Genomic DNA, 230686 nt, shown 5'->3' with positions numbered 1-230686 from the left:
ATATGGGCAATGGCAAGACGGTTCTGGGCTTCAAGCCGGAAATCTATCAGGCGGCCCTCAAAGGCTAAACAAGCAGGGCTGATCTAGGCCTTCACATCGGTGCGCGGGCGGTCATGGCCGTCCGCCCGTTCGGTGACCCATTCGCCGTCGGCGTTCTGGTATTCGATACAGGCATTTTCATCGGGCACTTTCTGCTCGCGGGCGACGTGGCGTGCGGCGGCGGCGGCGCTGTCATGGTTCGGATAGGTTTCCGACCAGGTGTCGCCCAGTCGATAGGCCCAGCCGCCGTCGTGTTCCTGAATGCGATAGGTAATGAGTGCCATGCGGCATCCTCCGGTGGGTGATACCAAGGTCAACGCACAGGCTGCCTGCCAAGCTTCCGCCAAGTCTTACAAAGATTTCATGCGCGTGCCTGCATCCGTAGGGCTAGGTGGATGCCTCATACATCCGAAGGCTCCGTTTTCGCGGGCCAGTCGGAAGGAGATTTTTCATGGAAGAGTTGACCGGTCTGTTTGCTGTGATTGGCGTTTTTGGCAGTCTGACTGCCATCTGCACCATCCCGCCTTATCTGAAGCATCGCAGCAACCGCGAGATGCAGAAAACGGTGCGTGCCGCGATTGCCGAGGGCCAGAGCCTGCCTGCCGAACTGATCGAGGTCATGACCCGCGATGTGAAAAAGGGTCTGCCGTCGCGGACGCGCGATATCCGCCGTGGTGTGTTGTGGATTGCGGCCGGTATCGGCATCGCGTTGCTGGGCTTCTTTGGTGATGTCGAGTTCGGCGATACGCGCTGGATCGGCATGGGCACGATGGGCATAGCCAGCATCCCGTTCGTATTTGGCATCGCATATCTGGTATTGTCGTTCTTTAACAAGATTCCGGATTGAGATTGCCCGGACAATGATCCGAACACAGCCCCTTTCGGCCATGCATGACGTCGAGCTGGCTGCCTTGTCGGCAGCTGGCGGTCGTCGTGAGTATGGCGAGCTGGTGCGACGGCATTCGCCGTTCGTTCGGGCCTTGCTGCGCCGCATGGGTGCCCAATATGCGCTGGCCGATGATCTGGCGCAGGACGCCTTCATGCGGGCCTATGAGAAATGTATGGATTTTCGCGGGCAGGGGAGCTTCGGCTCCTGGGTCGGACGGATCGCGGCGCGGCTTTATCTGCGCCAGATCCGTCATGATGCCCGCTATGCCGATCTGGAACTGCTGGGCGACGAGGACTGGCAAAGTCTGGAGATGGACCCGATTGGACGGTTCGATCTGGACAAGGCCCTGAACGCGCTTAGCGATTCCGAGCGTCTGTGTGTGTCCTTGTGCCATGGTGCAGGTCTGACGCATGAAGAGATCGGCAAGTCGTTGAACCTGCCGCTGGGGACGGTGAAATCACATGTCAAACGCGGGCTACAGAAGCTGAGGGGACATCTTCTGCCCGTGCAAACTGCTGAAACGAGGTTGGACCGTGTCGGCTGATGAATTCGACCCCGCCATCGAGCGGGCCTATCGCGTAACGCCCGAGTTTGCCGATTCGGCGCTTTTTGATGCCGAGGTGGCTGTCAGGCTGGAAAACCGCTGGAAATGGCGACGGGCGCTGATGTTGGTGCTGGCTGTCGCGGCGGCGTTTGTGTTTTTGCGACAATTCGTAAGCGTGCAGATGAAAAATGTCCTGCAGGGCAGTCTGGACGAGGGTTCGCTGGCGACGATTCTTCAGAAGGGCGAGGCCAGTTCGATGTTCGAGCCGGTGCGTGATGCCGCCCAGCAACTGGGTTTGACGGGCTTTTCGCTGGGTTCGTTCTCGGGCGCACAGATTCTGATGCTGTCGGGGGTGATCCTGACGCTGGTACTGGTGGCCAGTGCGATCCGGCTCGCCAATTCTCTGTAAGATCGCCGTTTTACAGCCTTGATCCGCCGTTAATCGCGAAAAAGAACCCGTCTATCGCACAGGCTGCGTTGCGGGCGGCGTCGGGACACTTTAGGGTCGCGACGAATTTGCCACCCGTGTTTTCAACGGCTTTTGGGGCGACTGTCTTGGTTGATGTCTTCGAACAGGTCGAAGAGGAGCTTCGCTCCGAACGTTATAAGCGTCTTGCGCGTACCTGGCTGCCGATTGGCGCCGGTGTCGGTGCGATTGCGCTGATCAGTGCCTTGGGCTGGTGGGGATACCAGACATGGCAAACCAACGAGGCCGACAAGGCTTCGGTGGCGTACCAGCGCGGTATCGAAGCCTTTACTGCCGGTAATATGGATCAGGCCAATACCGCCTTTGGCGAGGCCGCCGATACCGCGTCGCGCGGCTATAAGGCGCTGGCCCTGATGCAACAGGCCGGTATTGCCGTCGAGCAAGGCAAGAACGAAGAGGCCGTGCGCCTGTTTGACGAAGCCGCCAAGGCCGGTCGCGACCCGATCATCGCCGATGGTGCTGCCCTTAAGGCGGCCTATCTGCTGGTGGACAAGGGTTCGCTGGAAGACATGACCAAGCGTCTGGAGCCGCTGACGGGGGAAAAACGCCCTTATCGTGCGCTGGCTCAGGAAGCTCTGGCGACTGTGCAACTGCTGCACAACAAACCGACAGAAGCGCGTGAAACCTTCGTCCAGCTGCAACTGGGGCAGGATGTACCGCAAACGGTGCGCCAGCGTGCCGTGGTTGCGGTTCAACTGATCGATTCCGGTACGCATGGCGCGGTCCGCAAGATCGTTGACGAAGCGGCCAAGCTGCCGGCCCAGCCGCAAATGGCGGCACCGGCTGCTGCTCCGGCTCCGGCCGAGTCTGCACCTACTGCCCAAGCCCAACCTGCCCAAGCCCAGTAATCCTCACGAGAAGCCCGAGCATGAATCGTTCGCTTAAAATCGTCTTGATGTGCGGTCTGGCCGCAACCGTGGCTTCTTGCGGCACGGTCAAGCGTGCCCTTCCTTTCCTTGACAAGGAAGACGGCCCCAAGGCGGTTGCGACACAGGGCGAGCGCGTCTCGATCCTGGAGTTTGAACAGCAACTGGCCCCGTCGCCTGCGCTGTCGGGACGCGACTTCTTCGTGCCGGGTCCGCAAGCGGTCACCGCATGGACCCAGCCGGGTATGAATGCCGAGTCCGAAACCGGACACGTTATTGCGGCACCGGAATTCACGGTCGCATGGCGTCGCGATATTGGCGCATCGTCGGATCGTATGAGCCAGGTCATGGCTCCGCCGGTGGCGGCCGATGGCCGTATCTTTGTGATGGATGGCGAAGCAGCCGTTTCGGCGGTTGATGCCGCCAGCGGCTCGGTTATCTGGAAAAAGACCGTCGGCATCGGCGAACGTGATGCCGGTCGTCGACGCTTCGGTATCTCGCTGGGCGGTGGTTCTTCGGGTGGCGGCTTTGGTGGCGGTGTTGCCGTTGCCGACAACAAGGTCTTTGTGGCCTCGGGCTATCGTTCGGTCACGGCGCTGAATGCGGCGACCGGCGAAGTTGTCTGGACGCACGAAACCGATCTGCCGATCCATAATGCGCCGACCGTTTCGGGTGGCCGTGTCTATGTGATCGACGTTGATAACCAGCTGATCGCGCTGGATATGGCGACGGGCAACCAGAACTGGACCTATCGCGGCATCACGGAACCGGCCCGCATCATGCGCGCCACCAGCGTGACTGTCAGCGGTGATACCGTCGTGGCACCGTTCTCGTCGGGTCAGGTTGTCGCTCTGCGCGCCGCCAATGGCCAGCCGGTCTGGGAAGAGGTGCTGTCGCGTACCAGCCGCACCAACGCCCTGTCGGAACTGCGTGATATTGCCGGTCGTCCGGTTATCAGCCGTGGCTTCGTCTATGCCATCAGCCAGTCCGGTGTGATGCAGTCGCTGGACATCCGCACCGGCGCGCCGCGCTGGGAGCTGCCGATTGGTGGCGTGAACGCGCCTCTGCCGGTCGGTGACGTGGTCTATGTCGTCTCCAAAACGGGCGAACTGACTGTCGTGAACCGCGAAACCGGCCAGATCTACTGGACCCGCGACCTCAACGATGGTCGTATCCGTACCGAAGGTGGCTGGTTCTTTGGCATGGGCAAGCGTACAGTGCGCCCATCGTGGTCTGGCCCGGTACTGGCCTCGAACCGTCTGGTTCTGGTTAATTCCGAAGGCCAGATGGTGGCTTTTGATCCGAAAACCGGACAACAGACCGCCAGCATCGATCTGGGATCACCGGCCTATATTGCGCCCGCCGCCTATAATGGCGCGCTCTATGTAGTGACGGATGATGCCCGTCTGATCAGCATCCGCTGATTTTGTTCTGAAATTGCGTTAGAAGGCCGACATGGCTCTGAAGATCGCCATCGTCGGCCGGCCCAATGTGGGCAAGTCGACACTGTTTAACCGCCTCGTTGGCAAGCGTCTTGCGCTGGTCGATGATCGCCCCGGTGTGACCCGTGACCGTCGCTATGCCGACGGTAATATCGGGGACATGGACCTGACCCTGATCGACACGGCGGGCTATGAGGATGTCAGCGATGACACCCTTGAGTCCCGTATGCGCGAGCAGACCGAGGCCGCCATCGAGGATGCGGACGTCATCCTGTTCACTATGGATGCCCGCGATGGTGTCACCCAGCTGGACCGTATCTTTGCGGACCGGATACGCGGTGTGCACAAGCCGATCATCCTGCTGGCCAACAAGTCCGAAAGCCGTGAAAGCATGGGCGGCGTGGGCGAAGCCTACAGCCTCGGCTTTGGCGAGCCTGTGCCGATCTCTGCCGAACACGGCGAGGGCATGGCCGATCTTTATCAGGCACTGGTGCGCGCTTCCGAGAATGTTTTCATCGAGGAAGTGGACGAACCTGAAAAGCCGATCCGTATTGCTGTCATCGGTCGCCCCAATGCGGGCAAGTCGACCCTGATTAACCGTCTGATCGGTGATGACCGTCTGCTGACCGGCCCCGAGGCCGGTATCACGCGCGACTCGATCTCGGTCGACTGGGAATACGAAGGTCAGAACATCCGTCTGATCGACACGGCCGGTATGCGCCGCAAGGCGCGCGTCAACGAAAAGCTGGAAAAGCTGTCGGTTGCCGACACCATCCGCGCCATCACCTTTGCCGAGGTGGTCGTGCTGGTGATGGACAAGGACGACGCCTTTGACATGCAGGACCTGCAACTGGCCGATCTGGTCGAGCGGGAAGGGCGTGCGCTGGTCTATGTGGCCTCCAAGTGGGACCTCGAAGAAGAGCCGCAGGCGCGTCTGGCCCAGCTCAAGGCTATGGCCGACGACAAGCTGCCGCAGCTGAAAGGCTCGGAGTTCGTCGCTCTGTCGTCGTTCAATGGCCGTGGTGTTGACCGTCTGATGCCGGCCATCCTCAAGGCCTATGAGACATGGTCCGTTAAGGTCAAAACCAAGGACCTGAACGACTGGCTGTCTATGGCCACCCAGAGGCACCCGCCTCCCGCCGTGGATGGCAAGCGCATCAAGCCGAAATACATCTCGCAGATCAAAGCCCGTCCTCCGACGTTCGTGCTGATGGCGACGCGTGCGGACTCGATGCCGGAGCATTACAAGCGCTATCTGGTCAACTCGATCCGTGAATCCTTCGATCTGAAGGGCACGCCGATGCGTCTGAACGTGAAGTCCAGTTCGGACAACCCGTATGCCGCTGGCGGTGCCAAGTCGGGTCCGGAACGCTTCAAGGGCGCGGCCAAGACCGCCCCTCGCAAGGTGCTGAAGGCCGAGAAGGAAGAGAAGTTCTCGAACCTTCCGGGCAAGGCGCTGGAGCAAAAGGCCAAGGCGGGCATCAAGCCCAAGGTCAAACCTCTGGGCGGTCTGAAGGCTTCGGCCTCCAAGAAGTCCGGCACCAATGCCATCGTCGGCAAGGGCGCACGCGGCGGGGCCCGTCAGGTTTCCCGTTCGGGCCGTATCCGTACCGGCCAAAAGGGCGGCGCAAAGCGCTAAGCTTTTCGAGCGAAATAGGAAATCAGGGCGATCCGGTAACGGGTCGCCCTTTTCTTATGCCTAGAAAACGGGAATATTCAGTATCGGGGAGACGGGGAATCTCATGATGAAATTGGCAGCGGTATTATTGCTTGTCGCAGGACAAACGACGCCGGATCAGCCGGTACCGGAGTGTCGCGTACCGCAGGTGCCTGTGATTGTGCGCTTGACCAAGCCTGTGCGCCCAACCGTTCCGGCCTGTATCAATGAAGCGCGCAACCGCCATAACTGCCGACCAGCCGTTATCAATGCCTATAACGGACAACTGGAACAATATGGTCGCGATTTCGATCGCTATGTCGGTGATATGAACGGCTATGTCGAGGCGTTGAACCGCTATATGGATCAAGCCAGCCAATATGCTGTCTGTGAACGGGATGCGGCGGGGGTTGTGACGGGCATAATCACAGGCTGAGTACGTTTCTAGCTACACGTACTGAAGCTGGATCATTTCACGCCAATGGCGTGAACAGTATTGGGGAGGTTGTTGATGACGGTTCTTGTGGCCTTGCTGGGCGCATTGAGTCTTGATGTGGCTGTTCTACAGGATGAGCCCGATGTCGATTGTGATAATCCGACCACCACGCTCGAAATGAACCACTGTGCGGCGCAACAGCAGCAAGAGGTCGAGGCACAGCTTAAAACCTATCTGGAAGCGGCCTATGCCAAGCTTCGCGCGGAAGCCGAAGAGCCAGAGGCGGTGATTGCCGCCGTCGAGGCCAGCCAGAAGCTGTGGGAAGGCTATGCCGATAGTGCCTGCGAAGCGGTCTATACCTATTGGCAGAGTGGATCGATCCGCAATCTGATGGCGGCCAGTTGCCGGATGGAGTTGATGCGTGAACGTTCACACCATATCTGGCGCGAATATCTGGCCGGAAATGCAGACGATCCGACCGTTTATCCCGAACCCCAGCGTGCGGTTTATAAATCGGATGAAGAGCACAGCCACTGAATGAACAGGCCGCTTCCGGTAAGGGAAGCGGCCTTCGTTATTTTGAGCTGTTGCTAATTTAATCCTCAGCGGGAACTTTTCGTAGGGCTGGAGCGTCCATTTATGGCGAAGGTGGAGCCTTGCCATGATTAATGCGCGTATCGATTACCTGTCCCTGACCATGCCCGATCTGGTCGGACGGGCGCAGGGTGGCGACCCCGACGCTTTCAGAACCATTATGCAGCGTGCGAACCAGCGACTGTTCCGGATCGCCCGCTCGGCCATGGGCGATGATGCCGAGGCCGAAGATGTCCTTCAGGACGCCTATGTGCGGGCCTTTACCGGTACTGCCCGTTTTCGCGGCGATGCGGACGTGGTGACGTGGTTGACGCGGATCGTGCTGAACGAGGCCCGAAGCCGCCTGCGTCGTCGCCGCGCCGTCACCGGTCTACAGGCCGTGGAAACCGCGCAGGAATCCGGTGGGGAAATCATCAACTTCCCCGGTGTGTCCATTGATGCAGGGCCGGAAAGCGATGCTGCGCGCAGTCAAATCCGTGACCTGATCGAACAGGCCGTGGACGAGCTGCCGCCGCTGTACCGCATTGTATTCATCATGCGCGATGTCGAGGAATGTTCGATCGAGGAAACCGCCTCGACGCTGGGATTGAAGCCTGAAACGGTCAAGACACGGCTATTTCGGGCACGTCAGAAACTACGCCATGCCCTTGATGCGCGGGTGTCGGCAACCCTGGCCGGAGCCTTCCCGTTTCTGGGTCTGCGATGCCAGCGCATGGGAGATCGTGTGCTGGCACGTTTGGCCTGTGAAGGCGTCGTGATCACTTAGGCGGGAACTTTTCGGAGCGAGTGAAGGTCTAACTCCCGAACGGTGGCGATTGGGCACCGTCATAAAGGGAGAAAACCATGTTCAGGAAAATAGCACTGGCAGGTGCCTTGTTGCTGGCCTCGACCACAGTCGCCTATGCCCATGAGGCCGGACCCAGCGACCCGCAGATCGCCCATATTGCCTATACGGCGGGGCAACTGGATGTCGAAGCCGCCGATCAGGCCCTGATGAAATCGACCAATGTCGAGGTTCGGGCTTTTGCCGAAACCATGAAGCGCGACCATATGGCTGTGAACGAACAGGCCTTGGCATTGTTGGGGCGTTTGCAGGTGACTCCCGAGAACAATCCGACCTCCGAGGCCCTGACAAAAGCTGCCGCAGACCAGCGCCAGCATCTGGCCAGCCTCAGCGGCGAGGCCTTCGACAAGGCCTATATGGACAACGAGGTGGCCTTTCACCGCACGGTCAACGAGGCTCTGAGCGGAACCTTGATCCCCAATGCCGATAATGCGGAGCTGAAGGCCTTGCTGGAACGGGGGCTTGCCTTGTTCCGCGAGCATCAGGCCCATGCAGAACAGATGGCCGGCCATGCGCACTGATGTGATCCGGTCTGGACTGTCACGGCGCAGTTTGCTGGGCGCGGCCGTCTTGCTGCCGGCAGTTGTGGTCGTGTCTGCACGGAGTGGCCACACACAGACGGCCGGATCATCCCGAGGCAACCGTCATCAGACCCATGTCATACGGGTTGACCGGATGGTGTTTGCACCCGCGCCCGCAAACATCAGGGTTGGAGATACCGTGACATGGACCAATCTTGACGTGGTGCGGCATACGGCAACAGCGCGAAACGGTGCCTTTAACGTGGATCTTCCCGCGGGGGCTTCGGCTTCGGCGACGATGGGCAAGGCTGGACGGTTCGACTATTTCTGTCGGTACCATCCCGCCATGCAGTCGCAGATCATGGTCGTGACCTAAGAAAATAGCCGCTTCCCAGTCTGGAAAGCGGCTATTTCATCTAGTGGGCCTGTCCGGCTTTCCAGTCGGCAAACTTGGTGAGTAGGGGCGGCTCCTTGTCGCCGCGCGCCAGATCCACCATCAGCGGGGTGATTTCCTGCGGGTGGGCAAGAAGCAGCGGGTCTTCGCCGGGGAAGGCCTGGGCGCGAAGGCCGGTACGCATCCGGCCCGGATCGACAATGGCGATACGGATCGGCATGGATTCCACTTCATCGGCCCAGCAGCGCATCAGGTTCTCGGCACCGGCCTTGGTGGCGGCATACGGGCCCCAGAAAGCACGAGGAGAGGCGGTAACACTGGTGGTCAGGTGAATGACACGCGCAGCCGTCGAGGCCTTCAGCAGAGGCTCCAGCGAGCGGATCAGGCGATAGACGCCGGTAAAGTTGACCCTCTCGATCTTGGCAAAGCCGCGCGGGTCGGCGTGGCTGACCGGTGTCAGGCCCTCGGCACCCATGGTGGCGGCGGCCTGAACCCAGATGTCCAGCTTGCCGAAACGCTCGAACAGCGCACCGCCCAGACGGTCGATGGCACCGCCGTCGATCATGTCGAACGGAATCAGGGTCGCATGCTTGCCGGTGGCGGCATAAATGTCGTCGTCCAGCTCTTCCAGCCCGCCCTGTGTGCGGGCGGCGGCGACAACATGGGCACCGGCCTTGGCCAGAGCCAGAGCAGTTTCACGACCGATGCCGCGCGAGGCACCGACGACCAGAGCGATACGGTCTTGAAGCGGAAGGTTTTGGGTCTCGGACATGCCCGCTGATAGCGCGGCTCGCCGAATGAAGAAAGGGCCGCCGGATGATCCGGCGGCCCTTTTGTTCAGGCATTCACAGTCAGAATGGAAACCTTCTTGCCGCGCATCTCGCGACCGCCTTCTTCGGCTTCGCGATCCAGCAGGCGGGTGGGGTATTCGCCGGTGAAATAGTGGTCGGTAAACTGCGGGGCGGTATTGTCGCGCGGACCGGCACCCGTGGCTTCGTAAAGTCCGTCAATCGACAGGAAGCCCAGCGAATCCACTTCGAGGATGGCGCGCATTTCTTCCATCGAATGGGTGGCGGCCATCAGTTGCGAGCGCTCCGGCATGTCGATGCCGTAGAAGTCCGGATACAGAATTTGCGGGCTGGCCGAGCGCAGGTGGACTTCGGTGGCACCGGCGGCGCGGACGGCGCGAACCAGTTTCAGCGAGGTCGTGCCGCGCACGATCGAATCGTCGATCAGGACAACGCGCTTGCCCTCCAGCACGGCCTTATTCGGGCTGTGCTTCATGCGCACGCCCTTCTGGCGCGAGGCCTGCGACGGCTGGATGAAGGTGCGGCCCAGATAGTGGCTGCGGATAATGCCCATTTCAAACGGGATGCCCGCGGCCTGCGCATAGCCGAGCGCGGCAGGCACGCCTGAGTCGGGCACCGGCACGACGATGTCGGCTTCGATCTGGAACTCTTGTGCCAGACGGCGGCCCATTTCCTTGCGGACTTCATAGACCGAACGGCCGTTCACGATGGAATCGGGACGGGCGAAATAGACGTATTCGAACAGGCAGGGACGGGCAGCTTGTGCGGCGAAAGGCTTGATCGAGGTCAGTCCTTCCTCGTCGATGACGACGACCTCGCCGTGTTCAACGTCACGGATGAAGGTTGCGCCCATGGTGTCCAGTGCGCAGGTTTCCGAGGCCAGAACCCAAGCTTCGCCTAGCTTGCCCAGAACCAGCGGGCGGATACCCAGCGGGTCACGCGCACCGATCATCTTGAAGCGGGTCTGGGCGACAAGGGCGAAACCGCCTTCGATACGGCCCAGCGCATCGATGAAACGCTCGACGATCTTGGCTTTGCGGCTGCGGGCGATCAGGTGGAGGATAGCCTCCGAATCCGAAGTGGACTGGAAGATAGCGCCTTCGGAAACCAGCTGAGCGTGGATATGCTTGAAGTTGGTCAGGTTGCCGTTGTGGGCAATGGCGATACCGCCCTGGTCCAGATCGGCAAACATCGGCTGGACATTGCGAAGGAAGCTGCCGCCGGCAGTCGAATAGCGGGTGTGGCCAACAGCGGCACAGCCCGGAAGGCGGTTTGTCAGATCGGCATTGCCGAAGGCTTCACCGACAAGGCCCATATGGCGTTCGGTAAAGAAGCTTTCCGAATTATGGACGCTGGCGATACCGCACGCTTCCTGTCCGCGATGTTGCAGGGCGTGCAGGCCCAGAGCAACGATCGAGGAGGCTTCGTTTTCCGGTGCCCCCCAGACGCCGCACACACCACATTCCAGTCGCAACTGGTCGTCGTCCGGTTCGCGCCAATGTTCACGGTGAACGACGGGATCGGCGATATGGTGGGACATCGTGTAACTCCGATGACCGAAAGGTCGGGTATGGCCCGCCACCTAGTCCTCATGCGGACAGAGTTCAAGGTTTATCGGTCGCTTTGATCCGAAAAGCCCTCTGTTACCGACTTTTGGACCACAGGTGAGAGCGCATCGGCACCATTTGCCATGACGGGCAGGGCAATCTGGATGGCGGCGGCGGAAAGGGTGCTGAGCGGCAAGCTCTTGGCAGAGGCAAACCAGCGGGGCGGATTATCACCGACCGTGCCCATCAAGATCAGGTGCACCGCACCGACCAGTGCCAGAGCACGCACGACACCCAGAGCGACACCGATAATCTGGTCCAGAGTGCCAAGCGCATTGCCGCGCAGACCCTTGGACAATGCCCCTGTGGTCCAGCGAATGATGAAATACAGCACCACAAACACGATACCGACCGTAAGGATCGATCCGGCCCAGTCAGGTTCGACCAGATCGCGCCCGAACGGGGCTGTCCAAGGCAGGGTGAGCAACGAGATCAGGCCCGCCAGAAAGAAGCTGAACAGGGCTGTCAGTTCACGCAGGGCACCGCGAAACCATCCCGCTGTCGCCGACAGCAGGATGGCCAGAATGACAAAGACATCGAAACCGGTCATGGACTGTGGCTAACACAGCAAGGGCGGTTTTTCCGAGGCCTTAGAATTTGTTTTGCGCGATGCGGTCCACGGCATTGGCGAGGGTCTCGACAACGGTCAGGGTGACACTCGGCTTCTTGCCCTTGGCCTGAGGCGGGGCCAAGGCGCGTTCAAAGCCCAGCTTGGCGGCCTCGCGAAGACGGGCCTCGGCACGGCCGACGGCGCGGACCTCGCCCGACAGGCCGATTTCGCCAAACACCACACAACCTTTGGGCAGGGGCTTGTCCAGCGCCGAGGATATGAGCGCGGCGGCGGCGGCAAGGTCGGCGGCGGGCTCGTTGATGCGCATGCCCCCCGCGACGTTTAGATAAACATCCTTGTCGCCAAAGGTGATGCCACAGCGGGCCTCGAGGACTGCCAGCAGCATGGCCAGTCGTCCCGAATCCCAGCCGACAACCGCACGGCGCGGCGTGCCATAGGCCGACGGGGCCACCAATGCCTGTATTTCCACCAGCACAGGGCGCGAACCCTCGATACCGGCAAACACAGCGGCCCCCGGTGCGCCTTCCTTGCCTTCGCCAAGGAAGAGGGCCGACGGGTTGGTCACTTCGCGCAGGCCCGCATCGCCCATTTCAAACACGCCGATCTCGTCGGTGGCCCCGAAACGGTTCTTGCCCGCGCGCAGGATACGGAACGGATAGCCGCGCTCGCCCTCGAAGCTGAGGACGGCATCGACCATGTGTTCAACCACGCGGGGACCGGCGATCTGGCCGTCCTTGGTGACGTGGCCGACCAGCACGATGGCGGGACCGCCATCCTTGGCCATACGGACCAGTTCGGCGGCACAGGCGCGGACCTGTGTGATCGAGCCGGGACCGGCTTCATGGACGTCGGACCACAGGGTTTGGATCGAATCGATAATGACGATGTCGAACTTGTCGCGTTTCAGCGTCGTCAGGATGTCGCGCAGCGAGGTGGCCGAGGCCAGCGCCACAGGGGCATCAGCCACGCCCATGCGCTTGGCGCGGGCACGGATTTGTTCAATGGCTTCTTCGCCGGAAATATAGGCCACCTTGGCCCCGCCACGCGCCGCCTTGGCGGTGACTTCCAACAACAGGGTGGACTTGCCGACACCCGGATCGCCGCCCAGCAGGATGGCCGAAGACGGCACCACGCCGCCGCCGCATACGCGGTCGAACTCGGCCACACCGGTTTTGATGCGCGGCGGGTCGGGCGTGTCGGACACCAGTGTCTCGAAGGTAATGCCACGGCCGCGTGCCGTGGCCGTGGGCTTCATCGCCCCCGGAGGTGCCGATTTGGATTCCTCGACGAGGGTATTCCATTCCTGACACCCCGTGCATTGGCCGGTCCATTTGGAATGGACGGCACCACAGGATTTGCAAACGAAGAGAGACGAGTCACGAGCCATGTTCAAAGCGTAGCAGAGAAACAGAACAAGAACAGATGTTGTCTGATTGGTGCGTCCGTTTTTGACGCAAGCGAACGCGCTATAAGTTTTTGTAAGGTTGGCCGTGGGTCATGGTCGCAGCGCCATGCTTGGATTATGAAGGTCCGAGTTTCATGGAGAAGCAGATGTCCGCTGAAAACCCGCCTGTTTTTGATCCCGGTCTGGCTGACCGCGTCAAAGGCATTCTGCTGCGTCCGAAATACGAGTGGCCGATCATTGCCGCAGAGCAGGCGACGGTAAAGTCGCTGTTCCGGCGCTATGCGATGATCCTGGCCGCCATCGGGCCTGTCGCCACCGTGGTCAGTGGTCTGGTGTCGGATGACGACGGCATTTTTACGGTGCTGCTATACGGGGTTGTGTCCTACGGACTGAACCTGTTGGCCGCCTATATACTGGGCATTGTCATTGACGGTGTGGCCCACAATTTCGGCTCGGAAAAGAACATCGTCCAGTCGATGAAGCTGGCCGTCTATGCGATGACGCCCTTCTGGGTTCTGGGCATTCTGAACCTGATCCCGGGGGATGCCCCAGCGGTGATCTCGCTGCTGGTCGGGATTTACGGGGCCTATCTGGTCTATTGCGGTCTTGGTCCGCTGAAGCTGACACCGCCGGACAAGCAACTGGTGTTCACCATTGTTCTGGTGATCGTCTGGGGCTTGCTGACCGCAGTGGTCGTGGGTCTGATCATGGCGGTCTTCATGGCGTTTTCGGTCATCGGCGAAGGGGCCATGGCCTTCGCTATCGACTAATGAAAAGGGCCCCGAAAGGGGCCCTTTTTGTATCCGGATCAGCCGACGTAAATACGCGGTACGCGCGGTGTGATGGAGGTCAGCAGCTCATAGCTGATGGTGCCTGCCGCCGAGGCTGCATTATCGATCAGGCGGTTATTGCCGAACAGCTCGACACTGTCGCCAGCCTTCACATTCAGGCCCGTCACATCCACGGCCAGAACGTCCATCGAGACGCGGCCGATGATGGGGCGCAGTTCGCCATTGATCCAGACCTGACCCTTGGGCGAATAGGAACGCAGGACGCCATCGGCATAGCCCGCGCCACAGGTGGCAACGGTTACGGGATGCTCGGGACGGAAGCCCTGCGAATAGCCGACGGTCTCACCGACGGGTACTTCGCGCACCTGCATGATCTGGGCGTTTAGGGTGGCGACGGGTGCGATCTTGTCATGTGGCTTGCCCTCGGGGCCACCGCCGTAAAGGCAGATGCCCGGACGCACGACATCGAAACCAAAGTCTTCGCCCAAGAAGCAGCCACCCGAATTGGCAAAGCTGCGGGTCACGCCGGGGTATTTTTCGACCACACCGGCATAGGCGTCGCGCTGCTGGCGGTTCAGCGGATTTGACGGCTCGTCCGCGCAGGCGAGGTGGGTCATCACCAACTCGATGCCCGCAAACGGTTCGGGTGCATTCTCGACGCGATAGCCGAGACGGTTCATCGCTGTGTCGATTTGCAGACCGCAGGCACCGCCGCCCGATGACAGCCAGTTCTCGACCTGCGAGGGCTGGTTCAGCACAGGGCGCAGATTGGAGCCACGGATCAGTTTGATATTCTCGCCATGGGCACCATCCAACACATAGATGGTCGGCTCGGACCCGATGCCTTCGCGCAGCAGGACGCCTTCGGCGGCACGCGCAACGAAGAAGGTGCGCGCACCTTCCGCCATCAGGCGCTTGGCCACAGCTACGGCACCGAGGCCATAGCCGTCAGCCTTGACGACCGGCGTGACAGGACGCCCCGTCACCTCCTGAAGGGTATGGAAATTACGCGCCAGAGCGCCAAGATCGACGGTAAGGGAAGCGGGCAGGGAAGACATGGGGCGAATGTTTACGCCTCTGCCCTCCAGACTTCCAGCCCGCTTCGGGAAGGATTTTCCTTATTCGGGAATATCCGCATAGGCGCTGCCGTAACGTCCATCATGCGCCAGATTGCCAAAGCGGGTGGTGTTGGAATCGAAGGCCAGCTTGACGATGCCGATAGGGCCGTGACGCTGTTTACCGATGACGACTTCGGCCTGATGCTGAAGGCGGTCCATGTCTTCCTGCCACTTCAGGTGCTCTTCGGAGCCTTCGCGCGGCTCGGCGCGACCGAGGTAATAGCTTTCACGGTAAACGAACATCACGCAGTCGGCGTCTTGCTCGATCGAGCCGGATTCACGAAGGTCGGACAGCTGCGGGCGTTTGTCCTCGCGCTGTTCCACCTGACGCGACAACTGCGACAGGGCGATGATCGGGACGTTCAGTTCCTTGGCCAGCGCTTTCAGGCCACCGGTGATTTCCGACACCTCCTGAACGCGGTTCTTCTGGCTGCCGCCTTCGCCGACTGTCACAAGCTGAAGGTAGTCGACCACGATTAGGTCAAGGCCGTGGTCCATGCGGGCCAGACGGCGCGCACGGGCGGCTAGCTTGGCCATGGAGAGGCCACCGGTCGCATCGATATAGAGCGGGCTTTCGCCGATCTCGATGGCCGCATCGCGCAGCTTGCCAAAGTCGGAAGCGTCGATTTCGCCCTTACGCAGCTTGTCCGAGGACACGCCCGAGGCATCGGCCAGAATACGCATGGCCAACTGTTCGGCGCTCATTTCCAGCGAGTAGAAGGCGACGACGCCGCCATCGACGGTCTTGCGACCGCCATCGGGGGTGGGTTCCCACTTGTAGTTGCGGGCCACGTTGAAGGCGATGTTGGTGGCCAGCGCGGTTTTACCCATCGACGGACGACCGGCAAGGATCAGCAAGTCGGACGGGTGCAGACCGCCGAGCTTCTGGTCAAGATCATCAAGGCGGGTGGCCAGACCGGCCAGCTTGCCTTCGCGCTGATAGGCTTCGCCCGCCATTTCCACGGCACCGGCGATGGCTTGCGAGAAGGCGACAAAGCCCGAGGACGGCTTGCCGGTTTCGGCCAGCGAATAGAGGGTCTGTTCGGCCTGTTCGATCTGGTCTTCGGCGGCGCGCTCGGGATCGGGGGCATCCTTGGCGATCTGGCCGCCGATGCGGATCAGTTCGCGGCGCAGGGCCAGATCATAGATGACGCGCGCATAGTCCGGCGCATTGGCCGCGGGCGGGGCGCGGTCCACAAGGTCGGCCAGATAGCGAAGGCCGCCGAACTCGGCAAAGGCCGGATCCTGCTTGAAACGCTCCATCAGGATGGTTGGCTCGGCCAGCAGACCCTGACGGATATGCTCTTCGATGGCCTTGAACAGGCGCTGATGGAACGGCTCGTACAGGTGGCTGTCGCGCAGGCGGTCGCTGAGGCGCTCGAACACGCCGTTGTCGAACATCAATGCCCCGAGCAATGCCTGTTCCGCTTCGAGATTGTGCGGCATGGCCGTCACATTGACAGAGGAACCTTGGTCGTATGGCATTGGGGATAGCGCGTTCATGGTACCGATAAAAACAGAACGGCCTCCATCATGGGATGATGGAGACCCGTAGAAAGAATCTTATCCAGCGATGAGGTTATCCACACCCTGTGAAGACTGGGGATGACGCCTTAGATGATTCTAGGCGCGGCAGGGATAGCGTTCGGCCATCCAGTCGCGAACGGCCTGTGTCACCGTCACGTTGCGGCGGGTGGCGGGCATGCCTTCAAAGCGGGCGACCAGAGCCTCGGGGGTGATGCCGGTGCCGGATGAGGGGATGCAGTGGTTCGGGCGGTTACCGGCGAGTTCGGCGGCGGCCTGTTCGGATTTCACCTGACTGACAGCACCGGTCGCGACGCGGACCAGTCGGCGCGTGTCGGCGCGCAGCATGGCGGCGGCACGATTGCGCGGAATATCCCGGCCGGCTTCCAGAAACTGGGCCACGGTCATCTGGCTCTGCGCCAGAGCGGGTGTGGCCATGGCTGAAACGGCCAGAACGGCGCTGAGGCTGACAGCAGTCAGCGAGGACAGGGTAGATTTCATGGCGAATGAGGGCTCCGGAAGAAATCGGCAGGCGGACGTTATGTAACGAAGCTTTGATCTAAGTTCCAGCGTCTGAACGGAGACTGAATAGGCAAAAAGGCGGGCGTAAATACGCCCGCCTTCAAACCATCGCACTTTCAGTGGCTTACCACTTCAAGCTGATACGACCGTAAACATAACGGCCGTTGAAGCCGTAGGGCGAGAAGTTGGAGAACGGGAAGGCTCCTGTCGTGTTGTTCTCGCGCAGGCTCTGGCGTGGGTACTGGTCCAGAAGGTTGTCCGCACCGACCGCCAGCGTCACCCTGTCGGTGAAGCGATAGCGGGCCTCGGCATCGACAACCAGAGCATCGCCCAGTTGCAGATCGGTGGCGGCGGTTGCACCGGCGGCCAATACATCGCCATAGCCGCTGACGCGCAGGGTGCCGCCCAGTTTTTCGGCTTCCCAATCCGTCTGGAACACGACCTTCCACGGGGGAGTGCCTTGTTCGAAGCGGTACACAGCCTGACGCCCGAACAGGCTGGTCTGGGTTGGCAGGATGCCGCTTTCGGTTACGGGCGTCTTGGTGACTTTGAAGTCGTTGACGTTACCGGCCAGCGTAAAGTCCAGACGGTGACCCGCTGCGGTTTCCGCGCGATAGCGGGCGACCACATCCAGACCGGTCGTTTCAGTGTCGACACCGTTGATAAAGAAGCGGGCCGCCGTCGCACCATAGGGCGTCAGCAGGTTGTAGATTGCCAGTTCGTTGGGCGTGGCCCCAACCGTTCCGGGAGCCTTGCCTGTCAGGGTTTCCGACAGGATGATGCGGTCCGAGATGTCGATGCGATAGGCATCGGCGGTGAACTCGAACGGGCCGTTACGCGCCACAAAGCCCAGCGAGTAGTTGACCGATTCCTCGGCTTGCAGATCGGTGCCGCCAAGGGCCAGACCCACTTCGCTGACTGACGGATAGGTGCCGGTCTCGTAGGGGACGTTGCTGATATAGAGGACCGAGGTCTGGGTGTAGTATTGCTGTTGAAGGCTGGGTGCGCGGAAGCCGGTCGAGACAGCACCACGGATGGCAAAGTGCGGGTTGAAGTCGTAACGGGCGGCAAACTTGCCCGAGACGTTATCGCCAAAGTCCGAATAGTTTTCGTAACGGACAGCACCCGACAGGGTCAGGCCATCGACCACTTCGCCTTCGAGGTCCAGATAGACGCCGACATTGCTGCGGTCCTCGTCCACCTCGTTATTCGGGGTAAAGCCGGTAAAGCCGCGCGAGCCGAAGGTGAGGGTATTGCCACCGGCGACGAGGACGGGGCCACGATCATAGGAGGCCTGTTCACCCGCACCGATCTGGTAGTTCTCGCGGCGCGCTTCGAGGCCGACGGCCACGTTCAGCGGTCCGTGCCAGCCCAGATCATATTCGCGGCTGGCATCGATACCGAGTACCAACTGGCTGTATTCCAGCGAACCGGCATAGAAGCTGGTCTGGCCGTTCAGGCCATAGGTCGGGTTCATGGTGTTTTCGGCACCGAACTCGATCTGGTTCTGGCCATAGCCGAGATTGATATCGACGCCCCACTCACCGACATTGCCCCGAATACCGCCCGCAGCGGTCCAGTCGGTGGTTTCGGTCAGGATATAGGGCAGGTAGCCGTCGGGATATTTACGGCCCGAACCATAGTCGGGGTTCTGGGTGTTATCGGTCGGGGTGCGATAGAAGGCGGCAGCCGAGGCGTCACGCTTTTGATATCCGGCCCAGCCATAGGCTTCCCATCCTGCGGACAGAGGCACACCGGCATTCAGATAGACCGACAGGTCTTCGACCTGTGCGTCGCCCTGACCGCCCGTAATGCGGCCCAGTGTCGGGTTGATATCCGAACGGTTGGTGCTTTCGCGATCACGATACTCGACCGAGGCGGTCAGGAAGCCTTCCTCGCCCAGCGCAAAGCCCTGCCAGCCGGAAACCGTCAGGGTGTCACCGTCGCGGATCTTGTCATTACGGCCATAGAAGCCGGTGAAATCGGTCACATACTGACCGAAGGTGACATTGGCACCGCCGCCTTCGCGGGCTTCGCGTAGACGCAGGTTCAGCACGCCGGCAATGGCGTCAGAGCCATACTGGGCCGCCGCACCGTCACGCAGGACCTCGATACGCTCGACGGCCGAGGACGGGATGGCGTTCAGGTCCACAGCGGACGAGCCGCGACCCACCGAACCGTTCAGGTTCACAAGGGCCGTCTGGTGGCGACGCACGCCATTGACCAGAACCAGCGTCTGGTCCGGTCCCTGACCCCGCAGGGTGGCGGGACGGATGGAGTCGGTGCCGTCGGTGGCCGACGGGCGCGGGAAGTTCAGGGCCGGAACACTGGCGGCCAACTGGGCAGCCAGTTCGGTCGAGCCGCGCTGTTCGAGCGTTTCGGCGGTGACCACATCGACCGGTGCCACCGTGTCGAGGCGCGAGCGGTTGGCGACGCGGGTACCGGTGACGACAATATCGTCAACGGCTGTCGCTTGTTCGTTGCTTTGGGCTTGAACAGCACCGGCAACCAACAAAACGGAACTGGAAGCAGCGGCAAACAAGGCCGTGCGGTATGCGAATGTGCGGATAGTCACGATGAGACCTTTTGCAGGTGTCGCGCTTGTCGCCCCGCTTTCAATGGCGGGGTGCAAGGCGACAGAAAATCTTTGGAACGGGCTTTGTCGCTTTAGGTGCGACAGGGCGCAGGTGCGCTCAGGTGCAGGGCGTGCGGTCCGGGACCGATCCGTGACAGCAGGCCTCAAGCCTGTTTCCCCGTTGATTTGATAGCCGTCGGATCATGTATTCCCCCTTGTAATTTCGCCCCGCTGACCGGAGCAACGCTGAGGGAATGGCATCGACCGGAGCAGGGGGCGCAGCAGAGTGACGGGGAGTGAGCCGTCCATCTGCTAGACCGAGGCACCCACATTGCGCCGCAATAAAGCCATTCGCATACCGAGAATATTTATAGGTATATGAAGAAAATCTAAATATGGCCGCCGATGTCTCGGCAAAGAAAAAGGGCACCAGCCGAAGCTGATGCCCTTTTCCCTATGAAGTCCGGTGAGAAGCTTACGCTTCGTCGCCGAAATCTTCTTGCTGGCCAGCGCCGCCTTCGATGAGCTCTTGAGCAGCTTCGTCAGCTGCTGCACGCTCGTCGTCGAACTGAGCGCGGATAACATCCTCGCCCTTGGCTTGGCGTTCAGCTTCTTCAGCCGAACGCGCAATGTTCATCTTGACGGTGGCCGACACTTCAGCGTGCAGGCGAACCAGCACTTCGTGTACGCCCAGGGTCTTGATGGCGGTGTTCAGAACGACCTGCGAACGGGTGACGTTTGCACCCGAAGCGCGGACGACTTCAGCCACGTCGCGACCGGCAACCGAACCGTACAGTTGGCCGGTTTCGCCAGCTTGACGGATCATGACGTAGGTTTCGCCATTGATCTTGTCAGCGATGACTTGAGCGTCAGCCTTGTTCTTGTCGTTACGTGCTTCAATAGCAGCACGTTCGATTTCGAAGGCCTTCAGGTTCTTCTCGGTCGCGCGGCGAGCCTTGTCGCGCGGCAGAAGGTAGTTACGAGCGAAGCCGTCCTTAACGGTGACGACGTCGCCGATGGCGCCGAGGTTCTCGACGCGTTCAAGCAGAACGACCTTCATCTTACTTCACCACGTACGGCAGCAGAGCCAGGTAGCGAGCGCGCTTGATGGCCTTGGCCAGTTCGCGTTGCTTCTTGGCGGAAACGGCGGTGATGCGCGAAGGCACGATCTTGCCGCGTTCGGAAACGTAACGCTGCAGCAGCTTCACGTCTTTGTAGTCGATCTTCGGCGCGTTGGCACCCGAGAACGGGCAAACCTTGCGGCGACGATAGAAGGGACGACGGGCCGGGCCGGAGCCAGCCGGAGCGCCCGGGATCGGAGCTTTGGTATCGGTCATCTATCCGGTTCCTTATTCCGAAGCCGCAGCAGCGTCGTCGTTGCGGTTGCTAGGAGCGCTACGATCGCGTTCGCGTTCGCGGCGAGCCAGCAGCGGCGACAGTTCCAGGTCGAGCTCTTCGACGCGGATGGTCAGCCAACGCAGCACGTCTTCGTTGATCGACAGTTGGCGCTCGACTTCGGCCATAGCGGCCGGCGGTGCGTCAACGGCGAGCAGGGAATAGTGAGCCTTGCGGTTCTTCTTCACGCGGTAGGTAAGGTTGCGCAGACCCCAGTACTCGATCTTGGCAACGGAACCGCCGCCTTCTTCGATCAGAGCCTTGATGGTGTCGTTCAGCGCTTCGGCCTGTTGCGCCGAGATATCTTGGCGCGTCATGACCGTGTGCTCGTATAGAGCCATGCGGTGTTCTCCCTTGGTGGACATCGGCGCAGACATGCCGGGTAGCGTGTCTACGATGGCTCCTGATGTGGCGGACGGGATTTTCCCGACCCTTTGACATTCCACAATCAGGACCGAAGCCCTGGAAAGGATGCGCCTATATAAGGAAAGCACCGAAAGGGCAAGGTTGCGGGGCGGATGCGCCGTGAAACCTGAGTGAGTTGTTCATTTATAGCGCCGTTTGGTGATGGCGACGAACCGATGCAGTGTCCGGTTTCACGATTGAAGCCACGGAACGGATTGCCCATGACCCATGAAGGCCCTTCTGCCCACCACGCTGTCGCGGGCAAGAACAAATGGTCGCTGATCGGGCCGGGGATTGTGGTGGCGGCGACCGGCGTGGGCGCGGGTGACCTTGTGGCGACCCTGATTGCGGGGTCGAAATTCGGTTATGCGCTGCTGTGGGCGGCGATCATCGGCACCCTGCTCAAGATTGCACTGGCCGAGGCGGTGGGGCGCTGGACGCTGGCGGGCGAGAAGACGATTTTCGACGGTTGGTCCAGTCTGGGCAAGGACTTTTTCGGGTCGCGGGTGAACTGGGCGGGGCTGTATTTCGGCATCTATGTGGTGGTGTGGGGCTTTGTTTACGGGGCCGCGGCCATGACCTCGACGGCCCTGCCTCTGGCCGCCATGTTTCCGGTTCTGGACCTGAAGGTCTGGGGTGTCCTCAGCGGTCTGGCGGGGCTGACCTTTGTCTGGTTCGGCGGTTATGGCCTGTTTGAAAAGGTGATGACGCTGGCCGTCGGGGTCATGTTCGTCACCGTCATCGGACTGGCCGTGATTGTGGCTCCCGATATTCCGCGCTTGCTGACGGGCCTGTGGCCGACACTGCCTGAAGGATCGGCATTCTATACGATGGGGCTGATCGGCGGGGTGGGCGGCACCATCACCATGGCGGCCTATGGATATTGGCTGAATGCCAAGGGCTGGCGCGGGCCGTCATGGATGGCCGTGATGCGTCTGGACAACAGGGTTGCCTATGTGGTGACCGGCGTGTTCGTGGTGGCCATGCTGATTGTCGGGGCCGAACTGCTGCATGCCGCAGGGATTGCGCTGCAAGGCGGGGATCGCGGCCTGCTGGACCTTTCTTCGGTGCTGGAAGATCGCTTCGGGCGTCCGGTTTCCATCCTGTTTCTGGTTGGTTTCTGGGCGACCAGCTTCTCTTCGCTCTTGGGCGTCTGGCAGGGCGTCAGCCTGATGTTCGCCGACTTCGTCGCCCATGTGCGTGGCAAAAGCGATGATCCGGCTGAACGCGGTGACAAGTCGCGGGCGTTCAAACTGTATGCGCTGTGGCTGACATTCCCGCCGATTGCCCTGCTGTTTATGGAGCGTCCGTTCGGGCTGATCGTGGCCTATGGCGTGCTGGGCAGTCTGTTCATGCCCTTCCTTGCGGGCACGCTGTTGTGGTTGTTGAACAGCAAGCGCTTGCCGCCGCAATGGCGCAGTGGCTGGCTGTCGAACCTGATGCTGGGGGCGGCGACGGCCCTGTTCTGTGTGCTGGCGGCCAAAGAACTGATCGGGATGTTCTGACGCTTTTGTCCGTATTCGTCCGGTTTGTCGCAATCCTGTCGGCAAACCGGAGGTCGGATGTCGCAAATCCCACGTTTTAGCGTTGCAGAGCGCGGTTAAGCGACGGGCATCGCTTTCTCGTCAGGGAACTGAGAATATGAAGCCTTCGCTTGCTCTGCTTGCTGCTGTCGGCCTGATGGTTGCTACGCCTGTTTCGGCACAGATTGTGGCCCCGCCCGATCCTGATCCGGCACCGCCGCCGCTGCATGCCCCGAACGGGCGCTGGGCGGCCAAGACGTGGGCGGATCGTATTGTCCTGACGCCTGCCGCCGATGCAGCGCGCGGTGCCGGTGTCGCTTGGCGCACCAGCATTGACCAGACGACTGCCGAGGCGGAAATCTCGCAAGAGATCGACGGCCCGCTGCTGGGCTTTGATGCTGTCAAGGTGACGGGCAATACCTCGCCGATCAGCAACGAGAACGGCACGGCACACTATCATCAGGTGCGCTTCGATAACCTGAAGCCGTCCACCCGCTATGTGTATCGCGTGAAGGCGTCGGATGGATGGAGCGAGTGGATACCGTTCCGCACGGCGGCGGCCAGCTTCGAGCCGTTCCGCTTTATCTATCTGGGCGATACCCAGAACGATATTCTGGAAATCGGCTCGCGCGTGATCCGTTCGGCCTTCAAGGAAGCCGGTCCGGCGTCGCTGGTACTGCATGCCGGTGATCTGGTGGCCCAGCGCGAGGTCAAGGTTCACGACGACGAGTGGGGCGAATGGACCGAGGCCGGTGGTCGGGCCTTTGCCATGACCCAGCAGCTTCCGGCGTCGGGCAATCACGAATATGTCGATCACATCCTGCCGGATGGTTCGGAATCGCGCGTGCTCGGTCCGCACTGGACCCGCCAGTTCGCCTTGCCGGATAACGGTGCCGAGGGCGTGAAGGACACGACCTATTTCGTCGACTTCCAGGGCGTGCGTTTCATCATTCTGGATGGCACATCGGGACTGGATCTGGGCGGTCTGGGCAGCCAGACGGCGTGGCTGGACAATGCACTGGCCACCAGCACCGCCAAGTGGAACGTCGCTGTGTTCCATCAGCCGATCTATACCTGCGCCCGTCCCGAAGACACTGAAGAACTGAAGGCGGCATGGAAGCCGATTTTTGACGCCCGCAATATCGATCTGGTGCTGCAAGGCCATGACCACTGCTATGGCCGTGTCTCGAACCCCGCAGGTGCCGAAGCCTCGCGTGCCAACTCGGATGCCGGTCTGCCGCAAGGTCCGGTCTATGTGGTCTCGGTGACTGGCTCCAAGATGTATGGCCTGAATAATCGCGCCGACACCCAGCCGGTGCGCGCCGCCGAGAATACCGAACTGTACCAGTTGATCGATGTGCAGGAACGCCAACTGGAATTCCGCGCCTATACGGCCACGGGGCAGTTGTACGATGCCTTCACCCTGACCAAGGGTGACGACAACCGTAACCGCCTGACCGAAAGCACCGAAAGCCTGTTGGCTATCCGTCGCTGTGACGGTGCGGCGGGGCCGGATAACCGTCCCTGCACTGCCGAGATCAAGGACTAAACCCTGATCAAAGCGCGAGGCCATTTGCGGCCCGTATTATCAAGAGCGGCTTGCCGTAGGGGAGGGTTTGTCTTACCCCTCGCGGCCAGTTTAACAATAATACGGACGAAACGCAGATGAGCCTCGCGCTTCTCTTTCCCGGTCAAGGCAGCCAGGCTGTCGGTATGGGCGTGGCCCTGTCGGACGCCTTTGCCAGCGCACGCGAAGTCTTTGCCGAAGTCGATGACGCGCTGAACCAAAAGCTGTCGGCCCTGATGAAGGACGGTCCCGAGGACCAACTGACCCTGACCGAGAACGCCCAGCCGGCTCTAATGGCGGTATCCATGGCCACGGCCCGTGTGCTGAAGGTCGAGTTCGGCTTTGACGTTTCCAGCGCCGATTTCGTTGCCGGTCACTCGCTGGGTGAATATTCGGCTCTGGCGGCATCGGGTGCGATCTCGCTGGCCGACACGGCCCGTCTTCTGAAACTGCGCGGTCAGGCCATGCAGCGCGCCGTGCCGGTGGGCAAGGGCGCGATGGCCTCGCTGATCGGTCCGAAAACCGATCTGGCTCTGGCCGAAGAAGCCGCCAAGGCCGGTTCGGCTGTGGGCGTCTGCGTTGTCGCCAACGATAACAACAAGGGCAATGTCGTCATCTCGGGCGACAAGGCCGCTGTCGATCTGGCTATTGAAAAGGCCAAGGAACTGGGCGCACGCGCTATTCCGCTGAATGTTTCGGCACCGTTCCACTGCCCGCTGATGCAACCGGCAGCTGACGAAATGGCGGCGGCTCTGGCAGAGGCCACCATCCATGCGCCGTCGGCCACCCTGATCGCCAACGTCACCGCCCGTCCTGAAATCGATCCTGAAACCATCCGCCGCCTGCTGGTCGAGCAAGTGACTGGCCGCGTCCGCTGGCGCGAGAGCATGGAGTGGATGGCCACCGAGGGCGGCGTGACCCGCTTCGTCGAAGTCGGCTCGGGCAAGGTGCTGACCGGCATGGCCAAGCGCATAGCATCCGATGCCGAAGCACTGGCGCTGAACACGCCGGAAGAACTGGAAGCCTTCGCCACGTCGATCTGAGATTGGCTGTAAGCTGAAATAAAAGGGGCACTGACCATACGGTCAGTGCCCCTTTTTTAGATCACTTTTCGGCCCGCTGCCGTGGCAGGATCGCCCGTATTGGGGGTGCCCCTGGGTTCGATCAGCAGCACATGCGCTTCTTCCTTGGCATAGGGCCGATGTTCGACGCCCTTGGGAACGACGAACAGTTCGCCAGCCTTTAGCGTGACGGTGCGGTCGCGCAGGCGGATATCGACTGCGCCCTTGAGGACCAGAAACAGGTCGTCCGTATCGGCGTGGGAATGCCAGACGAACTCGCCCAGAAACTTGGCCACCATGATGTCGTGACCATTGAAGGTCGTGACGGTGCGCGGGGACCATGTTTCGTCAAACTGGCCGAGCTTGTCCTCAAGATTGATGGCCTCATCCATATCGAACACCTCACGGTTGAAGCACGCAGACTGAATGCAGCTTTCGCGTTAGGCGATATGCGCCATCAAGCCATGTCAGGCGCGGGTGATCCCGAGGTCCGCATCAATGGCGGCGCGAAGAGGCGTCAGCACGTCGATGGCGCGATAGGGCAGGGCCTGCATCATCAGGACGGCGGCGAAATCGTGCGCGGGGTCGATCCAAGCTTGGGTCGAGGCATTGCCGCTCCAGCCGAATTCTCCGGCGCGTTTATGGCCTTCGCGGGCAACCCAGCCGCCAAAGCCGTGGCCACCGTTCAGGGCCGATACCCCCTCGGGCAGGATGTCGGAACGCATCAGTTGCGCCGTTTCCGGCTTCATAATGCGGCGACGCCCCGCCGAGCCTTCATTCAACAGCATGCCGAGGAAGTCGAGATAATCCGAGGCGGTGGACAAAAGACCCGATCCGGCCAGATGCAGGCTAACAGGGCGGCTCAGAACCTCGGCCGACGCATCGGCGACGGCACGGCGTGGCCCCGCGCCATTGGCCCCATAGTTATAGATGGCGGCCAGTCGCTCGGCATCGCCGTCACGCAGGCTCCAGATCGTGTCCTGCATGGCCAGCGGGTCAAGGATGCGTCTTTGCACGAAATCGGCATAGGGCATGCCCGATACACGCTCGATCACGACGGCCAGAACATCGACCGACACGCCGTATTCGTATCGCGTGCCCGGCTCGAACATCAGCGGGATCGTGGCCAGACGTTCGACCAGTTCATCATAATTGGCAGGCGGACGGGCCGAGCCACTTGTGGCGCTGGCCGCCATGGCAAGGCCTTCGCGGCCATAGGCGCGTTGCACGGGGTTGTTGCCTGCGTGGGCATAGGTGAAGCCCGATGTGTGGGTCAGCAGATGACGGATGGTCATCGTTTTCTGCGCCTTGCGGGCGTTCAGGTTGCGGGCCGGATTGGTGGCGACCTTGATATCGGCAAATTCGGGGATGATGTCGGCGACGGGTGTATCCAGCGCGAACTTGCCGTCTTCGATCAACAGGGCCGCTGCGGCACCCGTAATCAGCTTGGTCATGGAATAGATTCGGAACAGGGTGTCGCGATTTACGCGGGTAAACGAGCCGAAATCGAGCGTTCCGGCCTGTACAAAGGCCTTGCTGCCATCGGGAAACTGCACACCAGCGCACAGACCGGGCAGGCGGCTTTGAGCGACAAAACGGTTCAGAACATCCTGCGTCATCGGCAGGCGATCTATGCCCCGAACCTCGATGTCCGCTGAATTTAGCGATGCGTTACAGGCGCTTAGGGCAGGAACCAAACCCAGAGCTCCCGCTCCGAGAAGCAGGCGGCGACGGTCGAACAGGGCGCTTTGGCGGGTCATTGAATCTTTCCGTTGCGTTACCTTCCTCTGGCGAAGCAGCTTCGCATCGGATAGGAGCGGACGAAAGATTTGGCGGAGCTGACCTCAATGTTCAACCTTTCAGGCAAGACGGCACTGGTGACCGGCGCGACCGGCGGCATCGGCGGCGCGGTGGCGCGTGCCCTGCACGCACAGGGTGCGCATGTGGTTCTGTCCGGTACGCGCGAGGCTGTTCTGGCCGAGCTGCAAGCCGAACTTGGGGATCGCGCCTCCTATGCGGTGGCCAACCTGTCGGACCCCGATTCGGTTGATGGTCTGGTGGCAGCGGCCGAAGCCGTGGCTGGCAATCCGCTGGATATTCTGGTGGCCAATGCCGGTATCACCAAGGACGGCCTTCTGATGCGTATGAAGGACGAGGACTTCCAGTCGGTCATCCAGATCAACCTCGAATCCTATTTCCGTCTGACCCGCGCTGCCGTGAAGGGCATGATGAAGCGCCGTTCAGGCCGCATCATCGGCGTGACCTCGGTGGTGGGCGTGACCGGCAATCCGGGCCAGACCAACTATTCGGCCTCCAAGGCGGGCATGATCGGCTTCTCGAAGTCGCTGGCCCAAGAGGTTGGTTCGCGTGGAATTACAGTGAACTGCATCGCGCCGGGCTTTATTGCCTCGCCGATGACCGACGTTTTGAACGAGCAGCAACGCGACGCGATTCTGGGCCGTATTCCGGCGGGCCGTCTGGGTTCGGGCGATGAAATCGCCGCCGCTGCCGTCTATCTTTCATCGAATGAAGCTGCTTACGTCACGGGCCAGACCCTGCACGTCAACGGCGGCATGGCGATGATCTAAATCTTTGCGGCTGTGATCACTTTCGTTATCACGGCACGCAACAAACTATTTCCTTGTCCGGTGGCTGTGCTAAAGGGCGGGAATGCTCGCGGTGATGTGAGGCCTTTCGGGCTTGCGTCACCAAGACTGCCGTGACACGGCGTAAGACTAACCCCGCCATCACGGCGACAACACAACAGGCAGAGAGACACTCATGTCCGACACCCTCGAACGCGTCCGCAAGATCGTCATCGAACAACTGGACGCCGATCCGGACAAGGTCACCGAAAAAGCTTCCTTCATCGACGATCTGGGCGCTGACTCGCTCGACACCGTCGAGCTGGTAATGGCCTTCGAAGAAGAATTCGACGTCGAAATCCCGGACGATGCTGCTGAGCACATCCAAACCGTCGGCGACGCCGTGAAGTTCATCGACGAGAAGCTGGGCGCCTAATAGGCCCCTGCGATACGTCGCACTTCAAGCTAATGGCCGCCGTGACGGACCCCTAGCGGGACCGTCCGGCGGCCATTAGTGTTTTTGGGCCTGATTCTGGATCGAGTGATTCCCTCGAGGTACAGTCGGGCACAGATGAGGTCGGGCGCTGTGTGGCGACCGACTGGCTTTGCCAAGCCGTTGCACAGTCAGAACTAAGGAGCGCGAACCATGCGCCGCGTTGTCATTACGGGCCTCGGCCTTGTTACCCCGCTGGGCACGGGTGTGGACCATGTCTGGAAGAAACTTCTGGATGGTCAGTCCGGTATCCGTCCGATCACCAATTTCGACACCGAAGGCTATGGCTGCACCATTGCAGGCGAGGTTCCGGCTGTTGACGGTCGTGGTGGCGGTTCGCCCGACCAGCCGGGTATGTTTGATTTCGACAAGGTTCTGTCGCCCAAGGAACGCAAGCGCGTGGACGATTTCATCGTGTTCGCTATGGCGGCGGCCGACGAAGCTCTGGCCGATGCCAATTGGAAGCCGGAAACCGACGAAGACCAGGAAGCCACCGGCGTCATGGTCGGCTCGGGTATTGGCGGCCTTGGTCCCATTGCCGACACGGCCATTGTTCTGAAGGAACAGGGCCCGCGTCGCGTCAGCCCGTTCTTCATCCCGTCGGCCCTGATCAATCTGGCATCCGGCCAGATCTCGATCCGCCACGGCCTTAAGGGCCCGAACCACTCGGTGGTGACGGCCTGTGCCACCGGCGCGCACGCCATTGGCGATGCCGCCCGCATGATTGCGCTGGGCGATGCCGATGTGATGGTGGCCGGTGGTGCGGAAAGCTCGGTCGTGCCGATCGGCATTGCGGGCTTCCTGGCCTGCAAGGCGCTCTGCACCGCCTATAACGACACGCCTGAAAAGGCATCGCGTCCCTATGATCGTGGCCATGCCGGCTTCATCATGGGCGAGGGCGCGGGCGTCATGGTTCTGGAAGAATACGAACACGCTAAGGCGCGCGGCGCGAAAATCTATGCCGAGGTTGTCGGCTATGGCATGAGCGGCGACGCCTATCACATCACGGCGCCGTCCGAAGATGGCGACGGCGGTCTGCGCGCCATGAAGATGGCGCTGAAGCGGGCAGGCATGGAGCCTTCGGACCTTGATTACGTCAACGCCCACGGCACCTCGACCATGGCGGACTGGATCGAACTGAAGGCGATTGAACGTCTCGTTGGCGACCACGCCAAGGACCTGACCGTATCGTCCACCAAGTCGATGACCGGCCACCTTCTGGGCGCTGCTGGCGCGATTGAATGCGTGTTCTCGGTGCTGGCGATCAAGGACCAGATGGTCCCTCCGACCATCAACCTTGATGATCCCGAACACGAGACCCCGATTGATCTGGTCCCGCACAAGGGCAAGGCCAAGAAGGTGGATGTTGCCATGTCCAACTCGTTCGGCTTTGGCGGCACCAATGCTGCTGTGATCTTCAAAAAGGTCGACTGACTTGGCCAAGGCTCCGACGCGCCCCGCGACCAAAAAGACGCCCTCTCGCGCCAAAGGTCCGAAGGGGCCGCGTTCGAGCCTTGGTATCGGCCTGATTACGGCCGGTGGTACACTTGGCCTGTTCCTGATTGCCGCCCTGATTGCCCTGTGGGCGGTCTATTGGGGGCCGGGGCCCAAGGCCGAGGGCGGAGCCGAAGCCACGGTTGTCACCCTGCCCAGCGGGGCAGGGGTGCCGGTGATCGCGGCCAATCTGAAAAATGCAGGCGTGATCCGCTCGACCGATCTGTTCCGTGCGGCCATCAGCCTGCGCGGTGTGGATCGCAAGATCAGGGCGGGTGAATACGAAGTGCCGTCTGGCGCTTCGCTGTCCAAGGTCGTTTCGATCCTGGCCGAGGGCAAGAGCGTGCGCCACTATGTGACCCTGCCCGAAGGCTGGTCATCGGCGCAGGCGGTGGACATCCTGATGCGTCAGCCGGTGCTGACGGGCGAGGTCACCGAGGTGCCCGACGAAGGTACCCTGTGGCCGGAAACCTATGAGGTCACACGCGGCGAGAACCGTCAGGCCGTCATTGACCGTATGCAGCGCATGGCCGCGCAAAAGCTGGAAACCCTGTGGGCGACCCGCAGCCGCAACACCATTGCCCGCACGCCGCAGGAAGCGGTGATCCTTGCCTCCATCGTCGAGAAAGAAACCGGCACCGATGGCGAGCGTCAGGAAGTGGCCGCCGTGTTCACCAACCGTCTGCGGATGGGGATGCGCTTAGAGAGCGATCCGACCATCATCTACGGCATCACCAAGGGCAAACCACTGGGACGCGGTATCCGCCTGTCGGAAATCCGCGCCGATACGCCGTGGAACACCTATGTCATCAACGGCCTGCCGCCCACGCCGATTGCCAATCCGGGTGAAGAGGCGCTGAAGGCTGTACTGAATCCGCCGCGTTCGGAATATCTGTTCTTTGTGGCCGATGGCACGGGCGGGCATGTGTTTGCCCGTACCTATCAGGAACATCTGCTGAATGTGTCGCGCTGGCGGGATGTGGAACGTCGCCGTGCCGCGATTGAAAACGGCCTTCCGGTGGATGCCCTGACGTCAGGCGAGGCTGGCCCGCGTATTCTGACGCCGGAACAGATTCCGGCGGGTGCTCAAGTTATCCGTGTTCCCGAGGAGACGCGCTGATGTCGGTTTTGTCGGGGATGACAGGTTTCGGGCGTGCCGACGGGGCGCTCCATGGCTGGAGCTGGTCCGTAGAGGTCCGCTCGGTCAATGGCCGTAGTCTCGAGGTGCGCTATCGCGGACCGAACGGTTTCGAGGCGCTTGAGCGTTCGGCCAAGACGGCGGCTCAGACCCGCTTCCAGCGCGGGCAGTTGTCGCTGGGCGTTCAGGCCCGTCGTGACGGTGCCGGTGAAGGCACGATCAAGATCAATACCGATATCCTGTCGCGCTATCAGGCACTGGCCAATGAGCTGATGGCACAGGGCATGGCACCCGCCAGTGCCGACGGCCTGTTGGGTCTGCGCGGTGTGATCGAGGCCAGCGAAGAGGCCGAGGATGCCGAGGCCCATGCAGCGGTCGAGGCGGCCATCGTGGCCAGTATCGAACAGGCACTGGATGCCCTGAAGGCTTCGCGCCAGCAGGAAGGGGCGCAACTGCTGCCGGTCATGAACGGCTTTATCGGCCAGATCGAAGCATTGGTGATCCGCGCCGAGGCCGAGGCCGAAACGCAGGTTCAGGCGATCCGCGAGCGCTTTACCCGCCGCATCAGCGATCTGGCGGGCGAGGTTTCCGGTCTGGAAGAGCGTATCTTCCTTGAGGCCGCCGCCTTGGCCACCAAGGCCGATGTGCGCGAAGAGCTGGACCGTTTGGGGGCACATATCGCCTCGGCCAAGGCGTTGCTGCTGTCGCCGCCTGCCGGTCGCAAGCTGGATTTCCTGATGCAGGAGTTCATGCGCGAGGCCAACACCCTGTGCTCCAAGTCGGCGACCACGGCGCTGACGGCGATCGGTCTGGAACTGAAAGCTGTGATCGAACAGCTACGCGAACAGGTCCAAAACGTCGAATAGGTCCATTTAGGACTAAAGCCTCTAGCCTTTCGGGGCTGCAAGCCTTGCAGGCGAGGGCGAGCAGTTTTATGCACCCTTGCTTCCACGAGTCGTTGAAAGCCTGTTGATGTCGAACACGCGAAGCCCCCGCCGAGGCGTCCTTCTGATCGTTGCCAGCCCGTCGGGTGCCGGTAAGACCAGCCTTTGCCGCCGCCTGATGTCGGATCACAAGGGTCTTGAACTGTCCGTGTCGATGACCACGCGCGGTATCCGTCCGGGCGAGGTTGATGGCCGCGACTATAATTTCGTCTCGCGCGAGGAGTTCCAGCGTCTGATCGACGCCGATGCCTTCCTCGAATGGGCCGATGTGCATGGCAATCTGTATGGCACCCCGCGTGCGCCGGTCGAGCGTGCACTGGCCGAGGGCCGCGATGTCCTGTTCGATATTGACTGGCAGGGCGCCCGCGACGTGGCCGAGAAATGCACTGGCGATGCCGTGCGCGTCTTCATCATGCCGCCCAGCCTTGCCGAGCTGCGCCGTCGCCTGATTACCCGTTCGCAGGACGCCGAGGATGTGATCGAGCGCCGCGTGGCCAATGCCAAGGGCGAAATCGAACACTGCGACGAGTTCGACTATGTGCTGGTGAACGAGGACTTTGACCGTTCCTATGCCGAACTGGCCCACATCTATCACGCAGAACGCAGCGCTCGTCGCCGGAATCTGTGGGTGCAGGACTATAAGAACGCGCTTCTGAACGAAGTGGTCTGATCCCGCCTAAACGGGATTGATGATCTTGATGCGCGGGATGTTCTTGTGAACGCCCGGCTCGTCAAGCGTAGTGAAATTCAGCGTCACTTTCAGGCCCGTTGGCCGGTATTCGCTCTGGGCGGTGCCGCGCAGCGGGCCTTCTATACTGTTGCGGATCAGGCGAGAGCCAAAGCCCTTGCGCGAGGGCGACTGGGTAATCTCCGGCCCGCCCGTCTCGCGCCATTCCAGACTGACACGGCCATGGCGGTCGGGCAGGGTCCAGCGCACATGGATAGTGCCCTTGTCGCGGCTGAGTGCGCCGTGCTTGGCGGCATTGGTGGTCAGTTCGTGCGCGATCAAACCCATGGACAGGGCGCGCTTTGGTTCCAGCAGCACGGAAGGCCCTTCGATGACTGCCTGTTGGGTATAGGGGTGCAGTTCCTGCTCGAAGATGGCGGCGATGTCGGCACTTTCCCAACCGGTATTGGTCAGCAGGGTCTGGGTGTTGGATAGGGCCATCAACCGCGACTGGAAGGTGCCGATAAAGGTTTCCAGATCGGGGCTGCCACGGGCGGTCAGGGCCGCGATGGACTGGATGCTGGCAAAATTGTTTTTCAGGCGGTGGTTCAGCTCGTTGAGCAACAGTTTCTGGCGGGCATCGCTGACCTCCAGCGCCGTGCGGACCGTATGCGCCTGGGTGATGTCGATCATGATACCGGCCAGCTTGATATGATGCTGGCGACGAATTTGTAGCATACGCCCGCGCACGGCGACCCAGCGGTCCCCGACCTGTAACTCGATTTCCTTGCTGAGTTTTTTCTGCGGATTGCGGATGGCATTCTTGGCCATGGCAATCGCCGCATCCACGAGAGCCGACGAATGGTCGGTTGTGCCCGTGCTGCCGTCGTCCTTGTCCAGTTGCGTCAGAAGCTTGCGGGCATGCGGTGACAGCCAGACCTGACGGCTGGGCAGGCGCACCTCCCAATAGCCGATATCGCCGGCATCCAGCACCGACAGCACCTTCATGTGGCGGTCCAGATAGGCGCTGATCCCCGAGGCAATCAGCAGGATGGTGGTGAGCAATGCCGTCGTGACAGCAAGCGCCAGTGACGAGGCACTGCCACCCGTATGCGGTGTTATGCCCGTCGCGATAACGGTGACACCGGCCATAGCGGTATAGTGCATGGCCGATACCGCTACGGCGAGGGACAGGGCGGCCACGGCTTTTTGGCGGTTCGACAGGTCTTTATTGGCCAGCAACATCGCGCTGAACGAGGCCAGCATGGCGACGAAAAGGGCGGCGATCACAAATACAGGGCGATATTCCAGCACAGCATTTGTGCGGATGGCGGCCATACCGACATAGTGCATGGAGGCAATGGCCAGCCCCATGGCGATCCCCGACACCACAAGCTGCCATACCGGCCTTTGCGGTCTGGCGGCCATCCAGAAGGCCACAGCCGTCCCGCCCACAGCCAGCAGGAAGGACAGGATGGTCAGGGGGATGTCATAGCTGATCGATTGCTCGGGGATGAAACCCAGCATGGCGATGAAATGCATCGACCAGATACCGCCCCCCATGGCTGTGGCGGTTGCCATCAGCCATGTGAGACGGCGCAGTTCCAGATTGTCGCGTACACGCCCCAGCAGGCCCAGCGCAGTCCACGAGGCCAATATGGCCACGCCAAAAGACAGGGCGATAAAGACCATGTCGTGACTGTGACCCAATCGGACCTCCGGTATCCGGCTTTGATCCGGATGCCGGATCAGACCTTAGCTGTTTGCCATACTATCGGTATCTAAGAGTTGAAAAAAGGTTTGATGCGTTCGATGGCGTCTTTGACCTGATCGGTCGAGACGGCAAAGCTGAAGCGAATGAAGCGGTGGCCGTTGACGGGATCGAAATCGACACCCGGTGCCGTGGCAACACCTGTCGCGCGCAACAGACGCTCGCAGAAGTCGATGCTGTTGTCGGTCAGGTGGCTGATATCGGCATAGATATAGAAGGCACCGTCCGGCGGGGCGATGGTGGCCAGACCCAGTGCGGGCAGGGCGTCCAGCATCAGTTGGCGGTTCTGGCGATAGACATCCACATAGGCTTCCAGCTCGTCCACGCAGTCCATGGCCACGAGGGCGGCGCGCTGGCTGAGGGTGGCGGGCGTCAGGAACATATTGCCCATGCGGGCGCGGGCCTGCTGCACCAGCGGCTCGGGCAGGATCACCCACCCCAGGCGCCAGCCCGGCATGCTCCAGTATTTGGAGAACGAGTTGACCACGGTGGCATTGGGCGCAAAGTCCAGCATGCAGGGCGCACGACCATTAAAGATCAGGCCGTGATAGATTTCGTCCGAGATGATGTGGATGTTCTTGCGGGCGCAAACCTCGGCAATCGCCTTCAGTTCGGCCTCGGGGATCAGCGAGCCGGTCGGGTTGGCAGGGGAGGCCAGAATGACGCCTTGCGGGGCCGGTTCGATGGTGTCCAGCGCGGCGGCGGTCATCTGATAGCTGACCTCGGGGCCGCAACCGATTTCGACGCACTCCATGTGCATCGCCTTCAGGGTGTTGCGATAGGCCACATAGCCGGGGCGGGCGGTTGCCACGCGGTCACCCGGATTGAACAGCACCGACAGGGCCAGAACCAGTGCCGGAGAGGCACCGGCGGTCAGCACCACACATTCGGGATCAACCGTCACGCCGTAACGGTCGGCATAAAGTTTGGCGATGCGCACGCGAAGTTGCGGATCTTCCCAATAGCCGCCGGATTCGGAATCCAGACGCGCATGGGCCTCGGCAATGGCGGCGCTCGGTGCGCCCGTAGACGGCTGGCCGAACTCCATATGGATCACCGAACGGCCCTCGGCTTTCAGCTCGTGGGCAATACGGGAAATCTGGATAGCGCGGAAAGGATCAATCTGGACAGTCATTACAGAGCATCAGCCAAACGCAGGAAGCCCGCCACGTCGATAGTCTCGGCGCGGGCTTCGGGTGAGATTCCAGCGGCTTCGCACAGGGCGGCACCACCAAGTTGTTTGAGGGACGAACGTAGCATCTTGCGACGCTGGCCAAAGGCAGCAGCGGTCACACGTTCGAGTTTTTTCAGGCGTTCCGGCGACGGACGAACCGCCAGCGGCACCAGATGCACAACCGCCGACGCCACCTTGGGCGGCGGTGTAAAGGCGGCGGCGGGCAGGTGCATAACGATGCGGGCTTCGCACACGGCCTGAGAGATGACGGCCAGACGACCATAGGCATCGTCATCGGGCTGGGCCACTACGCGCTCGGCGACTTCCTTTTGGAACATCAGCGTCATGGCGTGCGGCAGCCACGGTCCGGTCAGCCATTTGATCAGCAAAGGCGTGCCGACATTATAGGGCAGGTTCGACACCATGTGGGTCGGACCTTCGGCCAGTTCGGCCTCGTGCACCTTGAGAGCATCGGCTTCATGGATGGTCAGACGGCCGGAGCCGTCATCCAGTTCCGACAGAAGCGGGATAAAGCGCGGGTCTTTCTCGACTAGAATGACCTTTCCCGCATCGCTTTCGATCAGGGCACGGGTCAGGCCACCGGGGCCGGGGCCGACCTCGATGACAGAGCGGCCCTCGAACGGACCGGCATAGCGCACGATCTTGCGGGTAACATTCAGGTCCAGCAAAAAATGCTGACCAAAGCTCTTCTTGGCCAAAAGGCCATGGGCGTCGAGCGTTTCGCGGAGGGAGGGCAGGTGATCGGTCACGGTGTGCTGTTAGCGCGTCGCGCGCTTGGCCGCCATCTCTGAAGCCAGTTTTACCGCCGCAATAAAGCTGTCGGGGCGGGCAATGCCCTTTCCGGCGATATCGAAACCTGTGCCGTGGTCCGGCGAGGTGCGGACAATCGGCAGGCCCAGCGTGGCATTCACACCGCCCCAGAAGTCCAGCGTCTTGACCGGAATCAGGGCCTGATCGTGATAGAGGCAGATATGGGCGTCAAAACGCGCCCGCGCTTCTTCGTGGAACAGGGTATCGGCGGGCAGAGGATCGGAGATGTCGATGCCTTCGCCGCGCAGTTGCGCGGCCGCCGGACGCAGGACCTCGATTTCCTGAAGACCGATAGAGCCGCCTTCGCCCGCATGGGGGTTGAGCGCGGCCATGGCGAGGCGTGGCTTGGCGATGCCGAAGTCACGCTTCATTGATTCATGCACCACGCGGGCGACGCGCAGAACGCGGTCGGCTGTCACCAGTTCGGGTAACTGGTCAATCGGCACATGGATGGTGACCAGACAGGCCCGCAGATTTTGCGCCGTCAGCATCATCACCGGCCCGCGCGTGCCGATAAAAGGCATGTCGGCGGTCAGTTCGGCGATAAATTCGGTGTGGCCAGGAAAGCGGAAGCCCGAGGCATACATCGGGGCCTTGGCGATGGGGGCGGTTACAAGGCCCGAGCCTTCGCCCGACAAGATCATATCAACGCCGCGTTCGATCCAGTCGGCAACGGCGGCGGCATTGGCCGGATCGGGCTGGCCCGCGACGACAGGCGCAGGGGCGGGCAGATCTATAACCGGAATGGCGCGGTTGAACACCTGAAAGGCATCATGCGGGCCATAGACGGCCTCGACCGGAAAGCCCTGTTTGGCCAGTGTTGCGGCATCGCCCAGCACGACAAACGGCAGGGGCGACGGATGCAGGACCGACTGGCGTTGCTGGCGCAGAGCGTCCCAGCCACGCGCGATCACTTCGGGGCCGACACCGGCAGGGTCGCCCATGCTCACAATGAGGGGGCCGCTTGAGCGAACCCCCGTCATTGCCGCATCTGTCATTGCTTGATTTCGATCAGAGCGTCTTCACGCAGGTCGCGCAGATAGCGGCGACCCAGCATGGCGAAGTTCTGTCCTTGCAGGCGGTTTTCGATCTGTTGGCGCGAGGGAACCTCGGGGCCACCGACGCGGCGGTCGCAGACGGCCAGAAGGTGCAGGCCAAGCGGCGAGCGGACCGGATCGCTGATCGAGCCAACCTCGGCCGAACGGGCAACCTGCTGGAACTGCGGTAGCAGGTCCGAAATATCGGCCTCGCCCAGATCCGACGCCGTAATACCGTCTTGTTCGCGACCCTGTTCGAGAATGTTCGTGCAGGTGAGGCCCGAGCGGATGCTGTTCAGACGTGCGGTGGCCGCAGCGACTTCGGCTTCAGTTGCCGTTTCCGGCAGCTCGACCATGACCTGTTTCAGCGAGACGTGGCTGGTGGCGGCACCGGCACGCTTGTCGCGCATATAGACGATGTAGACACCGCTTTCGACGACGATCGGGTTCGACAACTGGCCCACTTCGAGCACATCCAGAGCCGCCTGAAGCGCAGGCTGGACGGTGCCTTGAACAACCCAGCCGGCGTCACCGCCACGGGCGGCGGACGGGGCGGACGAAAACTGGCGGGCCACGTTCTGGAACGGCGCGCCCTGTACCATTTGCTGGGTCAGCTGGCGGGCACCGTTGATGGCTTCCTGCATGCCGCCGACACGGGCCGCATCCAGATAGATCTCGCCGATCAGGTACTGCGGCTTGGTGGCTGATTCGGTCAGTTGGCGCATGGCCTGATCGACCTGGGTGCTGCTGACACGGGCACGGTCGCGGAAGCGGCCTACGGTCAAATCGCTCCAGCCCAGACGGGTGCGGATGCTTTCGCGGAAGGCGGGCAACTGGATGCCGCCCTGTTGCACAAAACGCAGATAGTCTTCGACGGACAGGCCAACTTCGCGGGCCATGGTGGCCAGTTCGCGGTCGATTTCCTGATCGCTGATCTTGAGAGATTCGAACTTGGCGATTTCCTGCGCCTGCAGGCGTTCATCGACCAGATCATTCAGCGCCTGCTGTTGCAGGGCGGGCATGGATTCAGGGGTCGGCTGAACCTGCGACATCATGATGATCATCAAGATGCGCTGGCGCAGGTCAAAGCCGGTGATGATGCGGTCATTGACCGTCGCAATCACGCCGTCGGACAACTGGAAGCGGGCTTCCTCGGTTGCCCGCACGGGGGCGTCTTCGGCGGCAGGGTTCAGGGTGCCCGCTGCCTGTGACGTCGGGGCTTGCGGCGCGGTTTGCGCGAAAGCCGGAGCCAAGGTGGCGGACGACAGAACAGCGGCAATCGCCGTTCCCGTGGTGAAACGCTTGAAACCCATAGTCAGTCCTGATTCCCTAAAGCGGTCTTTGGCCAAGGTTACGAAACCTGAACCTTGTGGGTGTGTAACGCATGCCCGACGTTCATGCGATATTCCTTACCGTAATTCACTGTCATCATATCCGTTACCACCAAAAGTGGCGAGGTTTAGGCGGATAAATATGCCTTCGGACGGTCCGGTAGGACGTACGCGGGTGTTATCGCGACGCCAACCGATTTCTACGCGGAAGCAATCATCATCATAGAGCAGGCCCACTTCGGAGCGGGTGATGAGGTCGCGTTCCATGTCGGCAATGCCACGCACCGTCACGCCCCAGTTGCCATAGACAAACTGTTGGGCGGCAACTTGTACGAACTCGTAATTGCGGTTGTTCGGACCGGCCAGCGGATTGGAATTGTCCAGAATATAGCTGAGCGCACCCGAATTTCGGCGGCCCCAGTCACCGCTGATGGTGGCTTCGGCACGGCGCAGAGTGCCGCTATCGTCCATCACGGCATGGAACCAGCCACGCATACGCTCGGACGGATCGAACGTGCCTTGCACCACCCAGTCGGAGTTGCGGCGTGCCAGACCCGAGGGGTCATAGAGCTGTGTCGTGTCGTCAGGGACAGGAATGAAATAGGCCGGTTCGTCATCGGCCCTTGTCGAGCGACCCACAAACAGACTGGCCGAACGTGCATCGTCCCAGTTGAACGTGGCCCGCGCACCGGCGGTAAAGCGCCAGCCGCCTTCCAGCAGGTCATAGCCGGGGAAGCGGTCCATGCGGAACAGCGAGATATGGTCCAGCTCGAACGTCTGGCTGTCCTCGATAGGGATCAGGCGGTCAAGATCAGCCTTATTGGAGATCGACAACTGGGCCATCGGCTCCAGAATGATGCTGCCGCTGCCCGCGAACGGGCGATAGAGCGGATAGGAGACATCCACACCGGCACTGGTTCGGACGCGGCTGACCGTATCGTTGTCGATGCCGAGGAAGGGCGGCAGATCATCGATCGAATAGACATCGGCGCGCATGTCCACGAACGGCTCCCACCTCAGCCCCATCGGCGAGATCATGACGCGGCGCCAGTCCATCTTGCCGGTGACGCGGCGGCTATCGACGCCCGGAAGGCCGTCGGTCGGTCCGGGCTGGACCAGTTCGGGACGCAGGGTCGGGAAGCCCACATAGGCATCGCGGGTCAGGGCCACGGCCGAGCCTTGAAGACGCAGACGACCACCGAGAACCGGACCTTCAGGCTCCCAGCGGGCATCGATGATCGGTGCGACCAGCGGCAGGCTGTTGTCGCTTTCAAAAACCTTGAACCCATCAGGATCACGGAAATCGGTCGCGGCAAAGCGCGGGTCCAGTCGCAGGCTCTGGATAGAGAAGGCAGCGACCGACAGATAGGAACGCTGGGTCTGGCGCTCGGCATAGATCTGGCTGATCAGGCGGCGGCGGTCCCCGTAATAGAGACCGTTATCCTGATAGGCAGAATTGACGTCATAGCGGTCGAACAGGGTCTTGTCCGACACGCGCTCGGCGGTGAAGCCCCAGCGCCAGTCGTCATTCAGGTCAAACTTGCCGTGGGCCAGAATATAGGAACGGTGGGTGCTGTCGCCGAAATGGACCTTGGATTCGGCATCGCCATCGCCGTCCAGATCGAAGTCACCGAAATTGCGGGCATAGGTATAGCCGCCACGGGCGACGATGGTGCCGCTGTCAAACCGGCGGCGCCACTGGACGTTCATCAGCGGCGCGACATTGGTATTCACGCGCGGGCTGAACAGCCAGTCCTCGGACGGCGAGACAACGTGCAGATAAGGGGCCTCGATCGACAGGCCGAGGCCTTGCTCATAGTCGATGCGCGGAATCAAAAAGCCCGAGGCACGGTCCACCGACGGATCGGGGTGGGCCAGATAGGGCGTATAGAAGACCGGCACGCCACCGACACGCACGACAACATTGCGATACAGGATGGCGCGAAGCTCTTCGTCCTGAACCGCTTTTTCAGCCTGGAAGGTGACGGCGGGCTGGGCCTTGGGATCGTTCTCGCACACCGGACACGGCATGAAGAGGACACGGTTCAGCTCTGAAATGTTTTCCGAGCGACGCACAGCCGTCGCCGCCATCAAGGTGGCCCCTTCAGGCGAACGGGTCGCCAGATCGACGGCAATGCCGGTTTTTAGACCCTCGGTCAGTTGTAGCTGCGAGGCGTGAACGACCGTGCCGTCGGGGGAAATCAGTTCGACCTGACCGGCAGCCTCGGCAATGCCGGTTTTCAGGTCATAGGTCATGTCCTCGGCCCGCAGGGTGTGATCCTGGAAACGGGCAAAGACACGGTCTTCGGCCTGACCACCCTTGGCGTTGACGGTATCGCCTTCGCGTTCGGCGCTGGTGGCCTCGACATAGAGGGCATCGGGTGTCAGGCCGTCCTCGCCACGCACCTGAACCACAGGAGCGGCAGGCGCAGGCGAAGGTTGGACACCGGCTGTCTGGGCCACAGACGCTCCGGCCACACCCAGCACGGGCAAGGCGCACAAGGCGGCCCCTGCCATCAGCTTCAGGCGCAGGGCTCCTGTTTTGGGGTGATGGCGGTCACGCATACGGTCTTCCAGTTCGGGGGCAGCACATCGGACACGCATGTCCAATCCTGCCGATTAGCCGTCTTCGGTATAAAACAGCAAGGTAAGAGCGGCGAGTGCGGTCAATATTGCAGGTAACCAGGCTGCCAAAAAGGCCGGAATAACCTCTGCCGAGCCCATGGCTGCCGAGAACTGGTTCACAAAGAAGAAGCCAAAGCCCAAAACCACCGCAGATACGGCCATTCGGGCCATGTCACCCAGACGCATCAGCCGCAGAGAAAATGCTGCCGCCAGAATCGACATGGCCGCAAACATCAGCGGTGTGGCCAGAAGTTGCTGGAAACGCAGATCATAGGCCGTGGATGCGAATCCGGCGCTTTTGATGCGGTGGGTCTGGCCGGGCAGGGACCAGATGGACAGCGATTGCGGGCGCTCAAACTGCTGGAACGCCTCTTCGTCAGCCAGATCGGACGGCAGGTCCAGCGTGGCATAACGGACAGCCTGCTGGCCGCCCTGACCGCCGACCACATCCGTCAGGCGCCAGCGGCCTGCTGTCAGGTTGGCGGTCTTGGCGTCGATACGTTCGGTAAAGCGGCGTTCGCCATCAGGCGTGATGGAATAGATGAAGAAGGTCGCGTCGATCAGTTGTCCTGTGGTGCGGTCCTGACGCTCGCCACGGATAATCATCTGGCGATTGTCGTCGCCTTCGCGCAGCCAGACGGGCTGGGCTTCCTCGGTTGCGGAACCGCCACCGCCGATGCGGCCGCGTTCGCTCTGCCAGATGCTGTCACCCCACGCCGCCAGCGGCGCGATAGTGGTGACGGTGACGATACCCAGAATAAAGGCACAGGCCGCTGCGGGCAGGACAAAGCGCCATGCCGAAACGCCCGCCGCCCGCATGGCGATCAGCTCGCTGCGGCGGTTCAGGCTGACAAAGGCACCCAGCGTACCGAACAGGAAAACAAACGGCAGAAGCTGCACGATCACAGACGGCGATTTGACCGCAATCAGGCTCAGCACCTTGAAGCCCGACAGCTCGCCATCCGAGTTCAGGCCGCGTGATACCTCGACAAAGTCGATGAGCATGACAAGGGCGGCAATGATGGCCAGTGCCACGCCCAGTGCCTTGAGCTGCTGGCCCAGCACATAGCGTTCGATTCTACCTAAACGCATCATGCGGCCCTCTTTTTCATCGACATAGAGGGCAACCAGCGGCGCCGCGGCTTAAGCGCGGTAAAGAGAGAGCGCAGGGCCAGTACTGTGGCGGCAACAGGCAGCAGATACTGGAACACATTCAGCCAGCCATTCCATGCGGCGGCGGCGACAATGCCATAGCCCATGACCCGCACCAGCAGGAACAGGCCCGCAGCCTTGGCAATACGACCCGTATAGCCGGTGCGGCTGAAGGCACCGCCCATAATGGCCGACAGGGCAAAGGCCATGGCCACAATGGCATAGAAGGGCGAGACGATACGGCTATGGCCTTCAGCGGCCAGTTCACCGCGCGTTCCGGCCATTTTGATGATGTCTTCGGTGGGCGCGAACAGTTCGTTCATCCAAAGATCGCTGGCCTTGAAACGGATGTTCTGGTCGGTGCCGCGCGCATACGGGGTCAGGTCGATAGCGTAGTTGTCGAACGACAGGTGGTTCAGCACCCCGCGCGAGGAATAACGCTGCATCGAGCCTTTTTGCATGGTCAGGACCGGAATGCCGTCAATGCGGGTAAAGCGGGCGGTTTCGGCATCCCAGCTGGTGACCGTCTTGCCGTCGTCGATATAGACGAACAGGTTCCGCAACAGGCCGTTTTGTTCGATCTGCTGGGTATAGACGGCCAGACCGTCGGGGCCTTGCACAAAGCGGCCTTCCTCGACCAGCAGCGCGGCCAGATCTGTGCGGATGGCAAAGGCCTGACGGCGGCTTTCCTGCTGACCCCACGGTTGTAACAGCGTGGTGGTCAAAAGACCCGCCGCCGTCACGATCAGCGCAATCATCATGGCCGGACGGATCAGGGCCGAGCGGTTCATGCCCGCGGCAGAGGCGGCAATCAATTCCTGATCGCGTTGCAGACGTGTCAGGGCAATCAGCGCGCCGACGAACAGGCCGATAGGCAGAATCACTGCCAGAAGTTGTGGCAGGGCCAGCAGGGTCAGCTTGGTCATCACCCACAGGCTCTGGCCACGCTCGACGATGACTTCCAGCTGTTCCAGACTCTGGCTCAGAAGGCCAATCCCAAGCAGCGCGCCCATGGCGGCCAAAACCGGCAAGCCGATCTGGCGGAAAAGATACCGTTGAATAAGAGTCATACAGTGAAAATTGCGCTGTTGAGGGGCCCGATTTGGTTGCAGGCGAAAGCGATGAGGGCCATGTAATACACGTCCGAGCGCGACGGTGGAACCATCGGTGCGCTCTTGTTGAAATCAAACGCCACCGGAGAAGTAATTCTCTGGCCGGAGAAGTTTAATGCAAATTCAGTTCGTAGCTGCCGCCGAGAAGTCACAGATTCTCGCTGTGATGGTTCAGGAAGAGCGTCAGCTCGTTGGTCTGGGTGCCGGTCTGGACGCAGCGGCGTCGGGCGCACTGTCCAAGGCCATGTCGTCGGGCCGCTTTAAAGGCGCTGCCAATTCGAGCCTGAACGTACTGGCTCCGGCCGGTATCGATGCCGGTGCTGTGCTGCTGGTTGGTGCGGGTGCTGCCGAAAAGTTCGACGATCTGGCTGTCGAAGCTTATGCCGCTACCGCCTATGCTGCCGTTAAAATGTCGGGCGCTGAAACCCTGACCATCGATGCGACCCATCTGAGCGCCGAACAGGCCGCGCGTGCGGGCTTTGCGGCGCGTCTGGCTTCGTATCGCTTTGACAAATACCACACCAAGAAAGCGGCCGACAAAAAGCCGTCCATCACGACGGTTCAGGTCGTCACCGCTGATCCGGCGGCTGCCGAGGCTGCATTCGCACCGCTGACGGCTGTGGCTGATGCGGTATTCTTCTCGCGCGATCTGGTGTCGGAACCGGCCAATATCCTTTATCCGGCCGAGTTCGCACGTCGCGTGAAGGAACTGGAAGCCCTCGGTGCCAAGGTTGAAATCCTGGGCGAAGCCGAGATGGAAAAGCTGGGCATGGGCTCGCTTCTGGGCGTCGGCCAAGGCTCGCGTCGCGAAAGCCAACTGGCCGTGATCCAGTGGAACGGCGGCAAGGCGGGCGAGGCTCCGATTGCCTTCGTGGGCAAGGGCGTCTGCTTTGACACCGGTGGCATCAGCCTGAAGCCGGCCGATGGCATGGAAGAAATGAAGTGGGACATGGGCGGCGCGGCTGCTGTGGCCGGCCTCATGCACGCGCTGGTGGGCCGCAAGGCCAAGGTCAATGTGGTTGGCGTTCTGGGCCTCGTGGAAAACATGCCGGACGGTAACGCCCAGCGTCCGGGTGACGTTGTCACCTCGATGTCGGGTCAGACCATCGAAGTGCTAAACACCGATGCCGAAGGCCGCCTCGTTCTGGCCGATGCGCTCTGGTACACCCAAGACCGCTTCAAGCCGAAATTCATGATCGATCTGGCCACCCTGACCGGCGCGATCATCATTTCGCTGGGTCTGGAATATGCTGGCGTGTTCTCCAACTCGGACGAGCTGGCCGAAGGCATTGCCGCGGCGGGTCCGAAGGTTGGCGAAAAGACCTGGCGTCTGCCGATCCCGGCTGAATACGAGCGTCACATCGACAGCCCGATTGCCGATGTGAAGAACATGGGCAATGGCCGCGCCGGTGGTTCGATCACCGCAGCCCTGTTCCTGCAACGCTTCACCAATAATGTGCCGTGGGCGCATATCGACATCGCCTCGACCGCGTGGATCAAGGATTCCAAGGTTGCGACGGTGCCGGACGGTGCTGTGGGCTGGGGCGTGCGTCTGCTCGACCAGATGGTTGCCGACAAGTACGAAGCCTAAGCTTCAAGAAAGGGGGTAGGGCCGGATGTCCGACACCAAAACGGAAATCTGGTTCTACCACCTCGAGCGCTCGACGCTCGATCAGGTGTTGCCGGGCCTGCTGGAGAAGACGCTCCAGCGGGGCTGGCGGGCCTTGGTGCGCGCTGGAAATAGCGGCACCGTAGACGATCTGGACGAAATGTTGTGGGTGTACCGGCCCGACAGTTTCCTGCCGCATGGTCGCGCCGATGCCGATCACGCGGATGTGCAGCCCGTGCTTATTTCCGAATCGGGCGACAACCTGAACTCTGCTCAGACGCTGTTCATCATCGACGAGTCAGAGCTGGGGAACACGGAAGGATATGCACGGTGTTTCATCATTTTCGACGGCCGCAACGATCAGTCCGTCCAGCATGCGCGCAATCGCTGGCGCGACCTGAAGGACAGCGGCGCAGAGCTTCAATACTGGAAACAGGACGAGGACGGGCGCTGGGCGCGTTCGGCCTGATGATGACCATCGGACTGGCCGCCTGTGGCGGGCCGGTCTCGCAAACGCTTCCGGTACAGCCCGCCGTGATATCGCCGACCGAAAGACCCTATTATTCAAATGCGGCACCACCGGCACAAAATCCGGTGGTCGCGCGTTGTAATGCCGAAGAGTTGCAGTGGCTGATAGGGCGTCAAAGAAGTGAAATCCCCGTGCCGGTCGATGTGATCAACCGTCGTGTCACCTGCACAACCTGTCCTGTGACCGAGGATCACAGACCGGATCGGGTCAATATTTTTTATGATCGCCAGACCGGCCGTATACAGTCGGTTTCGTGCGGATAAATACGGTTAAACAAAAGGATACGACAATGTTTAAAGCTATCTCTGCGATGTCTGCAGTTGCGTTTCTAGGCTTGGCGGCCTGTGCGCCGACCCCGATGACCACGGACGAGCCGATCCGTTCCGCGGATGGCACGGGCCAGTGCCGCATCGAGGACTGGAAATCGTGGGAAGGCAAGTCGCGCCAGTCGCTGCCGACGGCACCGCAAGGGCTCGTCTTCCGCGTCTTGGGCAGCACGGATGCGGCTACGATGGACTATCGTCAGGACCGTGTGACCTTCACCTATGACGAAGCGACCCAGAAGATTACCCGCGTATCCTGCGGCTGATACCCAAAAGAAAAGGCCGCTCTCGAAAGAGCGGCCTTTTTTGATTCAGCGTTCCATACCGTAAAGGGTGTCGGAGACATCCTCGACCTTGGCGCGCACCACGCTCTCGGCGTCGCGCAGGCCGCGGTTGTAGAACTGTTTGCCGATATGCTCGCCGATATATTCGACCAGCATTTCAGCGGGCAGTTGCCCCAATTCCTGTTCCAACTCCTCGCGGAAATAGCGGCGCAGGATGCCCGCCGCGTCTCTCAGTTCGTCTTTGGACAGGATGGGCGGCGGGGTTTTCATCAGGCGACCTCTGCCAGTTCTTCCTCGGCGGCCATCCAGTCGGCCTCGGCCTTTTCCAGATCGGTCTGAAGCTGGGCGCGCTTGCGGCTCAGGACTTCAAACTTTTTAGGGTCCTTACCGGCGGTTTCGGCCATTTCATTATCGGTCTTGGCCATGTCCGCAGCGATCGCAGCCATGATTTCTTCGGCCTTTTTCACAGCATGGCGCAGGGTCGAAGGCGACTTGCCCTTTTTCTTGGGCTTGGCGTTACCGCTGTTGGCATTGGCGGCTTGGGTGCCGGTTGACGCCTTGGGTTCGGCGTCTTTCTTGACCTGCGAGGGCTTCATGCCCTGCTTGGCACGTTCCAGAACGAACTTGGTATAGTCGTCCATATCACCATCGAACGGCTTTACGGTGCCATCGGCAGCCAGCCACAGGCGGTCGGCCACCAGCTCCATCAGCGAGCGGTCGTGGGTAATCAGGATCACCGCACCCGTATATTCGTTCAGCGCATCCAGCAGGGCGCGGCGGCTGTCGATATCAAGGTGGTTGGTTGGTTCGTCGAGGATCAGGATGTGCGGGGCATCCATGGCCACAAGGTTCAACAGCAGACGCGCACGCTCGCCACCCGACAGGGCGGCAACCTTGGTGTCCTGCTTGTTGAACGGCAGGCCCCACTGGGCCAGACGCGAACGACGGCTGTTCTCGCTGGCATCGGGCATTTCGCGCAGGATGATCTGCAGCGGCGTATCCTCGGGGTCCATCGCCTCGATCTGGTGCTGGTGGAACCAGCCAACGCGCATCTTGCCATCGCGGTGGAACTCGCCCGACTGGATGTCCAGCGCCTTGGCGATCAGCTTGGCAAAGGTCGACTTACCCGCGCCGTTGACGCCCAGAAGACCGATACGGTCATCAAGGTCCATACGCAGGTTCAGATTACGCAGGATCGGCTTGCCGGTTTCATAACCGACATTGGCATTTTCCAGACGAATAAGCGGCGGCGGCAACGGGCGTTCCGGCGAAGGCAGGATGAACGGGGCCACGCGCTCTTCGGGCGGCAGCTCGATTCGCTCCAGCTTCTCCAGCTTTTTAACGCGCGACTGGGCCTGCGTGGCTTTCGATGCCTTGGCTTTGAAGCGGTCGATGAATTTCTGAAGGTGGGCACGTTCGACGTCCTGCTTGGCCTGGTTGGCGGCCATCAGGCGCAGCTTTTCGGAGCGCGTCTTTTCAAACGTGTCGTAGCTGCCTGTGTACAGGTCCAGCTTGCGGTTCGACAGGTGCAGGATGTGCGTACAGACCGAGTTCAGCAGGTCGCGGTCGTGCGAAATCAGCAGTGCGGTATGCGGGTAACGCTTCAGGCGCTGTTCCAGCCAGACCACGCCTTCAAGGTCGAGATAGTTGGTCGGTTCGTCCAGCAGCAGCAGGTCCGGCTCGGCAAACAGGGCCGCCGCCAATGCCACACGCATACGCCAACCGCCCGAGAAGTGGGCCATCGGGCGCTGGATGTCTTCCTGACTAAAGCCAAGTCCCACAAGGATTTCCGAGGCGCGGGCAGGGGCGCTGTCGGCGTCGATCTCGATCAGACGCATCCAGATTTCGCCCATCTCTTCCGGCTCGGCGGTTTCCAGACGGGTCAGAAGGTCGTGGCGTTCCTTGTCGGCTTCCAGAATGGTTTCAAGCACGCTGACGGGCGTGGCGGGGTGTTCCTGATCCACCGATGCGACACGGGCATTCTTGGGGATCGACACCTCGTCACCATTGGCGGCCAGACCGCCAAGGATGATCTTGAACAGGGTCGACTTGCCGATGCCATTTCGGCCGACCAGACCCACCTTGGAGCCGGGGGGCAGGCTGACTGAAGCATTGTCCAGAAACTGGCGGCCCCAGGAGCTGAAGGTCAGGTTGGTAATTTGAAGCATATCGGCTGGAAGAACTTTTCGTGTCGAAGAAGCCGCTTGTTACGGGAGAATTTGGACAACTGTAAGGGGGAGTTGGAAATAGGTGAGCAGAACGCTATAAGCCCGCGACCCTTTTTTCCAAACAGAAGTCACTACCATGACCGAACGTACATTCTCGATCATCAAGCCGGACGCCACCCGTCGTAACCTGACCGGTGCAATCAACGCTGTGATCGAAAACGCTGGCCTGCGCATCGTCGCTCAACGCCGCGTCAAGCTGAGCGAAGCTCAAGCCAAGAAGTTCTACGAAGTTCACGCAGAACGCCCGTTCTACGGCGAACTGGTTTCGCAAATGATCGCCGAGCCGGTCGTTGTGCAAGTGCTGGAAGGTGACAACGCTGTCGCCAAGTACCGTGAAGTCATGGGCGCAACCAACCCGAACGATGCTGCCGAAGGCACCATCCGCAAGCTGTTCGCCCTGTCGATCGGTGAAAACTCGGTCCACGGTTCGGACTCGCTGGAAAACGCCGGCATCGAAATCGCTCAATTCTTCACCGACGCCGACATCGTTGGCTAAGTGTGGTGCCGCCTGATTTCAGGTGGCAACGCGATTAGAAAAGCCCCGCCAGCACGTGCTGGCGGGGTTTTTTCTTTGGCATGACCGGTGAAAAAGCCCGCAATCCATAAGGACTGCGGGCCATTCATTTTACCAGATGCGGACGCGATCTTCCGGCTTCAGGTACTGCTTCTGGTCGGCAGTAATTCCGAAGGCATCGTACCAAGCGTCGATGCTGCGCGGCGGTGTGGCGGCGCGGGCCGCACCCGGCGAGTGCGGGTCGGTGGCCAGATACTCGCGCAGGGTCTCGTCGCGGATCTTGTCACGCCAGACCTGCGCCCAGCCAAGGAACAGGCGCTGTTCGGCGGTGACACCATCCATAACAGGCGCCGCCTGACCGTTCAGGCTGCGGTTATAGGCCGCGTGCGCCAGAACCAGACCGCCCAGATCGGCGATGTTCTCGCCCATGGTCAGGTCCGGATTGATCGCAACGCCCGGCAGCGGCTGCTGTGCGGCGTATAGCGCGCCCAGCTTCTTGGCCTCGACGTCGAAGCGGGCGGCATCTTCTGCGGTCCACCAGTCACGAAGTTGGCCCTTGGCGTCGGTCTTGCGGCCCTGATCGTCGAAACCGTGCATGATTTCGTGACCGATCACGGCACCGATACCGCCATAGTTGACGGCGGCGTCGGCGTTCGGGTCGAAGAAGGGCGGCTGCAGGATGGCAGCGGGGAAGACGATCTCGTTACGCAGCGGGTGGTAATAGGCGTTCACCGTTTGCGGCGACATGCCCCATTCTTCCAGATCGACAGCCTGACCGATCTTGGCGCGGTTATAGGCCCAGTCGAAGGCAGAGATGCGTTCGATATTGCCATACAGGTCATCGGCGCTGACGTTCAGGGCATCATACGAGCGCCACTTGTCCGGATAGCCGATCTTGGGACGGAAGCTGTCCAGCTTGGCCAGAGCCTCGGTGCGGGTGGCCGGCGCCATCCATTCCAGATGGGTCAGACGGTCGCGCATGGTGGCAATCAGATTGCCGACCAGTTCTTCCATCTGGGCCTTGGAGGATGCAGGGAAGTGGCGGGCGACATATTCCTGACCCAGCACTTCGGACAGGCTACCATCGACCAGAGCCACGCCACGGTTCCAGCGCGGACGGTTTTCCGGCTGACCGCGCAGGGTCTTGTTGCGGAACTCGAAACGGGCATCCACAAAGTCTTTCGACAGATAGGGCGATGCGCCATCGATGATGTTGAAGGCCTGCCACGCCTTGAGGGTGTTCAGGTCGGTGGCGGCAAACACTTCTGCCATACCGGGTAGGGCGGTGTTTTCCATCATCACCACCTGAGCGACATCTCCAACCTTGGAGGCGTTCAGGAAGGCGGCCCAGTCAAAACCGGGAGCAAAGGTGGACAGTTCGGTCGCGGCAATCGGGTTGTACAGCTTGTCGAACTGGCGACGATCGGCGATTGGCCAGTGCTTTTGGGCGAGGGCCGTCTCAAAGGCCATGATGTCGCTGGCGGCCTGTTCGGCATTGTCCCAGCCCGCCATGGTCAGCATCCGGCCGATATAGGCCTGATAGGCGGCGCGTTGCGGCGCAAAGCTGTCGGACAGGTAGTAGTCGCGGTCGGGCAGGCCCAGCGAGCCGATACCCAGATATAGGCTGTTGATGGAGGAGTTCTTCATGTCCTCCATGACGCCCAGACCAAAGATGGACGAGCCGAAGCCATCATTGCTGCCGCCCATCAGGCGGGCGATGTCGCTGTGGCTGGTGGCGGCTTTGACGGAGGCCAGATCGGCAGCCATCGGGGCTGCGCCCTTGGCGTCAACGGCGGCTTCATTCATGAAGCTGGCATAGAGGGCACCGACCTTGCGGGCATTGTCGGTGTTCGGGTTGGCGGCGGATTCTTCGATGATGGCGCGAAGTTGGCCCTGAGCGTTTTCATACAGGGCGTCAAACGGACCAAAGCGGGTCTTGTCTGCCGGAATTTCAACATTGGCCAGATAGGTGCCATTGGCATAGGCGTTGAAATCGTCGCCGGGGCGAACGCTCAGGTCGCGCCCTTCAAGATCAAAACCCCAGGGCTGGAAATGCGCCGATTGCGCCGACGCGACGCAAGGGGCCGTTAGGCAAGCCGACAGGGCGACGGCGCACAGCAGATGCTTTTTCATTCAATCGAATCCTCAAAGAAGGAGGAGGTCCAGACTCAATGGTCTGCTGCCCCCGCAGGGTTCGATTGTGCGCCCGATTGGGACGCGTGCCACATTAATTTCGATTAATTGCAGCTTTGAATGACGAAATTTGAAAGAATCTGCGGGTACAGCCTGTGTTCGGCCTCTTTGACCCGTTCGGCCAGCATATCCGGTGTGTCGCCCTGCATGACCGGAACGCGGGCCTGACCGATGATCGGGCCTTCGTCCATGCCTTCGGTGACGATGTGGATAGTACAACCGGCCTCTGTGTCACCCGCCGCGATGGCGCGGGCATGGGTGTCCAGACCGGGATAGAGCGGCAACAGAGACGGGTGGATATTGACCATGCGACCCTCCCATTCCCTGACCAGCCAAGGGGTGAGGATACGCATATATCCGGCAAGGGCGACAACCTGAACATCGCGCTTTTGCAGTTCGGCGTGAACGGCTTTTTCGTGGGCCTCGCGGTCCTTGCCAAAGGCGCGATGGGGTACGGATACGGCCTCTATGCCCAGATCGCACGCTTTTTGCAGACCGGCAGCGTCCTCGATATTCGAAAGCACCAGAACCACTTCGTAGGGGCAGTCCGCAGCCTGTGCAGCCTTGGCCAGCGAGACCATATTGGTGCCGGAACCGGAGATCAGAACGGCGACGCGGGTCTTGGAAGGGGCGGTCATCAGCGGCTCGGATAGGGGCAGGTCGTGTCTGCATGGCCATTGAAGCCTGAGGCCCGCAAAGGCAAGCGCAAAGCGGCAGTCTGGCCGTGGTTCTTGCGTATCTACGTTATTTGATAACGGCGGTGTTGCTGTTGTTTTAACCGCGTGATTAGGCTGTGCCGCTCTGTTTAGGGGGGAGTATTCATGCGTAAACTGATTATCGCGGCCTGTGCGGCCACGCTTCTGGCCGCGCCGCTGGCAGCGCAGGCTCAGGACGGCAATCGTGGCAGCGCCGCCGAGCGCGCGCGTAACGCGGTGGCCGAGGATATCGAGAAGAACTGGGTCCGTCCGACCGCGGAAGAGCGCGAGGTTGTGACCAGTCACACCATGCAGGCCCACGGCAAGACCCTGCGCTATAAGGCGACGGCGGGGACGCTGACGGTTCGCACCGATGCGGGCCAGCCGACGTCGAGCGTCTTCTATGTGGCCTATACGCTGGATGGCCAGCCGCTGGGCACGCGCCCGATCACCTATATGTTCAACGGCGGTCCGGGTTCGCCGACCATGTGGCTGCACATGGGCGCGTTTGGTCCGACCCGCGTGGCAACCGATGATCCGGTGGTCGAGCGTCCGGGGCCGCTGCGCCTGACCTCGAACGACATGACCCTGCTGGACAAGACCGATCTGGTCTTTATCGACATGGTCGGTGCCGGATATTCGCGCCCGCTGGGTGATGCGCCGACCTCGGCCTACTGGGGCGTGGATGGCGATGCGGACATGTTTGCCCGCTTCATCCTGCGCTACACCACCAAGTACAACCGCTGGAACAGCCCGAAATTCGTACTGGGTGAAAGCTATGGCACGCTGCGTGCCGGTGCCTTGGCCTATCAGCTTGAAAACCGTGGCATGTCGCTGAATGGCGTCATCCTGCTGTCGTCGATCATGAACTATGGCGTGCGCCAGCCGGGCTATCCGCAGAACTTTGTCAGCCTGCTGCCGACCTATGCGGCGACGGCGTGGTACCACAATGCCATCAACCGTGATGGCGTCTCGCTGGAAGACCACGTCCAGCGCGCCCGCGAGTTTGCGGCGGGTCCGTACCAGACGGCTCTGAACAAGGGCCATAACATCTCCGATCAGGAGAAGGCACAGATCGCCCAGCAGATGAGTACGCTGATCGGTATCGATGCCAACTTCATCAATGCCGCAAACCTGCGTGTCGAGCTGAGCCCGTTCCGCAAGGAGTTGCTGCGTGACCGCCGTCAGACGGTCGGCCGTCTGGACAGCCGTTATCTGGGTATCGACGCCAGCCAGGTGACCGGCGCACCGGAAGAAGATCCGGCATCCAGCGCGGTGACGGGTGCCTATTACGGCATGTTCCAGGACTATATCGCCAATACGCTGAACTATCGTACCGATCTGGAATATCGCCAGTCGGCACGCGGTTTGCCGGGCTTTGACTGGAACTGGTCGCACCGTCCGCCGGTCGGTGGTCCGCAAACCACGCCGAACACTGCCATTGATCTGGCGACTGTCATGCGCCGTAACCCGCACCTGAAGGTTCTGGCCCTGAACGGTTACTATGATGCGGCCACGCCGTTCTTTGGCACCGAGTATGATCTGAACCAGATGATGCTGGAGCCGCACCTGCGTAAGAACGTCGAGTTCACCTATTATGAAGGTGGTCACATGATGTACACCAGCCGCGAGCCGCTGGAGCAACTGTATCGCGATCTGGCCAAATACTATGACGAGACGTCCAACGGCGGCGTCCGCTAAATAAGAAAAAGCCCCGCAGAGTGATCTGCGGGGCTTTGTTCTTTTGGGGCTGATCGCTTAGGCGGCGACCAGTTGACCGCAGATAAAGGCTTCTTCGCCCGCGTTCAGCAGGGCCGCCAGAATAGCCTCGGCATGTTCCGGCTTGGCGATCAGGATGAAGCCCACGCCACAGTTGAAGGTGCGGCGCATTTCGTGGGCGTCGATCTCGCCGACTTCGGCCATCCACTGGAAGACCGGCGGCATTTCCCACGAATTCCAGTCGAACTCGGCCTTGAAGCCCTCGGCGATGCAACGCGGCGGGTTCTCGATCAGGCCACCACCGGTGATGTGGGCACCGGCATTGACCAGACCCGACTTCATCAGCGGCAGGACCGACTTCACATAGATGCGGGTCGGCTCCATCAAAGCTTCGGCCAGCGTCTTGCCTTCGGCGAACGGCGCAGCGCCATCCCAGCCAAGGCCCGACTTCTCGACAACCTTGCGGACCAGCGAATAACCGTTGGAGTGCGGACCGGACGAGCCGATGCCGATGATGACGTCACCGGCTTTTTGCTGGTCCAGATACGGCAGCACCTGACCGCGCTCTACGGCACCGATCGAGAAACCGGCGAGGTCATAGTCGCCACCCGAATACATGCCCGGCATTTCGGCGGTTTCACCACCGACCAGAGCCGAACCCGATTGCCGGCAGCCCTCGGCGATACCGGCGACGACGCGCTTGGCGGCGTCCACGTCCAGCTTGCCGGTGGCATAGTAGTCGAGGAACATCAGCGGCTCTGCGCCCTGTGCCAATAGGTCGTTGACGCACATGGCCACCAGATCGATGCCCACACCGTCATGCATGCCGGTTTCGATGGCGATTTTCAGCTTGGTGCCGACGCCGTCGGTGGTCGAAACGATCAGCGGATCGTTGAAACCGGCAGCTTTCAGGTCGAACAGGGCACCAAAACCACCCAGCGAAGCCTCGGCACCCGGACGGCGCGTGGACTTTGCCAGTGGCTTGATCGCGTCAACCAGACGCTCGCCAGCATCGATATCTACGCCTGCGGACGCGTAGGTCAGGCCGGTTTTGGGGGCTTCGGAGGTGTCGCTCATCGGTCACGGCTCAAAAACAGGGACAAAAATCTGTCGCAGCGCTCTTGCCACGACGGCGTCGTGCGGGGCTATAGACTGTAATGACGCCAATCACCACCAATGACGCGCTGATCGCTTTCTGTGATCGTCTGTCCAAGGCACCTTTTGTGACCGTGGATACGGAATTCATGCGCGAAACGACCTATTGGCCCAAGCTCTGCCTGATTCAGGCTGCGGCTTCGCCAACGGACGCCGCCATTATCGACCCTCTGGCCGATGATCTGGACCTCGAACCCTTCCTTGCGATCCTGCGCGACGAATCGATTCTGAAGGTTTTCCATGCTGCCCGTCAGGATGTTGAAATCTTCAACCGGCTGGGTGCGATGCCGCGCCCGCTGTTCGATACGCAGGTTGCTGCCATGGCCGCAGGCTTTGGCGATCAGGTGTCCTATGAGGCTCTGGTCCGCCAGATGCTGCGTCAGGAACTGGACAAGGGCAGCCGCTTCACCGACTGGGCACGCCGCCCGCTGTCGGAAGCGCAACTGGTCTATGCACTGGGTGACGTAACCCACCTTGCGGCCCTGTATCCCAAGCTGCGCGACCGTCTGAACAAGGAAGGTCGTCTGGACTGGGTGATGGGCGAGATGGATGCCCTGACCGATCCGGCCCTTTATGACACCACGCCGGAAAATGCGTGGAAACGTCTGAAGCCCAAAAAGTTCAACGCCAAATATCTGGCGGCCTTTGTGGCCACCGCTGTCTGGCGCGAACGTGCCGCCCAGGAACGCGACCAGCCGCGTGGCCGTATCTTGAAAGACGAAGGCGTGGACGAAATCGCCGTCCAGTGCCCGACCGATCCGGATGCCTTCAACCGCCTGCGCTCGGTGCCCAAGGGCTTTGGCGCATCGCGTCTGGGTCTGGAACTGGCTGCTGAACTCAAGCGCGTTCTGGCCGATCCCGAAGCCCATGCGCCTAAGCTGGAACGCCCCAGCGCCAACCAACCGGCCCCGCCGTCGGTGGTGGAACTGCTGAAGGTTCTGCTGAAGGCCAAGAGCGACAATGAAGGCGTGGCCTCCAAGCTGATCGCCACCGTGTCCGACCTCGAAAAAATCGCGCTGAACGACGATGCCGATATCGAGGCCATGAAGGGCTGGCGCCGCAAGATGTTCGGCGAAGATGCGCTGAAACTGAAACGCGGCGAGATTGCTCTGGTCCTGAACGGATCGCGCGTCGAGATCGTCGAAATCGAAGACTGATTTTCACAGTCCTGCCAATGAAAAGGGACCGTAGCCACTGGCTGCGGTCCCTTTTGGTTTCTGGGGCAGATTTACGCGCCTATGGCCTTGCTGCGGCGCATGCGGGCGACAAGCAGCATCAGCAATGCAAAGGCAGAGGGCCACAGGGCGAGGCTGAAGACAAAGAGTTGCTCGACCCGTTGCGGAGCTGTGACGGCAAAACTGACGGGCCCGACTTCTTTGATCGCCATTTGAATGGCCATTTCCTGATAACCATTGACCAGCAGGCTAAGGCCGATCAGGGCGAATACACCCAGCCAGATCACCAGATCGACAGGCGAAGACGGGCTACGGTCCTTTGCCACCCCGTGAACAAACAATGCAATCAGAGCCGCGAGACACAGCAGTCCGCCCAGCGCAAAGAGCATCAACATGCCGATTTTACTGACCGGATGGGCGATCAGGAACAGTCCAAAATTGCTTAGCGGCATACCGATATAGCGGTCGATGACAATGCCTTTTGCGATCCATGTTCCGATAGCGGCAATCAGGGTCACAAGGCTTGCAATCCGTAAAGTCCACATAATCCCCCCTCAGGTGTGGTTCTTAGAAGTCAGCCAGTTCCAGCTCCATCGCGTCGGACAGGGCCTTGGCGCGGCGCTTGGTCTGGCTACCCAGCAGCATCGCGGCATAGCCTTTGACGGCCGTGACCCGCAGATGGGTCTTGCTGACGGATACGGCGGCGTTGGACAGAAGCTGGGGCGAGCGGCCCGACAGGTCACAGGCCAACCGCATGGCCAGACCCAGTGCGCGCGCGCGTTTCTGGCCGTCGGGCGACAGAAGACGGTCCACCGTTTCGGGGCGCGGCGTCTTTGCCGTGCCACCATAGCGGGCGTAGAGGGTGGCGGCCATAAAGGCCCGTTCGGCATGGGTTTGGCCGGCGATTGGCGCCCACAGCGTCTGGTCAAAGACCAGTTCAGGCCGGTGGTCGGGGTGCAGGCGCGCACCGATATCGGCCAGACGGCATACCGAAGCCGTCAGCAGAGCATCGCGTTCCTCGCCAAACACTTCGGGCAGGGCCGAGGCGACTGGCTGTAGCCAACCGTCCAGAGCGCGCGGCAGGGCAGGGTCAACGCCCTGACGACCGCCCCATGCCGAACAGCCCGCAAGCAGCGGATCAACGGCGCGCATTTTCGGCTCCATCTGGCCGTGCAGAATACCTTCGCGCACGCCCCATGCCGAGAACCGGATGGTTTCGATGCCCAGACGATCAATCAGGCCGATCAGGTTCAGGGCCGCATAGGGCAGGGTTTCGGCGCGGCGCTTGGAAACACCGGGATGTTTTTCAAGTGCCGGACGGTTCTGGGAAATGACCCAGTCGGCCAGATCGCGGGCTTCGTCGGCGCTGATGCAATACTGATGGACGATCCGCAAAGGATGGTTTGTGCGCTCCATCTGGATTTGCGCCAGTGTCCGCCATGCGCCGCCTACGGCGTTGAAAATGCTGGAGCGGTAATCATCCGGCACACCGGCCAGAACCTTGGTGATGCGCGATTGAATACGCTTGGCGTCAAAATCCTTGCCGCCCGACAGCACAAATGGTCCCAGCGGCAGGGTGATACCCTGACCTGTGGTGCCCAGCCGGTTCAGTTCCAGACTGGCCCCGCCCAGATCGCCGACCACGCCCGAGGAGTGGGGCGCGCCCGACATCACACCGAAGGCGGCGTATTTGGCTTCTTCCTCGCCGCTGAGGACGCGGATGTTCAGGCCTGTTTCGTTCTGAACGCGCTGGCAGAAGGCCGGACCGTCGCTGGCCTCGCGCACAGCGGCGGTGGCAGCGGTCAAAATCTTGTCTGGCTGGACGCCTTCGATAACCGCAGCAAAGCGTTTCAGGGCCGTCATGGCCATTTCGACGCCCGGTTCATACAGCTTTCCGGTCACCGAAATATCGCGACCCAGACCGGCCAGAACCTTTTCGTTGAACATGGTCCAGATGGCGCGGCCTTCCAGCCGGTACAGCACAAGACGCACCGAGTTGGAGCCGATGTCGATGACGGCAATCTGTTGTGAGGGGAACTCGATCTCGGGCATCAGCCGGCCTTGTTGGAGCGTGAACCACCATAGGACAGGGTGGCGGGCAGGGTTTTCACCTTGCGCCCACGGCCCGACAGACTTGGGTTGGTCATGAAATATTTGTGCGCCGAGAAGGGACGCTCGGTGGTGGATGCCTTGACCCGGTTATAGGTGCCATCCTTTTGCAGCGTCCATGACTGGACGTCGTCTTTCAGGTTGGCGACCATGATCTGGTCCAGCACCTGATCGTGAACCGTCGGGTTCAGGATCGGGGTCATCAGTTCAACACGGCGGTCCAGATTGCGGGGCATCCAGTCGGCCGAGGAAATGAACAGCTTGGCCTTGTTGGAGGGCAGGTCATGGCCATTGGCAAAGGCAACGATGCGGCTGTGCTCAAGGAAGCGGCCCACAATCGACTTCACGCGGATATTTTCCGACAGACCTTTGACCCCCGGACGCAGACAGCAGATGCCACGCACCACCAGTTCGATACGCACGCCCCACTGGCTGGCGCGGTAAAGGGCGTCGATGATTTCGGGGTCCACTATAGAGTTCATCTTGGCCCAGATGGCGGCGGGCTTGCCCATGGCCGCTGCCGACATTTCCTTGCCGATCAGTTCCAGCAGGGTGGACTTCATATTCAGCGGCGAGACGACCAAGCGTTCCAGTTCATCGGGCGCGGCATAGCCGGTGATGTAGTTGAACACCCGTGTCGCATCCATGCCCAGTTCGGGATTGCAGGTGAACAGGCTGAGGTCGGTGTAAATCTTGGCCGTGGTCGGGTGGTAGTTGCCGGTGCCAAAGTGGCAATAGGTGCGCAGGGCATCGGCTTCGCGTCGCACGACGACGCTGAGCTTGGCGTGGGTTTTGTATTCGACAAAGCCGAACACCACATGCACGCCCGCCCGCTCCATCTGGCGGGCCCAGCGCAGGTTGGCTTCCTCGTCGAAACGCGCCTTTAGCTCGATCAGGGCGGTGACGTTCTTGCCTGCCTCGGCGGCCTCGATCAGGGCCGCGACGATGGGGCTGTCTTTCGACGTGCGATAAAGGGTCTGTTTGATGGCGATGACGTTCGGGTCACGCGCCGCCTGACGCAGGAACTGCACCACCACATCGAAGCTTTCGAACGGGTGGTGGATCAGCATGTCCTTTTCGCGGATCGCCGCAAAGACATCGCCGCCATTGTCACGCACCCGCTCGGGATAACGCGGCTCATAGCCTTTGAACTTAAGCTCGGGATGGCCCGCCGGAATCAGCTCGGACAGTTGGGCCAGACCCAGCATGCCGTCCACGATAACGACATCCTGTGGCTGGGCGTGCAGTTCTCCGATGATGAATTCGCGCAGGTCATCGGGCATGTCGGCCTGAATCTTGATGCGGACGACCGAGCCGAGGCGGCGCTGTTTCAGGGCCTCCTCGAACTCCATGACCAGATCTTCGGCCTCTTCCTCGATCTCGATATCGGAATCGCGGATCAGGCGGAACAGACCCTTTTCCAGCACTTTGCAGCCGGGGAAGAGGTGGTCGATAAAGCTGAGTAGCAGACCTTCCAGCGGCACATAGCGGGTCTTGCCCGGCGTCGAGCGGCCATCGGTCGGCAAGGCCCAGAAACGGCGCACCTGTGTCGGCACCGGCACCAGCGCATACAGGATGCGGTTGTCGCTGTTGCGGCGCAGCTTCAGCGCCAGCGAGAAGCCGAGATTGGGCAGGAAGGGGAAGGGGTGGGCCGGATCAATGGCCATCGGGGTCAGAACCGCAAACAGGCGGTTCAGAAACTCCGGTTCAAGGCGATCACGTTCGGTCTTGGTGATGCGGCTGGCATCGACAATATCGATCCCCGCCTTGGTCATTTCGCGATGCAGGATACGCCACTGGCGCTGTTGCTCGGCCATCAGGCTGCCCGCAGCGGCATTGACCTTTTCAAGCTGCTCGGCGGGCGTCAGGCCGTCGGGCGACACCACGCGTACATGCTCGCGCACCTGACCCTTCAGGCCCGCCACGCGGGTCATGAAGAACTCGTCGAGATTATTGGCCGAGATCGACAGGAAGCGCACGCGCTCCAGAAGCGGGTGCGCTTCGTTGGCGGCTTCTTCCAGCACACGGCCATTAAAGGCCAGCCACGACAGCTCGCGATTGATGAACCGTTCTGGCGAGGCCAGCAGGGCTTCGTTCAGTTCCAGTTGCGGCGCACGCGAGGACGGAACGACCTCGCCGGCATTGGTTGTCGTGGGAGTGAAATCGGTCATGACAGATTTGTCGCTCGCCAGTGTGACGTCTGCAAGCGCGATTGCTTGAAAAGCCTAGGAAAGTCCTGCGGTAAAATCGCCTTCGAGCACCTGACGGGCCAAAACACGCGTCACGGGGCGATTATAGATGTCCAGACGGTCAACAATCATCTCGGCGGACTGGGCCGAACGGTCGATGCGGCGCACCAGATAATCGATCACCCCTTCACCCGGCACGATGTTACGCGCGGCAAAGGCGTTTTTCAGCATGGCGGCCAGAACCGCATCATCCGGCACCTCGACGGCGATGGTGCGGATGGCGTTCAGGCGTGAACGCAGATCGGGCAGGCGCGTCATCCACGAGGCAGGCGGATCGCGCGATACCATCAGGAGTGCACCGCCTGTGGCCTGCGTCAGATTGATAAGGTGGAACAGGGCTTCGTCATCGGCACCGTCGGCCTCTTCAAGCAGGACAGGGCGGCCTTCCAGTTGCGCCAGATCACACCATGAGGCTTCTTCGCCATGCAGGGCGATGGCCCCGACGCGCTCGACCCATGCGGCGGCCATGTGGCTCTTGCCACAGCCTTGCGGGCCATAAAGCGCCATGATCGAGCCGGGCTCGCTGGGCCAGTCCTCGAGCGCCGTCGCCGCGACGGCATTGGAGCCGGACACGGTGAGGGTAGAGGCACGGCGCGACGTCTCCTGCTTGAGCGGGAGGCGAAGTTGCATCTGGGCCAAATGAGCGCGGGTTGCGGACATGTCAAATTCATAACACTGCAATTCACGATCCGTCTCGGGGCGCCCCATGTGAGTCTGGTGGACGATCTTGTGGGTCTTGTGGATCAAACCACTAGCTGTGGGGCATTTGAGGGGTGGCCTGTGGGAAAAATTGGCGCCGTTGTGCCGGATTGGGGATGAAGCAATGGAACGGCGTTTTTAACGCGCGGGCACGGAATCGCTCAAAGCCATGTGGTTTGGTGACGGGCCGCACGCGGCAGGGGAGCCAGCACGCGATCAAGTCTTGGGTTAAGGCGGCCAAAAGGGCGTTCAAAACTTGACTTTCAGGGGCTTTAGTGCGCCCTACGGCCTTCAATTTCCGCCGCGCGCGCGGCCTTACTGTTTGAACGATTCATAATGCACGCCTACCGCTCCCATACCTGCGGCGCGCTCCGCGCCTCCGATGCTGGTTCGTCTGTCCGTCTGTCGGGCTGGGTCCACCGCAAGCGCGATCACGGCGGTCTGCTGTTTATCGACCTGCGTGACCACTATGGCCTGACGCAACTGGTCCTGCACCCCGAAACGCCGGGCTTTGACGCTGTCGAGCGCCTGCGCGCCGAAAGCGTGATCTGCATCGACGGCGAAGTGATCGCCCGCTCGGCAGAGACCACCAATGCCAACCTGCCGACCGGTGCGATCGAAGTCCGCGTCCAGTCGGTTGAAGTCCTGTCGGAAGCCGCCGAACTGCCGCTGCCGGTCTTTGGCGAGCCGGAATATCCGGAAGAAATCCGCCTGAAGAACCGCTTCCTCGACCTGCGCCGCGAGACCCTGCACAAGAATATCGTGCTGCGCTCCAAGGTGATCCACTCGATCCGTCAGCGCATGGTCGAGCAGGGCTTCCTTGAGTACCAGACCCCGATCCTGACGGCATCGTCGCCGGAAGGCGCGCGCGACTTCCTCGTGCCGTCGCGCATGCATCCGGGCAAGTTCTATGCGCTGCCGCAGGCACCGCAACAGTTCAAGCAACTGCTGATGGTGTCGGGCTTCGACCGCTACTTCCAGATCGCGCCGTGCTTCCGCGACGAAGACCTGCGCGCCGACCGTTCGCTGGAATTCTACCAGCTCGACGTGGAAATGAGCTTCGTTACCCAAGAAGACGTGTTCCAGGTCATCGAGCCGCTGATGAACGGCGTGTTCAACGAGTTCGGCGAGGGCAAGCCGGTGTCGCCGATCGACGGCACCCACACCTTCACCAACGATTTCGGCCAGACCATGGAGCACAAGGGCTTCGAGCGTCTGACCTATGCCCAGTCGATGAAGTGGTACGGTTCGGACAAGCCGGACCTGCGTAACCCGATCAAGATGCAGGACGTTTCGGACCACTTCCGCGAAGGTGGTTTCGGCCTGTTCGCCAAGATCCTCGGCGCTGATGCCAAGAACGCTGTCTGGGCCATTCCGGCCCCGACCGGTGGTTCGCGCGCCTTCTGCGACCGTATGAACTCGTGGGCGCAGGGCGAAGGCCAGCCGGGCCTCGGCTACATCTTCTGGTCCGACGACCAGCAGGCATGGGGCGGCCCGATTGCCAAGAACCTCGGCCAAGAGCCGACCGAAGCCCTGATGGCTTCGTTGGGCCTCGGCAAGGGCGATGCCGCCTTCTTCACTGCCGGTGATCCGGCCGTGTTTGCCAAGTTTGCTGGCCTTGCCCGTACCCGCGTCGGTACTGAGCTGAAGCTGGTGGACGAAGAGCAGTTCAAATTCTGCTGGATCGTCGACTTCCCGATGTTCGAATGGTCGGAAGAAGAGAAGAAGGTCGACTTCTCGCACAACCCGTTCTCGATGCCGCAGGGCGGTATGGAAGCGCTGGAAACGCAAGACCCGCTGACCATCCGCGCCTATCAGTACGACATCGTCTGCAACGGCTATGAGCTGTGCTCGGGCGCGATCCGTAACCACAAGGCCGAGATCATGCTCAAGGCCTTCGAGATCGCCGGTTACGACTCTTCGGTCGTCGAAGAACAGTTCGGCGGCATGCTGAACGCCTTCCGTTACGGCGCACCGCCGCACGGTGGTCTGGCACCGGGTATCGACCGTATCGTGATGCTGCTGGCCAACCAGACGGCGATCCGCGAAGTCATCGCCTTCCCGCTGAACCAGCAGGGTCAGGACCTGATGATGAACGCCCCTTCGGATGCCGAAGACCGCCAACTGAAGGAGCTGTCGATCCGTACCCAACTGCCGATCAAGGCTTGATCGGCAGCGCCACGGCGACTGACAAATAAAAAGGGCGGCCATTGCGGGCCGCCCTTTTTTGTATGCGTTGTGATCTGGATCAGCAGGTGGAGACGCGAAGTCCGCGTGGCAGACGGGTCGAGCGATCGCCACAGGCCTGATTGATCTGGCTTTGGGTCAGGTTGTGGGCATCCGACAGGTCGGTGCCGCGAATATCGGTGCGCCGCAGGGAGGCGTTGTGGAAATTGGTCCGGCTGAAGTCGCTGTGGCGCAGGCGGGAATTATCGAGCCGCGCATCCGTGAAATCGGCTCTGGAGAAGTCGCTGCCGCTCAGGTTCGAGGCCAGTATCTCGGTATTGGAGAAGTTGGCGCGGGTGGCATCGACACCGCTCAGCGTTACGCCGACCATGCGGCTGCCACTAAGGTTGGTTCGCGTCAGATCGGCGGCGGTAAAGACGGCACCGGTTAACTCGGCATTGTCCAGAGACGCATCGGTCAGGTCCGAACCGGTAAAGCTGGTACCGGCGGCAACCACACCGGTCATGCGGGCTTCGGTCAGGTCTGTGCCGCGGAAGTTGGAGCCCGCCAGATTGGCACCGCGAATATCGGCCCGCTCGAAATCCGAGCCTGTGAAATTCGTGCCGAGCATGCTGGCGCCGCGCAGATTGGCTCCGATAAAGGTGGAGTCGCGGAATGATGCGCCTGCCATATTCGCGCCGCTGAGATCACGGCCGGACAGTTCGCATCCCGTGCAGACGCCGCCCAGCGAGATGGCCCGCGCCACGTCGCGGTTCTGCACAGTCAGTGACAGAGCCTGTGCGGGCAGGGCTGAGCTCATGCAAGCGACAGCAGCCAGCAGCAGAGACGTCACAGAAGTTTTGGCGCGTGCCTTGTTCATAGGACAGTAGATGCCCCTTGGGGGCGCGAAAGCCTACTTAAATCGGCGTAACGGTTGTGGCCGAAATGAAAGCTGTTCTAGATCAGCAGCTTGGGATGGTCAGGCCCTGAGGCAGGATGGTTGAACTGTCACCACAGGCTTGGGACAGTTGCGACTGTGTCAGGCCACGCCCGCGCGAAAGGTCGGCTCCCGACAGGTTGGTCCCTTCCAGCTTGGCACCACTCCAGTTGGAACCTTGCAACCATGCCCCGACCAGCGACGCATTGGTCAGGTCGGCATTGGCAAAGTTGGCGCTCGACATCACCGAGCCATAGGCATTGATATCACGCAGGTCCGCCTCGTTCAGGCGCACGCGGTTCCAGACGGCCAAGGTCATATCGGCCTGACGCAGCCGTGCGCCGGACAGGTTCAGTCCGGCCTTTTCCATATAGGTGAAATCACCCTGGAACAGGTTGCAACCGGGGCAGGACGAACCGGCGCGGACCTGTGCGATCTGGCTCTGGTTCTGGGCCATTGAAGGCGCAGCAAGGCTGACCAGCATTAGCGTCAATGCGGCGAGCGGCGTGGCACGGTTCGTCATGGCACAGTTCCTTGTCCTGTCAGGCAGTCAGGACCGAAAATCAGCAAGTCCCGTGCCGACAATCTGTGCCGTGAAAGATCAGCCCTGCATCTGCGGACTTACCCCGCAACTGTCACAGGTCCAGCCACCACCACGGTTTTGCAGGGCAAAGTCGCCGCAAGACGGACAGGCGGTTGCATCCGATACGGTGGGTGCAGGTGTGGGGCGATCCTGTTTTTTACCGAACGGTACGACGACCAGATTGTCCGGCGTGGCACCGCGCGCAAAGCCCTTGGAAATGAAGCGGGCGGCGGGCACCGTCTCGGCGTCATTGTTCGGGCTGTCGAGGCCATCGCTGCTTTCGCCGGCGGCATTGGCCAGTTCGGTACGGTCCAGATAGGACACGCCCAGTTCGCGGAAAATATAGTCGAGAATGGACGTGGCAGAGCGGATCGAGTCATTGCCCGTTACGCGGCCCGCAGGCTCGAAACGGGTGAACACAAAGGCATCGACAAACTCGTCCAGCGGCACGCCGTATTGCAGGCCAATCGAGATGGCGATGGCGAAATTGTTCATCAACGAACGGAAGGCGGCCCCTTCCTTGTGCATGTCGATGAAGATTTCGCCCAGTTCGCCGTCTTCGTATTCGCCGGTGTGGATATAGACCTTGTGGCCCCCGACAGCGGCCTTCTGGATATAGCCCTTGCGACGGTCTGGCAGCTTGCGGCGGGTGCGGTCTCGTTCGACCACGCGTTCGACGACACGGGTTTGCGGGGCATTGGAAGTCGCCGCGATTTCGGGCGTGACAGGCTCTGCAGGGGGAATGTCCGCATCAAAGCCGAAATCGGCAGGCGGGCGTGCGCGGCGCAGGGACAGGGCGCGGACACCTTCGCGGGCGGCATGGGAAATGGCGCGTGCGCCATCCACAAGCGTCTCGTCCCAGTCCAGATCAATCCGCAGCGGAGCAGGGGTGTCACTGAGACCATCCAGCGCGGCCACGATTTCGGCTTCTATGTCGTCGGCAGTCAGGGCCAGCCATTCGGCAAGGGCAGGTGGCGCATCCGGCCACTGGGTCAGGTCAGGATAGCCCAGCACCTGTGCTTGAGTGGCGCAAATGTCGGCTTGCGAAAAACCGAGGCGTGGCAGGAGCGGCGCGTCACTGGCAGGGTCTTGGCCCAGAACATCGCGGATGAAACCACCATCCAGAACCGGACTGCGGAAGGCATCCTCCATATACTCCACCGATGCCAGAGCCTGTTCCAGACCTTCCAGTTCCAGCTCGGTAAAGCCCAGATCGTGCAGGGTTTCAAAGCTGATGGCCGTCTCGCCCGCCAAGGTGCGCGTGCCGAACAGATGGCGCTCGGCGCTGTCGCAACCCTGATGTCCCAGAGCATGTGCGATGGACGGACGTAGGCGCGGGGCGGGCTCGCCATCGCCGGTCTGGTAAAGATCGCGGTGAGCAAAGGGCGAAAGGCCCAGACGAAGCGCCGCTTCACCTTCCTGAATGAACAGGCGCAGACCCGCATGACAGGTTTCGGCATCATCAGCATGACCCAAACGGTCAGCGAGCCTTACCGAGGCCGCCGTATAGTGGGCACGCACAAAGGTCGCGGTTTCACGCGCCAGATCGGCCGGATTGTCATAGTCGAGCCGCAGGGCCAGATCGGCCAATCCGCCCAAGCCGAAAGCCAGACGTGGCGAGGCGTTCGGATGTGCGGGCACCATCAGAACCGACAGCACTGTCCAGCTGGACACCAGCGTTTCCAGAACGCTCTGCCAGTTAGAGCCGGTATCCTTATAGAGGGTCTCAAGGTCGAACTGGATGCGCGTTTCGAGTGTGGCTTGCGACAGGGCCAGCGCATCGGCGGGATCGAAGGTGATGACGACATCGCCCTCGATCGAGGCTTCGGCCAGTTGCAGCGCCAGTGATCCACCCGCAGCCAGCAGGTCGCGCTCGGCCTCTATGACCAGACGTGGACTGACCGCGCTGGAGGACGAACCCAGAGGTTCGCCCTCAATGGCCCGCACAATATCGGCATCGGATGCACCGCAGCGCAGGGCGTGGGCGGCGGCGCGGGCCAGTGCCGGATTGGTCTTGGGCGATCCGCAGGCCTCGCGCGGGCCTTCGCAGCGGATGACGGCATTACTGACGCCATTCAGGGCCTCTTCGACCGTGGCCAGAGCCATGGCCGACAGGCGGGCACCCCGCGCATGGCGGCGGAAATCATCCAGTCGGGCCGCCGCATCGGGTTCGCTAAGCGGCAATGAATTCAGGGTTTGTGCGGCTTCGCTGACAGCTGGGGCCACCCAGCCGCGTTGAAGACCACACAAAAGGACGCTGGCGGTTGCGGTCTCGAAAAGGCCGTCGTCCAGAGCGCGCTGGACCAGAGGCTGTAACCAGTGGGCAAGGGCTTGGCCTATGTCGCCGTCACTGGCCAATCGGCGGGCATGGGCGGGGGACAGGCGCGGTTCCAGCCAGTCCAGCCATGCCTCGATACGGGCATCGGTCCAGCTTGAAGGCGCAGATACAGAGGCGACCGAGGACGGGCGTTCGATACGCCGTGATTCCACCTCTAGGCCGCGAACAGCATTATCAAAATCGAATGCGCCACTCATGGATCGCCTCCACGCCTGCATCAAGCAGACAGCCTAGAGCGGCCATTTAACCATTCTCAATAGATATTGTGGGCCACATAGGGGTTACCCCCAAGATATTGGACCAAAGGTTTTTGACAGAAGCGTGTGGGACCGCTGGACGTAACGGCCAGAGGTTTCTATGATTGCAAAGCCGCTGAACTCCCTTTCCTCGCGGCGCGATTTTAAGTGAGTGCACGACGTGCTGAGCAAGATCTTTACCTGGTGGAACGGTGCCACCATTGGCACCCTTTTCACGGTGGGCAAGCGTGGCAGCCTGATCGGCACGGACGAATTCGGCAACCGCTATTACCAGTCGCGCGACAATGTCTCGTATGACGGCCGCAAGCGTCGCTGGGTCATCTATGACGGCTATGCCGAAGCCACCAAGGTTCCGCCGGAATGGCAGGGCTGGTTGCGCTATACCTATGACGAGGCCCCCAGCGAGAAGCCGCTGCACCGTCAGTCGTGGGAAAAAGATCACCTGCCGAACATGACGGGCACGCCCTATGCGCGTCGTCCGCAAGGTTCGCTGATGGCGACAGGCCAACGTCCGGCAGCGACCGGCGACTATCAAGCCTGGACACCGGAATGAGTTTGCGCGGGGTTCTGCTGGGCGGCATTGTCGCCGCAGGCCTCGGTCTGTCAGGGGCTGGCGTCACCGCCGCCCTGATGGATGTTCCGCAAGATGCGGTTCCTGTTCAGGATCCGGTGGGCGATGCCTTGCGCGCGAAGGCGGCCCAGACGGCCCCTGCGCCTGCACCTGCGCCGACGCCACAACCGCTGACACCGCCCGCACCCACCGTGCCTGTCCAGGATATTCCTGCGGGCACTACGTCGCTGACCGTGGTTGAGCCGACGCCTCAGGAAGAGGTGCCGGAAGACGGCGAAGAGATCGCCGAGGAAGAAACGACAGCCGAAGCCACGGTTGAAGAGCCAACCAGCACGGTGCGTCGTCGCCTGCCGGTAGCTCTGGTTCAGGCCATCGACAAGACCACAGCCGAAACCATGCAGTTCGAGGTCGAGGTGGGCGGGCGTCCTGTGCGCTTTTCCAAGAACCTGATCTTCAAGGTGCGCGCCTGTGAAGTGAGCGGTGCCAACGAACTGACCGAAGACGCCATCGCCTATCTGGAAATCGGTGTGCAGCCTCGCTCGGCCCAGCCGTCCAACGAGGCGCGTCAGGTCTTCAAGGGCTGGATGTTTGCCTCCTCGCCCAGCCTGAACGGGCTGGAACACCCGCTGTATGATGCGTGGGTGGTGGGCTGTAAGAACCGCTAAATCGGGACGCTGGGCATGGTGACGGAACGACAGCCGAAAAAGACCGAGACCGTCGAAGTCCGTATGCCCTTTGAGACAAAGCATGCCTTCATGCAGCGGTGTCGCGTCGAGGGACGCACGGCCAGCGAGGCCATCCGGCACTTTATCGATACCGAGCTGGAAAAGCCGTCAAAACCGCGTTTGCAGATTGTGAACTGGCGAAGGACTGGAGCGGTCGCTTTGGCTGTTCTGGCCCTGGGGGCAGTGGCGGCACCGTCATTGGCGCAAACCCTGAACCCTGTACGCGTCACCTTCGAGCAGCTTGACCGCAATAAAGATGGCGTCCTGTCCATCGAAGAGTTTCACGCCCGCTAACCCGTATCACTTGATTGGCTTCATCAGGCGATCGCCCCTCAGGTTCAGCCATGTCCACGGCTTGACCAGCGAAGCCCCAGGTTTCCACGACCACGCAATCCGCTCGGCACGCCCTACGATATGGCTGGCAGGCAGGAAGCCGACACCGGTTTCAGGTCCCCAGCGGCCATCGAGCGAGTTGTCGCGATTATCACCCATCATCAGATAGTGGCCCGCTGGCACATGGATCGGGGCGGTATTGTCACCGGCAAGGTTTGGCCCGCCATCATAGGTGATATAGGCGCGACCTCCGCCCAGTTGCTCCTCGAAGGCTTCGACAGGTCGGGTGGGCTCATCAAGATCGAAGGCCGGCCCCAGCGCGGTGTGTGGCACCTTGGAGCCGTTGATCAGTAACTGGCCATCGCGCATCTGCACCGTATCACCCGGCAGACCGATGACCCGTTTGATCCAGACCTGCGAAGGATCACGCGGTAGGCGGAACACAACCACATCGCCCCGTTCCGACGTTGACGCCATCAACCGCTCTGTCCCTTCGGGAGAACCAAAGGGCAGGGAGGCTGCGCTCCAGCCATAAGCGAATTTGGACACCAGAATATAGTCGCCGGTCAAAAGGCCGGGGGACATGGACGACGAGGGAATGGTGAAGGGCTGATAGGCGACGATACGAAGAACGGTTGCCACTAACAGCCCCACAATCAGGGGCATGCCGAAGCTGATGATTTCGCGCCAGAGGCTGTGGGTTTGAGCTTGGGTCATGGCCAATATAGGCCGACCGTATTGGACAGAACGCCAGTGAAACCCTGTCCGGACAGCGAACTGTCGTGTCCGGACATGGATTTCAGATTTATATCAGAGCGCGTTCCACGGCCTCGACGCCACTCATGGGGTGGGCAAGGCTGGCGGCATCGGCCTTGATCTTCAGGGCCGGTGCCAGTTTGCGAAGATAGGCGCTCTGCGGGATTTCCTGCGCCCCGAACTGCATCAGGTGCTCGGTGATGAACTGGGCGTCCAGCAGGGTGAAGCCGCCGCGTTTCAAACGGGCCACCAGATGCACGAGGGCGACCTTGGAGGCATCGGTCATGCGGCTAAACATGCTCTCGCCGAAAAACGCACTGCCCAGCGAGACGCCATAAAGGCCACCGACCAGAACCTCGTCCTTCCAGCATTCGACGCTGTGGGCATGGCCAAGGGCGTGTATCTCGCCATAGAGGCGGCGGATCGGGCCGTTGATCCATGTGTCCTCGCGGCCCTTGGCGGGCGAGGCACATGCATCCACGACGCTGAGAAAGGCCGTGTTGACGCGGATATCGAACGGCTCGCTGCGAACCGTGCGTTTCAGACGTGTGGGGATGTGGAAGCGATCCAGCGGAAATATGCCGCGCTGGTCCGGCTCAACGAGAAAGACGCGGGGATCATCCCGCGCCTCTCCCATGGGAAAGACCCCGTTGGCGTAGCAGCGCAGGAGGGCGGCGGCGTCAAACACCTCGCGCTCCGTTGCGCTGAACTCGGGGTCTTCCTCTTCGATCAAATCAGGCTTTCGCCTTTTGAGCCGCAGCCCATTTTTCCAGCCAGTGGATGTCGTAGTCGCCCGACAGAATGTCCGGCTCCTGCAACAGCTTCTGGAACAGCGGGATGGTGGTATCCACGCCGCCGACAACCGTTTCACCCAGAGCGCGCTTGAGGCGTGCAATGGCTTCCTCGCGGTCGCGACCATGCACGATCAGCTTGCCGATCAGGCTGTCATAGTAAGGCGGGATCGAATAGCCGGCGAAGATCGCGCTATCGAGACGTACACCCAGACCACCCGGAGCGTGGAAGTCCGTAACCGTACCCGGCGAAGGGGTGAAGGTTTCGGCGTTCTCGGCGTTGATACGCACTTCGATCGAGTGACCTTTGAACTCGATTTCGTCTTGCGTGAACGACAAGGGCAGGCCCGCAGCGATGCGGATCTGTTCGCGCACGAGGTCCACACCGGTGATCATTTCGGTGACCGGATGCTCGACCTGCAGGCGGGTGTTCATCTCGATGAAGAAGAACTCGCCGTCTTCCCACAGGAACTCGATGGTGCCGACGCCGAGGTAACCGATGGCGGCAATGGCCTTGTTGACCACTTCACCGATCTTGGCGCGACCCTCGGCCGACAGAGCCGGTGACGGGGCTTCTTCCAGCACCTTCTGGTGGCGGCGTTGCAGCGAGCAGTCACGTTCACCGAGGTGGACCACGTTGCCGTGGCTGTCAGCGATGACCTGAATCTCGATGTGGCGCGGCTTCTGGAGGTAGCGTTCCATATAGACGGCACCGTTACCGAAGGCGGCCAGCGCCTCGGATTGTGCGGTCTGGACAGCCTCGACCAGATCGTCGGCGGTCATCGCGACCTTCATGCCGCGACCACCACCACCGGCAGCCGCCTTGACGATCAGCGGGAAGCCGATGGCCTTGGAGGCTTCGATAGCGTCTTCAACGGTTTCAACCTCGCCCGCCGAGCCGGGAACGACGGGGATACCCGCGTCCATGACGGCTTTCTTGGCCGAGATCTTGTCGCCCATGATGCGGATATGCTCGGGCTTGGGACCAATGAAGGTCATGCCGTGCGCTTCGATGATTTCAGCGAAGCGGGCATTTTCCGACAGGAAGCCATAGCCCGGGTGGATCGCCTGCGCGCCGGTGATTTCGGCAGCAGCAATGATTTGCGGGATGTTCAGGTACGACTTGGCGGCCGGAGCCGGACCAATGCAGACGCTTTCGTCAGCCAGACGCACCCACATAGCACCGCGATCGGCTTCCGAGTGAACGGCCACCGTCGAGATACCCATTTCCTTACAGGCGCGATGCACCCGAAGGGCGATTTCGCCACGGTTGGCGATGAGGACCTTGGTGAACATACTCAGGCTCAGGCTTCCAGAACGACCAGAGCTTCGCCGAACTCGACCGGCTGGGCGTCGCCGACGAGGATTTCAGCCACAACGCCGTCGCGCGGTGCGGTGATCGGGTTCATGGTCTTCATGGCTTCGACGATCAGCAGGGTCTGGCCCTTTTTGACCTTGGCACCCACGGCGATGAACGGATCGGAACCCGGAGCCGGTTGCAGGTAGGCGGTGCCAACCATCGGCGACTTCACTTCTTCGCCCGAACGCTTGGCCGGAGCGGCAGCAGCCGGTGCAGCAGCAGCGGCAGCCGGAGCAGCCGCGACAGGTGCCGGAGCGTACTGGACCGGAGCTGCGGAGACGGTGATCTCGCGCTTGACCTTGATCTTCAGATCGTCCTTTTCGACTTCGATCTCGGTCAGCTCGGTCTCGTTCAGGATATTGGCGAGGGCGCGGACCAGATCGGCGTCGATGGCGGTGTGTTTGTCGGACATCTTTGTCTCTTCTCGTAGTACTTAGCCGTAGCCGCTTAGGCCGAACGGATGAGGTTCAGGGCCGCCTTGACGGCCAGTTCATATCCCTGGACGCCCAGACCGGCGATCACGCCGGTAGCGGCCAGAGACACATAGGAGTGGTGCCTGAAGGCCTCGCGCGCAGCGGGGTTCGACAGGTGGCACTCAATGACGGGGATAGAAAGGGTTTTCAGGGCATCCAGCAGCGCCACCGAAGTATGGGTGTAGGCTGCCGGGTTGATGATCAGGGCAGAGGCTTCCTTGCGGGCCTCCTGAATCCAGTCCACCAGCTGGCCTTCATGGTTCGACTGGCGAAACACGATGCGAGCGCCATCGGCTGCGTTTTCGCACAGCTTTTGAACGTCCGCGAGTGTGTCACGGCCATAGATTTCTGGCTCACGCTCTCCGAGGAGATTGAGGTTCGGACCGTTCAGAACATAGAGGACAGGCGTTTCGGGCATTCGCTCTTATGGGAAGGCGCACGCCACGCGCGCGGAATCGTGTGCTTTGTAGACCGAGTTGGGGGGGAACGCCAAGCATCTGACTGAAATCTTGACGTTGCGTCATAATATGACGCCGATTGGGCCGTGCTAAACTGGGTGATTGAGTTGAGGCATGCTTAGCGCCATATGATGAAGAACTGACGGATCGGAGTATGAACGTGCGTATCGAAGTGAACGGTGAAGGGCGCGAAACGGCTGCGGCTACCATTCTGGCCCTGATCGAGGAGCTGAAGCTGGACCCGCGCAAGGTGGCCGTGGAGCTGAACCTCGAAATCGTGCCGCGCTCGCTGCATGCCACGACGCCTGTGTCGGATGGCGACAAGATCGAACTGGTCCAGTTCGTTGGCGGTGGCTGAGCATCATCAAATCGGGTATCGTGGCTTTCGCGGGCGCACGAGTGGGGCTAGGTGTTTTGTATGACCGAATCCGCCCCTCGTACCGATAGCTGGACCGTCGCTGGTCGCACCTTTAACTCCCGCCTGATCGTAGGCACGGGCAAATACCGTGACTATGAACAGAACGCCGCCGCTGTCGTGGCATCGGGCGCGGAAATGGTGACCGTGGCCGTACGCCGCGTGAACCTGACGGACCCCGGCCAGCCGGTGCTGACCGACTATATCGATCCGAAGAAATACACCTATCTGCCGAACACGGCGGGTTGCTTCACGGCGGATGACGCCATGCGTACCCTGCGTCTGGCGCGCGAAGCCGGTGGCTGGAAGCTGGTGAAGCTGGAAGTCCTGTCGGAACAGAAGCACCTGTATCCCGACATGGAAGAAACCCTGCGTGCGCTGAAACTGCTGACCGCTGAGGGTTTCGAGGTCATGGTCTATTGCACCGATGATCCCGTCTATGCCCGCAAGCTGGAAGATGCTGGGGCCGTGGCCATCATGCCGCTGGGCGCGCCGATCGGCTCGGGCTTGGGTCTGCAGAACCCGATCAATATCCGCATGATCGTGGAACAGTCCAAGGTGCCGGTGCTGGTGGATGCCGGTGTGGGCACGGCGTCCGATGCGGCTGTGGCTATGGAACTGGGCTGTGACGGTGTGCTGATGAACACGGCGATTGCCGAGGCGCGTGATCCGGTCCTGATGGCCAGCGCCATGAAGCATGCGGTGATTGCCGGTCGTGAAGCCTATCTGGCGGGCCGCATGAAGAAGCGCATGTTTGCCGACCCGTCCTCGCCTCTGGCGGGGCTGATCTAAAGATCGGGACGACACAGAAAAAAGGCTGGAAGCGAAAGCTTCCGGCCTTTTTATTTATTGGGCGGCCTTGATCATCTGTTCGACATCGGCGGGGTCGATGCTGGCACTGGCCTTGCCGTTGACGAAGAAGGTCGGGGTGCCGCGAAGGCCCAGCGCCACACCGGTTGTGTGGATGTCGGTGATGTGGCGGGCGGTATCGGCCGAGGCGATGGCCTGTTGAGCCGCAGCCATGTCGACACCCTGTTCCTGTAGGATCTGGTTGATCGCTTCGATGCTGAGCGAGCGTTCGTCCATCAGGGCGGCGTGGACAGGCATGAACTTGCCCTGCTGGTTGGCGGCCAGAGCCGCGCGGGCGGCATAGTTGGACGTGACCGTCTCGCCATTATCCAGAATGGGCCATTCTTTGAAGACAAAGCGCACGTCGGGATAACGGGCCATCATTTCACGATATGGCACCGACACGGCCTTACAGCCGGGGCAGCGATAGTCGAAGAACTGGATCACCGTCACCTTGGCGTTTTCAGGACCGACAGCCGGATCGCGGGCGTCATGGGCCAGAAGGTGCGGATTGGCCTTAACGGCGGCATCAATGGCCGAGGTGATGTTCTGGTCCTCGGCCTGTTGGCGGGCGGCGATCATCTCTTCCAGAATCTGCGGGTTGCCGAGCAGATAGCCGCGCACCTGCGGGCCGATGCCGACACCGAAATAGGGTAGTGAGGCCATGACCAGAGCCACGGCCGAAACCGCCAGTGCGGCACCCGCCAGTACCGTCGTTGTCCCCTTGGAAGGTGCCACCTTTGCAGGTGCTGTGTTTACAGGCGCGGCTTCGGTTTTCGCGGAGGGTTCAGGTGTCGTTTCAGGCGTATCGGACATGAATATCTGTAATCTGGTGGGGAAGGGACGGCCTAGACGCCGTTTGGAGGAATGACCTGCTGGCCGCGACGGCGTTCGTTACGGCGTTCGGCTTCAAGGATATCGTTTTCGGATGCGCCGGAAGACAGGACAATATCGGTGGCGCGGCGCCATTCGATCGAGTTGCGGTCCAGCATGTCGCGGGCGCGCAGGGCGAACTCGTTGGCCTGTTTGGCCTGACCCAGCGCGAACCAGTATTCGGCAGAGGCCAGACGGGCCTCGCCTTCCTTGCCCTGCGAGGCATAGGCCTGACTGAGCAGACGCCAGCCCATAGGATTGTCGTCTTCACGCGCCAAGGCGTATTTCAGCTCGGTCTCGGCCTTGGCGATTTGTTCGGCCTCGCCGGTTTCGAGCAGGGCGTGGGCATAGTTGATACGCAGAAGCGGGGCTTCGGGCATCAGTTCGACCGCCCGTTTGTGGGCATCGAGTGCTTCTGCCGGACGGCCTTCCTCGAAGATGATCTGGCCCTTTAGCTCCCACAGATAGGGATTTTCGGGCTGCTCGGCCAGCAGGCCATCGACGCCTTCCAGAGCCTTGTCGGTCTGGCCGTTCTTGTACCATGCAATGGCGCGGGCATAGCGGGCGTGCACGGACGTATCGCTGGAAGGATAAAGCCGCAGCGTCGTGTTCGGATGGTCCATAAAGCCGTGGATCTTGGCCAGAACCAGCGCGTGCTGGGCGATGCGTTCCTCGCTGTCACGGTTTTCGTAGTGCGAGGCACGCTCTACAGGCCCGCGCAGGGCGCTGATACGGGCCGAAGACAGCGGGTGACTGCGGAAATAGGGAAAGCGGCGGGCATCCGAGAACACTTCCTGCGAGCGGAAATTCTCGAAGAACTCGACCAGACCACGACCGGATTCACCGGCGCGCTCCAGAGCGCGAGCACCGGTAATATCGGCCTCGCCCTCTTGGGACTGCATGTAACGAAGCGCACCCAGCGTGCCGAAATACTGGCTGGAGGCCAGCAGGGCCGCGCCGGCATCCGGCGCACCGGCCAGTGCCGCCAGTGCCCCCAGCGCCATGGTCATAATCATGGGCTGCATGCCCGCATTCTGGGCACCGTCACGCAGGGTGTGGCGGTTTTTGATGTGACCCGCTTCGTGCGCGATCACGCCTAGAAGCTGGTTCGGCGTCTTGGTTTGCAAGATCAGGCCGGTATTCAGGCCCATGATGCGCCCGCGTGTGGCGAAGGCGTTCAGGCTCTCGTCATTGACGAGCAAAATCTCGACCTCGGACGGCTCCAGACCCATGGCGGTCAGGGTCGGCGCAGACCATTCGTCGATAATCGCCTCGATCTCGGTGTCACGGATCAGACTTTGCGCGGAGGCGGGGAGGGCGGCAGCCATCAAGGCAGCCGCCGCCGTCCCGGCAACCAGCAGGCGAGAGAGGGTAGTGGAAAACCGGATCATGGCGCACTCCAGAGCAACGATCTTCCACCTGTTCTCACGTCAAATCATGGCCGATCAACGGCGCCACCAACCACGTTTCGGTTTTTCAGGCGGCGCGCCGATCTGGTTCGGATCATTGGCAATCATGTCTTCGACATCAACCGTTGCCTCAACCGTGTCTGCGACTTCGGTCTGGACAGGTTCGATGGCCGCTGTCTCGGCCGGAGCCTCGACGACTGCCGGAGCAGGCGTTTCGGTCACAGCTTCGCGCGCTTCATCAATGGCCTTTTCAATCGCAAAGGCCTGGGTCGGCGTGACGTCCAGCTTGGCAGGAACGGCCTCGGCCTCTTTCTCGGCGTGACGTTCTGCGGCCTTTTCGATGATGCGGTCATCGGGGATGACAGCCACGAACGGCGGTTGATCGTTGCTGACGACAGCAGGGGCTTCGGTGGCTTCGGCCTCGATGGCGACGGTTTCACCGGTGCTGCGGGTCTTGCGACGTACACGACGACGCTTGGGTGCGTCTTCGGTAGCCTCGACGGCAACGTCGGACACGACCGTTTCGACCGCTTCAACCGCTTCCGGTTCGATCATGACAGCGATCGGCAGGTCGGGATTGCCCTCGACCGGCAGGCCCTCATTGGTGGCGCGATCCTCGACCTTGGCGTCGTGGACCATTTCGCCCTGATCACGGTTGCGACCACGGCCACGGCCGCGACGACGGCGCGAACGACGGCCGTTACCCTCTTCGTCCGAAGCGATCAGAGTGGTTTCGGTGTTCTCGACACCCTCAACGCCTTCGGCAGGGGCTTCGGCGCGTTGTGGGCGCTCAAGACGTTCCTGACGCTGCGGATTGAGCGGATCGAACCACACATACGGGTCGTCAAGCGACGGCGTGCGACCACGCACCCAGCTGTAGACGTCGCGATCACCATCCTCGCGCGAGCGGCGTCCGCCACGGCGACCACGGCGACGGCGGTTGCCGCGGCTGTCGTCATCTTCGTCTTCGGGGACAGCGCGGGTCGTTTCGGTGTCTTCGTCCTGACGGGCATGGCCACCACGGCGACGGCGACGGCGGCGGTTGCCACGGCTGTCATCGTCACGCTCGGTACGGTCTTCGTCCTCGGAATCGGAGGTCTCGTCATCGTCGTGGGCGATGACGTCATCATCGTCCTCTTCGTCTTCGTCCTCGTCGAAGAAGGCGTTGTCGTCGATGCCGTCATCTAGAACCGACAGGTCCAGTTGACCTTGCGGCGCAACGAAGTCCTCGTTGGTTTCGGTGCGTTCGATATGGTGTTCGCCCTGAGCCAGCGAGTCGTCGATCTGTACGATGACCTTCAGGCCACGCATCTGTTCCAGACGCTGCAGATAGTCGCGCTTGTGGTTCAGGATATAGATCGCCACTGCGGTCGAGACGCGCAGGGTGATGCAACCGGCACCGCTGCGACCGGCTTCGATTTCAACAGCGCGCAAGGTGGTCAGCGAGGCGGACTCCGCCGAACGGACACGGCCCGTACCCTGACAGCAGGCGCAGGCCTCGGTCGCGCCTTCGATGACGCCGAGACGACGGCGCTGACGGCTGATTTCCATCAGGCCGAAAGGCGAGATGCGGCCCATCTGGATGCGGGCACGGTCCTGTGCCAGCGCGTCTTTCAGAACTTTTTCGACAGCGCGGTTGTTCTTGCCTTCATCCATGTCGATGAAGTCGATGACAACGAGACCGGCCAAGTCGCGCAGACGCAGTTGGCGTGCGGCTTCGACGGCGGCTTCGATATTGGTTTTGACGGCGGTCTGTTCGACATTGCGCTCTTTGGTCGAGCGACCCGAGTTCACATCGATAGCCACCAGAGCTTCGGTCTGGTTGATGACCAGATAGCCGCCCGACTTGAGCGGAACGACCGGCTGGTGGATCTGGGTCAGCACTTCCTCGATGCCGTTCGAGGCGAACAGCGGACGGGTGCCCTGATACAGATGAATCTTCTTGGCTTGCGATGGCATCAGCACGCGCATGAAATCACGCGCCTGAATGAAACCTTCGATGCCTTCGACCTGAATGCCGTCGAAGTCCTTGTCGTACATGTCGCGCACGGCGCGGCGGACAAGGTTTTCTTCTTCGTAGATGACAGCCGGTGCCGTCGATTTCAGCGTCGTGTCGCGGATGGTGGACCACAGACGCAGCAGGTATTCATAGTCGCGCTTGATCTCGGCGCGGGTGCGCTTGGCCCCTGCGGTACGGATGATCAGGCCCATGCCTTCCGGCACCTTGAGGGCCGCAGCGGCGGACTTCAGGCGACGACGGTCAGAGGTGTTGGTGATCTTGCGCGAGATACCGCCGCCCTTGCCGGTGTTAGGCATCAGCACGCAGTAACGACCGGCCAGAGACAGCCAGGTGGTCAGGGCCGCGCCCTTGGCACCGCGTTCGTCTTTGACGACCTGAACCAGCAGCACCTGACGGCGCTTGATAACGTCCTGGATTTTATAACGACGCATCAGGCGACGCTTCAGGCGTTCCTCGTCGGCCAGACGGCCTTCGGAATCGCCTTCATCGTCACCGCTGTCGCGGCCCAGATCGTCATCATCATCCTCATCGCCGGTTTCGGCCATGATGGCTTCGCGGTCGGCGACCGGAATCTGGTAATAATCAGGGTGAATTTCGTTGAAGGCGAGGAAACCGTGACGGTTTCCGCCGTATTCAACAAAGGCCGCCTGAAGGCTGGGTTCTACCCGAGTGACCTTGGCGAGATAGATATTGCCGCGAAGTTGGCGGCGACCGCGGGATTCAAAGTCGAATTCCTCAACTTGGCGGCCGTCCACGATAGCGACGCGCGTTTCTTCCGCGTGCGCCGCATCGATCAACATGGTTTTTGACATGCAGTGTCTCTCTAAGGCGCGCCAGCCCTTGCCCCGCGAAATCCTTCGCATGGATGGACCCCGTTAGCAGGGGAGCGGCTCGCCGAATGTGGATAAGGCCACGCGCGCACATCCCACCTTCGCCGGAAGCGAAGTCGGCATTCAAAAGCCGGATGGTGTCGCAGGCGTGTTGGCCCATGGTTCTGTCGGTCCGGGGATCGGTCGCGCCCGTCTGTTGAGGCTGCGGTCCGAACCCGCTTTATCCTGAGCAGGACGACTATCGTCCCACCTTCGGAATGAGGTGAATAATATAGTTACGCCGCGAGGAGTGCGTGCCCGATGCCGCACAGGGGCATAGGCGCGATCTGTCGCAGTCTTGTGAACATAGGCGCCATTCTGACAAAATGCAAAATGATTGCGCATATGCTTTTCTTTACGAAATCCTTAACGGTCAAAGGGTAGGCAGTATGCGAAGATGTAAGGAGTTTCGTCTTTCCGATGCGAGGCGTTTGGCGCGAGAACCCTAGACGTTGGGGGCTGCGTGAGTGGTCATTGTCGGCCTTGGCAGCGGCTGTGACCAGCGCGGCCGTGCTGACGGCTGGCTTCAGCCTGGCGCGCGGATCGGACATGCAGGTCAAGTCGGTCCGCTTTGGTGGCGATGCCCAGCGCACCCGCGTTGTGATTGATCTGGATCGCGAAACTCGTGGCCGTGTGGTTTCCGACGGTGCCAATGGCGAAATTGCCGTAACCCTTGCCGAGATCGATCCCGGTCGCGGGCTGTCGGGCAACGGGGCCGGTCTGGTGCGGGCCTATAATCTGCAAAGCGGCTCGGGTGGTGCGCGGATCAATCTGGCGCTGGCGCGCGGTGCGACGGTCGAGCGTCGCTTCCTGCTGCCGCCCGGTGATGGCGTATCCTATTATCGCTATGTGATCGACCTTAAGGCGACAGGGGCCGTCGAGGCCGCGGTCGTTACGGCACGCGTACCCCAGACGCGCACCGAAAAGCCTCTGATTGTGATTGATGCCGGCCACGGCGGACGCGATCCGGGTTCGCAAGGGCACGAGGTCTGGGAAAAGGCCATCACCCTGTCGGCGGCCCGCGAACTGAAAGCGGCGCTGGAGCGCACGGGGCGTTATCGTGTGCGTCTGACCCGTGACGGCGATGTTTATGTAGGCCATGGCCGTCGTGTGCAGATTGCCCGCGATGCCAATGCGGACCTGTTTATTTCCCTGCATGCGGATTCCGGTTCCGATCCGGCGCTGCGCGGGGCCAGTGTTTATACGCTGTCCGAGCAAGGGGCGAGCCGTGCGGTTCGCGAGTTTACCAGCCATGATGACTGGCAGCGTGATCTGCGCCTGCCGGGTGGTCGTGATCCGTCGGTGGACCGTATCCTGCTGGATATGACCCAGCGCGCGACCCAGAACCGTTCGGCCCAGTTCGCGCGCGGTCTGCTGACGCAGTTGGAAGGCGATGGCCATTCCATGCTGCGCCGAAGCCACCGTGCGGCGGGTCTGGCTGTGTTGCTGGCACCTGATGTGCCGGCGGTATTGCTGGAAATGGGCTTTATGACCAATGCCGAAGACGGTCGCGTCTTGTCGGACGAGCGTTCACGCCGTCGTCTGATGCGCTCGGTCGCGGAAGGTATCGACAACTATTTCCGACAGCCCAGTGCGCCGGTTCACGTCGCGCAAAGCGGTGGCGCGGGCTGATTGCCGGAGAGGCCGTGCATTCGGATCACCGAACGCACGGCGCAAGCTTATCAGTGTTTCCGGCTTAGCGTTCGCGGCTGATGGGCGGCTTGGGCTTGGAGAAGTCACCCATAATGTCGGACAGGTCGATAAAGGCGTCGGCCTGACGGCGCAGTTCGTCGCTGATTTGCGGCGGCTGGCTCTTGGTGGTGGACACCACGGTCACGCGCACGCCCTTGGCCTGTACCGACTGGACCAGACGGCGGAAATCGCCATCGCCCGAGAACAGAACCACATGGTCGAGGTGAGGGGCCAGTTCCAGCATGTCGACAGCAATCTCGACATCCATATTGCCCTTGGTGCGGGTATTGCCCTGTGCGTCGGTAAAGCGGCGCACCGGCTTGGTCATGACGGTGAAGCCGTTATAGTCCAGCCAGTCGACCAGCGGTCGCACCGGCGAAAATTCCTCGCCCTCGACGATGGCCGTATAATAATAGGCGCGGATCAGGCGACCCTGACGGCCGAAATGGTCGGAAAGCTTGCGAAAATCCAGATCGACATTCAGGGCGCGTGCCGCTGAATAAAGGTTGGCGCCGTCGATAAAAAGCGCAATGCGGTCGGAAGTCGGCATGAAAAATAGTCCTGTTTAAAAAGGCATTCGGTTTGAGTTCGCAAAAATCAGATCCCGCTGGAAATCGCGACCTTGCAAATGCAGTCATCGTCGCACTCGGGGCGAATGACAAGGGCAAGTTTGTATCATGTAAGCAGGGGCTGGAAGAAGCGCTTGCGCAGTTGCAACTGGCCGGTTTGAAAATCGTGGCCCGCTCATCATGGTGGCAGTCTGCGGCATGGCCCGATCCAAGCGATCCGCCGTTTCTGAACGGGGTGGCGATTGTTGAAACCGAGCTAGAGCCAAAGGCCCTGATGCAGCTGTTGTCCCGCATCGAAGACGCATTGGGGCGCGTGCGTTCCGTGCGCAATGCGCCGCGTACGCTTGATCTGGACCTGATTGCCTATGGGCGGATCAGTGGCGATCTGGACGGTCTGTATTTACCGCACCCGCGCGCCAGCGAACGACTGTTCGTCATGGGGCCGCTGGCCGAGATTGCACCTGAATGGCGTCATCCGGATAGCGGGGACACGGCGAGGGACTTGGCGATGCGTGCCAGCGTGGGTATGGATGCCGCGCCGGTCGGGCAGGGTGCATTCTAGGCGCAAGCAAGCAATAAACCTGCGTTTTCCGACTTTAGCAGGGTCAGTTGCCATTGCGTAATTGGCCTCGCTTATGTACTTTATATGGTTCTCCCTGTCGCCCGAGGAATTTCATGGCCCGCGTCACTGTCGAAGATTGCATCGAAAAGGTGCCGAACCGTTTTGGTCTGGTTCTGCTGGCCGGTCACCGCGCCCGCAATATTGCGAACGGTGCGGCTCTGACCATCGACCGCGATAACGACAAGAATCCGGTTGTGGCCCTGCGCGAACTGGCAGACGAAACCGTCCTGCCGGACGAACTGCTGGAAAACATCGTTGTCACGCTCCAACGCGTTGACGAGCGCACCGAGGCCGAAGACGAAGCCGAAGTCGTGGCGCTGCTGGCCGAGCCGCAGCACATGAACATGGCCGAGGCCGAACTCATCCGTGCGCTGCAAAGCGACCGTGATGGTGGGCAGGAAGAACGCTACTGACGGCCATGCCTGCCACTGGCGTAACCATTATCCCGGCGCGGCCTTCGGCGGAAACGTCGACTACCGATAATGCCGCAAAGAATAACACAACGGCGTCGTCCCCTAACGGGGCGGCGCCGTTGGCGTCTACAGCATCCAGTTCCGGTAACAGCCATGGGGCTGGCCGTAATCAGGTCATGCGCCAGTTCGAGCTGATCGAGGCCGTAAAGGCCTATGATCCGACCGCAGACGAAGCCTTGCTGAACAAGGCCTATGTCTATGCGATGAAGATGCACGGCTCGCAGTTGCGGGCCTCGGGCGACCCCTATTTCGCGCACCCGATCCAGGTGGCCGGCATTCTGACCGACTATAAACTGGATACGGCGACAATCGTGACGGCACTGCTGCACGATGTGGTCGAGGACACCTCGGCCACGCGCGACGACATTGCCGAGATGTTCGGCGAAGAGATTGCGGTACTGGTGGAAGGCGTGACCAAGCTGTCGCGTCTGGAACTACAGGCCGAACATACGCGTCAGGCCGAAAACCTGCGCAAATTCATTCTGGCCATTTCGCGCGACGTGCGGGTGCTGCTGGTCAAGCTGGCGGACCGTCTGCACAATATGCGGACGCTCCAATATGTGAAGCCCGAGAAGCGCGAGCGGATCAGCCGCGAAACGCTGGAAGTCTATGCCCCGCTGGGTCGTTCGATCGGTATCCATTCGATCGCATCCGAGCTGGAAGAACTGGCCTTCGAGCATCTGAATGCGACGGCGCGCACGGCGATCATGCGCCGCCTCGAAGCTCTGAAGCTGGAACATGGCAGTGCCATTACCCGCGTGTCGTCCGAGATCGAGCGTGTGCTGGCCGAGGGCGGCCTGAAGGCGCGTGTAAAGGGCCGCGAGAAGACCCCGTACTCCATCTGGCGCAAGCTACAGCGCAAGGCTGTCGGCTTCTCGTCCCTGTCGGATATTTACGGGTTCCGCGTCATCGTCGAGAGCGAGGACGACTGTTACCGCTCGCTGGGGATCATCCACCGCATCTGGCCGATGGTGCCGGACCGGTTCAAGGATTTCATCTCGACGCCCAAGTCGAACAACTACCGCTCCTTGCATACGACGGTCATCGGCCCTGCGGGCATGAAGATCGAGATGCAGATCCGCACCGAGGCCATGGATCGCGTGGCAGAGGACGGTGTGGCCGCGCACTGGCGCTACAAGAACCAGTCCTATGGTCTGGACCGCGAGGCGATGCAGGCCGATGGCGGACGCGATCCGCTGCTGAACCTGCGCCACCTCGTTCAAGTCGTTGAGCACGGCGAGGGCGGCGAGGACTGGGTCGAGCACGCCAAGCTCGAAATGTATCTCGAACAGGTGTTCGTGTTCACGCCCAAGGGCAAGCTGATTACCCTGCCGCGCGGGGGCATGCCGCTGGACTTTGCCTATGCGGTGCATACCGATGTCGGCGACACCGCGGTGGGCGTAAAGATCAACGGCGAACTGAAGCCGATGCGTACGGCCCTGCAAAATGGCGATGTGGTCGAGATCATTCGCGGCTCCAAGGCCGAGGTGCCGACCGACTGGCGTAGCCTGACGGTTACAGGCCGTGCCCGTTCGGCCATCCGTCGCCATATCCGTGTATCCGAGCGCGAGGAGTTCATCCGTCTGGGCCGCGTTTCGCTGGAACAAACACTGGCCCAGCATGGCAAGTCGCTGAAAGATGTGACCCTGAAAGCGGCGCTGGAAACCCTGACGGTTGCCACCGAGGATGACCTGCTGGATGCTGTGGGCCGTGGCCGTATTGCCGTGTCCAAGGTCGCTGAAATCCTGTTCCCGGCCTTGAAGGGCCAGATTCAGGGTAGCGGCGAGCGCAAACGCCTTCAGGATTCATCGGCGCGTCTGTTCGTGCGCGGCTCGGGCCTGACACCGGGGGTCAGCATCCATTTTGCCGACTGCTGTTGTCCTGTGCCGGGGGACCGTATTGTCGGTATCCACGAGGTCGTCGGTGCCGATGGCGTAGATACCGGCCTGACGGTTCACACGATCGATTGCCAGTCGCTGGCTGACTATGCCGATGACGACACCGTCTGGCGCGATATGCAGTGGACGCCTCAGGCCGAAACGGATGCGATGGGATCGGTGCGCCTTCACGCCACCATCCAGCACGCACCGGGGGTTCTGGGGCAGGTGGCAACGACAATCGGCGAGGCGGGGGGCAATATCCTCAACCTGTCCATGTCGCACCGCCAGCATGATTTCTTTGATGTCGAACTGGACGTCGAGGTGAAGGACGCCCGCCATGCCACGATGATCGTGGCCGCCTTGCGGGCCAATCCGAAGGTAGATGTGGTCGACCGCGTTCGCGGTTGACCCGTCCCTTCGCGGTAATCCCACGGAGTATACCCATGAATGACGATCAGCGCCGTGCCGCCAATGCGGCGCAGCTTGCCTCTCCATCCTATCGTATGGCGGCAACCGATCCCGACTTCCTGCTGGGCGATTCCATGCGCGGGGTGCGTTTTCAGATGGAATACGCCAAGGCCGAGGAATCCCTGCGTTCATGGGGCGTGCGCTCGACCATCGTGGTCTTTGGCAGCGCCCGTATTCCCGAGGGCCATCGCTGGTATGAGGGCGCGCGCGAGTTTGGCCGTATCGCCTCCGAACAGGGCGGGGCGATCCGTGGCACTGTGGGCCAACCGCGTGACAACGTCATCGCCACCGGCGGTGGGCCGGGCATTATGGAAGCGGCCAATCGCGGGGCTATGGAGGCGGGGGCTCCGTCAATCGGCTTCAACATCACCCTGCCGCACGAACAATATCCCAACCCGTATTCGACGCCGGAGCTGACCTTCCAGTTCCACTATTTCGCCATGCGTAAAATGCATCTGGCGATGCGGGCCAATGCGCTGGTGGTCTTCCCCGGCGGGTTCGGGACACTGGACGAACTGTTCGAGATTTTGACCCTGCGCCAGACGGGCAAGGCTCCGACCATCCCGATCATCCTGTTCGACGAATCCTATTGGCGCTCGGTGATCAATTTCGAGGCCTTTGCCGAACATGGCATGATCCATCCGTCGGATATGGACCTGTTTGCCTTTGCCGATGATGCCGAAACCGTCTGGGCCAAGCTTCTGGAGGGCGGCTTACAGCCGCACGAAGCACGAGAATAGGGCGCTATGGGTTGAGGGCGGGCGCGGGCGGGTCTATGGACGACGTCCATGAACACTGAAGACGTCCTCAACGAATTCCGCGACGCTGGCGCCCTGCGCGAGGGTCATTTTGTCCTTTCCTCGGGTCTGCACAGCCCCGTCTTCCTCCAGAAGAACCTTGTCTTCATGGATGGCGAGCGCTGCGAGCGTCTGTGCAAGGCGCTGGCCGAGAAGGTCGTGGCTACGGTTGGTCCGGTTGACGCGGCGATTTCGCCCGCTGTCGGCGGCATTATCCCGGGTTACGAAACCGCCAAGCACCTGAAGGTGCGTTCCATGTATGTCGAGCGCGTGGACGGCGAGTTCAAGCTGCGTCGTGGCTTCTCGGTCGAGCCGGGCGAGAAGATCGTCATGGTCGAAGATATCGTCACGACCGGCCTGTCGTCGCGCGAATGCATCGAAGCGATCAAGAAGGCGGGCGGCGATGTGATCGCTGCGGCCTGTATTGTTGACCGTTCGGGTGGCCGTGCCGATGTCGGTGTGCCGCTGATCGCCTTGGCGACCATGGATGTTCCGGCCTATCCTGCCGATGCTCTGCCGCCAGAGCTGGCTGCACTGCCGGTTGAAGATCCGGGCAGCCGCCGCCTGTCTAAATAAGGAAGTATGCCGATGACCCGTCACGTCCGCCTTGGCGTCAATATTGACCACGTCGCCACGGTCAGGAATGCGCGTGGCGGGGCTCATCCCGATCCGGCCCGTGCCGCCGAACAGGCTTTGGCGGCGGGTGCGGACGGTATTACGGCGCACCTGCGCGAAGACCGTCGCCATATCACCGACGCCGATATCGATATTCTGAGCGCGCTGTGCCGCCGCGCCAACCGTCCACTGAACCTCGAAATGGCGGTGACGGACGAGATGCTGGCCATCGCTCTGCGTCACAAGCCGCACGCGGCCTGTCTTGTGCCGGAGCGCCGCGAGGAAGTGACCACCGAGGGCGGACTGGCGGTTGCCGGTTTCGAACCACGCATCCAGCCGGTCGTAAAGGCTCTGGCGGATGCCGGTGTGCGGGTGTCACTGTTTATCGAACCATCCGAAGAGCAGGTCACAGCGGCAGCGGCCGTCGGCGCACAGGTCGTGGAGTTCCACACGGGGCGCTATTGCCACCTGTCGGGAGCTGATCGTGCCATCGAGTTCAAACGCCTTCAGGCCGCGGCCACTCAGGCGCACGCGCTTGGACTGGAAGTCCATGCCGGTCACGGGCTGGACTATGCGACGGCGGCGACCATTCTGGACATTCCCGAGATTGTCGAACTGAACATCGGCCACTTCCTGATCGGGGAGGCGGTGTTTACGGGTCTGGATGCGGCGATCCGCCGGATGCGGGCCGCTATGGATGCTGCGCTTTCGGTACAGGGCGCATGATTATCGGCATCGGTTCCGATCTGTGCGACATCCGTCGCATAGAAGAGACGCTGGAACGCTTTGGCGACCGCTTCAAGAACCGAGTCTTTACCGATATCGAACGCACCCGTTCGGACCGCAAACCGGATGCCGCATGGAGCTATGCCAAGCGGTTTGCAGCCAAGGAGGCCTGCGCCAAGGCGCTGGGCACCGGCATACGCTCGGATGTCTATTGGCGCGATATGGGGGTGGTGAACCTCAAGTCCGGTCAGCCGACCCTGCAACTGACGGGAAATGCCGCCGATCATCTGAAGCGACTGACGCCCGAAGGCTTTGAAGCGCGAATTCATCTGACCATGACCGATGAATACCCGTATTCTCAAGCATTCGTAATCATCGAAGCCTTGCCCGCTGTTTCGTCAGAGGTTACGGCTCGGAACTGAGCCTCGTATTTTGCGGGGGATTCGAGCAGACCATGAGCGACGACACCAAGGCTGATTTTGGTGAAGCGGATGCAGCCACGCAAAAGGCCGCCCGCCCACCTGTTTGGAGTGATGACGGGGACGCCCCCTTTGATATGGGCGATGATCCGGAAGCACTTGAAAATGAAAAGCCGATAACTGCGCCGCGGCGCCGAAAGAAGGCCAAACCTGTGACCGAGAAAAAGTCCGCGGCGAACGAAACCGTCGAAATCATCAAGACGATCGTTTTCGCGCTTCTGATCGCGCTGGTCGTGCGCGTTCTGCTGTTCCAGCCTTTTACCATTCCTTCGGCCTCGATGGAGCCGAACCTCTATGAGGGCGACTATATTGTCGTGTCGAAGTGGTCCTATGGCTATTCGAAACACTCGATCCCGTTCAGCCCGCCCTTGTTCGAGGGCCGCATCATGGACCGTGCGCCCAAGCGCGGTGACATCGCGGTGTTCAAGCTGCCGCGTGATCCCAAGATCGACTACATCAAGCGTGTGATCGGTCTGCCGGGCGACAAGGTGCAGATGCGTCAGGGCAAGCTGTTCATCAATAATGTGGCTGTTGACGATGTGGTCGTCTCCGAGGCCCAGATGAATGACCTGTTCGGCACGCGCTCGCTGTCCAAGGTACGCGAAACCCTGCCGGGTGGCCGTACCTTCATGACACAAGATTTCGGCCCGAACTTCGAACTGGATAATACGCCGGTGTTCGAGGTGCCTGCCGGTCATTACTTCATGATGGGCGACAACCGCGATAACTCGATCGACAGCCGCGTAGACAGCATGTCGGGCGTTGGTATGGTTCCGGAAGAAAATCTGGTCGGTAAGGCCGAGGTCATCCTGTTCTCGTGGTCGCCGGGTGCCAGCCTGTTCAATCCGGTGAGCTGGTTCGCCAACCTGCGCCCGAGCCGCTTCTTCCAGAAACTGAACTAATGTCTACGCGCCCCAACCAGAGAGCCATCGCGGTTGAAGCCCTGATGGCCAAGCTGGGCTATGATTTTGCTGATGCCGGACTGCTGGAACGGGCCTTGACCCATTCCAGCGTCTCGGATGTCGGGGGGCATAATGCGCCTCGTGACAACGAGCGGCTGGAGTTTCTGGGCGACCGCGTACTGGGTTTGTTGGTGGCGGACCGTCTGGTTCTCGACTTTCCCGAAGCCGATGAAGGCCGTCTTTCGGCGCGTCTGCACTCTCTGGTCGACAAGAGCGCCTGTGCGCGTGTGGGCGAGGCTCTGGGCATTGGTCCGGCGCTTCGGCTGTCTGCGGGCGAAACCAAGACGGGTGGCCGCACAAAGGCCGGAGTTATAGCCGATGCTGTAGAGGCTATTCTGGCGGCTGTTTATCGTGACGGCGGACTGGATGCGGCACGCGGCGTATTCGAGCGTGCCTGGGCCGAGGAGTTTTCCTCGCCGCCCGAACCGGCGATTGTGAACCCCAAGTCTGCGCTACAGGAGTGGTCGCAGGGGCAGGGCAAGCCGTTGCCAACCTATACTATTGCGGGCCGAACCGGCTCAGACCATGCCCCGACCTTTACGGTCGAGGTGGTAGTCGAGGGCTATGCGCCCATCAAGGCTACCGGACGTTCGCGTCAGGAAGCGGAAAAAGCCGCTGCTGTCGCGCTTATGAAACGAGAAGGCGTAATTTGACCGAGACTGATAACAACCCCGTCCAGACCACCGAGGGACGCCGCGCAGGCTTTGCCGCCATCATTGGTGCGCCCAATGCTGGCAAGTCGACGCTAGTGAACCGTCTGACGGGCTCCAAAGTCTCGATCGTGACCCAAAAGGTCCAGACCACGCGCTTCCCGATCCGTGGCATTGCCCTGCATGAAAATGCCCAGATCGTGCTGGTGGACACCCCCGGTGTGTTCAACCCGCGCCGCCGTCTGGACCGCGCCATGGTGGCTTCGGCCTGGGCCGGTGCGGAAGATGCCGACGTGGTCGTGCACCTGGTCGATGCTCAGGCGCATCTGGGTGCCGAAGGGCGGGATGGCACGCCTGCCGACCGCAAATCGGCAGAAGACACCGAAACCATCATCACGAACCTGAACCGGATGGGGCAGAAGGTCATTCTGGCCCTCAACAAGATTGACGGCATGCGCCGCGATACCCTGTTGGCCCTGTCGCACAAGCTGTTCGAAACCGGTGCCTATTCCGAGGTCTTCATGATCTCGGCAGAGACGGGCGATGGCGTTGATGACCTGAAGGCCCGTTTGGCTGCCGCTATGCCGGAAGGTCCGTGGCTGTATCCGGAAGACCAGTCGGCCGATGTTCCGGCCCGTGTTCTGGCCGCCGAAATCACGCGCGAGAAGGTCTATCTGCGCGTTCACGAAGAACTGCCCTATTCGGCGGCGGTGGAAACCACCAGCTTCGAAGAGCGTGCCGACGGTTCGGCCCGTATCGAACAAACCATCTATGTCGAGCGCGAAAGCCAGCGTCCTATCGTACTGGGCAAGGGCGGCCAGACCCTGAAATGGATCGGCCAGAAGTCGCGCGAAGAGCTGGAAGAGCTGTTCGAGCGTAAGGTTCACCTGTTCCTGACCGTCAAGGTGGATGCCAAGTGGCAGGACACCAAGGCGCTCTACACCCAGTTCGGTCTGGATTTCGACGTCTGATACCAAGTGTTCCAAGTTCCTCATAAGGCGACCCGTCGGCCCTGGCTGCTAATCGGGATTGCCTCTGTAGCGTTGTTGGGTGGTGGTTTGACCATTGCCCGTATGTCCGGCCCCGAAGGTGTTTCGCCTTCGGGACAGGCGCGTGTGGAACTGCCTGAACGGCCTGCGGTGCAGGTGGTAGAGGACCTGCCGCAACTGAAGGCGCGTCTGGACCATATGGCCCAGACCAAACAGTTTACGGGCGCGGTACTGGTGGCCAAGGGCGATCAGGTACTGTTCCGCCAGACCTATGGCATGGCCAATTACGAGCAGCACACGCCGTTCCAACTGGATACGCGCTTCCGTCTGGCCTCGGTGTCCAAGCAGTTTACCGGCGTGGCCATCCTGAAGCTTCAGGACGAGGGCAAGCTGTCGGTGAATGACCCGATCTGTAAATGGATCGAGAACTGTCCTGACCGCTGGGCCGATATCCGCCTTAGCAATGTGTTGTCGCACACGTCGGGCATTCCCGACCTGATGGCCCAGTCCAACTGGGGGCTGGTTCGCACCACGCCGCATACGCCCGAAGAACTGATGGCCAAGTCGACACAGTATGGCCTGCAATTCCCTGTGGGAACCAAGGTCCGCTACAACAATGTCGGCTTTAATGTCGGGGCCTATATCGTCTCCAAGGTCAGCGGCATGGCCTATGAGGACTATCTGAAGACGGCCCTGTTCGAGCCGCTGGGCATGAGCAATACCGGATCGGATGTCCATGCGGACGCGCAAGGTCTGGCCATGGGCTATGGCCTGTTCCCGCAAGGCCTGACCCCGCAGCCCAATGCCAATGTCAGCATCATTCCGGGGGCGGGGGCGTTGTACTCCACGCTGGATGATATGCTGATGTGGAACCGTGCGCTGCATGGCGGGCATGTCCTGTCGGGCAAGTCCTATGCCGAGTTCATTGCCGACCACGCGCCTGCGGATACGCCCAAGGAACGTGGCAGGCCGCACCGCGCCTATGGTCTGGGCATCTTTGCCAACCGTCTGGGCGAACGCACCAACCAGCCGTTTGAAGAGCTTCAGATCTATCACACGGGGTCTTGGTCGGGTTTCCGCAATCTGGTGACCTATGAACCGAGCCAGCAGGTGACGGTGGTGGTGCTGTCCAACAACTACCACTTGCGCGATCAGGTCTTCCTGCTGAGCCAGCAGGGCATGGCCGAGGCGCTGGGGCATCCGTTCCCGACGGCGATGGCGCGATAAAAGACGCAAACCGTCATCCTCCGGCTTGACCGGAGGATCCAGCGGCGCGCGATAGCGCGAAACCAACGCGCACGACGTCGAAAGATCACCTTCGGTGCCGCTGGGTCCCCCGATCTGCGCCGCAAAGCGGCTTGTCGGAGGATGACGGCATAAAGAATAGCCACGAAAAAGGGCCGGAGGATAATCCTCCGGCCCTATATTCTTGTCCGATGTTGCGTCTTAGGCGGGCAGCATCGAGCCGGTTTCGACGAAACGCTGGTGCCACGACAGGGCTTCGTTCAGCATGTGCGGCGTTTGCAGGCCATAGGACGACGTCATGGCGCGGTCGTAATAGTCGGCAAGCATGTCGCGATACATCGGGTGGGCGCAGTTGTTGATGATGACCTTGGCGCGCTGCTTGGGCGACAGGCCGCGAAGATCGGCCAGGCCTTGCTCGGTGACGATGACCTGCACGTCCTGCGTGATGTGATCTACATTGGACGCCATCGGTACAATGGCCGAGATCTTGCCGCCCTTGGCTGTCGAAGGGGTGACGAAGCAGGAAATATAGGCGTTGCGGGCAAAGTCGCCCGAGCCACCGATACCGTTCTGGATGCGCGAGCCCATGACGTGCGTCGAGTTCACATTGCCATAGATGTCGGCCTCGATCAGGCCGTTCATGGCGATACAGCCGAGACGGCGGATGATCTCGGGGTGGTTCGAGATTTCCTGCGGACGCAGGATGATACGTCCACGGAAGGCTTCCATGCGGCTGTTGAGGTCCGCAGCCGCTTCCGGCGACAGCGAGAAGGCGGTGGCCGAGGCGACCGTCAGCTTGCCGCTATCCAGCATGTCCAGCATACCGTCTTGCAGCACTTCGGTATAGGCGGCCAGACGTTCGAACGGGCCTTCGTTCAGGCCAGCCAGAACGGCATTGGCGACATTGCCCACACCCGATTGCAGTGGCAGCAGCGAGGCGGGCAGGCGACCCTGTTTCACTTCGTTCTTCAGGAACTCGATCAGGTGACCGGCAATGGCGCGGGCGTTTTCATCGGGTGCAGCGAACGGCAGGTTGCGGTCCGGTGCATCGGTTTCAACGATGGCGGCGATCTTGTCGGGGTTCACCTTGAAGGTCGGTTGGCCGATCAACTGGTCGGCCTTGATCAGCGGGATCGGCACGCGGTTCGGCGGCAGGGCCGTGCCGTAATAGATGTCGTGCATGCCTTCCAGCGCCGGGTTCTGCCAGCGGTTCACCTCGAGGATGATGCGGTCGGCGCGGTCCAGCCAAGTCTTGTTGTTACCGACCGACGAGGAGGGCACCAGATCGCCGTCTTCGGTGATACCGGCCACTTCAACCAGAGCGGTGTCCAATGGGCCAAGGAAGCCCTGCCATGCCACAGGCGCGACCTGCGACAGGTGCATGTCCAGATATTCCATCTTGCCTGAGTTGATCTTCTCGCGGGCGATGGGGTCGGAATTATAGGGCAGGCGGAATTCGATGCCGTCGGCCTTGGCCAGTTCGCCGTCCAGTTCGGGGCCGGTCGATGCGCCGGTCCAGACGCTGATGCGGAACGGGTCGCCAGCCTCGCGGGCGGCTTCCATATGCTTGGCCAAAGCCTGCGGAACCACTTTGGGATAGCCCGAGCCGGTAAAGCCGCTCATGCCCACATTCGCGCCGTTCGGAATAAGAGCGGCAGCGTCCTCTGCGGACATGATTTTCGACTTCAGCGCCTGATTGCGGATCACGGACATACTCAACCCTATAGAAACGCCTTCATGCGGTGAGGCGACTACCGTGGCTTAAAGGTGGCAACTGGCTGATTCCAATCCGCCTTTAGTCGTAACATTACGTCATCAACGCTCTGGTCGGTCAAAAGCTGCGAAATGCTGCAATGCAACATTGCGGGCATCTTGTGTGAAATGAGAACAGCTATAGAACATAGGCATGATCTACGCCCTGATGACTGCCGCTCTGATCCTGTCACCCGAAACCGATACCCGCGTTTCACCGGGGGCGGCGATCGACATTATGCATGCGGCGGCGTCGCGGGCCGACAGCGCGGCTTATTTCGGCACCTTCACCCCCGATGCCCGTTTCATCGGCACCGATGCAGGCGAGCGCTGGTCACTGGCCGAGTTTAAAGCCTATGCCGAGCCGTATTTCGTCCGTGGTCAGGGTTGGACCTATCGCGTGACGGATCGTCATCTCGAAATACTGGATCAGCCGTGCCAGTGCGTGGCTGTGTTCGACGAGCTTCTGGACAATGACAGCTATGGTCAGGTGCGTGGCTCGGGCGTGGTGGTGAAACAGGGTGATGGCTGGAAAATCCAGCAATATGTCCTCAGCTTCACCGTGCCGAACGACAAGGCCCGCGATGTCGTAGCCGCGATCAAGGCCGACTGAGATGGAGTTTCAGGACGACGCCTTTGTGCTGTCGGCACGTCTGCATGGTGATACGGGCGCAGTCGTCGAGCTTCTGACCGAGCAATATGGTCGCCGCGCGGCCTATGTGAACGGTGGTGCCTCGCGCAAGATGAAGCCCTTCCTGCAAGCGGGAACCAAGGTGGTGGCCGATTTCCGCTCGCGCACCTCGGACCAACTCGGCTCAGCGCGGCTGGAGCCGATGGGCGAGGGACCGGCCAGCCTGTTCGACGATCCGCTGGCACTGGTCGGTTTGAATGCCGCCGCCGCCGTGGCCGCAGGGGCCTTGCCCGAGCGCGAGCCGCATCCGGGGGCGTTTTATGCGTTCGAGGCCCTGATGGGGGCGTTTGCGATTGCCGAGGTCTGGCCCGCGATTTTCGTGCGTTATGAGGCGGGCTTGCTGGAAACGCTGGGCTTTGGGCTGGATTTATCGCGCTGTGCTTCGACGGGCGAGATGGACGATCTGGTCTGGGTCAGTCCGCGCACGGGCCGCGCCGTTAGCCGTACGGCGGGCGCGCCCTATGCCGACAAGCTGTTGCGCCTGCCGCCCTTTATGCTGGGCGCACAGGCGGGGCTGGACGACGGTGATGTGCGCGACGGGCTGGCCCTGACAGGCCATTTCCTTGAGCAGTATGTATTCCATGCCCTGAACAAGCCGCTGCCACCGGCCCGCGTGTGGATGATGGAACGGTTGCAGGAGGCCGGTCGGCTCTAGTCGATATTGGGCCTATCCGTGCGCCAGTCGAACAGGCTTTCCAGAACCTGAATGGCCTGACCGCGCGCGCTTTGCAGCTTGGGATCACGGCCCATCATGATGCGGGCATCGTCAGCCGCCGCCAGCAATAGCTGACGGTGCTTGATCGGGTCGGCAAAGCGATAGGCCGGAAAACCGCTCTGGCGCAGGCCCAGCGGATCGCCGCCGCCGCGCAGGCGGAAGTCTTCCTCGGCAATCATAAAGCCGTCTTCGGTGTTGCGCAGGATTTCCAGACGTTTGGTGGCCGTTTCGCCCAAACCACCATCCTCGCCTGCGCCATACAGCAGGATGCACGACGAGGCCTTGGCTCCGCGCCCGACACGGCCCCTCAGTTGGTGTAGCTGGGCCAGACCAAAGCGGTCGGCATGTTCAATGACCATGATCGAGGCATTGGGCACGTCCACGCCTACCTCTACGACCGTGGTGGCGACCAGAACGGGCAAATCACCGGCAGCAAAGCGGTTCATCACCACCTCGCGTTCGGCACCGGCCATCTGGCCGTGGGCCAGTCCGACCTCGGTGCCGAGGAATTTACGCAGGGCCTCGGCGCGATCTTCAGCGGCGGCAAGGTCGATGGCCTCGGATTCGGCCACAAGCGGACATATCCAATAGGCTTGGGCACCGGCCTCGACCGCCGCCTTCAGGCGCTGGGCCACCTCCTTGATCCGTACCAGAGGCAGGACGGCGGTAGTGACGGGCGTGCGGCCCGGTGGCTTTTCGTTCAGGCGGCTGACATCCAGTTCGCCATACTGGGTTAGTTCCAGCGTGCGCGGGATGGGGGTGGCCGACATGCTCAGCAGGTGAACGCCGCTCTTGCCCTTGTCCTGAAGCTGCTGGCGCTGGCGCACGCCAAAGCGGTGCTGCTCGTCGATGACGGCCAGTGCAAGGTTTTGGAACTCGACCGCATCTTGAAACAGGGCGTGGGTGCCAATCGCGACCTGAACCTCGCCCGCAGCAATGGCGGCGGCTTTTTTGCGTTTGACGGCAGGGGTATCGCGACCCGTCAGCAGGATGGAAGTGATACCGGCCTCGGCCAGCATCGGGCCGAGCTTTTCGGCGTGCTGGCGTGCCAGAATCTCGGTCGGGGCCATCAGGGCCGACTGGAAACCACTGGCGGCAGCATCGGCCAGTACCACAGCGGCCACAGCCGTCTTGCCCGAACCCACATCGCCTTGCAGCAGGCGGGCCATCTGCTCGCCGGATTTCAGATCGTGGCGGATTTCTTCGATGGCGCGAGCCTGTGCGCCGGTCAGCTTGAACGGGAAGATATCCAGCAGACGATGCGACGCCTCGCCCGGCCGGATGACGGGGGCGGGCGTGGACTGGCGGTTCATCTTGCGACGGGCCAAGGCCATCTGGTGCGCCAGCAACTCGTCATAGGCCAGACGCGAGCGGGCAGGGGCCTCGGGTTGAAGATCAAGTTCGTTTTGCGGGGCGTGGACGGCTTGCAGGGCGGTCTGCCAGTCGGGCCATTTCTGACGTTTGATCCACGCCTCGTCCTGCCATTCAGTCAGGGGCGGCACCAGTGCCACCGACGCCATGCACAGTTTGCGAATCTGGCGCGATCCCAGCCCTTGGGTGGCCGGATAGGTCGGCTCGGCCAGCGGGATTTCGTCGGCCTTTTCGACGGGCAGGATGTAATCGGGGTGCGAAATCTGCACCTCGTTATTGAACTTCTCGACCTTGCCGGAGACCAGACGGACAGAACCCGCAGGGGCTAGACCTTCGATGTGGCGCGGTGATCCGGCAAACCAGATCAGATGCACAAAGCCGGTGCCGTCAAAGGCGCGCACCTTGATCGGCGCACCCATCTTATGGGGCGGGATCAGGCGGTCGATTGTGACCTCGAAGATTGCCGTCTCGCCCTCGACCGCATCGGCGGCGGTGGCACGGCGGCGCTGGATCACCCCATTGGGCGGATAGAAGGCCAGATCACGCACCAAAGGCCCCGCCAGTTTCTGAACGAGGGGAGCCATACGCGGGCCTACGCCTTTCAGCGTGGTGACCGGTGCAAACAGGGGAAAGAGAATCTCGGGCCGCATCACGATCAGCATAGCGTGTGGATCAGAACTGGCGAAGCGGTCTCTGGAAGGCTATCTGACACAACAGATTTAAAGTTTGCCTCATTGGCCAAGGATTTTGTGTGTCTGATCTGAATTTTCGCTCCGAGCACGAACAGCACGAGACCGATCGCAAGGTGCGTCTGGGACGTATTGCCTTTCGTGCGTGGCGTCGCGGTTTCCGCGAGGCGGACATGGTGCTTGGCCCCTATGCCGACCAGATCGCCCCGACCCTGAGCGATGCGGACCTCGTTATTTTCGAGGACCTGCTCAATGTCGAGGACCAGTATCTTTACGGCTGGATCATCGAACGTGACCCGACCCCGCCGGAACATCAGGGACCGGTTATGGACAGCATCCGCGCCTTTATGCGCGCCCATGTTTCGGCAGAAGTGTTCAAGGGTATCGGCTAATGAGCAAGGCCGGACTGGAACGTATCGACGCCACCCTTGGTGGTGCGCCCGAGGGGCTGGATGCCCTGATCGTCGCCGAAAAAATGAAGGCGGCGGGCGGTGTGGGCCTGATGGTGGCCCGCGATTACCAAAGGTCCGGTAATTTCATTCAAGCTTTCAAGTTCTATGCAAAAGAGATTGAAGTTCTTGAATATCCATCATGGGATTGTCTGCCCTATGACCGCCTGAGCCCGACAGCGGGCATAGCGGCCCAGCGTATGGCGACCCTGACGCGACTGGCCGCGCGCGATGCAAATGATACCACGCCCGTACTGGTGGTGGCGACGGTTGCCGCCGTTAGCCAGCGGGTGCCGCCGCGCCGCGCCGTCACGGTGGCGGGCTTCTCGGCCAAGGTCGGGCAGGACCTCGATACCGACGCGCTGGAAGCCTATGTGTCGGCCAATGGCTATGTGAAGGCCTCCACGGTTTCCGAGCGCGGCGAATATGCTGTGCGGGGCGGGGTGATCGATGTTTTCCCTGCGGGCTTTGAAGAGCCGGTGCGTCTGGACATGTTCGGCAGCGAACTGGAATCCATCCGCTCGTTCGACCCCGAAACCCAGCGATCCAGCAAGCAGCTCAAGTCGATCTCGCTGTCGCCGGTTTCCGAAGTCCTGCTGGACAAGGACGCGATCTCGCGTTTCCGCACCGGCTATCTGAACCTGTTCGGTGCCCCCGGTGACGAGCCGATGTATGCGGCGGTCAGCGCAGGTGCGCGACGTCAGGGCGTCGAGCACTGGTTGCCGCTGTTCTACGACGATCTGGACACGGTGTTCGACTATCTGCCGGACCATGCGCCGGTATTCCTCGACAATCAGGCAGAAGACGCGCGGGCCGAGCGCTGGAACCTGACCACCGATGCCTATGAGGCCCGCAGGGAAGCGGCCAAGGGCAAGGGCGGGCAGGCCTATCGTTCACTGGCCCCGCAACTGCTGTATCTGGATGATGCGGCCTGGAACATGGCCTTGGCGGGCCGTGCGGTACGCCGCCTGAACCCGTTATCGACCGGTGGTGGCGAGGATGCAGGCGGGCGTCTGGGCCGCAGCTTTAGCGCCGAACGGGCGCAGGACAGTGTGAACCTGTTCGCCGCCGTGGCCGACTATGCCCAGAAGATGATGGGCGAGGGCAAGCGGGTGCTGTTTGCCTCATGGTCTGAAGGTTCAGCAGAACGTCTGGCGGCCATGCTGGGTGACCACGGCCTGACCCACGTTTTGAACGTGCGCGACTGGGACGATGTGCAGGCCGCGCCCGAAGGGGTCTATCTGCGGGCGGTGCTGGCGGTCGATCACGGCTTTGCCACCGACAACCTTGTGGTCATCTCCGAAAGCGACATTCTGGGCGACCGTCTGGCGCGACCCAAGCGCAAGCGTCGGGCCGCCAACTTCCTTGCTGAGGCCTCTGCGCTGACGGCGGGTGATCTGGTCGTTCACCTCGATCACGGCATTGGTCGTTATGAGGGTTTGCGGACGCTGGACATTCAGGACGCGCCGCACGACTGTCTGGAACTCTTGTATGCGGGTGAGAGCAAACTCTATTTACCCGTTGAAAATATTGATCTTCTAACGCGATACGGCACGGATGCCGAGGGCGTGCAACTGGACCGTCTGGGCGGTGCTGGATGGCAGGCCCGTAAGGCCAAGGCGAAAGAGCGTCTGCGTGAAATGGCCGAGGGGCTTATCGCTCTGGCGGCCAAACGTGCGCTCAAGGTCGGCGATGCGATCACCCCGCCTGCGGGCCTGTTCGACGAGTTCTGCGCGCGCTTCCCCTATGAGGAAACCGACGATCAGTTGAACGCCATTGGCGACGTGCTGGAGGACCTCGGCAAGGGCACGCCGATGGATCGTCTAATCTGTGGCGATGTCGGCTTTGGCAAAACCGAAGTGGCGCTTCGGGCGGCCTTTGTGGTGGCCATGAGCGGTCAGCAGGTGGCGATTGTCTGCCCAACGACGCTGCTGGCGCGCCAGCACTTCAAGACCTTTACGGAACGCTTTGCCGGATGGCCGGTGACGGTGAGGCACCTGTCGCGCATGGTCACGGCCAAACAGGCCAACGAGACGCGTGCGGGCCTGAAAGACGGCACGGTCGAGATCGTAGTTGGTACCCATGCTGTCCTCGCAGAACAGGTTGGCTTCAAGGACTTAGGCCTTGTAATCGTTGATGAAGAGCAACATTTCGGCGTCAAACACAAAGAGAAGCTGAAGTCGCTTCGGGCCGATGTGCATCTGCTGACCCTGACGGCGACGCCGATCCCGCGCACACTGCAAATGGCGCTGTCGGGCATTCGCGAGATGTCGATCATTGCCACCCCGCCGGTCGATCGTCTGGCGGTGCGGACCTATGTGACGCCGTGGGATCCGGTTCTGGTGCGCGAGGCTCTGCTGCGCGAGAAATATCGCGGCGGTCAGGCATACTATGTCGCCCCGCGCCTGAAGGACCTGCCCGACATCGAGCGTTTCCTGCGCGAGCAGGTGCCCGAGGTGAAGTTCGTCGTCGGCCACGGCCAGATGAGCCCGACCCAGTTGGAGGAGGTGATGAGCGCCTTCTATGACGGGGAATATGATGTGCTGGTCTCGACCACCATCGTGGAAAGCGGCATCGATATTCCGACGGCCAATACGCTGGTGGTGCATCGCGCCGACATGTTCGGTCTGGCGCAGTTGCACCAGATCAGGGGCCGTATCGGCCGCTCCAAGGCGCGGGCCTTTGCCTATCTGACGACCGATCCGATCAAGCCGCTGAGCCTGTCGGCAGAGAAGCGCCTGCAGGTGCTGCAATCACTGGATAATCTGGGCGCGGGCTTCCAACTGGCCAGCCACGATCTGGACCAGCGCGGCGGGGGTAATCTGTTGGGTGACGAGCAGACCGGCCATATCCGCGAAGTGGGTGTAGAGCTTTACCAGCAGATGCTGGAAGACGCTGTGGCCGAACTGCGCGAAGCGGGCGAGCAGGTCGCTGACCGTGGCTGGTCGCCATCGATCAATGTCGGTGCTTCTGTATTGATTCCAGAAGATTACGTTCCAGACCTGAACCTTCGCCTTAGTCTTTATCGCCGTCTGTCGGATGCCGAAAAGATGGAAGATCGCGAGGCGCTGGCCGCCGAACTGATCGACCGGTTCGGGCCGCTGCCGCAAGAGGCGCAGCAGTTGCTTCGCATCGTTGGCATCAAGGCCAACTGCCGTCAGGCACTGATCTCGAAGATCGATATCGGTCCCAAGGGCGCGGTCCTGAGCTTGCGAAATAATGTCTTCCCGAACCCGATGGGCTTGGTCGGACTGATCCAGAAGAACCACCTGACGTGGAAGATCAGGCCCGACCAGAAGATCGTCGTTAAGGGCGAATGGCCGACGCCGGAAGAACGTCTGAAGGTGGCCGAGCGCATCACCACCGATCTGGCACGGGTTGCCAGCGCGGGTTGATAGACAAAAGAGAAAGGCGGGCCGTGTGGCCCGCCTTTTTGCTTATTGCATGTGACGCCTGACAGCCCCGAACAGATCGACATAGTCGTCGGTCCACGGCTTCACGCCACCCGCATCCCATTTGGACCAGCGGTTATCGGCTTTGAAGGCCTCCAGAGCGGCAGGGTTGCGGGCAATGACGATGGCCTCGGTCGAGGCCTCGGCATATTCGGGGCTTTCGCTGTTCTTGACGTGGACCTGATGCAGGAAGGGCGCGTCCAGTGCCTCGGCTGCAGCCATGGCGGGGCGCACAATATCCAGATGACGGTTGGACAGGTGCAGCACCACCACGCCCTGGTAGGACAGCAGGCTCAGATACATGGCAACCGCTTCACGCGTCAGCAGGTGCGCGGGTACAGCATCGGACGAGAACGCGTCGATCAGCAGGTAGTCATAGGTGCCCTTCGGCTGTTTTTGCAGCGTCAGACGGGCGTCGCCGAGAATGGTGTCGACCTGCCCTTGGGCACAGTCGGAGACGAAGGTGAACATCTCGGGATTGCGGGCCATGCGATCCACCATGGGGTCGATCTCGAAGAAGGTCATGGTGTCGGCAGAGCGCTTATAGCTGGCCATGGCACCGCTACCTAGGCCGACAATCCCCATACGCGCGGCGGGATTTTGCTGCTGGATCAAGAGAGCGGCCTGACCCAGCGGGGTGGAGTTGGCGTAGTACATGGTGGGCTGGCATTTGACCTGCGGGTGGCGGGCCTGTGCGCCATGCAGGGTCGTGCCATGAACCATCACATGCATGTCGCCGCCCATATCCAGATCGACGGTGCGACCGATACGGGTGACGCCAAAGAAGCTGCGGTCGGTGAAGATGTAGTTGTAGCTGCGCGTGACGTGCTGTCCGGCATAGGTGCAAAGGGCGATGATGACGGCAAACATCACCACCTTGTCGCGGATCAGGAAGGCGCAGATACCGGCCCCGAGGATCAGGAACTGTGCCAGTCGGGACAGGGTGATGTGGTCCTGAACAAAGGCTTTGAACGGCTCGTTATAGCGCATGATCTCGAACAGGATCGGCACCGAGGCGGCCAGCACCACACCGGCGATGGCCAGAATATGCTGTTTGCGGGTCGTAGGTTTGTTGTCCGGCGAGCGGACCAGACAGGCCAGAACCAGCACGATCGGATATTCGATCACGGTCTTGAACAGCATCGGGGCCAGAAGCGCCGTAAAGGCACCACCCAGAACACCGCCCAGCGACATCAGCAGATAAAACTCGGTCAGGCGATCCGGTGCCGGTTTACGCGCGGCCATCTGCTGGTGGCACATCAGCGTGGTCAGGAAGAAGACCAGCAGATGCGCGCCAAACAGGAAGAGGATCGAGGACGAGGACTGACCCATCATGGTCACGACCAGCACCAGCGACACGGCCTGAAGCATCAGGGTGACGGGCAGGGGAATCCACGGCCGGTTCTGGAAGGCGATCACAAAGGTCAGCAGATAAAGCGCCAGCGGAACGACCCACAGGAAGGGCGCAGACGCCACGTCTGTCGAAAGGTGCGATGTCACCCCCAGCATCAAGCTGGACGGGATAGCCGCGAGCAAAACAAGCATCAGCTTGCGCTTGACTGGAATAGGCGCACTGCGTTCCAGCGCGGGGGCCTGTGCCGCGGCCATGTTACGGCGCGACCAGATCAGCAGGGCAAGGCCGATCACCAGCGCGATGAAGAAGCCATAGCCAAGGCTCCAGACCGTACGCTGTGCCGACAGGGCAGCCATCGGCTCGATCAGAACCGGATAGGACAATAGCGCAAGGAAACTGCCGAGATTGGACGCGGCATAAAGCACATAGGGGTTCTGGCCCGCCTTGGTTCCGGCCTGAAGGCGGGCAAACCATGCCTGAAGCAATGGTGCCGTGGCGGACAGGATGGCGAAGGGCGCACCGATGGAAATGACCAGCGTGGCCAGAAGCCAGAAGATCGGAGCGCTACTGTCCGGTTCGCCCGTCAGGCCACTGATCTGAAGCGGCAGGAACAGGGCCGCCAGTGCCAGCGCCGCCAGATGCACGATGGCCTGGGTTTTCAGCGAGCCGATTTTTTGTAGCAGGTGCGCATAAAGATAGCCGGCCAGCAACGCGCTCTGGAAGAACACCATGGCGGTATTCCAGACGGCGGGCGATCCCCCCAGCAGCGGCAGGATCAGCTTGGTCACCATCGGCTGGACCACAAATACCAGCGAGGCAGATGTGAAAATGGCGACGGCGAACAGGGCGGATGTTAAAAGCGACCCAGAAGGTTGCGTCTGGCTAGACGTCATCGTGCCGTCGGTCATTTAGGCCTCGTGCTTGGCGGTGTGGCGAATCGTGTGCGTGGATTATCTTGCGGTGAATCTATTTCGGTTTCTGCCGGTTTGGTCAAAGAGTTGATAGCGATGTTCTGTGAAGACGTGGTGGTGCTGGCAAAGACCGTTCTGGCCAAGGCAGGCGAGAGGGGTGTGATGGTCGCCACAGCCGAAAGCTGCACGGGTGGGCTGGTGGCCGCGGCCCTGACCGAGATTGCCGGATCATCCAGTGTCGTGGATCGCGGCTTTGTCACCTATTCCAATGCCGCCAAGATGCAGATGCTGGGCGTACCCGCACAGACACTGGCCGATCATGGCGCGGTATCGGAGCCTACGGCCCACGCCATGGCGTCGGGGGCGGTGGCGCATTCGGATGCCTCGGCATCGGTGGCGATTACCGGCATTGCCGGCCCGGGCGGTGGCTCGGACGAAAAGCCGGTGGGGCTGGTCCACTTTGCAGCAGCCTGTCCAGACGGGCGGGTTCTGCATATCGAGCGTCAGTTCGGTGATCTGGGCCGCGAGCAGGTGCGCGAGGCCGCGTTGAAGCAGGCGCTGGAACTTCTGGCTCAAGCCTTGGATGCACAATGAGCGTGCTGGAGGTCGATGCACGCGGACACCGTTGTCCTGTGCCGTCCTTGCGCTTGCGCAAGGCCATGCAGGGGCAGGCGGCAGGTCAGGTGATCGTGCTACTGGCCACCGATCCTATGGCGCGTATCGACGTGCCGTTTCTGATGCAGGAAACGGGCGGTCGGGTGATTGATATTACCGAGGTAGAAGGTGTGCTGAGACTTATGGTCGAGACTGGCGACGGGCGTCCAGACTGATGACGCGGTCATTGGTCGTCGATGCATTGTCTTCATCGGCGGTCTCGGGTTTGGGCTTCCAGACCAGTTCCAGTTCTGTGGCCAGCGCACCGCCGTAAAAGACAGCGTTGACGTTCCATGACAGCCAGATCAGCAGCACAACCACGGCACCGACCGAGCCATAGGTCGCGCCCAGATGCACGATCTGCTCGACATAGATGGCGCACAGCCACGAGAAAATGCCGGACATGATCGTAGCCAAAAGACCGCCCACAATGGCGGCGGGCCATGCCACGCGGGTCTTGTGGCTCATGGCATAGCGATAGAGCATGGTCAGGCCCAGCCACAGGCCGATGGCGGTCCAGAAACCGTCGAACGGCACCATCAGGCGGCGCACGGATTCATCGGCATAGGCATGTTCGATCAGGCGCCATGTGACGATGGTGCCCGATACGACAGTGAACAGCACAAAGGCGGCCAGCGCGACCAGAAAGGCCAGCATGTTGAACTTGAAGAAGCCGTGCGGCTCTTTCTCGTCATGGATCAGGTTGAGACCGGCCAGCAGGGCCTTGAAGCCGCGGTGCGCGGCATAGCCACCGATGGCCAGCGCGATAGCACTCTGGGTAGAAATGGCGCGGAACGAACCGGATGACAGGCGCTCGACCTCGACGAGGAACAGCGCGCGAGCGGCGGTCGGGACAGTTTCGGCCATCGCACTGACCTGTTCGCTGACATTACCGATCGACAAAACGGCCTTGTAGAAGCCGATCAGGATGGCAATGGCGGGGAACATCGCCAACAGCGCAAAGAATGTCACGCCCCCCGTATAGAGCATCACATCGCGCCCCCATGAGCGCGCAAACGCGCGGGCGAAAAGCGGTGCCCAGAAGAAGGGGGACAGATGGCACAGGAGAGAGGCGAGACGGCTTTGGCCTTCAGGCGAAGGCTTGGACGGGGTCCCGTTGTCGGTCGGCAGCATCCGCACGCCATAAAACTATTTGTCGCAGAGGGAAACCCGACCAAATGTCATATGCGCCTTTACAGTCAGGCTTTCAGACCTGATAGGGTGAAGATGAGTTCGACGTCGGAGCGACCGCAGTCGTGACGAAGTTGGGGGCAGCGATCATGAACACCGGTAGTGTGACAGACATAGCCATGCAGGTTTTGCTGGTTTCCCCCCGGCAGGCGCGTTTCGCTGTGTTGCAGGCCGGTTTGGCCCATCAGGGCTGTGAGACGCTGTGGGTTGCCGATGCCGAGGCGGCGATCAAGGCGCTGGAAACCCGCGCCTATGACGTGATGATGATCGATTCAGACGATGCCGGTCTTGTGGCGGAGGTGTCTGCAATACGGGCAGTTTTGCCGGATCGCTATCTGCCGGTGATTGCTGTCGGTGCCGACTGCGATATCGATGTAGACCTGCGTATGCGCGACGTCCCGCATCCGGCTCAGGCACTGGTACGCCTCGAACATCTGGTTCGTGCCGCCGTCGCCGAAGAAGAGTTCAATCTGCGTTGCCAGACCTTTGCCGATCACGGTGCCAATCTGCACAAGGTGGTACAGGATCGACAGCCGATTTCCGTGCTGGCTATCGGGGCGGCGGACGAGCGTTTTCTGGCGCTCAGCAACAGCCTGCGCGAGGCCGGTGTCGATGTGGTGGCGGCTCCCACGCCCTATACGGCGTTTGATTACCTGCATGAACGCGCGTTTGACGCAGCGATTTTGTGGGGCGGTGAAAACCGCGCCGTGGCCATGTCCATTGCGTCGGGCATGAAGCGCAATACGCGCCTGTATCATATCCCGCTGGTGCTTTATCTGCGCGATGGCGACGAGGTGAACCTGACCGATCTCTATGTGCGCGGTTTTGCCGATGTGGTGGAAACGGGCGTGTCGGAGATAGAAACGGCCGATCGGGTTCAGGCTCTGGCCAGTAATTACCGCCGTCGTCAGGCCATACGTCGCGCTCTGGACAGTGTGCGTGTGTCGCAACTGACGGACTCGGTCACAGGCTTGTTCAACCGCGAGCCTTTTGCATCGCATCTCGGGCGTGTTTGCGCCTCGACCAAGCGTCGCAAGCGCACCTTGTCGCTATGTGTGCTGCGTGTCCGCAAGACCGACACACTGGCGGTCATCAATCGCGGCGGCTGGCTGGATATGGCCTTGCCGCAGGTCGGGGCGATGATTTCGCGTCTGGTCCGTGTCGAGGATACGGCGGCCAGTCTGGGACCGGACAGTTTTGCCGTGATGATGCCCGCCACCGACAAGGACGCGGCCCTGCAGGCGGCAGAGCGTATTGCGGCGGTGATCGCATGCACGGCGTTCGAGGCCGGACAGGATCGCTCGCCCTTTGTCATCGATTTCGATATCGGCGTGGCCGAGATGATCGAAGGCGAAGGCCCGATCCAGCTGCTGGAACGGGCCGTTGCGGATGCGCGCCAGAAGGTCGCGGCCTAGGCGGGCATTTCGATCGAGCAGACGGCCTGTGCGGCCAGTCCCTCGTTGCGACCTGTAAAGCCTAGCCCTTCGGTGGTGGTGGCCTTCACGCTGACGGCACCCAGATCCAGTTCCAGAATATCGGCAATGCGCTGACGCATGGCGGCGCGGTGCGGCTTTACCTTGGGCTGTTCGCAGATAAGCGTCAGATCGACATTGATGATCTGGCCGCCCTTGGCCTTTACCAGTTCATGGGCGTGGGCGAGGAAGACATCCGAGGACGCTCCCTTCCAGCGGTCGTCGCTGGGCGGGAAGTGGTCGCCGATATCGCCCTCGGCAATGGCCCCCAGAATGGCATCGGTCAGGGCGTGAAGGCCCGCATCGGCATCGGAATGGCCCAGCAGGGTGTGGGTGTGGGGGACTTTCACGCCGCACAGCCATGTGCCGTCGCCCTCGACCCAGCGGTGCACGTCATAGCCCATGCCGACACGGGTCACGCGACGTTCAGAAGTAGGGATCAGGCGCTCGGCCATGGCGAAGTCCTCGGGATAGGTCAGTTTGAACAGGTCGGCCTCGCCGGCCACAAGGCGCACGCGGCCACCGTGGGCCTGCACCACCGAGGCTTCGTCGGTCGGGGCATCGGCATGGGGCCATGCGGCATAGGCGGCAAGGATGGTGGAGGGGCGGAAGGCTTGCGGCGTCTGGGCGCGGTATAGCCCTTCGCGGTCAACGACTTCGCCAATTAGATTATCGGCATCGCCACGACGCAGACTGTCGGCGACGGGCAGGGCGGGCAGGGCACCTTCGGCATCCGCCAGCGCATCCAGCAGGGCGTGGATGGTGTGGGTCTTCAGGAACGGACGGGCTGCATCGTGAATCAGGACGGGGCGGTCATCGCTCAAAGCGGCCAGACCGGCCTTTACGGAATCAGCGCGGGTGGCACCGCCCGTGACCGATATCCAGCCGTCGAGGCCCGCCAAGGCGTCGCGGGCGCGTTGCTCGGCCCCTTCGGCCAGTACCAGAACCAGCGGATTGGCCCCTGCGGCCAGCAGGCTTTGCGCCGACCAGCGGATCAGCGGCTTGTCGCCAACGGTACGCCATTGCTTGTTCCCGCCTGCGCGAGAACCCGATCCGGCAGCCACAATGATAGCAGAGAAGGTCATGTCCGCCTTCTAAGCGCCTCCTTCGTACTTGACGAGGGGGCATGGTTTCAGCGCTAAGGACGCCATGAGTTCGAGATTGCAAATCGGAGACGTCGAGATTGCCGGAAAGGTGCTGATGGCACCCATGACGGGGATCACCGATCTTCCCTTCCGTGTGCTGGCTTCAAAGCTGGGCGCGAGCTATGTGGCGACCGAAATGGTGGCCGCCGCAGAGCTGGCTCGTGCACGCCCCGATGTGGTGCGCCGTGCGGCGGTGGGCGGTGGATTGCCGCTGACGGTTATTCAGTTGGTTGGTGGCGATCCCGTCAAAATGGCCGAAGGTGCGCGCATGGCCGAGGCGGCGGGCGCGGACATTATCGATCTGAACTTTGGTTGCCCTGCCAAGGAAGTCACTGGCGCGGCCTGTGGCTCGGCCCTGATGCGGACGCCCGATCTGGCTTGCCGTATCATGGAGCAGGTGGTTGAGGCGGTCAGCCGTCCTGTGACGGTCAAGATGCGTCTGGGCTGGGACGAGAACAGCCTGAATGCGGCGGTTCTGGCCAAAAAGGCCGAAGAGCTGGGCGTCAAGGCTGTGACCGTGCATGGCCGTACCCGCAAACAATTCTATACCGGCATTGCCGACTGGGACGCGATTGCCGAGGTCAAACAGGCGGTCTCTATTCCGGTGGTGGTCAATGGCGACATCATCACTGCCGATCAGGCGCGCGAGGCGCTGGACAAGTCCGGTGCCGATGCCCTGATGCTGGGGCGTGGTGTCTATGGCCGTCCGTGGCTGGCGGCGCATCTGGAGCGGGCGCTTCAGGATGGTACGCAACTGGCCGAACCGGATCGTCAGGAACGATTCGATATCGTCATCGAACACATGCGGGCCTCGGCAGAGTTCTATAAATTGCCGCTGGGCCTGAAGATGTTCCGCAAGCATCTGGGTTGGTATATTGAACAGGCCCCTTGGCCAGCCGATCCGCTGGAACGCCGTCAGGCCAAGGCCAGATTGTGCCGCCTAAACAGTCTGGAAGAGGTCGAAGAGGCCCTTCAGGCGCTTTGGCTGAACAATGTGGGGTAAAGCGGCAACTATGGTGTTGAACTTGTGCCACAGTTGAGCGTAGCTAGTTCGCTATGAATGAACCCCGCGCGGAACAGGTTTCAGACCCTTCTGCAGAGCGTCCCGTAAAAGGGCGCATCTGGGCTGATCGGCCGCGTGCATTTTTCGGCTTTGCCTATGCGGTGGCGTTTATCGTCACGGCGCTGGCCATCTGGATTGTGGCCGTAGCGCCCGGATCGGCGGGCGAGGGGCGCACGGCGTCGGCTCGCGTTATCCTTTATGTGCTGCTGGCCAATATGGCGGTCATCGGCCTGTTGGCAGCCGTGGTTGGCCGTCAGGTCCTGAAACTGTTTCGGGTCCGCCATGAAGCCGGTGCCAGACTGCACCTACGGTTTGTATTCCTGTTTTCTATCGTGTCGGTGGTGCCGGCGGTTCTGATCGCGCTGGTGTTCGGCGTCTTGGTCAACCGTGGTGTGGACCAGTGGTTCAGCACCAATGTGCGATCCTCGGTCGAGAATGGTGCCCTGATCGGACGGGCCTATGTGTCCGATGTCGGTACAAGGCTGGAACGCGATCTGGAGACAATGAGTATCGAACTGGGCGGTATTCGCGGCATGTTTGATAACCGTATCCAGTTCAATCGCGCCCTGACCCAGATCGGTGATTTCTTCGGCTATCCGGCGGTCTATATCCTGAACGGCAAGGGCGAGGTTCTGGCCAGTGGCGAGCGGCCCGATGCGCCGCCCTATGTCGCGCCGCCACCCGATGCCTTCCGTATTTTGGCCGATGGCGAGGTGGCCCCCGCCTCGGCGACCGAAAACCCCGACAGCATCCGTGCGCTTTATCCGCTGACGGAATATGGCGATGCCTATCTGTATGTGGTGCGCCCGCTGGCCGAGGGGCTGATCCAGCGGATGCGGACGGGCGAGGAATCCATTCTGGCCTATCGTCAGGCCGAGGAAAGCCGCGCCCAGATACAGGCCATCTTTGCGCTGGCCTATCTGGAAACGGCCTTGTTGGTTCTGGTGGGCGCAGTGTGGTTGGCCATGTCGGCGGCCAATGCGATTTCGCGCCCGATCGGCCAGTTGATCGGTGCAGCAGAGCGCGTGTCGGCGGGGGATTTCGAGGCGCGTGTGGATGCATCCGATGCACCGGCGGAAATGGCTGTCCTGTCCGATGCCTTTAACCGCATGACCCACGATATCCAGACCCAGCAGGTGGCTTTGCGCTCGGCCAGTGTCGAGGCGCAGACCCGTTCGCGCTTTATCGAAACCGTGCTGTCAGGTGTCAGTGCCGGTGTGATCGGTCTGGATCGCTATGGCCGCATCTCGGCGATCAATGACAGCGCCCGCGATCTTTTGTCGATCACGAACGAGGATGTGCAGGGGCAGAGACTGGGCACGGTTTCCCCCGAACTGAGCGAACTTTCCGAACGCGGCGAAGCCCACATCGAAGAAGATATCGATGTGACACGTGATGGCGAAACCCGCCGTCTGCGCGTGCGTATCGAGGGCGGTCAGGGTGGCGAGATGGTGCTGACCTTTGACGACATCACCCGTCTGGTCACGGCCCAGCGGAATGCGGCGTGGCGCGATGTGGCGCGCCGGATTGCCCACGAGATCAAGAACCCTCTGACCCCGATCCAGCTCTCGGCAGAGCGTCTGCGCCGCCGCTATCGTGACAAGGTGGGTGAGGATATCGAGGTGTTCGACCGCTGCACGGAAACCATTATCCGTCAGGTCGGCGATATTGGCCGTATGGTGGACGAGTTCTCCTCGTTCGCCCGTATGCCTGCGCCACGGTTCACAGAGGAACGTGCCGACGAGATGCTGCGCGAGGCTGTGTTTGCCCAGCGTGTGGCCATGGCCGATATCGGTGTGGACCTGTTCGAGCCGGTACCGGAAACGGTGCTGGACTGCGACGGGCGCATGGTGCGTCAGGCGCTGATCAACATCCTGAAAAATGCCGGTGAAGCCGTTTCGGCGCACAAGGCATCAGGTGCTGACACCGCTTATCCGGGGGTTGCGACCCGTCTGGATGTATCGGGCGGCTATGCCCGCTTCATCATCGAGGATGACGGGATGGGCCTGCCGGAGAAAGATCGGGACCGTTTGACCGAGCCCTATGTGACCACGCGTGAAAAAGGCACGGGTCTGGGATTGGCTATTGTGAAGCGTATTTGCGAAGATCACGGAGGAGAATTGCGGTTGGGGGATGCCGAAAGCCTGTCGGGCGCGCGTGTCACCCTCGTTTTTCCCCTTCGTCAGAATATCAAATCGACCCAGCGCCTTTCCGAAGGCAAGCCGGGCGATGACATGAAGAGAGAGGCCCTATGAAGACTACTGGCGCCGACATTCTGGTCGTTGATGACGAGAGCGATATCCGCGAACTGGTTTCGGGATTACTGGAAGACGAGGGGCACCACGTCCGCACCGCATCCAATGCCGAAGAGGCATTGGCGGCGGTTCGTGCGCGCAAGCCTTCGCTGGCCGTGCTGGATATCTGGATGCAGGGCGGGGGCATGGATGGCCTCGAACTGCTGGACGTTATCAAGGGGCTGGATGAAGACCTGCCGGTGGTGATGATCTCCGGTCACGGCAATATTGAAACGGCCGTTAGTGCGCTGAAGCGCGGGGCCTATGATTTCATCGAAAAGCCGTTCAAGTCGGACCGTCTAGTGGTGGTCGTTGACCGCGCCCTCGAAGCCGCCTCGCTGAAACGCGAGAACAGGCGTCTGCGGGCGCAGGCCATGACGCCTACGGGTTTGATCGGCAAGTCGGTGGCGGCGCAAAACCTGCGTAACACCATCACCAAGGTGGCCCCCGCCAATAGCCGCGTGCTGATTTCCGGCCCTCCCGGTTCGGGCAAGGAACTGGTCGCGCGCCAGATCCACGATAACAGCCCGCGTGCCAAGGGCGAGTTCGTGGTGATCTCGGCGGCGGGCATGACGCCGGAACGCCTTGATGCAGAACTGTTCGGCGAAGAAGGCTCGGATGGCCGTCCCGCCAAGATCGGTGTGTTTGAACGCGCCCATAACGGCACCTTGTATCTGGACGACGTGGCCGACATGCCGCGCGAAAGCCAGAGCCGCGTGCTGCGCGTTCTGGTGGACCAGCGCTTCCGTCGTGTCGGTGGCGAACAGGACGTTCAGGTGGACGTGCGTGTCATCACCTCGACCGCCAAGGACCTGAAAGAGGAAATCGCCGAAGGCCGTTTCCGCGAGGACCTGTTCCACCGTCTGAATGTGGTGCCGATCCGCGTTCCGCCTCTGTCCGAGCGCCGCGAGGACATTGCCGAACTGGTCGATTATTTCGTCGAGACGCTTTCGTCTTCGCAAGGTTTGCCGCGTCGCCAACTGGGCGAGGATGCGATTGCTGTTCTGCAAGTGCATCCGTGGCCGGGCAATGTGCGCCAGTTGCGTAACAATATCGAACGCCTGCTGATCCTGGCGACGGGTGACGTGTCGGAGCCGATCAGTGCCGAGATGTTGCCGCAGGAAGTGGCGTCCAACTCGTCCAGCAGCTTTGGCAATGAGCGCATTATTGCGCTTCCGCTGCGCGAGGCCCGCGAGGTGTTCGAGCGTGATTATCTGGCGGCGCAGATCATGCGCTTTGGCGGCAATATTTCACGTACCGCAGCCTTTATCGGCATGGAGCGTTCGGCCTTGCACCGTAAGCTGAAGTCGCTGGGCGTTTCGCCGTCCCGTGGTGGTGATGATCAAGAAGGAGAGGGCGCCTGATGTCTAGGGTCGCCTATGTAAACGGGACCTATCAGGCCCATGGCAATGCCGTCGTCCATATCGAGGATCGCGGTTTCCAGTTCGCTGATGGCGTCTATGAGGTCTGGTCCGTCTTTGACGGCAAGCTGGCCGATTACGAAGGTCATATGCAGCGTCTGGGCCGTAGCCTGACCGAGCTGCGCATCGACATTCCGATGACGGCACAGGCTCTGGGCGTCGTGTTACGCGAAACCATTCGTCGCAACCGCGTGCGTAACGGGATCGTCTATATCCAGATCACCCGTGGCACGGCACCGCGCGACCATGCCTTCCCCAAGGGCGTGGCCCCCAGCGTGATTGTCACCTCCAAACCGATCGACCTGAGCAAGGGCGAGGCGCTGGCGGCCAAGGGCGCGGCGGCGGTGTCGCATCCCGACACCCGCTGGGGCCGTTGCGATATCAAGACTGTCGGTCTTCTGCCCAACGCACTGGCCAAACAGGCGGCCCGCGAAAAGGGGGCCTATGAGGCCATCCTTTATGACGAGATGGGCATGGTGACCGAGGGCTCCTCGACCAATGCTTGGATTGTCGATGAAAACGGCAAGCTGCGCACCCGCGACACACAGGCCAATATCCTGCGCGGCATTACCCGAGCCGCGATCATGAAGCTGGTCGCCGAGGAAGGCATCGAACTGGACGAACGGGCCTTCTCTCTGGAAGAGGCCAAGCGCGCCAAGGAACTGTTTGTTACGGCGGCATCGTCGTTTGTGATGCCTCTGGTGTCGCTGGACGGCGAGAAGATCGGCGACGGCAAGCCCGGCCCGATCGCCACGCTTTTGCGCCAGGTCTATCTTGCGCAGGCGCGACGAGAGGCCATTTAAGGCGTTGCCGCCAATCCTGATGCAAGGTTTAATGTCGGCTCGGGGCAAACCCGGGCCGAAACCGGCATCCCAATAACGAAGAACAGGATAAACCTGCCATGTCGCAAGACAAACGCCAGAACCTCCAAGACACCTTCCTGAACAGCGTCCGCAAGACCAAGACTCCGCTGACCATCTTTCTGGTCAATGGCGTCAAGCTTCAGGGCATCGTAACCTGGTTCGACAACTTCTGTGTGCTTCTCCGTCGTGATGGCCAGTCCCAACTGGTTTATAAACATGCCATCTCGACCATTATGCCTGCCGGTCCGGTGCAGATGTTCGAGCCCGAAACCGAAGAAGACTGATTGACTTCCAAACTTATTGACCACGCCGTTCCGCTCATTCGGGCGGTTGTTGTTCACCCCGACAGGGGTTCCGAAACGTCGCGTCACGCCGCCGACCGTCTTGAAGAGGCGGTCGGTCTGGCGCGTGCGCTTGATCTGGATGTTCAGGCCGAAGAAGTCGTGCGTTTGCGCGGCGTCACGCCCGCGACCCTGTTCGGGTCGGGCAAGGTCGAGGAGCTGGCCGCTCTGGTACGCGCCGCCGACGCCGAGGCCGTGGTCGTTGACGACCAGCTGACACCGGTCCAGCAGCGCAACCTTGAACGGGCCTGGGAGGTGAAGGTCATCGACCGCACCGGCCTGATCCTCGAAATCTTTGGCCGTCGTGCCCGCACCCGTGAGGGGCGGCTTCAGGTCGAACTGGCGCGTCTGGAATATGAACGCTCGCGTCTGGTGCGGACATGGACCCACCTTGAGCGCCAGCGCGGCGGCACCGGCTCGACCGGTGGTCCGGGTGAAACCCAGATCGAAATCGACCGCCGCCTGATTGCCGACCGTATTGTGCGCCTGAAGGCCGAGCTGGAAGAAGTGCGCCGCACGCGTGGCCTGCACCGCAAGGCCCGCAAGCGTGTGCCTTTCCCCGCTGTGGCTCTGGTGGGCTATACCAATGCGGGCAAGTCGACGCTGTTCAACCGCCTGACAGGTTCGGAAGTGTTCGCCAAGGACCTGCTGTTTGCGACGCTGGATACGACCCAGCGCACCATCAAACTGCCGCAGGGCCGACCAGCGATCATTGCCGATACTGTAGGCTTTATCTCCGATCTGCCGCACGAACTGGTGGAAAGCTTCCGCGCCACGCTGGAAGAGGTGGGCGAGGCCGACCTGATCCTGCACGTGCGAGATATTGCGTCGCCTGACACCGAGGCCCAGCGCAAGGATGTCGAAGAGGTTCTGGGGCAGATCGCAACGCCGGAAGGCCGCACCCGCCGCATCCTCGAAGTCTGGAACAAGATCGACCTGCTGGACGACGAGGCCCGCGAGACGGTGCTGGGCCATGCCGAGCGTCTGTCACGCGAAGGCAAGGCCGTGGCCGTGTCCGCATGGACGGGCGAGGGCACAGATGCTCTTCGCGAAACCATTGCCAACCTGATCGACGATGACCCCGAAAGTGTCATCCTGATCCCGTCATGGCGCGGGGATGTGTTGGCATGGCTGTACGAGAATGGTCGTGTGACGCATCGTGCGGTTGAAGAAGATGGCACCATCCGCGTGACGGTGCGTTTGCACCCTGTGGCCTTGGGCCGTTTCGAAAGTTCCTACCCCGACATTCTGGACTGATATGCAACTGATCGAGACCGCGCTGTTCCTTCTGCTGGCCGTTGTGCTGTCGGGATGGGTGGCGCGGATCACCCGTATGCCCTTGCCGCTGGTGCAGATTGCACTGGGGGCAGGGGTGGTGATGCTGACGGGTAAAAGCGTCGATCTGCGTCCTGAAATCTTCTTTCTGCTGTTCCTGCCGCCGCTATTGTTTGTCGACGGCTGGCGCATACCCAAGGCGGCGCTTTATCGCGACCGCAAGGTGATCCTTGAACTGGCTCTGGGGCTGGTGGTGTTTACCGTGCTGGGGCTGGGCTTCTTCATCCACTGGATGATCCCGGCCATGCCGCTGGCCGTGGCCTTTGCCCTGTCGGCGATCCTGTCTCCTACCGATCCTATTGCGGTTTCCGCCATTGCGGGCCGCAGTCCCATGCCCAAGCGCCTGATGCATATTCTGGAAGGCGAAAGCCTTTTGAACGATGCCACAGGCCTGACCTGTATGCGGATTGCGGTGATTGCCGCGACGACGGGGGCGTTTTCACTGACCCATGCGGTTGGCACTTTTGCATGGCTGGCTGTGGCCGGTATTGCCGTTGGTGTCGTGGTCAGCCTGTCGATCAATCTGGTCAAGGGCTTTATCAGCCGACGCTGGGGCGAGGATGTTGGCGGCCAGATACTGGTCAGCCTGCTGATGCCCTTTGCGGCCTATCTGGCAGCCGAAGCCATCCATGCCTCGGGTATTCTGGCGGCGGTGGCAGCCGGTATCACCATGAGCTTTACCGAACGCGAAGGCACGGCCAAGGCGGCCACGCGCATCCGTCGTGCGGTGGTGTGGGATACGGTACAGTTTACCGCCAACGGCCTGATCTTTGTAATCCTTGGCGAGCAGATGCCGTCCATTCTGGCTCGTGCCGCCGAGGTGATCAAAACCACGCCGCAAAAAGAGGTCTGGTGGCTGGCTGTCTATGTTCTGGCCATTGTCGGCGTTCTGGCGACGCTGCGGTTTATCTGGGTATGGGCAACGCTGCGCCTGACCCTGTTCAGCCGCAAAAAGGGTACGAGCGAGCGGCCCAAGCTGCGCTGGCGTCTGGTGGCGGTGATGTCGCTGTCGGGGGTGCGCGGTGCGATTACGCTGGCCGGTATCCTGACCCTGCCGTTCTTTGTGGCCGATGGAACACTTCTACCGGCGCGAAATCTGGCGATCTTCTTGGCGGCAGGGGTGATTGTTGTGTCGCTGGTGGTGGCCAGTGTGGCGCTGCCGATCCTGCTGAAGGGGGTCGAGATGCCGCCAGAGGATCACGCCTATACCGTCGAAGATCGTGCGCGCAAGGCTGCGGCTCTGGCCGCAATCAGCGCACTGGAACAGGCCGAGCGCGATGCCATAGGTGCGGGGGTGCGGGCGGATGAACATGCGGCTGTGGTGGCGCGACTGATGGAGGTTTACCGCCACCAGATCGAGCTGTTCTCGGGGGCGGACGACAATGAATCCGTGCGTAATCACCAGATGGAGCAGTTGGAGCGTGAACTGGCTCTATTGGCGCTGACCGCCCAGCGCACTGAACTGGTGCAACTGGCCCGCAAACGCCTTGTCGATGAAGAGACGGCCCGCAAACTGATCCGCGAGATCGATCTTCAGGAAATCCGTTTGGTCTAGCTGCCCTTGGCAATCCAGTCGGTCAGGTCTGCATAGCTGCTGAATACCTGATGCGCGCCTGCCGCCTTGAGACGTTCGGGATGGTCCCCGCGAATATGGCCACCGACACATAGACCGACAACCGTCATGCCAGCCGCGACACCCGCCAATACGCCCGTCGGGCTGTCCTCGATCACCAATGCGCGTTCCGGTGCGCTATTCATGGCGTCTGCAGCATAGAGGAACAGGTCGGGGTGGGGCTTGCCGCGCGTGACGTGGACGGCGGCGCTGAAGATCGGACCGGCAAAGGCTTCGTAGGCACCGAAACGGTGCAAACCCAGCTCGATCCAGTCGGGTGGGCTGGACGAGGCGATGCAGCGCGGCTCGGACCGGCTGGCCAGAAAGGCGTCAAAACCTGCCACAGTCATCAGCTCGGTTCGGGCGCGTTCGTGACAGCGGCGCATCCATTCCGTGTGAACATCCGGCGGGCAGGGGGCACCCAGACGCTCTGAAATCAGCGCCTCGCAATCCAGCCATCGTTTGCCCAGATAGGTGGATAGGGCATCGTCGAGCGTGGTCGGCAGACCGATCTCGCTGAGGACTTCGGCCATGACGGTGTTGCTGAGTAACTCGCTGTCGGCGACGACCCCGTCATAGTCGAAGATGATCAGATCAAAGCCGGAGGGTTTCATTTTATTTGGGCATCCACCGGACCAGAGGCGTGTCGGCGCGAAGATAGAGCGGGTGTTTGGGGCTGCCGTCGCCATTGGTGCCAAAGCACCAGATGTCGATGCCGTCGGCGTTCAAAGCCTCGACCAGCGCTTTGCCTGCGGGCACCAGCGCCTTGTTCAGTTTGCCGTGGCACAGGATGACGCGGGAGGCACCCTTGGCCTGTGCGCGGATGGCGGGCAGGTTGGCGGGGGATGACACCACCACCCCGTCTTCCAGCAGCATCTTGGGATGGGTGGCGCGGTAATCGCCTACATTGGCCTTCACCATCGCGGCAAAGCCTTCGCGCTGGGTAAAGGTCCATTCGCGGGCGCAGGTGGGGTCATTGACCTCGGCATCGGCGGTGGACGGGTTCATGCCGATGAACAGGACATAGCGGTCGGGGAAGGCATCGCCCAGCCAGCGGCGCATCAGGGTGCGGTGGCGGCCATCGGCGCTGAACTCGGCATCGCCGCGCACGCCCGCCATCAGCGCCATTCGCACCTTGCCGCCAGGGTCGTGCTGGTGCTGCTGGGCGGGATCGGGCGGGATGAGATCAAGCTGGTCCGCCAGTATCTTGGTCTTTCTCATGCCTGTTCTGGGGTTTTCTCGGCGATCTTGGCGGCGTCCCACAGAGCATCCATTTCGGCAAGGTCGGATTGTTCCGGCGTGCGGCCGTCCTTTTTCAGTTCGGCCTCGATGAACTCGAAGCGGCGCACGAATTTCGCATTGGCCCCACGCAGGGCATCTTCAGGCTCGATCTCTAGCTTGCGGGCCAGATTGGCCATGACGAACAGCAGGTCGCCCAGCTCTTCCTTGGCCTTTTCCTTGTCGCCCGCCTTGATCTCTACGCGTAGTTCCTCGACCTCTTCGGCCATCTTATCGAACACTTCATCGACGGACGGCCAGTCAAAGCCGACGCGGCCCGCACGTTTGGTCAGCTTGGCGGCACGGGTCAGGGCAGGCAGTCCGACGGGCACATCGTCCAGCACGCCCGTCTGGGCCTTGGCGACGCGCTCTGCAGCCTTGATGTCTTCCCAGCGGGCTTTTTGGGCGCTGCCGGTATCTTTGGCGGCTTCATCGCCGAACACATGCGGGTGGCGACGGACCAGCTTATCGGCCATAGCCTCGGCTACGTCTTCCAGTTTGAAGTGACCCGCTTCCTCGGCCATGCGCGAATGGAACACGACCTGGAATAAAAGGTCGCCCAGTTCGACACGAAGCTCGTCCATGTCGTTGCGCTCGATGGCGTCGGCGACTTCATAGGCTTCTTCGATGGTGTAGGGCGCGATGGTCTGGAAGGTCTGTTCCACATCCCACGGACAGCCGCCGTTCGGGTCGCGCAGGCGAACCATAATCTCTTTCAGGCGGTCAACAGGATGGGTCATGCAGTCGTTCCGGCGTCTCTGAGCGCCAGTGCGGCGCGGATTTCATCGTGGCGTGTGCCTGTCAGCGGATAGTTCCGCATGGCAATCGCTGCCGCCGCCATTAGCAGGGCAGGCACGGCGATAAACAGGATTTGCAACATCAGGATGGCGAACTCGCCATTTTCCGCAGGTGTCTGTTGTGGTTTGAAGCCGACGACCTGAAGGATGGCATAGGGGATCAGGGCGAACACATGGCCCATCTTGGTGGTGACGGCGAGGATGGAGAACATAAGGGCGGTCAGGTCTTCGCCGGTTTCGTGCCGGACCTCGTCGCCCGCATCGGCCATCATGGCCCGCAGCAGGAATAGCGCCGCCGCATAGGGCAGACCCGCCATGAACATGGCCGCTGCCGTGATGGCAAAGTTTCCGCCGGGGACCAGACAGGCCAGCCCATAGAAGACGGCGAAGACGATGGACGAAACCGCCAGCGTCTTGTGCTTGCCAATGCGCGTGGCCAGCCATGCCCAGAAAGGTGCGCCCACCAGTCCCGCCATGAAATACAGCAGCATGAAGATGGAGGCCGAGGCGTGGTCATAACCCTTCACCTGACCAAAGAAGAAGAACACCATCGACCCCGTAATGCCCGGCGCGATGCCGAGTAAAAGGTCTGCCAACAGCAGCTTACGCACGGTCTTCAGCTTGAACAGGCCCAGCCATGTGCGGATACCGCCATGCGGTTTGGCCGAGGCCAGAGGCGGCTCGGGCGCAGCGAAATAGGCGATGGCCAGCGTAACCGGCAGGGCGACGATAATGCCCCAACCCATCCATTTCACCCCGTCGGCATAGGTGCCGAACCCGCCGCGCACCACGATGGTCGGCAGGACGAGGATCAGGATCACGCCGATGATGTTGAACACCTGCCACCAGCCATAGACGCGGCTGCGCTGATTGTATTCGGGGGCAAGGACGGCGGCCCATCCCATCTGGCCCAGCGTTCCCATCGAGAAGCCCAGATAAAGGAACAGAAGCCAGCCAAACAGATAGACCGGACCATCCCCCGGCTTGGCCATGACGAACATCATCAGGGCCGCGATCATCAGAATAGGGGCCGAGGCCAGCATCCACGGACGGTAACGGCCCATGGGGGTGCGGGTGCGGTCCATGGCCCAGCCGATGAAGGGATCAAAGCCGATATCGATCAGCCGCACCGCCATAAAGACGGCGGCCACCATTCCCAGTTCCAGCCCGATATGGGTGGCGTAAAACTCTGGCAGGGTAACGGGCAGGGCCACGCCGAATGCGGCCAGTGGCAGGCAGGGACCGCTAAAGGCCGCCAGAACGGCATTGGAACGGCGCGGACTGGTGGACATATGCAGGTATCCGCATCAGCGATTCACAGAGACTGCATGATGGTCTGATCTGCCATCCAGCGCGAGGACAGATTGAAGCTCGATGAACGGGGTTGCGAAGGGCGGCGCAATCGGGCCTCCTTGGGCGCATGTCTTTGCGATTCAAAATGCAGTCTGCGCTTCATCGGCGGGCAGGCTCGATTGCGGGTCTGGCTGCGGCCTTGTCGGTGAGCCTGTTGGCAGCTCCCGCCATGGCTCTGGTGGGGGCTTTGCCCGTTGGTGCAGCCGGAGCGGCGGAACCGGCTCTGGTAGATGCAGAAATATGTGACCGTGATACCGGCCTGTATGACCAGGCGGCCTCGGCCAACAGTATCAATCTGTATGCCTTGCAGTGGAGCCCGTTCGGGCCGAGCGAAATGGGTTGGGAAACCTATGTACCCCTGATTCAAAAAGAGCTGGGGACGGGATGCGACCCGACCTCTGCGGCCTTTGCGGAAAAGCTGTCCCTGTTCCAAACCCGCTATGGGCTGATGGCCAACGGCCAGTTTGATGCCGCGACCTTTGCGGTGTTCCGTGGTCTGTGGCAGGAGCGCAGACCCTTTATTCTGGCGCGTATTCGCGGGGAATGCCCGTCACCGCCGCCGATAGCGGACCTGTCCTATCTGGTGGCGGGTGAAGAACATGCCGAACGGATGACGCGCATGGCCCGTCGCGATGTGCTGGAGGCCTATCGCGAGATGGTGGCCGCTGCCCGCCGCGAGGTGCCCGAAATGGCAACCCAGCCGGAACTGTTGCAGATCTTCTCGTCCTTCCGCGATCCAGAAGCCGATGCCGCCCGTTGTGCGCGTGATGGCAATTGCGACGGGGTGCGCCGCGCGGCCTGTTCGGCGCATCGGACGGGGACGGCGCTGGATATCTATGTCGGGCATTTGCTGGGCTATGGTGTGGATTCAACCCATTCCCATAACCGTCGCTATATGACCCAGACCCAGACCTATCGCTGGCTGGTCAAGAATGCCGAACGGTTCGGCTTTGTGCCCTATGCCTTCGAGCCGTGGCACTGGGAGTGGGGAGGCCCGCCCGGAGGTTCCGCCCTTTGAAATCACTCCGTATCCGAACTCTGACGTTTAATGAGCGCGAACTGGCCCGCGAGGTGTTCGGTACGGCCATAGGTCTGGATCGGGTGCGGGTGTTTCGTTCGCCGTGGCCGCTGGTGCGGGCCTTTGTGCCGGGACGGTGGTTCGGGCGCGAATGGATATCGTGGCCGGACCGTTATTACCACGCGGATATGGCGCTGGCCCCCTTGGCGATACAGGCGATCTTTGTGCACGAGATGGTGCATGTCTGGCAGGCCCAGCAGGGTGTGAACCTGCTGTTCGCCAAGATCAGGGCCGGGGACAGCACGGCGTCCTATACCTATCCCGTCAGCGATATGTGCCACTGGGACGGGCTGAATATCGAGCAACAGGCCATGGTGGTCGAGCACCGCTTTCGCCTGTCGCGCGGGATGAAGGTGCCGGCGGATAGGCTGTTTTATGATCGTGTTTGCCCGATCGGTCGGGAGCCGGATGATAAAATAATTGCCTGAGTGACTTGCACGCTAGGGCGAAGCCATTAAATGGAACATGTGCTGTTACTGAATGGCGCAATGTTCTATTTTCCGGAGTTCCCAGTGCCCAAGATTCTCGTGCTTTATCATTCGACCTACGGCCATATCGAACAGATGGCCTATGCTGTTGCCGAAGGTGCCGGTCAGGTTGAAGGCGCTGTTGTCGATGTGAAGCGCGTACCGGAAACCGTGCCGGAAGAGGTGGCCCGCAACGCCCATTACAAGATGGATCAGGAAGCCCCGATCGCCACTGTGGCCGATCTGGAAAACTATGACGCCATCATCATCGGCGCAGGCACCCGTTTTGGCTCGGCCGCATCGCAAATGCGCGCCTTCCTCGACCAGACCGGTGGCCAGTGGGCGCAAGGCAAGCTGATCGGCAAGGTCGGGGGTGCCTTCACCGCCTCGGCGACCCAGCACGGCGGTCAGGAAACCACCTTTAGCGGCCTGCACAACTTCTTCCTGCACCACGGCATGATGATTGTCGGTCTGCCGTATTCGTTCGCAGGCCAGATGAACATGGACGAGATCGTTGGCGGCTCGCCCTATGGTGCGACCACCCTGACCAAGGGCGACGGTTCGCGTATGCCTAGCCAGATCGAGCTGGATGGCGCACGCTTCCAAGGTCAGCATATCGCGCAAATCGCCAAGAAACTTCACGGTTAAGGTTATGAAACAGCCTGCAATCTTCTTTGGGCATGGATCGCCCATGAACGCTCTGGGGGGAGAGTTCGCCGACGGCTGGAAGGCCTTGGGCGCGCAACTCGGTAAACCCAAGGGGGTGGTTATGGTGTCCGCCCACTGGGAGACACGCGGGCTGGGCGTGACCGCGATGGCGCAGCCGGAAACCATCCATGACTTTGGTGGTTTTCCGCCTGCGCTGCATGCCATGCAGTATCCGGCACCCGGTTCGCCTGAACTGGCGGCTCGCGTGTCGGAACTGACCGGAGCCGTGCAAACAGACCAGTGGGGACTGGACCACGGCACATGGTCGGTGCTGGCCCATGTGTGGCCCGATGCCGATGTGCCGGTGGTGCAGTTGTCGCTGAACCGCGATCTGGACACGCGCGGCCATTACGAACTGGCCAAGGCGCTGCGGCCTCTGCGGGACGAAGGCTATCTGATCGCGGGCTCGGGTGACTTTGTGCACAATCTGCGGACGTGGAAGCGCGATGGCGGCGAGCCCTATGACTGGGCGACCGACTTTAACGAGGCGGTAAAAGCGGCCTTTGTGCGCGGCGACCACGACGCCCTGATCGACTGGGTGCATCTGGCCGAGAATGCGCAACTGTCGGTGCCGACCGACGAACATTACCTGCCGTTGCTGTATGTCGCGGCCCAGCAGGAGGAGGGCGAATCTGTCGCCTTCTTCAATGACGAGGTTGTGGGTGGTTCTATTTCGATGACCGGAGTGCGGATCGGCTAGGCAAGAAAGCAGTGCGGATCGGCTGATCCTAAGCGGCTAAAGAAAATGGCGCAGATCGTATGATCTGCGCCATTTCTCGTTTTAGCGGCGGCGGTCCACGGCGAACATGCCCGGACCGGCGGCGGCGATAAACAGGAAGACAAAGCAGTAAAGGGCCGCCAGTTCACCGCCGTTCAACAGCGGGAATAGGCCTCTGGAGGCGTGGCCGATGAAATAGGCCGCAGCCATAAAACCAGACAGCACAAACGCGACGGGGCGCGTAAACAGGCCCAGAATGATCAGCAACCCGCCTGCAAACTCGATAGGGCCTGACCACCCGACCAGTGTGTTCAGGTCGATATTGGCGCGATCGCCGCCCGGAAAACCGAACAGCTTGGCCGTGCCGTGCTGAACCAGCAGCAGGCCCGAGGCGATACGCAGGGCCGCCAGTGTCAGCCCATGCCAGTCAAATGTGCGCAACGACATTCAGATGCTCCCCGGATCAGACGCTTATTTAGCGTCTTCGACCATTTTCTGAAGGGAAACATAATCGGTCTTGCCGGTACCCAGAACAAGGATTTCAGCAACCTTGATGATCTTTTTGGGGACGGCCAGTTCCGGTGCGCCATTTTCACGCGCCCATGCGCTGAGTTCCGAAGACTCTGCACCCTCGCGGTCTGTGATCAGCACCAGCTTCTCGCCCTTGCGGCTGTCGGGAATGGCGACGACGGCGTGGCGGTTATCGGGCCATACGGCACCGGCAATGCCCTCAACGGCCGTCAGGGACACCATCTCGCCGCCGATCTTGGCAAAGCGTTTGGCGCGTCCGCGAATGGTGATGAAGCCCTCGGCATCCACATCGACAATGTCGCCGGTGTCCAGCCAGCCGTCTTCAATGGCTTCCCATTTCAAGGGATCGCCAGAGGTCAGATAACCGGCCATGACGTTCGGGCCCTTGATGAACAGGCGGCCACCGGCATCGACGCCTTCGACCGGCTCAAGGCGGTGATCCAGACCCGGCAGGATCTGGCCAACGGTACCCGGGCGGTTCTTGCCCGGCTTGTTGACGGCCACGACAGGGGCGGCCTCGGTCGCGCCATAGCCTTCCAGCAGTTCGATGCCGCCGAATTTGGATTCGAACAGGGCGCGGGTTTCGTCGCGTACACGCTCGGCACCGGCAACCGCGAATTTGATGGTGGCAAAGTCGTCGGGTTCGGCCACGCGGGCATACTGGTTCAGGAAGGTATCGGTCGCAAACAGCAGGTTGGCCTTAACCTGAGGCAACAGGTCGGTGATCTGTTTGGCGTGCAGCGGCGACGGATACTGGAAGCCCTTCAAGCCTTCGAGCAGAGGCAGGATGGCCCCTGCGGTCAGACCAAAGCAGTGGAAGGTCGGCAACGGGTTGAACAGCACCCATGACGGGTCCAGCGCGATATGATCGGCAACCTGACGGGCATTGGCCACAAGGTTCTGCTGGGTCAGCAATACACCCTTGGGCGAGCCGAAGCTGCCCGAGGTGAACAGGATGACACCCGGATCATTAGGGCTGGTTTTGACGGCAAAACGCTTGGGCGCGGCACCGGCAGCAAGGCCGTAAAGCTTGTCTTTCAGGCCGATGGTCTTGCGGACATCGTCCAGCCAGACAATCTCGGCCACGGTGCCCAGCGCCTCGACCAGATCGCCCAGAGCGGCCTGATCGACGAAGCGTTTGGCGGTCAGGATTTTTTTGACGCCCGAAGCCTTGATGGCGGCTTTCAGGTTGGCTTCACCGGCGGTGAAGTTCAGCATCACCGGCACACGGCCATGCGCATGCAGGCCAAAGAAGGTGACGACCACCCCCATAGACGACGGCAGCAGTATCGCTACGCGCTCGCCCTTCTGGGTCATGTTGGCAATCTTGCGGCCCAGCACAAAGGCCGCACGGATCAGACCCGTATAGGTCAGCGGGTTGCGATCCTGATCTTCGAGAATTTCCTTGTCGCCATATTTGGCCCGCGCGTCGATCAGGGCGTCGATAAGCGTGGTCGTGTACAGCTTGGAATCCAGCGATTGCCGCAAGGCGATCCTCCTTAGGCGGGCCGGTGGCCCCCTTTATCCGTTCGGGCGGACCTCATTAAAGATGTGGGTCCATTTTGGAAAGACTCTGAAACCTTCCGTGAGGATTGCAACGATTTTCGACTAAAAGGCTGACCATTTGAATTTATGCACGACGTCACAATGTACTCAAAGGTGATTACCTTGCCATTCACTACAGTATCCGCAACACACGTGGTTTCATTATTATTGGCATTCGCCATCCATTTAAGTGAATATATAAATCATATTGATAAGTAAAAATGACTAATCTATCGTCGTACACATTTAGCAATAATCAAAAATTACAATAATTAATCTATATGTGTATATATTTTTCAAATGAAAACATGAAATCATGTGCATTAAGGTGGGTATTTACTAAAGGATTTTAATCGTTTGACTAAATCAAAACTGCCTTGACGAGGGGAAATTTTTAACAGCATTTTTCAAATCATACACAGGAGGATGCTATATGCTTATAGAATTACTCGCGGCTGCAGCAATCCATAACGCGACAGATTTCATAGCTAACGAGCCAAACCCAGCCCCTCAAAACTCCACACAACAATGGCCTACCGACGACAAGTCACCTGCTCGATGGGTCTTGTTTCCTCCAACTGGCAAACGCCCGTTTCTCGTTATCAATTCAACTAGCTGGGGCTACGATGTCGCAGTCAGATATGAATTTAATCACGATGGGCCTGCCAGCAACCTCGGCTATTATGTAGCAACTCGCCAAACATCGACCGGATTGGAAGAGGCCGATTCTCGTGAATGCAGTTTTGCAGCCAGCCTTCAAGAACTGCGATCAATACCCACTCCAGAGGTAATCGTTCCGGGCACCCTTCCTCTTCAGGATTGGCCCTATCCAGTTATTGCTCATGGAAACAGTTCGATCACTATCTGGGGATCCAAGCAAGAAAATGGGGCTCCGGCTGAACTATCCATGTCTTCTCCTGATGGAGCGATCGCAACATGGGTCCAGACCTTTTACGAGAAAACTCACGGATGCTGGAAGCCAAGGGCTTAAATGACGCATCGAATTGCACCGATGTGTCATGGTTATGACTTTTAAAATGGCCATCTTCAAACAGCTTCCTGTAGGCACAATTTTAAATTTAAAGCTTCAAGCTAAACTTCTCCCATATGGGGCAGGCGGCAATAGAAACCGATAGTGAGGCGGGGAGTGCCTTGCCTATTGCAGCGTAAAAGCCGAAATAGCCCCTCATGGTCACCCTGATCGACACCCTGAAGACGTCGCCGGCACAACTGCGGCACCCTGAAAAACAGAACCGCCCGGAATCGGCGGTGCTGAAGAAACCTGACTGGCTGCGCGTTAAGGCACCCGGTTCGGGGCAGTATAATGCCACCAAGGAAATCGTGCGCTCTAAAGGGCTGGTCACGGTTTGCGAGGAAGCAGCCTGCCCGAACATCGGCGAGTGCTGGAGCCAGAAGCACGCCACCCTGATGATTATGGGTGACACCTGCACGCGTGCCTGTGCCTTCTGCAACGTGAAGACGGGCCTGCCGCAACCGCTTGATCCCGAAGAAGCGGGCAAGGTCGGTCTGGCTGTCCAGCAGATGGGTCTGAACCACGTCGTTATCACGTCCGTAGACCGCGATGACGTAGCCGACGGTGGTGCTGCACACTTTGCCGAAGTGGTGCGCCAGATTCGCCTTCAGGCCCCGAACACGACCATTGAAATTCTGACGCCCGACTTCCTGCGCAAGGATGGCGCGGCGGCCGTGATGATCGACGCCAAGCCGGACGTCTTTAATCACAACCTTGAAACCGTTCCGCGCCTGTACCTCAAGATCCGTCCGGGTGCGCGTTACTTCCACTCCTTGCGTCTGTTGCAGATGGTCAAGGAACGCGATCCGAACCAGTTCACCAAGTCGGGCATCATGGTCGGCCTTGGCGAGACCAAGGAAGAAGTGATGCAGGTGATGGACGACATGCGCTCGGCGGGTGTCGATTTCATCACCATCGGCCAGTACCTGCAACCGACGCGCAAGCACGCTGCTATCGACCGCTTTGTCACGCCGGAAGAGTTCAAGGCTTATGAGGCTATCGCGCGCGCCAAGGGCTTCCTGATGGTGTCGTCCTCGCCGCTGACGCGCTCGTCGCACCATGCGGGTGAAGACTTTGCCCGCCTGAAGGCCGCCCGCGAAGCACAACTGCGTCGCTAAGGCGAATATGGCTGTTCATCGTGTGACGCGCATACTGCCCTATGCGCCGGATCAAATGGCGGCGCTTGTTGCGGATATTAAGCACTATCCGCAATTCGTGCCGTGGATCACGTCCATGCGTGTCTGGAACACCCGCGAAGAGGCGGACGGTGTGACCGTTATGGACGCCGAGGCCGGTGTGGGTTTTGCTGTCCTGACCGAAAAATTCTCGACCTGGGTGCGCTATGACAGCAATGCACCCAAGGTCGAGGTCGGTCTTTTGCGTGGCCCGTTCAAGCATCTGAAGAACCGCTGGGAGTTTTTCCCCGACGAGAACGGTACCCGTCTTGAGTTCATGATCGACTTCGCGTTCAAATCGAAGATGCTCGACATGATGCTGCATTCGAACTTTGATCTGGCGGTGCGCAAGCTGATCGAATGTTTCGAAGCCGAGGCCAAGCGGAGATACGGAACCTGATGTCTTTCGATTTCGATGCGACCGTTGTGGGTGCAGGTGCCGTAGGGCTGGCATGCGGGCGGGCGTTGTCGAAACGGGGGCTGACGGTTCTGGTTCTGGAAAAAGAACCGCACATCGGGCAGGGCGTGTCCTCGCGCAATTCCGAGGTCATTCACGCCGGGCTCTATTATCCGACCGGATCGCTCAAGGCGAAGTTCTGTGTCGAGGGGCGTCGGCGGCTCTATGATTTCCTTGAAAGCCACAAGGTCGATCACTGGAAGTGCGGCAAGCTGGTTGTCGCCACAGAAGAGGCCGAGGTGCCACGCATCGAGGCGATCTTGGAGCAGGGGCGCATCAACGGCGTCGAGGGGCTGGAGCTTCTAAGCGGCGAACAGGCGAGGGCGCTGGAGCCGCAGTTGAATGCGGTCGCGGCCATCCTGTCGCCCGAGAGCGGCCTGTTCGACAGTCATGGCTATATGCTGGCCCTTGAGGGCGAGATCGAGGCTGCGGGCGGCTCTGTGGTCACATCTGCACCGTTCGAAGGGGCCGAGCCTCTGGCGGGGGGTGGTTTTACCATCCATGTCGGCGGCGAAGGGGCCATGAGCGTCACCAGCCGCCTGTTGGTGACGGCGGCGGGCCTGTCGGCACAAAAGGTGGCAGCCAGCATTGAGGGCTATCCGGCGGACCTGATCCCTGCGGGCCATTTCGGCAAGGGCGTCTATTTCCGTTTGTCAGGCCCCGCACCGTTCAATCGCCTGATCTATCCGCCGCCCATTCCGGGCGCGCTGGGGACGCATTACCGCAAGGATCTGGGCGGGCAGGGCGTGTTTGGCCCCGATCTGGCCTATGTCGAGGCCGAGGACTATTCGGTCGATCCGGCCAAGGCAGAAGTGTTTGCGGGCTATATCCGCCGCTTCTGGCCGGATGTGCAGGTCGAGAAACTGGCCCCTGACTATGCGGGGATCCGTCCAAAACTGCATGGCAAGGGTCAGCCTCAGCCGGATTTCCAGCTTCGCGGCGTCGAATCGCACGGTATCGGGGGGCTGATGGCCCTGTTTGGTATCGAAAGTCCGGGCCTGACCAGTTCGATGGCAATCGGGGAAGCGGTCGCGGATCGCCTCGCGCGTTGATTCGTTGACGACTTTCGGCGAATAAGACGCCGTTCGGGGTCGAAAAGGGGCTTTGAGAGGCCGTGATGGCAGTGTTTTAGCTCTTTCGGCACTACCCCTTGAAATCATCGTCGGCTTCATGCATAAGCGCGGCCTCGTGTGGCGGTCCGGATTTCGTGGCCGCCGCTATTGTTTTTCGCGCCTTCATCGGCGCACCGACTTAGAGATTGAGACGGACATGGCCGTTCCGAAGCGCAAAGTATCCCCGTCCCGTCGTAACATGCGCCGTGCGCATGACGCTCTGGGCAGCAACCCGTACACCGAGGACAAAGACACCGGCGAGCTGCGTCGCTCGCACCACATCGACCTGAAGACCGGTATGTACCGCGGTCGTCAGGTTCTGACCCAAGCCGAAGACTAAGTCCCGGTTTAGGTCTGCCGATTTCCATATCGGTGACGAATCCAAACAGCGTGCGAGAAATCGCACGCTGTTTTCGTTTGTCCCGTGCATGGTGGTTGGCTTCTCGCGTGCCTTTGGTTTAAAGGGCGCTCACTTCTTTTCACTGCGTTTTGCCGGGATCGTTCCATGACCGATATTGCAGACATTGTTGCCCGCCAGATTCTCGATAGCCGTGGCAATCCGACGGTTGAGGTGGATGTGGTCCTCGAAGACGGCTCGTTTGGCCGCGCCTCTGTCCCGTCGGGTGCCTCGACCGGCGCCCACGAAGCTGTAGAGCTGCGTGACGGCGACAAGGACGTCTATATGGGCAAGGGTGTCCAGAAGGCCGTCGATGCCGTCAATGGCGAGATTTTCGATGCCCTGTCGGGTCTGGATGCCGAAGACCAGCGCCGTATCGATCTGGCCCTGATCGAGCTGGATGGTACCGAGAACAAGGCCCGTCTGGGTGCCAATGCCATCCTCGGTGTGTCGCTGGCTGTGGCCAAGGCTTCGGCTATCTCGGCCGACCTGCCGCTGCACCGCTATATCGGCGGCGTTTCGGCGCGTGTTCTGCCGACCCCGATGATGAACATCATCAACGGCGGCGCGCATGCCGATAACCCGATCGACATCCAAGAATTCATGATCATGCCGACCGGCGCAGCCACCTTCTCGGATGGTCTGCGTATGGGCGCTGAAATCTTCCACGCGCTGAAGAAGCAACTGAAAGATGCCGGTCACAACACCAATGTCGGTGACGAGGGTGGTTTCGCACCGAACCTCGGTTCGGCTGAAGAAGCCCTGAGCTTCATCACCAAGGCCGGTCAGGCTGCTGGCTATCTGGCCGGTGAAGACTTCCACCTTGCGCTCGATGTCGCTTCGACCGAGTTCTTCAAGGGCGGCAAGTACAACCTCGACGGCGAAGGCAAGAAGTTCGACGCCGACGGCATGGTTGGCTATCTGGCCGATCTGGTCGAGCGTTTCCCGATCGTCTCGATCGAGGACGGTTGTGCCGAAGACGATTTCGAAGGCTGGAAACTGCTGACCGAGCGTCTGGGTGATCGCGTGCAACTGGTTGGTGACGATCTGTTCGTGACCAATCCGGCCCGTCTGGCCGCCGGTATCGGCGAAGGTCTGGCCAACTCGATCCTGATCAAGGTCAACCAGATCGGTACCTTGTCGGAAACCCTCGATGCCGTCGATATGGCGCACCGTGCCGGCTACACCTCGGTGATGTCGCACCGTTCGGGTGAAACCGAAGACTCGATCATCGCCGATCTGGCCGTGGCCACGAACTGCGGTCAGATCAAGACCGGCTCGCTGGCCCGTTCGGACCGGGTGGCTAAGTATAACCAGCTGCTGCGTCTTGAAGAGCTGCTGGGCGACCAGGCCGTCTATTACGGCGACGGTATGCTGCTGCGTTAAGCTTTGCAGGAGCCTTTCGGGGCTTCGATTTGCAAACAAATTCAAAAACTCCGTCGTCGGTCATCCGGCGGCGGAGTTTTTAATTCTTAACTAACCATTTTCGTGCACGGGTTGGATTCGTGCCATCGCTCAGAAGGAGCGGCGTCAGTGATAGAGCAGATGAAGCCGTATTTACCGTCAGTTCTGATCTTGCTTGCAGTCCTGTACTTTGGCGTACACGGGCTGACGGGCGAGCGCGGTGTGCTGAGCGGCAAGTCCCGCGAGGCGCTGCTGCACAAGCGTCAGGCCGAATTGTCACATCTGCTTGAGGAGAGGCAGGATCTGGAAGTGCGCGTCCGCTATCTGCGCTCCAGCAGCCTTTCGCGTGATCTTCTTGAAGAACGTGCCCGCGCTGTAATCGGTTTTGCCGATCCGCGAGACTATGTTGTGCGTGTTCATACACCTGCGGTACGCAGTCCCGAGGCGGTCCGGGCAGGCTAAACTCGTGTTACAACACGAAACTGCGCTTTGCTAAGGCGTCGCCAAGGCTGCTAAACCCCTTCTCATCGTAATGAGAAGAGTCCCCGTTACCCGGGGCGCAACCGGGAGATGCCGGAATGGCGAAAGCCGCGGTTCAGAAATCTTCATCCGAACAGGGTGAAATCAGAATTCCGAACACGCCTCAGGCTTCGAAAGAAGACCTGCTGCGTTACTATCGCGAGATGGTCCTTATCCGCCGCTTTGAAGAGCGCGCGGGCCAGCTGTATGGCATGGGCCTGATCGGTGGCTTCTGCCACCTGTATATCGGTCAGGAAGCCGTTGCCGTTGGCGTGCAAGAAAGCGTCAAGCAAGGCCACGACAAGATTATCACGGGCTATCGTGACCACGGCCACATGCTGGCTGCGGGGATGGACCCGAATGCCGTTATGGCCGAACTGACCGGCCGCGCCGGTGGCTCGTCCAAGGGCAAGGGCGGTTCGATGCACATGTTCGATGTGCCGACCGGCTTCTATGGCGGCCACGGCATTGTGGGCGCACAGGTGGCTCTGGGCACCGGTCTGGCCTTTGCGGGCAAGTACCGTGGCGATGACTCGGTCTCGTTCGTCTATTTCGGCGACGGTGCCTCGAACCAGGGTCAGGTCTACGAGAGCTTCAACATGGCCCAGCTGTGGAAGCTGCCGGCCATCTACATCATCGAGAACAACGAATACGCCATGGGCACGGCCATTGACCGCGCCTCCTCGACGACCGAGCTTTATATGCGCGGTGCCTCGTTCGGTATTCCGGGCGAGCAGGTCGACGGCATGGACGTTCTGGCTGTACGCGATGCAACCGCCCGCGCCGTGGCTCGCGCCCGCGCTGGCGAAGGCCCGTATATCCTCGAAGTGAAGACCTATCGCTATCGCGGCCACTCGATGTCCGATCCGGCGAAGTATCGCTCGAAGGAAGAAGTCGACGAGGTCAAGAAGACCCGCGACCCGATCGACCACATCAAGATGCTTCTGGCCGCCGCCAAGGTGACCGAGGACGAGCTGAAAGCCGTCGATAACGAGGTGAAGGCTATCGTGGCTGAATCCGTTCAATTTGCACAAGAAAGCCCGGAACCCGATCCGTCCGAGCTTTACACAGACGTTTACGTGGAGGCCTGATCCGTGACCGACATTCTGATGCCGGCGCTGTCGCCCACCATGGAAGAAGGCACGCTGACCAAATGGCACATCAAGGCGGGTGATACCGTCTCTGCAGGTCAGGTGATTGCCGAGATTGAAACCGACAAGGCCACGATGGAAGTCGAGGCTGTCGATGAAGGCGAAGTGCTGGAAATCCTCGTGGCCGAAGGCTCCGAGGGCGTGAAGGTGAATACGCCAATCGCCCGCCTGGCTGGCGACGAGGTTGCACCGGCACCGAAGGCTGCAGAGCCCCAAAGCCAGCCTATGACCCAGACCGAAGCTGAAGCGCCGGTTCAGGCTCCCAAGGCTGCGGCTCCTGCTGCCAAGCCGACGGCCGAGCTGCGCGATCCGGAAATTCCGGCTGACGCCAAGCTGGTCAAGACCACCATCCGTGACGCCCTGCGTGACGCGATGGCCGAAGAAATGCGCCGCGACGACGCTGTGTTCTTGATGGGCGAGGAAGTTGCCCAGTATCAGGGCGCCTATAAGGTCAGCCGCGAACTGCTTCAGGAATTCGGCCCGCAACGCGTGGTCGATACCCCGATTACCGAGCACGGCTTTGCCGGTCTGGGCGTCGGTGCGGCCATGGCCGGTCTGAAGCCCATCGTCGAGTTTATGACGTGGAACTTTGGCATGCAGGCCATCGACCACATCATCAACTCGGCGGCCAAGACCCTGTACATGTCGGGCGGTCAAATCCGTTGCCCGATCGTGTTCCGTGGTCCGAACGGTGCCGCCAGCCGCGTGGGTGCCCAGCACTCTCAGGACTATTCGGCATGGTACGCCCAGATTCCGGGCCTGAAGGTGATTGCGCCGTATGACGCCGCAGATGCCAAGGGCCTGCTGAAGGCGGCTATCCGCGATCCGAACCCGATCGTCTTCCTCGAACACGAGATGATGTACGGTATCGAGTTCGACGTGCCGGAAATCGAAGACTATGTCGTGCCGATCGGCAAGGCCAAGGTCCGTCGCGAAGGCACCGATGTCACCATTACGGCCCACAGCCGCATGGTTGGCTTTGCCTTGCAAGCCGCTGAAAAGCTGGCTGAAGAAGGCATCTCGGCCGAGGTTGTCGATCTGCGTACCCTGCGTCCGCTGGATACCGAAACCATCATCAACAGCGTCAAGAAGACCAACCGTCTGGTCTCGGCCGAAGAGGGCTGGGGTCGTATGGGCGTTGGTGCCGAGGTTGTCGCCAGCGTGATCGCCGAGGCCTTCGACTACCTAGATGCCCCGCCGTTGCGCGTACACCAGGAAGACGTGCCGCTGCCTTACGCTGCGAACCTCGAAGCCCTGTCCATTCCAGGCGTCGACAAGATCGTTGCTGCTGTAAAGCAGGTGATGGCATGAGCGAAGACTTCGAACTGACCGTTCCCGACAGCGTCGCCGCTGACGAGAAGGCCATCGAACTGCTGCGTATGTGGTGGTCGAAGGACGAGCCAGTCATGTCGGTGAAGCCTGCCTTCAACGACCCGATCAAGTTCGGTGAAATGCTGGCCTATGCCGCGCGTCACATGGCGCACGGCTATGCCGTCCGTCACGGCCACAACGAAACCCAAGCCTATCACCGCATCCTCGAAGGCCTCAGCGGCGTGATCAAGGCGGACAATGTCCGCACCGTCGCCGAGCCTGTCGCCCCTCAGGGAGGTAATGCCTGATGACCGACATCCTGATGCCCGCCCTGTCTCCGACGATGGAAGAGGGCGTTCTGGCCAAGTGGCACATCAAGGTGGGAGACACTGTCTCCGCCGGTGATGTCATCGCTGAGATCGAAACCGACAAGGCCACGATGGAAGTCGAGGCCGTGGACGAAGGCGAAGTGCTGGAAATCCTCGTTGCCGAAGGCACCGAGGGCGTGAAGGTCAATACCTTGATCGCCCGTCTGGCTGGCGACGATGCCGCACCTGCTCCGAAGAAGGCAGAGGCCGCTCCGGCTGCTGCTGCCGCTCCGGCCAAGGAAGCCCCGAAGACTGAAGCCCCGAAAGCCGCTCCGGCTCCGGTCGCTGCGTCTGGCGAGCGTATCTTCGCTTCGCCGCTGGCCCGCCGCCTGGCGGCCATGGCTGGCCTTGACCTGAAAGCCATCAAGGGCACCGGCCCGCATGGCCGTATCGTCAAGCGCGACGTCGAGGCTGCTCAAGCTTCGGGTGGTGCAAGCGCTTCGGCTCCGGCCGCTGCCGCTGCTGCTCCTGCCGCCGCCAAGGCGACCCCTTCGCTGGCACAGCTGGGCATTCCCGACGGCACCTACGACCTCGTTCCGCTGGACGGTATGCGCAAGGCGATTGCCCGCCGTCTGGTCGACAGCGTCAACAACGTCCCGCACTTCCCGCTGTTCATTGATGTGGAGCTGGACGCCCTGATGGCGGCCCGCGCCCAGATCAACAAGATGCTGGAGCCGCGCGGTATCAAGGTGTCGGTCAACGACTTCGTCATCAAGGCCGCTGCTATGGCCCTGAAGGCCGTGCCGGAAGCCAATGCTTCCTACACGCCCGAAGGCATTGCCATGCACCACCATGCCGACGTGTCGATGGCTGTGGCTATTGATGGCGGCCTGATCACCCCGATCATCCGCAAGGCCGAGACCAAGGGTCTGGCCCAGATCGCGACCGAGTCGAAAGATCTGGCCAAGCGCGCCCGTGATCGCAAGCTGAAGCCGGAAGAGTTCCAGGGCGGCACCTTCTCGGTGTCCAACCTTGGCATGTTCGGCATCAAGCAATTCACCTCGATCATCAACGAGCCGCAAGGCTGCATTATGAGCGTGGGTGCAGGCGAGAAGCGTCCGGTCGTCAAGAATGGCGAACTGGCTGTGGCCACGGTGATGACTGTCACCCTGACCTGCGATCACCGCGTGGTGGATGGCGCTGTCGGTGCCCGCTTCCTGCAAGCCTTCAAGCCGCTGCTTGAAGAACCGCTGTCGATGCTGGCCTAAGGATCAAAGCTTATGAGTGATTTTGATCTCGTTGTGATCGGCTCGGGCCCCGGCGGTTACGTCGCGGCCATCCGTGCCAGCCAACTGGGCCTGAAGGTCGCTATCGTCGAGCGTGAAAACCTCGGCGGTATCTGCCTGAACTGGGGCTGTATCCCGACCAAAGCCCTGCTGAAGTCGGGCGAAAAGTTCGAGAGCCTAAGCCACCTCAAGGAATACGGCCTGTCGGCTTCCGGCGCGTCGTTTGACTTTGATGCCATCATCCAGCGTTCCCGCGGTGTGGCCAAGCAGCTGACGCAAGGCGTTGGCTTCCTGATGAAGAAGAACAAGATCGAGGTCATCGAAGGCACCGCAAAGCTCGAAAAGGGCACTGCAGCGCCGCAGGTGGTCGTGACCCTGAACAAGGGCGGGGAGCGGATCGTAAACGCCAAGAACGTGATGCTGGCCGTGGGCGCTCGCGCTCGCGCACTGCCGCAGATCGGTCTGGAAGCAGACGGCGACAAGATCTGGGCCTACCGCGACGCGCTGGCCCCGAAAAAGCTGCCGAAGACCTTCGTGGTCATCGGCTCGGGTGCCATCGGCATCGAGTTCGCCAGCTTCTATCGTGCTCTGGGCGCTGACGTGACCGTGGTGGAAGCCGTGGATCGCATCATGCCGGTCGAGGACGAAGAAGTGTCCAAGGCCGCCCAGAAGGGCTTTGAAAAGCGCGGCATCAAGTTCAAGACCGGTGCCAAGGTCACGAAGGTCACCAAGACCGCCAACGGCGTGTCGGTGGCTATCGAGGTCGGCGGCAAGGCTGAAACGCTTGAGGCCGAGGTCTGCATCTCGGCGGTTGGCATCACGGCCAACACCGACGGCATTGGCTTGGAAGCTTTGGGCGTTGAGCTGGACCGCGGTCACATCAAGACCGACAGCCACTGCCAGACCAATGTGAAGGGCCTCTATGCCATCGGCGACTGCGCCGGTGCGCCGTGGCTGGCCCACAAGGCCTCGCACGAGGGCATCCACGCGGCAGAACACATTGCGGGCTTCAAAACCCCGAACGTGAACTCGCCCATCGCTGGCTGCACCTATGCCCAGCCTCAGGTCGCGTCTGTCGGCGTGACGGAGCAGGGCGCGCGCGAAGCCAAGCGCGAGGTCAAGATCGGCCGCTTCCCGTTCCGCGTGAACGGCAAGGCCATCGCCTCGGGTGATACCGAAGGCTTCGTAAAGGTAATCTTCGACGCCAAGACGGGTGCCCTGATCGGTGCCCACATGATCGGCCACGAAGTCACCGAGATGATCCAGGGCTATGTCACCGCCATCACGATGGAAGCGACGGAAGAGGACATCCACGGCATCGTCTATCCGCACCCGACCATGTCGGAAGCCATGCACGAAGCCGCCCTCGACGCCTATGGCCGCGTAATCCACATCTGATTACGCTGTATCGCTAAAACTGCAAAAGGCCCCAAGGAAACTTGGGGCCTTTTCTTTTGCCTCACCACACCCACCGTCATCCTCCGACAAGCCGCCTAGCGGCGCAGATCGGGGGATTCATAAGGGCCGTAGCCACCTTCACCACACGTCTCTGGATCCTCCGGTCAAGCCGGAGGATGACGGCGAGTGGAAAGTAGCGAGCAGTGGGTAGAGCAGGGCGCTTAGCGCTTCTTGCCCAGTTCGGCAGCAATGTCCTTGGTCATGCGCCCGACCTTGCGGTGCGCCGTCACGATCTGATCGCGCGTCACACCCCACTTCTTCATCCAATACTCCACCGACTGACGCTCGGTCAGATCGATGCGATCCTTATCGATGAACCCGCGCTTGTCTTTTAGGCCAGCCATGTACGGCTCCTAGTGTTGTGATAAAAATGAAGTATCTATATTTATGTTTGTTTAAATAGCCATAAATATGATGTGATTAAACCATGGGGAGGCGTGTATGCCAATATTGTCAAATTTAAATACAAATATTGATGTTTATAGAATACTTCCAGCATCAAGGCTATTTGATGCATTTTTAACAAATAAAAATACTCTTATTAATGTTGAAAAGTGGGAAGATAAATATGAAAACTTAATGTTAAAGTCAAAATATATACTACAAAATAGAGATGGGTCTGCAGATATGGTTGAATTTGCAAATAAAACTATACTTGCTCAATGTTGGTCGAAATTGCAAGAGTCGGATGCAATGTGGAGAATTTATTCTCCAGATTTTATGGGCATCAAGGTGAAGGCTGATCTCAAGTCAGTTTATGACGCTTTTATTAAAAGTTTGGCTTCTATTGATGCCAGGTCTGTCGATTTAGATGCATTTTTGATCGAAGTTGATTATTTGAATTACAATGAATTAGAGCAATTTTGCCAAAATATTGATATGTTTGATACTTCAAACAGGGGCGTTGCTGATTCTGTTAGGATAAAAAGAGACTCCTTCAAGCATGAAGAAGAGTATAGAATTGTATACAATCCAAACATTATTGATAAACATAAAAATTTAGAAACTTATAGTTATGATATGGACTTTAAAAGTATTGTAAAAGAAGTTTGTTTTGATCCAAGAATTGGGGATCATTTATTTGAAGCGCTGAAGGATTATCTAGTGAAGATTGGATATAATGGGCCTGTTGTTAAGTCTAGACTTTACGAAACTCCTGAGATGATTTTCCGCATGCGATGATGACGGGTTGTGAGTGTAGATTTTCTAAAGTAAGTTTCGTGCAAAATTTATATTTTGTGCGGAATTCTAAATGCGTGTCGCGTCTGATGTCCTGGGTTTGATCGGCCAAACGCCTTTGCTGCGCCTGAAACGTGCGTCGGAGGAGACGGGGTGCGAGATTCTGGGCAAGGCAGAATTTCTGAACGCCGGACAGTCCATTAAGGACCGTGCGGCGCTCAGTATTATTCTGAAGGCGCGGGCCAGCGGCGCGCTCAAGGCTGGCGGCACGATTGTCGAGGGCACGGCGGGCAATACGGGCATTGGTCTGGCCATGGTCGGGGCGGCGCTGGGCCATCCGGTCGTGATCGTGATGCCGCGCACCCAGACCGAGGAAAAGAAGCGCGCTGTGCGTCTGCACGGGGCCAAGTTGATCGAGGTTGATCCGGCCCCGTTCAGTAGCCCCAACCACTTCGTCCACTATTCGCGCCGACTGGCAGATGAACTGAACGAAACCGAGCCGCACGGTGCCTTCTACGCCGACCAGTTCGACAACCTGTCCAACCGTCTGGCCCACTATGAGGGCACCGGCCCTGAAATCTGGGAACAGACGGGCGGCAAGGTGGACGGCTTTATCTGTGCCGTTGGTTCGGGTGGTACGCTGGTCGGCACGACGACCTATCTGAAAGAGCAGAACCCCGACCTGAAAACCGGCTTGGCCGATGTGCCGGGCGCGGCGCTGTATTCCTATTTCAAGGACGGCGTGTTGAAGGGCGAGGGCAGTTCGATCACCGAAGGTATCGGCGTGAACCGCATTACCGGCAACCTGACGGGGCTGGATGCGGTGGACTACGCCTATCAGATCGGTGACGAGGAGTTGTTGTCGGTGCTGTTCGATCTGGTCCAGCATGAGGGCCTGTGCCTTGGCGGGTCCAGCGGCGTGAACGTGGCCGGTGCCATCCGCATGGCCAAGGAGATGGGGCCGGGCCACACCATCGTGACCGTGCTGTGCGACAGCGGCCAGCGATACGCCACCAAGCTGTATGATCCGGCCTATTTGCGTAGCCGCAACCTTCCGACCGCTGAATGGATGGGCCAATGAGCAAGGAAAGCCCGCTGGACGGCCGCCTGCCGCCGCTGAACTCGCTAAAGGCCTTCGAGGCCGCTGCGCGTCGTTTGAACATCACTCGCGCCGCCGAAGAACTGTCGGTGACGCCCGGCGCGATCAGCCAGCAAATCCGCATTCTGGAACAGCATGCGGGTGCGCCTCTGTTCCACCGCGAGGGGCGCCAGATTGCCCTGACTGAACTGGGGGCCGAGCTTTATCCGCTGTTGCGCGACGGGTTTGATTATCTGAAGCGGGCAGGGGATTTGCTGTATCGCCCCGACCGTCGCTATGCCCTGTCGGTATCGGTGCCGCCGTCGTTTGCGTCCAAATGGCTGACCCAGCGCATTGCGCGCTTTGCCGCCGCCCATCCCGAGGTGGAGCTGTGGCTGTCGGCGGATATGCGTCTGACGGACGTGGCGGGCGGGCGCGTGGATGTGGCGGTGCGTTACGGGCGCGGGCCTTATACGGGGGTGCGCTCCGAACGTTTGATCGGGGCCGATGTGATCCCCGTGTGTGCGCCACAGTTGATGGTGGGGGCCAAGGCGCTGAAAAAGCCGTCGGACCTGAAGCACCATGTGCTGATCCACCTGCGTCCGAGTGATCTGGAGGAGCAGCGCCCCGACTGGGCGATGTGGGTCAAAACGCACAAGGTCAAGGATGTGGACGTGTCATCCGGCACCCGTGTAGACCAGACCGCCATGGCCATCGACGCCGCTATCCACGGACAGGGCGTGGCGCTGGCCCCGTATGCGTTTGTGGCCGATGATCTGGCTTCGGGCCGTCTTGTTGCGCCCTTCGCCGAGGGCGCTCTGACGACCGACATGGCCTACCACGTCCTCACCCGCCGCAGCAGTGTGTCGGAACCGGCGCGGTTGTTCGTGAAGTGGCTGCGAGAAGAGGCGCAGGCGGCCGAGCAGATCGTGGATGATTTGTGATGGAAAATATAACCGGCGAATTCTTTTATAGATTTTTTATAGCACTTGTAATTTGTTATTCCTTTGAGGTCGTTAGTAAATGGGAGTTTAAAAATTTAGTTAAAAAACATTTTAGCTTTAAATATGATGGAAATGAAGATGTTTGGAATATTTGGTCGTGTTGTTATAAGTCAGTTATTGAAAGTTGTTACAAATTTTGGGTCGTAAGAACCGTAATATTTGCTATTTTTTGCGGATTTTTTGGTTATGGGGGCTACAAGATTAGAATGGAGATAGGGTTTCTATTTGCTATTCTAATTGTGGTTTGGATGTTTGCTGAGCTTATATGGGCAAAATCTAAAGCTGACAAAGCGGCTGAAGCCGTTTGGCAAACGCTGTCCAAGTGAACTGACAAGACCCTCCGTCACGGCGCGGTGCGCCGCGACACCTTCCCCGCTGGCGAAGGGGAGGAGGTGTTGTTCCTCACCCGTGGGGACCACGAAGTGTTTGAGGGGGCGTAAGCTGGGCTGACTAGGCCAGCAAGGCCCTTGTCGCTGCTTCCAAGTCATCCTGACGCATCAGGCTTTCGCCGACGAGGATGGCTTTGGAGCCGGCGGTGGCGACGCGGGTGACGTCTTCGGGGGTGAAGATGCCGCTTTCGGCCACCAGAAGGGCACGGGGCGGGGCCAGTAGGGCCAGTGTCTCGGTGTTGGCCAGATCGACTTCGAAGGTGCGTAGCGAGCGGTTGTTGACGCCGATCAGGGCGTTGTCGCGGCCCTCGACCAGTTTGCTGGCGCGGGCCATTTCCTGCTCGTCGTGGGTTTCGATCAGGGCATCCATGCCGAAGCGGTCGGCCTCTGCCAGCAGGTCGGCGGCGACGGCGTCGTCGATCATGTCCATGATGATGAGGATGCAGTCAGCCCCAAGCGCGCGGCTCTCGGCCACCTGCCACGGATCGACCAGAAAGTCCTTGCGCAGGCAGGGCAGGGCTACCGCATTGCGGGCCGCCGACAGATAGGAGTCATCGCCCTGGAAGCTGGGGCCATCGGTCAGGACGGACAGGCAGGTGGCACCGCCGCGCTCATATGCACGCGCGAGTTCGGGCGGGTTGAAGTCATCGGGACGGATCAGTCCCTTGGAGGGGCTGGCCTTTTTGATCTCGGCGATCAGTGCGGGGCGACCCGTCTTCATCGCTGTGTCGGCCAAGGCGTTCATAAAGCCACGCGGAGCAGATGCGCCCTTGGCCAGAGCCTCGAGCGCACTGACGGTGATGACGGCTTTGCGGGTGGCGACTTCCTCGCGCTTATAGGCGGCGATACGGTCCAGAATGTCGCTCATACTTCGGTCTCTACTGGGGTGTGGGAGGCGCGGACGAGGGCGTCCAGCGCGGCAAGTGCGCGGCCTTCATCAATGACGGTGGCGGCGATCTCGGCACCCTGTTTCAGGGTTTCAGCCTTGTCCGACACCACAAGTGCGGCGGCGGCATTCATCAGGACGATGTCGCGATAGGGGCCTTTCTCGCCGTTCAAAAGCGCGCGAAGGGCGGCGGCATTGACCTCGGCATCACCGCCTTGGATGTCGGCCAGCGTAGCGCGGGGAAGGCCAGCATCTTCTGGCGTGATGGTGAAACGGGTGACGGTGCCGTCTTTCCATTCGGCAACGTCGGTCGGGCCTGTGGTGGTGACTTCGTCCAAGCCCTGACCGTTGACGGTCCATGCGCGTTTGGCACCCAGACGGCCTAGAACCTCGGCCAGAGGTTCCAGCAGGGCGGGGTCATAGACACCCATCACCTGACGGTTGGCCCCTGCCGGATTGCATAGCGGGCCGAGCAGGTTGAACACGGTGCGGAAGCCTAGCTCGGCGCGCACTGGCCCGACATGGCGCATGGCCCCGTGATAGGTGGGCGCAAACAGGAAGGCGATGCCCGCATCATTCAGCGCCACAGCCTGTTGGGCGGGCGTGGCATCAAGGTTCACGCCCAGCGCGGCCAGTACATCAGAGGAGCCGGACTTGCTGCTCATGGCGCGGTTGCCGTGCTTGGCGACACGCAGACCAGCACCGGCCAGCACAAAGCTGGCGGCGGTGGAGATATTATAGGTATGGGCCCCGTCGCCACCGGTGCCGCAGGTATCGACCACATCCTCGAACGGGTGATCCAGCGACAGGGCGGCGGCGCGCATGGCGCGGGCAAAGGCGGTGATTTCCTCGACCGTTTCGCCACGCACCCGAAGGGCGGTGATGGCGGCGGCGACCTGTGCGGGGGTTGGCTCGCCGCGCAGACAGGCAGCAAAGAAGCCCTGTGCCTCGTCGCCGGTCAGGACTTGGCCTTCGACCAGCTTGCCCAGCAGCGGTTTGAAACTGTCCATGGCCTCAGACCATCGCCGTGCGCTTGATATTGGCAAAGTCGAGGAAGTTGCCGATCAGGTCGTGGCCGTGCTCGGTGGCAATGGACTCGGGGTGGAACTGTACGCCGTGGATCGGGCGCGTCTTATGCGACAGGCCCATAATCTCGCCTTCCTCGGTCCATGCCGTGACTTCGAGGCAGTCGGGCAGGGTCTCGCGTTTGACGGCCAGCGAGTGATAGCGCGTGGCTGTAAACGGACGGGGCAGGTCTTTGAACACGCCGCCGCCTTCGTGGTGGATCAGCGAGGTCTTGCCATGCATGAGCGACTTGGCGCGGATCACCTGTCCACCAAAGGCTTGACCGATTGACTGGTGGCCGAGGCAAACGCCGAAGATCGGCATGCTTTCCGGTGCAGTTTTCAAAATGGGCAGACAGATACCGGCCTGATCCGGATCACACGGACCCGGCGAGAGCAGGATGGCCTCGGGCTTGAGCGCAAGGGCTTCTTCTACCGTCAGGTCATCATTGCGGATGACGTGTGTCTGCGCCCCTAGCTGGGCCAGATAGTGGACGAGGTTGTAGGTGAAGCTGTCGTAGTTATCGACGACGAGGATCATAGGAAGGCTTTTCGAAACGGGAGGTCGGCATACACTGTTATGCACAGCTTGGGCCGTAGAATGGGGCGAAGCAAGCGGTCGTTAAACATTCCGCGCGATGATGCAGCATCGCCATCGGAAGAAGTCCGCTGTGAACATCATAGAATCTATCCACGACGCTCGTCGTTTGCTCGAAGAATCGGGCAAGACCGAGCACTCCAAACCACCCGTGTATCTGGCAGCCGCCTTCGCCGCTGCCATGGGGTTATTGCTGTTCGGGACGGTGAATGCCGGTCCCGATCTTCGACCTGACCAAACCGACATCACCAGAATTCCTTAGGAAGCGAAGTCGTCTGATCCCGCCAATCCCTTGGTGCTGTGCGCCAAGGGTTGGTTGTGGGTGGTCGCGTTGAATCGCCATGCTTCTCCGGCCGCCTTCATCGGGGCGCGGGCTTTGGCCAGCGTCTCGGCGTATTCGGCTGCGGGATCGCTATCATTGACCACGCCGGCACCGGCTTGGACAAAGATGCGGTTGTCGGTGAACATGGCGGTACGCAGGACGATGCAGATGTCTGCCTCGCCATTGGCCGAGATGTAGCCAACGCCGCCGCCATAGCCGACGCCGCGCTTTTCGGTTTCCAGCTCGTCGATGATTTCCATCGCACGCACCTTGGGTGCGCCTGAAAGCGTGCCTGCGGGCAGGGCGGCCAGAAGGGTGTCCACCGCATCCAGTTTCGGATCGGCTGCGCCGTTCACATTGGAGACGATGTGCATGACCTGGCTATAGCGTTCGACCACGAAGCTTTCGGTCACCTCGACCGAGCCGGGTATGGACACACGGCCCACATCGTTGCGACCCAGATCCAGTAGCATCAGATGCTCGGCCAGTTCCTTGGGGTCGGCCAGAAGTTCGGCTTCCAGAGCCTTGTCCAGTTCGGGCGTTTCGCCACGCGGACGGGTACCGGCCAGCGGACGAATGGTCACGCGGCCATCCTTCAGACGTACCAGGATTTCGGGGCTGGAACCGGCCAGCTGGAAATCGGCATAGTCGAGGAAGAACAGATAGGGCGACGGGTTGCCACGGCGCAGGGCGCGATAGAAGGCAAACGGGTCTTGCGACCACGGGGCTTCGAAGCGGTGCGCCAGCACGACCTGGAAGATGTCGCCTGCGACGATGTATTCCTTGGCCTTGGCGACCATGGCCGCAAAACCGGCCTCATCGACCGAGGACTGGAAATCGGGCGCGGGCACAGGCTCGGCTTCGCGCTGGATCGGCATGGGGCTACGCAGGCGGTCCTCGAACTCGTCGAGACGGGCGACTGCGGCGCGATAGGCCAGATCGGCATCAGGGCTGGTGTCGGGATAGGCCGCGGCCACCAGAACAATCTCGTGCTTGACCGAGTCGAAGATGGCCACCAGCGACGGGCGGGCCAGAACAGCATCGGCAAGGTTCAGCGGATCGGGGTTTGCAGGACCTAACGGCTCCAGCAAACGCACCATGTCATAACCGAACACCCCGAACAGACCCGCAGCCATCGGCGGCAGATCGGCGGGCAGGTCGAACTTGCTGGCCGCGATCAGGGCACGTAGCGAGTCCAGAGCCGGAAGGGTTTCGGGGGTAAAGGTGTCGGTGAGGATGTCATCGCCGCGTGCGATGTCTGCCTGACCATCACGGCAGCGCCAGACAGTGTCTGGCGACAGGGTGACGATGGAATAGCGGCCATTGACCGCGCCGCCTTCGACCGACTCCAGAAGGCTGGCATAGGGACGCCCGTGCCCAACCTTGAGGAAGGCCGATACGGGCGTCTCCATATCGTTGATGAGGCGGCGGACCAGCAGCTGGGTTTGACCTGCTGCCAGTCCGTTTACAAACGCAGTACGCTCCGCACCCGACATATTATTTGGCCGGAGCGGGGGCCGGAGCAGCCGGAGCCGCACCAGCAACCGGAGCTTCGATGCCCAGTGCGAGATAGGCTTCGGTTGCGTTGCTCTTGGCTTTGACCTTGGCCGCAGCGGCGGTCAGAGCGGTTTGAACGACTTCATTGCCCCATGCGGTCGCCAGTTGCTGGCCGATCGGAGCGACCAGAGCCGCAGCAGTAACCGGATTGGCGGCGTGGATCGCATTGACCTTGCCGATGACAAAGCCGTTCTCGCCCGGGGTCGAGAAGGCCTGATCCTTGGCCGTGGAGAACAGACCGGTCAGAGCCGCAGCGCCGTGAGCCTGTTGGGCTGCCGCGTCGCGGGTGACATTGGTGCGGACCATTACGGTCGCATTGACCGAGGCGGCCACAGCGGTGATGTCCTCGCCAGCACGCAGACGGCCAGCCAGTTCGTCAGCTTTCTGGTTCAGCAGGCGCGAGTTTTCACGGGCGATCCAGTTCTGGGTCAGCATCGGGCGCAGTTCGTCCAGCTTGGGCAGGGCGGCTTCGCGCACGTCGTCAACGCGCAGGGCGATGTATTCGCCTTCACCGGCGGTGATGACGTCGGACTCGCCACCCTTGGTCAGGGCATAGGCGGTTTCGATGATGACCGGCGGCAGGCCATAGGGCTGACCGTTTGGCAGTTGGCCCTGACGGGTGAACGGCGGCAGCTGGGCCAGACGGGCACCCGAGGCGGCAACGGCATCGGCAATCGACTTGCCAGCGGTACGGGCGTCTTCGAAGGCCTTCACGCGCTCATAGGCAATTTTTTGAACGGCTTCGGCTTGCAGCTCGGCGGTCAGTTCGGCGCGGGCAGCGTCGAAACCGACGTCCTTACCGCCCTTGATGTCGGTGACCTTGGCAACCGTGAAGCCAACAGCACCCTGAATCGGGTCCGTGACGCCAGCAGCGGGCAGGGCAAAGACGGCATCGGCAATCTTGGGATCGCCCAGCGCGGTACGCGGGGTGTCGTTATACGGGGTCGGCTGGATACGGACCGAAGCGGCAACCTCGTTCACGTCCTTACCGGCGCGCAGTTCGGCAGCAACCTTGGTGGCGGCTTCACGGGTCGGCACGGTCAGCAGGGTGAAGGTGCGCTTTTCAGCTTCCGACAGCGAGGCTTTGCGGAACTCGAAACGCTCGCGCAGTTGTTCCTCGGTGATGGCCGGACGCGCATCGTTCGGGCCCGGGGTGAACAGGACCAGCGAGACAGTGCGGAATTCAGGAATACGCAGCTGGGCTTCGTTTTCCTTCATGAAGGCGGTCAGTTGCTCGTCGGTCGGGGCCTTGGCGCTACCGGCCATGGCTTGGGTGACGGTGAACCATGCGCCGTCACGGGTTTCGGTCGCCGATGCTGCAACGATAGCCGCATAGGCCTTGGGCAGACGGACGCCCGATACCAGAGCGGTACCGAAGTGCTGGATCGTGTACTGGTCGCGCAGCTCGTTCTCGAACATGACCGTGGTGATGTTCTGCTGGGCCAGAGCCTGTTGGTACTGGGTCTGGTCGAACGCGCCGGTGATCGAGTTGAAGAAGGCCGGAATCTTGCGGATTTCCGCGACGATCAGGTCCTTGCCCGGACGGATGCCGACATTCCAGGCCCACTGGGCAAAGCCCATACGCATGACCTGTTCTTGCAGGTACTGCTCGACATAGCCCTCGGCAGCGATCTGCTCGAAGGTCACGGTCTGGCCGGACTGTTCGCTGATATTGGCGCGAACACGCTCGAAGCTGTTGCGGAATTCGGGGCCGTTAATGCTGCGGTCACCTGCGGACACCACATGGCGTGGGCCCAGGGACGAGAAGATATCCGACTGGGCGCCGACAACGACGAAGCTCAGGATAATCAGGGCGAAGAGGCCCACAGCCCATTTCGACTTTGCGAAATTACGGAACAGCGTGATCATTGTTGGGGAAACCTGTCGGAAATCCAGCGTCGGAACGGCGCTAGATTGGCGTATAGTGGTAGTCGCTATCAGGCCGCAAGGTTTCGGAACGCACAATTGGTTCGTGAAATACGATCAATTTGCCAGATTCATAGGGTCTGGAGCGCCGTACAGGGGTTTGGGCATCTTGGCGCAGGGCAGGGGTCTGGCCTAATGTAGGGCTATGACCGAATCTCTGAAGCTGATCGCTGGCAACTGGAAAATGAACGGTGTGGGGGAGAGCCTTGAAGAGGCCGCTGCCCTGCGCGTTGCTCTGGATGCCGAGGCCGCCAACTGCCGTGTGGCGCTTTGTCCGCCTGCAACCCTGATCGACCGTATGGCCCAGACGCTGGGCGGTTCGGCCATCGAAATCGGTGGCCAAGACTGCCACGGTGCCGCCAGCGGTGCCTATACCGGTTCGGTTTCGGCCGAAATGGTGGCCGATGCCGGTGCCAATCTGGTGATCCTCGGCCACTCCGAGCGCCGTGCCGGTTTCGGCGAGACGGATGCCAATGTTGCCGCCAAGGCCGAGGCCGCTCTGGCCGCCGGTCTGGAGCCGATCATCTGCGTGGGGGAAACCCTTGCACAGCGTGAAGCCGGTGAAGCAGTTTCGGTCGTGAGCCAGCAGGTGATGGGTTCGTTGCCGGTTTCGCTGGCGGACAAGCCGTTTGCGGTGGCCTATGAGCCGGTCTGGGCTATCGGCACGGGCCTGACCCCGACGCTGGAACAGATCGAAGAGGTTCACGCCGCTGTGCGTGCCGCCATGATTGCCCGTCTGGGCGCAGGCGGTGCAAAACCTGTGATCCTTTATGGCGGCTCTGTTAAGCCGTCGAACGCCAAGGAAATTCTGGCTGTGCCGGAAGTGGGGGGCGCCCTTGTGGGCGGTGCCTCGCTCAAGGCAGAGGACTTCCTCGGTATTATCCGCGCTGTCTAAGTTTATGGCGGGGTTTGATCCCCGCCATTATCATGTTAGACGCCGCCTCTTGATCGGCGCAACTTCGCGCCCACATGAATGACGCCATGCTTCAAACCATTCTGCTCGTCGTAATGTTCATCATCTCGGTCGCACTGACCGGCGTGATCCTGCTTCAACGCTCCGAGGGCGGTGCTCTTGGTATGGGAGGCGGCGGCAATAACGGCTTTATGACCGCTCGCGGCGCAGGAAACCTGCTGACCCGCGTAACAGCTATTCTGGGTGCAGCCTTCTTTGTCTGCGCCATCGCCCTGACCATCGCCGGTAATATCGAGCGCGGTTCGGGTTCGGTGATCGATGCCGATGCTGTGGGTTCGATCGCTATCGGCGCTCCGGCTCAACCGCAGGCCGAGCAACCGGCCGCAACGCCGGCTCCGGCGGCACCTTCGGCTATGTCGCTGGACGAGCTGGAAGCCAGCCTTCCTGCTGCGGCGCAACCGGCTCCGGCTGCTCCGGCCCAGTAAGGCTATCCAGTAACAAACTGGAAAAACTAAGGTTTATGAAGCGCGTCGGAAACGGCGCGCTTCTTTTTTGTTGTGAAGAAGCGTGAACAGGCCGCTTTTTCGGCTGACGGCGGTGACGAAATGGGTTAGGGTTTCCGCCCATGCCTAGATATGTGTTCATCACTGGCGGCGTGGTTTCCTCCCTTGGTAAAGGCCTCGCTTCCGCCGCTCTTGGCGCGCTTCTTCAAGCGCGCGGTTACAAGGTTCGACTGCGAAAGCTCGATCCCTATCTGAACGTCGACCCCGGTACGATGTCGCCCTACCAGCATGGTGAGGTGTTCGTGACCGATGATGGTGCCGAGACAGATCTGGACCTCGGTCACTATGAGCGTTTCACCGGTGTTTCGGCGGCCAAGTCCGACAACATCACCACGGGTCGCATCTATTCGACGATTATCGAAAAAGAGCGTCGTGGCGACTATCTGGGCGCGACCGTGCAGGTGATTCCGCACGTCACGGACCAGATCAAACAATTCTGCCTGAATCCGGCCAAGACCGATGATGGCGAGGATGTGGATTTTGTGCTCGTTGAAATCGGCGGCACCGTCGGCGATATCGAGGGCCTGCCGTTCTTCGAGGCGATCCGCCAACTGGGGCAGGACCTGCCGCGCGGCCAGTCGTGTTTTGTCCACCTGACCTTGCTGCCGTTCATCAAGACGGCGGGCGAGATGAAGACCAAGCCGACCCAGCACTCGGTCAAAGAGCTGCGCTCCATCGGTATCCAGCCGGACATCCTGCTGTGCCGTTGTGAAGAGCAGATTCCGGCCGATGAAAAGCGCAAGATTGCCCAGTTCTGTAATGTGCGCCCCGATAGCGTCATTCAGGCGATGGACTCGGCCGACATCTATGCGGTTCCGCAGGACTATCACGCCGAAGGTCTGGACACGCAGGTTCTGGCCCATTTCGGGATTAATGACGCGCCGGAGCCCGACCTGTCGGGCTGGAACGAGATTGTTCGCCGTCGTCTGAACCCCGAAGGCGAAGTCACCATCGCCATCGTCGGCAAATATACCGTCCTGAAGGATGCCTATAAGTCGCTGATCGAGGCGCTGATGCATGGTGGCGTGGCCAACCGTGTGAAGGTGAATCTCGACTGGGTGGAATCGGACACGTTCGAAGGTGATCCGGTGGCCTGTGCCGACCGCCTGAAAGACGCCAATGCCATTCTGGTACCGGGCGGCTTTGGTGAGCGCGGGGCAGAGGGCAAGATTCAAGCGGCCCGTTTCGCCCGCGAAAACAAGATCCCTTACTTCGGTATCTGCTTCGGTATGCAGATGGCCGTGATCGAGGCGGCCCGCCATCTGGCCGGTTTCCCGAACGCGACCTCGACCGAGTTCGGTCCCGCCGAAGAGCCTGTGGTTGGCCTGATGACCCAGTGGTCACAGGGCAATGAACGGGTCCAGCGCGAGCATGGCGGCGATCTGGGCGGCACCATGCGTCTGGGGGCCTATGATTCGGCATTTGCCGAGGGTTCGCTGATTGCGGACATCTATGGCTCGACCACCATCAGCGAACGCCACCGTCACCGTTATGAGGTGAACATCAATTACCGTCAGGCGATTGAGGAAAAGGGTGGTCTGTATTTCGCGGGCCTGTCACCCGATGGCGTCCTGCCGGAAACGGTAGAGCGCAAGGACCATCCGTGGTTCATCGGCGTTCAGTATCATCCTGAATACAAGAGCCGTCCGTTCAAGCCACATCCGCTGTTCGCAAGCTTTGTGAAGGCGGCCATGGTTCAGAGCCGTCTGGTTTAACACGATGCCAGCAAGCCATTACCCACACAAAAAATAGCGGTATATGGCTTGCTAGCCTCTTCCAGTTGTGTTTCATATCCGCACGCTGGAGGTCGGAGCCATGGTTGGCACCTTCGTGAGTTTCCTGCACCGCAATGCCAGAGCCGTACTGCTACTGGTATCGTTGTGTGTACTTCTATTGAGCTGCAGCCTTGTGCTGAGGGCTCTTGCCAAACTGCTTGTCGCCTAGCGTGCAAGCAGCTGGAGGGGGGAACCGGTCGCTGTCGCAAGACACCCGGCAGACCTATTCCAGATGTTGGGTCACCCGCTTGGGGGAGTGGGTGACCCAACTGTTTTCAACACATTGCCAAGCCGTCTTATCGGCCAAGCCTTATGGGCGCTCGCGATAGCCGAGCAGGCGCAGCGCATTGAACACGACGAGCAATGTCGACCCTTCGTGAAGCATGATGGCCGGACCGATACCCAGACCGAGAATGGTCGCGGGCACCAGGAAGGCGACGACGCCCAGACTGACGACAAGGTTCTGGCGGATGATGTTGCGTGTTGTGCGGCTGAGGCCAACCGTGAAGGGCAGTTTGGACAGATCGTCGGCCATCAGCGCCACATCGGCGGTTTCCAGCGCGACATCCGAACCCGCCGCGCCCATGGCGACACCCACGGTTGCGGTGGCCATGGCGGGGGCGTCATTTACGCCATCGCCCACCATCGCAACATTGCCATCGGCCCGCAGGCGTTTGATCGCCTCAACCTTGTGGTCGGGCATCAGGTCACCCCATGCCTCGGTCATGCCGACTTGAGCGGCGATGGCTTCGGCGGACTTCTGGTGGTCACCGGACAGCATAATCATCCGCTTCACACCCATGGCCCGTAACTTGTCGAGCGCCTCGCGGGCGATGGGTCTGGGCGTATCGAGCAAGCCGAAGACGCCAAGATCGCGATCACCCTGACGTACGACCATCAAGGTGCGGCCTTGCTCGCGTAGTCTCTCGATGGCCTGAAGGGCAGACGCGGCCAGAAGGGCAAGCCCGTCAGCACCGAACATTTCCGGCTTGCCGATATAGACGGTCTGGCCGTCCAGTTCTGCGGTCACACCCTTGCCGGTCAGGCTTTGCAGGCCCGAAGCGGTATGCGTGGACGTATCACCCAGCCGCGCCGAGCCATCACGGGCAATCGCTTCGGCCAGCGGGTGGTCGCTGAGGCGCTCTACGGGGACGGCGACCTGCAAAAGCTCGGTTTCGCTTACCCCCTCGAACGGCACTATGTCGGTAATGCGCGGGCGGCCCTCGGTCAGGGTGCCGGTCTTGTCGAACGCGATGGCGTCGATGGCGCCCAGACTTTCCAGCGGGGCACCACCCTTGATGAGAACCCCGGCACGGGCTGCACGGGCGACACCGGACAGGACGGCGCTGGGTGTGGCGATGGCCAGGGCACAGGGGCTGGCGGCGACCAGTACGGCCATGGCGCGATAGAAGCTGTCTCGGAACGGTTCGTCCACAACCACCCACGCGAACAGCAGAACAAAGGTCAGGGCCAGTACCAGAGGCACGAAGATGCGCTCGAACTTGTCTGTAAAGCGCTGGGTCGGTGACTTCTGCGTCTCGGCCTCGCTGACCATACGCACGACCTTGGCCAGAGTGGTGTCGCTGGACTTGCGCGTGGTTTCTATCTCGATGGCACCGGAACCGTTGATCGTACCGGCAAAGACGACCGAGGCCGAAGTCACCGAGGCAGGTCTGGAGCGGGCCTCGGCAGGATCGGCAACGGGTTGCTTGTCCACCGGCATGCTCTCGCCGGTGACAGGGGCCTGATTGATGCTGGTGGTGCCGACAATAATGAAACCGTCGGCAGGCAGACGCTCATTGGGGCGCACCACCACCAGATCACCGATCGCGAGCTGTTCGACAGGGATTTCGATCAGGTCCTGACCGCGACGCACACGGGCTGTGCGCGGGGCAAGCTCAGCCAGAGCCTCGATGGCGCGTTTGGCGCGGCCCATGGCGTAATGCTCGAGGGCATGACCAAGACTGAACAGGAACAGAAGGAGGGCGCCTTCGGCCCAGTGCCCCAGAGCCGCCGCACCCGCCGCCGCAACCAGCATCAGGGTGTCGATTTCAAAGCGACGCTTTTTCAGGTTCTCGACGGCTTCACCAACCGTGAAGAACCCGCCTAGACCATAGGCACACAAGAACAGCGCCAGCGGGATCCAGCTGGTCATATCCGGCACCAGCTTCTGGAGCGCAAAGCCGGTGATCAGGGCCACACCGGAACCGAGCGCAAAGATCAGTTCGGTATTGGGGCCGAAAATGCCGCCATGGGCGTGGTTATGGCCCGCATGATCGTCGTGTTTTTCGTGCGCATGGTCATGCGTGTGGTCGGCGCTCATAGCCACTGGCCTCTTACTGTGTGTTTGTTGGAATTTCGCATCAGTCCTCGGCCCCCTCGGTCCTGCGATATTTCACCGCCTTGGCGGCGAAGGTCGGCAGGACAAGCAAGGTCAGCACTGTCGCGGTCAGAAGTCCACCAATGACCACAGTGGCCAGCGGCTTTTGCACCTCGGCACCGGCTCCTTGAGCCAGCGCCATCGGAATAAAGCCGACAATGGCGACAAGGGCGGTGGTCAGAACCGCACGAAGGCGGCTGAAGGCACCCGACAGGGCAGCATCATGTGGGCTTTGACCCTGTTGTAGACGCTCGCGGATGGCCTGCATCAGAACCAGACCGTTCAGAGTGGCCACACCGGATACGGCGATGAAGCCGACCGCCGCGGATACCGAGAACGGCATCCCTCTGAGCAACAGCGCCAACGCACCGCCAACCAGTGCCAAGGGGACACAGGCAAAGACCAGCCCCGCCTCGGCAAATGAACCCAACGCCATGAACAGCAGAATACCGATCAGGATAAAGACGACGGGAACCACCAGACCCAGACGTTGCTCGGCCCGTTTCAGGTTCTCGAACTGGCCGCCCCACGTCAGGGAATAGCCCGCCGGAAGCTGAACCTGTTCGTCCACCTTGGCTTGGGCATCGGAGACGAAGCCGCCCAGATCGCGACCGCGCACATTGGCCTGAACCACCATGCGGCGGCTGCCATTATTGCGGCTGATCTGGTTCTGGCCTTCAGCAACCTGAATACGGGCGACCGAGGACAGGGGGATAGTGATACCGGACGGCGTGGTGACGGGCAGGGCGTCCAGAGCGGCGGGGTTGTTGCGTTCTTCATCCGGCAATCGCACCACGACGTCGAAACGGCGGTCCCCTTCAAAGATTTGTCCGGCAGGCGTGCCGCCGATGGCGGTTGAAACCGCCTCGGATACATCCGCAGCCGACAGGCCGTAATTGGCAGCGGCAAAACGGTCCACGCTGATGGTCAGGGTCGGCAGGCCCGACGCCTGCTCAACACGCACATCAGCAGAACCGGGGGTGTTGCGCAGGGCATTGGCGACCTGATCCGCCGTCGCCTGTAGCTGGGTGAAGTCATCGCCATAGACCATGACGGCCAGATCGGTGCGGACGCCCGAAATCAGCTCGTTGAAGCGCAGTTCAATGGGCTGGCTGAACTCGAAACTATTGCCCAACTGGGTCGCGGCGACGGTTTCAAAGCGTTCGATCAGGTCTTCCTTGGCCAGTCGTGGATTGGGCCATTCCTTGCGCGGTTTCAGGATAATTACGGCGTCCGAAATATTGGGCGGCATGGGGTCGACGGCGGCCTCTGCCGTGCCGGTCCGCGAAAAGACGGTCTTCACTTCGGGCTGATCCTTGATGACCCGTTCCAGCGCCATCTGCATTTCGAGCGACTGTTCCAGCGAGGCCGAAGGGACGCGCAGGGCCTGCATGGCGACATCGCCTTCATCGAGGGTGGGAATGAACTCGCGCCCCAGCATCGCAAAGGTCAGAGCGCCGACAACCAGCGTGCCGATGGCGGCCATCAGAACAGCCTTGGGACGCGCCATGGCCGTGCGGATGGCCGGTTCGATCCAGCGGCGGGCGTGACGCAGGAGGAATGTCTCATGCTCCTGTGCCTGACCCTTTTCGTCCAGATGGATGGTCTTGGGTTCACGCACCATCAGCGCCGTCATGGCGGGGACGAAGGTGAAGGAGAAGATGAAGGCCCCCACCAGAGCCAGCATGACTGTGGCCCCCATGGGAATAAAGGTTTTGCCCTCGACGCCTTCCAGCATCAGCAGCGGGGTAAAGACCAGAAGGATGATGAGCTGGCCAAAGGCGGCAGGGCGCACCATTTGGCGCGCGGCATCCGTGGCGACGCCCAGACGCTCCCGACGGGTCAGCATCCGCCCAAGATCGGCGCGTTTCTGGCCCAGTCGCAGCAGGGTGTTTTCGACCACCACTACGGCCCCGTCGACCAGAAGACCGAAATCCAGCGCGCCGAGGCTCATCAGGTTTCCGCTGATGCCAAACCGGTTCATACCGATGACGGCGAACAGGAAGCTGATCGGGATCATCAGCGCCGTGATGGTTGCCGCACGGATATTCCCGAGCAGCAGGAACAGCACGACGATGACCAGCAGCGCCCCTTCGGTCAGGTTCTTGGCCACGGTCTTGATGGTCGAGTTGACCAGTGCGCTACGGTTCAGGACCGGCTCGGCCACGACATCGGCCGGAAGGCTGGCGGCAATCTCTTCAAGTTGCTTGGCGGCAGCTTGCGCCACTGTGCGGCTGTTCTCGCCAGCCAGCATAAGGGCGGTGCCTATGACGGCCTCGTGGCCATCGCGGCTGGCACCGCCGAGGCGGGGGGCCTGACCGATCTCGACCGTCGCCACGTCGGCAACGCGCACCACCAGACCGTTACGATTGACCACAGGGGCCTGCGCCAGATCATCGACGCTGGAAGCCAGTGCGTCGGTACGAACCGTCAGGGCTTCGCCCGCACGTTGAACATAACCGGCACCGGCCTGTGTATTGGCGCGGTCCAGTGCCTGAACCAGATCGCCAAGGCCCAGACCATAGCTGGTCAGACGGGCCGGATCGGGCCGCACGGCGTATTCTTTGACATAGCCGCCGTTCACATCGACGCCCGCGAGCCCGCGTGCATTGCGCATACGCGGTGCGATGATCCAGTCCTGAACCGTCCGCAAATAGGTGGCGCGGGCTTGGGGCGTATCCAGTCGCTCGCCTTCGGGCGTCAGATAGCTGCCGTCCGGCTGCCAGCCTGCACGACCCGCCTGTGCGGTCTTGGCATTGAACGGTTTGAAATCGACCGTCCACATCAACACTTCGCCCAGACCCGTCGTGATTGGCGACAGGCTGGGCTCGATGTTTTCGGGCAGATTTTCACGCGCCTGTGCCATCCGTTCGGCCACCTGCTGGCGGGCGAAATAGATGTCGGTGCGGTCTGTGAAGATCACTGTGACCTGACTGAAGCCGTTGCGGGTCAGCGAGCGGGTGCTTTCCAGCCCCGGAATACCGGCCATGGCCGTTTCCAGCGGATAGGTGACCTGACGTTCCATCTGCTCGGGGGCCAGAGCGGGCGCCACCGTATTGATCTGCACTTGACGGTTGGTGATATCCGGCACCGCGTCGATGGGCAGTTTGGTGAGCTGGAACAGACCCCAAACAGAGATCAGCGCCGTTGCCAGAACGACAAACCAGCGAAGGCGGACGGACGCCTCGATTATGTATTTGAACATGACATCCGCCCCCTAGTGCGCGTGCGAGGCTTCGCCCTTGGCCAGTTCGGCCTTGAGCAGGAAGGCATTGGTGGAGGCGATGCGTTCGGCACCGTCCAGTCCGCGCAGGATCTCGGTTTCGCCACCGGCCTGACGTCCGGCCAGTACGGGGGTGGCCTTGAAGCCCTGCGGGGTGCTGACAAAGACCACGCTGGCACCATTCACCGTTTGCACGGCCTCGGTCGGAACAGTGATGACACCGCCGGTTTGACCCTCGGTGACGATGATGCCGCTGACGGAAGAACCAGCAGGGGGCAGGTCGCTGCCTTGCGGGCGTGCGCGGATCAGGGTCGCGCCGCTGTCTTGCGGGCCTGCATCGGCGGCGACGCCTGTGACCACGGCCTCGAACTCGCCCTGCTGGCCGGTGACGCGCAGGCTGGAGCCGATGCGGACATTGGCGGCCATGTGCGGTGGTGCGTTAAATACCAGCTCGACCCGTGCCGGATTGGTCACTTCGGCGACTACAGCGCCCTGTGCGACAAAACCGCCGGGGCCGACCTGAACATTGGTGACGACGCCTGAAATCGGGCTGACCACACTCATCCGGCCCGAGGCATTGGGCGATCCGGCAGCAGCCGAGCGGGCGCGGGCGGCGCGGGCCATAGCCTCGGCACTGGCAAGCTGGGCTTGCGAGGCCTCGACCTCCTGTCGGGCGACAACGCCTTGCTGGGCAAGGTTCTGGTTGCGCTGATGGGCCTGACGGGCGGCGGTGGCAGAGGCGGCGGCAGCGTCGGCTTCGGCCCTGAGGGCGGCACCATCACCGCTGAGGAGATTAATCAGGGCCTGACCAGCGCGGACTGACTGGCCGGGGGCAACAAGGACACGCTCGACTGTGCCGCCCACCGTGGCCCCGACAGCCGCGCGGGCATCCACCATGGCCTCGACACGACCGGACAGGCGGGTTTCGCCACCTCCGCCACGCGATACGCTAACGACCGAGATGCCAGCGGCCTTGATCTGCTCATTGGTCAGTTCAACGACGCCTTCGGGCGTTTCGGCCTGTTCGGTGGTCTCCGCATCGGGGGCGGCGGCAGGGGCTTCGTTCGACGAGGAAAGCTTGAGGGCCATCGCCCCGCCGCCCAGCAGCACGACAGCGGCAACGCCCGCGATAAGCAGCTTCTTGTTTGAAGTCAGGGTTTGCATCAGCGGTTTCCTTCAAAGGGGGCGCGGCCTTCCAGGCGCGCCAGATCGATCTCGGCGCGAACGCGGGCCAGACGGGCATCGACGGCGGCAGAACGGGCATTGATCAGCGTGGCTCGACCCGTTCGCAGTTCCAGTTGCGATATGCGTCCGGCCTCTGCGCCGATGCGCGAAAGGCGATAGGCTTCTTCTGCGGCGGCCACACCTGCATCGGCGGCTGAGACACGGCTGCCGGACGAAGACAGACGGGCCATGGCGGCGGCGCGGTCGGCACCGGCGTCCTGACGGGCCTGAAGCACGCGAGCCTCGGCGGCGCGGTGTTCGGCGCGGGCGGCGTCGATATTGCCACGGTTGCGATCAAACAGGGGCAGGGGCAGGCTCAAGCCGAAGGTCAGCGCCGTCTGGTCTTCCTGACCGTAACGGGTCACGCCGACGCTGGCGGTGACATCAGGGCGGCTATTGATCTGCTCGGCGGTGATGCGGCGCTCCGAAGCGGTGGCCTCGGCCTTGGCGACCCGTATGGCAGTCGTGTCCTGATCCGTAAGGGCAGCGGGGGCCGTCGGCATATCCAGCAGGCCCGACCCGATAGAGGTTGCGGGGACGGACAGCATGGCGACGGCGTTCAGGCGGGCAAAGGCGGCCTCGCGCTCGGCCTTGGCCTCGTCGAGGCTGGCGCGGGCGGCGGCGGCTTCGCTTTCAGCCTGAATGCCGCGCAGCAGCGGCTCGCGCCCTTCCTCGACCATGGCCAGCGCCGCGCGGGCATCGGCAAGGGCCAGCGTCAGGGCGTCCTCGGCCAAGGCGGCGCGGCGCTGGGCGGCTTCGGCTTCAGCATAGATCAACGCCAGCCGTCCGGCGGTGTCGATAGTGCTGAGGTCACGGCGCAGGGCGGCCGTTTCGGCATCGGCGCGGGCGACGCCGATGCGTGCGGAACGGCGTCCCCATAGTTCCAGATTTTGGCTTAGGGAAAGGCTGAGATCGCCTGAATCGAAACCCGAATAGGGACCGGAACCGGCGACGTTTTCCAGATCAATGGACAGGGCAGGGTTTGGTCGCGTGCGGGCTTGGCGAACGCGGGCCTCGGCGGCATCAGACAGGGCATGGGCTTCGGTGACGGCGGGTGTCTGATCCAGTCTTGCCAGCAGATCGGCATAGGACGGGGCGGGGTCGGCCCATGCCGAACCAGCCGTCATGCCGGTCAGCACAGAAAGCGCGCAGCCGATCGCGAGATGCGGCCAGCGACGAGTTGTCGGGGACATAGAGAAATTCCGGAAACAATGAACACAAAGGTGCGCGAAGGCGCGAGGCTTCGTTTCAGTTTCGGGGAGGGCGCATCAGTCCGTCAGATTCAAACGAAACGCTGCCGTCATCCATCGGCAGAGCGTGGCGCGACCGGCCGAAGGGTTCTGTAAGCGTGAAGTCGGACGAGACTAGACGTGCCGTGGTCGTGTGATGGCAATGGCCGTGGGCGCATACGCCCGGCTCACTGCCTTGTGTATCCGTGGTGTGGTTGTGGGCGACGGCCTGATGTTGGGCGGCAGGCTCCGGGGTACAGGCAGCGGTATCCGAAACAGGCACAAAGACAAAGGCAGCGAAGACCAGTGTCATCGCTACAATAAGCTTTGCCAAAGTTGTTATGGGCCGTTTCATCGTGGTGCAAACTAGTCGCCTGAAATTGCCATGGCAACGTGTTATAAGGTTCGCTTAGCGATTGAAGTTGCTGTTATTTTATCTCGTTACGGATGCCTGAATGGCTCGCCAAAGACTTGCTGACCTTAAGCATCGGGGCGCGAGGACTTCATTGGTCACGTTGAATAATGCGCAATGACGGCTTTGGCCCAATGAGACTTCAGCCATAAAAAAACGGCGAGTGGCTTTGGGGGCCGCTCGCCGTTTTCTTACGCGGGGCGCGATGTTGATCGCGCCCCTTTTATATTTGGATCAGGCGGGGACAGCCTCTTCCTCGGGGGATTCTTCATCACCCAGTTCGCCTTCCCATTTGGCGACTACGGCAGCCGCAACAGAGTTGCCGACGACGTTGGTGGCCGAACGACCCATGTCCAGCAGGTGGTCAACGCCCAGAACAATGGCGATCCATGCTTCCGGCAGGCCGAAATAGGTCAGCGTGGCCATGATGACGACCAGCGAGGCGCGCGGCACACCGGCAATGCCCTTGGAGGTGACCATCAGCAGCAACAGCATAAAGATCTGCTGCTGGATGCTGAGTTCAACGCCGTGGGCCTGCATGATGAACATGGTGGCGAAGGTGCAGTACAGCATCGAGCCATCAAGGTTGAACGAATAGCCCAGCGGCAGCACGAAGCTGACGATACGGCGCTTCACGCCAACCTTGGGCAGGACGTCCAGAATGCGCGGATAGGCGGCTTCGGAGCTGGCAGTCGAGAAGGCCAGCAGGGCAGGGGTGCGGATTTCGCGGAACAGCGGAATCACGCGCTTGCCCAGAACCAGCGCACCGGCCAGGAACAGCAGCAGCCACAGCGTACCCATGGCGGCGTAGAAGCCCAGCACAAACTTGGCATAGGTGCCCAGCATGGCCAGACCCTGCGTGGCTATGGTCGAGGCCAGTGCCGCAAAGATGGCCAGCGGGGCCAGCTTCATGACGAACTCGGTCACCTTCAACATGATGGAGGCGGCTTGTTCAACCAGATGCAGAATGGCCGGAGCCTTGTCGTCCAGCGCCGCAACGGCAGTGCCGACGAAGACCGAGAACACGACGATCTGCAGGATTTCGTTACGCGCCATGGCATCGAAGATGGAGGTCGGCACCAGATGGGTGATGAAACCATGCAACGAGAAGGCGTCCGTCGAGGCGGCAGGAGCCGTCGCAGCGACCGCTTCAGGCAGGTGCATACCGGCACCCGGTTGCAGAATCTGCACCATGACCAGACCCAGCAGCAGCGAAACCACTGAGGCCCCCATGAACCATGTCATGGTTTTGACGCCGATCCGCCCCACCGAGGCGGCGTCTTCCATGTGGGCGATGCCTGCAACCAGCGTGGTGAAGACCAGAGGCGCAATAATCATCTTGATCAAGCGCAGGAAGATTTCAGTGACAAGGTTCAGGTTCGACGCTGCGGCCGCTGCCTGATCCGCTGTCATAAAGTGGTTCAAACCCCACCCGGTCAGTACGCCGAGGATCATTGCCCCGATGATGAAGACCGCAAACATACGTTTCATATAAGCTACATCCAGTTTCGCTGTGCCAATGCCAGCCCCTCCAGCGAGGCAAGGCGAGTGGAAAAGGAAAGGGCGGCGAATAAACTATTCGCCGCCCGATGAACATCACGTTTTTATCATCATCATAACTAACTGATTTTAAATGGTTTTATTAATGCTGCACTGCAGCAAAAAACCAGAGAAGCAATGCACTTGTCGCTATATTCGTCACCAAGGCTGGCTATTGGCGACTCCTACAGGATGGTGTCACTGCCTAGTTTGAAGGCAGCAGGTTGGATGCAAATTCTCGGTATCGGCTATCGCGAACACCTTGGGTGGCGCGGGCGATGTCGGGGGCGAAATAGCGGTCCTGATCATAGGCCGGAGCGGCCTCGCGCACGATGGCGTAGACCTGTTCCAGTTCCGGCGACGAGGTCAGCGGACGGCGGAACTCGATGCCTTGGGCGGCGGACAGAAGCTCGATGCCGACGACCGTGGCGGTGTTCTCGGCCATGTCCAGCAGGCGACGGGCACCGTGGGTGGCCATCGAGACGTGGTCTTCCTGATTGGCGCTGGTCGGCACCGTGTCGATGACACAGGGGTGGGCGACCATGCGGTTTTCCGCGACCAGAGCCGCCGCCGTCACCTGTGCAATCATAAAGCCCGAGTTCACGCCGCTGTCCTTGACGAGGAAGGCGGGCAGGTCGGTCATCTTGGGGTCGACAAGGATGGAGGTGCGGCGCTCGGAAATATTGCCGATCTCGCATAGGACCATGGCGATCTGGTCGGCAGCATAGGCCACAGGTTCGGCGTGGAAATTGCCGCCCGAGATCACATCGCCATCTTCAAAGAAGACCAGCGGGTTATCGGTCACGGCATTGGCTTCGCGTTCCAGCATGGTGGCGGCGTTGCGCAGAATGTCCAGCGTGGCACCCATGACCTGCGGTTGGCAGCGCAGGGAATACGGGTCTTGTACCTTGGTGCAGTCGTGGCGGTGGCTGTCGCGGATGGCACTGTTGCTCAGCAGGCTACGCAGGCGGGCGGCCACATCGATTTGGCCGGGCTGGCCGCGCAGGGCGTGGATGCGGGGATCGAACGGCGCATCCGAGCCTTTGAGCGCATCGACCGACAGAGCACCGGCGGCGATGGCGGCGGCGAACACGTCCTCGGTCGCAAACAGACCGGCCAGTGCCAGTGCTGTTGAACACTGGGTGCCGTTCAGCAGGGCCAGACCCTCTTTCGGACCAAGAACAACAGGGGCAAGACCGGCCTTGGCGAGGGCGGCGGTAGCTTCCATGGTCTGGCCCTGATAGCGGGCCTCGCTGACACCCAGCATGACGCTGGACATATGGGCCAGAGGGGCCAGATCGCCGGACGCTCCGACCGAACCCTTGGACGGGATCAGCGGCAGCAGTTCGGCATTGACCATGCCGATGAGGGTTTCCAGCGTGCTGCGGCGAACGCCCGATGCGCCCTTCGACAGACTGGCAATCTTCAGCACCATCAGAAGACGGGTGACGTTCTCGTTCAGAGGTGCGCCGACGCCACAAGCATGGCTAAGAACAAGATTTTTTTGCAGGGTTTCAAGGTCTTGCGGCGCAATGCTCGTGTTAGCCAGCAAGCCGAAGCCGGTATTGATGCCGTAAACCGTGCGGCCCTCGGCCAGAATGGCGGCAACGGTCGCCGCGCCTTTTTCAACATTGCGCCAAGCGCCATCGGTCAAGCTGACCGTAACGGGGCCGATCAGGGCGGAACGAAGCTGGGCGAGGGTGAGCGGTGCGGCACCGATTTGGATGGTGGTGGTCATAAGCTTACAGGTCCAGCGAGGGCAGGTTCAGGCCGTGTTCGCGCGCGGCGTCCTTGGCGATGTCGTATCCGGCGTCGGCGTGACGCATGACGCCGGTGGCGGGGTCGTTCCACAGCACGCGCTCAAGGCGTTGGGCGGCCTCTGGTGTGCCGTCGGCAACGATGACGACACCCGAGTGCTGGCTATAGCCCATGCCGACGCCACCGCCGTGGTGCAGTGACACCCACGAGGCACCCGATGCGGTGTTCAACAGGGCATTCAGCAGCGGCCAGTCGGATACGGCATCAGAGCCATCCATCATGGCCTCGGTTTCGCGGTTCGGGCTGGCGACAGAGCCAGAATCCAGATGGTCGCGGCCGATGACGATGGGCGCGCTCAGCTCGCCCGAGGCCACCATCTCGTTGAACATCAGGCCCGCGCGATGGCGATCGCCCAGACCGATCCAGCAGATGCGGGCGGGCAGACCCTGGAAGGCGATGCGTTCGCCCGCCATGTCCAGCCAGCGGTGCAGGCCGGCATTGTCGGGGAACAGCTTCTTCATCGCCGCGTCGGTCTTGCGGATATCCTCGGGATCACCCGACAGGGCGGCCCAGCGGAACGGACCGATGCCACGGCAGAACAGCGGGCGGATATAGGCGGGCACAAAGCCGGGGAAGTCGAAGGCGTTCTTCACGCCCTCGTCAAAGGCGACCTGACGGATGTTGTTGCCATAGTCCACGGTGGGGATACCCATAGCGTGAAAATCGAGCATGGCCTGAACGTGGACAGCCATGGATTGACGGGCGGCAGCTTCAACCTCGGCAGGGGCCGAGATGCGCTTTTCTTCCCACTCGGCGACCGTCCAGTTTGCGGGCAGATAGCCGTTTACAGGGTCGTGGGCGCTGGTCTGGTCGGTGACCAGATCGGGGCGGATACCGCGTTCCACCATTTCAGGTAAAAGGTCAGCAGCATTGCCCAAAAGGCCGATTGATAATGCTTTTTTGTCTTTGAATGACTGTTCCAGCAGCGCCATGGCTTCGTCCAGCGTCTCGGCCATGACGTCGACATAACGGGTACGCATACGGAACTCGATGCGGCTTCGTTGGCACTCGATGGTGATGCACGAGGCACCGGCCATAGTCGCGGCCAGAGGCTGGGCACCGCCCATACCGCCAAGGCCCGCCGTCAGAATCCACTTGCCCGACCAGTCGCCATTATAGTGCTGGCGTCCGGCCTCCATGAAGGTCTCATAGGTGCCCTGAACGATGCCCTGGGTGCCGATATAGATCCACGAACCGGCGGTCATCTGGCCGTACATGGCCAGACCCTTTTTATCGAGTTCGTTGAAATGGTCCCACGTCGCCCATTTGGGCACGAGGTTGGAGTTGGCGATCAGCACGCGCGGGGCATCCGCATGGGTGCGGAAAACGCCGACCGGCTTGCCCGACTGGACCAGTAGCGTTTCGTCCGCTTCCAGTTTTTGCAGTTGCTCGACAATGGTGTCGAAGGCCTGCCAGTTGCGGGCGGCCTTGCCGATACCGCCATAGACAACAAGATCCTCGGGGCGCTCGGCCACATCTGGATCGAGATTGTTCATCAGCATCCGCATGGCGGCTTCGGCGGCCCATGTCTTGGCGGTCTTTTCAGGACCGTGCGGACTACGGATCACTCTGGTATTTTGGCGGGTATCGGGCGTAGCCATAGAATCCTCCGTGCGGCGTAAATCACCGTCGTGTTGGGTCTAGTGTTATGTCTAGACATTATTGTGCGCAAGGGGCAGTTTCATCGCATGGATCACGAACCGCTTCATCGCCGCATCGCAGGAGACATCGAGCGCCGCATCGCTTCGGGCGAATGGCAGCCGGGTTTCCGCATCCCGACCGAGGCGGAACTGATGGCCGAATATGGCTGTGCCCGCATGACGGTTTCGCGGGCGATTACCGACCTTGCATCGCGCGCCCTTGTGGTGAGGCGCAGGCGGGCGGGGACTGTGGTGGCACATCCGCCGGTGCATTCCTCGGCGCTGGTTTCCATTCCCGACATCCAGTCCGAGGTCGAGGGCAGGGGCCTGACCTATAGTCACCGCCTGATGGGACGGATTGTGCGCCCTGCCTTGGCCGAAGAGGAAATGGGGGGACGGGTGATCGAACTGGAAACCCTGCACCTTGCCGACGATGTGCCGTTTGTATTCGAGCGCCGTCTGATTGCACTGGATGTGGCCCCTGATGCCGAGACGGCTGATTTTGCGGCCCAGCCTCCGGGCGGTTGGCTGCTGGCCAATATGCCGTGGACCGAGGCCGAGCACCGGATTTCTGCTGTTGGCGCAGACCGCGAAACGGCGGCAGGACTGGGGCTGGCCGACGGTGCGCCGTGTTTGCGGTTGGAGCGCCGCACATGGCGTGATGGTCAGGGCGTAACGCAGGCCTCGCAGATTTTTCCGGGTGGAGCCTATGATCTGGTCGCCCGTTTTTCACCGACAAAGGGATGAGCATGGTTGATGTGTCTGAGGCCCAAATATCTGAGGCTCTGGGCTGGCGCTCGGTCGGTGATCTGGTCGGGCAATATCCCGATGCGCCGGTGGCCCTGATCGGAGCACCGCTGAACGAGCGGTCGCTGACACCGGGACGATGTGATCTGGGTCCGAAGGTCTTGCGGGGCGTCCTGCCTCGCCTGTCCACCTATGATGTCGAGACGGGGGTGGAACTGGACCTGCGCGTGCATGATGCGGGCGATGTGGCGCTAAAGGCCGTCTCGCCCTTTGATGCCTTTGTGCCGGTGCGTGATGCCGTGGCGGCGCAAAGCCACCGCGCCATGACCATTCTGGTCGGTGGCAATAATGCGATCACCCGCGCGGGTGTTCATGCGCTGGGGCTGGAGCGGGCAGGGTTGCTGACATTGGATGCGCATTTTGACCTGCGCGACACCGATCAGGGACTGACCAACGGCAATCCGGTTCAGGCCCTGCTGGATGACGGTATGGACGGGGCGCGCATCAGTCAGGTGGGCCTTGCACCGTTTGCCAATACCCGCCGCGCCCATGAAAAGGCCAAGGCGGCGGGCATCAGTGTCCGCACCGTACGCGAATGCCGCGAGCAGGGACTGGTGGCTGTGGTTCAGCAGGAGTTGGAGCGCCTGTCTGCCCTGTGCGAGGTCATCTATGTCGATTTCGACATCGACGTGATCGACCGCAGCCAGTGGCCTGCCAGTCCCGGTGCGCGTCCCGGTGGCGTGTCGGTGCATGACTTCTTTGATGCCACCCGCGCGATTGCCGCCCATCCCAAGGTACGCGCTGTGGACCTGACCGAATATGACCCGTCGCTGGAAGTTGGTGATCTGGGATCGCTGACGGCGGGCCGTTGGTTCTGCGAAATCCTGAGTGGAGTGGCGGCGCGATGATTGAAGCTGATCTTCTCCTTACCAACTGCCATGTCGCCACCATGACCGAGGGTAGCGTGCCCTATGGTGCCATCGAGGATGCGGCAGTCTTGATCCAGAACGGGCGTATCGTTTGGATCGGTGCGCGTGCGGACCTGCCTGTGTATAAGATTGTGAAAACACATGATCTTGGTGGGCGCTGGGTCACGCCGGGTCTGATCGACTGTCACACCCATCTGGTGTTTGGCGGTGATCGCTCGGGCGAGTTCGAGCAGCGGCTGGAAGGCGTGACCTATGAGGATATCGCCCGTGCCGGTGGCGGGATTGTCTCTTCGGTGCGGGCCACTCGCGCAGAGAGCGAGGACCAGCTTTATGCCTCGGCGCTCAAGCGCTTGCGGGGCTTGAAGGATACGGGCGTTACGACGGTAGAGATCAAGTCCGGCTATGGTTTGGACTACGATAGCGAACTGAAAATGTTGCGCGTTGCCCGTCGTATCGGGCGCGAGGCGGGGGTGCGGGTTCGCACCTCGTATCTGGGGCTGCATGCCGTTCCGCCGGAGCATAAGGCGGACCGTGCTACCTATGTGGATAAGGCTGTGGATGAAATCCTGCCCGCTGCCCATGCCGAGGGGCTGGTGGATGCGGTGGATGCCTATTGCGAGCCGATTGCTTTCTCGGTGGAGGAGGTCAGCCGCCTGTTCGACAAGGCCGAACAACTGGGCCTGCCGGTCAAGCTGCATGCAGACCAGTTGTCGGATGGCGGTGGTGCTGCTCTGGCCGCCCGTTATCATGCCCTGTCCGCCGACCATATCGAACACACGACCGAGGCGGGCGTAAAGGCCATGGCCGAGGCGGGTGTCGTTGCTGTGCTGTTGCCGGGTGCGTATTTGATGCTGCGCGAAACGCAGGCACCGCCCGTCGCCTTGTTGCGCCAGCACGGCGTTCACATGGCGGTGGCCACGGACTGCAACCCCGGTACGTCGCCTGTGGCCTCGATGACCGCAGCGCTCAATCTGGCCTGTGTCCAGTTCCGCCTGACACCGGCCGAGGCCTTGGCGGGCGTTACCCGCGAGGCCGCCAAGGCGCTGGGTATTTCTGACGAGGTTGGCACCATAGAGGTCGGCAAGATGGCCGATCTGGCCGTCTGGGACATCAAGCGCCCCGCCGAGCTGTGCTACTGGCTGGGCACCCCGTTATTGCACGCGGTCTATAAGGACGGCGTGCAACGCGCCTGAAGCATCAGATCGCCCCTGTGCGCGGTTTGACCACCAGAAGGTCGTCATCATCGGTTTCCAGATCGGTCAGGATCGGACAGTCGGGACGGTGGTCGCCCGCACAGCAGTCGGCCAATGTTTGCAGCGTATCGGCCATTTGCTGAAGGTTTTCGATCTTCTGGCGCAGGGCCGTGATGTGGGACCGTGCCAAGGCTTTCACATCGGCGCTCTGGCGGCTGCGGTCCTGCCACAGGGCCAGAAGCTCGGTGATCTCGGCAACTGAAAAGCCGAGATCACGCGAACGGCGGATAAAGCGCAGGACATGCACATCCTTGTCGGAATAGTCCCGATAACCGGATGCGGTACGATCCGCAGGCGGGATCAGGCCCGTCTGCTCGTAATAGCGGATCATCTTGGCCGAAACGCCCGAGGCCTTGGCTGCATCACCGATATTCATGTCCTGCGTTCCTTTTCTATTGGGCGTTTGCGGGCGGCTGCCAGCCTTTGAGGCGCAAGGCATTGCCCAGCACGAACACCGAAGACAGCGCCATCGCACCGGCAGCAAACACCGGCGACAACAGGATGCCGAAGGCCGGATAAAGCACACCCGCCGCGACAGGGATCAGGGCCGTATTATAGGCAAAGGCCCAGAACAGGTTCTGCTTGATGTTGCGGATCGTGCCTTGTGACAGGGCGATGGCATTGGGCACGCCGGTCAGGCTGCCGGACATCAGCACAACATCGGCGGCCTCGATGGCGATATCGGTGCCGGTACCGATGGCAATGCCGACATCGGCCTCGGCCAGAGCGGGGGCGTCGTTGATGCCGTCACCGACAAAGGCCAGTTTGCCGTATTCGGCCTTGAGGGCCTTGACCTTCTCGACCTTGCCCTCGGGCAGGACCTCGGCCACCACAAGGTCGATGCCCAGTTGGCGGGCGATAGCCTCGGCGGTGTGGCGGTTGTCGCCGGTGATCATCGCCACCTTCAGACCCAGTGCGTGCATGGCGGCAATGGCGCGCGGCGTCGATTCCTTGATGGGATCGGCTACGGCCACAATGGCGGCCAGTCGGCCATCTATGGCGGCATAGAGCGGCGACTTGCCTTCACTGCCCAGACGTTCGGCGGTTGCGGCAAAGGCACCGACATCCATGCCCAGTTTTTCCATGTAACGGTCGGCACCGATCTCGATGCGCTGGCCGTCGATCTCGGCTTTCACGCCAAAGCCGGTAACGGATTCAAACTTGGTAATCGCGGGCAGGGTCAGGCCTTGCGCCTCGGCGGCATCGACAATGGCGCGCGCGATCGGGTGTTCGGACTTGGCCTCGACGGCGGCCACGCGGGCCAGAACCGTGTCGCGGTCAAAATCGCCTGCGACTTCCAGATCGGTCAGGGCGGGCTTGCCCTCGGTCAGGGTGCCGGTCTTGTCGACGGCGACGATCTTGGCGTCTTTCAGCAGTTGCAGCGCCTCGCCCTTGCGGAACAGCACGCCCATTTCGGCGCCACGGCCAGTGCCAACCATGATCGAGGTCGGCGTGGCCAGACCCATGGCACACGGACAGGCGATAATCAGAACCGCCACTGCATTGACCAGCGCAAAGGTCAGGGCAGGCGAAGGCCCGAAGACCAGCCAGACAAGGAAGGTCAGCAGTGCCGCGCCAATAACCGCAGGCACGAACCACATGGTGATGCGGTCCACCATGGCTTGAATAGGCAGTTTGGAGCCTTGGGCCTGTTCGACCATGCGGATGATCTGGGCCAGAACGGTCTGGCCACCCACGGCGGTAGCGCTAAAAGCCAGCGCACCCTTCTGGTTGACGGTGCCGCCGACGACTTCGCTGCCGACGGTTTTGGCCACAGGGATAGGCTCGCCGGTGATCATGGATTCATCGACATAGCTGTCGCCCTCGATCACCTGACCGTCCACGGGCATACGCTCGCCGGGGCGTACCTCGACGATGTCACCGGGGACAACCTCGGCAATGGCGACTTCCAGCGTCTGACCGTCGCGGCGCACACGGGCGGTCTTGGCCTGAAGGCCGACCAGACGCTTGATGGCTTCGGAGGTGCGGCCCTTGGCGCGCGCCTCCATATAGCGTCCGGCAAGGATCAGGGTGACGATGACGGCGGCGGCTTCGTAATAGACGTTCACCGTGCCGCTGGGCAGCAGTTGCGGCGCAAAGGTTGCGACCAGCGAATACAGATAGGCCGCCATGGTGCCGACCGACACCAGCGAGTTCATATCGGGGGCCAGACGCAACAGCGCCGGAATACCCTTTTGATAGAAACGTAGGCCCGGAATGAACAGAACCAGCGACGTCAGGGCGAACTGGAGATACCAGTTGTTCTGCATGCCGATGGTGTTCATCACCAGATCATGCACGGCAGGGATCATGTGCGATCCCATTTCCAAGACAAAGACGGGCAGGGTCAAAAGACCCGCGATCAGGGTGTCGCGCTTTAACGCGGCCTGTTCGGCGTCTTTCTTGGCGGCCTGTTCGTCGGCCTGATCGATGCCATTATCCACCAGACGGGCGCTATAGCTGGTCTTGGCCACGGCTTTAATCAGGGTGTCGGCATCGACGGTGCCGCTGATGGTGGCGCGTTCGGTGGCAAGGTTGACGGTCGCACCGGTCACGCCCGAAACGGCTTTCAGCGCGCGCTCGACATTGCCGACGCAGGACGCACAGGTCATGCCCTCGATGGCCAGTTCGATGGAAGAGGCGGGAACGCTATAGCCGGCAGTCTCGACCGCCTTGACCAGTGCGGTGCGGTCCACATTGCTATCGGCGCGGATTTCGGCGCGTTCGGTGGCCAGATTGACGCTGACCTTCTCGACACCCGCGACCTTGTTCAGTTGCGCTTCGACACGGCCGACGCAGGACGCGCAGGTCATGCCCTCGATGGGCAGGCTGATAGTATTAAACGATGCGGGGCCGGTTTTTGCCGGGGTGTTCATAGCGTTTCCTCACAGCTTCTGTTCGATCTCGCAAGGAAGCTAGGGCTTCCCATCGTTGGAAGGTCAAGTGTGAAAACGGTATATAATGTCTCTTGACCTTACCACCATGGGAAGCCCTATCCGGTGGTGGCCCAATAGGAGGCAATGGAGTTGATTATGCAGTTTTCTATCGCACGCATGTCCTGTGGCGGATGCGTAAAGGCCATCACCGCAGCCATCGTATCGATCGATGCAAACGCCAAGGTCGAGGCGGATACTGTCAGCAAACAGGTTACGGTCGAGACTTCGGCCAGCCGCGACGATGTTTTGAAGGCGCTGGATACAGCGGGTTATCCCGCAGCATAAGCCTGAATACGAAGGCGGCCTCTGCGTATGGAAAGCAAATCGTTGGGCCTGAGGCCCAACGATTTTCTGGTTCCTAGAAACGGGTGGTTACGAAGATCGAGGTGTAGAACAGATCTTCGTTGCTGCCGGTTTCCTTGAGGAAATCACCGGCCTTGACGTGGTTGATCAGGAAGCCTGCGGCCACATGGCTGTTGAAGGTGTAGTCAAAGCGCGTGGTGGTGCGCAGACCCACATCACGTGACTGGCCTTCATAGGCACCGCGCATCAGGGCAGGGGCGAGGCTATAGACGCCATCGTCCTTGGACAGGCGCTGCAAGACGGTGACACCGACATTGGCCGAGAGTTTCGGCATCGGGTTCACATTCACGTTCACGCCAGCCTGCATCATGTTCGAATAGCCGAACTCGGGCGTGAAGCTCTGGCCGCGGCCCCATAGCGGGTCGAAGGTCTGGGACGTGTTGTCGTTAGGGTCTTTGTCACCCGAGCCGAACTCGAAACGGGTGCCCAGACGCGGGTTCCATGCGCCTTTAAGCTGATAGGTGGCTTCGGCACCGAGGAACCAGGCCTCGACATCCTTGCCATTGAAGGTCTCGCCGCCTTGCAGCATGGCTTCGACATCATAGGTCAGGGCGTCCTTGCGGGCACCGACGCGAACCGAGAAGGTGTCACGCTCGCCTGCGAAGTCGGGCACGCGCGCGGTGTCCTGTTCTGTGCGCAGATACAGGAACTCGATTTCACCTTGCCCTGCAAAGCCGCTGATACGACGGGCGGCTTGGGCCGAGTAGAATTTGAAACCGTCATTGGTTTCGTTGTTCCACTCGCCCGGGAGGTCGCTGACAGTCTTGCCGGCCAGTGCGCCGTAGCGCCAGTCGCCATTGGTGGCCTGAACGCGCAGAGCATCATAGGCGCGGCGAGTGTTTGGCCCATTACGCGGGTCGAACAGACGGCCCTTGCCGATCAGGATTTCCTGACGGCCGCCACGCACGAACACCGAACCATTGTCGCCAAAGGTGGTGCTGGCCTCGACAAACAGTTGGTGGCCTTCGATGTTGTTATGATCGACCGGATTACGGGTCGGGACATTGTCACCATTGGTGCCGGTGGCCTGAAGCTCGCCGAAGACGCGCAGGTTCGGCGTAATGTTCAGATCGCCCCACAGACGCAGGCGGTGTTGCAGGTCAAAACCGTCATCCTCGACGCCGCGACCAAAATCCAGATGCTCGCGTGTTTCGGTGCGGATGCGGGCCTCGCCCCCTAGGGTTAGATAGGCCTGATCGCCAATGGGGATGTATTTCAGCTTGGCCCACATGGAATCCCGCAGGGCCGGATCGGCCAGATGCGAGAAGTCGTCATCATAGGACATGGGCGCAAAGACCGGAGCCGCAGAAGACTGGGCCGAAGAGGATTGGGCACTGGCCATCGGGGCAATGGCACAGGCAGCCAGAAGGGCAAGGGCGCAGGTGGAACCGCGCCACACAAAGGTGGACGTCATAACGGGGTTTCCTCGGATGATTTTATAGTGGGACGAAGGCCGGTCTCCCCGAAGGCGCAGTCACGTCTTCGGGGAGAACCGTTTCGTCAGTTTGCCTTGATGGCAGGGGCGTCGGGTTCAACCGCGGGATTGTCGCGGGTTTCCGGCGTACGCAGGACGGCGATCAGTGCCGGGATCGACATGACGGTGGCATAGATGGCTACGGCCAAACCGCTACCGGTGACTTTCAGCAGGATGGCACCAAGGATCGGGGCGATCGAGCCACCGGCTACCGAGGCCAGCTGATAGCTGGTCGACAGGGCGGTGAAGCGGATGCGGGTCGGGAACAGCTCGGCCATGAAAGCGGCCATGGCCCCCAGAATGACACCGTGCGATGCCAGACACAGGATCACGAACAGCTGAAGTTCGGTCTGCGAGGTTTCACCCGGCTTGAGGGTAAACAGGGCAAAGCTGCTGATGGCCGACAGACCCAAACCGATCAACAGGATCGGACGACGCCCGAATTTGTCAGCGGCGGCAGCTGCGAACAGAACGACGACAACCTCGACCAGCGAAGCCCACAGGATCGCATTCATGACCGGGCCACGGCTGAAGCCGAGATAGGTCGTTGCCATCAGAACGAGGAAGGTACTGAAGATGTAGAGGAAGGTGTTCTCAGACGCCTTCAGGAAGAAGGCCGTCAGCATCCGGCGCCAGCTGGTGACGAAGGATTCCTTCAGCGGCGCGTGTTCAACGTGCTCGCGCTTGGACTTGATGGCGATGAATTCGGGGGATTCCTCAACCTTGCGGCGGGTCCAGAAGCCGAGGAAGACCAGCAGGGCTGACAGGAAGAACGGAATACGCCATGCCCATTCTAGGAAGCCCTGATCGCCATAAATGCGCTGGACGATGAGGATCACCATAGCGGCAAGCACGTTGGCGAGGGGGCCGGCAAACATGGTGAAGCTGGTCCAGAAGGCACGCTGGTGCGAGGGCATGGATTCCGAAATGATCAGGATCGCGCCGGTGGCTTCGCCGCCGACAGCAATACCCTGTACGATACGCAGAACCAGCAGCAGGATGGGGGCTGCAATGCCGATGGTTTCATAGGTCGGCAGCAGACCAACGGCAAAAGTGCCGAAACCCATCATCAAAAGGCTGACAACCAGCACGTGCTTGCGCCCGATTTTGTCGCCCAGAATGCCGAAGATAATGCCGCCCAAGGGACGGGCCAGGAAGCCCGCCGCAAAGGTGCCCAGAGCCAGCAAAGTGGCCATAAACGGATCGGCAGTGTTATAGAACAGCTTGTCGAAGACCAGCACCGCACACATGGCGAATGCGAAAAAGTCGTACCATTCCAATGTGGTGCCGACTGTGCTCGCCACCATGAGATTTACGCGTTTGTTCATTTTCTCTCCCCTGTCCGGCTTTTGACCGGACAGAATGCTTGGGCATTTACTTTATTAATTTTCGAGACTTAAGCCTCTTGTTGCCCGGGTATTTGTATTAAAGTGCCAAAACCAGACGGCTGCCTTTCTTGGCTCGCGAACAGCAGGACATCAGACGATCACTGGTGGCGTGTTCGGTCGCAGACATGGCCTTGTCTCGGTGATCTGCCTCGCCATCCAGAACCCTGACCTCGCAACTACCGCACAAGCCTTCACGGCAGTCGCTCTGGATATCGATACCGGCGGCTTCGAGCGCATCCAGTAGGGTTTCATTGGCCGCCACGGTGAGGGTGCGCTCGCTATCGGCAAGTTCGACCTCGAAGGCGGTTTCGTTCTCGGGATCGAGGCCAGTGGCCACGGCCGAGAAGTGTTCGATGTGCAGGCGATCTGCTATCGGCTCCATCAAATCTTGCAGAGCGTTCAGCAGGCTTTCTGGTCCGCAAGAATAGATATGGGTTTGTGCGCCGATGCCCGCGACCGTGGCCGCCAGATCCAGGCTTTGGCCTTCGTCACCAGCATATAAACTTGTGACAGCACCATGGTCGCGCATCAAACGCCCGACCATGGCCATATTGGCACGTACGCGGCCCGCATAATGGACCTGGTAAGGCTTGCCCAGCGATTTGAGGCGATCCGCCATGGCTATGATCGGCGTAATGCCGATACCGCCTGCGATCAGCACATAGTCGTCGTGGGTTTCATTCAGGCGGAAGTGGTTCTTCGGGCCGCGAATGCGCACTGACATGCCTTCGCGCAGGGTCTGGTGAATGTGCAGCGAACCGCCGCGACCATTATCCTCGCGCAGGATGGCGACCTTGAGGGTGCTGTTGTCACCCGCTTCGCCGCACAACGAGTATTTACGGCTGAAATCGCCCACTTCGAAATCGATGTGCGAACCGGCGTTCCAGCGGGGCAGGGCGTTGCCGTTCGGGTCTTTCAGGGTCACGGCCAGAATATTTTCGCCGATACGTTCCAGTGTCTCGACGCGCATTTCACGCGACAGATCCTGTTTCGACGGCGGACCGATCTTAATCGGATAGCGGCTGCCAAGGATTTCAGGGTTGGTGCGTTCGGGGTTCTTGGACGGGTCCCAGCGAACCCATAGATTGTCCGGCCCGCGCACCGAGGTATTGGGCAGGTATTCGAACTTCTGGTTCGGCACCAGTTCCATGTGTGGCAGGCGCTTTGTCAGTTCCTCGAAGAAGATACGCATTTCCATGCGCGCGAGGTTTTTGCCGAGGCACTGGTGGCTGCCATAGCCGAAGGTCAGGTGATCGGTTGTATTGTCACGATAGATATCCAGCTCGTCGGGGTTTTCGAAATGGCGCTCGTCGTGGTTGGCCGAGGCCATGACGATTAACAGCTTGGCCCCTTCGGGGATGTCGACGCCACCAACAACGGCGGGTTTAATCGCTCTGCGGCGCCATGCCACGAACGAACCCGAGAAGCGTAGGCATTCTTCGATAGCGTTGGGGATCAGGGCCGGATTGGCGCAGATGGATTCCCACAGGGCGCGGTTTTCCAGCAAAAGCTTGAAGGCATTGGCCGAGGCATTGGCGGTGGTTTCGTGGGCGGCCACGATACCGGCCATCATCATTGAGTGCAGATAGGAGTCGGTAACAACTTCCGGTAGCTCTTTTTGCTTGCGGATCGAATAGTCCATCCAGCCGTGACCATTCGGATTCTTGCGCATCTTCTCCAGCACTTCGCCGGAGAACTGCCAGAACTTGCCAACGGCTTCGGCGACGCCGATTTGCTCGTCCAGCGTCGGGCGGCCCCAGGTATTGACCGTATGCGCGATGGAATATTCGCGCAGTCGGTCCATGTCCTCTTCGGGAACGCCGAGGAAGTTGAGCGCGATAATAAGCGGCACTTCCCACAGCATGTCCTCGACCAGATCGACCTCGCCGCGATCGACAAAGCGGTCGACATATTGGCGGGTGACCTTGCGTACCATCTCTTCGTGGTGGGCCAGTTCCTCGGGCAGGAAGGAGTGCAGCAGAACGCGGCGACGCTCCATGTGCGCCGGTTCGTCCTCGTTCACGAGGGTGCGGTTCATGCCGTAATCGTATTTCTCGAGGACCGCGTTCGCTTCGGGCGAATTGGGCGTCATCTTTTCGAGCGCGATAGACGGAGAGAAGACGTCGTTATTGCGGAAAACCGCCTTCACGTCCTCGTAGCGGCTGACGATCCAGTAGCCCAGCTTGGGGCTGTAGAAGACCGGTTCGCGGTCACGCGACCAGCGCAGAGCCTCGGCCGGATCGACTTGGTACGGCCCTTCGAACATGTCGAAATCGGCCGGTGTGTTGTCGAACGGGCATTTGGCTTTGGTGGCTTCGGCCTTCGCATTCGAGCCAGTGAATGGGCAACCGCCTCCAACAGCCATAGCGCTGCTGTTGATGTTTTGTCCGTCCATGCCTCTCCCTCACGCATTACAGATGCTCGTTTATCGAGCGTTATTGTTCTAAAATCGAACTTATTTTTGATCCATGTCAAGCGGCTTGTATGGACACAGGCCGAAGACACCTGCTTGGTGCTAGGGTTGCAGACGCAATTTTTGATCAGGGATTCGCGATATGGCGGCTGCCAAGGCAGGCTCGGAAAACACGGGTGACGAAGGGGGTAAGGACCCCAATATCGTCCAGACTCTCGACCGTGGTTTGCAGGCCCTGAGTATTATTTCCCTGTCGCCGGATGGCCTCACGGTGGCCGAGTTGGCGGTGCGTATGGGGCTGCACCGCGCCATCACCTATCGGCTTGTAAAGACGCTGGAACTTCACCGACTTGTGATGAAGGGACCGGGGGGGCGGGCCATATTGGGGCCGGGTCTGTTGCCGCTGTCGTCGCGTTTCGCGCCGCATTTGCGCTCGATTGCCCGACCGCTGCTGCAGGACCTGTCGCAAAAGGTGCAGGCCTCGGCCTTCATTTCCATTGCCGAGGGCAATGACTGTGTGCCGATCGATGTCGTGGATGCGGACAGCAGTATTCTGCACGTTACCTATCGCATCGGCAGCCGCCACCCTCTGTCACTGGGCGCGGCGGGCATCGCGATTCTCTCCAGTCGCCCGCCTTTGGAATCAGACAGTGCGGAAGTGCGCCAGGCGCGTCTGGAAGGTGTCAGTGTTTCGCGTGGCCAGCTTCAGCCCGGCGCCGTCGGCGTGGCCAGTCCGCTTGTCTTGCCGGGTGGCAGTTTCAGCGGCATCGAGGCCAGTGTCGGGGTTGTGGCCCTGAACAATCTGGACGTTGAGAAATCGCGTGAAAGCGTTCTGGAATGCGCCAGAGCCCTGTCCGAACTGCTGAAATAGAGACGGTTAGCCCTTAGGGGCGGCGGCCTTTTGTGCGCGCATCAGAAGCGCGCACAGGGTTTGTCGCTCTTCGGGGCTGAAGCCGTCAAAGATACGCGCCTCGACCGCTAGAGCTTCGGGTGCGACTTGCTGATAGACCGCCTTGCCCGAAGCCGAGAGGCTGAGCAGGTGCGAGCGCTGGTCGGCGGGGTTTGGCGTGCGCCGTAACAGGCCGCGCTCGATCAGGGACATGGCGGCACGACTGACCGTCACCTTGTCCATGCGGGTGCGCTGGCCGATGGCCAGTGGTGTCAGGGCTCCGTCCTCGGCCAGAACCGCAATCAGCCGCCACTCCGGCGTCTTGAGCTTGTGCGTCGTGGTGTAGGTCGCGGCAACCGCGTCACTGACCACATTGGTCGCAACCGAAAGCAGATAGGGCAGGAAGTCGTCGAGGCGAAAAGGCGCGGTGTTTTGCATCGGGGCACAGTTGACACTGTAACCGCGTCCCGTCAAACTGGTTTCAAATGAAACTAAATGGAGGGACGCACATGGGAACCCCTAACAGCCGCAGCTATATGGTCGGCTTTGCCAACCATTTTGCCAGCGAAGCCGTCGCCGGTGCCCTGCCTCAGGGCCAGAACTCGCCGCAGAAGACGCCGTTCGGCCTGTATGCAGAGCAGTTGTCGGGCACGGCCTTTACGGCACCGCGCAAGGAAAACTTCCGTAGCTGGCTCTACCGTCTGCGCCCGTCGGCCAATCATGGTGCCTTCAAGCCCTATGGCAAGAAGACCCATCTAGAGACGGCGCCTTTCACGGCACCGCCGTCGCCCAACCGTATGCGTTGGAATGCCCAGCCGATCCCGACCGAGCCGACCGACTTCATCGATGGTCTGATTACCTATGGCGGTAATGGCGATGTGGGAGCAGGGGCCGGTATCGGCATTCACGTCTATGCCTGTAACCGCTCTATGGAGCGCGTCTTCTTCAATGCCGATGGCGAAATGCTCATCGTGCCGGAGCAGGGCGAGCTGACGCTGGTGACCGAGTTCGGCATTATCGATCTTGAACCCCAACAGATTGCCGTCATTCCGCGTGGTGTCCGCCTGCGGGTGGAACTGAAGGGCGCATCGGCGCGGGGCTATATCTGCGAGAACTACGGCGCGCTGTTCCGTCTGCCGGATCTTGGGCCGATTGGCTCGAACGGTCTGGCCAATCCGCGCGACTTCGAGACACCGGTCGCGGCCTATGAAGATGTGGATGCGCCGGTTGAACTGGTCCAGAAATATCAGGGTGGTCTATGGACCACGATGCTGGACCACTCGCCGTTCGACGTGGTGGCATGGCACGGCAATCTTGCGCCGTATCGCTATGATCTGCGCCATTTCAACACCATCAATACCGTAAGCTTCGATCACCCCGATCCGTCGATTTTCACGGTCCTGACCAGCCCGACCGATACGGTTGGCACAGCCAACTGTGACTTCGTGATCTTCCCGCCGCGCTGGATGGTGGCCGAGAATACGTTCCGTCCACCGTGGTTCCACCGCAACGTGATGAGCGAGTTCATGGGGCTGATTACCGGTGCCTATGACGCCAAGGCCGATGGCTTTAGCCCCGGTGGTGCCTCGCTGCACAACCAGATGAGCGGGCACGGGCCGGATCAGGCCAGCTACAACGCTGCCGTCAATGCTGATCTGAAGCCGCACAAACAAGAAAACACCATGGCCTTCATGTTCGAGAGCCGCGCCGTGATCCGCACGACCGACTTCGCCATGAACAGCCCAAGCATGCAGCTCGACTATGATGATGTCTGGTCGAACTTTGAAAAAGGGAATCCCCAAGCGTGAGCCGTCCAGTAATCGACCATACCCATTCTGACGAACTGAAAAGCTGGGTGGAGAGCGCCAATGGTCACAAGGATTTCCCGATCCAGAACCTGCCGTTCGGCGTGTTCTCGGTAAAGGGTGATGCGCCGCGTATTGGCGTGGCTATCGGTGACTATGTTCTGGATGTGAAAGCGGCTGTTACGGTCGGCCTTCTGGCTGGACATGACGCCGACGTGCTGACCTCGGACACGCTGAATGCCTATATGGATATGTCGCCTGCCAAGCGTCTGGCGTTGCGACATATCCTGTCGGCCCTGCTGTCGGACGAGGCGAACAAGGACAAGGTCCAGCCTCTGTTGGTTGCTGCATCCGATGTAAGCATGCACCTTCCGGCGCGTATCGGCGATTACACCGACTTTTATGTCGGTATTCACCACGCCATGAATGTTGGTGCGCTGTTCCGTCCGGATAACCCTCTGCTGCCGAACTACAAGCATGTGCCGATTGGCTATCACGGTCGTGCGTCCTCGATCCGTGTGTCGGGTACGCCGGTGGTGCGCCCCAATGGCCAGACCAAGGCTCCGACTGCGGATACGCCTTCGTTCGGACCAAGCAAGCGCATGGACTACGAACTGGAGATCGGCGTCTGGATTGGTCAGGGCAATGCGCTGGGTCAGCCGATTGCCATCGACGATGCCATGAACCATGTGGCGGGTTTCTGCCTGCTGAACGACTGGTCGGCGCGTGACTTCCAGGCGTGGGAATATCAGCCGCTTGGCCCATTCCTCGCCAAGAACTTTATGTCGACCATTTCGGCATGGGTCATCACGACCGAGGCCATGGCTCCGTTCTTCACGGCCCCGAAGCCGCGTCCGGAAGGTGATCCCAAGCCGCTGCCCTATATCTGGAGCGATGCAGATCAGGCCGGTGGTGCCCTGTCGATTGACCTGAAGGTCAGCATTTCCAGCGAAGAGATGCGCAAGGCCGGAACGCCTGCTGCGCAACTGAGCGAAGGTCCGACGTCCAACATGTATTGGACGGTCGCCCAGATCGTGACCCACCATGCCTCAAATGGCTGTAATCTGAACGCGGGCGACTTGCTGGGTTCGGGCACCATCTCGGCACCGGAACGCTCGGGCTTTGGCAGTCTGCTGGAAATCACCAGCGGCGGTGCAAATCCGGTAGAAATTCCGGGTGGTACACGCACCTTTGCCGAAGACGGTGACCAGATCAGCCTGTCCGCCTGCGCCAAGGCCGATGGCTATGTCTCGATCGGTTTCGGGCCATGCGAGGGCACCATTCTGCCGGCACCAGCCTTGGTAGGGTAGGGCTAGAGCGGTTCTGACGGCATAGCGGCCCTGCGTTTGTAACGCAGGGCCGCTTTTGTTTGGCCGTCGAAGGCCTAGAAACGCTTGCTCAGATTGAGGCTGACCACACGTCCGCGCGGGTCGGCGACGATGGGATCATAGGCGAGGAAGAACTGCGCCAGTGGCGGGGCCTTGTCGGCGATGTTCATCACACCGACGCCCAGTTCCAGCGTGTCGCTGACATTATAGCTGTAATAGATGTCGGCGGTGGTCTGGCTGGCGATGGTGGTGTCGGTGATACCGGCGCGGTCATTATTATAGCCGCTGGTATAGTGAACCAGACCCGTCAGGCCGTGGCGGTCATTCTGCCACGAGACGCCAAACTCGCCCCTGTTTTCCGGCAATGAGCGACCCAGCGTGTTCAGATTGGTGGAACCCACGCCCGATACCGAGGGGCCGCGACCGTCAACGCGGATGTCGTACTGGTCCACCAGTGTCCATGTGGCGCTGGCCGACACGGTGCCGTCCAGCAATGGGCGGCTGTAACGCGCCGACAGATCAAGGCCCGAGGTTTCAATCGACGAGGCATTGATGAAATACAGCTGCACCATGCTGATGCTGCCACTGCTTGAGCGGGTGACGCGCTTTTGCGCCTCTGTGCCGGTCAGGCCAGCGGCATCGTCGGCTGCGGCCTGATCGATGATCGGCTGCGGAGCCTCCTTGATGACAAGGTTGCTATAGTCGAAGCGCCATGCATCGACCGACAGTTCAAGGCCGCGAACGGGTTTCCAGATCGCGCCGAGGCTGATGTGTTCGGAGGTTTCCGGCTCAAGGTCCGGATTGCCCGAGGTCAGGGTATTCACAAACACATAGCTGCCACGGTCCAGCACCGAAGGTTGGGCCGCCTGAGCGCCACGGGTGGTATAGACCGACGGTGCGCGATATCCGCGACCCCATGAACCACGCAGGGCGAGGGCTTCGGTGGCATCCCAGCGGAGCGCCAGTTTGGGGCTGAGCTTGCCGGAAGATCCGTCATAGGTTTCGTAACGGGCGGCGAACTGCGCCTCGATGTTTTGGCCCAGCAGCAGGCGGGCCTCGGCAAAGGCGGCATAGGTGTCCTGCGTGCCGTCAAAGTCGGGTGCAAACCCTGCAGTCAGCAGATCGCCCGAATTGACCTGATCGCTCCAGTCATGGCGGAAGGCGTTGCGGCGGTATTGCAGGCCCGCCGCCAGATCGAGGCTGCCACCATCCCATTCATGGGCGCGTCCGTCGATCTGGGCGTCCAGCGTGAACAGTTCGGCACTGCCGCGCAGGCGTGTCCAGCCGGTCAGGCTGTCGATCAGGGCTTGGCTGTTGGCCGTGCCGGTGCCGGTCAGGGCGCTTCCGAACGGGTTGTAATAGCTGCACGGGCCGACCCCTGCGGTGCCGGTGGTGATATCGCAGCCCGCGCCGCCAAAGCCGTTCAGAGCATTTTGCAGGGCGCTGCCGACAACGTCCGGCTTGCTGTAATCCACGTCCTGACGGCTGGCGGTGGCCGAGAACGACCAGTTCCAGTTGTCATTCAGTTTGCCGTCTGCGCCACCGGCAATGCGCCATGTCTCGTAGTCGAACTCGGCCGCCGATGCGCCCGAGGCTCCGCCCTTCAGGCGACCACGGAACAGCACGTCTTCGCCATAGGGATTGTCGGGATGGTCTTGGCCGATCGTCAGAGTGCGCGACAGGATGGGCAGGGACGGGGACTGGCGGGCGCGGGTAAAGGTAGAGGCCCACGCGGCTTGCGCCCACACATCCGTATCGCCAATCGTCTTGCGATAATCGGCAAACAACTGGGTGCGGGTTTCTTCGGGCGTCAGGTCAAAGAAGTCCGAATAGTCCAGACGGCAGAAGCTGTCCGACGGGCTGTTGCGATATGAGCCGACAAAGACGGGGTTTTCGCAATCGGCATCGGCCACATAGGCATTGGTGGACGGGCGGAAATAGGAACCAGGCTGGCCATAGCTGGTGACGGCTGTCCATGCGGCGCGGCCATAGCGTTCGGCCTGAGTAAAGTCGCGCTCGTCAGACCCCAAGGCCGAACGGTGGAAGTGCGACGCCGCCAGCGTCAGGCGTCCATCCAGCAGATCCAGACCGCCGATGGCCTCGATCACGCTTTCATCCGAGCCATCGGTAAAGGCGTATTTGGCGCGCATTTCGGGGGCGGTCACGTCGCGGCGGGTGATGAAATTGACCACACCGGCCACGGCATCAGATCCATAAATGGCCGAGGCTCCGTCCTTGACTACCTCGACACGTTCCAGCGCGATGGTCGGGATCAGCGAGTTGATATCGACAAAGGCCGAACCGTCGGTGGCCACCACGGCGCTGTTGGTCCAGCGTTGGCCATCGACCAGAACGAGCGTCGATCCAAGGCCGAGGTTCCGCAGATTGAACTGGGCCGTGCCCGAGCTTTGCGGGTTGTTCAACTGGTCGATCAGATTTTCCGAACCGGAATTGGCCCCGACCAGACGGGTAATCTGCGACAGGTCGGAAATACCGGCGGCCTGAAGCTGGGTCTGGTTGATGTTCTCGACCGTGGTCATGCGGGCGGCACCGGCCAGACGCGAACCGGTGACAACAATATCTTCGACCTGCGTGCGGACAATCTGGTCATCCAAAGCCATGGGCAGCGTCTCGGCAATCGCGGCGGCGGGCATGAGCAGGGCCGACAGGGCTGCGCCTGCACAGAAGCTTGCCTTGGTTTTGCGCGTGAACATTATTGATAAAATCCAAAAGCACTTTGACATTGAAGCGCCCGTTGCCGCATTGGGCGTGTTGTGTCACCCATAAACGCCGTAGATTATTGATAATGCGCGAACCTACACTGGCCGAAAAGGTCGCTGACGAACTGACCCACCGTATCATTATCGGTGAACTGAAAGCAGGTGAACGCCTGCGTCAGGAAGTGTTCGCACATGAGTTCAACACCAGCCATGTGCCGATCCGCGAGGCCTTCCTGCGGTTGGAGATCAGGCGTCTGGCCATCAGCGAGCCCCGACGCGGCGTGCGGGTGGCCCCGTTGGACAGCCATGACGCCCTCGAGATTGTGCGTATGCGCGGCGCTCTGGAGGTCATGGCGTTGCGGACCCAGCGTGGGCGACCCAATACGCGGCAACTGGTCAAGGTTCGCGCAGCCCTGAAGGCGGGTGACGAGGCCTCGGATCTGGTGGCGTGGGAAGCGGCCAACCGTGCATTCCATACGGCAATGGCCGAATTATCGCTGATGCCGCGTCTGGTGGCGACCGTGGCCGATCTCAATATTGCCTTCTCGCGTCAGGTGTTCGCCAAGGAACGCGCCGATAGCTGGCAGCCGCGCTCGAACCATGACCACCAGCGCATTTATGATGCCCTCTGTAATGGCGATATCGAGGGCGCTGTGACCCTGTTGGAGAACCACATCTGGGCGGGGGAGCGTTATCCGTCGCAAATGCGGGCATAGCCTGCGCCCCGTTTCCTCATGAAACAGGTTCATCAATCCGAGGAATAACTCGTTTGTTTGAATGACCGATCTGCCGGATTTGAAAGAGACTTTCCGACAGGTGGGGTTTCGATATGGCTATTCCGGCAAATCTTCAAGGACGGTTGAGGCTGCCGATCATAGGTTCGCCGTAAACCGCGACCTGAACAATCTTCACATCGTAGACAAGCTGCGCCAATGGATCGAAAGCCAAATTCAGTAGCGCCTAGAACAAATTAAGCTGTCAGTGCCTGTTGGCTTGGTTTGAAGGAAAATTCATCAACTATTTTGTGACAGAGGTGCCGCCTCGTAAGAATGGGGGTGTTGATGAAGTCTGTGTTGGTTTGCGTTTCGGCGTTTGTTTTGTTGGGTGCCGGTACGGTTCAGGCGCAGGGCGCGCCCGAGGTTGTTTTCAACGCCGGTGTTGTCAGTGACTATGTATTTCGTGGTTTGAGCCAGACGGACGGGCGTGCTGCCCTGCAAGGCGGTGTTGATGCCGATCTGGGTGGTTTCTATGTGGGCGCATGGGCGTCCAATGTCGACTTTGGCGACGGTACGGATGCCGAGGTCGATCTGTATGGCGGCTATCGCACACAGGCTGCGGGCTATGATCTTGATTTCGGTGTCGCGGGATATGGCTATGTCGGCGCGCCCGATGGAGCCGACTACAACTATGTAGAGTTCATGGCGCAGGCCTCGCGGCCTGTAGGGGCGGCGGTGCTGGGCGCTGCGGCCTATTATTCGTTCGATTATTCGGGGGCAGACAAGGAAGCAGCCTATGTCGAACTGAATGCGGCCTATGCGGTGGCTGACAAATGGACGCTTTCAGCGGCAGTCGGCCATCAGTGGCTGGATGTCAGCGGGGACTATGCCACCTGGAATCTGGGTACGGCCTATGCGCTGAGCGACGCTCTGGCGCTGGATGTACGCTATCATGATGTGGACAGCCCCGAGAACGATGACCGGCTGACCGTGGGACTAACGGCCAGCTTCTAGGATCAGATCATGTCTTGCGCCGCCGCCGTTAAGAAGAGCGGCGGCGCAAGACCGATGATCAGAACTCCTGCCAGTCGTGTTCGTCGACAGGCATGTTGCGGCCACCGACGGTCTTCAGAACGGGGGCCGGGCGTTTGATGGCAGACACCGGAGTGTTCACCGCAGGGGAGGCCGGTTTTGCAGGCTTGGCTTGAACGGCCACCGCCGCTGTATTCTGGCGAATGCGGAAACGCTCCATCATATCACCCAGAACACCGGCTTCCTGCGCCAGTGCATGGCTGGCAGCCGTGGACTGTTCGACCATGGCGGCATTCTGCTGGGTCATCTGGTCCATCTGGTTCACAGCGACATTGATTTCGGCCAGACCGGTAGCCTGTTCACGCGCCGAGGCGGCGATGCCGGATACCAGATGGCTGATCTCGGTCACTTCGCTGATGATGCGGGTCAGGGCTTCGCCCGTGCCGTCCACCAGTTTGACGCCCTGATTGACCCGTTCGGTGCTGGATCCGATCAGGGTTTTGATCTCCTTGGCGGCGGCTGCCGAGCGCTGGGCCAAGGCCCGTACCTCGGAAGCGACCACGGCAAAGCCGCGACCTGCATCGCCCGCCCGTGCAGCTTCGACGCCCGCATTCAGCGCCAGAAGATTGGTCTGGAAAGCGATCTCGTCGATCACGCCGGTGATCTGGGCGATCTGCTGGGCAGAGGCCTCGATGTCGCGCATGGCGGTGACGGCTTCGCTGACGACTTCGCCACTGCGGGTGGCATTGTCGCGGGTGGTATCGACAATATCGCGCGCCCGCTCGGCACCGTCCGAAGCTTGGCGGATCGTGGTGGTGACCTCTTCAAGAGCCGCAGCAGTTTCTTCGAGGTTTGCAGCCTGTTGTTCTGTGCGGTGCGACAGGTCGTTGGCGGCCGAGCTGATTTCGTTGGTCGTGGTGCGGATGCCGCTGGCGCTGCCGATAATGCCCGACATGGTGTCTTCCAGACGGCCCATGGCGATGTTGAAGTCTTGTTGCAGCTTGCGATAGTCCTGCGGGAAGCTGGCATCGAGACGATAGGTGAGGTCGCCGTCCGAAAGACGGGACAGACCCTCACCAACCGAGGTGACCACGAACTGCTGTTCTTCTTCGGCCGCACGACGGATGGCGTCATTGCGCTGGCGCTCTTCTTCGGCAGCCGCGCGGGCGCGTTCCTGATCGGCGCGCAGACGGGCTGTCTCGGCCAGATCGTGACGGAAGCCTTCTAGCGAGCGGGCGATGCCGCCCACTTCGTCGGTGCTGGCCGTGCCCTTGACGGGTTCCTCGTAGCGACCGGCGTTCAGGGCGCTAACCGATGCGGACAACTGTGCCAGTGGACGGCGCACAACACGCTCGGTCACAAAGAAGAGCGATCCCAGAACCAGTGCCAAAATTACCAGCCCGCCAATCATCATGGCAACAGCCAGACGATCCGCCGGACCATTGATCTCTGCGGTCGGGATGTCGGTGACAAGCGCCCAGGTCGTGCCCAACGATGCGAACGTCACAGGGCTGACCAGACGCTCGACCTTCACGTTGTTGAGGTCGCGTATCTTGTCGATCTGGGTCGCCTTGCCGCCGTCCAGAACGGCTTGGATAGCGGTCTTGCGGGCTTCGGCATAGGGTTTGGTCAGCAGGGCCGCATTGGCGTGCGATACCCAGTTGCCTTCACCCGAAAGCAGCATCACCCGACCGGTTTTGAAAAGCTTGATCTGGCCCAGCAAGGTCGAAAAATCGTCCAAAGCCAGATCAAGACCCGCCACGCCGATGATCTTGCCATTCGAGATGACCGGATAGGCCACCGAGGTCATCAATACAGACTTGCCGTTGAGGTCTTCGGCATAGGGTTCGACGATGGCAGGCTTACCGCTGGTAAAGGCCTGAGTGTAGAAGGCACCTGCATAGTCGGTGCTTTCCATGGCTTCCTGCAACTTGGTGCTCGTGCCGTCATTGACCCAGTACAGGAGGAAGTGGCCCGCCGCGTTCGAGCCAAGGTCGTCACGCCCGATATAGGCAGCGTCCTGACCGTCAAAAGCGTTGGGCGCGGCCATGAACCAGCTGCCCATAATCAAAGGCGTGGCAGTGGCGGCCGGTTTTACCATGGCCACAACCGTCGCACGGTCGCGTAGGCCGGTTTCGTGGGCCTTGCCAATCATCTCGGCCATGGCGCGTGCCGTGGCCGAAGCCTCTGCAATCTGGCCGCTGACATTGGAAACAGCGCTGTCGCCCAGTGCCTGCGCATAGTCATTCGAGAGATCGCGCGCGACCGATCTTGTATTCTGCGATACGCCCGCTGCCGCCAGCACCAGCAGCAGTCCAGTTACGGCACCACCTGCCAGAAGAAGTTTTCCGGCGACGGATAAGTTTTTAAAATTCGGCATAGTTACCCCTGTACGGGGCGCCTTCTAGGCAGATTGTCTTAATGAGGCGCTAGCATTGGCGGACGCTGACGGGCCAAGGTTTGAGCATCTGTATGCGGACGAACTTAAGTCGTTGGAGTAGAGAGTGTTTTTAGTAGAGTTTTACAATTAAAATATCGTGGTTTTTTAATGATTTCAGCGCAGTGGCTTTAAAACCTGTGTTCCGAGGCGAGCGAAAACAGGGCTACGCCTCCATGAACACTGCCTGCCAAGAGGGCTTATTGGGGTTCAGCCAAGCACCACTTTTGCAGATGCCAAGGCGCGCGTTCGGGCCGGTGTTTGCATTTTCAGCCCCGTATGTCTGAATAGCCGACATATTGCTTAGCTGAAGGATGCCATCATGACCCTAACCGGACCCCTTGCCCGAGCTGCGCGTGCATTGGTGCAGTGGCCGCGCGAGCATGTGGCGCGTAAATCCTCGATGGAACTGGCTGCACTGGCTGCATTCGAGCGCGAGAATGTTGATCCGGGCGAGGAAGCCAGAGCGCGCATTCAGGCCGTGCTTGAAGAGGGTGGGGCGGTGTTCCTCACTGACGAAGACGGAGGCATTGGCGTGCGTCTCAAATTCACCAGACAGGAAGTGCGATCAATCCGCCGGATGGAGAACGAGGGCGGGCCCGTCGGAGATGATGACGTTTAGCGCTGAGGAACGTTATCGAGATTGAATCGGCAGGTGTAAAACCCAAGGTCGGGACCTGAGAATATCAGGTCCCGACCATTACAGGTTAGAAGCGCATGGAGAACGTGGCGTTGAGGCCGTGGTCCTGTGCTTGTTTGGAGACTTGGCCGGAATAGGTCAGGCCCAGGGTGGTGTTGGGGCTGAAGCCCAGGTCCAGACCGGCCTCGATGACAGCGCTGTCCTTGGCGATCGGTGCGCCACGGATTGTGAAGCGGTCACCGGCCGAGAAGGCGTGGCGGGTCTCGATGACATTGCCGTCAAAGGCATGTCGCCAGCCCAGAGTGCCGCGCAGGCTGGCCCGTGTGCCATCGGCGACCAGCAGTTGCTCGCCATGCAGGCCCACAGTGCCGAAGGTGGCTTCATGCTTGGTGCTGTGGCCGCGCAGGGCAGCCGACTGGCCCGTTTCGGCCAAGGCATCCGTATTCAGGCGGATATGCGCCAGATTGGCAAAAGGCTCCAGTCGGGTGTTCGCGCCTACATCCATGCTGTGGCCCACCTCGGCAAAGGCCTGGAAGGTGGTGGCATCATAGGTGCTGGTCAGGTGGTCGCTGAAACCGCTGAACCGGACCGAACGGGTCGCATCTACTGTGTGCCAGCTATAGGCGAGGGCTGCGCGGACCGAGGTGTTGCCGATACGAGTGCCGGTATAGGCCCCCAGATGATAGTTGTCGGCAACGGCCGTGGCTGCCTCATTGGCTTGGTCGATGTCCGCACGGCTGTAGCCTGCAAGAGCACCAACACGCCAGTTGGACACCGACACATCGCCACCCATCAAGACACCGCCGCTGGAGCGTTCCATCGCGGCCGTGCTGTCGTTGCGGCTGACACTGCCCCACGAGCCAAAGCCCTGTGCCCAGAAGGCGGCACCGTCATGGGTGGCATCAACGGCAACGGGTTCGCCATTGGCGTTATAGGCCTGTACCGGAGCCACAGAAGCCCCTGCATCGCCAAAGGCCGAGCGGATACGGGCATTGGCGGCGTTGCGGATATAGCGGCTGTCTTCGATCAGTGTCGCCTTGGCCGAGGCATGGACTTCGCCTGACAACTGGTCAAAGGCCGAGCGGATCGCGGTCTTGTCGTCGGCCATCTGGGCAATCGCGTCATACACAGCGTTGCCGGCATTGAAGCCGATGCTTTCGATGGCGCGTGCGGTTTTGACCTGATTGCGGCTTTGGGCTGCCGAGGCGAATTCGCGATTGTTGCGCTCCAGCTCCAGCACCACGTTGCCGGCCGTGGTGTCATAGGTCAGGCTGGGGGTGAGGAAGGCAAAGTCCGAGGTCACGGCCTCGAATGTGCCGCTCAGGCTGCCTGCCGACAGGATGGTATAGGCCGAGCGCAGGTCATAGTTTCCGTTGGCACCGATATGGGCCACCGTACCGCCAAGGGTCGCCTTGCCACTGACCTTGACCAGATCGCTGTCAGACCCGCCGGGGGCGACCTCGACGACAAAACGCGCGCCTTGCTGGAACAGAAGATCGCCATTGACGGTCAGGGTGCCAATCGAGTTACCCGGCGACAGGGTTGCGCCCGAGGCGATGGTCACGGTCGAGCCTGCGCCCGAACCGAGGGTGCCGGAACCGCCCAGAGTGGCGCCGTCCAGCACGCTGAACGAACCGCCGAGACTGCCGAAGCCACTGGCGTCACCGACCAGCAGCGTGCCCGTATTGACGAATGTGCTGCCGCCAAAACCGGAACTGTTGCCGGTCATAAGGACCGTACCCGCTCCATCAAGGTTGAACTGGCCCAAACCGGACAAGGTGCCCGCATAAACACTGTTGCCCGTATCGGTGAGGCTGAGGCTGGTGGATGCAGCCAGATCGACCGTATTGGCCAGCGATGCGACGATGCCGATCAGCTTGCCTGCCTCGACGCGGATACCGCCGAAGCTGTTCTGGCCCGTAAGCGCCAGCGTGCCCGCACCCTGTTTGACCAAGGTGCCAGCGCCAGACAGCGTACCGTCCAGTGTCAGGGTGTGATTGGCCTCGACAAGGTCCAGAATGCCACCATTGGTGCCGAACGAGATGTCACGCCCTGTACGGCCAAAGTCTGTGCCGTTGATCTGGAGTGCGCCGCCGTTAAAGGTCAGCTCGCCGCTGGCTGCACCCAGATTGGCGTCTTGGGTGACGGCGATCATGCCGCCCAGCAAGGTCGTGCCGCCGCTATAGCTGTTAGTGCCGCTCAGGATCAGGGTGCCGCCCTGTGTCTTGGTGATGCCGCCGGTCCCGCTGATGCTTGCGGCAATGGTGGCGCTGTCGGCAAGGACGCGGATTTCCGATCCGGCATTGTCTGTGACCAGCGAACCGGTGCCTTCCAGACGATAGCCATTATCGACGAACTGTAGCCCCTTGAACGACTGGGCACCGTCGAGGGTGATGGTGCCGCCATTGAAGCCCGACTGGTCGCGGAACACCGCATGATTGCCCGCCCAACCGGCCGCGGTGGAGCCGTTCTGGTTTTGCCACTGTGCGTTGCTGCTGTTCCAGACGCCGTTGCCGCCTTGCCAGTGCTGCAAAGTATCGTCACCGATCCCGGCGACGAACAGGTCCACTGTGCCGTTACCCGCCATGATCTGGGGTGGGGTGGCACCGGCAAGGGCAGGGGACTGGCCGAGGGTCAGGCCGCTGCCGTTCAGGGTGCCGCCATAGGTCATCAACCGGTAATAGCCGATGCTGAACGTGCCATCGGCGGTATTGCTGCTTTGGCTCAGGTTCAGGGTGCCGTTCAGTGTCAGATCGCCGCTGACATTGATGCGGTCGCTGATGCCGGGGTTTTTCAGCGATGCACCGGCGCTGCCCATCTCCATATTCAGTATGGCACCGGTATCCAGAACCAGATTGCCGTCGACATTCAAGGTGCCAATCGAGTTGCCCGGCGACAGGGTTGCGCCCGAGGCGATGGTCACGGTCGAGCCTGAGCCCGAACCGATGGTGCCCGAGCCGCCCAGAGTGGCGCCGTCCAGCACGCTGAACGAACCGCCAAGGCTGCCCTGACCACTGGCGTCACCGACCAGAAGCGTGCCGTTGTTGATAAAGGTGCTGCCGCCAAAACCGGAACTGTCGCCGGTCATGAGGACCGAGCCGGTGCCGTCCATGTTGAACCGGCCTGTGCCCGACAAAATGTCTGCATAGGTGGCTGTGGCGCTGTCGGTAAAGGACAGGTGGCTCGCACTGTCGATCATGGCACTGCCGCTGAACAGGCCGGACGAGGCGGCAAGACCGCCAGCCAGAATCTGCCAGTCCAAATCGGACTGACCTGTCAGTGTCAGGGTACCGCTGCCGCGTTTTAGCACCAGACCGTTGGTGCCGTTCAGGCCCGACAGGGTATCGGCAAAGACAGCATTGCTGTTCTGGTCGAACACAAGGGTTCCGGCATTGCGAACCGGACCGGACAGGGAGACCGTCGAGGCGATCAGCGTGCCATCGACGATGTTGGTGCCACCGCTATAGGTATTGGCACCCGTCAGTTTCAATGTTCCGCTACCGTCCAGCACCAGAGCGCCAGTGCCGGAAATCAAACCATCCAGACCCAGGGTCTGTAAGGCGCTGACATTGAACAATCCGTTCTGGTTCAGATTGATCTGGCGGTTGGTGTCGAAGCTACCGACCACAGTCAGTCCGCCGCCATCAAATGTCAGGGCACCACTGCCCAGTGCGGCGTCCTGTGTTATCAGGATCGCGCCATCACGGATGGTCGTGCCGCCAGTATAGGTGTTGATCCCCGACAGGATCAGGGTATTGCCGCCTTCCTTTACCAGATCGCCGCTGCCGAAAATGTGGTTGCCAAAGACGGTATAATCCGAACGGTTGAACACCAAGGTGCCGTTATTGGTGATATTGCCCACCACCGAGCCTGTGGTACCGCCATCACCCAGTTGCAGCGTACCATCGGTAATCGTGGTGCCACCCGTATAGGTATTGTGGCCGGTTAGAACCAAGGTGCCCTTTCCGGCCTTGGTCAGGGTTTTGCCGGTCCATCCTTCCCAAAAATTGGCCGCCTGATCGCTAAGATCGGCACCCAGAACAAAGCGGTTGCTCGCATCGGATAGGGTGAAGGTGCCGTGCGCCAGTGCGTTATTGGCGGTCCAGCTCAGGTCGTACTCAACCAGATACTCTTTTCTGTCTGCCGAAAAGCCGGAATGCAGGGTCATATAATCGACCGATCCTGCGAAGCCGCCGATACTCACATTGCGAAAATCGCCGGTGATCCCGTTCGTGGTCTGGATCAACGCCTTGGGCAGGGCATCGCCATCATTGATGCCGCTGATGGTTAAAACGCTGTCCCATCCGAGGTCTATAGAATCGGCTATCAGGGAGGGGCCGCTGGCACCCGAATGGATGAGCAGATTAGTATAGGCCTCGAAGTTCACCTCACCAGCAACCGTCAGGGTATCACGACCAGTGATGTACAGGGTGCTGAAAGGATTGTTGATATTCAGATCGCCGCGAAGCCTATGGTCCAGGCCCGCATAGGCAGGGTTTTGGAAGGCGGTCTGGCCGAACTGCAAGAACCCGCCGTCTACTTGGACGCTGCCACCCCACAAACCGGCCATCACTAATGCACCGTTCTGTACAATCAGACGGTTGTTTGAGGACGAGTTGTCTCCGCTCAGGGTTAATTGACCCGCGCCGGTCTTCACAATGGTGTTTGAGAAGCCGGCATCATTGAATTTGCCCGCAAATGTCGTGCTTGTATTGTCACCACCCATGGTCAGCAGGGTGTGTGAGACAAGCTCCACTTGTGATCCCGCCACGCCGGACAGCGAGCCTATGGTGTGGCTGCCTCCGATGGCGAGTTTGGCAGTGGCCCCTGTCAGGCTAATGCCGCTTTGAGATGAAAGACTTGCACCCGAACCCAGTTCAAGGGTGCCGTTCTCGATAATGGTTTGGCCTTTATAGGAGTTTTGACCCGTCAGGAGCAGGCTACCTGCTCCCGCCTTGGTCAAACCACCATTGCCACTAATGGTGCCACTGAAATATGTCTGGGGCATGCGGCTGTTTACGGTCAGGCGGTTGTCGCCCAGCACAACTAATGTGCCCGCGTTTCCTGTCAGGGTGCCTATGGTGCGATCACCATCCGCGGCACTGATGTCGAAGATCGCACCGGAGTTGTAGAGCCACACAGAATTGCCCGAGTTCAGCGAACCGGCATCGGCTAAACTGATGCTGCCTGCGTATATGGCGGTGCTGTCGTAGTGATTGGTGCCCGTCAGGATCAGGGTGCCAGTCCCCGATTTTTCCAGTTGCCCGTCACCCGTAAGGGTGCCTGCAAATGTTGTGTTGCGGGCATTTTTGACGGCGAGAGCGGAGGCTCCAAACTTCACGGTGCTGCCTGCTAAACCACTGAGCGAGCCAATCGTGCGCCCATTGGTTACGCTACTGAGATCAAGCGTGGCACCGCTGCCTAGGCTGACGGCGCTGCTGTTTGAAAGAGTGCCTGAGCCGCTAAGGCTGAGGGTTCCTGCATTAATGGTCGTGTTGCCGCTATAGATGTTGGTTCCGGTCAGGGTCAGCGTACCTGAGCCGTTCTTGGTCAGACCTCCGGTGCCTGAAATAGTGCCCTCAAAAGTTGCGGAGCCATTATTGCCAGCAATAGTCAGGGTATTGGCACCAAGTTCCACGAGGCTATTTAACTGCCCCTCCAGCGACCCGATGGTTTGGTTTCCGGCGGCCCTGATATCGAAGGTGCTGTTACCCGTTAGGTTTAGGTTGCTGTTTTGGGACAGAGAACCGCCTGAACTCAGTCTGAGGGTAGAGCTGTAAACATTGAGATTACCGGTAAACGCATTGGCACCGGTGAGAGTGAGCGCACCCGAGCCGGTTTTGTTAAAAGTTCCAGACCCGTTGATATTGCCTGCAAATGTCGTGTCGCTGGCATTAGCGATGGTAAGATCGGCGGCTCCAATTTGCACGGTGCTGCCTGCTGAACCGCTGAGCGAGCCAATCGTTCGTGAACCGGTTACGCCACTGAGATCAAGGGTGGCACCGCTGCCTAGGTTGACGGCGCTGCTGCCTGAAAAAGCGCCAGAGCCGCCGAGGCTGAGGGTTCCTGCATTGATGGTTGTCTTACCGGTATAGACGTTCTCTCCGCTCAGGGTCAGCGTACCTGAGCCGGTCTTGGTCAGACCTCCGGTGCCTTTAATAATGCCTGCAAAAGTTGTGTGGCTATTATTGGTTCCAATAGTCAGAGTATTGGCACCAAGATTCACGACGGCATTTGATTGCCCCACCAGCGACCCGATGGTCTGGTTTCCACCGGTAGTGATTTCGAATTCAGTATTCGATCTCATATCTATAGCGGATATCGAGGATAGTGACCCAAAAGTGCCCAACTTTAATGTGCCAGAATATATTATTGTGCGACCACTATAAATACTTGATCCATTAATGGTAAGAGTTCCGGCGCCGTGCTTGTTAAGGTGGCCATTTCCAAATATTGTCCCGCCGTAAACAATATTATCTGATCGATTGAAATTAAGGGATCCATCGTTCTGGATATTTCCAGCAACAGAACCGGTTGTTCCACCTGATCCGATGCTAAGAAACGATCCTGCATTAATGATTGTGTTTCCGCTATAGCTATTGTTAGCGGTTATAATTAGATTATTTTGGTTTCCAGTTAGGTTGATGCCGCCAGAACCTGTAATTTTACCGTGAAAATATTGAGTAGTGTTCGATGTATTTAAAGTTAAATAATAGCTTCCGAGTGAAACTGTACTATCTGCATCACCATATATGCTTCCAATTATTTGGTTGCTGGAGTTGCTAATATCAAATGTGCTGTTGCCTTCAAGATTTAGTCTATTTATGTAGGGCAGAGAACCGCCTGCGCCCAGTTTGAGGGTAGAACCGGCAATATGAACAACACCGGTAAACGTATTGGCCCCGGTGAGAGTGAGCGTGCCCGCGCCCTTTTTAGTAAAAGTTCCAAGCCCGCTGATAATGCCTGCAAATGTCGTGTCGTCGGCGGTGTTCGAGGTCAGAAGACTCCCGCCTATTTTGACAGATGTACCCGCGACCCCGCTAAGGGATCCGATGGTGTAGCTTCCGCTGGGTGTACTGACGTCGTAGATATCGCCGGATGTGATCAGGTCTATGTCCTGAGCCTGCGCAAAGGCCTGATCGGGGGTGGCCAGCAACCCTGTACCGGCCAGCGTCACCACTGCCGCCGCCAATAGAGGCCAACGTGCTGTGCGCCTTGCCTTGTGCGCGGTAATGCCGACGAGTGCAGACGTGGCGCAAAGATGCGTGCGCGACGTAAAGGCGGTGGTTTCAGTCATATTGTATCCCTCGAACAGCGCACCGTCCGGCAGGGGAAACCGCGGACTGGAAACCTGTGTGTTTTCAGATTCTCTATCTAAATAGAGAGCCTTAAGCGTATCTATATCGAAGGAAATGAAATCTGTTTGCGGGCCTGTCAATGCGTACGGCGCACGAAAAATCACGCTGTTTTTGAAACTTTTCCCTGTGTCTCAAAATCGCGAAAAAACTTTTCCCTGCGTCTCATTTCTGGCGCGGAGTGTTGGCCGGTAACGCTAAGGGGCAGTGATTTTTCTGTGAGGAACAGAGCGTCTTTACGCGGTGATTGCTCTGAGCGCGTTGCGGATTTTGTAGATCATCAGGTCATCGTAATTACGATATTATGGAACGTAGCTTTGTATCCCGGGTTGGGACTGTGGGGCTTGGGAAGAACGACACTAGCTCGGCCCCAAGGTTCGTGATCTGCCATTAGGAGGGATAGTCATGGCTACAGCAAACGTTTCCGCCAAAGCTGCACCCAAGACGGGGAAAGCACCTGCGAAAGCCAAGGCCGACGCTATTGCCGAAGCAAAATCCTTTGCGCCCGATTTGGCGGCGCGGATTGGCTCAACGCCCAAGACCAAGTTCAGAGGCGATCCCGACATCTTCGGTCGACTGGTTGAAGATCACGACCGGCATCGCGCCCTTCTGGCTATGGTTGAAGACACAAAAGGCAAGACGCTGGACCGTGAGAGATTGTTCACCGCGTTGGTGAAAGAGCTGAAGGCTCACGCTGCCGCTGAAGAACAGGCTCTGTGGTCCACTGTCCTGCGTGAGACCGCCACAACCGAAGATGCCCGCCATGCTGTCGCCGAGCACAAGGAGCTGGACGATATGATGGCGGACTTGGCGGCGCGGGATATGGCTTCTCCCGGCTGGCTACGCCGCTTTTCCGGTTTGAAGGAGGCGTACCTTCATCATATCGGCGAGGAAGAGCAGGAGCAGTTCGTGGCGGCTGAAAAAATCCTGACCGAAGCCGACCGGAAATATATGCGCAAGGTCTTTGAACGCCGCAAAAAGGAAGAAAAAGCAGCGGCCAAGGTAGAAAAGAAAATCAAGCTGAAGGCCTGACGAAAGGGCAACGGCCCGTCTTCTTTAAAACGGGAAGAAGATGGGGATAGCGACCATGGCTGCGGCCCATGTGATGAGGTTCAGCGGCACGCCCACGCGTACAAAATCCATGTAGCTGTACTTGGCCATGTTAAAGACCAGCACATTGGTTTGATAACCGAACGGGGTGGCAAACGCCGCCGACGCCGCCATCATGACGCACACCAGAAACGGACGTGGATCGACGCCCAGACTTTCGGCCAATGCGACGGCAATCGGTGTAATCAGCACCGCGACTGTGGCGTTGGACAACAGTTCGGTGGCCAGCAGGGTAACGCCATAAAGGACGATCAGAGCCCCCAGCGGACCCATGGGGCGGATGATGTCGATCAGATAGCTCGCGGCTTGCTGGGCCAAGCCCGTCACCTCGATGGCCGTACCGACAACCACCATGCCTGCAATCAGCAAGAGGATTTCGGGACGCAGTCCGGCATAGGCCTCTTCGGGTGTGATGACCTGCATCAGGATCAGGGCGACGGCCCCTGCAAAAGCTGCCGCTGCAATCGGCACCCAGCCAAAGGCTGCGGCAATGATAACGGTGACAAACACGCCCATGGAAATCATGGCGGGGCGCAGGCGGAACGGCCGGTCACCGGCACCGAACAGCTTCACATCACCCAGACTGGCATCGCCTGCGCCGTCCACCATATTGCGGCTTTCGCCCAGTCGCGGCAGACGCAGCGAAAATAGGCGGCTTTTCCAGCTTGAGGCTTGTTTTCGGCGGGCGGCTTCTTCCTCGGCCAATCGGGCTGCCTCGGCCTCGTCCTTGGCGACAGAACGGCCCAACTGGCGTGCTCCGACGAAATAGAGCCACAAGCCGCCCGTGAGCGCGATGCTGGCACCAACGGGGAATATTTCAAAGAAGGAGAAGCCTGGCTGTCCGGCATTGCGGGCCATGTCGTTGACCAGCAGGTTCGTCGAAGTGCCGATCAGTGTGAGCAGGCCGCCCATCACCGTCACATGACTGAGCGGCATCAGAAAGCGTTTGGGTGAAAGGTTCAGAGACTTGGCCACGTCGCGGATCACCGGTGCAGCCAGCACCACCACGGGCGTATTGTTCAGAAAGCCGCCCACAGAACCGCACAAGCCGATCACAATCCATATGCCCGTCGCACCGATGCGCTTGGACAGGCTGCTGGCCTTGCGGATGAGCAGGCCCAGCAGGCCCGACAGTTCGATCGCATAGGCGATGACGAACAGGCCCGCCAAGGCAATGACGGCTGGACTTGCAAAGGCGCTTTGCACCTCGACAGGGCGTACCACACCCAGCAACAGCAGGACGGCAGCTCCGGTCAGGGCGACGACATCTGCACGAGCCTTGCCGTGAATAAGCGCGCCTACAACACCGACGAGAACCGCGAGGGCGACAAACTGGTCAACGGTCATACCTATGGCAGACAGCGCCAGAGCCGCTTCGTCAACCTTTATTCTCCGATACGCTGCACAATGATATCAATGTGCTAGGGTGGGGCTATGCCAAAGCCGATCACCTTGTCACGTTACGCGCCAGTCGCCCTTGCGAGCGCTTTTGTGCTTGTTTCAGCGTGCGATACCCAGCCAACTCCACAAGCGCCTGCCAAGGAACCGCGGACAGAGACTGTGGTGGTGACGCTGCCTGTTCTGGATCGTGCGGAGTTGTTGGCGGCCATTGATCGAGCGGCTTCGGCCTATGCCAGCGGTCAGGTAGCGGAACGGGAAAACCTGTCAGGTCGGCGCTTTTTGATCCGTCAACCTATGGGGTGTCAGGCCCCGCTGGCGGCGGGAAGCGCCGCGCCACAAGGCGTGGGCGTTTTGATGAAAATCGAAAACGCGCCAGATCTCAAACTGACTCTGTCTCCCGCCGACTGGACTAAATCTCTGGAGCGCCCGGAAGGGGCAGGGGGATGGGAAGCGGCCGAAGGGTTCTGGTTGGCTTGGCCGTGGTTGCGTACGGACGTCTGTCCTCAACCGCCGCTGTCCGCCGATGAACCTGTGGTGGAGGGCGATGCGGTCGAACCGTCTCTAGAAACAAGTGCCCCATCTATGTCCCACACAGCAGGTTTGGCCTCGGTGTTCGAGGTGGATGGGTCGCGCCTGAAGCGCCGTATGGGCCGCGCCTACGAATATACCTTGCGGGGTGATGGCAAGACGCCCCCCGTCAAGGATCAAGGTGGCTATCGATTGGTCATGGAGGGGCGAATAGCCGCCTTTTCAGACGGCCGTTCAATCCGATGCCACGCTGCTAATGCAGATCAACGACCAGCCTGCGTCGCCGCCGTCCATTTGGAACGCGTGGCATTTGAAACCTCGGGCGGCCAGCAACTTAGCGAATGGCGCGGCGGTTAATCCGGCTGCAGCTACGGGAAAAACTGTGACCGGATCGACGTCGCGACAAGACCCGAGGATGTTGCACCTCAGCGACGGTTGCTGGTCGCGAGGTGGTTGCCGAAGAACAGGCTGTTGATCAGCAGACGTTCGGTGCCCAGCCAGTATTTGCGGTGGGCGGGGTCGTCAGCGAACAGTACGACCGTGCCTGATCCGACCGGATTGACCTGTGCCCATACCGAACCGGCGGCCTGACGGCGAAGGGCGTCCGGCAGATAGCCGTTTACCTGTGGCTCGGCGTCGATGCGTACGACATTGGCAAACGGGTCGGCGACCGGTGTCAGGGTGATGTCGGTTTCCTTGTTCACAAACAGGTCGCGGCGCGACAGGCCGAATGCCAGCGGGTGGGTGATGTCGGCATCGGCAGATAATGCGTTTCCGGCTGTGCGCTGTTCGCCCTGAACCGTGCTGCGGTCGGCATAGTCGCGACGTGCATTGGCGGTGTCGTCTTTGGCGTCTTCTTTTTCGCTTTGCGGGGCCAGACCGTTTGCCGCGGCCCAGCGGGCAGCAGAGCCGAACACAACCAGAGAACCGCCACGGCGGACCCACGCCTTGATGGCGTCGACTGTGGGCTGGCCCAGCCCGTCATAACGTCCGCCTGACAGAACGATGCTGTCATAATTGTTCAGGTCGATACGGCCCAGTTGCGAAGGGTCCAGTCGGCTGGCCGGATAATGAAGGCGCTCGCTGAGGGCAAACCATGTCGAGCCGATTTCGGTGGCATTGACGCCTTCGCCGACCACTAGAGCAATACGGGGTGCGCGGACCACCTTCATGCTGTTGCTGCCCAGATCGATACCGGACACGGCTTGGCCACTGCCGAGGCCATGGGCGGTGACACCTGCCGCACGCGCGGCTTCGTCGATGGTCTGGCGCAGGGTTTCTGCATCGAGCGATTGGCCACCGGCGGTAATGACCAGCGAGCCCCGCTCGAAACGGGTTTCGCCATTGTCGGTGCGGCTGGTGAAGGGCTCGAAGGCCGTGCGGATGCGGACATCCTTTTGCAACAGGGTCGCCAGAAGCTGCGGGGCGTTCTGGTCGCGCCAGTCGATGGCATAGGCGTATGCATTGTCCGGGCCGCTGACACCGCCTTGCGCAGTTGGAACGGCGGTGAGCGCCGGACCGATTGCAGGGACGCGGCGCAGGCCGCTGCTGTTCAGGTTATAGGCCAGAGCAATCGAATAGGATGTGCTGCCGTAAACGCTACCTCTGGTCGGTGGTGTCCGGTCGAAAATGGAGTGGATCAGGCGGAACTGCGGCTGGGCCGATGGCACCACATAGGCGGAACCCGGCTCAAACGTGCGGCCATCCTGTGTGATGCGCTCGGTTAGTGGGTAAACCTGAATACGGTGGGTCTGCAGCAGTTCCAGCGTCTGTCGGGTCAGGCCGGTATTGGCCGGATCACCAAATACGAAAGCCTGCGAGGTATGGCGACGGCCCTGTTCGACGGCTGAACGGAAGAAGTCGCGCTGGAAGCCGAGCAGTCCGGCACGTTCGGCTACGGCACCGCGAATGGTGGCCAAGCCGACATTGGTCTGGTTGCGGATGGTAAAGGGGAAGGTGAGGGGGCCGTTTGACGTGTTCTGGACCAGCCCACGCGAGGAGGCCTGTTCCACCGTCACACCGATGCCGCCGTGAAAGTCGGGATAGGTCGAGCCATAGACCGGCGAGAAGTTGTCGAACACCTCGCGTGTGAAATACAGCGATCCGAGATTGTCCAAGGCCTGCGCATGGTATTTGGCAAGAGTCACATTCCACTCATAGGCCGCGCGCGGCAGGAGCGGGCTCTCCATCGAGGCCGGTGACGGCTCGAAATAATAGGTGCTTTCGGCACCCATCTCGTGGAAGTCGATCTGGAAATTGGGTTTCCAGCGATGGAAGGCTTCCAGCTTGGCGCGGGTCTCGCGCTGGGTCACGGCCAGCCAGTCGCGGTTCAGGTCGGTAAAATAGTGGTTGATGCGGCCAGCAGGCCAAGCCTCGACATGCTCCTTGTCCAGAGGATCGGCGGATGCAGGGTTGGACTTCCACGCATTGTGCCAGTTAGCAGCACGGTCGCGACCATCGGGGTTCTGGGAAGGATCGATGACCACGACAGCCTTGTCGAGCCATTCCAGCGTTTCGGGAGAGCGGCTGGCGGCCAGATAATAGGCCGTCAGCAGCATGGCCTCGCCGCTGGAAGTCTCGTTGCCGTGGACGCTATAGTACAGACCCACCACCACAGGCTGATCGGCACCGATAGCGGGTCCGTTTGGATCGGAGACGCTGGCATGGGCGCGCTGGATGTCGCCAATGCGTGACTGGTTGGAGGGGGAACTGATCACGACCGACAAAAGAGGGCGGTGTTCGTAACTGGAACCGATAGTCTCGACCGTCACCCGATCCGATAGGCGTTCCAGCTCTTTCAGATAGGCCACGATCTGGTCGTGGCGCGTATAGTGCGACCCGACCGCATAGCCGAGGAAGGTCTCGGGCGTGGGAATGGCAGGATTGAAATCGGACGCGGCGGCCTGCGGGAAGTAATAGCTGCTCTGGGCGGAAACCGTGGCCGGAACTGCCAGCAAGGCCGCCCCGAACAGTACCGCTGCGGCGGCGCGTCTGGCGAAACGGGTCGTCGTTCTCACGTTCATAATATCCCCCGATAAAACATTGATTAGAAGCTAGCGTCGAAACCGATGCGGAAATAGCGCCCGCGCAAATCGTATTGCCCGAAATCATACGGCGCGCGCACACCCGGGAAGGACGCGTCGTGCGGCGGGGCCTCGTCGAACAGGTTTTCGATCTTGGCATAAAGGCTGATTTTGTCGCTGATGGCCCAACCCAGATAGGCATCGAACTGGTTATAGGCATCGACGCTGGTTTGACCGGCAATCACCGTGGCCTGGTCATAACCGCTGGTATAGTACCAGGTTAGATTGGCGTTGAAGGCGTTGCGCGACCAGCCCAGACGGGTGGTGGCCTTGTCTGCCGGAAGCGTGGCCCCGCGATTGGTGCCGGCATAGTCCAAGATCGGTCCGCCAACCGTGTTCGGGCGCTTGTATTCCAGCAGGTGCGTATAGGCGCTGGAGGCTGTGAAATCGCCCCAGTTGTCCGTGGCCCAGCGGTGGCTGATATCCACATCAATGCCCGATGTCTCGAGCGAGGTCAGGTTCTGGTAGCGGTTATAGACGGCTTGCAGTTTGCCGCGGCTGTCACGGATGACATCGGCTGGATTATTGTTCTGAACAACCGTGGTGATGTTGTTGGTACCGATCAGGTTGTCGAGTTTGATCTGGTACCAGTCCACACTGATAACGCTGGAGCGGGTCGGCGTGAATACGGCACCGAAATTGAGCGACTTGGTTTCTTCGGGTTCCAGATCGGTATTGCCGACCGTGAAGAAGGTCGGGCTTTGGCGCGAGTTCGGAAGATCGGGATCATAGGGGTCGATCACCGAACCATAGGAGATCATGGTCGAGGCCGAGTTTTCCGAAAGCGACGGAGCGCGGAAGCCACGCGAGGCCGAAGCACGCACGGCCAGCTTGTCGTGCAGCTTCCAGCGCAGTCCAGCCTTGGGCGAGAAGGCCGAACCAAAGTCGCTGTACTCGTCGGCGCGACCAGCAATCTGGATATCCAGATTGCTGAATACCGGAATGTTGAACTCGGCAAAGGCAGCGAACACGTCACGCTCGCCGTCAACTGCGGCGATGGCCGGTCGCACTTGCAGGCCCGCATCTATCTGCCACGGGTTACGCGAGACGAGGCTCTCGTTGCGGTATTCGATACCGGCGGCATAACCGATCTGGCCCGCAGGCAGGGTGAACAGTTCACCGGTAATCTTGAAGTCGGCACCGTACAGGCGCGATTCCGCAGGGCGCACGGTGGAAAGACGGATACCGTCCAGAACGGCCTGTGGCGTAGCGCCCGGATTGTGCAGGTTCAGGGTACCGTCGGCCAATGCCTGAGCCAGCGTCCAGCGGTTGGCAAAGCCGCCCGAAACGGTTTCACGCTCGGTGCTGCCGGAAGCATAGATGGCGGCTTCCCAGTCGAACTTCTCAGTGTTGCCACGCAGTCCGGCAAGGGCGCGATAGGACTCGGATTCGTTGGTCTTCAGCGTGCGGCCCAGATCGAAGAAGGTGTACTCGATCGGCGTGGCCACCCCATAGGGATTGTAGGGGTTATTGGCAGGCAGAAGGTTGGACACCGGCTCGGCCAGACCGGTCTGTGCGTTCAAGGCAAAGCGGCCACCCTCCAGTGTGAAGAAGGGGCTGGAGCCGAACAGCGATGCGCCCTCGACATAGGAATACAGCACCTCACCAAACGCTTCGACTTGCGGGGTCAGGCGGGCCGTGGCGTGGACATAGGCCTGATAGCGGTCCGTGGATGGGATCAGGGTGGTATGCGGGGCCAGATTGATGGCGCAGGTATTGCCTTGCAGACCGTCGATCGGGGCGCTGGCGGTCAGGACCATGCCTTCGGGGCATTGGCCCGCAGCATTCAGGAACGGTACCGATTGGCCGTTGACTAGAAAGCGCGCGCCCTTGGCGGACCAGCCATTCCAGCGGCCACCGGGCAGGTCGCTATAGATGCCCGACTTGGTCAGATCGCGCTCGTCCTGATCCAGTCGCTCGCGCGTATAGGCTTCCAGCGAGATAAGGATATTGAAGCCGTCATCGTCGAGATTGCCATAGCCGCCCACCAGTTTGGCGGTGGTGGTTTCAAGACCGCCCTGATCCGCGACTCCGTAGCTGGCTCCGAATTCGAGGCCTTCGAAGTTTTGGCGGGTGATGATGTTGGTCACGCCTGCAACGGCGTCGGAACCGTAAACCGCCGAGGCTCCGTCCTTGAGAACCTCTAAACGTTGTACGGCCACCATCGGTAACGCGTTCAGGTTGACGAAGGTGTCGGACAGGCCACCGCCCGGAAAACCGTAATTGGCTACACGGCGTCCATTCAGCAGAACAAGGGTGTTCTTTTGCGATAGGCCACGCAGACCGATACCGGCAGCCCCCGAAGACCAGCCGCTGTTCTGTGTTTCATTCGAGCCATTGCCCGTATTGGCAGAGATCGAGCGCAAAAGGTCAGAGGTCGTCGATTTGCCGGAGGTGCGGATTTCCTCACGGCTAATGGTCTGGACGGGGTTGAAGCCCTCTGTATTGGCGCTGCGGATATTGGTGCCGGTGACAACAACGTCGGCCACAGAGGTTGGCTGCTGCTGGTCATCAACGACTGCGCCATTGACGGGAGCGGGCGTTTCAGAGGCAGCAAAAACAAGCGTCGGTGCGCTCGCGGATACAAGAATGGCCAAGGCCGCACTGGTCGTTCGGATCATGAATAGGCACCGCAGGGAGGAAGGAAAGCGGCGCGTTTAAGGCACGTCTAACAACGAGATTTAAATTTAGTTTTTCTGCTCTTTGCGAGAGTTTATGTGCATCGCGGATGGGGTATTAAATTCCTAATTCTCTAAATTTAGTGAGGCGACAGTGCTGAAGCCGTGGCGAACTATGGCTTTGAGCCTGAAATATTTTTGCAAACGCCCATGCGAGCGCATTGGGTGAGCCTGTTATTTTCGACGCAGACTTGGAACCGATTGGCCTCAGAGGTGATACGGCCCGGTCCGAAGACCGGGCCTTATGTTTTCGTGAAGCCGATCAGGCGGCGGGGATGTCACCAAAGCGGCCGCTGTTGAAGTCTGCAACGGCCTGCCGGATTTCATCCTCGCTGTTCATCACGAACGGGCCGTAGCCGACGATAGGCTCGTCGATAGGCTCGCCGGTTAGGACCAGCAGGACGGTGTCCGCATCGGCGCTCAGGCTGACGCTGGTACCCTTGCGGTCCAGCAGCAGGGCCTCGGCGGCACCGGCGGGCTGGTCGCCATTGACCGTGACATGACCCGACAGGACCACGACTATGGTGGTGTGGCCTTCCGGCAGATCCAGCGTCGTTTCGGCGTCGCGGTTCAGTCGCACATCCCATACGTTAATGGGGGTGAAGGTGCTGGCCGGACCCTTTGCGGTCCCCATTTCTCCGGCGATGATGCGGGCCGTGCCTGCGTTGTCGGGCAGGGCCACGGTCGGAATGTCGGCGTTCAGGATCGACTGGTAGCCGGGACGGGTCATCTTGTCCTTGGCTGGCAGGTTGACCCACAACTGCACCATGCGGAAGGGGCCGCCGGCCCGCGCAAAGGCAGGCGAGTGGAACTCTTCGTGCAGGATACCGCTGCCCGCCGTCATCCACTGTACGTCGCCGGGGCCAATGATGCCGCCCTGACCGGTGGAGTCGCGGTGCTCGACCTCGCCGTCATAGACGATGGTTACGGTCTCGAAACCACGGTGGGGATGCTGGCCGACGCCGCGTCGCTTGTCCGTCGGCTCGAAATTGTGCGGACCGGCATAGTCGAGCAACAGGAAGGGGCTGACCTGTTTACCAGCGGCATTATAGGAAAACAGCGACCGCACAGGGAAGCCGTCGCCGACCCAATGGCCGCGATCATTACCGTAACGTCCCAGAACCTTTTTCATAATGTGTCTCCTTGGGGCGATCAGACCTCGCTAACCGCGTTGAGACCTATATGATCCAGGAACGACGACCGCAGAAGATTGCATATTCGGCTTGCTGCGTTCTATTTATAGAACGATGAGAGACCTCAACGACCTCTATTATTTCGTCCAGGTAGTGGATCACGGCGGCTTCGCCCCCGCGGCGCGAGCGCTGGGGATGCAGAAGTCCAAGCTGAGCCGTCGTATCGCTTTTCTGGAGGAACAGTTGGGTGCCCGGTTGATCCACCGGTCATCGCGCAAGTTCTCCGTTACCGAGGTGGGGCAGGAATATTATCGTCACTGTCTGGCCATGCTGGTCGAAGCAGAGGCGGCACAGGCGGTGATCGACAATGTTACGGCCCAGCCGCGCGGGGTGATCCGTGTGGCTTGTGTGCCGGGGTTGCTGACCTATCAAATGGGTGGGTTGATTGCGCGCTTCATGGCCATCTATCCCGAGGTCGAGGTGCATCTGCACAGCACCAGCCGCCGCATAGATGTCATTGGCGAGGGTTTCGACTTGGCTATTCGCGTGCGTGAACCGCCGCTGGAACAGTCTGACTTGGTCATGCGCAAACTGGACGAGAGTGTGCATCGTCTGGTCGCTGCGCCGGAGTTGATAGCGCGCTTTTCTGCCCCCTCCGGTCCGGCCGACCTGAGCGACTGGCCCAGTCTGGATTTCGGTCCGGCGCACCGCGACCACGTCTGGGCCTTGCACCACAAGGACGGCATGACGGCTTCGGTGCGGCATACGCCACGTCTGGTAACGGACGACCTGTCGATGCTGCACGACGCAGCCCTGCTGGGACTGGGCGTTGTCCTGTTGCCGAGCGTGGCGGTGATGCGAGACATCGAGGCAGGACGTTTGATCGACCTGCTACCCGACTGGCGCCCAAAGAAGTGGATCGTTCATGCCGTCTTTCCCTCGCGGCGCGGACTGCTGCCCTCTGTCCGGCTGTTGCTGGATTTTCTGGTCGAGGGCTGCGCGACGAATAGGCCCGCAGGGTAGCGGACCTGCGCATCATCACCACAACGGTTCGGGGCCTTGGCCATCATGCGGCTTAATCGCTGACGCGAACCTCGAGCATAGCTGTGTCGTAGCCTTCGTTGGCCTTGGGATCGGCACTCAGTGCTGCGGCCATGAGGGCATCACCCTCAACGGATTGCCCGTTGTCGTGGAGCATTTTGCCTAGACCGTATTTGGCTTTTTGGCTGGTTGGGTCGAGTTCCGTCGCCCGGCGATAGGCACCCAGAGCCTCACTTTCGCGGTTCAGGATGTACAGCAGATATCCACGCCGCATATGAAGCTCCGCATCATCCTCTTTTGCCTCAATAGCCTTTTCGCACATTTCCAATGCGACATCGCGGCTATGTCCGGACAGCGTCCGTGAGACACAGGCCTGCGCAGGATCATCAAGATTGATGCGGGTCAGCTCTTTGAAGCGCGCCATATCGGCGGCGGCACCCTGACTATTTCCCTGTATCTCGCGGATGCCCGCGCGATCAATCAGCAGGGCAGGGAAGTCGGTTTCGACCGACAGGGCGTTCGTCAGGGCCGCCTCGGCCTTGGCGGGATCCGAGTCCTTGAGGCTGGCGGCCAAAGTCTGTGCAATGTTGATGAACATCGGAACCTTGGCTTCGGGATAACCGATGGACTGCGCCACCAGATCTATCTGCGCGTATGCCTGTTCTGCGCGGCCCATTCTGAGCAGTTGGGTCGCCAGAACAGCTTTGGCTTTATCGTCTTGCGGTTGCAGGGTGGTAATCCGCTCTAGATCGGCGAGGGAACGGGCAGACTGGCCCATGCGCTCATAGGCAGCGGCACGACGATAAAGGGCGTGGGTGTTCTCTGGCCATGAGCGCATAGCGCCGGTGAATGCCAGAACGGCTTCAAGATCGTCTTCCTCGATCTCGGCCAGACGTCCCTTGGCGTGGAACAGGATGGCATCGTTCGGATCGGCGGCTTCGCCAGCCGCGATATCGGCGCGAGCCTTTTCCAGATCGTTCATCGCCAGATAGACCAGTGCACGATTGGCAAAGGCGTTGGCATTGGGTGAAGCAAAGCCTGCAATAGCGGCGTCGAACTGGGCGATGGCTCCCGCATAATCGTTTTCGTTGCTGAGGGCATAGCCACGACGAAGGGCAGCGTCCGGATTGCCCTCGGGGGCCGTTGTCAGGGTTTGGCGGTCTGTCGCAGTCAGGGTGTAGCCTCGCTTCACCTGCATTGTGGCTTTCAAGTCTTTGAAGCTGTCCATGCCCGCCTGCTCGGTCTGGACTTCTGCCGCAGTGGCATAGGGGCGCAGTGTGATCGAGCCACGATCAGTTTCCAGCCGGTTGCCGTTACGCTGGACGGTACGGAAATAGCGGGTCGCACCAGCCTCTACCTCATAAGGCTGAACCGATAGGTCAACAACGTCCTGACCTTCTGGGAGGATGACGGTTGTACGGAATGATGACGAGCTAGGGAATTTCTTGCCGTAATCGGCATCCTTGAAGTTCTCGTCCTTGTGCGCCTCAAAGCCTTTCCACGTCACGTGGGCCAGAGGGATATCTACGGGCCCATCGCTCCAGTCGAAGGTGATGTTAGCCGTCGCGCGGGCCGTAAATTCGTGGGTATCGCCTTGGTATTCCCACTGGCTCTTGATGTCAGAAACCAGCCCGTAATCCTTCAGGAACTTGCTCCAACGCTCGTCATACCAGCGGGAAAGTTCGGCGGCGGGAACCTGAGCCACACCAGCCTGCATTTCAGTGGCCCCGTGGCCTCGGCTAATCTCGGTCAATGTGACGCGCGCAGGGCTGTAGATGCCATCGGAAAAATCGATCTCGATGTGCATTCCACCGTTTGAGCGCGGCGGGAGCTTAAGCGGGATGTGCTCAAGGCGGGCATTTTCTACAATAGGCAGAACATATTCGTGAACCAGTGGGGCGTCCGGCGTCAGGCTGCGATCGCCAATACGCGCGCCGTCCATCATATAGGTCTCACCGTTGATGCGCGCCTTCACGATCACATGGTCGAACGCACCGACCATCGGCAGATATTTGTCGAGCGGCGAGTTCGTCGAAGACACCAGTACGGGAACCGCATCGATGCCTAGTTCTCTTAACAGAGCAACCAAAAGCACGGTCTTACCCTTGCAGTCGCCTTGCCGGCTGGCCCAGACTTCGCTGGCCGTAACAGGCAACCAGCCACCTTCGCCGAGCGTCAGTGCCATGTAGCGCACCTCGTCCTGAACCAGTCGCAGCGCAGCAAGAGCGCGGGCTTCTGCCGAGGTGTGTTCGGACTTTATTCGCGCCACATGCGCGACCAGATCGGCGGCATCTGGCAGGGTGCTGGCCTGATTATAGGCAGGGCGGATATGCTCCGCGATCGTTCCCCATTGAGGGAAGCTGCTGATCTGCCAGGCGTAATCCGGAAGAGAGCGGGGGGCGATGGTGTCCGGGTAGGTTTGGGCTTCAATATCAGTCTTGCGAAGTGACAGCTCGTTGAAGTCGCCCTGATGGGTGATCGGAGGGACACTGGCGTGGCGGCCGGCGCGGGTTTGCACCTTAATCGAAGCTGGCCAGCTGATTGACGTAGCAGCAAGATCAATAGGGAGCGGCGAATAGGAATAGACTTGCGCTTCGAGCGGGTTGCTGAAGACATCGAACTGCGTGCGGAGCGAATAGGCAAAGTCGATCGTGTCGCCAACGCGGATGTCGGGGTTCACTAGTACGCCGGTCAGTAAGCCATTGATTTGCAGCGACTGCTCAAGTGCTGCTTCGCGACGCAGAATGGTAAAGTCGGCCTTTTCCAGAATGTCGGAGGTTTCGCCAGACCGAATGATTTGGGCGTGGTGAACGGTAGGGGTCTGCAGGGCCGGATTCCATTCCAGTCCCAATTGCGAAGCCTGTTGCAAACCCAAGGGCGACAACACGCGCAAACGCATGCGAACATAGGTTTCTGTATGGGTACCGAAGGCGCGCGTATGGTTTTCGAGAACTTCATAGCGAACGTGCTGAGACGGGCTGTCGGGCCTGTTGGACAGATGAGGTGCCACAGCCGGAATCCAGTCGGGCGCAGGGGCACGCAAGATCGTTTCGCCTGCCATGGCTGTTGTGCTTAACAACCATGCCGAAGCTGCCAACATCAGATTGTTTTTCAACACGATTTCCCCATTTCGCATTCCGATGTAATTCCATATCAGAGCGGAAAAGGCGGGAATAGGGGCTTCTAACAGCAGTGCACAGTTTAAGACTTAGCCATTTTCAGGCGGTGCTGCTGATGTGGTGGAGCGATACCGCTCATATAGTTTTCATTTTTCTACATAAATGACTGAATTTAATCATTTATAATTCAGGCGGCCGGTGATGTCTTTGTCGTCGGTGCGGGTTTCCTTTGAGGAGGAAGCGATGACCACTGCCGATGAACTGGAAGATTTCCTAGCGCGCCGGCAAAGCCTGCCGCTTTCGTGCCGGAACGGATACCGGTTGGACGGTGGCTGTTGTCTGAAAATGAGCAGGGCCGAGGCTTTCAACTGCGCTCATTTAACCTGGCAGCACCAACATATCAGAACCGATTTGATTGTCTTGTAAGGGTGGATTTCATCGGTATATCGTATACGGTATCTTTTTCTGCCCTAGGGAGGGGTAATGATGAAAGTGGTATCGGTACGAAGGGAAGGGGCACTGACGCGCGGTAGGGGAGTACTCGCAGCCAGTGTCAGCATACTCGCATTGGCGGCTCCGCTGGCGGCCTATGCGCAAGACCAACCGGCTCAAGAGAGCGCAGTGACGCAGGTCGGCGAGATTGTCGTGACCGGCTCGCGATTGCAGCGTAGCGGGCTTGACGCGCCGACGCCGACCATGGCTCTGACGGCCGAACTGCTTGAGGCCAAGGCCATTGTGAACGTGGCGGACATTCTCAACGAAATGCCGCAGGTCGCGACGGGTTTGTCGAATGCCAATACCAGCTATAGCTTTGGCAATATTGGACTGAATCAGGTCAATTTGCGGAATCTGGGGGTGCGTCGCACCCTGACGCTGGTGAATGGCCGCAGACGGGCTGGCACACCGGATGATTCAAACTTCCTGGCCTTTGATCTCGGAAATATTCCGGCGGCATTGGTGCAGCGTGTCGAGGTTCAGACCGGTGGCACATCGGCGGTTTACGGCGCAGATGCTGTTGCTGGCGTGGTGAACCTGATCCTCAAGGATGACTTCGACGGTGTTGAAGCTCAACTCCAGTACGGTTCCGACGAGGGCGGTACCTATGACACCCTGACCTATGGTCTGACGGCCGGGGTAAACTATGATCGCGGTAATGCGGTCCTGCATATGAGCCGCACAGAGACGGGCGGCTTAACGCGCGGTGACCGTGGTTTGGGCACGCGTTATGGCTTCGTCTCCAATCCTGCGAATACAGGCCCGAATGACGGCATTCCTGCCCGCATTCCGCTACGCGATCTTAGCTTTGCCTACTTCGCGCTGGGGACACCGACCGGCAATCTGCCGTTCGGGCCGAACGGCACATGGACGGATGTGATTTTTGATTCCGCCAGCCAGACCTTCCGTCCCTTGAATGTAGGCGATCGCGGCGTGATCGACGGCAGCTATTCCCAGGGCGAGGGCGGGCGTCAGGACGCCGATACATTGGTAGCTCCGCTGGAGCGTACCAATGTCTATGCCAAGGCGGACTACCAACTGAATGACAAGCTGAAGTTGTTCGGTGAATTTATTTTCGCCGATATCACGGCCCGTGACCGTATCAGCGCGGTGTTCGATTCCTGGAGCACCAGTGTTTCGATCGACAACCCCTTCATGCCAACGGCAGTACGGGATGGTCTGATCGCAGCGGGCGAGGACTCGATGTATTATGCCCGCTCGCATGACGAGTTCGGCATGCGCGGCACCGACATGGATCGCCAGTATTACAGCCTTGCGACTGGCCTTGAAGGAGAGTTCGGTGACACTTGGAAGTGGTCGGCTGTATTTGAGTACGGCAAGTCGAAAACCACGAACCATAACCTGAATGACCGTCTGGACCCCCGTTGGTTCGAGGCATCGGATGCGATCCTTGATCCGATAAGCGGGGAGGCTGTCTGTCGCAGTGTCGAGGCCCGCGCGCGAGGCTGTGTGCCGGTCAACATCTTTGGTCAGGGCACGATTTCTGCCGCCGCCGTAGACTATATCCGTGTGAACCATAGCTCTACGACGGATACCAGCCAGACCATGCTGCAAGGCCTGATCGCCGGTGATCTGTTCCAGCTTCCGGCCGGAGCCGTGAAGTTTTCGGCAGGTGCCGAGTATCGCAAGGACGAGATCGATTTCCGCCCGTCATCGGTTTGGGAAAATGCCGAGGGCTTCTTTGGCAGCCAGTTTTCTCCCATCAGCAAGTCGAATGATGTGAGCGAGGCTTTCGCCGAGGTTCTGGTGCCGGTCGTGCGCGACAAGCCCTTTGCTTATTCGGTAGAGTTGGAAGGTGCCTATCGCGTTTCCAAATATGAACGCGCGGGCTCGGTCGATTCATGGAAGCTGGCCGGTTCGTGGGCACCGATCCCCGATATCCGTTTCAGGGTTACCAAGGCGACGGCGGTGCGGGCTCCTTCGCTGGGCGAGATGTTCAATCCGGGCAGTCGCGGTGCTTCGGGCCTGAGCGATCCTTGCGACCCGAACCTGCTGGACAGCGGCACGCCGAACCGTCGTGCCAACTGTGCGGCACTGGGCTTTGATCCGGTGAGCTGGGACCCCAATACCCGTCGTATGACAACACTGGTGTTCAGCACGGGTAATCCCGATCTGAACGTCGAAGAAGCCGATACGATGACGGTCGGTGCGGTGATCCGTCCGCGCTTCCTGCCGGGCTTTGCCTTCTCGGCAGACTACTACAACATCAAGCTGGACGGAGGCATCGACCGGATCGGGGCCCAGCAGACGGTAAACAACTGTGTGGATCTGCCGTCGCTCGACAACCAGTTCTGCAGCATGCTGACCCGCAAACCGGACGGCAATATCTATGAGGTGCGCGACAGCTATATCAACGTCGCTTCCTTCGAGGTGGAGGGCGTCGATTTCGAAGCGACCTACCATGCCGAGCTTTCTGACCTTCTGCGCCGTGAAGGCGATCTGGGTCGTATCCGTCTGCAAGGTGTGGCTTCGTATCTGAAGCATAACACCTTCATCGACCGCGATCTGGCGACCGGCGAGGAAACGGCTTTTGATGATGCGGGCGAGGCTGGAAATCCGGACCTGCGCGGCATGGTCAATGCCACCTATTACAAGGGCAATATGCAGGTGAACTGGTCCAGCCGTTATGTCGGCGAAACGGTCACCAATAATGATCTGCTGAATCCGGCAGAGGATATCGGCAGCTACTACAACATCCCGTCGATCTGGTACCACGACCTGTCGGTGGCGATTGATACGCCTATGAATGTTCGCTTCACGGCGGGCATCCGCAATGTGTTCGACGAAGGCCCGCGTGACCACCCGACGACGGCGCGGGGCAATCTGGGCATGGACGATCTAATCGGTCGTTTCTACTTCCTCGGTGCCAAATGGCGTTTCGGAAACTGATCCCCTCCTGAAGCTAAAACTTGTGGGAGCAGTCGTAAGGCTGCTCCCTTTTTTGTGCGTGTTGCGGACATGAAAAAGGCGAGCCGTGAGGCTCGCCTTTCTCTGTTTGTTGATGTCGCAATCAGTCGAATGGACGCATCGGATAGGCGTCCGGTGGTGTCTGATGCAGCAGTTCTCGCACGAAGAAGTCCCAGCGGCGGCGCTGGTAATAGGGCACGGCATCAAGGAAGTGGTCGGCGTTTGGCACCATCATGAACTCGAAGTCTTTGTTCGCCTTGATGAGCGCGTCGGCCAGCCTTAGCGAAGCCAGAGGCGGCACATTTTCGTCCAGTTCACCATGCGCCACCATCAGGCGGCCTTCCAGCTTGGGGGCCCATGTAATGTTGGAGTTCTCGTCGTAGAGCGGGCCCAGTTCGGTCCCCATCCACTGTTCGTTCCACGTGGCCTTGTCGAGACGGTTATCGTGGTTGCCCGAGGCTGTAACACCAACCTTGTAGAAGTCCGGACGGCGGGTCATGGCGCGAACGACATCATAGCCGCCTGCCGAGAAGCCATAGATGCCGACGTGACTGGTATCCATCCACGGATTGCGCGAGGCAACGTCACGGATACCGGCAATATGGTCATCCAGACCCACAGCGTGCAGGTTCTTGTAGGCGACCTGCTGGAAGGCCCGCGAGCGGCCCCACGTGCCGCGCCCGTCGATGGTGACGGCAATCACGCCGATCTGGGCCACAGCATTGGCATTACGCCCCGTCATGGCGGCCTCGAAGGATTTGGGCGTCATGACATAGTGCGGGCCGGTATAGATGTCCTCGATCACCGGATAGCGTTTGGCAGGGTCAAAATCGGCGGGCTTGAAAATGGCCCCGTAGATCGGGGTCACACCGTCTGCCGCCACGGTCTGGAATGGCTCGGGCAGGCGATAACCGGCGGCCAGATAGGCGCTGATATCGGCACGACCCAATTCCATAACAATGCGACCGTCGCTGCTGCGGCGCAGGACCGAGCGTGTCGGTTGGTCGATGGTCGACATATTGTCCACGAAGAAGCGACCGTCAGGCGAAACGGAAACATCATGGTCCATAGGTTCGGGGGTCAAAAGCCGGATCTGGCCACCATTGCTCGGCACCGAATAGAGATGGCGCAGATAGGGGTCACGCCCGTCTTCGCGGCCCGAGCCCACGATCAGAACCCGTCCGGCCTTGTGATCTGTGCCTGCAACAGTGCGGGCGCGCCAGTTGCCGGAGGTCAGTTGGCGGCGTGCGCCAGTCTGCGCATTGATGGCATAGATATGGGCAAAGCCGTCTGGATCGGCGCTCCAGAAATGGGTGCCCGACTTGTCGTCATAGGTCCAGAAGTGGCCGTAGAAATCGACATAGGTGTCGGAGGTGTCCACGGTCAGTTGTTGTGCCTGACCGGTATCGGCCTCGATGCGGTTGAGCCTTAATGCGCCATAGCCGCGATCAGGCTGGCGCTCGAAAACGGCCTTGCTGTCGGCACTCCATTCATACCATGGGCCGCCATAGTACAGGACGGGGCGTGGCGGGGTCTGCATGGCCGTGCGCTGGCCGGATTCGATCTCGAAGATCAGGCCTTCGGAGGTCGGAATATCTGTGTCGCCGGTGAGGGGGTAGATATAGTCCAGTACCCGTGGCGGGCCGCCATCTTTGGGCGAGGACTGGACCAGTGATAGGTGGCGTGCTGCAGACCGGTTGATGCGGTAGGTGGCGATCCGGCGAGAATCCGGTGACCAGATCACCATTGGCGCGGTTTCGGGCTGGGAAGTGCCCTGTGCGGCCATGGTCTTCAGGTTGATGAGCGGTGTGGCATAGGGGGACGTGGCTCCGTCCTGTGTCAGTCTGCGTTCACTGCCGTCAGCGACAGAGACGATGAACAGGTCGCCATTGCGAACCTCTGCTCTCCAGCGGCCATCAGGCGATACCTTGCCCTTGTCGGCTTCGGAAGGGGTTTCAAGCGTGGCTTGGGCTGGATCGAAACGCCATTTTTTTCCGTCGTGGCTGAATTCGAGGGCACCTGTTTGTGCGTTCAGATTCAGGTTGGTCAGGCGCAAATCCTGGGGGGACAGTGGTTTGCCCGACGCCGCAGCCAGTCGCGATACCAGAAGATCGTGATCGAACAGGGGGGCGGTTTGGCCGGACACCGGATTAACACGCACATAGTCGCGACCTTGCGCGGTATGGCGTTCAAACCAGAAGTCGGCACTGTCGCCAATCCATTGCGGGCGGACGCTGAGGCCAAAGATCAACTCGTCAATATGCTGGGGCAGGACGGCCTCAGCACGGGCATAAACCGACGCGGGAACAGCTTCACGGGTGTTAGCCGTAGCCTCTGCAAAGGCTGGCGTGGCGAGAAATGGCGCTATGGCCAAGGGTGCGACGCTGCACATTAGCAGCGCGGCCAAAGCGGGTAGGCGATTCATGATCTATCCCCTCCTAAATCAGATATAGTATTCAATATTGCGATTGGTGAGCCTGAACCGCTGTGTCGTCAAGCACTGCATTTGCTGCGGCAAGGCTTGAAGTTCGTAACGGCATTCGCCAATATCGTATACGAAAATGAGTTGGGAGGCCGTTTTGAGTGTGTTCGGGGACGCAGAAACTGTATCGCTATCGGTGGGCGAGGTGTTCGATCTGGCGGTCAGGGTTCTGACGGGGGCAGGGTTATCTCTGGACCATGCGCAGGCTGTGGCACGCGCCCTGACGGCGGGGGAGCGCGATGAATGCGCCTCGCACGGGCTTTATCGGTTGCCGGGCTGTGTGATGACTATCAAGTCCGGCAAGATGTCTGTGGATGCTGAGCCAGTGATCGAGGATGTGTCACCGGCACTGGTCCGTGCAGATGCAGGCTATGCCTATTCCTTACTGGCGTTTGAGCGGGCGGCACCCCTGTTGGTCGAGAAGGCCAAAAAGGTCGGTGTAGCAGCTCTGGTCATCAATAATTGCTTCCATTTTTCGGCCCTGTGGCCCGAGATCGAGCATCTGACGCAGCAGGGGGTGGCGGCGCTGGCCATGACGCCCAGCCATTCGTGGGTGGCACCTGCGGGTGGCAAGCGCGGGCTGTTGGGGACCAATCCGCTGGCCTTTGGCTGGCCGCGTCCAGGCCCCAATCCCTATGTGTTCGATTTTGCCACCAGTGCCATCGCACGCGGGGACATGTCGTTGCACGACATAGCGGGCAAGCCGATCCCCGAGGGCTGGGGCGTCGATAGTGAAGGCCAGCCGACTACCAGTGCGCGCGCCGCTCTGGACGGGGCTATGCTGACGTTTGGTGGACACAAGGGCTCGGCGCTTTCGACCATGATTGAACTGATGGCCGGCCCTTTGATCGGTGATCTGACCAGCCGCGAATCCATGGCCTTTGATGATGGAGCCAAGGCGGCTCCGATGCATGGCGAACTGATACTGGCCTTTAATCCTGACTTGATGGGGGGCGCAAATCCGCAGGCCAATGCGGACCGTGCCGAGGCTCTGTTCGCAGCCTTTGCTGATCAGGGCGCACGCTTGCCGTCACAGCGGCGTTTTGAAGCCAGAGAGTGCAGCCTGAAACACGGCGTGCGCGTTCCAAAAGTGCTGTTCGACCAGATCGAAGCACTTGGCTACTAAGAAAACAACACCTTCATCATCTGTTCCTGAATACGAGACACATCATGACCTCGCCTATCGCCCTGTCGCATTGGATCAATGGTGAACGCTGCGGAAGCGCATCAACCGAGAGCCTCAACCCATCCGATACCCGTGAAGTGGTGGCACATGCGCCCGCTGGGGACATCGCCGATGTAGATGCGGCTGTTTCTGCCGCAACGGCAGCATTTGACGGTTGGGCCAATGCTTCGCCAGAGGTGCGTAGCGATGTGCTGGATCGTGCCGGAACCCTGCTGATGGAACGCAAGGAAAAGGTGGGAGAACTGCTTTCGCGTGAAGAAGGCAAGACCCTTGCCGAGGGGATTGGCGAGACGGCGCGTGCGGCTCGCATCCTCAAATATTTTGCAGGCGAAGCCCTGCGTTTGCACGGGCAAAATCTGGCCTCGACCCGACCGGGTGTTGAAGTCCAGACCTATCGCCAGCCGGTCGGCGTGTTTGGACTGATTACGCCGTGGAACTTCCCGATTGCCATACCGGCATGGAAGGCTGCTCCGGCGCTGGCCTTCGGCAATACGGTGGTGATGAAGGCCGCCAGCCACACACCGGCGACAGCCGAGGCGTTGGTGGCAATATTGCACGAAGCCGGACTGCCCAAGGGCGTGCTTAATCTGGTGCTGGGCGGTGGTCGTGTGGGGCAGGCCATTGTCGATCACAAGGATGTCGCCGGGATCAGCTTTACGGGCTCGCAGGGTGTGGGCGCTGGCGTTGCCGCCGGTGCCATGGCGCGTCAAGCGCGTGTGCAACTGGAAATGGGTGGCAAAAACCCGCTAATCATACTTGATGATGCCGATCTGGATCGGGCGGTGAATATCGCACTGGACGGCAGCTTCTTTGCGACGGGTCAGCGTTGCACGGCCTCAAGCCGACTGATCGTTCAGGACGGCATCCATGACCGTTTCGTCGCGGCGCTGGCCGAGAAGGTGCAGGCCCTGCGCGTCGGCCATGCCCTTGATCCGAACACCCAGATTGGTCCGGCAGTCAGCGAGGCCCAGCGCGAGACCTCGTATCGCTATATTGAAATTGCGACCTCTGAAGGCGGACGTATCGCTGCGGGTGGCCAGCGTCTGTCACTGGAAAATCCGGGCTGGTATGTGCAGCCGACCCTGATCGTCGACACTGATCCGGACATGCGGATCAACAATGAAGAAGTGTTCGGGCCGGTCGCCTCCACCGTTCGCGTCAAGACTTATGAGGAGGCGCTAGCAGTAGCCAACGGCACCGAGTTCGGCCTGTCGGCGGGTATCGTCACCCAGTCCCTCAAACATGCCCGCGACTTCCAGCGGCGTGCCAAGGCTGGCATGACCATGGTCAATCTGGCAACTGCTGGAGTGGACTATCACGTTCCGTTTGGCGGCACCAAAGGCTCTTCGTATGGCCCGCGTGAACAGGGCTTTGCTGCGGCTGATTTCTTTACCCTGATAAAGACGAGTTATAGCGCCGGATAACCGGCTATTTGCTTGACACCACTGCTTTTTGAATATCGTATACGATTATAACGCAGCACAGGGGAGTAGCGTAATGGTTGGGGCCAAATTGGATTGGTCGGGTGTCATCCCGGCAGCAACCACCCAGTTCGACGAAGCAATGGCGGTGGATATCGATGCCACCCAGAAGGTGCTCGATGCTCTGATCAATGATGGCGTGGACGGCATCATTGTTATGGGGACGGTTGGCGAGAACAACTCGCTGGAGCCGGAAGAAAAGCGTGCTGTACTGAAGGCCGCAGTCGAGGTGGCAAACGGTCGTGTGCCGATCATCACGGGCGTCAGCGAAATGACGACGGCTCGTGCCCAGCGCTATGCCAAGGAAGCCGAAGACATTGGCGTCGATGCACTGATGGTGCTTCCGGCCATGGTTTATGTGCCGACGCAGGCAGAGCTGGAAGCGCACTTCCGAGCCGTGGCGGGAGCCAGCGGCCTACCGAACATGCTCTATAATAACCCGCTCATGTATCGTCAGACACTGAACAATGACGACCTGCGCCGCCTGTCGGATGTGCCCAATATCGTGGCTCTGAAGGAAAGTGCGCCGGATTCACGCCGGATCACCGACATCTTCAACGAACTGGGTGATCGCTATTCGGTCATGGTGGGTCTGGATGACGTGGCGCTGGAAGGACTGATCCTGGGGGCCAAGGGCTGGGTTTCGGGCCTGACCAATGCGTTCCCGGAAGAATCCGTGGCCATGGTCAAGGCGGTCAAGAGCGGCGACATTGCCCGTGCTCTCGAAATCTACCGCTGGTTCATGCCGCTGCTGCATCTGGACTCGGTGTCGGACCTCGTTCAGTCGATCAAGCTGTCTGAAATGATCATGGGTCGTGGCAGCGAGCGCGTGCGTATGCCGCGTATGCCGCTGGCAGGGGCGCGTCGTGCAGAGGTCATCGCCATGGTCGAAAAGGCTGCGGAAACGCGACCGATCGGCTCTGGCAAGGCTCTCAAGATTTCCTGATCGGGAGGCTCCATGCGCGACGTCTTCTTTTGCATAGACGGTCACACGGCCGGCAATCCGGTTCGCCTGGTTGCCGGTGGAGCGCCTCTGCTGGCTGGCAACAGTATGGCAGAGCGGCGGCTGGATTTTCTGGCGCGCTATGACTGGATCCGCACGGCCTTGTGTTTCGAGCCACGCGGCCATGACATGATGAGCGGCGGCTTCCTGTACCCGCCGACCCTGCCGGATACGGATGCGGGTATTCTGTTTATCGAAACCAGTGGCTGTCTGCCTATGTGCGGCCACGGCACCATCGGCATGATTACCTTTGGCCTCGAGCATGGGCTGATCCGTCCCCGTACGCCTGGCAAGCTGAAAATAGAGGTTCCGGCTGGTGTGCTGGATATCACCTACGAGACCGAGGGTGATCGGGTAACGTCAGTCAAAATCCGCAATGTCGCCTCTTATCTAGCGGCTGAGGGGATCGAGATTGAGGTGCCGGGACTTGGGCCGTTACAGGTCGATGTCTCCTATGGCGGTAACTACTACGCCATTGTCGAACCGCAGGGTGCCTATACGGGGCTGGATGATCTGGGTGCAAGCCGGATTATCGAGCTAAGCGGCCTGATCCGGGAGCAGGTGCGCGCGGTGTTCCATCCGGTGCATCCGGACGAGCCTTCGATCAACGGGGTCAGCCACGTCCTCTGGGCCGACAAGCCGAAAGGTGAGGGGGCCACTGGTCGCAATGCCGTCTTCTATGGCGACAAGGCGATTGACCGCAGCCCTTGTGGCACCGGCACTTCGGCGCGTCTGGCGCATCTGTATGCCAAGGGGCGCTTGAAGCTTGGCGAGGCCTTTGTCCACGAAAGCTATATCTGTAGCCGCTTCACAGGACGGGTTGAGGCCGAGACGACGGTCGGATCACACAAGGCCATTTTCCCGTCCATTCAGGGATCGGCGCGGGCGACCGGCTTCAATACGATCTGGATCGATCGCGAAGATACCTTCTGGCAGGGTTTTCAGGTCGTCTGATCAATAGGATCGTAATTGTGGCCATGTCGAGTTATGATCGGGTCGGGCAACCGGCCCGATCGATTTGACATAGAACGCATGGCCGCAATCCCATTAGAAGTCCGCACGCTCTCTGACCGTTTGATGGAGGTTGTGCGTGACATGATCCTGTCCGGCTCTATCGCGGCGGATGTGCCGATCCGGCAGGATGCGCTGGCGGCGGAACTGAATGTGTCCAAGATACCCTTGCGCGAGGCGCTGGTGCGTCTTGAGCAGGACGGCCTTGTGGTGTCCCATGCCAATCGCGGCTTTTTCGTTCGCGGCATGAGCGCCAGCGAGGCCGAGGAAATCTACGAACTACGCCTTAAGCTGGAGCCTCAGGCTGCGGCACAGGCTTGTCTGGTGGCCGATGACAAGCAGCGCGAGGAAGCGCGCCGTCTGCTTACGGAACTGGATGCCGCAGCGGCGGCGCATCTGCCAAGTGTCGGGCCGTTGAACAGGGCCTTCCATATGGCGCTGGTACAGCCGGGCCAACGGGCTCTGACCGCAGAAATCACGGGGCGTCTGCATGTGATGGCGGACCGCTATGTTCGCAAACATCTGGAAAGCCGCGAGCGCCATGTGACGGCGGCCAGCGAACACCAGGATATTTTTCAGGCCTGGCTGAACCGCGATGCGACAGCTGTTAGCCGCATGGTGGGAGCTCACCTTGAACACACATTGCGTGACTTGCGCGAGGAACTGAGTGCTAACGAGGCTTCAGCTAGCGAAGCCCCCGCACGCGGTCGTAAGCGCAGTTGATATGAAAACAGGCCCGGGAGTTTTGCTCTCGGGCCTTTTTGTTTCTTAGGAAGCATGTTCGTTTGTGGCTTCTGGAGCCGACGGTTCTGCTTGTCGTGATGCCTTCTGGGCTGTCACCAGCAGGTTGATGCCGGCATACAGCACCACAACAACGACGCCCCAACGCAGGATTGTCAGGGGCAGGGATGTGACGACATAGGCGGCCACTAGAACGGCGGGTATGCCGCCGAGTGCCATACCCAATACAAGACGCAGATCGATGCGCTGGCTGCGAATGAAACGCAGGCTGGAAACTGGCATCAGGAAGGCGCAGGCTCCCATCATGATGGGGAAGGCCGCTGTCGGATTCATGCCCATTAGGCTGAGCATGATCAGCGAAGGCGCATAAAGGCCGATACCGAAGCTCATTAACGCCCCCATGACGACATGAGCGATGATGGCGATGACAAACATATTGCCATCCAGTGAGAGGGCTTGTCCGCCTGTCGGCATCAGGTCCAGATTGGTCAGGGCATAGAGTATGGCTGCAATCAGCAATGCCGCGCCGACAGTGAACTGGACCGCCCGCACAGGCAGGCGTAGCACAATGGGCGCGCCGATGACGGCCCCGAAAATAGAGGCCGCGATACACGATACCAGCAATACAGGATCAACCTGTATCAGCTTCATGAAGACCAGTCCCTGCACCACAGTAGGCAGGCAATGACCGGCATTCAGGACAGCGGGCAGGAAGCTGTCCGGCACCAGTTTGCGGAAACGCAGCCATGCGGTTGTGGGGGCGAATGATCCGATACCCAGTGCATCGAAGAAGTTTGCCACGGCACCAATGGCAACACCTGACAGCTTTGGCTTAAGCTGACCACGCGCGCGGGCTGTGCGTATCAATTGAACGGCATAAAACCCTGCTAGTGCCCAAAGGGCGGTCAAAAGCACGCTTAAAACCATAATGTTTCCCTCCCCCGAGGACGGCCACTCTTGTCGAATGGCTCGAAGCGTGAAAGAAACACAGTCTAAAATCAGATACAATATACGTATAGCGCCATGACCTTTTTTGCCCCTGCTGCATCACCTGTTTCCGTTGACGAACGTCACGCCCGTATTCGGGTGTTGGCAGAAGCCTTGAAGGCGCAGGGTCTGTCGGCCATGCTTCTGGGGCCAACCAATTCGCTGCGTTATTATACGGGGCTGGACTGGCATCCTTCGGAGCGTTTGACGGGCGCGCTGGTTCATTCAGACGGGCGGGTTCAATATGTCTGCCCCCGCTTCGAGCTGAACAAGATTGCCGGTGTGACGGGCAATGCCTACGCCGTGGCTGGCGAAATCCTGACATGGGAAGAAGAAGAAAGCCCCTTTGCGCTGGTCGCTGGGGCTGTCGATGCAGGTGGCCGATTGGCGGTTGATGATCAGGTCGCAACCTTTGTGTGGTTGGGCATGGCCCGTGCCATGGGTGCGGAACGTCTGGCCGATGGTGCGCCACTGATCGTGGCGCAGCGCAGCGTAAAATCTGCGACCGAAATTGCGCTTCTGATCCGTGCCAAGGCGATCACGCTGGAAGTACAACGTCGCACCCGTCGCTGGCTGAAGGAAGGCGTACTGACCTCGCAGGTCAAACAGTTCATCGATGCCGAGCACCGCAAACTGGGCGGCGAGGGCGGCTCGTGGTTCTGTCTCGTGTCTTTCGGGGATGACACCTGCCTGCCGCACGGTGGCGAGGGTGACCGCGCCCTGAAGGTTGACGATGTCGTGCTGATCGACACCGGCACGCTGGTGGACGGCTATCACTCAGACATTACGCGCACCTATGTGTTCGGACAGGCCAGCGAAGAGTTCCGGCGTGTTTGGGAGCATGAAAAACAGGCGCAAGCCCTGGCCTTTGACGCGGCCCGTATCGGTGCAGAATGCCAGAGCGTTGATGCAGCAGCTCGCGATTATCTGACGGCGCAAGGCTATGGGCCTGACTATAGCTTGCCCGGCCTGCCGCACCGCACCGGTCATGGCATCGGGCTGGATATCCACGAAGCCCCCAATCTTGTGCGCGGCGACGCCACGCCTTTACGGGCGGGCATGTGCTTCTCCAACGAGCCGATGCTGGTCATTCCCGACAAGTTCGGCGTCCGTCTGGAAGACCATTTTTACATGAGCGAAACCGGTCCGGTCTGGTTTACCGAACCGTCGCACAGCCTGGATGATCCCTTCGGCGAAAACGTCTAATGTCGGCACAACGCTGGACGGTTGTCGGAGGAGGACTGGTCGGCGCGGCCAGTGCGCTTCGTCTGCAAATGGCCGGTTTTGAAGTCGTGATGGTGGATCGTGGCGATCCGCGACGCGGGGCTTCGTTCGGCAATATTGGCCATATCGCTGCCGAGCAGGGCGAGCCTATGCCGTCGTCGGCGACGCTGAAGAGCGCCTTTGGACGGTTGTTTGCCTTTGGTGGGCCGCTGGATTTCCGCCTGCGGGATGGGGCGATGTGGGTGCCGTGGGCGCTAAGGTTTCTGGCGGCGTCAAGGCCCGCAGCAACCGCGTACGGAGCAGGCACGCTAAACGCCCTGCTGGATGATCCTTTAGCCGCGTGGCAGCGATTGTCAGCCTTGGCGCAGGCTCCACAGGATATGATCCGTTCTGATGGCCATGCGGTGGTGTGGTCGACGCCGGAGGCTGCAAGGCGCGGGCTGGAAAGCTGGCAAAGTGCCCGTACTGGATGCGCTCGTTTTCGTCCGATGGAGACGTCCGAACTGGCGGCCTATGACGGTGTTCTCGCCAAGCGTCCTGCGGGTGGCATTGTGTTTACGGGCACGGGTCAGGTTAGTGAACCTCAGATTGTGCGCGATGCCTTGCTCTCAGCCTTTAGACGACAGGGCGGTCAGGTTGTTTCGGCGGATGCCGTGACGGTGCGCGCCAAGGATGATGCAGCCGAAGTCGTGCTGTCGGATGGACAGGTAATCGACAGTGATCGTGTGCTGGTCGCGGCGGGGGCGTGGTCAAAAACCTTGATGGCATCACTGGGCGTGGGCGTCCCCTTGATCGGAGAGCGCGGCTATTCGGTGCAATCGGCCGAGCATAACTGGCCCGAGGATTTGCCACTGACTGTCTTCGAGGACCGGTCCGTGGTTTTGGCTCGTTTCAGCGGTGGTCTGCGCGCGTCAAGCCATGTGGAGTTTGGCGCACCTTCTGCTGCACCTGATCCGCGCAAATGGCGTCACATTGAAGGGCATGTGAAGGGTTTGGGGGTCCAGTTTTCGGAAACTCCGGATCGCTGGTGTGGCCCACGTCCGACCTTGCCGGATTATCTGCCCGCTATTGGCAGGCTGGAGGCGCATCCGTCGGTTTATTATGCCTTTGGCCATCAGCATCTGGGTCTGACCCTGGCGGCTCTAACGTCCGAATGGATCGAGGGCATGGCGCTGGGGCACCCGATACCCACATGGATGCAAGCTTTGCGCGTAGAGCGTTTCCAATAAAAAGACGCTCCGGCCGATGAGGGGGGCCGGAGCGTCTCTACACAATACCGTCTCTTAGGGGAGCAGAGGTTCGGTATTGGCGATCAGCCATTCGGCCTCGCCGGTGTTCTGGATCAGGTCCAGAATTTCAGCCCGCACACGGGCGTGATAGGTATCGATCCAAGCGATTTCATCGGCTGTCAGCAGGTCGGGATCGATCAGTTTGCGATCCAGCGGCACCAGCGTCATGTCGCGCAAACGGATGAAGCCGTTACCATCAGCCACCACCTCGCACAGGTTCTCGATGCGGATGCCGTATTGGCCCGCTTCATAATACCCGGGCTCGTTGGTCAGGGTCATACCGGCAAGGATCGGGGCCATGACAGGGTCTTTGCCGATACGCTGGGGATGCTCGTGCACCGACAGGAAATGTCCGACGCCGTGACCTGTGCCGTGGTCATAGTCGAGCCCGTGCGCCCATAGGGCTTCGCGTGCAAACCCGTCAATCTGGTAGCCGCGTGTACCTTCGGGGAAGCGCAGGCTGGCGAGGCGGATATGCCCCTTCAGGACCAGCGTATAGTGTTTCTTCCAGAGGGCAGACGGCGGGCCAAAACAGACGGTTCGTGTGGTGTCAGTGGTGCCATCCAGATACTGGCCACCGGAATCGATCAGGAACAGGCTGTCCTGTTTGATCGGGGCACCGCCTTCGGGCGGAGCGTTGTAGTGGCACATGGCACCATTGGCATCCGAGCCGGCGATTGTGCGGAAGCTGGGGCTGACAAATAGATCCAGTTCGCGACGATAGCCGAGAATTTGTTCTTCGGCCTCGATTTCGGAAACAGGACGTTGGGTCACCTCGGCGTCCAGCCATTTCAGAAAGCGCACCCAAGCCACACTGTCGCGGCGGTTGGCGGCACGTAGGCCTGTCAGCTCGACCGGGTTTTTGACTGCCTTGAGGGCGGTTAGCGGATTAGCTTCGATACGCACCTTGGAACCGGCTTCACGCGCGGTGATGGCGGCCCCGACGGGCGAGAATTTCGGGTCCATGGATACAGTCTCGCCGCCTTTCAGGCGTTGAGACAGCCGCTCCAGAAACAGGCTGGTGTCGGACAGGGTCACGTCCGCCAGTTCAAATGCAGAGGGATCATTACCCAGCTTGCGGGTATCGACGAATGCCTCGACAGCGCCTTGAGCATCCACAAGCACAAAGGCTTGAACCATCGGATTGTCCGGCACATCGTCACCGCGCCAGTTCAGCAGCCATGCGACGTTGTCGCTTTGGCTTTCAACCAGAAGATCAATCCCCGAGGCTTTTAGTCGTGCAGCCAGACGCTGGCGCTTCGACGACGAGTTTTCACCCGAACGCTCGACAGGGAAGGGGAAGGCGGGTTTGACCGGATTTTCGGGCCTGTCATCCCAAGCCATGTCGATGGGGTTGGCGCTTGTGGGAACCAGCGTGGCACCCTTGCCGGTAAGCGCCGGTTTGATCTGGTCATGAACAACCGGGTTCAGGATCAGGGGATCAAAACCAAATACCTGCCCCTCGGCTGCGTTTGCAGAAAGCCACAGTTCTGGTGGTTGATCGTAAAGGTGGCACTGGTCGAAATGGCTGGCAGACACCTCGGCCTTGGCTTGAACCGTGTAACGGCCGTCTACAAAGACTGCGCCATGGTCGCGGGTGACAATGGCGAGTCCCCATGTGCCTGAAAAGCCTGTTGCCCATGCCAGACGCTCATCGGCAACCACGCAATATTCCGACTGATAGGCATCCCAGCGGGGAATGATAAAGCCGTCCAGACCCTGACGGTCCATTTCGGCGCGCAGGGCGACCAATCGTGCGGGCGTCCAGCCATTGGCGATTTGTAGCCGGTCCATTTTATGTCCTTGAGACAGAGGCAAGCATCAGGCTTGAAAATCGCCAAAACGAGCAGGCAGGGTCAGGCCGTGGGCGAAGGGGTCATTGGCTTCGAGGATCAGTTCCGAGCGGGCCATGTAATAGGCACGACCCGAGACAGCCGCGATAATGCCTGTGCCACTGGGGCGGGCGACCGAGCCGGTAAAGGCCTGACCGGAGATACCTGCGAACTGCATTTCGTCGGATTCGGTAATCTGGGAACGGGCATGGGCCACGGCCAGTCGTGCCGAGACGCCGCTTCCGGTCGGGCTGCGGTCGATTTGACCTTCGCCGAACCAGCAGAGATTATGGGTGAACTTACCCGAAGACAGTACATTGCTGTCGATCAGAATGGCCCCGTAGAGGAAGGAAAGATCCGGTTCCTCGGGGTGGGTGAAGCTGCGGTTGGCCCGTAGTGTGGTGACCAATTTCCCGCAGGCCTCAACCAGTTGCTCTAGTGGCGTTTCGTGGAAATCCAGTCCGAGCTGGCTGCCGGACAGGATCGCATAAAACGCACCGCCATAACCAATGTCGAAACTGACCGTGCCAAGGCCATCCACCGAGATGCTGTCATCCAGAGACAGGGCAAAGGATTCAACGCTTTCAAAACGTACCAGAGGCGCGGCTGACGGGTCAGGCTCTGGCGACACGTCGATGCTAACCGGACCGCACGGACATTCGAGAATGAATGAGGTCTGCAGACGGTTTTGCAGACGGGCGCGATCATAAAGAAAACGGCCCAATGCCACAGTGGCATGGCCGCACATGGTCGAATAGCCGGAGTTGTGGGTGAACAGGACGGCGGCGTCATAGGTCGGGTCGCTGGGGGGAACCAGAATGGCCCCGTACATGTCCGCATGGCCACGCGGTTCCAACATCATGGCACGACGCAGGTGGTCGAATTGTTCACCCATCGTACGTCTTTTTTGCAGAATCGTTGTCCCATCAACGCCCAGCTTGGTGGCGTCGAATATACGCACTGGCTCGCCAGCTGTGTGCATGTCGATCACCTCGACCGACTGTGCCTTGTGTCCAGGAATACCTGATCCGGTCATCTGTGCCCCCTCCGTGCAACAGCATTGTTAAATCAGATATAGTATACTATCGGTTTTCGTAAAGGGTTTATCGCGAGGGAATGCCGAGGGGGCAGAACCACGCAGAATGTCTACTTATTCTGGAGGGGATAATGGTTGGACGATCCGGCTCGCTATGCGAGCGAGATGTGACGGCACTGTGCGTCCTGTCGTGTGATGGGAAGTCGTCATGAGCGAGGCACAGATAAGCACGGCTCTGTCGCCGGACATAAAAGGTTCCGAAGTAAAAACAGTGTCATATGGCTCGGGGCGCAGGGTGTTCGGCCACCCTGTGGGGCTTTGGTATCTGGCCTTTACCGAGTCATGGGAACGGTTTTCCTACTACGGCATGCAGACCCTTCTGGTCCTCTATATGGTGGGGCAGTTGTTACAGCCCCAGCATATCCAGAACGTTGCCGGTTTCGGCCAGTTTCGGGCCATTCTGGAGAGTGTTTACGGACCGCTTTCGATACAGGCTTTAGCCTCTGCCATATTCGGTATCTATACGGGGCTGGTCTATCTGACACCGGTCATGGGCGGATGGATTGCCGACCGTTGGCTGGGGCGAACCCGCACCATTCTGCTGGGCGGGATATTGATGACGCTAGGCCATTTTCTGATGGCATTTGACGTGTCGTTCCTTTGGGCGCTTCTTTGCCTTGCCGTGGGTACGGGCTGTTTCAAAGGCAATATCGCGGTTCAGGTTGGTTCGCTCTACAGCAAGGGCGACAATGCCCGCGCTGATGCCTTCCAGATATTCTATCTGGCCATCAGCGCTGGCGTGATTGCGTCCCCGTTGATCTGTGGCACGCTGGGCGAGGTCTATGGCTGGCACTATGGCTTTGGGGCGGCTGGTGTCGGGATGGCAGTAGGGCTGGCGGTTTATGTGGCAGGCTTACGACATTTACCCAAAGAGCCGCAGCGTTCGAAAACACAGATGCAAGAGCGTGTGCCAATGACACGCGCAGACTGGATGATGTTGGGGCTGTTGCTGATTATGCTGCCCGTTCTGGCTCTGGCCTTGTTGGGGAACCAGCAAATCTTCAACGCCTATATGATCTGGGCGCAGAACAGCTACGATTTTGCATTGTTCGGTCGCACAATGCCGACCAGCTGGCTGATTACCTTTGATGCCGTAGCATCTGTGGCCATGCTGGCTCTGACCGTACTGTTCTGGCGGTGGTGGTCACGTCATCGGCCCGAACCCGTAGAGATCACCAAGCTGGTGATCGGTGCGGTGGTGACGGTGTTTGCCTTCTTGCTGTTGTCGTTCGCTGCCCAGTCCTCGGGCGGAGGAAAGATCAGCCTGTGGTGGGCGGTGGCGTTCCACATCATCAACAGTGTGGGTTTCGCGCACCTCGTGCCGGTGGCATTGGCGCTCTATGTCCGCATGGCTCCGCAGGCTATCGGCGCTACTATCGTTGGTATCTTTTACCTGCACCTGTTCGCGGCAAATAATCTGGTGGGATGGGCTGGGACACGAATGGAAACCATGTCGGCCGCTCATTTCTGGATATGGCATGCAGTCGCTGTGGGTATCAGTGGCGCGTTATTAATGATCCTGCGCATCCCAATCAAAGCAAGCATGAGCAAGATTGCGGAGAGCTAAGCGATGGATGCAGAGGCGAAGTTAAAGTTGTCAATCGCCCTTTGAGCAACCAACCGGTTCATCGTCCCGGTTGGTAACGAGACAGCAACCGGGTTGAGAACTCGAATTTGTAGATCCTACGATGAGTAAGGCAGCAGCAGAGGTTCAAATTTCAAGCCTCAGCGCAGAGGTTTCTCACAACACACGCGGCGATCTACAATACTTTCAACACCCAACGTCCTCTGATTAGCGAGCCCACACTTCGACGCTTTCGCATCGACGCGAATATCTCTTGTCTGTCCGCTACCGTTGGTTGCAAGACGGGGTAGGGACTTCTCAACTATGCTAAGTTGCCCTGATAGCCCTGATCAATGGTGTAGCCGTGCTGTCAGTCTAACGCTAAAGGTGCTCCACTTTTAAGGCCGCAAGCCATTGGTGGAGTAGGCATTTTTATGAAGCCGCTATCGTTTAAACGTCATCGCTTTCCCGCAGAGGTGATCCGTCAGGTGGACCTATACAGTCCGTAAATAGTCTCCACTGATCGGGCTATAAACGATTGTATTTGATCGTTTATATTTGAGTGTATTTGTGATATTTAACTGACGCAGCGGGGCGGATTTTCTTTCGGGAGAGGGACGCATGCCCGCTGTCGATGACGAGTTAGAAGTCTTTCTTGCTAGCTTGGAACGCTGCTCGCTTTCAGCCGTGCAAGACGAGTGGCGCAAACGTTGGGGCACGCCTCCAACTTTACGCTCTGTAAGGCTGATGAGGCATCTTGTGGCCTGGCGTCTTCAGACTGAACTTTACGGCGATCTGAGTGTCGTGGATCGCAGGCATCTTAAATCGACAGCTACGCCTGTAATCCAAGCGCTGCGAGAAGGTAGCCGTGTCGCGCGCGAGTATCAGGGCATCGTCTATGAGGTCGTCGCAGAAGCACGAGGGTTTCGATACCGAGATCGTACATACCGTAGCTTGTCAGCAATAGCGCGTGAGATCACGGGCGTGCGTTGGAACGGACCACGTTTCTTCGGGCTTCGGCCGGGAGGCGGGCGTGGAGCATCGTGAGCGTCTCAGGTGCGCGATCTACACGCGCAAAAGCACCGAAGAAGGACTGGATCAGGTCTTCAACTCTCTGCATGCGCAAAGAGAGTATTGCGAGGCGTATGTCCAATCGCAGGGCGGGGAAGGTTGGACGGTTGTTCGTACACGATACGACGATGGCGGCTTTTCAGGTGCGAGCATGGGGCGACCCGGGCTTCAGCATCTCTTGCATGATGTTGAGGCTAAACGGATCGATGTTGTCGTGGTCTATAAGGTTGATCGGCTGACGCGCTCACTGGCTGATTTCGCCCGCATTCTCGAGTGCTTGGACAAACATAGCGCGGCCTTTGTGAGCGTTACCCAAGCCTTTAATACCAACAGCTCCATGGGCAGGCTTACGCTCAATATACTCCTGTCATTTGCGCAGTTCGAACGTGAGGTCACCGGTGAACGGATCCGTGACAAGGTTTTAGCCTCAAAGGTCAAAGGTATGTGGATGGGCGGAACCGTGCCTCTCGGTTATGATCCGCCCGATGCTTCTGGAGACCGCAGGCTCAGGGTCAATGAGGAAGGGGCCGCAGTCGTCCGGTTTATCTTTGAACGCTTCACCGTGTGTCGCTCTCTGTGCGATCTTCAACAGCATTTGATGGATAATGGTATTCGTACCAAGGCGCATAAAGGTCAAAACGGGACCATAAGGGCAGGGGCTCCGTTCAGTCGTGGAGCTCTGCGATACCTGCTTCAAAACAAGACCTACCTTGGGCTCATTTGCCATAAGGGAGCGGTGTACGCAGGGCGTCACGAAGCTCTGATTGATCAACGTCTGTTCGATACTGTTCAAACGCTTCTCAGCCACCGCGCGGACGTTTGGAAACGTCGCGCGCCAAATCTCGAACGCGCGAAGCTGCATGGCCGAATATTTGATGAGTTCGGGCAGAAAATGGTGCCGCAATTCATCCCCGGAAAGCGACGAACCTATGGGTACTATGTTGCGCCGAGACTGGCTCCGGGACTGAGTAATCCCGATGGCTTGGGTCGAGTACCCTGCAAAGCTTTGGACGACCTTGTTCAGAGAAGGGTTGTTGAACTTGCGGGCGTCGGGAAGGAAGAGATCACGACCGAGGTGTTGCGTGATCTGGTGGTTCGCGTCGAGATTCATGGCGCATCGGTTCAGGTGGTCATCAACCTCAAAGCGCTCAAAGGTTTCAATTCACATGGCACAACGATTCAGGACTTAGAGAAGAAGCTTTGGGTCGGGGATCGATTATTACCCGAGCTCTCTCGGTTCGATCGTGTGCGACTTTCCATATTGGCTCGCCTAAAAATGCATGGTGGTCGCACCTGGGTCGAAGATGCTCAGGCACTGCCAGATAGTCCTGCAAACGCCATCAAGCTTGCGGCGGTAAAGAAGCTTCGAGTCGCGCATGCTGTATACGCGCCTATGCGGAAGGCACTATCGGAGCCGAAAGCAGATCGGCCTGCCAACATCAGATTGCATCGGTTGGATTGGGTGTTCCTGTCACCCAAAATACAAGCCGCCATTCTGAATGGACGCTTGAGTGCCGAAGTTCTCGCGAAGTTAAACGCGCTAAAAGCTGTTCCACTCAGTTGGTCAGAACAGAACCGGGTCGTGTACGGAACGAGCGACGTCTGACGGCCCGACTGAGGTAGTTTTAGGCAAGGATCTAAAAAGTCTCTAATGTGTTTGAAATCACTAGAGATTTATTGACTGACTGGAAGAGGTGCTGTCAGTCTAACGCTAAAGGTGCTCCACTTTGATGGCTGCAAGCCATTGGTGGAGTAGGCATTTTTATGAAGCCGCTATCGTTTAAACGTCATTGCTTTCCCGCAGAGGTGATCCGTCATGCCGTGTAGCTGTACTTTCAGTTTAATCTCAGCTTTCGCGATGTCGAGGAACTGATGGCGCAACGCGGAATCGACGTCAGCTACGAAACGATCAGGTGCTGGACGATCAAGTTTGGGCCTTTGATCGCCCTAGGCTCAGGACTCATAGCCAGAAGAGCACAGTAGCCGCGAGAGCGATGGTGGACAGGAAGACGTTGGGGCAGCGATCATAGCGTGTAGCGACCCGCCGCCAGTCCTTCAGCCTGCCGAACATAATCTCGATACGGTTTCGGCTTTTGTATCGGCGCTTGTCATATCGGACGGGTTCGTTTCGGGATTTGCGTCCGGGGATACAAGGCGTGATACCCTTGGCCTGCAAGGCATCCCTGAACCAGTCGGCGTCGTAGCCACGATCTCCCAGCAGCCATTGCGCCCTGGGCAGGCTGTCGAGCAAGGCTGCGGCACCGGTGTAGTCGCTGACATGACCAGCTGTCACAAACAGGCTGATCGGGCGTCCATTCGCATCTGTCACGGCGTGCAGTTTGGTGTTCATCCCGCCTTTCGTGCGTCCGATGAGTCGCCCGAGGCCCCCTTTTTTACCCGCAAGCTCGAAGCCGTGCGGTGGGCCTT

General features: G+C 60.5%; 195 protein-coding genes and 3 pseudogenes (1 of these 198 cut by a window edge). 111 read left to right on the top strand and 87 right to left on the bottom strand.

What is annotated here, in order from left to right:
- Positions 1 to 68, top strand: the end of a protein-coding gene (locus tag FHS64_RS09480; protein ID WP_167177958.1) for an ArsC family reductase. It extends 286 nt beyond the left edge of the window; the window shows 68 of its 354 coding nt (coding positions 287-354); its start codon lies off the left edge, out of view; the stop codon is at positions 66 to 68.
- 15 nt (positions 69 to 83) lie between these two features.
- Here the strand turns inward: FHS64_RS09480 and FHS64_RS09475 are convergent, their stop codons facing one another.
- Positions 84 to 323, bottom strand: coding sequence for a hypothetical protein (locus FHS64_RS09475; RefSeq protein ID WP_167177957.1), 240 nt, complete (start codon positions 321 to 323; stop codon positions 84 to 86).
- A gap of 167 nt (positions 324 to 490) precedes the next feature.
- On the opposite strand from FHS64_RS09475, the gene FHS64_RS09470 reads away from it, so the two are divergent.
- The 11 genes from FHS64_RS09470 (at position 491) to FHS64_RS14335 (ending at position 8695) form a co-directional block, all read left to right on the top strand.
- The gene (locus tag FHS64_RS09470) at positions 491 to 886 is read left to right on the top strand and encodes a DUF6249 domain-containing protein (protein WP_167177956.1); all 396 of its coding nucleotides are present in this window, start codon (positions 491 to 493) and stop codon (positions 884 to 886) included.
- A gap of 13 nt (positions 887 to 899) precedes the next feature.
- Entirely contained in the window at positions 900 to 1472 is a 573-nt protein-coding gene (locus FHS64_RS09465) for an RNA polymerase sigma factor (protein ID WP_167177955.1), read from the top strand.
- Complete coding sequence (locus FHS64_RS09460) at positions 1462 to 1881, top strand: hypothetical protein (RefSeq protein ID WP_167177954.1); 420 nt, start codon at positions 1462 to 1464, stop codon at positions 1879 to 1881. Before FHS64_RS09465 ends, FHS64_RS09460 begins: the two co-directional genes overlap by 11 nt.
- 146 nt (positions 1882 to 2027) lie before the next feature.
- Positions 2028 to 2807, top strand: a complete 780-nt coding sequence (locus FHS64_RS09455) for a tetratricopeptide repeat protein (RefSeq protein WP_167177953.1) — start codon at positions 2028 to 2030, stop codon at positions 2805 to 2807.
- 20 nt (positions 2808 to 2827) lie between these two features.
- Positions 2828 to 4249, top strand: coding sequence for a PQQ-like beta-propeller repeat protein (locus tag FHS64_RS09450; protein ID WP_167177952.1), 1422 nt, complete (start codon positions 2828 to 2830; stop codon positions 4247 to 4249).
- Between the two features lie 31 nt (positions 4250 to 4280).
- The gene (gene der, locus FHS64_RS09445; protein ID WP_167177951.1) at positions 4281 to 5906 is read left to right on the top strand and encodes a ribosome biogenesis GTPase Der; all 1626 of its coding nucleotides are present in this window, start codon (positions 4281 to 4283) and stop codon (positions 5904 to 5906) included.
- Between the two features lie 103 nt (positions 5907 to 6009).
- Entirely contained in the window at positions 6010 to 6360 is a 351-nt protein-coding gene (locus FHS64_RS09440; RefSeq protein WP_167177950.1) for a hypothetical protein, read from the top strand.
- A gap of 75 nt (positions 6361 to 6435) precedes the next feature.
- Positions 6436 to 6897, top strand: coding sequence for a lysozyme inhibitor LprI family protein (locus FHS64_RS09435; protein WP_167177949.1), 462 nt, complete (start codon positions 6436 to 6438; stop codon positions 6895 to 6897).
- A 124-nt stretch (positions 6898 to 7021) separates the two neighbouring features.
- Positions 7022 to 7720 (top strand): RNA polymerase sigma factor, encoded by a 699-nt coding sequence (locus tag FHS64_RS09430; protein WP_167177948.1) that lies wholly within the window; start codon positions 7022 to 7024, stop codon positions 7718 to 7720.
- 77 nt (positions 7721 to 7797) lie between these two features.
- On the top strand, positions 7798 to 8319 hold the full coding sequence (locus FHS64_RS09425) for a DUF4142 domain-containing protein (RefSeq protein ID WP_167177947.1): 522 nt from the start codon (positions 7798 to 7800) through the stop codon (positions 8317 to 8319).
- Positions 8288 to 8695, top strand: a complete 408-nt coding sequence (locus FHS64_RS14335; RefSeq protein WP_341771133.1) for a cupredoxin domain-containing protein — start codon at positions 8288 to 8290, stop codon at positions 8693 to 8695. Before FHS64_RS09425 ends, FHS64_RS14335 begins: the two co-directional genes overlap by 32 nt.
- Positions 8696 to 8735: 40 nt before the next feature.
- Here FHS64_RS14335 and FHS64_RS09415 read toward each other — a convergent pair whose 3' ends face one another.
- The 4 genes from FHS64_RS09415 to radA form a co-directional block, all read right to left on the bottom strand.
- A complete protein-coding gene (locus FHS64_RS09415) occupies positions 8736 to 9485 on the bottom strand; it encodes an SDR family NAD(P)-dependent oxidoreductase (protein ID WP_167177945.1) in 750 nt (249 codons plus the stop codon).
- Between the two features lie 65 nt (positions 9486 to 9550).
- Complete coding sequence (purF, locus tag FHS64_RS09410; RefSeq protein WP_167177944.1) at positions 9551 to 11062, bottom strand: amidophosphoribosyltransferase; 1512 nt, start codon at positions 11060 to 11062, stop codon at positions 9551 to 9553.
- A gap of 71 nt (positions 11063 to 11133) precedes the next feature.
- Positions 11134 to 11679, bottom strand: coding sequence for a CvpA family protein (locus FHS64_RS09405; protein WP_167177943.1), 546 nt, complete (start codon positions 11677 to 11679; stop codon positions 11134 to 11136).
- A 40-nt stretch (positions 11680 to 11719) separates the two neighbouring features.
- Entirely contained in the window at positions 11720 to 13087 is a 1368-nt protein-coding gene (radA, locus tag FHS64_RS09400; protein ID WP_167177942.1) for a DNA repair protein RadA, read from the bottom strand.
- A 164-nt stretch (positions 13088 to 13251) separates the two neighbouring features.
- Here radA and FHS64_RS09395 point away from each other — a divergent pair, with 164 nt between their 5' ends.
- Complete coding sequence (locus tag FHS64_RS09395; RefSeq protein ID WP_167177941.1) at positions 13252 to 13875, top strand: Yip1 family protein; 624 nt, start codon at positions 13252 to 13254, stop codon at positions 13873 to 13875.
- Between the two features lie 38 nt (positions 13876 to 13913).
- Here the strand turns inward: FHS64_RS09395 and alr are convergent, their stop codons facing one another.
- The 7 genes from alr to rpsF all read right to left on the bottom strand — a co-directional run bounded on the left by alr (position 13914) and on the right by rpsF (position 21371).
- Positions 13914 to 14954 carry an alanine racemase gene (alr, locus tag FHS64_RS09390; RefSeq protein WP_167177940.1) on the bottom strand — a complete coding sequence of 347 codons (1041 nt, stop codon included), beginning with the start codon at positions 14952 to 14954 and terminating at the stop codon, positions 13914 to 13916.
- 60 nt (positions 14955 to 15014) lie between these two features.
- A complete protein-coding gene (locus tag FHS64_RS09385) occupies positions 15015 to 16517 on the bottom strand; it encodes a replicative DNA helicase (RefSeq protein WP_167177939.1) in 1503 nt (500 codons plus the stop codon).
- 120 nt (positions 16518 to 16637) lie between these two features.
- Positions 16638 to 17039, bottom strand: coding sequence for a hypothetical protein (locus FHS64_RS09380; protein WP_167177938.1), 402 nt, complete (start codon positions 17037 to 17039; stop codon positions 16638 to 16640).
- Positions 17040 to 17184: 145 nt separating this feature from the next.
- On the bottom strand, positions 17185 to 19635 hold the full coding sequence (locus FHS64_RS09375) for a TonB-dependent receptor domain-containing protein (RefSeq protein ID WP_167177937.1): 2451 nt from the start codon (positions 19633 to 19635) through the stop codon (positions 17185 to 17187).
- Between the two features lie 475 nt (positions 19636 to 20110).
- Positions 20111 to 20695 (bottom strand): 50S ribosomal protein L9, encoded by a 585-nt coding sequence (gene rplI / locus FHS64_RS09370; protein ID WP_167177936.1) that lies wholly within the window; start codon positions 20693 to 20695, stop codon positions 20111 to 20113.
- Position 20696: 1 nt separating this feature from the next.
- On the bottom strand, positions 20697 to 20972 hold the full coding sequence (gene rpsR / locus FHS64_RS09365) for a 30S ribosomal protein S18 (protein ID WP_167177935.1): 276 nt from the start codon (positions 20970 to 20972) through the stop codon (positions 20697 to 20699).
- 12 nt (positions 20973 to 20984) lie between these two features.
- Positions 20985 to 21371 (bottom strand): 30S ribosomal protein S6, encoded by a 387-nt coding sequence (rpsF, locus tag FHS64_RS09360; RefSeq protein WP_167177934.1) that lies wholly within the window; start codon positions 21369 to 21371, stop codon positions 20985 to 20987.
- A 285-nt stretch (positions 21372 to 21656) separates the two neighbouring features.
- On the opposite strand from rpsF, the gene FHS64_RS09355 reads away from it, so the two are divergent.
- The 3 genes from FHS64_RS09355 to fabD all read left to right on the top strand — a co-directional run bounded on the left by FHS64_RS09355 (position 21657) and on the right by fabD (position 25568).
- Positions 21657 to 22940 (top strand): Nramp family divalent metal transporter, encoded by a 1284-nt coding sequence (locus FHS64_RS09355; protein WP_167177933.1) that lies wholly within the window; start codon positions 21657 to 21659, stop codon positions 22938 to 22940.
- A 136-nt stretch (positions 22941 to 23076) separates the two neighbouring features.
- A complete protein-coding gene (locus FHS64_RS09350; protein WP_243862909.1) occupies positions 23077 to 24507 on the top strand; it encodes a purple acid phosphatase family protein in 1431 nt (476 codons plus the stop codon).
- A 116-nt stretch (positions 24508 to 24623) separates the two neighbouring features.
- Positions 24624 to 25568 carry an ACP S-malonyltransferase gene (fabD, locus tag FHS64_RS09345; protein ID WP_167177932.1) on the top strand — a complete coding sequence of 315 codons (945 nt, stop codon included), beginning with the start codon at positions 24624 to 24626 and terminating at the stop codon, positions 25566 to 25568.
- Positions 25569 to 25624: 56 nt separating this feature from the next.
- Here the strand turns inward: fabD and FHS64_RS09340 are convergent, their stop codons facing one another.
- Together FHS64_RS09340 and FHS64_RS09335 are read right to left on the bottom strand one after the other, a co-directional pair.
- Positions 25625 to 25978 (bottom strand): cupin domain-containing protein, encoded by a 354-nt coding sequence (locus FHS64_RS09340; protein ID WP_167177931.1) that lies wholly within the window; start codon positions 25976 to 25978, stop codon positions 25625 to 25627.
- A 75-nt stretch (positions 25979 to 26053) separates the two neighbouring features.
- Entirely contained in the window at positions 26054 to 27346 is a 1293-nt protein-coding gene (locus FHS64_RS09335; RefSeq protein ID WP_167177930.1) for a serine hydrolase domain-containing protein, read from the bottom strand.
- A gap of 87 nt (positions 27347 to 27433) precedes the next feature.
- Between FHS64_RS09335 and fabG the strand changes: the two genes are divergently transcribed.
- The 6 genes from fabG (at position 27434) to gmk (ending at position 32910) form a co-directional block, all read left to right on the top strand.
- The gene (fabG, locus tag FHS64_RS09330; RefSeq protein ID WP_167177929.1) at positions 27434 to 28174 is read left to right on the top strand and encodes a 3-oxoacyl-[acyl-carrier-protein] reductase; all 741 of its coding nucleotides are present in this window, start codon (positions 27434 to 27436) and stop codon (positions 28172 to 28174) included.
- 193 nt (positions 28175 to 28367) lie between these two features.
- A complete protein-coding gene (locus FHS64_RS09325) occupies positions 28368 to 28607 on the top strand; it encodes an acyl carrier protein (protein WP_167177928.1) in 240 nt (79 codons plus the stop codon).
- Between the two features lie 210 nt (positions 28608 to 28817).
- Positions 28818 to 30098 (top strand): beta-ketoacyl-ACP synthase II, encoded by a 1281-nt coding sequence (gene fabF / locus FHS64_RS09320; RefSeq protein WP_167177927.1) that lies wholly within the window; start codon positions 28818 to 28820, stop codon positions 30096 to 30098.
- A 1-nt stretch (position 30099) separates the two neighbouring features.
- Complete coding sequence (gene mltG, locus FHS64_RS09315) at positions 30100 to 31278, top strand: endolytic transglycosylase MltG (protein ID WP_167177926.1); 1179 nt, start codon at positions 30100 to 30102, stop codon at positions 31276 to 31278.
- Positions 31278 to 32162, top strand: a complete 885-nt coding sequence (locus FHS64_RS09310; RefSeq protein WP_167177925.1) for a YicC/YloC family endoribonuclease — start codon at positions 31278 to 31280, stop codon at positions 32160 to 32162. The genes mltG and FHS64_RS09310 overlap by 1 nt, the downstream gene beginning before the upstream one ends.
- 106 nt (positions 32163 to 32268) lie before the next feature.
- Entirely contained in the window at positions 32269 to 32910 is a 642-nt protein-coding gene (gmk, locus tag FHS64_RS09305; protein WP_167177924.1) for a guanylate kinase, read from the top strand.
- 6 nt (positions 32911 to 32916) lie between these two features.
- On the opposite strand, the gene FHS64_RS09300 is transcribed toward gmk, so the two are convergent.
- The 8 genes from FHS64_RS09300 to FHS64_RS09265 form a co-directional block, all read right to left on the bottom strand.
- On the bottom strand, positions 32917 to 34617 hold the full coding sequence (locus tag FHS64_RS09300; RefSeq protein ID WP_167177923.1) for an MHYT domain-containing protein: 1701 nt from the start codon (positions 34615 to 34617) through the stop codon (positions 32917 to 32919).
- Positions 34618 to 34688: 71 nt separating this feature from the next.
- Complete coding sequence (locus tag FHS64_RS09295) at positions 34689 to 35813, bottom strand: pyridoxal phosphate-dependent aminotransferase (RefSeq protein WP_167177922.1); 1125 nt, start codon at positions 35811 to 35813, stop codon at positions 34689 to 34691.
- The gene (rsmA, locus tag FHS64_RS09290) at positions 35813 to 36622 is read right to left on the bottom strand and encodes a 16S rRNA (adenine(1518)-N(6)/adenine(1519)-N(6))-dimethyltransferase RsmA (protein WP_167177921.1); all 810 of its coding nucleotides are present in this window, start codon (positions 36620 to 36622) and stop codon (positions 35813 to 35815) included. The genes FHS64_RS09295 and rsmA overlap by 1 nt, the downstream gene beginning before the upstream one ends.
- Before the next feature lie 9 nt (positions 36623 to 36631).
- Complete coding sequence (gene pdxA / locus FHS64_RS09285) at positions 36632 to 37666, bottom strand: 4-hydroxythreonine-4-phosphate dehydrogenase PdxA (RefSeq protein ID WP_167178114.1); 1035 nt, start codon at positions 37664 to 37666, stop codon at positions 36632 to 36634.
- An 11-nt stretch (positions 37667 to 37677) separates the two neighbouring features.
- Positions 37678 to 39033, bottom strand: coding sequence for a peptidylprolyl isomerase (locus FHS64_RS09280; protein WP_208380830.1), 1356 nt, complete (start codon positions 39031 to 39033; stop codon positions 37678 to 37680).
- A gap of 96 nt (positions 39034 to 39129) precedes the next feature.
- Complete coding sequence (locus FHS64_RS09275) at positions 39130 to 41655, bottom strand: LPS-assembly protein LptD (RefSeq protein ID WP_243862908.1); 2526 nt, start codon at positions 41653 to 41655, stop codon at positions 39130 to 39132.
- Between the two features lie 15 nt (positions 41656 to 41670).
- Positions 41671 to 42771, bottom strand: coding sequence for an LPS export ABC transporter permease LptG (gene lptG / locus FHS64_RS09270; protein ID WP_167177920.1), 1101 nt, complete (start codon positions 42769 to 42771; stop codon positions 41671 to 41673).
- Entirely contained in the window at positions 42768 to 43898 is a 1131-nt protein-coding gene (locus FHS64_RS09265; RefSeq protein ID WP_167177919.1) for an LptF/LptG family permease, read from the bottom strand. Before FHS64_RS09265 ends, lptG begins: the two co-directional genes overlap by 4 nt.
- Before the next feature lie 157 nt (positions 43899 to 44055).
- On the opposite strand from FHS64_RS09265, the gene FHS64_RS09260 reads away from it, so the two are divergent.
- From FHS64_RS09260 to FHS64_RS09245, 4 genes are read left to right on the top strand one after another with little or no spacing between them, the layout of a single operon-like run.
- Positions 44056 to 45531 carry a leucyl aminopeptidase gene (locus tag FHS64_RS09260; protein WP_167177918.1) on the top strand — a complete coding sequence of 492 codons (1476 nt, stop codon included), beginning with the start codon at positions 44056 to 44058 and terminating at the stop codon, positions 45529 to 45531.
- Positions 45532 to 45556: 25 nt separating this feature from the next.
- Positions 45557 to 46018, top strand: a complete 462-nt coding sequence (locus FHS64_RS09255) for a DNA polymerase III subunit chi (protein WP_167177917.1) — start codon at positions 45557 to 45559, stop codon at positions 46016 to 46018.
- Positions 46018 to 46341 carry a hypothetical protein gene (locus tag FHS64_RS14185; protein ID WP_208380886.1) on the top strand — a complete coding sequence of 108 codons (324 nt, stop codon included), beginning with the start codon at positions 46018 to 46020 and terminating at the stop codon, positions 46339 to 46341. Before FHS64_RS09255 ends, FHS64_RS14185 begins: the two co-directional genes overlap by 1 nt.
- A gap of 26 nt (positions 46342 to 46367) precedes the next feature.
- On the top strand, positions 46368 to 46667 hold the full coding sequence (locus FHS64_RS09245) for a hemolysin (protein WP_167177916.1): 300 nt from the start codon (positions 46368 to 46370) through the stop codon (positions 46665 to 46667).
- 45 nt (positions 46668 to 46712) lie between these two features.
- On the opposite strand, the gene FHS64_RS09240 is transcribed toward FHS64_RS09245, so the two are convergent.
- Both FHS64_RS09240 and FHS64_RS09235 read right to left on the bottom strand, forming a co-directional pair.
- Positions 46713 to 46955, bottom strand: coding sequence for a DUF2164 domain-containing protein (locus FHS64_RS09240; RefSeq protein ID WP_167177915.1), 243 nt, complete (start codon positions 46953 to 46955; stop codon positions 46713 to 46715).
- Complete coding sequence (locus tag FHS64_RS09235) at positions 46955 to 48853, bottom strand: ABC-F family ATP-binding cassette domain-containing protein (RefSeq protein ID WP_167177914.1); 1899 nt, start codon at positions 48851 to 48853, stop codon at positions 46955 to 46957. Before FHS64_RS09235 ends, FHS64_RS09240 begins: the two co-directional genes overlap by 1 nt.
- Positions 48854 to 48989: 136 nt before the next feature.
- Between FHS64_RS09235 and ndk the strand changes: the two genes are divergently transcribed.
- Positions 48990 to 49409, top strand: coding sequence for a nucleoside-diphosphate kinase (ndk, locus tag FHS64_RS09230; protein WP_167177913.1), 420 nt, complete (start codon positions 48990 to 48992; stop codon positions 49407 to 49409).
- A 129-nt stretch (positions 49410 to 49538) separates the two neighbouring features.
- On the opposite strand, the gene FHS64_RS09225 is transcribed toward ndk, so the two are convergent.
- Both FHS64_RS09225 and purN read right to left on the bottom strand, forming a co-directional pair.
- Positions 49539 to 51560, bottom strand: a complete 2022-nt coding sequence (locus tag FHS64_RS09225) for a M13 family metallopeptidase (RefSeq protein WP_167177912.1) — start codon at positions 51558 to 51560, stop codon at positions 49539 to 49541.
- A 104-nt stretch (positions 51561 to 51664) separates the two neighbouring features.
- Positions 51665 to 52258 (bottom strand): phosphoribosylglycinamide formyltransferase, encoded by a 594-nt coding sequence (purN, locus tag FHS64_RS09220; RefSeq protein ID WP_167177911.1) that lies wholly within the window; start codon positions 52256 to 52258, stop codon positions 51665 to 51667.
- Positions 52259 to 52441: 183 nt separating this feature from the next.
- Between purN and FHS64_RS09215 the strand changes: the two genes are divergently transcribed.
- Positions 52442 to 54016: a S10 family peptidase gene (locus FHS64_RS09215; RefSeq protein ID WP_167177910.1), complete on the top strand. Its 1575-nt coding sequence runs from the start codon at positions 52442 to 52444 to the stop codon at positions 54014 to 54016.
- A gap of 57 nt (positions 54017 to 54073) precedes the next feature.
- Here FHS64_RS09215 and purM read toward each other — a convergent pair whose 3' ends face one another.
- Positions 54074 to 55111, bottom strand: a complete 1038-nt coding sequence (gene purM / locus FHS64_RS09210) for a phosphoribosylformylglycinamidine cyclo-ligase (RefSeq protein ID WP_167177909.1) — start codon at positions 55109 to 55111, stop codon at positions 54074 to 54076.
- An 80-nt stretch (positions 55112 to 55191) separates the two neighbouring features.
- Here purM and rnd point away from each other — a divergent pair, with 80 nt between their 5' ends.
- Positions 55192 to 56346, top strand: a complete 1155-nt coding sequence (gene rnd, locus FHS64_RS09205; protein ID WP_167177908.1) for a ribonuclease D — start codon at positions 55192 to 55194, stop codon at positions 56344 to 56346.
- A gap of 71 nt (positions 56347 to 56417) precedes the next feature.
- Here the strand turns inward: rnd and FHS64_RS09200 are convergent, their stop codons facing one another.
- From FHS64_RS09200 to FHS64_RS09185, 4 genes are read right to left on the bottom strand one after another with little or no spacing between them, the layout of a single operon-like run.
- The gene (locus FHS64_RS09200) at positions 56418 to 56882 is read right to left on the bottom strand and encodes a hypothetical protein (protein WP_167177907.1); all 465 of its coding nucleotides are present in this window, start codon (positions 56880 to 56882) and stop codon (positions 56418 to 56420) included.
- A 49-nt stretch (positions 56883 to 56931) separates the two neighbouring features.
- The gene (locus FHS64_RS09195; RefSeq protein WP_167177906.1) at positions 56932 to 58416 is read right to left on the bottom strand and encodes a Ppx/GppA phosphatase family protein; all 1485 of its coding nucleotides are present in this window, start codon (positions 58414 to 58416) and stop codon (positions 56932 to 56934) included.
- Complete coding sequence (locus FHS64_RS09190; protein WP_167177905.1) at positions 58416 to 60644, bottom strand: RNA degradosome polyphosphate kinase; 2229 nt, start codon at positions 60642 to 60644, stop codon at positions 58416 to 58418. Before FHS64_RS09190 ends, FHS64_RS09195 begins: the two co-directional genes overlap by 1 nt.
- 54 nt (positions 60645 to 60698) lie before the next feature.
- Positions 60699 to 61382: a P-loop NTPase family protein gene (locus tag FHS64_RS09185; RefSeq protein ID WP_167177904.1), complete on the bottom strand. Its 684-nt coding sequence runs from the start codon at positions 61380 to 61382 to the stop codon at positions 60699 to 60701.
- A gap of 375 nt (positions 61383 to 61757) precedes the next feature.
- On the opposite strand from FHS64_RS09185, the gene aspS reads away from it, so the two are divergent.
- Positions 61758 to 63590, top strand: coding sequence for an aspartate--tRNA ligase (gene aspS / locus FHS64_RS09180; RefSeq protein ID WP_167177903.1), 1833 nt, complete (start codon positions 61758 to 61760; stop codon positions 63588 to 63590).
- A 79-nt stretch (positions 63591 to 63669) separates the two neighbouring features.
- On the opposite strand, the gene FHS64_RS09175 is transcribed toward aspS, so the two are convergent.
- The 3 genes from FHS64_RS09175 to FHS64_RS09165 all read right to left on the bottom strand — a co-directional run bounded on the left by FHS64_RS09175 (position 63670) and on the right by FHS64_RS09165 (position 67642).
- A complete protein-coding gene (locus FHS64_RS09175) occupies positions 63670 to 64407 on the bottom strand; it encodes a pentapeptide repeat-containing protein (RefSeq protein ID WP_167177902.1) in 738 nt (245 codons plus the stop codon).
- 142 nt (positions 64408 to 64549) lie between these two features.
- Positions 64550 to 65047 (bottom strand): pentapeptide repeat-containing protein, encoded by a 498-nt coding sequence (locus FHS64_RS09170; protein WP_167177901.1) that lies wholly within the window; start codon positions 65045 to 65047, stop codon positions 64550 to 64552.
- Between the two features lie 78 nt (positions 65048 to 65125).
- Entirely contained in the window at positions 65126 to 67642 is a 2517-nt protein-coding gene (locus FHS64_RS09165; protein WP_167177900.1) for a TSCPD domain-containing protein, read from the bottom strand.
- Positions 67643 to 67862: 220 nt separating this feature from the next.
- On the opposite strand from FHS64_RS09165, the gene FHS64_RS09160 reads away from it, so the two are divergent.
- The 3 genes from FHS64_RS09160 to FHS64_RS09150 are packed head-to-tail and all read left to right on the top strand — an operon-like array spanning position 67863 to position 69292.
- The gene (locus FHS64_RS09160) at positions 67863 to 68255 is read left to right on the top strand and encodes an NADH:ubiquinone oxidoreductase subunit NDUFA12 (protein WP_167177899.1); all 393 of its coding nucleotides are present in this window, start codon (positions 67863 to 67865) and stop codon (positions 68253 to 68255) included.
- Positions 68252 to 68938: a DUF2155 domain-containing protein gene (locus FHS64_RS09155; RefSeq protein WP_167177898.1), complete on the top strand. Its 687-nt coding sequence runs from the start codon at positions 68252 to 68254 to the stop codon at positions 68936 to 68938. Before FHS64_RS09160 ends, FHS64_RS09155 begins: the two co-directional genes overlap by 4 nt.
- 15 nt (positions 68939 to 68953) lie before the next feature.
- Entirely contained in the window at positions 68954 to 69292 is a 339-nt protein-coding gene (locus tag FHS64_RS09150) for an EF-hand domain-containing protein (protein WP_167177897.1), read from the top strand.
- A gap of 6 nt (positions 69293 to 69298) precedes the next feature.
- On the opposite strand, the gene lepB (FHS64_RS09145) is transcribed toward FHS64_RS09150, so the two are convergent.
- From lepB (FHS64_RS09145) to aroQ, 5 genes are all read right to left on the bottom strand, one after another.
- On the bottom strand, positions 69299 to 70048 hold the full coding sequence (lepB, locus tag FHS64_RS09145) for a signal peptidase I (RefSeq protein ID WP_167177896.1): 750 nt from the start codon (positions 70046 to 70048) through the stop codon (positions 69299 to 69301).
- A gap of 88 nt (positions 70049 to 70136) precedes the next feature.
- Positions 70137 to 70817 (bottom strand): leucyl/phenylalanyl-tRNA--protein transferase, encoded by a 681-nt coding sequence (aat, locus tag FHS64_RS09140; protein ID WP_167178110.1) that lies wholly within the window; start codon positions 70815 to 70817, stop codon positions 70137 to 70139.
- A 4-nt stretch (positions 70818 to 70821) separates the two neighbouring features.
- A complete protein-coding gene (gene accC, locus FHS64_RS09135; protein ID WP_167177895.1) occupies positions 70822 to 72174 on the bottom strand; it encodes an acetyl-CoA carboxylase biotin carboxylase subunit in 1353 nt (450 codons plus the stop codon).
- A gap of 8 nt (positions 72175 to 72182) precedes the next feature.
- Complete coding sequence (gene accB, locus FHS64_RS09130) at positions 72183 to 72650, bottom strand: acetyl-CoA carboxylase biotin carboxyl carrier protein (protein WP_167177894.1); 468 nt, start codon at positions 72648 to 72650, stop codon at positions 72183 to 72185.
- 35 nt (positions 72651 to 72685) lie between these two features.
- Positions 72686 to 73129, bottom strand: a complete 444-nt coding sequence (aroQ, locus tag FHS64_RS09125; RefSeq protein ID WP_167177893.1) for a type II 3-dehydroquinate dehydratase — start codon at positions 73127 to 73129, stop codon at positions 72686 to 72688.
- A gap of 200 nt (positions 73130 to 73329) precedes the next feature.
- Between aroQ and thiS the strand changes: the two genes are divergently transcribed.
- Positions 73330 to 73527: a sulfur carrier protein ThiS gene (gene thiS / locus FHS64_RS09120; protein ID WP_167178109.1), complete on the top strand. Its 198-nt coding sequence runs from the start codon at positions 73330 to 73332 to the stop codon at positions 73525 to 73527.
- A 60-nt stretch (positions 73528 to 73587) separates the two neighbouring features.
- Positions 73588 to 74376 carry a thiazole synthase gene (locus tag FHS64_RS09115; RefSeq protein WP_167177892.1) on the top strand — a complete coding sequence of 263 codons (789 nt, stop codon included), beginning with the start codon at positions 73588 to 73590 and terminating at the stop codon, positions 74374 to 74376.
- Positions 74377 to 74430: 54 nt separating this feature from the next.
- Here FHS64_RS09115 and FHS64_RS09110 read toward each other — a convergent pair whose 3' ends face one another.
- Genes FHS64_RS09110 through FHS64_RS09100 form a run of 3 tightly spaced genes read right to left on the bottom strand, consistent with a single transcriptional unit; the run spans position 74431 to position 79547 of the window.
- Complete coding sequence (locus tag FHS64_RS09110; protein ID WP_167177891.1) at positions 74431 to 75249, bottom strand: DsbA family protein; 819 nt, start codon at positions 75247 to 75249, stop codon at positions 74431 to 74433.
- 32 nt (positions 75250 to 75281) lie between these two features.
- A complete protein-coding gene (locus FHS64_RS09105; RefSeq protein ID WP_167177890.1) occupies positions 75282 to 76697 on the bottom strand; it encodes a M48 family metalloprotease in 1416 nt (471 codons plus the stop codon).
- A 54-nt stretch (positions 76698 to 76751) separates the two neighbouring features.
- Complete coding sequence (locus FHS64_RS09100; RefSeq protein WP_167177889.1) at positions 76752 to 79547, bottom strand: Rne/Rng family ribonuclease; 2796 nt, start codon at positions 79545 to 79547, stop codon at positions 76752 to 76754.
- 477 nt (positions 79548 to 80024) lie between these two features.
- Here FHS64_RS09100 and FHS64_RS09095 point away from each other — a divergent pair, with 477 nt between their 5' ends.
- Positions 80025 to 81236: an N-acetylmuramoyl-L-alanine amidase family protein gene (locus FHS64_RS09095; protein WP_167177888.1), complete on the top strand. Its 1212-nt coding sequence runs from the start codon at positions 80025 to 80027 to the stop codon at positions 81234 to 81236.
- A gap of 64 nt (positions 81237 to 81300) precedes the next feature.
- On the opposite strand, the gene FHS64_RS09090 is transcribed toward FHS64_RS09095, so the two are convergent.
- Positions 81301 to 81846 (bottom strand): LabA-like NYN domain-containing protein, encoded by a 546-nt coding sequence (locus FHS64_RS09090; RefSeq protein ID WP_167177887.1) that lies wholly within the window; start codon positions 81844 to 81846, stop codon positions 81301 to 81303.
- A 32-nt stretch (positions 81847 to 81878) separates the two neighbouring features.
- On the opposite strand from FHS64_RS09090, the gene folK reads away from it, so the two are divergent.
- From folK to FHS64_RS09035, 11 genes are all read left to right on the top strand, one after another.
- Positions 81879 to 82427: a 2-amino-4-hydroxy-6-hydroxymethyldihydropteridine diphosphokinase gene (gene folK / locus FHS64_RS09085; protein ID WP_167177886.1), complete on the top strand. Its 549-nt coding sequence runs from the start codon at positions 81879 to 81881 to the stop codon at positions 82425 to 82427.
- Positions 82428 to 82540: 113 nt separating this feature from the next.
- Positions 82541 to 82900 carry a DNA-directed RNA polymerase subunit omega gene (gene rpoZ / locus FHS64_RS09080; protein ID WP_167177885.1) on the top strand — a complete coding sequence of 120 codons (360 nt, stop codon included), beginning with the start codon at positions 82541 to 82543 and terminating at the stop codon, positions 82898 to 82900.
- 176 nt (positions 82901 to 83076) lie between these two features.
- The gene (locus tag FHS64_RS09075) at positions 83077 to 85248 is read left to right on the top strand and encodes a RelA/SpoT family protein (RefSeq protein WP_167178108.1); all 2172 of its coding nucleotides are present in this window, start codon (positions 83077 to 83079) and stop codon (positions 85246 to 85248) included.
- A 35-nt stretch (positions 85249 to 85283) separates the two neighbouring features.
- Positions 85284 to 86048, top strand: a complete 765-nt coding sequence (locus FHS64_RS09070) for an LOG family protein (protein WP_167177884.1) — start codon at positions 85284 to 85286, stop codon at positions 86046 to 86048.
- Between the two features lie 48 nt (positions 86049 to 86096).
- Positions 86097 to 86681 (top strand): orotate phosphoribosyltransferase, encoded by a 585-nt coding sequence (gene pyrE / locus FHS64_RS09065; protein WP_167177883.1) that lies wholly within the window; start codon positions 86097 to 86099, stop codon positions 86679 to 86681.
- Positions 86682 to 86693: 12 nt separating this feature from the next.
- Complete coding sequence (locus FHS64_RS09060) at positions 86694 to 87446, top strand: pyridoxine 5'-phosphate synthase (protein ID WP_167177882.1); 753 nt, start codon at positions 86694 to 86696, stop codon at positions 87444 to 87446.
- A complete protein-coding gene (gene acpS / locus FHS64_RS09055) occupies positions 87443 to 87868 on the top strand; it encodes a holo-ACP synthase (protein ID WP_167177881.1) in 426 nt (141 codons plus the stop codon). The genes FHS64_RS09060 and acpS overlap by 4 nt, the downstream gene beginning before the upstream one ends.
- A gap of 32 nt (positions 87869 to 87900) precedes the next feature.
- Positions 87901 to 88827 carry a signal peptidase I gene (gene lepB, locus FHS64_RS09050; RefSeq protein WP_167177880.1) on the top strand — a complete coding sequence of 309 codons (927 nt, stop codon included), beginning with the start codon at positions 87901 to 87903 and terminating at the stop codon, positions 88825 to 88827.
- Complete coding sequence (gene rnc / locus FHS64_RS09045; protein ID WP_167177879.1) at positions 88827 to 89540, top strand: ribonuclease III; 714 nt, start codon at positions 88827 to 88829, stop codon at positions 89538 to 89540. Before lepB (FHS64_RS09050) ends, rnc begins: the two co-directional genes overlap by 1 nt.
- Entirely contained in the window at positions 89537 to 90508 is a 972-nt protein-coding gene (era, locus tag FHS64_RS09040) for a GTPase Era (RefSeq protein WP_167177878.1), read from the top strand. The genes rnc and era overlap by 4 nt, the downstream gene beginning before the upstream one ends.
- 87 nt (positions 90509 to 90595) lie before the next feature.
- Positions 90596 to 91753 carry a serine hydrolase domain-containing protein gene (locus FHS64_RS09035; protein WP_243862907.1) on the top strand — a complete coding sequence of 386 codons (1158 nt, stop codon included), beginning with the start codon at positions 90596 to 90598 and terminating at the stop codon, positions 91751 to 91753.
- Between the two features lie 219 nt (positions 91754 to 91972).
- On the opposite strand, the gene FHS64_RS09030 is transcribed toward FHS64_RS09035, so the two are convergent.
- Positions 91973 to 93484 carry an acetyl-CoA hydrolase/transferase family protein gene (locus FHS64_RS09030; RefSeq protein WP_208380822.1) on the bottom strand — a complete coding sequence of 504 codons (1512 nt, stop codon included), beginning with the start codon at positions 93482 to 93484 and terminating at the stop codon, positions 91973 to 91975.
- Between the two features lie 193 nt (positions 93485 to 93677).
- Between FHS64_RS09030 and FHS64_RS09025 the strand changes: the two genes are divergently transcribed.
- Together FHS64_RS09025 and recO are read left to right on the top strand one after the other, a co-directional pair.
- Complete coding sequence (locus tag FHS64_RS09025) at positions 93678 to 94136, top strand: nuclear transport factor 2 family protein (RefSeq protein WP_167177875.1); 459 nt, start codon at positions 93678 to 93680, stop codon at positions 94134 to 94136.
- 1 nt (position 94137) lies between these two features.
- Positions 94138 to 94869: a DNA repair protein RecO gene (gene recO / locus FHS64_RS09020; protein ID WP_167177874.1), complete on the top strand. Its 732-nt coding sequence runs from the start codon at positions 94138 to 94140 to the stop codon at positions 94867 to 94869.
- Here recO and recG read toward each other — a convergent pair.
- On the bottom strand, positions 94866 to 96950 hold the full coding sequence (gene recG, locus FHS64_RS09015) for an ATP-dependent DNA helicase RecG (RefSeq protein ID WP_167178107.1): 2085 nt from the start codon (positions 96948 to 96950) through the stop codon (positions 94866 to 94868). The two genes, recO and recG, sit on opposite strands and share 4 nt — an antisense overlap.
- Before the next feature lie 101 nt (positions 96951 to 97051).
- Here recG and FHS64_RS09010 point away from each other — a divergent pair, with 101 nt between their 5' ends.
- Together FHS64_RS09010 and mfd are read left to right on the top strand one after the other, a co-directional pair.
- Positions 97052 to 97381, top strand: a complete 330-nt coding sequence (locus tag FHS64_RS09010) for a succinate dehydrogenase assembly factor 2 (RefSeq protein ID WP_167177873.1) — start codon at positions 97052 to 97054, stop codon at positions 97379 to 97381.
- Complete coding sequence (mfd, locus tag FHS64_RS09005) at positions 97381 to 100833, top strand: transcription-repair coupling factor (protein WP_167177872.1); 3453 nt, start codon at positions 97381 to 97383, stop codon at positions 100831 to 100833. The genes FHS64_RS09010 and mfd overlap by 1 nt, the downstream gene beginning before the upstream one ends.
- Positions 100834 to 100875: 42 nt before the next feature.
- Here the strand turns inward: mfd and FHS64_RS09000 are convergent, their stop codons facing one another.
- Positions 100876 to 103152 (bottom strand): spermidine synthase, encoded by a 2277-nt coding sequence (locus FHS64_RS09000; protein WP_243862906.1) that lies wholly within the window; start codon positions 103150 to 103152, stop codon positions 100876 to 100878.
- Positions 103153 to 103185: 33 nt separating this feature from the next.
- On the opposite strand from FHS64_RS09000, the gene FHS64_RS08995 reads away from it, so the two are divergent.
- Entirely contained in the window at positions 103186 to 103749 is a 564-nt protein-coding gene (locus FHS64_RS08995) for a CinA family protein (RefSeq protein ID WP_424945240.1), read from the top strand.
- The gene (locus tag FHS64_RS08990) at positions 103746 to 103985 is read left to right on the top strand and encodes a sulfurtransferase TusA family protein (protein ID WP_167177871.1); all 240 of its coding nucleotides are present in this window, start codon (positions 103746 to 103748) and stop codon (positions 103983 to 103985) included. The genes FHS64_RS08995 and FHS64_RS08990 overlap by 4 nt, the downstream gene beginning before the upstream one ends.
- Here the strand turns inward: FHS64_RS08990 and FHS64_RS08985 are convergent.
- Positions 103951 to 104943, bottom strand: coding sequence for a YihY/virulence factor BrkB family protein (locus tag FHS64_RS08985; RefSeq protein ID WP_243862905.1), 993 nt, complete (start codon positions 104941 to 104943; stop codon positions 103951 to 103953). The genes FHS64_RS08990 and FHS64_RS08985 overlap by 35 nt on opposite strands.
- A 146-nt stretch (positions 104944 to 105089) precedes the next feature.
- Here FHS64_RS08985 and FHS64_RS08980 point away from each other — a divergent pair, with 146 nt between their 5' ends.
- A complete protein-coding gene (locus FHS64_RS08980; RefSeq protein ID WP_243862904.1) occupies positions 105090 to 106415 on the top strand; it encodes a diguanylate cyclase domain-containing protein in 1326 nt (441 codons plus the stop codon).
- Here FHS64_RS08980 and FHS64_RS08975 read toward each other — a convergent pair.
- Positions 106412 to 107557: a bifunctional 2-C-methyl-D-erythritol 4-phosphate cytidylyltransferase/2-C-methyl-D-erythritol 2,4-cyclodiphosphate synthase gene (locus FHS64_RS08975; protein ID WP_167177870.1), complete on the bottom strand. Its 1146-nt coding sequence runs from the start codon at positions 107555 to 107557 to the stop codon at positions 106412 to 106414. The two genes, FHS64_RS08980 and FHS64_RS08975, sit on opposite strands and share 4 nt — an antisense overlap.
- A gap of 64 nt (positions 107558 to 107621) precedes the next feature.
- Between FHS64_RS08975 and dusB the strand changes: the two genes are divergently transcribed.
- From dusB to FHS64_RS08940, 7 genes are all read left to right on the top strand, one after another.
- Entirely contained in the window at positions 107622 to 108620 is a 999-nt protein-coding gene (dusB, locus tag FHS64_RS08970) for a tRNA dihydrouridine synthase DusB (RefSeq protein WP_167177869.1), read from the top strand.
- A 53-nt stretch (positions 108621 to 108673) separates the two neighbouring features.
- Positions 108674 to 110935 carry a sensor histidine kinase NtrY-like gene (locus tag FHS64_RS08965; protein WP_167177868.1) on the top strand — a complete coding sequence of 754 codons (2262 nt, stop codon included), beginning with the start codon at positions 108674 to 108676 and terminating at the stop codon, positions 110933 to 110935.
- Entirely contained in the window at positions 110932 to 112338 is a 1407-nt protein-coding gene (gene ntrX / locus FHS64_RS08960; RefSeq protein WP_167177867.1) for a nitrogen assimilation response regulator NtrX, read from the top strand. The genes FHS64_RS08965 and ntrX overlap by 4 nt, the downstream gene beginning before the upstream one ends.
- On the top strand, positions 112338 to 113198 hold the full coding sequence (locus FHS64_RS08955) for a D-amino-acid transaminase (RefSeq protein ID WP_167177866.1): 861 nt from the start codon (positions 112338 to 112340) through the stop codon (positions 113196 to 113198). The genes ntrX and FHS64_RS08955 overlap by 1 nt, the downstream gene beginning before the upstream one ends.
- Positions 113199 to 113296: 98 nt before the next feature.
- Positions 113297 to 113542, top strand: a complete 246-nt coding sequence (hfq, locus tag FHS64_RS08950; RefSeq protein WP_167177865.1) for an RNA chaperone Hfq — start codon at positions 113297 to 113299, stop codon at positions 113540 to 113542.
- Positions 113543 to 114856, top strand: coding sequence for a GTPase HflX (hflX, locus tag FHS64_RS08945; protein WP_167177864.1), 1314 nt, complete (start codon positions 113543 to 113545; stop codon positions 114854 to 114856).
- Between the two features lies 1 nt (position 114857).
- On the top strand, positions 114858 to 116489 hold the full coding sequence (locus tag FHS64_RS08940) for a Na+/H+ antiporter (protein ID WP_167177863.1): 1632 nt from the start codon (positions 114858 to 114860) through the stop codon (positions 116487 to 116489).
- Here FHS64_RS08940 and FHS64_RS08935 read toward each other — a convergent pair.
- From FHS64_RS08935 to FHS64_RS08920, 4 genes are read right to left on the bottom strand one after another with little or no spacing between them, the layout of a single operon-like run.
- A complete protein-coding gene (locus FHS64_RS08935; protein ID WP_167177862.1) occupies positions 116486 to 117160 on the bottom strand; it encodes an HAD family hydrolase in 675 nt (224 codons plus the stop codon). The two genes, FHS64_RS08940 and FHS64_RS08935, sit on opposite strands and share 4 nt — an antisense overlap.
- Before the next feature lies 1 nt (position 117161).
- Complete coding sequence (locus FHS64_RS08930) at positions 117162 to 117767, bottom strand: DUF1643 domain-containing protein (RefSeq protein WP_167177861.1); 606 nt, start codon at positions 117765 to 117767, stop codon at positions 117162 to 117164.
- The gene (mazG, locus tag FHS64_RS08925; protein WP_167177860.1) at positions 117764 to 118564 is read right to left on the bottom strand and encodes a nucleoside triphosphate pyrophosphohydrolase; all 801 of its coding nucleotides are present in this window, start codon (positions 118562 to 118564) and stop codon (positions 117764 to 117766) included. Before mazG ends, FHS64_RS08930 begins: the two co-directional genes overlap by 4 nt.
- Positions 118561 to 119913: an MFS transporter gene (locus FHS64_RS08920; protein ID WP_167177859.1), complete on the bottom strand. Its 1353-nt coding sequence runs from the start codon at positions 119911 to 119913 to the stop codon at positions 118561 to 118563. Before FHS64_RS08920 ends, mazG begins: the two co-directional genes overlap by 4 nt.
- Before the next feature lie 146 nt (positions 119914 to 120059).
- Between FHS64_RS08920 and FHS64_RS08915 the strand changes: the two genes are divergently transcribed.
- The 4 genes from FHS64_RS08915 (at position 120060) to ygiD (ending at position 122927) form a co-directional block, all read left to right on the top strand.
- A complete protein-coding gene (locus FHS64_RS08915; RefSeq protein WP_243862903.1) occupies positions 120060 to 120992 on the top strand; it encodes a M15 family metallopeptidase in 933 nt (310 codons plus the stop codon).
- Positions 120989 to 121480: a hypothetical protein gene (locus tag FHS64_RS08910; RefSeq protein WP_243862902.1), complete on the top strand. Its 492-nt coding sequence runs from the start codon at positions 120989 to 120991 to the stop codon at positions 121478 to 121480. The genes FHS64_RS08915 and FHS64_RS08910 overlap by 4 nt, the downstream gene beginning before the upstream one ends.
- Before the next feature lie 84 nt (positions 121481 to 121564).
- Positions 121565 to 122167 carry an NAD(P)H:quinone oxidoreductase gene (gene wrbA / locus FHS64_RS08905; protein ID WP_167177858.1) on the top strand — a complete coding sequence of 201 codons (603 nt, stop codon included), beginning with the start codon at positions 121565 to 121567 and terminating at the stop codon, positions 122165 to 122167.
- Between the two features lie 4 nt (positions 122168 to 122171).
- Positions 122172 to 122927 carry a 4,5-DOPA-extradiol-dioxygenase gene (gene ygiD / locus FHS64_RS08900; protein WP_167177857.1) on the top strand — a complete coding sequence of 252 codons (756 nt, stop codon included), beginning with the start codon at positions 122172 to 122174 and terminating at the stop codon, positions 122925 to 122927.
- 81 nt (positions 122928 to 123008) lie between these two features.
- Here the strand turns inward: ygiD and FHS64_RS08895 are convergent, their stop codons facing one another.
- Together FHS64_RS08895 and FHS64_RS08890 are read right to left on the bottom strand one after the other, a co-directional pair.
- Complete coding sequence (locus tag FHS64_RS08895; protein ID WP_167177856.1) at positions 123009 to 123392, bottom strand: DoxX family protein; 384 nt, start codon at positions 123390 to 123392, stop codon at positions 123009 to 123011.
- A gap of 24 nt (positions 123393 to 123416) precedes the next feature.
- A complete protein-coding gene (locus FHS64_RS08890) occupies positions 123417 to 124964 on the bottom strand; it encodes an AMP-binding protein (protein WP_167177855.1) in 1548 nt (515 codons plus the stop codon).
- Positions 124965 to 126209: 1245 nt separating this feature from the next.
- Between FHS64_RS08890 and lipA the strand changes: the two genes are divergently transcribed.
- From lipA to lpdA, 11 genes are all read left to right on the top strand, one after another.
- Positions 126210 to 127172: a lipoyl synthase gene (lipA, locus tag FHS64_RS08885; RefSeq protein WP_167177854.1), complete on the top strand. Its 963-nt coding sequence runs from the start codon at positions 126210 to 126212 to the stop codon at positions 127170 to 127172.
- Positions 127173 to 127179: 7 nt separating this feature from the next.
- Positions 127180 to 127629 carry a type II toxin-antitoxin system RatA family toxin gene (locus tag FHS64_RS08880; protein WP_167177853.1) on the top strand — a complete coding sequence of 150 codons (450 nt, stop codon included), beginning with the start codon at positions 127180 to 127182 and terminating at the stop codon, positions 127627 to 127629.
- Entirely contained in the window at positions 127629 to 128738 is a 1110-nt protein-coding gene (locus FHS64_RS08875) for an NAD(P)/FAD-dependent oxidoreductase (protein ID WP_167177852.1), read from the top strand. Before FHS64_RS08880 ends, FHS64_RS08875 begins: the two co-directional genes overlap by 1 nt.
- 217 nt (positions 128739 to 128955) lie before the next feature.
- Positions 128956 to 129138 carry a 50S ribosomal protein L32 gene (gene rpmF / locus FHS64_RS08870; protein WP_167177851.1) on the top strand — a complete coding sequence of 61 codons (183 nt, stop codon included), beginning with the start codon at positions 128956 to 128958 and terminating at the stop codon, positions 129136 to 129138.
- Positions 129139 to 129303: 165 nt separating this feature from the next.
- Entirely contained in the window at positions 129304 to 130581 is a 1278-nt protein-coding gene (gene eno, locus FHS64_RS08865) for a phosphopyruvate hydratase (protein ID WP_167177850.1), read from the top strand.
- A 159-nt stretch (positions 130582 to 130740) separates the two neighbouring features.
- Positions 130741 to 131061, top strand: coding sequence for an FtsB family cell division protein (locus FHS64_RS08860; protein WP_167177849.1), 321 nt, complete (start codon positions 130741 to 130743; stop codon positions 131059 to 131061).
- 116 nt (positions 131062 to 131177) lie between these two features.
- Positions 131178 to 132209, top strand: coding sequence for a pyruvate dehydrogenase (acetyl-transferring) E1 component subunit alpha (gene pdhA / locus FHS64_RS08855; protein ID WP_167177848.1), 1032 nt, complete (start codon positions 131178 to 131180; stop codon positions 132207 to 132209).
- Positions 132210 to 132212: 3 nt separating this feature from the next.
- The gene (locus FHS64_RS08850) at positions 132213 to 133580 is read left to right on the top strand and encodes a pyruvate dehydrogenase complex E1 component subunit beta (protein ID WP_167177847.1); all 1368 of its coding nucleotides are present in this window, start codon (positions 132213 to 132215) and stop codon (positions 133578 to 133580) included.
- A complete protein-coding gene (locus FHS64_RS08845; RefSeq protein WP_167177846.1) occupies positions 133577 to 133888 on the top strand; it encodes a DUF5076 domain-containing protein in 312 nt (103 codons plus the stop codon). The genes FHS64_RS08850 and FHS64_RS08845 overlap by 4 nt, the downstream gene beginning before the upstream one ends.
- Positions 133888 to 135156 carry a pyruvate dehydrogenase complex dihydrolipoamide acetyltransferase gene (locus FHS64_RS08840; RefSeq protein ID WP_424945239.1) on the top strand — a complete coding sequence of 423 codons (1269 nt, stop codon included), beginning with the start codon at positions 133888 to 133890 and terminating at the stop codon, positions 135154 to 135156. Before FHS64_RS08845 ends, FHS64_RS08840 begins: the two co-directional genes overlap by 1 nt.
- A 12-nt stretch (positions 135157 to 135168) precedes the next feature.
- Positions 135169 to 136572 (top strand): dihydrolipoyl dehydrogenase, encoded by a 1404-nt coding sequence (gene lpdA / locus FHS64_RS08835; RefSeq protein ID WP_167177845.1) that lies wholly within the window; start codon positions 135169 to 135171, stop codon positions 136570 to 136572.
- Between the two features lie 221 nt (positions 136573 to 136793).
- Here the strand turns inward: lpdA and FHS64_RS08830 are convergent, their stop codons facing one another.
- A complete protein-coding gene (locus FHS64_RS08830; protein ID WP_167177844.1) occupies positions 136794 to 136976 on the bottom strand; it encodes a DUF3606 domain-containing protein in 183 nt (60 codons plus the stop codon).
- A 97-nt stretch (positions 136977 to 137073) separates the two neighbouring features.
- Between FHS64_RS08830 and FHS64_RS08825 the strand changes: the two genes are divergently transcribed.
- From FHS64_RS08825 to FHS64_RS08810, 4 genes are all read left to right on the top strand, one after another.
- The gene (locus tag FHS64_RS08825; RefSeq protein ID WP_167177843.1) at positions 137074 to 137814 is read left to right on the top strand and encodes a DUF2971 domain-containing protein; all 741 of its coding nucleotides are present in this window, start codon (positions 137074 to 137076) and stop codon (positions 137812 to 137814) included.
- A gap of 70 nt (positions 137815 to 137884) precedes the next feature.
- A complete protein-coding gene (locus FHS64_RS08820; RefSeq protein ID WP_167177842.1) occupies positions 137885 to 138892 on the top strand; it encodes a cysteine synthase A in 1008 nt (335 codons plus the stop codon).
- Positions 138889 to 139833: a transcriptional regulator GcvA gene (gene gcvA, locus FHS64_RS08815; RefSeq protein ID WP_167177841.1), complete on the top strand. Its 945-nt coding sequence runs from the start codon at positions 138889 to 138891 to the stop codon at positions 139831 to 139833. The genes FHS64_RS08820 and gcvA overlap by 4 nt, the downstream gene beginning before the upstream one ends.
- Positions 139833 to 140219: a conjugal transfer protein TraG gene (locus FHS64_RS08810; RefSeq protein ID WP_167177840.1), complete on the top strand. Its 387-nt coding sequence runs from the start codon at positions 139833 to 139835 to the stop codon at positions 140217 to 140219. The genes gcvA and FHS64_RS08810 overlap by 1 nt, the downstream gene beginning before the upstream one ends.
- Before the next feature lie 124 nt (positions 140220 to 140343).
- Here FHS64_RS08810 and trpC read toward each other — a convergent pair whose 3' ends face one another.
- From trpC to FHS64_RS08795, 3 genes are read right to left on the bottom strand one after another with little or no spacing between them, the layout of a single operon-like run.
- On the bottom strand, positions 140344 to 141150 hold the full coding sequence (gene trpC, locus FHS64_RS08805) for an indole-3-glycerol phosphate synthase TrpC (RefSeq protein ID WP_167177839.1): 807 nt from the start codon (positions 141148 to 141150) through the stop codon (positions 140344 to 140346).
- Positions 141147 to 142178: an anthranilate phosphoribosyltransferase gene (gene trpD / locus FHS64_RS08800; protein ID WP_167177838.1), complete on the bottom strand. Its 1032-nt coding sequence runs from the start codon at positions 142176 to 142178 to the stop codon at positions 141147 to 141149. Before trpD ends, trpC begins: the two co-directional genes overlap by 4 nt.
- 4 nt (positions 142179 to 142182) lie before the next feature.
- Positions 142183 to 142773: an anthranilate synthase component II gene (locus FHS64_RS08795; RefSeq protein WP_167177837.1), complete on the bottom strand. Its 591-nt coding sequence runs from the start codon at positions 142771 to 142773 to the stop codon at positions 142183 to 142185.
- Between the two features lie 130 nt (positions 142774 to 142903).
- On the opposite strand from FHS64_RS08795, the gene FHS64_RS08790 reads away from it, so the two are divergent.
- Positions 142904 to 143092 (top strand): hypothetical protein, encoded by a 189-nt coding sequence (locus tag FHS64_RS08790; protein WP_167177836.1) that lies wholly within the window; start codon positions 142904 to 142906, stop codon positions 143090 to 143092.
- Here FHS64_RS08790 and trpE read toward each other — a convergent pair.
- Both trpE and FHS64_RS08780 read right to left on the bottom strand, forming a co-directional pair.
- Complete coding sequence (trpE, locus tag FHS64_RS08785) at positions 143089 to 144648, bottom strand: anthranilate synthase component I (protein ID WP_167177835.1); 1560 nt, start codon at positions 144646 to 144648, stop codon at positions 143089 to 143091. The two genes, FHS64_RS08790 and trpE, sit on opposite strands and share 4 nt — an antisense overlap.
- 1 nt (position 144649) lies before the next feature.
- Positions 144650 to 146578: a peptidylprolyl isomerase gene (locus FHS64_RS08780; RefSeq protein ID WP_167177834.1), complete on the bottom strand. Its 1929-nt coding sequence runs from the start codon at positions 146576 to 146578 to the stop codon at positions 144650 to 144652.
- A gap of 202 nt (positions 146579 to 146780) precedes the next feature.
- On the opposite strand from FHS64_RS08780, the gene tpiA reads away from it, so the two are divergent.
- The 3 genes from tpiA to FHS64_RS08765 all read left to right on the top strand — a co-directional run bounded on the left by tpiA (position 146781) and on the right by FHS64_RS08765 (position 149826).
- Entirely contained in the window at positions 146781 to 147530 is a 750-nt protein-coding gene (tpiA, locus tag FHS64_RS08775; protein ID WP_167177833.1) for a triose-phosphate isomerase, read from the top strand.
- 86 nt (positions 147531 to 147616) lie between these two features.
- Positions 147617 to 148033 carry a preprotein translocase subunit SecG gene (secG, locus tag FHS64_RS08770; protein ID WP_243862901.1) on the top strand — a complete coding sequence of 139 codons (417 nt, stop codon included), beginning with the start codon at positions 147617 to 147619 and terminating at the stop codon, positions 148031 to 148033.
- Positions 148034 to 148173: 140 nt separating this feature from the next.
- Entirely contained in the window at positions 148174 to 149826 is a 1653-nt protein-coding gene (locus tag FHS64_RS08765; protein WP_167177831.1) for a CTP synthase, read from the top strand.
- Positions 149827 to 150196: 370 nt separating this feature from the next.
- On the opposite strand, the gene FHS64_RS08760 is transcribed toward FHS64_RS08765, so the two are convergent.
- From FHS64_RS08760 to hutU, 7 genes are all read right to left on the bottom strand, one after another.
- Positions 150197 to 152209 (bottom strand): heavy metal translocating P-type ATPase, encoded by a 2013-nt coding sequence (locus FHS64_RS08760; protein WP_167177830.1) that lies wholly within the window; start codon positions 152207 to 152209, stop codon positions 150197 to 150199.
- Between the two features lie 40 nt (positions 152210 to 152249).
- Positions 152250 to 155471 carry an efflux RND transporter permease subunit gene (locus FHS64_RS08755; protein WP_167177829.1) on the bottom strand — a complete coding sequence of 1074 codons (3222 nt, stop codon included), beginning with the start codon at positions 155469 to 155471 and terminating at the stop codon, positions 152250 to 152252.
- 12 nt (positions 155472 to 155483) lie between these two features.
- Positions 155484 to 156653 carry an efflux RND transporter periplasmic adaptor subunit gene (locus FHS64_RS08750; RefSeq protein WP_167177828.1) on the bottom strand — a complete coding sequence of 390 codons (1170 nt, stop codon included), beginning with the start codon at positions 156651 to 156653 and terminating at the stop codon, positions 155484 to 155486.
- Positions 156653 to 157906: a TolC family protein gene (locus FHS64_RS08745; RefSeq protein WP_167177827.1), complete on the bottom strand. Its 1254-nt coding sequence runs from the start codon at positions 157904 to 157906 to the stop codon at positions 156653 to 156655. Before FHS64_RS08745 ends, FHS64_RS08750 begins: the two co-directional genes overlap by 1 nt.
- Before the next feature lie 682 nt (positions 157907 to 158588).
- Positions 158589 to 159845 carry a dicarboxylate/amino acid:cation symporter gene (locus FHS64_RS08740; RefSeq protein ID WP_167177826.1) on the bottom strand — a complete coding sequence of 419 codons (1257 nt, stop codon included), beginning with the start codon at positions 159843 to 159845 and terminating at the stop codon, positions 158589 to 158591.
- Positions 159846 to 160098: 253 nt separating this feature from the next.
- The gene (gene hutH / locus FHS64_RS08735) at positions 160099 to 161631 is read right to left on the bottom strand and encodes a histidine ammonia-lyase (protein ID WP_167177825.1); all 1533 of its coding nucleotides are present in this window, start codon (positions 161629 to 161631) and stop codon (positions 160099 to 160101) included.
- 4 nt (positions 161632 to 161635) lie between these two features.
- The gene (hutU, locus tag FHS64_RS08730; RefSeq protein ID WP_167177824.1) at positions 161636 to 163312 is read right to left on the bottom strand and encodes a urocanate hydratase; all 1677 of its coding nucleotides are present in this window, start codon (positions 163310 to 163312) and stop codon (positions 161636 to 161638) included.
- Positions 163313 to 163399: 87 nt separating this feature from the next.
- Between hutU and FHS64_RS08725 the strand changes: the two genes are divergently transcribed.
- From FHS64_RS08725 to hutI, 3 genes are read left to right on the top strand one after another with little or no spacing between them, the layout of a single operon-like run.
- Positions 163400 to 164098 (top strand): UTRA domain-containing protein, encoded by a 699-nt coding sequence (locus tag FHS64_RS08725; protein ID WP_167177823.1) that lies wholly within the window; start codon positions 163400 to 163402, stop codon positions 164096 to 164098.
- A gap of 2 nt (positions 164099 to 164100) precedes the next feature.
- The gene (locus FHS64_RS08720; protein ID WP_167177822.1) at positions 164101 to 165006 is read left to right on the top strand and encodes an agmatinase family protein; all 906 of its coding nucleotides are present in this window, start codon (positions 164101 to 164103) and stop codon (positions 165004 to 165006) included.
- Positions 165006 to 166220, top strand: coding sequence for an imidazolonepropionase (gene hutI, locus FHS64_RS08715; RefSeq protein WP_424945242.1), 1215 nt, complete (start codon positions 165006 to 165008; stop codon positions 166218 to 166220). The genes FHS64_RS08720 and hutI overlap by 1 nt, the downstream gene beginning before the upstream one ends.
- A gap of 4 nt (positions 166221 to 166224) precedes the next feature.
- On the opposite strand, the gene cueR is transcribed toward hutI, so the two are convergent.
- Positions 166225 to 166656: a Cu(I)-responsive transcriptional regulator gene (gene cueR, locus FHS64_RS08710; RefSeq protein WP_167177820.1), complete on the bottom strand. Its 432-nt coding sequence runs from the start codon at positions 166654 to 166656 to the stop codon at positions 166225 to 166227.
- Positions 166657 to 166672: 16 nt separating this feature from the next.
- Positions 166673 to 169156 carry a heavy metal translocating P-type ATPase gene (locus tag FHS64_RS08705; protein WP_167177819.1) on the bottom strand — a complete coding sequence of 828 codons (2484 nt, stop codon included), beginning with the start codon at positions 169154 to 169156 and terminating at the stop codon, positions 166673 to 166675.
- A gap of 156 nt (positions 169157 to 169312) precedes the next feature.
- On the opposite strand from FHS64_RS08705, the gene FHS64_RS08700 reads away from it, so the two are divergent.
- The gene (locus FHS64_RS08700) at positions 169313 to 169501 is read left to right on the top strand and encodes a heavy-metal-associated domain-containing protein (protein WP_167177818.1); all 189 of its coding nucleotides are present in this window, start codon (positions 169313 to 169315) and stop codon (positions 169499 to 169501) included.
- Positions 169502 to 169574: 73 nt separating this feature from the next.
- Here the strand turns inward: FHS64_RS08700 and FHS64_RS08695 are convergent, their stop codons facing one another.
- From FHS64_RS08695 to FHS64_RS08685, 3 genes are all read right to left on the bottom strand, one after another.
- Complete coding sequence (locus tag FHS64_RS08695) at positions 169575 to 170993, bottom strand: alginate export family protein (protein WP_167177817.1); 1419 nt, start codon at positions 170991 to 170993, stop codon at positions 169575 to 169577.
- Positions 170994 to 171079: 86 nt separating this feature from the next.
- Positions 171080 to 172381, bottom strand: a complete 1302-nt coding sequence (locus tag FHS64_RS08690) for an MFS transporter (RefSeq protein ID WP_167177816.1) — start codon at positions 172379 to 172381, stop codon at positions 171080 to 171082.
- Between the two features lie 97 nt (positions 172382 to 172478).
- On the bottom strand, positions 172479 to 174836 hold the full coding sequence (locus FHS64_RS08685; protein ID WP_167177815.1) for a cytochrome P450/oxidoreductase: 2358 nt from the start codon (positions 174834 to 174836) through the stop codon (positions 172479 to 172481).
- Between the two features lie 160 nt (positions 174837 to 174996).
- Between FHS64_RS08685 and FHS64_RS08680 the strand changes: the two genes are divergently transcribed.
- Positions 174997 to 175725 carry an IclR family transcriptional regulator gene (locus FHS64_RS08680; RefSeq protein ID WP_167177814.1) on the top strand — a complete coding sequence of 243 codons (729 nt, stop codon included), beginning with the start codon at positions 174997 to 174999 and terminating at the stop codon, positions 175723 to 175725.
- Positions 175726 to 175731: 6 nt separating this feature from the next.
- On the opposite strand, the gene FHS64_RS08675 is transcribed toward FHS64_RS08680, so the two are convergent.
- Complete coding sequence (locus FHS64_RS08675; RefSeq protein WP_167177813.1) at positions 175732 to 176181, bottom strand: MarR family winged helix-turn-helix transcriptional regulator; 450 nt, start codon at positions 176179 to 176181, stop codon at positions 175732 to 175734.
- Between the two features lie 71 nt (positions 176182 to 176252).
- On the opposite strand from FHS64_RS08675, the gene hmgA reads away from it, so the two are divergent.
- A complete protein-coding gene (gene hmgA / locus FHS64_RS08670; RefSeq protein WP_208380818.1) occupies positions 176253 to 177551 on the top strand; it encodes a homogentisate 1,2-dioxygenase in 1299 nt (432 codons plus the stop codon).
- Positions 177548 to 178858, top strand: a complete 1311-nt coding sequence (gene fahA / locus FHS64_RS08665) for a fumarylacetoacetase (RefSeq protein ID WP_167177812.1) — start codon at positions 177548 to 177550, stop codon at positions 178856 to 178858. Before hmgA ends, fahA begins: the two co-directional genes overlap by 4 nt.
- Before the next feature lie 74 nt (positions 178859 to 178932).
- Here fahA and FHS64_RS08660 read toward each other — a convergent pair whose 3' ends face one another.
- Positions 178933 to 181590, bottom strand: a complete 2658-nt coding sequence (locus FHS64_RS08660) for a TonB-dependent receptor (protein WP_243862900.1) — start codon at positions 181588 to 181590, stop codon at positions 178933 to 178935.
- A 92-nt stretch (positions 181591 to 181682) separates the two neighbouring features.
- Here FHS64_RS08660 and FHS64_RS08655 point away from each other — a divergent pair, with 92 nt between their 5' ends.
- From FHS64_RS08655 to FHS64_RS08645, 3 genes are all read left to right on the top strand, one after another.
- Positions 181683 to 182312, top strand: a complete 630-nt coding sequence (locus FHS64_RS08655; protein WP_167177811.1) for a GntR family transcriptional regulator — start codon at positions 181683 to 181685, stop codon at positions 182310 to 182312.
- Positions 182313 to 182373: 61 nt separating this feature from the next.
- Positions 182374 to 182553 (top strand): hypothetical protein, encoded by a 180-nt coding sequence (locus FHS64_RS08650; RefSeq protein ID WP_167177810.1) that lies wholly within the window; start codon positions 182374 to 182376, stop codon positions 182551 to 182553.
- A gap of 104 nt (positions 182554 to 182657) precedes the next feature.
- The gene (locus FHS64_RS08645) at positions 182658 to 183326 is read left to right on the top strand and encodes a TorF family putative porin (RefSeq protein WP_167177809.1); all 669 of its coding nucleotides are present in this window, start codon (positions 182658 to 182660) and stop codon (positions 183324 to 183326) included.
- A gap of 58 nt (positions 183327 to 183384) precedes the next feature.
- On the opposite strand, the gene FHS64_RS08640 is transcribed toward FHS64_RS08645, so the two are convergent.
- Complete coding sequence (locus FHS64_RS08640) at positions 183385 to 185724, bottom strand: methyl-accepting chemotaxis protein (RefSeq protein ID WP_167177808.1); 2340 nt, start codon at positions 185722 to 185724, stop codon at positions 183385 to 183387.
- Positions 185725 to 186103: 379 nt separating this feature from the next.
- Between FHS64_RS08640 and FHS64_RS08635 the strand changes: the two genes are divergently transcribed.
- Positions 186104 to 186403 carry a DNA-binding protein gene (locus tag FHS64_RS08635; protein WP_167177807.1) on the top strand — a complete coding sequence of 100 codons (300 nt, stop codon included), beginning with the start codon at positions 186104 to 186106 and terminating at the stop codon, positions 186401 to 186403.
- A gap of 85 nt (positions 186404 to 186488) precedes the next feature.
- On the opposite strand, the gene FHS64_RS08630 is transcribed toward FHS64_RS08635, so the two are convergent.
- Positions 186489 to 192728, bottom strand: coding sequence for an autotransporter-associated beta strand repeat-containing protein (locus FHS64_RS08630; RefSeq protein WP_243862899.1), 6240 nt, complete (start codon positions 192726 to 192728; stop codon positions 186489 to 186491).
- A 48-nt stretch (positions 192729 to 192776) separates the two neighbouring features.
- Positions 192777 to 193718, bottom strand: a pseudogene (locus FHS64_RS14395) (autotransporter-associated beta strand repeat-containing protein); the annotation flags it as partial.
- Between the two features lie 463 nt (positions 193719 to 194181).
- On the opposite strand from FHS64_RS14395, the gene FHS64_RS08625 reads away from it, so the two are divergent.
- Positions 194182 to 194808, top strand: a complete 627-nt coding sequence (locus tag FHS64_RS08625) for a hemerythrin domain-containing protein (protein ID WP_167177805.1) — start codon at positions 194182 to 194184, stop codon at positions 194806 to 194808.
- Between the two features lie 24 nt (positions 194809 to 194832).
- On the opposite strand, the gene FHS64_RS08620 is transcribed toward FHS64_RS08625, so the two are convergent.
- Positions 194833 to 196233, bottom strand: coding sequence for an SLC13 family permease (locus FHS64_RS08620; protein ID WP_167177804.1), 1401 nt, complete (start codon positions 196231 to 196233; stop codon positions 194833 to 194835).
- A gap of 87 nt (positions 196234 to 196320) precedes the next feature.
- Here FHS64_RS08620 and FHS64_RS08615 point away from each other — a divergent pair, with 87 nt between their 5' ends.
- Entirely contained in the window at positions 196321 to 197172 is an 852-nt protein-coding gene (locus tag FHS64_RS08615; RefSeq protein WP_167177803.1) for a hypothetical protein, read from the top strand.
- A gap of 68 nt (positions 197173 to 197240) precedes the next feature.
- On the opposite strand, the gene FHS64_RS08610 is transcribed toward FHS64_RS08615, so the two are convergent.
- The 3 genes from FHS64_RS08610 to FHS64_RS08600 form a co-directional block, all read right to left on the bottom strand.
- Entirely contained in the window at positions 197241 to 199838 is a 2598-nt protein-coding gene (locus tag FHS64_RS08610; RefSeq protein ID WP_167177802.1) for a M14 family zinc carboxypeptidase, read from the bottom strand.
- Between the two features lie 23 nt (positions 199839 to 199861).
- Positions 199862 to 202519, bottom strand: coding sequence for a TonB-dependent receptor (locus FHS64_RS08605; protein ID WP_167177801.1), 2658 nt, complete (start codon positions 202517 to 202519; stop codon positions 199862 to 199864).
- 319 nt (positions 202520 to 202838) lie between these two features.
- A complete protein-coding gene (locus tag FHS64_RS08600; protein WP_208380816.1) occupies positions 202839 to 203708 on the bottom strand; it encodes a pirin family protein in 870 nt (289 codons plus the stop codon).
- A gap of 115 nt (positions 203709 to 203823) precedes the next feature.
- Here FHS64_RS08600 and FHS64_RS08595 point away from each other — a divergent pair, with 115 nt between their 5' ends.
- The gene (locus FHS64_RS08595; RefSeq protein ID WP_167177800.1) at positions 203824 to 204732 is read left to right on the top strand and encodes a LysR substrate-binding domain-containing protein; all 909 of its coding nucleotides are present in this window, start codon (positions 203824 to 203826) and stop codon (positions 204730 to 204732) included.
- Positions 204733 to 204784: 52 nt separating this feature from the next.
- On the opposite strand, the gene FHS64_RS08590 is transcribed toward FHS64_RS08595, so the two are convergent.
- Entirely contained in the window at positions 204785 to 207865 is a 3081-nt protein-coding gene (locus tag FHS64_RS08590; protein WP_167177799.1) for a DUF3857 domain-containing protein, read from the bottom strand.
- A gap of 247 nt (positions 207866 to 208112) precedes the next feature.
- Here FHS64_RS08590 and FHS64_RS08585 point away from each other — a divergent pair, with 247 nt between their 5' ends.
- Positions 208113 to 208295, top strand: coding sequence for a hypothetical protein (locus FHS64_RS08585; RefSeq protein WP_167177798.1), 183 nt, complete (start codon positions 208113 to 208115; stop codon positions 208293 to 208295).
- Positions 208296 to 208352: 57 nt separating this feature from the next.
- On the top strand, positions 208353 to 211274 hold the full coding sequence (locus FHS64_RS08580; protein WP_167177797.1) for a TonB-dependent receptor domain-containing protein: 2922 nt from the start codon (positions 208353 to 208355) through the stop codon (positions 211272 to 211274).
- Positions 211275 to 211395: 121 nt separating this feature from the next.
- Here FHS64_RS08580 and FHS64_RS08575 read toward each other — a convergent pair whose 3' ends face one another.
- Positions 211396 to 213717: a S9 family peptidase gene (locus FHS64_RS08575; RefSeq protein WP_167177796.1), complete on the bottom strand. Its 2322-nt coding sequence runs from the start codon at positions 213715 to 213717 to the stop codon at positions 211396 to 211398.
- 160 nt (positions 213718 to 213877) lie between these two features.
- Here FHS64_RS08575 and FHS64_RS08570 point away from each other — a divergent pair, with 160 nt between their 5' ends.
- The 5 genes from FHS64_RS08570 to FHS64_RS08550 all read left to right on the top strand — a co-directional run bounded on the left by FHS64_RS08570 (position 213878) and on the right by FHS64_RS08550 (position 219178).
- Positions 213878 to 214900 (top strand): Ldh family oxidoreductase, encoded by a 1023-nt coding sequence (locus tag FHS64_RS08570; RefSeq protein ID WP_341771127.1) that lies wholly within the window; start codon positions 213878 to 213880, stop codon positions 214898 to 214900.
- A gap of 44 nt (positions 214901 to 214944) precedes the next feature.
- Complete coding sequence (locus FHS64_RS08565) at positions 214945 to 216384, top strand: aldehyde dehydrogenase family protein (RefSeq protein WP_167177794.1); 1440 nt, start codon at positions 214945 to 214947, stop codon at positions 216382 to 216384.
- 73 nt (positions 216385 to 216457) lie between these two features.
- Entirely contained in the window at positions 216458 to 217387 is a 930-nt protein-coding gene (locus FHS64_RS08560; protein WP_167177793.1) for a dihydrodipicolinate synthase family protein, read from the top strand.
- Positions 217388 to 217399: 12 nt separating this feature from the next.
- The gene (locus tag FHS64_RS08555; protein WP_167177792.1) at positions 217400 to 218398 is read left to right on the top strand and encodes a 4-hydroxyproline epimerase; all 999 of its coding nucleotides are present in this window, start codon (positions 217400 to 217402) and stop codon (positions 218396 to 218398) included.
- 78 nt (positions 218399 to 218476) lie between these two features.
- Entirely contained in the window at positions 218477 to 219178 is a 702-nt protein-coding gene (locus FHS64_RS08550) for a GntR family transcriptional regulator (protein ID WP_243862898.1), read from the top strand.
- 45 nt (positions 219179 to 219223) lie between these two features.
- Here FHS64_RS08550 and FHS64_RS08545 read toward each other — a convergent pair whose 3' ends face one another.
- Complete coding sequence (locus FHS64_RS08545; protein ID WP_167177790.1) at positions 219224 to 220123, bottom strand: sulfite exporter TauE/SafE family protein; 900 nt, start codon at positions 220121 to 220123, stop codon at positions 219224 to 219226.
- Between the two features lie 96 nt (positions 220124 to 220219).
- Here FHS64_RS08545 and FHS64_RS08540 point away from each other — a divergent pair, with 96 nt between their 5' ends.
- Both FHS64_RS08540 and FHS64_RS08535 read left to right on the top strand, forming a co-directional pair.
- The gene (locus FHS64_RS08540; protein ID WP_167177789.1) at positions 220220 to 221389 is read left to right on the top strand and encodes a M24 family metallopeptidase; all 1170 of its coding nucleotides are present in this window, start codon (positions 220220 to 220222) and stop codon (positions 221387 to 221389) included.
- Positions 221389 to 222636, top strand: a complete 1248-nt coding sequence (locus FHS64_RS08535) for an NAD(P)/FAD-dependent oxidoreductase (protein WP_167177788.1) — start codon at positions 221389 to 221391, stop codon at positions 222634 to 222636. Before FHS64_RS08540 ends, FHS64_RS08535 begins: the two co-directional genes overlap by 1 nt.
- A 54-nt stretch (positions 222637 to 222690) precedes the next feature.
- On the opposite strand, the gene FHS64_RS08530 is transcribed toward FHS64_RS08535, so the two are convergent.
- Both FHS64_RS08530 and FHS64_RS08525 read right to left on the bottom strand, forming a co-directional pair.
- Positions 222691 to 224490 carry an aminopeptidase P family protein gene (locus tag FHS64_RS08530; protein WP_167177787.1) on the bottom strand — a complete coding sequence of 600 codons (1800 nt, stop codon included), beginning with the start codon at positions 224488 to 224490 and terminating at the stop codon, positions 222691 to 222693.
- A 27-nt stretch (positions 224491 to 224517) separates the two neighbouring features.
- On the bottom strand, positions 224518 to 225564 hold the full coding sequence (locus tag FHS64_RS08525; protein WP_167177786.1) for a proline racemase family protein: 1047 nt from the start codon (positions 225562 to 225564) through the stop codon (positions 224518 to 224520).
- A gap of 208 nt (positions 225565 to 225772) precedes the next feature.
- Here FHS64_RS08525 and FHS64_RS08520 point away from each other — a divergent pair, with 208 nt between their 5' ends.
- The 4 genes and pseudogenes from FHS64_RS08520 to FHS64_RS14270 all read left to right on the top strand — a co-directional run.
- Positions 225773 to 227191, top strand: a complete 1419-nt coding sequence (locus FHS64_RS08520) for a peptide MFS transporter (RefSeq protein WP_167177785.1) — start codon at positions 225773 to 225775, stop codon at positions 227189 to 227191.
- Positions 227192 to 227809: 618 nt separating this feature from the next.
- Positions 227810 to 228235: a DUF2924 domain-containing protein gene (locus FHS64_RS08515; RefSeq protein ID WP_167177784.1), complete on the top strand. Its 426-nt coding sequence runs from the start codon at positions 227810 to 227812 to the stop codon at positions 228233 to 228235.
- The gene (locus tag FHS64_RS08510) at positions 228222 to 229865 is read left to right on the top strand and encodes a recombinase family protein (protein WP_167177783.1); all 1644 of its coding nucleotides are present in this window, start codon (positions 228222 to 228224) and stop codon (positions 229863 to 229865) included. Before FHS64_RS08515 ends, FHS64_RS08510 begins: the two co-directional genes overlap by 14 nt.
- A gap of 158 nt (positions 229866 to 230023) precedes the next feature.
- A pseudogene (locus FHS64_RS14270) lies at positions 230024 to 230203 on the top strand (IS6 family transposase); the annotation flags it as partial.
- Between the two features lie 16 nt (positions 230204 to 230219).
- Here the strand turns inward: FHS64_RS14270 and FHS64_RS08505 are convergent.
- Positions 230220 to 230686: pseudogene (locus FHS64_RS08505) on the bottom strand (IS5 family transposase); the annotation flags it as partial.

This window comes from Brevundimonas terrae (assembly GCF_011761985.1).
GTDB classification, from domain to species: domain Bacteria; phylum Pseudomonadota; class Alphaproteobacteria; order Caulobacterales; family Caulobacteraceae; genus Brevundimonas; species Brevundimonas terrae.
The sequence above is the reverse complement of the archived record's forward strand: the minus strand, read 5'-3'. Positions and strand labels throughout refer to the sequence as shown.

Excerpts from the sequence above, each read along its gene's own strand:
- FHS64_RS09475 (WP_167177957.1), bottom strand. The coding sequence starts at position 323 with ATGGCACTCATTACCTATCGCATTCAGGAACACGACGGCGGCTGGGCC.
- FHS64_RS09470 (WP_167177956.1), top strand. The coding sequence starts at position 491 with ATGGAAGAGTTGACCGGTCTGTTTGCTGTGATTGGCGTTTTTGGCAGT.
- FHS64_RS09465 (WP_167177955.1), top strand. The coding sequence starts at position 900 with ATGATCCGAACACAGCCCCTTTCGGCCATGCATGACGTCGAGCTGGCT.
- FHS64_RS09450 (WP_167177952.1), top strand. The coding sequence starts at position 2,828 with ATGAATCGTTCGCTTAAAATCGTCTTGATGTGCGGTCTGGCCGCAACC.
- der (WP_167177951.1), top strand. The coding sequence starts at position 4,281 with ATGGCTCTGAAGATCGCCATCGTCGGCCGGCCCAATGTGGGCAAGTCG.
- FHS64_RS09440 (WP_167177950.1), top strand. The coding sequence starts at position 6,010 with ATGATGAAATTGGCAGCGGTATTATTGCTTGTCGCAGGACAAACGACG.
- FHS64_RS09435 (WP_167177949.1), top strand. The coding sequence starts at position 6,436 with ATGACGGTTCTTGTGGCCTTGCTGGGCGCATTGAGTCTTGATGTGGCT.
- FHS64_RS09430 (WP_167177948.1), top strand. The coding sequence starts at position 7,022 with ATGATTAATGCGCGTATCGATTACCTGTCCCTGACCATGCCCGATCTG.
- FHS64_RS09425 (WP_167177947.1), top strand. The coding sequence starts at position 7,798 with ATGTTCAGGAAAATAGCACTGGCAGGTGCCTTGTTGCTGGCCTCGACC.
- FHS64_RS14335 (WP_341771133.1), top strand. The coding sequence starts at position 8,288 with ATGCAGAACAGATGGCCGGCCATGCGCACTGATGTGATCCGGTCTGGA.
- FHS64_RS09415 (WP_167177945.1), bottom strand. The coding sequence starts at position 9,485 with ATGTCCGAGACCCAAAACCTTCCGCTTCAAGACCGTATCGCTCTGGTC.
- purF (WP_167177944.1), bottom strand. The coding sequence starts at position 11,062 with ATGTCCCACCATATCGCCGATCCCGTCGTTCACCGTGAACATTGGCGC.
- FHS64_RS09405 (WP_167177943.1), bottom strand. The coding sequence starts at position 11,679 with ATGACCGGTTTCGATGTCTTTGTCATTCTGGCCATCCTGCTGTCGGCG.
- radA (WP_167177942.1), bottom strand. The coding sequence starts at position 13,087 with ATGGCTCGTGACTCGTCTCTCTTCGTTTGCAAATCCTGTGGTGCCGTC.
- FHS64_RS09395 (WP_167177941.1), top strand. The coding sequence starts at position 13,252 with ATGTCCGCTGAAAACCCGCCTGTTTTTGATCCCGGTCTGGCTGACCGC.
- alr (WP_167177940.1), bottom strand. The coding sequence starts at position 14,954 with ATGTCTTCCCTGCCCGCTTCCCTTACCGTCGATCTTGGCGCTCTGGCG.
- FHS64_RS09385 (WP_167177939.1), bottom strand. The coding sequence starts at position 16,517 with ATGAACGCGCTATCCCCAATGCCATACGACCAAGGTTCCTCTGTCAAT.
- FHS64_RS09380 (WP_167177938.1), bottom strand. The coding sequence starts at position 17,039 with ATGAAATCTACCCTGTCCTCGCTGACTGCTGTCAGCCTCAGCGCCGTT.
- rplI (WP_167177936.1), bottom strand. The coding sequence starts at position 20,695 with ATGAAGGTCGTTCTGCTTGAACGCGTCGAGAACCTCGGCGCCATCGGC.
- rpsR (WP_167177935.1), bottom strand. The coding sequence starts at position 20,972 with ATGACCGATACCAAAGCTCCGATCCCGGGCGCTCCGGCTGGCTCCGGC.
- rpsF (WP_167177934.1), bottom strand. The coding sequence starts at position 21,371 with ATGGCTCTATACGAGCACACGGTCATGACGCGCCAAGATATCTCGGCG.
- FHS64_RS09355 (WP_167177933.1), top strand. The coding sequence starts at position 21,657 with ATGACCCATGAAGGCCCTTCTGCCCACCACGCTGTCGCGGGCAAGAAC.
- FHS64_RS09350 (WP_243862909.1), top strand. The coding sequence starts at position 23,077 with ATGAAGCCTTCGCTTGCTCTGCTTGCTGCTGTCGGCCTGATGGTTGCT.
- fabD (WP_167177932.1), top strand. The coding sequence starts at position 24,624 with ATGAGCCTCGCGCTTCTCTTTCCCGGTCAAGGCAGCCAGGCTGTCGGT.
- FHS64_RS09340 (WP_167177931.1), bottom strand. The coding sequence starts at position 25,978 with ATGGATGAGGCCATCAATCTTGAGGACAAGCTCGGCCAGTTTGACGAA.
- FHS64_RS09335 (WP_167177930.1), bottom strand. The coding sequence starts at position 27,346 with ATGACCCGCCAAAGCGCCCTGTTCGACCGTCGCCGCCTGCTTCTCGGA.
- fabG (WP_167177929.1), top strand. The coding sequence starts at position 27,434 with ATGTTCAACCTTTCAGGCAAGACGGCACTGGTGACCGGCGCGACCGGC.
- FHS64_RS09325 (WP_167177928.1), top strand. The coding sequence starts at position 28,368 with ATGTCCGACACCCTCGAACGCGTCCGCAAGATCGTCATCGAACAACTG.
- fabF (WP_167177927.1), top strand. The coding sequence starts at position 28,818 with ATGCGCCGCGTTGTCATTACGGGCCTCGGCCTTGTTACCCCGCTGGGC.
- FHS64_RS09310 (WP_167177925.1), top strand. The coding sequence starts at position 31,278 with ATGTCGGTTTTGTCGGGGATGACAGGTTTCGGGCGTGCCGACGGGGCG.
- gmk (WP_167177924.1), top strand. The coding sequence starts at position 32,269 with ATGTCGAACACGCGAAGCCCCCGCCGAGGCGTCCTTCTGATCGTTGCC.
- FHS64_RS09295 (WP_167177922.1), bottom strand. The coding sequence starts at position 35,813 with ATGACTGTCCAGATTGATCCTTTCCGCGCTATCCAGATTTCCCGTATT.
- pdxA (WP_167178114.1), bottom strand. The coding sequence starts at position 37,666 with ATGACGGGGGTTCGCTCAAGCGGCCCCCTCATTGTGAGCATGGGCGAC.
- FHS64_RS09280 (WP_208380830.1), bottom strand. The coding sequence starts at position 39,033 with ATGGGTTTCAAGCGTTTCACCACGGGAACGGCGATTGCCGCTGTTCTG.
- FHS64_RS09275 (WP_243862908.1), bottom strand. The coding sequence starts at position 41,655 with ATGCGTGTCCGATGTGCTGCCCCCGAACTGGAAGACCGTATGCGTGAC.
- lptG (WP_167177920.1), bottom strand. The coding sequence starts at position 42,771 with ATGATGCGTTTAGGTAGAATCGAACGCTATGTGCTGGGCCAGCAGCTC.
- FHS64_RS09265 (WP_167177919.1), bottom strand. The coding sequence starts at position 43,898 with ATGACTCTTATTCAACGGTATCTTTTCCGCCAGATCGGCTTGCCGGTT.
- FHS64_RS09260 (WP_167177918.1), top strand. The coding sequence starts at position 44,056 with ATGCAAATTCAGTTCGTAGCTGCCGCCGAGAAGTCACAGATTCTCGCT.
- FHS64_RS09255 (WP_167177917.1), top strand. The coding sequence starts at position 45,557 with ATGTCCGACACCAAAACGGAAATCTGGTTCTACCACCTCGAGCGCTCG.
- FHS64_RS14185 (WP_208380886.1), top strand. The coding sequence starts at position 46,018 with ATGATGACCATCGGACTGGCCGCCTGTGGCGGGCCGGTCTCGCAAACG.
- FHS64_RS09245 (WP_167177916.1), top strand. The coding sequence starts at position 46,368 with ATGTTTAAAGCTATCTCTGCGATGTCTGCAGTTGCGTTTCTAGGCTTG.
- FHS64_RS09240 (WP_167177915.1), bottom strand. The coding sequence starts at position 46,955 with ATGAAAACCCCGCCGCCCATCCTGTCCAAAGACGAACTGAGAGACGCG.
- FHS64_RS09235 (WP_167177914.1), bottom strand. The coding sequence starts at position 48,853 with ATGCTTCAAATTACCAACCTGACCTTCAGCTCCTGGGGCCGCCAGTTT.
- ndk (WP_167177913.1), top strand. The coding sequence starts at position 48,990 with ATGACCGAACGTACATTCTCGATCATCAAGCCGGACGCCACCCGTCGT.
- FHS64_RS09225 (WP_167177912.1), bottom strand. The coding sequence starts at position 51,560 with ATGAAAAAGCATCTGCTGTGCGCCGTCGCCCTGTCGGCTTGCCTAACG.
- purN (WP_167177911.1), bottom strand. The coding sequence starts at position 52,258 with ATGACCGCCCCTTCCAAGACCCGCGTCGCCGTTCTGATCTCCGGTTCC.
- FHS64_RS09215 (WP_167177910.1), top strand. The coding sequence starts at position 52,442 with ATGCGTAAACTGATTATCGCGGCCTGTGCGGCCACGCTTCTGGCCGCG.
- purM (WP_167177909.1), bottom strand. The coding sequence starts at position 55,111 with ATGAGCGACACCTCCGAAGCCCCCAAAACCGGCCTGACCTACGCGTCC.
- rnd (WP_167177908.1), top strand. The coding sequence starts at position 55,192 with ATGACGCCAATCACCACCAATGACGCGCTGATCGCTTTCTGTGATCGT.
- FHS64_RS09195 (WP_167177906.1), bottom strand. The coding sequence starts at position 58,416 with ATGCCCGAGATCGAGTTCCCCTCACAACAGATTGCCGTCATCGACATC.
- FHS64_RS09190 (WP_167177905.1), bottom strand. The coding sequence starts at position 60,644 with ATGACCGATTTCACTCCCACGACAACCAATGCCGGCGAGGTCGTTCCG.
- FHS64_RS09185 (WP_167177904.1), bottom strand. The coding sequence starts at position 61,382 with ATGTCCGCAACCCGCGCTCATTTGGCCCAGATGCAACTTCGCCTCCCG.
- aspS (WP_167177903.1), top strand. The coding sequence starts at position 61,758 with ATGCACGCCTACCGCTCCCATACCTGCGGCGCGCTCCGCGCCTCCGAT.
- FHS64_RS09175 (WP_167177902.1), bottom strand. The coding sequence starts at position 64,407 with ATGAGCTCAGCCCTGCCCGCACAGGCTCTGTCACTGACTGTGCAGAAC.
- FHS64_RS09170 (WP_167177901.1), bottom strand. The coding sequence starts at position 65,047 with ATGACGAACCGTGCCACGCCGCTCGCCGCATTGACGCTAATGCTGGTC.
- FHS64_RS09165 (WP_167177900.1), bottom strand. The coding sequence starts at position 67,642 with ATGAGTGGCGCATTCGATTTTGATAATGCTGTTCGCGGCCTAGAGGTG.
- FHS64_RS09155 (WP_167177898.1), top strand. The coding sequence starts at position 68,252 with ATGAGTTTGCGCGGGGTTCTGCTGGGCGGCATTGTCGCCGCAGGCCTC.
- FHS64_RS09150 (WP_167177897.1), top strand. The coding sequence starts at position 68,954 with ATGGTGACGGAACGACAGCCGAAAAAGACCGAGACCGTCGAAGTCCGT.
- lepB (WP_167177896.1), bottom strand. The coding sequence starts at position 70,048 with ATGACCCAAGCTCAAACCCACAGCCTCTGGCGCGAAATCATCAGCTTC.
- accC (WP_167177895.1), bottom strand. The coding sequence starts at position 72,174 with ATGTTCACCAAGGTCCTCATCGCCAACCGTGGCGAAATCGCCCTTCGG.
- accB (WP_167177894.1), bottom strand. The coding sequence starts at position 72,650 with ATGTCCGACAAACACACCGCCATCGACGCCGATCTGGTCCGCGCCCTC.
- aroQ (WP_167177893.1), bottom strand. The coding sequence starts at position 73,129 with ATGCCCGAAACGCCTGTCCTCTATGTTCTGAACGGTCCGAACCTCAAT.
- FHS64_RS09115 (WP_167177892.1), top strand. The coding sequence starts at position 73,588 with ATGACCGAATCCGCCCCTCGTACCGATAGCTGGACCGTCGCTGGTCGC.
- FHS64_RS09110 (WP_167177891.1), bottom strand. The coding sequence starts at position 75,249 with ATGTCCGATACGCCTGAAACGACACCTGAACCCTCCGCGAAAACCGAA.
- FHS64_RS09105 (WP_167177890.1), bottom strand. The coding sequence starts at position 76,697 with ATGATCCGGTTTTCCACTACCCTCTCTCGCCTGCTGGTTGCCGGGACG.
- FHS64_RS09100 (WP_167177889.1), bottom strand. The coding sequence starts at position 79,547 with ATGTCAAAAACCATGTTGATCGATGCGGCGCACGCGGAAGAAACGCGC.
- FHS64_RS09095 (WP_167177888.1), top strand. The coding sequence starts at position 80,025 with ATGCGAGGCGTTTGGCGCGAGAACCCTAGACGTTGGGGGCTGCGTGAG.
- FHS64_RS09090 (WP_167177887.1), bottom strand. The coding sequence starts at position 81,846 with ATGCCGACTTCCGACCGCATTGCGCTTTTTATCGACGGCGCCAACCTT.
- rpoZ (WP_167177885.1), top strand. The coding sequence starts at position 82,541 with ATGGCCCGCGTCACTGTCGAAGATTGCATCGAAAAGGTGCCGAACCGT.
- FHS64_RS09075 (WP_167178108.1), top strand. The coding sequence starts at position 83,077 with ATGCGCCAGTTCGAGCTGATCGAGGCCGTAAAGGCCTATGATCCGACC.
- FHS64_RS09070 (WP_167177884.1), top strand. The coding sequence starts at position 85,284 with ATGAATGACGATCAGCGCCGTGCCGCCAATGCGGCGCAGCTTGCCTCT.
- pyrE (WP_167177883.1), top strand. The coding sequence starts at position 86,097 with ATGAACACTGAAGACGTCCTCAACGAATTCCGCGACGCTGGCGCCCTG.
- FHS64_RS09060 (WP_167177882.1), top strand. The coding sequence starts at position 86,694 with ATGACCCGTCACGTCCGCCTTGGCGTCAATATTGACCACGTCGCCACG.
- acpS (WP_167177881.1), top strand. The coding sequence starts at position 87,443 with ATGATTATCGGCATCGGTTCCGATCTGTGCGACATCCGTCGCATAGAA.
- lepB (WP_167177880.1), top strand. The coding sequence starts at position 87,901 with ATGAGCGACGACACCAAGGCTGATTTTGGTGAAGCGGATGCAGCCACG.
- rnc (WP_167177879.1), top strand. The coding sequence starts at position 88,827 with ATGTCTACGCGCCCCAACCAGAGAGCCATCGCGGTTGAAGCCCTGATG.
- FHS64_RS09030 (WP_208380822.1), bottom strand. The coding sequence starts at position 93,484 with ATGTCCGTGATCCGCAATCAGGCGCTGAAGTCGAAAATCATGTCCGCA.
- FHS64_RS09025 (WP_167177875.1), top strand. The coding sequence starts at position 93,678 with ATGATCTACGCCCTGATGACTGCCGCTCTGATCCTGTCACCCGAAACC.
- recO (WP_167177874.1), top strand. The coding sequence starts at position 94,138 with ATGGAGTTTCAGGACGACGCCTTTGTGCTGTCGGCACGTCTGCATGGT.
- recG (WP_167178107.1), bottom strand. The coding sequence starts at position 96,950 with ATGCGGCCCGAGATTCTCTTTCCCCTGTTTGCACCGGTCACCACGCTG.
- mfd (WP_167177872.1), top strand. The coding sequence starts at position 97,381 with ATGAGCAAGGCCGGACTGGAACGTATCGACGCCACCCTTGGTGGTGCG.
- FHS64_RS09000 (WP_243862906.1), bottom strand. The coding sequence starts at position 103,152 with ATGACCGACGGCACGATGACGTCTAGCCAGACGCAACCTTCTGGGTCG.
- FHS64_RS08990 (WP_167177871.1), top strand. The coding sequence starts at position 103,746 with ATGAGCGTGCTGGAGGTCGATGCACGCGGACACCGTTGTCCTGTGCCG.
- FHS64_RS08985 (WP_243862905.1), bottom strand. The coding sequence starts at position 104,943 with ATGCTGCCGACCGACAACGGGACCCCGTCCAAGCCTTCGCCTGAAGGC.
- FHS64_RS08980 (WP_243862904.1), top strand. The coding sequence starts at position 105,090 with ATGAACACCGGTAGTGTGACAGACATAGCCATGCAGGTTTTGCTGGTT.
- FHS64_RS08975 (WP_167177870.1), bottom strand. The coding sequence starts at position 107,557 with ATGACCTTCTCTGCTATCATTGTGGCTGCCGGATCGGGTTCTCGCGCA.
- dusB (WP_167177869.1), top strand. The coding sequence starts at position 107,622 with ATGAGTTCGAGATTGCAAATCGGAGACGTCGAGATTGCCGGAAAGGTG.
- FHS64_RS08965 (WP_167177868.1), top strand. The coding sequence starts at position 108,674 with ATGAATGAACCCCGCGCGGAACAGGTTTCAGACCCTTCTGCAGAGCGT.
- ntrX (WP_167177867.1), top strand. The coding sequence starts at position 110,932 with ATGAAGACTACTGGCGCCGACATTCTGGTCGTTGATGACGAGAGCGAT.
- FHS64_RS08955 (WP_167177866.1), top strand. The coding sequence starts at position 112,338 with ATGTCTAGGGTCGCCTATGTAAACGGGACCTATCAGGCCCATGGCAAT.
- hfq (WP_167177865.1), top strand. The coding sequence starts at position 113,297 with ATGTCGCAAGACAAACGCCAGAACCTCCAAGACACCTTCCTGAACAGC.
- FHS64_RS08940 (WP_167177863.1), top strand. The coding sequence starts at position 114,858 with ATGCAACTGATCGAGACCGCGCTGTTCCTTCTGCTGGCCGTTGTGCTG.
- FHS64_RS08935 (WP_167177862.1), bottom strand. The coding sequence starts at position 117,160 with ATGAAACCCTCCGGCTTTGATCTGATCATCTTCGACTATGACGGGGTC.
- FHS64_RS08930 (WP_167177861.1), bottom strand. The coding sequence starts at position 117,767 with ATGAGAAAGACCAAGATACTGGCGGACCAGCTTGATCTCATCCCGCCC.
- mazG (WP_167177860.1), bottom strand. The coding sequence starts at position 118,564 with ATGACCCATCCTGTTGACCGCCTGAAAGAGATTATGGTTCGCCTGCGC.
- FHS64_RS08920 (WP_167177859.1), bottom strand. The coding sequence starts at position 119,913 with ATGTCCACCAGTCCGCGCCGTTCCAATGCCGTTCTGGCGGCCTTTAGC.
- FHS64_RS08915 (WP_243862903.1), top strand. The coding sequence starts at position 120,060 with ATGCAGTCTGCGCTTCATCGGCGGGCAGGCTCGATTGCGGGTCTGGCT.
- ygiD (WP_167177857.1), top strand. The coding sequence starts at position 122,172 with ATGAAACAGCCTGCAATCTTCTTTGGGCATGGATCGCCCATGAACGCT.
- FHS64_RS08895 (WP_167177856.1), bottom strand. The coding sequence starts at position 123,392 with ATGTCGTTGCGCACATTTGACTGGCATGGGCTGACACTGGCGGCCCTG.
- lipA (WP_167177854.1), top strand. The coding sequence starts at position 126,210 with ATGGTCACCCTGATCGACACCCTGAAGACGTCGCCGGCACAACTGCGG.
- FHS64_RS08880 (WP_167177853.1), top strand. The coding sequence starts at position 127,180 with ATGGCTGTTCATCGTGTGACGCGCATACTGCCCTATGCGCCGGATCAA.
- FHS64_RS08875 (WP_167177852.1), top strand. The coding sequence starts at position 127,629 with ATGTCTTTCGATTTCGATGCGACCGTTGTGGGTGCAGGTGCCGTAGGG.
- rpmF (WP_167177851.1), top strand. The coding sequence starts at position 128,956 with ATGGCCGTTCCGAAGCGCAAAGTATCCCCGTCCCGTCGTAACATGCGC.
- eno (WP_167177850.1), top strand. The coding sequence starts at position 129,304 with ATGACCGATATTGCAGACATTGTTGCCCGCCAGATTCTCGATAGCCGT.
- FHS64_RS08860 (WP_167177849.1), top strand. The coding sequence starts at position 130,741 with ATGAAGCCGTATTTACCGTCAGTTCTGATCTTGCTTGCAGTCCTGTAC.
- pdhA (WP_167177848.1), top strand. The coding sequence starts at position 131,178 with ATGGCGAAAGCCGCGGTTCAGAAATCTTCATCCGAACAGGGTGAAATC.
- FHS64_RS08845 (WP_167177846.1), top strand. The coding sequence starts at position 133,577 with ATGAGCGAAGACTTCGAACTGACCGTTCCCGACAGCGTCGCCGCTGAC.
- FHS64_RS08840 (WP_424945239.1), top strand. The coding sequence starts at position 133,888 with ATGACCGACATCCTGATGCCCGCCCTGTCTCCGACGATGGAAGAGGGC.
- lpdA (WP_167177845.1), top strand. The coding sequence starts at position 135,169 with ATGAGTGATTTTGATCTCGTTGTGATCGGCTCGGGCCCCGGCGGTTAC.
- FHS64_RS08830 (WP_167177844.1), bottom strand. The coding sequence starts at position 136,976 with ATGGCTGGCCTAAAAGACAAGCGCGGGTTCATCGATAAGGATCGCATC.
- FHS64_RS08825 (WP_167177843.1), top strand. The coding sequence starts at position 137,074 with ATGCCAATATTGTCAAATTTAAATACAAATATTGATGTTTATAGAATA.
- FHS64_RS08820 (WP_167177842.1), top strand. The coding sequence starts at position 137,885 with ATGCGTGTCGCGTCTGATGTCCTGGGTTTGATCGGCCAAACGCCTTTG.
- gcvA (WP_167177841.1), top strand. The coding sequence starts at position 138,889 with ATGAGCAAGGAAAGCCCGCTGGACGGCCGCCTGCCGCCGCTGAACTCG.
- FHS64_RS08810 (WP_167177840.1), top strand. The coding sequence starts at position 139,833 with ATGGAAAATATAACCGGCGAATTCTTTTATAGATTTTTTATAGCACTT.
- trpC (WP_167177839.1), bottom strand. The coding sequence starts at position 141,150 with ATGAGCGACATTCTGGACCGTATCGCCGCCTATAAGCGCGAGGAAGTC.
- trpD (WP_167177838.1), bottom strand. The coding sequence starts at position 142,178 with ATGGACAGTTTCAAACCGCTGCTGGGCAAGCTGGTCGAAGGCCAAGTC.
- FHS64_RS08795 (WP_167177837.1), bottom strand. The coding sequence starts at position 142,773 with ATGATCCTCGTCGTCGATAACTACGACAGCTTCACCTACAACCTCGTC.
- trpE (WP_167177835.1), bottom strand. The coding sequence starts at position 144,648 with ATGTCGGGTGCGGAGCGTACTGCGTTTGTAAACGGACTGGCAGCAGGT.
- FHS64_RS08780 (WP_167177834.1), bottom strand. The coding sequence starts at position 146,578 with ATGATCACGCTGTTCCGTAATTTCGCAAAGTCGAAATGGGCTGTGGGC.
- tpiA (WP_167177833.1), top strand. The coding sequence starts at position 146,781 with ATGACCGAATCTCTGAAGCTGATCGCTGGCAACTGGAAAATGAACGGT.
- secG (WP_243862901.1), top strand. The coding sequence starts at position 147,617 with ATGCTTCAAACCATTCTGCTCGTCGTAATGTTCATCATCTCGGTCGCA.
- FHS64_RS08765 (WP_167177831.1), top strand. The coding sequence starts at position 148,174 with ATGCCTAGATATGTGTTCATCACTGGCGGCGTGGTTTCCTCCCTTGGT.
- FHS64_RS08760 (WP_167177830.1), bottom strand. The coding sequence starts at position 152,209 with ATGAGCGCCGACCACACGCATGACCATGCGCACGAAAAACACGACGAT.
- FHS64_RS08755 (WP_167177829.1), bottom strand. The coding sequence starts at position 155,471 with ATGTTCAAATACATAATCGAGGCGTCCGTCCGCCTTCGCTGGTTTGTC.
- FHS64_RS08750 (WP_167177828.1), bottom strand. The coding sequence starts at position 156,653 with ATGCAAACCCTGACTTCAAACAAGAAGCTGCTTATCGCGGGCGTTGCC.
- FHS64_RS08745 (WP_167177827.1), bottom strand. The coding sequence starts at position 157,906 with ATGTCCCCGACAACTCGTCGCTGGCCGCATCTCGCGATCGGCTGCGCG.
- FHS64_RS08740 (WP_167177826.1), bottom strand. The coding sequence starts at position 159,845 with ATGAAACGTATGTTTGCGGTCTTCATCATCGGGGCAATGATCCTCGGC.
- hutH (WP_167177825.1), bottom strand. The coding sequence starts at position 161,631 with ATGACCACCACCATCCAAATCGGTGCCGCACCGCTCACCCTCGCCCAG.
- hutU (WP_167177824.1), bottom strand. The coding sequence starts at position 163,312 with ATGGCTACGCCCGATACCCGCCAAAATACCAGAGTGATCCGTAGTCCG.
- FHS64_RS08725 (WP_167177823.1), top strand. The coding sequence starts at position 163,400 with ATGGATCACGAACCGCTTCATCGCCGCATCGCAGGAGACATCGAGCGC.
- FHS64_RS08720 (WP_167177822.1), top strand. The coding sequence starts at position 164,101 with ATGGTTGATGTGTCTGAGGCCCAAATATCTGAGGCTCTGGGCTGGCGC.
- cueR (WP_167177820.1), bottom strand. The coding sequence starts at position 166,656 with ATGAATATCGGTGATGCAGCCAAGGCCTCGGGCGTTTCGGCCAAGATG.
- FHS64_RS08705 (WP_167177819.1), bottom strand. The coding sequence starts at position 169,156 with ATGAACACCCCGGCAAAAACCGGCCCCGCATCGTTTAATACTATCAGC.
- FHS64_RS08700 (WP_167177818.1), top strand. The coding sequence starts at position 169,313 with ATGCAGTTTTCTATCGCACGCATGTCCTGTGGCGGATGCGTAAAGGCC.
- FHS64_RS08695 (WP_167177817.1), bottom strand. The coding sequence starts at position 170,993 with ATGACGTCCACCTTTGTGTGGCGCGGTTCCACCTGCGCCCTTGCCCTT.
- FHS64_RS08690 (WP_167177816.1), bottom strand. The coding sequence starts at position 172,381 with ATGAACAAACGCGTAAATCTCATGGTGGCGAGCACAGTCGGCACCACA.
- FHS64_RS08685 (WP_167177815.1), bottom strand. The coding sequence starts at position 174,836 with ATGGACGGACAAAACATCAACAGCAGCGCTATGGCTGTTGGAGGCGGT.
- FHS64_RS08680 (WP_167177814.1), top strand. The coding sequence starts at position 174,997 with ATGGCGGCTGCCAAGGCAGGCTCGGAAAACACGGGTGACGAAGGGGGT.
- FHS64_RS08675 (WP_167177813.1), bottom strand. The coding sequence starts at position 176,181 with ATGCAAAACACCGCGCCTTTTCGCCTCGACGACTTCCTGCCCTATCTG.
- hmgA (WP_208380818.1), top strand. The coding sequence starts at position 176,253 with ATGGGAACCCCTAACAGCCGCAGCTATATGGTCGGCTTTGCCAACCAT.
- FHS64_RS08660 (WP_243862900.1), bottom strand. The coding sequence starts at position 181,590 with ATGTTCACGCGCAAAACCAAGGCAAGCTTCTGTGCAGGCGCAGCCCTG.
- FHS64_RS08655 (WP_167177811.1), top strand. The coding sequence starts at position 181,683 with ATGCGCGAACCTACACTGGCCGAAAAGGTCGCTGACGAACTGACCCAC.
- FHS64_RS08650 (WP_167177810.1), top strand. The coding sequence starts at position 182,374 with ATGACCGATCTGCCGGATTTGAAAGAGACTTTCCGACAGGTGGGGTTT.
- FHS64_RS08645 (WP_167177809.1), top strand. The coding sequence starts at position 182,658 with ATGAAGTCTGTGTTGGTTTGCGTTTCGGCGTTTGTTTTGTTGGGTGCC.
- FHS64_RS08640 (WP_167177808.1), bottom strand. The coding sequence starts at position 185,724 with ATGCCGAATTTTAAAAACTTATCCGTCGCCGGAAAACTTCTTCTGGCA.
- FHS64_RS08635 (WP_167177807.1), top strand. The coding sequence starts at position 186,104 with ATGACCCTAACCGGACCCCTTGCCCGAGCTGCGCGTGCATTGGTGCAG.
- FHS64_RS08630 (WP_243862899.1), bottom strand. The coding sequence starts at position 192,728 with ATGAGATCGAATACTGAATTCGAAATCACTACCGGTGGAAACCAGACC.
- FHS64_RS08625 (WP_167177805.1), top strand. The coding sequence starts at position 194,182 with ATGGCTACAGCAAACGTTTCCGCCAAAGCTGCACCCAAGACGGGGAAA.
- FHS64_RS08620 (WP_167177804.1), bottom strand. The coding sequence starts at position 196,233 with ATGACCGTTGACCAGTTTGTCGCCCTCGCGGTTCTCGTCGGTGTTGTA.
- FHS64_RS08615 (WP_167177803.1), top strand. The coding sequence starts at position 196,321 with ATGCCAAAGCCGATCACCTTGTCACGTTACGCGCCAGTCGCCCTTGCG.
- FHS64_RS08610 (WP_167177802.1), bottom strand. The coding sequence starts at position 199,838 with ATGAACGTGAGAACGACGACCCGTTTCGCCAGACGCGCCGCCGCAGCG.
- FHS64_RS08605 (WP_167177801.1), bottom strand. The coding sequence starts at position 202,519 with ATGATCCGAACGACCAGTGCGGCCTTGGCCATTCTTGTATCCGCGAGC.
- FHS64_RS08600 (WP_208380816.1), bottom strand. The coding sequence starts at position 203,708 with ATGAAAAAGGTTCTGGGACGTTACGGTAATGATCGCGGCCATTGGGTC.
- FHS64_RS08595 (WP_167177800.1), top strand. The coding sequence starts at position 203,824 with ATGAGAGACCTCAACGACCTCTATTATTTCGTCCAGGTAGTGGATCAC.
- FHS64_RS08585 (WP_167177798.1), top strand. The coding sequence starts at position 208,113 with ATGACCACTGCCGATGAACTGGAAGATTTCCTAGCGCGCCGGCAAAGC.
- FHS64_RS08580 (WP_167177797.1), top strand. The coding sequence starts at position 208,353 with ATGATGAAAGTGGTATCGGTACGAAGGGAAGGGGCACTGACGCGCGGT.
- FHS64_RS08575 (WP_167177796.1), bottom strand. The coding sequence starts at position 213,717 with ATGAATCGCCTACCCGCTTTGGCCGCGCTGCTAATGTGCAGCGTCGCA.
- FHS64_RS08565 (WP_167177794.1), top strand. The coding sequence starts at position 214,945 with ATGACCTCGCCTATCGCCCTGTCGCATTGGATCAATGGTGAACGCTGC.
- FHS64_RS08560 (WP_167177793.1), top strand. The coding sequence starts at position 216,458 with ATGGTTGGGGCCAAATTGGATTGGTCGGGTGTCATCCCGGCAGCAACC.
- FHS64_RS08555 (WP_167177792.1), top strand. The coding sequence starts at position 217,400 with ATGCGCGACGTCTTCTTTTGCATAGACGGTCACACGGCCGGCAATCCG.
- FHS64_RS08550 (WP_243862898.1), top strand. The coding sequence starts at position 218,477 with ATGGCCGCAATCCCATTAGAAGTCCGCACGCTCTCTGACCGTTTGATG.
- FHS64_RS08545 (WP_167177790.1), bottom strand. The coding sequence starts at position 220,123 with ATGGTTTTAAGCGTGCTTTTGACCGCCCTTTGGGCACTAGCAGGGTTT.
- FHS64_RS08540 (WP_167177789.1), top strand. The coding sequence starts at position 220,220 with ATGACCTTTTTTGCCCCTGCTGCATCACCTGTTTCCGTTGACGAACGT.
- FHS64_RS08535 (WP_167177788.1), top strand. The coding sequence starts at position 221,389 with ATGTCGGCACAACGCTGGACGGTTGTCGGAGGAGGACTGGTCGGCGCG.
- FHS64_RS08530 (WP_167177787.1), bottom strand. The coding sequence starts at position 224,490 with ATGGACCGGCTACAAATCGCCAATGGCTGGACGCCCGCACGATTGGTC.
- FHS64_RS08525 (WP_167177786.1), bottom strand. The coding sequence starts at position 225,564 with ATGACCGGATCAGGTATTCCTGGACACAAGGCACAGTCGGTCGAGGTG.
- FHS64_RS08520 (WP_167177785.1), top strand. The coding sequence starts at position 225,773 with ATGAGCGAGGCACAGATAAGCACGGCTCTGTCGCCGGACATAAAAGGT.
- FHS64_RS08515 (WP_167177784.1), top strand. The coding sequence starts at position 227,810 with ATGCCCGCTGTCGATGACGAGTTAGAAGTCTTTCTTGCTAGCTTGGAA.